This is a genomic window from Nocardia sp. NPDC003482, assembly GCF_053588115.1.
Genome location: NZ_JBSFPI010000011.1, coordinates 1 through 229,389, shown reverse-complemented (window position 1 = coordinate 229,389; position 229,389 = coordinate 1). Strand labels below are relative to the sequence as shown.

At 69.6% G+C, this 229,389-nt stretch carries 211 protein-coding genes, 4 tRNA genes and 5 pseudogenes (1 of these 220 only partly in view); 124 read left to right on the top strand and 96 right to left on the bottom strand.

All coding sequences use genetic code 11. The annotated features are described in order from the left end of the window. The 3 genes and pseudogenes from ACWDSJ_RS19615 to ACWDSJ_RS19605 form a co-directional block, all read left to right on the top strand. A pseudogene (locus ACWDSJ_RS19615) lies at positions 1-277 on the top strand (hypothetical protein); its annotated part reaches 44 nt to the left of the window's first position; the annotation flags it as partial. A 657-nt stretch (positions 278-934) separates the two neighbouring features. Further along, positions 935-1,438 (top strand): annotated as a pseudogene (recX, locus tag ACWDSJ_RS19610) (recombination regulator RecX); the annotation flags it as partial. A 24-nt stretch (positions 1,439-1,462) separates the two neighbouring features. After that, positions 1,463-1,903, top strand: a complete 441-nt coding sequence (locus ACWDSJ_RS19605) for a hypothetical protein (protein WP_450033507.1) — start codon at positions 1,463-1,465, stop codon at positions 1,901-1,903. Between the two features lie 32 nt (positions 1,904-1,935). On the opposite strand, the gene ACWDSJ_RS19600 is transcribed toward ACWDSJ_RS19605, so the two are convergent. After that, the gene (locus ACWDSJ_RS19600) at positions 1,936-2,796 is read right to left on the bottom strand and encodes a toll/interleukin-1 receptor domain-containing protein (protein WP_450033458.1); all 861 of its coding nucleotides are present in this window, start codon (positions 2,794-2,796) and stop codon (positions 1,936-1,938) included. 170 nt (positions 2,797-2,966) lie between these two features. On the opposite strand from ACWDSJ_RS19600, the gene ACWDSJ_RS19595 reads away from it, so the two are divergent. Further along, a complete protein-coding gene (locus ACWDSJ_RS19595; protein WP_450033457.1) occupies positions 2,967-3,518 on the top strand; it encodes a DUF6817 domain-containing protein in 552 nt (183 codons plus the stop codon). An 8-nt stretch (positions 3,519-3,526) separates the two neighbouring features. Here ACWDSJ_RS19595 and ACWDSJ_RS19590 read toward each other — a convergent pair whose 3' ends face one another. From ACWDSJ_RS19590 to ACWDSJ_RS19565, 6 genes are all read right to left on the bottom strand, one after another. Continuing rightward, positions 3,527-3,844 (bottom strand): DUF2795 domain-containing protein, encoded by a 318-nt coding sequence (locus tag ACWDSJ_RS19590; RefSeq protein WP_450033456.1) that lies wholly within the window; start codon positions 3,842-3,844, stop codon positions 3,527-3,529. 75 nt (positions 3,845-3,919) lie between these two features. Then, complete coding sequence (locus tag ACWDSJ_RS19585) at positions 3,920-4,123, bottom strand: hypothetical protein (protein WP_387356386.1); 204 nt, start codon at positions 4,121-4,123, stop codon at positions 3,920-3,922. Positions 4,124-4,411: 288 nt separating this feature from the next. Continuing rightward, a complete protein-coding gene (locus ACWDSJ_RS19580) occupies positions 4,412-5,308 on the bottom strand; it encodes an amino acid ABC transporter permease (RefSeq protein WP_450033455.1) in 897 nt (298 codons plus the stop codon). Beyond that, the gene (locus ACWDSJ_RS19575; protein ID WP_450033454.1) at positions 5,305-5,982 is read right to left on the bottom strand and encodes an amino acid ABC transporter permease; all 678 of its coding nucleotides are present in this window, start codon (positions 5,980-5,982) and stop codon (positions 5,305-5,307) included. The genes ACWDSJ_RS19580 and ACWDSJ_RS19575 overlap by 4 nt, the downstream gene beginning before the upstream one ends. A 41-nt stretch (positions 5,983-6,023) precedes the next feature. After that, the gene (locus ACWDSJ_RS19570; protein WP_387356392.1) at positions 6,024-6,851 is read right to left on the bottom strand and encodes a glutamate ABC transporter substrate-binding protein; all 828 of its coding nucleotides are present in this window, start codon (positions 6,849-6,851) and stop codon (positions 6,024-6,026) included. A 44-nt stretch (positions 6,852-6,895) separates the two neighbouring features. After that, the gene (locus tag ACWDSJ_RS19565) at positions 6,896-7,624 is read right to left on the bottom strand and encodes an amino acid ABC transporter ATP-binding protein (protein WP_450033506.1); all 729 of its coding nucleotides are present in this window, start codon (positions 7,622-7,624) and stop codon (positions 6,896-6,898) included. Between the two features lie 238 nt (positions 7,625-7,862). Between ACWDSJ_RS19565 and miaB the strand changes: the two genes are divergently transcribed. Both miaB and ACWDSJ_RS19555 read left to right on the top strand, forming a co-directional pair. Then, positions 7,863-9,407: a tRNA (N6-isopentenyl adenosine(37)-C2)-methylthiotransferase MiaB gene (miaB, locus tag ACWDSJ_RS19560; protein ID WP_450033453.1), complete on the top strand. Its 1,545-nt coding sequence runs from the start codon at positions 7,863-7,865 to the stop codon at positions 9,405-9,407. Between the two features lie 83 nt (positions 9,408-9,490). Beyond that, positions 9,491-10,075: an Rv2732c family membrane protein gene (locus tag ACWDSJ_RS19555; protein ID WP_450033505.1), complete on the top strand. Its 585-nt coding sequence runs from the start codon at positions 9,491-9,493 to the stop codon at positions 10,073-10,075. A gap of 1 nt (position 10,076) precedes the next feature. Here ACWDSJ_RS19555 and ACWDSJ_RS19550 read toward each other — a convergent pair whose 3' ends face one another. Continuing rightward, the gene (locus tag ACWDSJ_RS19550) at positions 10,077-10,484 is read right to left on the bottom strand and encodes a nitroreductase family deazaflavin-dependent oxidoreductase (RefSeq protein WP_450033452.1); all 408 of its coding nucleotides are present in this window, start codon (positions 10,482-10,484) and stop codon (positions 10,077-10,079) included. Positions 10,485-10,492: 8 nt separating this feature from the next. Continuing rightward, on the bottom strand, positions 10,493-11,932 hold the full coding sequence (locus tag ACWDSJ_RS19545; RefSeq protein WP_450033451.1) for a DUF349 domain-containing protein: 1,440 nt from the start codon (positions 11,930-11,932) through the stop codon (positions 10,493-10,495). 520 nt (positions 11,933-12,452) lie between these two features. Here ACWDSJ_RS19545 and ACWDSJ_RS19540 point away from each other — a divergent pair. The 7 genes from ACWDSJ_RS19540 (at position 12,453) to ACWDSJ_RS19510 (ending at position 19,366) form a co-directional block, all read left to right on the top strand. Continuing rightward, positions 12,453-13,208, top strand: a complete 756-nt coding sequence (locus ACWDSJ_RS19540) for a hypothetical protein (RefSeq protein ID WP_450033450.1) — start codon at positions 12,453-12,455, stop codon at positions 13,206-13,208. Beyond that, positions 13,205-14,143: a tRNA (adenosine(37)-N6)-dimethylallyltransferase MiaA gene (gene miaA, locus ACWDSJ_RS19535; protein WP_450033449.1), complete on the top strand. Its 939-nt coding sequence runs from the start codon at positions 13,205-13,207 to the stop codon at positions 14,141-14,143. The genes ACWDSJ_RS19540 and miaA overlap by 4 nt, the downstream gene beginning before the upstream one ends. Continuing rightward, the gene (locus ACWDSJ_RS19530; protein ID WP_450033448.1) at positions 14,140-14,475 is read left to right on the top strand and encodes a hypothetical protein; all 336 of its coding nucleotides are present in this window, start codon (positions 14,140-14,142) and stop codon (positions 14,473-14,475) included. The genes miaA and ACWDSJ_RS19530 overlap by 4 nt, the downstream gene beginning before the upstream one ends. A gap of 103 nt (positions 14,476-14,578) precedes the next feature. After that, positions 14,579-15,460 (top strand): diaminopimelate epimerase, encoded by an 882-nt coding sequence (dapF, locus tag ACWDSJ_RS19525; protein WP_450033504.1) that lies wholly within the window; start codon positions 14,579-14,581, stop codon positions 15,458-15,460. Positions 15,461-15,532: 72 nt separating this feature from the next. Continuing rightward, complete coding sequence (hflX, locus tag ACWDSJ_RS19520; RefSeq protein WP_450033447.1) at positions 15,533-17,023, top strand: GTPase HflX; 1,491 nt, start codon at positions 15,533-15,535, stop codon at positions 17,021-17,023. Positions 17,024-17,206: 183 nt separating this feature from the next. Then, the gene (locus ACWDSJ_RS19515) at positions 17,207-18,067 is read left to right on the top strand and encodes a lysophospholipid acyltransferase family protein (RefSeq protein WP_450033446.1); all 861 of its coding nucleotides are present in this window, start codon (positions 17,207-17,209) and stop codon (positions 18,065-18,067) included. Positions 18,068-18,220: 153 nt separating this feature from the next. Beyond that, entirely contained in the window at positions 18,221-19,366 is a 1,146-nt protein-coding gene (locus ACWDSJ_RS19510) for an acyl-CoA dehydrogenase family protein (RefSeq protein WP_450033445.1), read from the top strand. A gap of 105 nt (positions 19,367-19,471) precedes the next feature. On the opposite strand, the gene ACWDSJ_RS19505 is transcribed toward ACWDSJ_RS19510, so the two are convergent. Both ACWDSJ_RS19505 and ACWDSJ_RS19500 read right to left on the bottom strand, forming a co-directional pair. Beyond that, a complete protein-coding gene (locus tag ACWDSJ_RS19505) occupies positions 19,472-19,996 on the bottom strand; it encodes a hypothetical protein (RefSeq protein WP_450033444.1) in 525 nt (174 codons plus the stop codon). A gap of 3 nt (positions 19,997-19,999) precedes the next feature. Continuing rightward, entirely contained in the window at positions 20,000-20,920 is a 921-nt protein-coding gene (locus tag ACWDSJ_RS19500) for a hypothetical protein (RefSeq protein ID WP_450033443.1), read from the bottom strand. Positions 20,921-21,196: 276 nt separating this feature from the next. On the opposite strand from ACWDSJ_RS19500, the gene ACWDSJ_RS19495 reads away from it, so the two are divergent. The 4 genes from ACWDSJ_RS19495 to ACWDSJ_RS19480 all read left to right on the top strand — a co-directional run bounded on the left by ACWDSJ_RS19495 (position 21,197) and on the right by ACWDSJ_RS19480 (position 23,671). Next, entirely contained in the window at positions 21,197-22,207 is a 1,011-nt protein-coding gene (locus ACWDSJ_RS19495; RefSeq protein WP_450033442.1) for an iron-containing redox enzyme family protein, read from the top strand. A gap of 28 nt (positions 22,208-22,235) precedes the next feature. After that, positions 22,236-22,892 carry a HemK2/MTQ2 family protein methyltransferase gene (locus tag ACWDSJ_RS19490; protein WP_450033441.1) on the top strand — a complete coding sequence of 219 codons (657 nt, stop codon included), beginning with the start codon at positions 22,236-22,238 and terminating at the stop codon, positions 22,890-22,892. Continuing rightward, positions 22,870-23,076, top strand: coding sequence for a CDGSH iron-sulfur domain-containing protein (locus ACWDSJ_RS19485; RefSeq protein ID WP_450033440.1), 207 nt, complete (start codon positions 22,870-22,872; stop codon positions 23,074-23,076). The genes ACWDSJ_RS19490 and ACWDSJ_RS19485 overlap by 23 nt, the downstream gene beginning before the upstream one ends. A 97-nt stretch (positions 23,077-23,173) precedes the next feature. Beyond that, positions 23,174-23,671 carry an N-acetyltransferase family protein gene (locus tag ACWDSJ_RS19480; protein WP_450033439.1) on the top strand — a complete coding sequence of 166 codons (498 nt, stop codon included), beginning with the start codon at positions 23,174-23,176 and terminating at the stop codon, positions 23,669-23,671. 68 nt (positions 23,672-23,739) lie between these two features. Here ACWDSJ_RS19480 and ACWDSJ_RS19475 read toward each other — a convergent pair whose 3' ends face one another. The 8 genes from ACWDSJ_RS19475 to ACWDSJ_RS19440 all read right to left on the bottom strand — a co-directional run bounded on the left by ACWDSJ_RS19475 (position 23,740) and on the right by ACWDSJ_RS19440 (position 33,064). Further along, positions 23,740-24,711 (bottom strand): SCO2521 family protein, encoded by a 972-nt coding sequence (locus ACWDSJ_RS19475; protein WP_450033438.1) that lies wholly within the window; start codon positions 24,709-24,711, stop codon positions 23,740-23,742. Positions 24,712-24,716: 5 nt separating this feature from the next. Beyond that, a complete protein-coding gene (locus ACWDSJ_RS19470) occupies positions 24,717-25,727 on the bottom strand; it encodes an SCO2522 family protein (RefSeq protein ID WP_450033437.1) in 1,011 nt (336 codons plus the stop codon). After that, entirely contained in the window at positions 25,727-26,635 is a 909-nt protein-coding gene (locus ACWDSJ_RS19465) for an SCO2523 family variant P-loop protein (protein ID WP_450033436.1), read from the bottom strand. The genes ACWDSJ_RS19470 and ACWDSJ_RS19465 overlap by 1 nt, the downstream gene beginning before the upstream one ends. Then, positions 26,635-28,446: an SCO2524 family protein gene (locus ACWDSJ_RS19460; RefSeq protein ID WP_450033435.1), complete on the bottom strand. Its 1,812-nt coding sequence runs from the start codon at positions 28,444-28,446 to the stop codon at positions 26,635-26,637. Before ACWDSJ_RS19460 ends, ACWDSJ_RS19465 begins: the two co-directional genes overlap by 1 nt. A gap of 87 nt (positions 28,447-28,533) precedes the next feature. Continuing rightward, a complete protein-coding gene (locus ACWDSJ_RS19455; protein WP_450033503.1) occupies positions 28,534-30,594 on the bottom strand; it encodes an acyltransferase family protein in 2,061 nt (686 codons plus the stop codon). Positions 30,595-30,786: 192 nt separating this feature from the next. Continuing rightward, entirely contained in the window at positions 30,787-31,236 is a 450-nt protein-coding gene (locus ACWDSJ_RS19450; protein WP_387356431.1) for a hypothetical protein, read from the bottom strand. A gap of 69 nt (positions 31,237-31,305) precedes the next feature. Further along, positions 31,306-32,130 carry an SAM-dependent methyltransferase gene (locus ACWDSJ_RS19445; protein ID WP_450033434.1) on the bottom strand — a complete coding sequence of 275 codons (825 nt, stop codon included), beginning with the start codon at positions 32,128-32,130 and terminating at the stop codon, positions 31,306-31,308. A 37-nt stretch (positions 32,131-32,167) separates the two neighbouring features. Continuing rightward, positions 32,168-33,064 carry a Scr1 family TA system antitoxin-like transcriptional regulator gene (locus ACWDSJ_RS19440; RefSeq protein ID WP_450033433.1) on the bottom strand — a complete coding sequence of 299 codons (897 nt, stop codon included), beginning with the start codon at positions 33,062-33,064 and terminating at the stop codon, positions 32,168-32,170. Between the two features lie 171 nt (positions 33,065-33,235). On the opposite strand from ACWDSJ_RS19440, the gene ACWDSJ_RS19435 reads away from it, so the two are divergent. Both ACWDSJ_RS19435 and ACWDSJ_RS19430 read left to right on the top strand, forming a co-directional pair. Beyond that, positions 33,236-33,421, top strand: a complete 186-nt coding sequence (locus tag ACWDSJ_RS19435; protein WP_450033432.1) for a hypothetical protein — start codon at positions 33,236-33,238, stop codon at positions 33,419-33,421. Between the two features lie 20 nt (positions 33,422-33,441). Continuing rightward, positions 33,442-33,642 carry a hypothetical protein gene (locus ACWDSJ_RS19430; protein ID WP_387356437.1) on the top strand — a complete coding sequence of 67 codons (201 nt, stop codon included), beginning with the start codon at positions 33,442-33,444 and terminating at the stop codon, positions 33,640-33,642. A 1-nt stretch (position 33,643) separates the two neighbouring features. Here ACWDSJ_RS19430 and ACWDSJ_RS19425 read toward each other — a convergent pair whose 3' ends face one another. The 3 genes from ACWDSJ_RS19425 to ACWDSJ_RS19415 all read right to left on the bottom strand — a co-directional run bounded on the left by ACWDSJ_RS19425 (position 33,644) and on the right by ACWDSJ_RS19415 (position 36,626). After that, positions 33,644-34,915 (bottom strand): PucR family transcriptional regulator, encoded by a 1,272-nt coding sequence (locus tag ACWDSJ_RS19425; RefSeq protein ID WP_450033431.1) that lies wholly within the window; start codon positions 34,913-34,915, stop codon positions 33,644-33,646. A gap of 384 nt (positions 34,916-35,299) precedes the next feature. Next, positions 35,300-35,653, bottom strand: a complete 354-nt coding sequence (locus ACWDSJ_RS19420; RefSeq protein ID WP_450033430.1) for a hypothetical protein — start codon at positions 35,651-35,653, stop codon at positions 35,300-35,302. A gap of 70 nt (positions 35,654-35,723) precedes the next feature. After that, the gene (locus ACWDSJ_RS19415; protein WP_450033429.1) at positions 35,724-36,626 is read right to left on the bottom strand and encodes an alpha/beta hydrolase; all 903 of its coding nucleotides are present in this window, start codon (positions 36,624-36,626) and stop codon (positions 35,724-35,726) included. A 337-nt stretch (positions 36,627-36,963) separates the two neighbouring features. Between ACWDSJ_RS19415 and ACWDSJ_RS19410 the strand changes: the two genes are divergently transcribed. Then, a complete protein-coding gene (locus tag ACWDSJ_RS19410; protein ID WP_450033428.1) occupies positions 36,964-38,025 on the top strand; it encodes a hypothetical protein in 1,062 nt (353 codons plus the stop codon). A 1-nt stretch (position 38,026) separates the two neighbouring features. Here the strand turns inward: ACWDSJ_RS19410 and ACWDSJ_RS19405 are convergent, their stop codons facing one another. From ACWDSJ_RS19405 to ACWDSJ_RS19395, 3 genes are all read right to left on the bottom strand, one after another. After that, a complete protein-coding gene (locus ACWDSJ_RS19405; RefSeq protein ID WP_450033427.1) occupies positions 38,027-38,818 on the bottom strand; it encodes an SAM-dependent methyltransferase in 792 nt (263 codons plus the stop codon). Positions 38,819-38,908: 90 nt separating this feature from the next. Beyond that, complete coding sequence (locus ACWDSJ_RS19400) at positions 38,909-40,210, bottom strand: diguanylate cyclase domain-containing protein (protein ID WP_450033426.1); 1,302 nt, start codon at positions 40,208-40,210, stop codon at positions 38,909-38,911. A 259-nt stretch (positions 40,211-40,469) separates the two neighbouring features. Continuing rightward, positions 40,470-40,805 carry a histone-like nucleoid-structuring protein Lsr2 gene (locus ACWDSJ_RS19395; protein WP_387356452.1) on the bottom strand — a complete coding sequence of 112 codons (336 nt, stop codon included), beginning with the start codon at positions 40,803-40,805 and terminating at the stop codon, positions 40,470-40,472. 281 nt (positions 40,806-41,086) lie between these two features. Here ACWDSJ_RS19395 and ACWDSJ_RS19390 point away from each other — a divergent pair, with 281 nt between their 5' ends. Further along, a complete protein-coding gene (locus ACWDSJ_RS19390) occupies positions 41,087-42,049 on the top strand; it encodes a cation diffusion facilitator family transporter (protein WP_450033425.1) in 963 nt (320 codons plus the stop codon). A gap of 143 nt (positions 42,050-42,192) precedes the next feature. Here the strand turns inward: ACWDSJ_RS19390 and lexA are convergent, their stop codons facing one another. After that, entirely contained in the window at positions 42,193-42,921 is a 729-nt protein-coding gene (lexA, locus tag ACWDSJ_RS19385; protein ID WP_387357011.1) for a transcriptional repressor LexA, read from the bottom strand. A gap of 295 nt (positions 42,922-43,216) precedes the next feature. On the opposite strand from lexA, the gene ACWDSJ_RS19380 reads away from it, so the two are divergent. The 3 genes from ACWDSJ_RS19380 (at position 43,217) to ACWDSJ_RS19370 (ending at position 45,608) form a co-directional block, all read left to right on the top strand. Beyond that, on the top strand, positions 43,217-43,717 hold the full coding sequence (locus ACWDSJ_RS19380) for a LysM peptidoglycan-binding domain-containing protein (RefSeq protein ID WP_450033424.1): 501 nt from the start codon (positions 43,217-43,219) through the stop codon (positions 43,715-43,717). Between the two features lie 26 nt (positions 43,718-43,743). Then, positions 43,744-44,190: an HIT family protein gene (locus tag ACWDSJ_RS19375; RefSeq protein ID WP_450033423.1), complete on the top strand. Its 447-nt coding sequence runs from the start codon at positions 43,744-43,746 to the stop codon at positions 44,188-44,190. Between the two features lie 80 nt (positions 44,191-44,270). Next, the gene (locus ACWDSJ_RS19370) at positions 44,271-45,608 is read left to right on the top strand and encodes a DUF1003 domain-containing protein (protein ID WP_387356460.1); all 1,338 of its coding nucleotides are present in this window, start codon (positions 44,271-44,273) and stop codon (positions 45,606-45,608) included. Between the two features lie 4 nt (positions 45,609-45,612). Here ACWDSJ_RS19370 and ACWDSJ_RS19365 read toward each other — a convergent pair whose 3' ends face one another. Together ACWDSJ_RS19365 and ACWDSJ_RS19360 are read right to left on the bottom strand one after the other, a co-directional pair. Continuing rightward, positions 45,613-46,542 (bottom strand): SDR family NAD(P)-dependent oxidoreductase, encoded by a 930-nt coding sequence (locus ACWDSJ_RS19365; RefSeq protein ID WP_450033422.1) that lies wholly within the window; start codon positions 46,540-46,542, stop codon positions 45,613-45,615. Between the two features lie 90 nt (positions 46,543-46,632). Then, complete coding sequence (locus tag ACWDSJ_RS19360) at positions 46,633-47,784, bottom strand: serine hydrolase domain-containing protein (RefSeq protein WP_450033421.1); 1,152 nt, start codon at positions 47,782-47,784, stop codon at positions 46,633-46,635. 126 nt (positions 47,785-47,910) lie between these two features. Between ACWDSJ_RS19360 and nrdR the strand changes: the two genes are divergently transcribed. Beyond that, positions 47,911-48,387, top strand: coding sequence for a transcriptional regulator NrdR (gene nrdR, locus ACWDSJ_RS19355; RefSeq protein WP_450033420.1), 477 nt, complete (start codon positions 47,911-47,913; stop codon positions 48,385-48,387). Positions 48,388-48,441: 54 nt separating this feature from the next. Here the strand turns inward: nrdR and hrpA are convergent, their stop codons facing one another. Beyond that, positions 48,442-52,587: an ATP-dependent RNA helicase HrpA gene (gene hrpA, locus ACWDSJ_RS19350; protein WP_450033419.1), complete on the bottom strand. Its 4,146-nt coding sequence runs from the start codon at positions 52,585-52,587 to the stop codon at positions 48,442-48,444. A gap of 94 nt (positions 52,588-52,681) precedes the next feature. Here hrpA and ACWDSJ_RS19345 point away from each other — a divergent pair, with 94 nt between their 5' ends. The 3 genes from ACWDSJ_RS19345 (at position 52,682) to ACWDSJ_RS19335 (ending at position 54,948) form a co-directional block, all read left to right on the top strand. Next, on the top strand, positions 52,682-52,867 hold the full coding sequence (locus tag ACWDSJ_RS19345; RefSeq protein ID WP_450033418.1) for a hypothetical protein: 186 nt from the start codon (positions 52,682-52,684) through the stop codon (positions 52,865-52,867). 171 nt (positions 52,868-53,038) lie between these two features. Beyond that, entirely contained in the window at positions 53,039-53,683 is a 645-nt protein-coding gene (locus ACWDSJ_RS19340) for a Pr6Pr family membrane protein (RefSeq protein WP_450033417.1), read from the top strand. Positions 53,684-53,754: 71 nt separating this feature from the next. Continuing rightward, complete coding sequence (locus tag ACWDSJ_RS19335; RefSeq protein WP_450033502.1) at positions 53,755-54,948, top strand: aminotransferase family protein; 1,194 nt, start codon at positions 53,755-53,757, stop codon at positions 54,946-54,948. Between the two features lie 3 nt (positions 54,949-54,951). Here the strand turns inward: ACWDSJ_RS19335 and ACWDSJ_RS19330 are convergent, their stop codons facing one another. Next, positions 54,952-55,407, bottom strand: a complete 456-nt coding sequence (locus tag ACWDSJ_RS19330; protein ID WP_450033416.1) for a GNAT family N-acetyltransferase — start codon at positions 55,405-55,407, stop codon at positions 54,952-54,954. Positions 55,408-55,498: 91 nt separating this feature from the next. Here ACWDSJ_RS19330 and ACWDSJ_RS19325 point away from each other — a divergent pair, with 91 nt between their 5' ends. Continuing rightward, the gene (locus ACWDSJ_RS19325) at positions 55,499-56,035 is read left to right on the top strand and encodes a DUF5134 domain-containing protein (RefSeq protein ID WP_450033415.1); all 537 of its coding nucleotides are present in this window, start codon (positions 55,499-55,501) and stop codon (positions 56,033-56,035) included. A 4-nt stretch (positions 56,036-56,039) separates the two neighbouring features. On the opposite strand, the gene ACWDSJ_RS19320 is transcribed toward ACWDSJ_RS19325, so the two are convergent. The 3 genes from ACWDSJ_RS19320 to ACWDSJ_RS19310 form a co-directional block, all read right to left on the bottom strand. After that, positions 56,040-56,735: a PhzF family phenazine biosynthesis protein gene (locus ACWDSJ_RS19320; protein WP_450033414.1), complete on the bottom strand. Its 696-nt coding sequence runs from the start codon at positions 56,733-56,735 to the stop codon at positions 56,040-56,042. A 73-nt stretch (positions 56,736-56,808) separates the two neighbouring features. Then, the gene (locus tag ACWDSJ_RS19315) at positions 56,809-57,348 is read right to left on the bottom strand and encodes a carboxymuconolactone decarboxylase family protein (protein ID WP_387356478.1); all 540 of its coding nucleotides are present in this window, start codon (positions 57,346-57,348) and stop codon (positions 56,809-56,811) included. 22 nt (positions 57,349-57,370) lie between these two features. Next, a complete protein-coding gene (locus ACWDSJ_RS19310; protein WP_387356480.1) occupies positions 57,371-57,958 on the bottom strand; it encodes a peroxiredoxin in 588 nt (195 codons plus the stop codon). Positions 57,959-58,064: 106 nt separating this feature from the next. Between ACWDSJ_RS19310 and ACWDSJ_RS19305 the strand changes: the two genes are divergently transcribed. The 4 genes from ACWDSJ_RS19305 to ACWDSJ_RS19290 all read left to right on the top strand — a co-directional run bounded on the left by ACWDSJ_RS19305 (position 58,065) and on the right by ACWDSJ_RS19290 (position 64,083). Then, positions 58,065-58,982, top strand: a complete 918-nt coding sequence (locus ACWDSJ_RS19305; protein WP_450033413.1) for a hydrogen peroxide-inducible genes activator — start codon at positions 58,065-58,067, stop codon at positions 58,980-58,982. Between the two features lie 31 nt (positions 58,983-59,013). Then, on the top strand, positions 59,014-59,808 hold the full coding sequence (locus ACWDSJ_RS19300; protein WP_450033412.1) for an MBL fold metallo-hydrolase: 795 nt from the start codon (positions 59,014-59,016) through the stop codon (positions 59,806-59,808). Between the two features lie 180 nt (positions 59,809-59,988). Further along, a complete protein-coding gene (locus tag ACWDSJ_RS19295) occupies positions 59,989-60,426 on the top strand; it encodes a gamma-glutamylcyclotransferase family protein (protein ID WP_387356484.1) in 438 nt (145 codons plus the stop codon). A 183-nt stretch (positions 60,427-60,609) separates the two neighbouring features. After that, positions 60,610-64,083 (top strand): indolepyruvate ferredoxin oxidoreductase family protein, encoded by a 3,474-nt coding sequence (locus ACWDSJ_RS19290; RefSeq protein ID WP_450033411.1) that lies wholly within the window; start codon positions 60,610-60,612, stop codon positions 64,081-64,083. A gap of 54 nt (positions 64,084-64,137) precedes the next feature. On the opposite strand, the gene speD is transcribed toward ACWDSJ_RS19290, so the two are convergent. The 4 genes from speD to ACWDSJ_RS19270 all read right to left on the bottom strand — a co-directional run bounded on the left by speD (position 64,138) and on the right by ACWDSJ_RS19270 (position 70,131). Beyond that, positions 64,138-65,355 (bottom strand): adenosylmethionine decarboxylase, encoded by a 1,218-nt coding sequence (speD, locus tag ACWDSJ_RS19285; protein WP_450033410.1) that lies wholly within the window; start codon positions 65,353-65,355, stop codon positions 64,138-64,140. Positions 65,356-65,364: 9 nt separating this feature from the next. After that, entirely contained in the window at positions 65,365-66,477 is a 1,113-nt protein-coding gene (locus ACWDSJ_RS19280; RefSeq protein WP_450033409.1) for a type III PLP-dependent enzyme, read from the bottom strand. Positions 66,478-66,644: 167 nt separating this feature from the next. Beyond that, positions 66,645-69,152: a DEAD/DEAH box helicase gene (locus tag ACWDSJ_RS19275; protein ID WP_450033408.1), complete on the bottom strand. Its 2,508-nt coding sequence runs from the start codon at positions 69,150-69,152 to the stop codon at positions 66,645-66,647. A 37-nt stretch (positions 69,153-69,189) separates the two neighbouring features. Beyond that, positions 69,190-70,131 (bottom strand): proteasome assembly chaperone family protein, encoded by a 942-nt coding sequence (locus ACWDSJ_RS19270; protein ID WP_387356493.1) that lies wholly within the window; start codon positions 70,129-70,131, stop codon positions 69,190-69,192. Between the two features lie 188 nt (positions 70,132-70,319). Here ACWDSJ_RS19270 and ACWDSJ_RS19265 point away from each other — a divergent pair, with 188 nt between their 5' ends. From ACWDSJ_RS19265 to ACWDSJ_RS19255, 3 genes are all read left to right on the top strand, one after another. After that, positions 70,320-70,994, top strand: a complete 675-nt coding sequence (locus ACWDSJ_RS19265; RefSeq protein WP_450033407.1) for a sensor domain-containing protein — start codon at positions 70,320-70,322, stop codon at positions 70,992-70,994. A 21-nt stretch (positions 70,995-71,015) separates the two neighbouring features. Next, positions 71,016-71,948, top strand: coding sequence for an aldo/keto reductase (locus tag ACWDSJ_RS19260; RefSeq protein ID WP_450033406.1), 933 nt, complete (start codon positions 71,016-71,018; stop codon positions 71,946-71,948). Positions 71,949-72,103: 155 nt separating this feature from the next. Next, complete coding sequence (locus tag ACWDSJ_RS19255; RefSeq protein WP_450033405.1) at positions 72,104-73,354, top strand: DUF4192 domain-containing protein; 1,251 nt, start codon at positions 72,104-72,106, stop codon at positions 73,352-73,354. 6 nt (positions 73,355-73,360) lie between these two features. On the opposite strand, the gene galE is transcribed toward ACWDSJ_RS19255, so the two are convergent. Together galE and ACWDSJ_RS19245 are read right to left on the bottom strand one after the other, a co-directional pair. After that, a complete protein-coding gene (gene galE / locus ACWDSJ_RS19250) occupies positions 73,361-74,341 on the bottom strand; it encodes a UDP-glucose 4-epimerase GalE (RefSeq protein ID WP_450033404.1) in 981 nt (326 codons plus the stop codon). Positions 74,342-74,344: 3 nt separating this feature from the next. Further along, positions 74,345-75,031 carry a metal-dependent transcriptional regulator gene (locus tag ACWDSJ_RS19245; RefSeq protein ID WP_387356502.1) on the bottom strand — a complete coding sequence of 229 codons (687 nt, stop codon included), beginning with the start codon at positions 75,029-75,031 and terminating at the stop codon, positions 74,345-74,347. A gap of 216 nt (positions 75,032-75,247) precedes the next feature. Here ACWDSJ_RS19245 and ACWDSJ_RS19240 point away from each other — a divergent pair, with 216 nt between their 5' ends. Beyond that, positions 75,248-76,468 (top strand): acetoin utilization protein AcuC, encoded by a 1,221-nt coding sequence (locus ACWDSJ_RS19240; RefSeq protein WP_450033403.1) that lies wholly within the window; start codon positions 75,248-75,250, stop codon positions 76,466-76,468. Then, the gene (locus ACWDSJ_RS19235) at positions 76,461-79,142 is read left to right on the top strand and encodes a bifunctional acetate--CoA ligase family protein/GNAT family N-acetyltransferase (RefSeq protein WP_450033402.1); all 2,682 of its coding nucleotides are present in this window, start codon (positions 76,461-76,463) and stop codon (positions 79,140-79,142) included. Before ACWDSJ_RS19240 ends, ACWDSJ_RS19235 begins: the two co-directional genes overlap by 8 nt. Before the next feature lie 196 nt (positions 79,143-79,338). Here ACWDSJ_RS19235 and ACWDSJ_RS19230 read toward each other — a convergent pair whose 3' ends face one another. Continuing rightward, the gene (locus tag ACWDSJ_RS19230) at positions 79,339-79,896 is read right to left on the bottom strand and encodes an RBBP9/YdeN family alpha/beta hydrolase (protein ID WP_450033401.1); all 558 of its coding nucleotides are present in this window, start codon (positions 79,894-79,896) and stop codon (positions 79,339-79,341) included. A gap of 114 nt (positions 79,897-80,010) precedes the next feature. Here ACWDSJ_RS19230 and ppc point away from each other — a divergent pair, with 114 nt between their 5' ends. After that, positions 80,011-82,779: a phosphoenolpyruvate carboxylase gene (gene ppc, locus ACWDSJ_RS19225; RefSeq protein WP_450033400.1), complete on the top strand. Its 2,769-nt coding sequence runs from the start codon at positions 80,011-80,013 to the stop codon at positions 82,777-82,779. A gap of 150 nt (positions 82,780-82,929) precedes the next feature. Here the strand turns inward: ppc and ACWDSJ_RS19220 are convergent, their stop codons facing one another. The 3 genes from ACWDSJ_RS19220 to ACWDSJ_RS19210 form a co-directional block, all read right to left on the bottom strand. Beyond that, on the bottom strand, positions 82,930-83,685 hold the full coding sequence (locus ACWDSJ_RS19220; RefSeq protein WP_450033399.1) for a hypothetical protein: 756 nt from the start codon (positions 83,683-83,685) through the stop codon (positions 82,930-82,932). A 237-nt stretch (positions 83,686-83,922) separates the two neighbouring features. Beyond that, positions 83,923-84,891 (bottom strand): sigma-70 family RNA polymerase sigma factor, encoded by a 969-nt coding sequence (locus ACWDSJ_RS19215; protein ID WP_450033398.1) that lies wholly within the window; start codon positions 84,889-84,891, stop codon positions 83,923-83,925. Positions 84,892-85,121: 230 nt separating this feature from the next. Then, positions 85,122-86,648: a DUF7782 domain-containing protein gene (locus ACWDSJ_RS19210; RefSeq protein WP_450033397.1), complete on the bottom strand. Its 1,527-nt coding sequence runs from the start codon at positions 86,646-86,648 to the stop codon at positions 85,122-85,124. A 124-nt stretch (positions 86,649-86,772) separates the two neighbouring features. Here ACWDSJ_RS19210 and ACWDSJ_RS19205 point away from each other — a divergent pair, with 124 nt between their 5' ends. Together ACWDSJ_RS19205 and ACWDSJ_RS19200 are read left to right on the top strand one after the other, a co-directional pair. Continuing rightward, the gene (locus tag ACWDSJ_RS19205; protein WP_450033396.1) at positions 86,773-87,108 is read left to right on the top strand and encodes a DUF485 domain-containing protein; all 336 of its coding nucleotides are present in this window, start codon (positions 86,773-86,775) and stop codon (positions 87,106-87,108) included. Continuing rightward, positions 87,105-88,718: a solute symporter family protein gene (locus ACWDSJ_RS19200; RefSeq protein WP_450033395.1), complete on the top strand. Its 1,614-nt coding sequence runs from the start codon at positions 87,105-87,107 to the stop codon at positions 88,716-88,718. The genes ACWDSJ_RS19205 and ACWDSJ_RS19200 overlap by 4 nt, the downstream gene beginning before the upstream one ends. On the opposite strand, the gene ACWDSJ_RS19195 is transcribed toward ACWDSJ_RS19200, so the two are convergent. Beyond that, a complete protein-coding gene (locus ACWDSJ_RS19195) occupies positions 88,681-89,694 on the bottom strand; it encodes a GlxA family transcriptional regulator (RefSeq protein ID WP_450033394.1) in 1,014 nt (337 codons plus the stop codon). The genes ACWDSJ_RS19200 and ACWDSJ_RS19195 overlap by 38 nt on opposite strands. Continuing rightward, a complete protein-coding gene (locus ACWDSJ_RS19190) occupies positions 89,691-90,413 on the bottom strand; it encodes a VOC family protein (protein WP_450033393.1) in 723 nt (240 codons plus the stop codon). The genes ACWDSJ_RS19195 and ACWDSJ_RS19190 overlap by 4 nt, the downstream gene beginning before the upstream one ends. A gap of 88 nt (positions 90,414-90,501) precedes the next feature. Between ACWDSJ_RS19190 and ACWDSJ_RS19185 the strand changes: the two genes are divergently transcribed. After that, a complete protein-coding gene (locus ACWDSJ_RS19185) occupies positions 90,502-91,806 on the top strand; it encodes an MFS transporter (RefSeq protein ID WP_450033392.1) in 1,305 nt (434 codons plus the stop codon). 44 nt (positions 91,807-91,850) lie between these two features. Here the strand turns inward: ACWDSJ_RS19185 and ACWDSJ_RS19180 are convergent, their stop codons facing one another. Beyond that, positions 91,851-92,150 carry a DUF3099 domain-containing protein gene (locus ACWDSJ_RS19180; RefSeq protein WP_450033501.1) on the bottom strand — a complete coding sequence of 100 codons (300 nt, stop codon included), beginning with the start codon at positions 92,148-92,150 and terminating at the stop codon, positions 91,851-91,853. A gap of 222 nt (positions 92,151-92,372) precedes the next feature. On the opposite strand from ACWDSJ_RS19180, the gene ACWDSJ_RS19175 reads away from it, so the two are divergent. Beyond that, positions 92,373-92,612: a DUF3039 domain-containing protein gene (locus ACWDSJ_RS19175; RefSeq protein WP_387356528.1), complete on the top strand. Its 240-nt coding sequence runs from the start codon at positions 92,373-92,375 to the stop codon at positions 92,610-92,612. On the opposite strand, the gene ACWDSJ_RS19170 is transcribed toward ACWDSJ_RS19175, so the two are convergent. Continuing rightward, positions 92,588-92,941 (bottom strand): hypothetical protein, encoded by a 354-nt coding sequence (locus tag ACWDSJ_RS19170; protein ID WP_450033391.1) that lies wholly within the window; start codon positions 92,939-92,941, stop codon positions 92,588-92,590. The genes ACWDSJ_RS19175 and ACWDSJ_RS19170 overlap by 25 nt on opposite strands. Further along, complete coding sequence (locus tag ACWDSJ_RS19165; protein WP_450033390.1) at positions 92,938-93,789, bottom strand: MFS transporter; 852 nt, start codon at positions 93,787-93,789, stop codon at positions 92,938-92,940. Before ACWDSJ_RS19165 ends, ACWDSJ_RS19170 begins: the two co-directional genes overlap by 4 nt. Positions 93,790-94,071: 282 nt before the next feature. Between ACWDSJ_RS19165 and ACWDSJ_RS19160 the strand changes: the two genes are divergently transcribed. Next, complete coding sequence (locus tag ACWDSJ_RS19160) at positions 94,072-94,266, top strand: hypothetical protein (protein ID WP_450033389.1); 195 nt, start codon at positions 94,072-94,074, stop codon at positions 94,264-94,266. A gap of 37 nt (positions 94,267-94,303) precedes the next feature. Here ACWDSJ_RS19160 and ACWDSJ_RS19155 read toward each other — a convergent pair whose 3' ends face one another. Beyond that, positions 94,304-95,368, bottom strand: a complete 1,065-nt coding sequence (locus ACWDSJ_RS19155) for a YihY/virulence factor BrkB family protein (protein ID WP_450033388.1) — start codon at positions 95,366-95,368, stop codon at positions 94,304-94,306. 126 nt (positions 95,369-95,494) lie between these two features. Between ACWDSJ_RS19155 and ACWDSJ_RS19150 the strand changes: the two genes are divergently transcribed. Beyond that, positions 95,495-97,207, top strand: coding sequence for a DEAD/DEAH box helicase (locus tag ACWDSJ_RS19150; RefSeq protein WP_387356534.1), 1,713 nt, complete (start codon positions 95,495-95,497; stop codon positions 97,205-97,207). Here ACWDSJ_RS19150 and ACWDSJ_RS19145 read toward each other — a convergent pair. Next, complete coding sequence (locus tag ACWDSJ_RS19145; protein ID WP_450033387.1) at positions 97,193-97,804, bottom strand: TetR/AcrR family transcriptional regulator; 612 nt, start codon at positions 97,802-97,804, stop codon at positions 97,193-97,195. The genes ACWDSJ_RS19150 and ACWDSJ_RS19145 overlap by 15 nt on opposite strands. A 107-nt stretch (positions 97,805-97,911) precedes the next feature. On the opposite strand from ACWDSJ_RS19145, the gene ACWDSJ_RS19140 reads away from it, so the two are divergent. Continuing rightward, positions 97,912-98,652, top strand: coding sequence for an SDR family NAD(P)-dependent oxidoreductase (locus tag ACWDSJ_RS19140; RefSeq protein ID WP_450033386.1), 741 nt, complete (start codon positions 97,912-97,914; stop codon positions 98,650-98,652). Between the two features lie 253 nt (positions 98,653-98,905). Here the strand turns inward: ACWDSJ_RS19140 and ACWDSJ_RS19135 are convergent, their stop codons facing one another. Further along, positions 98,906-99,706, bottom strand: a complete 801-nt coding sequence (locus tag ACWDSJ_RS19135) for an AraC family transcriptional regulator (protein ID WP_450033385.1) — start codon at positions 99,704-99,706, stop codon at positions 98,906-98,908. Between the two features lie 55 nt (positions 99,707-99,761). On the opposite strand from ACWDSJ_RS19135, the gene ACWDSJ_RS19130 reads away from it, so the two are divergent. Then, a complete protein-coding gene (locus ACWDSJ_RS19130; RefSeq protein WP_450033384.1) occupies positions 99,762-100,328 on the top strand; it encodes a class I SAM-dependent methyltransferase in 567 nt (188 codons plus the stop codon). An 85-nt stretch (positions 100,329-100,413) separates the two neighbouring features. Here ACWDSJ_RS19130 and ACWDSJ_RS19125 read toward each other — a convergent pair whose 3' ends face one another. Both ACWDSJ_RS19125 and ACWDSJ_RS19120 read right to left on the bottom strand, forming a co-directional pair. After that, a complete protein-coding gene (locus ACWDSJ_RS19125) occupies positions 100,414-100,968 on the bottom strand; it encodes a hypothetical protein (protein WP_450033383.1) in 555 nt (184 codons plus the stop codon). 1 nt (position 100,969) lies between these two features. Then, positions 100,970-102,754 (bottom strand): DEAD/DEAH box helicase, encoded by a 1,785-nt coding sequence (locus ACWDSJ_RS19120; protein WP_450033500.1) that lies wholly within the window; start codon positions 102,752-102,754, stop codon positions 100,970-100,972. 118 nt (positions 102,755-102,872) lie between these two features. On the opposite strand from ACWDSJ_RS19120, the gene ACWDSJ_RS19115 reads away from it, so the two are divergent. Next, positions 102,873-103,628 (top strand): TetR/AcrR family transcriptional regulator, encoded by a 756-nt coding sequence (locus ACWDSJ_RS19115; RefSeq protein ID WP_450033382.1) that lies wholly within the window; start codon positions 102,873-102,875, stop codon positions 103,626-103,628. A 223-nt stretch (positions 103,629-103,851) separates the two neighbouring features. Here the strand turns inward: ACWDSJ_RS19115 and ACWDSJ_RS19110 are convergent, their stop codons facing one another. Further along, positions 103,852-104,046 carry a DUF7455 domain-containing protein gene (locus ACWDSJ_RS19110; RefSeq protein ID WP_387356544.1) on the bottom strand — a complete coding sequence of 65 codons (195 nt, stop codon included), beginning with the start codon at positions 104,044-104,046 and terminating at the stop codon, positions 103,852-103,854. 353 nt (positions 104,047-104,399) lie between these two features. Here ACWDSJ_RS19110 and ACWDSJ_RS19105 point away from each other — a divergent pair, with 353 nt between their 5' ends. From ACWDSJ_RS19105 to ACWDSJ_RS19095, 3 genes are read left to right on the top strand one after another with little or no spacing between them, the layout of a single operon-like run. After that, positions 104,400-104,780, top strand: coding sequence for a DUF952 domain-containing protein (locus ACWDSJ_RS19105; RefSeq protein ID WP_450033381.1), 381 nt, complete (start codon positions 104,400-104,402; stop codon positions 104,778-104,780). Positions 104,781-104,794: 14 nt separating this feature from the next. Then, complete coding sequence (locus ACWDSJ_RS19100; protein WP_387356546.1) at positions 104,795-105,277, top strand: cation:proton antiporter regulatory subunit; 483 nt, start codon at positions 104,795-104,797, stop codon at positions 105,275-105,277. Between the two features lie 4 nt (positions 105,278-105,281). Continuing rightward, on the top strand, positions 105,282-106,508 hold the full coding sequence (locus ACWDSJ_RS19095) for a cation:proton antiporter (protein ID WP_450033380.1): 1,227 nt from the start codon (positions 105,282-105,284) through the stop codon (positions 106,506-106,508). Between the two features lie 202 nt (positions 106,509-106,710). Here ACWDSJ_RS19095 and ACWDSJ_RS19090 read toward each other — a convergent pair whose 3' ends face one another. Next, on the bottom strand, positions 106,711-107,463 hold the full coding sequence (locus ACWDSJ_RS19090; RefSeq protein WP_450033379.1) for a rhomboid-like protein: 753 nt from the start codon (positions 107,461-107,463) through the stop codon (positions 106,711-106,713). A 163-nt stretch (positions 107,464-107,626) separates the two neighbouring features. On the opposite strand from ACWDSJ_RS19090, the gene ACWDSJ_RS19085 reads away from it, so the two are divergent. Both ACWDSJ_RS19085 and eutC read left to right on the top strand, forming a co-directional pair. Beyond that, positions 107,627-109,036, top strand: coding sequence for an ethanolamine ammonia-lyase subunit EutB (locus ACWDSJ_RS19085; RefSeq protein WP_450033378.1), 1,410 nt, complete (start codon positions 107,627-107,629; stop codon positions 109,034-109,036). Beyond that, positions 109,033-109,788: an ethanolamine ammonia-lyase subunit EutC gene (eutC, locus tag ACWDSJ_RS19080; protein WP_450033377.1), complete on the top strand. Its 756-nt coding sequence runs from the start codon at positions 109,033-109,035 to the stop codon at positions 109,786-109,788. Before ACWDSJ_RS19085 ends, eutC begins: the two co-directional genes overlap by 4 nt. Before the next feature lie 24 nt (positions 109,789-109,812). On the opposite strand, the gene ACWDSJ_RS19075 is transcribed toward eutC, so the two are convergent. From ACWDSJ_RS19075 to ppgK, 3 genes and pseudogenes are all read right to left on the bottom strand, one after another. Beyond that, positions 109,813-111,408 carry a Na+/H+ antiporter gene (locus ACWDSJ_RS19075; protein ID WP_387356554.1) on the bottom strand — a complete coding sequence of 532 codons (1,596 nt, stop codon included), beginning with the start codon at positions 111,406-111,408 and terminating at the stop codon, positions 109,813-109,815. A 139-nt stretch (positions 111,409-111,547) separates the two neighbouring features. Next, positions 111,548-113,029: pseudogene (locus ACWDSJ_RS19070) on the bottom strand (RNA polymerase sigma factor); the annotation flags it as partial. A gap of 126 nt (positions 113,030-113,155) precedes the next feature. Then, positions 113,156-113,914: a polyphosphate--glucose phosphotransferase gene (gene ppgK, locus ACWDSJ_RS19065; RefSeq protein WP_387356557.1), complete on the bottom strand. Its 759-nt coding sequence runs from the start codon at positions 113,912-113,914 to the stop codon at positions 113,156-113,158. Between the two features lie 114 nt (positions 113,915-114,028). Between ppgK and ACWDSJ_RS19060 the strand changes: the two genes are divergently transcribed. Continuing rightward, entirely contained in the window at positions 114,029-114,976 is a 948-nt protein-coding gene (locus ACWDSJ_RS19060) for an inositol monophosphatase family protein (protein WP_450033376.1), read from the top strand. Here the strand turns inward: ACWDSJ_RS19060 and cei are convergent. Then, positions 114,973-115,647, bottom strand: a complete 675-nt coding sequence (gene cei, locus ACWDSJ_RS19055) for an envelope integrity protein Cei (protein WP_450033375.1) — start codon at positions 115,645-115,647, stop codon at positions 114,973-114,975. The genes ACWDSJ_RS19060 and cei overlap by 4 nt on opposite strands. 443 nt (positions 115,648-116,090) lie before the next feature. Between cei and ACWDSJ_RS19050 the strand changes: the two genes are divergently transcribed. Further along, positions 116,091-116,393, top strand: a complete 303-nt coding sequence (locus ACWDSJ_RS19050) for a DUF4193 domain-containing protein (protein WP_120739486.1) — start codon at positions 116,091-116,093, stop codon at positions 116,391-116,393. A 45-nt stretch (positions 116,394-116,438) separates the two neighbouring features. On the opposite strand, the gene ACWDSJ_RS19045 is transcribed toward ACWDSJ_RS19050, so the two are convergent. Further along, positions 116,439-116,927 (bottom strand): DUF3093 domain-containing protein, encoded by a 489-nt coding sequence (locus ACWDSJ_RS19045; protein WP_387357018.1) that lies wholly within the window; start codon positions 116,925-116,927, stop codon positions 116,439-116,441. Between the two features lie 79 nt (positions 116,928-117,006). Between ACWDSJ_RS19045 and dut the strand changes: the two genes are divergently transcribed. Both dut and ACWDSJ_RS19035 read left to right on the top strand, forming a co-directional pair. Next, complete coding sequence (gene dut, locus ACWDSJ_RS19040; protein WP_387356564.1) at positions 117,007-117,501, top strand: dUTP diphosphatase; 495 nt, start codon at positions 117,007-117,009, stop codon at positions 117,499-117,501. Positions 117,502-117,503: 2 nt separating this feature from the next. After that, positions 117,504-118,421, top strand: coding sequence for a DUF3710 domain-containing protein (locus ACWDSJ_RS19035; protein WP_450033499.1), 918 nt, complete (start codon positions 117,504-117,506; stop codon positions 118,419-118,421). Here ACWDSJ_RS19035 and ACWDSJ_RS19030 read toward each other — a convergent pair. Beyond that, on the bottom strand, positions 118,407-118,850 hold the full coding sequence (locus tag ACWDSJ_RS19030; protein WP_450033374.1) for a nuclear transport factor 2 family protein: 444 nt from the start codon (positions 118,848-118,850) through the stop codon (positions 118,407-118,409). The two genes, ACWDSJ_RS19035 and ACWDSJ_RS19030, sit on opposite strands and share 15 nt — an antisense overlap. A 53-nt stretch (positions 118,851-118,903) precedes the next feature. Then, positions 118,904-119,620: an alpha/beta hydrolase gene (locus tag ACWDSJ_RS19025; protein ID WP_450033373.1), complete on the bottom strand. Its 717-nt coding sequence runs from the start codon at positions 119,618-119,620 to the stop codon at positions 118,904-118,906. A gap of 215 nt (positions 119,621-119,835) precedes the next feature. Between ACWDSJ_RS19025 and ACWDSJ_RS19020 the strand changes: the two genes are divergently transcribed. The 3 genes from ACWDSJ_RS19020 to ACWDSJ_RS19010 all read left to right on the top strand — a co-directional run bounded on the left by ACWDSJ_RS19020 (position 119,836) and on the right by ACWDSJ_RS19010 (position 121,833). Continuing rightward, a complete protein-coding gene (locus tag ACWDSJ_RS19020; protein ID WP_387356569.1) occupies positions 119,836-120,261 on the top strand; it encodes an OB-fold nucleic acid binding domain-containing protein in 426 nt (141 codons plus the stop codon). 5 nt (positions 120,262-120,266) lie between these two features. Next, entirely contained in the window at positions 120,267-120,977 is a 711-nt protein-coding gene (locus tag ACWDSJ_RS19015) for a DUF3159 domain-containing protein (protein ID WP_450033372.1), read from the top strand. Between the two features lie 202 nt (positions 120,978-121,179). Next, the gene (locus ACWDSJ_RS19010; protein WP_387356572.1) at positions 121,180-121,833 is read left to right on the top strand and encodes a sigma-70 family RNA polymerase sigma factor; all 654 of its coding nucleotides are present in this window, start codon (positions 121,180-121,182) and stop codon (positions 121,831-121,833) included. 156 nt (positions 121,834-121,989) lie between these two features. Here the strand turns inward: ACWDSJ_RS19010 and ACWDSJ_RS19005 are convergent, their stop codons facing one another. Then, a complete protein-coding gene (locus ACWDSJ_RS19005) occupies positions 121,990-122,664 on the bottom strand; it encodes a potassium channel family protein (RefSeq protein WP_450033371.1) in 675 nt (224 codons plus the stop codon). After that, positions 122,661-123,332 (bottom strand): potassium channel family protein, encoded by a 672-nt coding sequence (locus ACWDSJ_RS19000; RefSeq protein WP_450033370.1) that lies wholly within the window; start codon positions 123,330-123,332, stop codon positions 122,661-122,663. Before ACWDSJ_RS19000 ends, ACWDSJ_RS19005 begins: the two co-directional genes overlap by 4 nt. 160 nt (positions 123,333-123,492) lie before the next feature. Here ACWDSJ_RS19000 and ACWDSJ_RS18995 point away from each other — a divergent pair, with 160 nt between their 5' ends. Together ACWDSJ_RS18995 and ACWDSJ_RS18990 are read left to right on the top strand one after the other, a co-directional pair. Next, entirely contained in the window at positions 123,493-125,490 is a 1,998-nt protein-coding gene (locus ACWDSJ_RS18995; protein WP_450033369.1) for an APC family permease, read from the top strand. Between the two features lie 46 nt (positions 125,491-125,536). Next, complete coding sequence (locus tag ACWDSJ_RS18990) at positions 125,537-126,877, top strand: class I SAM-dependent RNA methyltransferase (protein WP_450033368.1); 1,341 nt, start codon at positions 125,537-125,539, stop codon at positions 126,875-126,877. A gap of 198 nt (positions 126,878-127,075) precedes the next feature. On the opposite strand, the gene ACWDSJ_RS18985 is transcribed toward ACWDSJ_RS18990, so the two are convergent. Then, positions 127,076-127,732 (bottom strand): SIMPL domain-containing protein, encoded by a 657-nt coding sequence (locus ACWDSJ_RS18985; protein ID WP_450033367.1) that lies wholly within the window; start codon positions 127,730-127,732, stop codon positions 127,076-127,078. A gap of 129 nt (positions 127,733-127,861) precedes the next feature. On the opposite strand from ACWDSJ_RS18985, the gene dxs reads away from it, so the two are divergent. From dxs to ACWDSJ_RS18960, 5 genes are all read left to right on the top strand, one after another. Then, positions 127,862-129,754 carry a 1-deoxy-D-xylulose-5-phosphate synthase gene (gene dxs / locus ACWDSJ_RS18980; RefSeq protein WP_450033366.1) on the top strand — a complete coding sequence of 631 codons (1,893 nt, stop codon included), beginning with the start codon at positions 127,862-127,864 and terminating at the stop codon, positions 129,752-129,754. Positions 129,755-129,870: 116 nt separating this feature from the next. Continuing rightward, a complete protein-coding gene (locus tag ACWDSJ_RS18975) occupies positions 129,871-130,275 on the top strand; it encodes a hypothetical protein (RefSeq protein WP_450033365.1) in 405 nt (134 codons plus the stop codon). Between the two features lie 23 nt (positions 130,276-130,298). Continuing rightward, the gene (locus ACWDSJ_RS18970) at positions 130,299-130,988 is read left to right on the top strand and encodes a response regulator transcription factor (RefSeq protein WP_450033364.1); all 690 of its coding nucleotides are present in this window, start codon (positions 130,299-130,301) and stop codon (positions 130,986-130,988) included. Beyond that, positions 130,985-132,475, top strand: a complete 1,491-nt coding sequence (locus ACWDSJ_RS18965) for an ATP-binding protein (protein ID WP_450033363.1) — start codon at positions 130,985-130,987, stop codon at positions 132,473-132,475. Before ACWDSJ_RS18970 ends, ACWDSJ_RS18965 begins: the two co-directional genes overlap by 4 nt. Before the next feature lie 20 nt (positions 132,476-132,495). Beyond that, positions 132,496-133,299: an enoyl-CoA hydratase gene (locus tag ACWDSJ_RS18960; protein ID WP_450033362.1), complete on the top strand. Its 804-nt coding sequence runs from the start codon at positions 132,496-132,498 to the stop codon at positions 133,297-133,299. Here ACWDSJ_RS18960 and ACWDSJ_RS18955 read toward each other — a convergent pair. Continuing rightward, positions 133,296-134,192: a helix-turn-helix domain-containing protein gene (locus tag ACWDSJ_RS18955; RefSeq protein ID WP_450033361.1), complete on the bottom strand. Its 897-nt coding sequence runs from the start codon at positions 134,190-134,192 to the stop codon at positions 133,296-133,298. The two genes, ACWDSJ_RS18960 and ACWDSJ_RS18955, sit on opposite strands and share 4 nt — an antisense overlap. A 257-nt stretch (positions 134,193-134,449) precedes the next feature. On the opposite strand from ACWDSJ_RS18955, the gene ACWDSJ_RS18950 reads away from it, so the two are divergent. Both ACWDSJ_RS18950 and ACWDSJ_RS18945 read left to right on the top strand, forming a co-directional pair. Further along, complete coding sequence (locus ACWDSJ_RS18950; protein WP_450033360.1) at positions 134,450-135,790, top strand: hypothetical protein; 1,341 nt, start codon at positions 134,450-134,452, stop codon at positions 135,788-135,790. A 40-nt stretch (positions 135,791-135,830) separates the two neighbouring features. Beyond that, positions 135,831-136,271, top strand: coding sequence for a VOC family protein (locus ACWDSJ_RS18945; protein ID WP_450033359.1), 441 nt, complete (start codon positions 135,831-135,833; stop codon positions 136,269-136,271). A 176-nt stretch (positions 136,272-136,447) separates the two neighbouring features. Here the strand turns inward: ACWDSJ_RS18945 and ACWDSJ_RS18940 are convergent, their stop codons facing one another. Next, positions 136,448-136,777: a TauD/TfdA family dioxygenase gene (locus ACWDSJ_RS18940; protein WP_450033358.1), complete on the bottom strand. Its 330-nt coding sequence runs from the start codon at positions 136,775-136,777 to the stop codon at positions 136,448-136,450. Between the two features lie 417 nt (positions 136,778-137,194). Here ACWDSJ_RS18940 and ACWDSJ_RS18935 point away from each other — a divergent pair, with 417 nt between their 5' ends. The 3 genes from ACWDSJ_RS18935 to ACWDSJ_RS18925 all read left to right on the top strand — a co-directional run bounded on the left by ACWDSJ_RS18935 (position 137,195) and on the right by ACWDSJ_RS18925 (position 140,003). After that, complete coding sequence (locus tag ACWDSJ_RS18935; protein WP_450033357.1) at positions 137,195-137,620, top strand: NUDIX hydrolase; 426 nt, start codon at positions 137,195-137,197, stop codon at positions 137,618-137,620. A gap of 74 nt (positions 137,621-137,694) precedes the next feature. Then, positions 137,695-138,768, top strand: coding sequence for a helix-turn-helix domain-containing protein (locus ACWDSJ_RS18930; protein WP_450033356.1), 1,074 nt, complete (start codon positions 137,695-137,697; stop codon positions 138,766-138,768). Positions 138,769-139,079: 311 nt separating this feature from the next. Beyond that, positions 139,080-140,003 (top strand): SDR family NAD(P)-dependent oxidoreductase, encoded by a 924-nt coding sequence (locus tag ACWDSJ_RS18925; protein ID WP_450033355.1) that lies wholly within the window; start codon positions 139,080-139,082, stop codon positions 140,001-140,003. On the opposite strand, the gene ACWDSJ_RS18920 is transcribed toward ACWDSJ_RS18925, so the two are convergent. After that, on the bottom strand, positions 140,000-140,419 hold the full coding sequence (locus ACWDSJ_RS18920; protein WP_450033354.1) for a GlcG/HbpS family heme-binding protein: 420 nt from the start codon (positions 140,417-140,419) through the stop codon (positions 140,000-140,002). The two genes, ACWDSJ_RS18925 and ACWDSJ_RS18920, sit on opposite strands and share 4 nt — an antisense overlap. Before the next feature lie 94 nt (positions 140,420-140,513). Here ACWDSJ_RS18920 and ACWDSJ_RS18915 point away from each other — a divergent pair, with 94 nt between their 5' ends. The 4 genes from ACWDSJ_RS18915 (at position 140,514) to ACWDSJ_RS18900 (ending at position 142,732) form a co-directional block, all read left to right on the top strand. Next, positions 140,514-140,945, top strand: coding sequence for a MarR family winged helix-turn-helix transcriptional regulator (locus ACWDSJ_RS18915; RefSeq protein WP_450033353.1), 432 nt, complete (start codon positions 140,514-140,516; stop codon positions 140,943-140,945). Positions 140,946-141,051: 106 nt separating this feature from the next. Next, a complete protein-coding gene (locus ACWDSJ_RS18910) occupies positions 141,052-141,390 on the top strand; it encodes a hypothetical protein (protein WP_450033352.1) in 339 nt (112 codons plus the stop codon). 129 nt (positions 141,391-141,519) lie between these two features. Continuing rightward, entirely contained in the window at positions 141,520-141,945 is a 426-nt protein-coding gene (locus ACWDSJ_RS18905; protein WP_450033351.1) for a VOC family protein, read from the top strand. A gap of 4 nt (positions 141,946-141,949) precedes the next feature. Beyond that, positions 141,950-142,732 (top strand): ATP-grasp domain-containing protein, encoded by a 783-nt coding sequence (locus tag ACWDSJ_RS18900; RefSeq protein ID WP_450033350.1) that lies wholly within the window; start codon positions 141,950-141,952, stop codon positions 142,730-142,732. 7 nt (positions 142,733-142,739) lie between these two features. Here ACWDSJ_RS18900 and ACWDSJ_RS18895 read toward each other — a convergent pair whose 3' ends face one another. Continuing rightward, positions 142,740-143,192, bottom strand: a complete 453-nt coding sequence (locus tag ACWDSJ_RS18895; protein ID WP_450033349.1) for a hypothetical protein — start codon at positions 143,190-143,192, stop codon at positions 142,740-142,742. 244 nt (positions 143,193-143,436) lie between these two features. On the opposite strand from ACWDSJ_RS18895, the gene ACWDSJ_RS18890 reads away from it, so the two are divergent. Beyond that, positions 143,437-143,847: a hypothetical protein gene (locus tag ACWDSJ_RS18890; RefSeq protein ID WP_450033348.1), complete on the top strand. Its 411-nt coding sequence runs from the start codon at positions 143,437-143,439 to the stop codon at positions 143,845-143,847. Between the two features lie 74 nt (positions 143,848-143,921). On the opposite strand, the gene ACWDSJ_RS18885 is transcribed toward ACWDSJ_RS18890, so the two are convergent. Continuing rightward, on the bottom strand, positions 143,922-144,470 hold the full coding sequence (locus ACWDSJ_RS18885) for a TetR/AcrR family transcriptional regulator (RefSeq protein WP_450033347.1): 549 nt from the start codon (positions 144,468-144,470) through the stop codon (positions 143,922-143,924). 110 nt (positions 144,471-144,580) lie between these two features. Here ACWDSJ_RS18885 and ACWDSJ_RS18880 point away from each other — a divergent pair, with 110 nt between their 5' ends. Beyond that, positions 144,581-145,087, top strand: a complete 507-nt coding sequence (locus tag ACWDSJ_RS18880; protein WP_450033346.1) for a hypothetical protein — start codon at positions 144,581-144,583, stop codon at positions 145,085-145,087. Positions 145,088-145,172: 85 nt separating this feature from the next. After that, on the top strand, positions 145,173-145,601 hold the full coding sequence (locus ACWDSJ_RS18875; protein ID WP_387356617.1) for a DUF6294 family protein: 429 nt from the start codon (positions 145,173-145,175) through the stop codon (positions 145,599-145,601). Positions 145,602-145,871: 270 nt separating this feature from the next. Here ACWDSJ_RS18875 and ACWDSJ_RS18870 read toward each other — a convergent pair whose 3' ends face one another. Together ACWDSJ_RS18870 and ACWDSJ_RS18865 are read right to left on the bottom strand one after the other, a co-directional pair. Then, a complete protein-coding gene (locus tag ACWDSJ_RS18870) occupies positions 145,872-147,140 on the bottom strand; it encodes an HRDC domain-containing protein (RefSeq protein ID WP_450033345.1) in 1,269 nt (422 codons plus the stop codon). A 22-nt stretch (positions 147,141-147,162) separates the two neighbouring features. Then, positions 147,163-147,885: a DUF3000 domain-containing protein gene (locus tag ACWDSJ_RS18865; RefSeq protein WP_450033344.1), complete on the bottom strand. Its 723-nt coding sequence runs from the start codon at positions 147,883-147,885 to the stop codon at positions 147,163-147,165. A 3-nt stretch (positions 147,886-147,888) separates the two neighbouring features. On the opposite strand from ACWDSJ_RS18865, the gene hemE reads away from it, so the two are divergent. The 6 genes and pseudogenes from hemE to ACWDSJ_RS18835 all read left to right on the top strand — a co-directional run bounded on the left by hemE (position 147,889) and on the right by ACWDSJ_RS18835 (position 153,130). Further along, positions 147,889-148,959 carry a uroporphyrinogen decarboxylase gene (gene hemE / locus ACWDSJ_RS18860; RefSeq protein WP_450033343.1) on the top strand — a complete coding sequence of 357 codons (1,071 nt, stop codon included), beginning with the start codon at positions 147,889-147,891 and terminating at the stop codon, positions 148,957-148,959. A gap of 2 nt (positions 148,960-148,961) precedes the next feature. Next, positions 148,962-149,711, top strand: a pseudogene (locus ACWDSJ_RS18855) (FAD-dependent oxidoreductase); the annotation flags it as partial. Positions 149,712-149,963: 252 nt separating this feature from the next. After that, the gene (locus ACWDSJ_RS18850) at positions 149,964-150,719 is read left to right on the top strand and encodes an FAD-dependent oxidoreductase (RefSeq protein ID WP_450033498.1); all 756 of its coding nucleotides are present in this window, start codon (positions 149,964-149,966) and stop codon (positions 150,717-150,719) included. A 4-nt stretch (positions 150,720-150,723) separates the two neighbouring features. Further along, positions 150,724-151,419, top strand: coding sequence for a hydrogen peroxide-dependent heme synthase (gene hemQ, locus ACWDSJ_RS18845; RefSeq protein ID WP_450033342.1), 696 nt, complete (start codon positions 150,724-150,726; stop codon positions 151,417-151,419). A 182-nt stretch (positions 151,420-151,601) separates the two neighbouring features. Then, positions 151,602-152,498, top strand: coding sequence for an NAD(P)H-binding protein (locus tag ACWDSJ_RS18840; RefSeq protein WP_450033341.1), 897 nt, complete (start codon positions 151,602-151,604; stop codon positions 152,496-152,498). Then, positions 152,495-153,130, top strand: coding sequence for a CPBP family intramembrane glutamic endopeptidase (locus ACWDSJ_RS18835; protein WP_450033340.1), 636 nt, complete (start codon positions 152,495-152,497; stop codon positions 153,128-153,130). Before ACWDSJ_RS18840 ends, ACWDSJ_RS18835 begins: the two co-directional genes overlap by 4 nt. Here ACWDSJ_RS18835 and msrB read toward each other — a convergent pair. From msrB to ACWDSJ_RS18815, 4 genes are all read right to left on the bottom strand, one after another. Then, positions 153,093-153,518 carry a peptide-methionine (R)-S-oxide reductase MsrB gene (gene msrB, locus ACWDSJ_RS18830; RefSeq protein ID WP_387356629.1) on the bottom strand — a complete coding sequence of 142 codons (426 nt, stop codon included), beginning with the start codon at positions 153,516-153,518 and terminating at the stop codon, positions 153,093-153,095. The two genes, ACWDSJ_RS18835 and msrB, sit on opposite strands and share 38 nt — an antisense overlap. Positions 153,519-153,596: 78 nt before the next feature. Continuing rightward, a complete protein-coding gene (locus ACWDSJ_RS18825; RefSeq protein WP_450033339.1) occupies positions 153,597-154,952 on the bottom strand; it encodes a glycosyltransferase family 87 protein in 1,356 nt (451 codons plus the stop codon). A 78-nt stretch (positions 154,953-155,030) separates the two neighbouring features. Beyond that, positions 155,031-156,590, bottom strand: coding sequence for an alpha/beta hydrolase (locus ACWDSJ_RS18820; RefSeq protein ID WP_450033338.1), 1,560 nt, complete (start codon positions 156,588-156,590; stop codon positions 155,031-155,033). A 32-nt stretch (positions 156,591-156,622) separates the two neighbouring features. Beyond that, on the bottom strand, positions 156,623-157,396 hold the full coding sequence (locus ACWDSJ_RS18815) for a pyrimidine reductase family protein (RefSeq protein ID WP_387356634.1): 774 nt from the start codon (positions 157,394-157,396) through the stop codon (positions 156,623-156,625). A gap of 35 nt (positions 157,397-157,431) precedes the next feature. Here ACWDSJ_RS18815 and zapE point away from each other — a divergent pair, with 35 nt between their 5' ends. The 3 genes from zapE (at position 157,432) to ACWDSJ_RS18800 (ending at position 160,302) form a co-directional block, all read left to right on the top strand. After that, complete coding sequence (gene zapE, locus ACWDSJ_RS18810; RefSeq protein ID WP_450033337.1) at positions 157,432-158,451, top strand: cell division protein ZapE; 1,020 nt, start codon at positions 157,432-157,434, stop codon at positions 158,449-158,451. A gap of 14 nt (positions 158,452-158,465) precedes the next feature. Continuing rightward, entirely contained in the window at positions 158,466-159,269 is an 804-nt protein-coding gene (locus ACWDSJ_RS18805) for a tyrosine-protein phosphatase (RefSeq protein ID WP_450033336.1), read from the top strand. 124 nt (positions 159,270-159,393) lie between these two features. After that, positions 159,394-160,302 carry a class I SAM-dependent methyltransferase gene (locus ACWDSJ_RS18800; RefSeq protein WP_450033335.1) on the top strand — a complete coding sequence of 303 codons (909 nt, stop codon included), beginning with the start codon at positions 159,394-159,396 and terminating at the stop codon, positions 160,300-160,302. On the opposite strand, the gene ACWDSJ_RS18795 is transcribed toward ACWDSJ_RS18800, so the two are convergent. Next, positions 160,283-160,822, bottom strand: a complete 540-nt coding sequence (locus ACWDSJ_RS18795; protein ID WP_387356641.1) for a GNAT family N-acetyltransferase — start codon at positions 160,820-160,822, stop codon at positions 160,283-160,285. The two genes, ACWDSJ_RS18800 and ACWDSJ_RS18795, sit on opposite strands and share 20 nt — an antisense overlap. Before the next feature lie 4 nt (positions 160,823-160,826). Then, entirely contained in the window at positions 160,827-161,996 is a 1,170-nt protein-coding gene (locus tag ACWDSJ_RS18790; protein ID WP_450033334.1) for an MFS transporter, read from the bottom strand. 291 nt (positions 161,997-162,287) lie between these two features. Here ACWDSJ_RS18790 and ACWDSJ_RS18785 point away from each other — a divergent pair, with 291 nt between their 5' ends. Further along, entirely contained in the window at positions 162,288-163,223 is a 936-nt protein-coding gene (locus ACWDSJ_RS18785; RefSeq protein ID WP_387356643.1) for a hypothetical protein, read from the top strand. A 60-nt stretch (positions 163,224-163,283) separates the two neighbouring features. On the opposite strand, the gene ACWDSJ_RS18780 is transcribed toward ACWDSJ_RS18785, so the two are convergent. The 4 genes from ACWDSJ_RS18780 to ACWDSJ_RS18765 all read right to left on the bottom strand — a co-directional run bounded on the left by ACWDSJ_RS18780 (position 163,284) and on the right by ACWDSJ_RS18765 (position 172,003). Beyond that, on the bottom strand, positions 163,284-168,743 hold the full coding sequence (locus ACWDSJ_RS18780) for an HAD-IC family P-type ATPase (protein ID WP_450033333.1): 5,460 nt from the start codon (positions 168,741-168,743) through the stop codon (positions 163,284-163,286). Beyond that, positions 168,740-169,153: a hypothetical protein gene (locus tag ACWDSJ_RS18775; RefSeq protein WP_450033332.1), complete on the bottom strand. Its 414-nt coding sequence runs from the start codon at positions 169,151-169,153 to the stop codon at positions 168,740-168,742. Before ACWDSJ_RS18775 ends, ACWDSJ_RS18780 begins: the two co-directional genes overlap by 4 nt. A 104-nt stretch (positions 169,154-169,257) precedes the next feature. Beyond that, on the bottom strand, positions 169,258-170,451 hold the full coding sequence (locus ACWDSJ_RS18770) for a hypothetical protein (RefSeq protein ID WP_450033331.1): 1,194 nt from the start codon (positions 170,449-170,451) through the stop codon (positions 169,258-169,260). A 145-nt stretch (positions 170,452-170,596) separates the two neighbouring features. After that, a complete protein-coding gene (locus ACWDSJ_RS18765; protein WP_450033330.1) occupies positions 170,597-172,003 on the bottom strand; it encodes an MFS transporter in 1,407 nt (468 codons plus the stop codon). 94 nt (positions 172,004-172,097) lie between these two features. Between ACWDSJ_RS18765 and ACWDSJ_RS18760 the strand changes: the two genes are divergently transcribed. Together ACWDSJ_RS18760 and ACWDSJ_RS18755 are read left to right on the top strand one after the other, a co-directional pair. After that, entirely contained in the window at positions 172,098-172,865 is a 768-nt protein-coding gene (locus tag ACWDSJ_RS18760; protein ID WP_450033329.1) for an ArsR/SmtB family transcription factor, read from the top strand. A 130-nt stretch (positions 172,866-172,995) separates the two neighbouring features. Beyond that, positions 172,996-173,925 (top strand): ATP-dependent DNA ligase, encoded by a 930-nt coding sequence (locus ACWDSJ_RS18755; protein ID WP_450033497.1) that lies wholly within the window; start codon positions 172,996-172,998, stop codon positions 173,923-173,925. A 51-nt stretch (positions 173,926-173,976) separates the two neighbouring features. On the opposite strand, the gene ACWDSJ_RS18750 is transcribed toward ACWDSJ_RS18755, so the two are convergent. From ACWDSJ_RS18750 to ACWDSJ_RS18740, 3 genes are all read right to left on the bottom strand, one after another. Next, positions 173,977-174,051: transfer RNA gene (locus tag ACWDSJ_RS18750), tRNA-Val, on the bottom strand. 14 nt (positions 174,052-174,065) lie between these two features. After that, a tRNA-Cys gene (locus ACWDSJ_RS18745) sits at positions 174,066-174,136 on the bottom strand. Between the two features lie 20 nt (positions 174,137-174,156). After that, a tRNA-Gly gene (locus ACWDSJ_RS18740) sits at positions 174,157-174,229 on the bottom strand. Between the two features lie 295 nt (positions 174,230-174,524). On the opposite strand from ACWDSJ_RS18740, the gene ACWDSJ_RS18735 reads away from it, so the two are divergent. From ACWDSJ_RS18735 to ACWDSJ_RS18710, 6 genes and pseudogenes are all read left to right on the top strand, one after another. Continuing rightward, positions 174,525-174,599 (top strand) — tRNA-Val (locus ACWDSJ_RS18735). Positions 174,600-175,003: 404 nt separating this feature from the next. Then, positions 175,004-175,150, top strand: a pseudogene (locus ACWDSJ_RS18730) (DUF4236 domain-containing protein); the annotation flags it as partial. A 180-nt stretch (positions 175,151-175,330) separates the two neighbouring features. Beyond that, on the top strand, positions 175,331-175,468 hold the full coding sequence (locus ACWDSJ_RS18725) for a hypothetical protein (RefSeq protein WP_450033510.1): 138 nt from the start codon (positions 175,331-175,333) through the stop codon (positions 175,466-175,468). 143 nt (positions 175,469-175,611) lie between these two features. After that, complete coding sequence (locus ACWDSJ_RS18720; protein ID WP_450033328.1) at positions 175,612-176,448, top strand: vWA domain-containing protein; 837 nt, start codon at positions 175,612-175,614, stop codon at positions 176,446-176,448. Next, positions 176,445-177,266, top strand: a complete 822-nt coding sequence (locus ACWDSJ_RS18715) for a hypothetical protein (protein WP_450033327.1) — start codon at positions 176,445-176,447, stop codon at positions 177,264-177,266. Before ACWDSJ_RS18720 ends, ACWDSJ_RS18715 begins: the two co-directional genes overlap by 4 nt. Before the next feature lie 5 nt (positions 177,267-177,271). Further along, positions 177,272-179,413, top strand: a complete 2,142-nt coding sequence (locus ACWDSJ_RS18710) for a hypothetical protein (protein WP_450033326.1) — start codon at positions 177,272-177,274, stop codon at positions 179,411-179,413. A 78-nt stretch (positions 179,414-179,491) separates the two neighbouring features. Here ACWDSJ_RS18710 and ACWDSJ_RS18705 read toward each other — a convergent pair whose 3' ends face one another. Next, complete coding sequence (locus tag ACWDSJ_RS18705) at positions 179,492-180,397, bottom strand: MHYT domain-containing protein (RefSeq protein WP_450033325.1); 906 nt, start codon at positions 180,395-180,397, stop codon at positions 179,492-179,494. A gap of 294 nt (positions 180,398-180,691) precedes the next feature. On the opposite strand from ACWDSJ_RS18705, the gene ACWDSJ_RS18700 reads away from it, so the two are divergent. The 6 genes from ACWDSJ_RS18700 (at position 180,692) to ACWDSJ_RS18675 (ending at position 190,457) form a co-directional block, all read left to right on the top strand. Beyond that, the gene (locus ACWDSJ_RS18700) at positions 180,692-180,919 is read left to right on the top strand and encodes a hypothetical protein (RefSeq protein ID WP_450033324.1); all 228 of its coding nucleotides are present in this window, start codon (positions 180,692-180,694) and stop codon (positions 180,917-180,919) included. A gap of 346 nt (positions 180,920-181,265) precedes the next feature. Next, positions 181,266-182,708, top strand: coding sequence for a hypothetical protein (locus tag ACWDSJ_RS18695; RefSeq protein WP_450033323.1), 1,443 nt, complete (start codon positions 181,266-181,268; stop codon positions 182,706-182,708). Positions 182,709-182,740: 32 nt separating this feature from the next. Next, positions 182,741-183,436: a hypothetical protein gene (locus tag ACWDSJ_RS18690; protein WP_450033322.1), complete on the top strand. Its 696-nt coding sequence runs from the start codon at positions 182,741-182,743 to the stop codon at positions 183,434-183,436. Further along, positions 183,436-187,770 (top strand): hypothetical protein, encoded by a 4,335-nt coding sequence (locus tag ACWDSJ_RS18685; protein WP_450033321.1) that lies wholly within the window; start codon positions 183,436-183,438, stop codon positions 187,768-187,770. Before ACWDSJ_RS18690 ends, ACWDSJ_RS18685 begins: the two co-directional genes overlap by 1 nt. Continuing rightward, entirely contained in the window at positions 187,760-188,614 is an 855-nt protein-coding gene (locus ACWDSJ_RS18680) for a Wadjet anti-phage system protein JetD domain-containing protein (protein ID WP_450033320.1), read from the top strand. The genes ACWDSJ_RS18685 and ACWDSJ_RS18680 overlap by 11 nt, the downstream gene beginning before the upstream one ends. Positions 188,615-188,954: 340 nt before the next feature. Next, on the top strand, positions 188,955-190,457 hold the full coding sequence (locus tag ACWDSJ_RS18675; RefSeq protein ID WP_450033319.1) for an MFS transporter: 1,503 nt from the start codon (positions 188,955-188,957) through the stop codon (positions 190,455-190,457). Here the strand turns inward: ACWDSJ_RS18675 and ACWDSJ_RS18670 are convergent. Then, positions 190,439-191,986: an AMP-binding protein gene (locus ACWDSJ_RS18670; RefSeq protein WP_450033318.1), complete on the bottom strand. Its 1,548-nt coding sequence runs from the start codon at positions 191,984-191,986 to the stop codon at positions 190,439-190,441. The genes ACWDSJ_RS18675 and ACWDSJ_RS18670 overlap by 19 nt on opposite strands. A gap of 190 nt (positions 191,987-192,176) precedes the next feature. Between ACWDSJ_RS18670 and ACWDSJ_RS18665 the strand changes: the two genes are divergently transcribed. Both ACWDSJ_RS18665 and ACWDSJ_RS18660 read left to right on the top strand, forming a co-directional pair. Continuing rightward, positions 192,177-193,496, top strand: a complete 1,320-nt coding sequence (locus ACWDSJ_RS18665) for a condensation domain-containing protein (RefSeq protein ID WP_450033317.1) — start codon at positions 192,177-192,179, stop codon at positions 193,494-193,496. A 14-nt stretch (positions 193,497-193,510) separates the two neighbouring features. After that, positions 193,511-194,755, top strand: a complete 1,245-nt coding sequence (locus tag ACWDSJ_RS18660; RefSeq protein ID WP_450033316.1) for an aspartate aminotransferase family protein — start codon at positions 193,511-193,513, stop codon at positions 194,753-194,755. On the opposite strand, the gene ACWDSJ_RS18655 is transcribed toward ACWDSJ_RS18660, so the two are convergent. Continuing rightward, positions 194,752-195,018 (bottom strand): phosphopantetheine-binding protein, encoded by a 267-nt coding sequence (locus ACWDSJ_RS18655; RefSeq protein WP_450033315.1) that lies wholly within the window; start codon positions 195,016-195,018, stop codon positions 194,752-194,754. The two genes, ACWDSJ_RS18660 and ACWDSJ_RS18655, sit on opposite strands and share 4 nt — an antisense overlap. Positions 195,019-195,041: 23 nt before the next feature. Here ACWDSJ_RS18655 and ACWDSJ_RS18650 point away from each other — a divergent pair, with 23 nt between their 5' ends. The 9 genes from ACWDSJ_RS18650 (at position 195,042) to ACWDSJ_RS18610 (ending at position 207,187) form a co-directional block, all read left to right on the top strand. Continuing rightward, positions 195,042-196,661: a GMC family oxidoreductase gene (locus ACWDSJ_RS18650; RefSeq protein WP_450033314.1), complete on the top strand. Its 1,620-nt coding sequence runs from the start codon at positions 195,042-195,044 to the stop codon at positions 196,659-196,661. Between the two features lie 266 nt (positions 196,662-196,927). After that, positions 196,928-197,986, top strand: a complete 1,059-nt coding sequence (locus ACWDSJ_RS18645; RefSeq protein ID WP_450033313.1) for an LLM class flavin-dependent oxidoreductase — start codon at positions 196,928-196,930, stop codon at positions 197,984-197,986. An 18-nt stretch (positions 197,987-198,004) separates the two neighbouring features. After that, positions 198,005-199,747 carry a thiamine pyrophosphate-binding protein gene (locus tag ACWDSJ_RS18640; RefSeq protein WP_450033312.1) on the top strand — a complete coding sequence of 581 codons (1,743 nt, stop codon included), beginning with the start codon at positions 198,005-198,007 and terminating at the stop codon, positions 199,745-199,747. Beyond that, positions 199,744-200,592 carry a phytanoyl-CoA dioxygenase family protein gene (locus ACWDSJ_RS18635; protein WP_450033311.1) on the top strand — a complete coding sequence of 283 codons (849 nt, stop codon included), beginning with the start codon at positions 199,744-199,746 and terminating at the stop codon, positions 200,590-200,592. Before ACWDSJ_RS18640 ends, ACWDSJ_RS18635 begins: the two co-directional genes overlap by 4 nt. A 13-nt stretch (positions 200,593-200,605) precedes the next feature. Then, the gene (locus ACWDSJ_RS18630; RefSeq protein ID WP_450033310.1) at positions 200,606-203,887 is read left to right on the top strand and encodes a non-ribosomal peptide synthetase; all 3,282 of its coding nucleotides are present in this window, start codon (positions 200,606-200,608) and stop codon (positions 203,885-203,887) included. Then, entirely contained in the window at positions 203,884-205,281 is a 1,398-nt protein-coding gene (locus tag ACWDSJ_RS18625) for a condensation domain-containing protein (RefSeq protein WP_450033309.1), read from the top strand. Before ACWDSJ_RS18630 ends, ACWDSJ_RS18625 begins: the two co-directional genes overlap by 4 nt. Beyond that, entirely contained in the window at positions 205,278-206,150 is an 873-nt protein-coding gene (locus ACWDSJ_RS18620) for a phytanoyl-CoA dioxygenase family protein (RefSeq protein ID WP_450033308.1), read from the top strand. The genes ACWDSJ_RS18625 and ACWDSJ_RS18620 overlap by 4 nt, the downstream gene beginning before the upstream one ends. Then, the gene (locus tag ACWDSJ_RS18615; RefSeq protein WP_450033307.1) at positions 206,147-206,386 is read left to right on the top strand and encodes a phosphopantetheine-binding protein; all 240 of its coding nucleotides are present in this window, start codon (positions 206,147-206,149) and stop codon (positions 206,384-206,386) included. Before ACWDSJ_RS18620 ends, ACWDSJ_RS18615 begins: the two co-directional genes overlap by 4 nt. Before the next feature lie 30 nt (positions 206,387-206,416). Further along, positions 206,417-207,187: a hypothetical protein gene (locus tag ACWDSJ_RS18610; RefSeq protein WP_450033306.1), complete on the top strand. Its 771-nt coding sequence runs from the start codon at positions 206,417-206,419 to the stop codon at positions 207,185-207,187. Here the strand turns inward: ACWDSJ_RS18610 and ACWDSJ_RS18605 are convergent. Further along, entirely contained in the window at positions 207,156-207,818 is a 663-nt protein-coding gene (locus ACWDSJ_RS18605) for an SGNH/GDSL hydrolase family protein (RefSeq protein ID WP_450033305.1), read from the bottom strand. The two genes, ACWDSJ_RS18610 and ACWDSJ_RS18605, sit on opposite strands and share 32 nt — an antisense overlap. A gap of 10 nt (positions 207,819-207,828) precedes the next feature. Continuing rightward, positions 207,829-209,271, bottom strand: coding sequence for a GMC oxidoreductase (locus tag ACWDSJ_RS18600; RefSeq protein WP_450033304.1), 1,443 nt, complete (start codon positions 209,269-209,271; stop codon positions 207,829-207,831). A gap of 75 nt (positions 209,272-209,346) precedes the next feature. On the opposite strand from ACWDSJ_RS18600, the gene ACWDSJ_RS18595 reads away from it, so the two are divergent. From ACWDSJ_RS18595 to ACWDSJ_RS18585, 3 genes are read left to right on the top strand one after another with little or no spacing between them, the layout of a single operon-like run. Further along, positions 209,347-211,068 (top strand): condensation domain-containing protein, encoded by a 1,722-nt coding sequence (locus ACWDSJ_RS18595; protein ID WP_450033303.1) that lies wholly within the window; start codon positions 209,347-209,349, stop codon positions 211,066-211,068. Next, positions 211,065-212,579, top strand: coding sequence for an amino acid adenylation domain-containing protein (locus tag ACWDSJ_RS18590; RefSeq protein ID WP_450033302.1), 1,515 nt, complete (start codon positions 211,065-211,067; stop codon positions 212,577-212,579). The genes ACWDSJ_RS18595 and ACWDSJ_RS18590 overlap by 4 nt, the downstream gene beginning before the upstream one ends. Next, a complete protein-coding gene (locus ACWDSJ_RS18585; protein ID WP_450033301.1) occupies positions 212,576-213,529 on the top strand; it encodes a hypothetical protein in 954 nt (317 codons plus the stop codon). The genes ACWDSJ_RS18590 and ACWDSJ_RS18585 overlap by 4 nt, the downstream gene beginning before the upstream one ends. A gap of 23 nt (positions 213,530-213,552) precedes the next feature. Here ACWDSJ_RS18585 and bfr read toward each other — a convergent pair whose 3' ends face one another. Together bfr and ACWDSJ_RS18575 are read right to left on the bottom strand one after the other, a co-directional pair. Further along, positions 213,553-214,035, bottom strand: coding sequence for a bacterioferritin (gene bfr / locus ACWDSJ_RS18580; protein ID WP_387356684.1), 483 nt, complete (start codon positions 214,033-214,035; stop codon positions 213,553-213,555). 78 nt (positions 214,036-214,113) lie between these two features. Further along, positions 214,114-214,302 carry a (2Fe-2S)-binding protein gene (locus ACWDSJ_RS18575; RefSeq protein WP_387356686.1) on the bottom strand — a complete coding sequence of 63 codons (189 nt, stop codon included), beginning with the start codon at positions 214,300-214,302 and terminating at the stop codon, positions 214,114-214,116. Positions 214,303-214,578: 276 nt separating this feature from the next. On the opposite strand from ACWDSJ_RS18575, the gene ACWDSJ_RS18570 reads away from it, so the two are divergent. After that, complete coding sequence (locus tag ACWDSJ_RS18570) at positions 214,579-216,195, top strand: ABC-F family ATP-binding cassette domain-containing protein (protein ID WP_450033300.1); 1,617 nt, start codon at positions 214,579-214,581, stop codon at positions 216,193-216,195. Between the two features lie 3 nt (positions 216,196-216,198). On the opposite strand, the gene ACWDSJ_RS18565 is transcribed toward ACWDSJ_RS18570, so the two are convergent. Further along, positions 216,199-218,892: an ATP-binding protein gene (locus ACWDSJ_RS18565; RefSeq protein ID WP_450033496.1), complete on the bottom strand. Its 2,694-nt coding sequence runs from the start codon at positions 218,890-218,892 to the stop codon at positions 216,199-216,201. A 220-nt stretch (positions 218,893-219,112) separates the two neighbouring features. Between ACWDSJ_RS18565 and ACWDSJ_RS18560 the strand changes: the two genes are divergently transcribed. The 4 genes from ACWDSJ_RS18560 to ACWDSJ_RS18545 all read left to right on the top strand — a co-directional run bounded on the left by ACWDSJ_RS18560 (position 219,113) and on the right by ACWDSJ_RS18545 (position 223,989). Continuing rightward, entirely contained in the window at positions 219,113-221,665 is a 2,553-nt protein-coding gene (locus ACWDSJ_RS18560) for an ABC transporter ATP-binding protein/permease (protein WP_450033299.1), read from the top strand. After that, positions 221,662-223,404: an ABC transporter ATP-binding protein gene (locus ACWDSJ_RS18555; protein WP_450033298.1), complete on the top strand. Its 1,743-nt coding sequence runs from the start codon at positions 221,662-221,664 to the stop codon at positions 223,402-223,404. The genes ACWDSJ_RS18560 and ACWDSJ_RS18555 overlap by 4 nt, the downstream gene beginning before the upstream one ends. Then, entirely contained in the window at positions 223,401-223,592 is a 192-nt protein-coding gene (locus tag ACWDSJ_RS18550; RefSeq protein WP_450033509.1) for a hypothetical protein, read from the top strand. The genes ACWDSJ_RS18555 and ACWDSJ_RS18550 overlap by 4 nt, the downstream gene beginning before the upstream one ends. Positions 223,593-223,728: 136 nt before the next feature. After that, entirely contained in the window at positions 223,729-223,989 is a 261-nt protein-coding gene (locus tag ACWDSJ_RS18545) for a helix-turn-helix transcriptional regulator (protein WP_450033297.1), read from the top strand. Positions 223,990-223,991: 2 nt separating this feature from the next. On the opposite strand, the gene ACWDSJ_RS18540 is transcribed toward ACWDSJ_RS18545, so the two are convergent. From ACWDSJ_RS18540 to ACWDSJ_RS18530, 3 genes are all read right to left on the bottom strand, one after another. Beyond that, positions 223,992-224,498, bottom strand: coding sequence for a hypothetical protein (locus tag ACWDSJ_RS18540; protein WP_450033296.1), 507 nt, complete (start codon positions 224,496-224,498; stop codon positions 223,992-223,994). Positions 224,499-225,071: 573 nt separating this feature from the next. Beyond that, entirely contained in the window at positions 225,072-225,608 is a 537-nt protein-coding gene (locus tag ACWDSJ_RS18535; RefSeq protein WP_387356697.1) for a TetR/AcrR family transcriptional regulator, read from the bottom strand. Between the two features lie 198 nt (positions 225,609-225,806). Beyond that, complete coding sequence (locus ACWDSJ_RS18530; protein WP_450033295.1) at positions 225,807-226,454, bottom strand: TetR/AcrR family transcriptional regulator; 648 nt, start codon at positions 226,452-226,454, stop codon at positions 225,807-225,809. A gap of 81 nt (positions 226,455-226,535) precedes the next feature. On the opposite strand from ACWDSJ_RS18530, the gene ACWDSJ_RS18525 reads away from it, so the two are divergent. Together ACWDSJ_RS18525 and ACWDSJ_RS18520 are read left to right on the top strand one after the other, a co-directional pair. Then, a complete protein-coding gene (locus ACWDSJ_RS18525; RefSeq protein WP_450033294.1) occupies positions 226,536-227,837 on the top strand; it encodes a glycosyltransferase in 1,302 nt (433 codons plus the stop codon). A gap of 86 nt (positions 227,838-227,923) precedes the next feature. Further along, positions 227,924-229,303: an FAD-binding protein gene (locus ACWDSJ_RS18520; protein WP_450033293.1), complete on the top strand. Its 1,380-nt coding sequence runs from the start codon at positions 227,924-227,926 to the stop codon at positions 229,301-229,303. The last annotated feature ends 86 nt before the right edge of the window (positions 229,304-229,389 follow it).

Genomic DNA, 229,389 nt, shown 5'->3' with positions numbered 1-229,389 from the left:
CGACGCGACTCGGCTCGAGGCCGTCGACCGCCTCCGCCACCAACCCTCCGACCCGGGTCCGCCCCGTCGCGCCCCGAAACGCGTTGCGGCCAAAGGCGATTCGACCGGCCTCTGGCGCTCCGACGGCGGCTCGGTCGTCCACCCCACCCCCGCCAAAACGGAAACCCAGGCCAAGAACCTGTCCCTGCGCCTGCTCGCCGACCATCCCCACACCCGTGCGGACCTGGTCACCATCCTGACGGCCAGGGGATTCCCCCCGCCCACGATCGATCAGGCCCTGGACGACCTGACCGCCCTCGGCCTGCTCGACCGGTCACTTGCCGAAACAGCCGAGGACGCCCCCGACACACCCACGCGTACCGCGGCTCCGCACCCGAATGCCGACGCGGGGCACCCGGGCCGAAACGCTCGCGTCGAACGCGGCGGCAGGGCCGACATCGCGAAAGCGACACCCGCGACGATCGAAGGCGATCGGGCGAGGAGCGTCCGCCCCGGCCAGCCGGACACCCCTGGCGGCACACCGAGCCAAGCGAAAGACGCCTGCCTGCGCCTCTTGGCCGACGGCATATCCGGCCGCTCGGCCCTCACGAACGCTCTGGCCGGAATGGGCTTCGCCCCCGAGGTCATCGCGAGCGCCCTGAACCACCTCACCACCCTCGGCCTGCTCAACCTTCGTGCCCCGGCGACCACACCCGAATCGACCTTTCCCCCCGAGGGCGACCAACGACCGAACGACACCCCCTCGCGCCCAGATCACCATCACGATGGCGAGCGCCCTCGGAGAACGGACTCGGCTCAGGCAGACGACTCGGAGACAAAGCGCCGCGCCGCATCTGGCCGCCGCGGTCGAGCCGAGGATGGGCTCGGCGCTGAGGGTCATGCATCGGAACACGAGTCCCGTAGTGCGGCACGCGATCCCGAGGCGCGGGGCCGTCGGCGGAGGGAGCGTGGGCATGGTACCGGCGCACCCGACGGGGAATCGGAGCCGCGCGGGGGCGGTACCGAGGCTCAGGCGAAAGATATCTGCCTGCGGTTGTTGACCGACCGCGCGCGTAGCCGTGCCGAATTGGCGAAGAAGTTGGCGGACAAGGGTTTCGCCGAGGCGGTGGCCGAGCGCGCGTTGAATCGGCTCGCCGAGGTCGGACTCATCGACGACGCCGCCTTCGCGGAGCAATGGGTGCACTCCAGGCACACCTATTCCGGCCGCGGCCGCAAGGCCCTCGCCGAGGAACTCCGCCGTAAAGGCGTGGCCCCCGAACACGCCGAACCGGCCCTCGCGACCATCACGACCGCCGCCGAACGCGACCGCGCCACCGAACTGGTCCACCGCAAACTTCAGACCCTGCCCGAGGACCTGGACCGCGACAAGGCGATTCGTCGCTTGGTCGGCATGCTGGCCCGGCGCGGCTTCGACCCCGCCACAGCCCATACGGTCGTCCTCGCTGTCATCTCGGAGGCGGCCTTGCCGAGCGAACCACGCGAACCCGCACCCACAGCACCGAATGCCGGACAGCCCGCTCCGGCCGACTCCGCCGCCGATCTGGTCGAACGGAAACTTCGGACCCTCCCGCGAGACCTGGACCGGGACAAGGCGATTCGTCGCTTGGTCGGCATGCTGGCCCGGCGCGGCTTCGACTCCGCGACCGCCCATCGGGTCGTCCGGTCGGCGGTCGACGACGCGGGCTTCCGCCAGCCGCCCACCCAGGCCGACGCGCCCGCCGCCGCCTCGGGCAATGATTTCGACGAGGCCGCGGCCCTCGACCTCATCCGCCGCAAACTCCGCAACGGACCGCCCGCGGGCGAGCGGGAGAAGACCGTTCGCCGCCTGGTCGGCATGCTCGCCCGGCGCGGCTACAACCAATCCGCCGCCTACGCCCTGGTGAAAGCCGAACTCGCCGAATAAGCCCGGAACAACGGAAACCCTCTGTTCAGAGGCTATTGCTCACCGGGCGGCAGCCCGAGTTCGGCGAAGGGCGAGGCGGCTATCAACTCCTCCACGCCATCGTCTCCCCAGTGACCCAGCAGGCAGCGGTGTTCCACCCACTCGTACTCCACGCGGTGGCCGTTGCCCTCGAATCGCAGCGTCTCATGACCGAGACGCACTGCCCCGCGCGGCATTTCGGTGTAATTCAGGATCCGCGCGCCGATCGTCGCCCGTAATGCGAGCATGCCGTCGCGTTCGTCGATCGTCGCCGTTCCGAAGTACTTCCGGCCATCCGGATTTCGTCCGCGCACGAGGTAGCGTCCGACGGCCGAATATCGGGGCTCCCAATACGCCGCGGTCTTCGCCCTGATCAGCTCCGGAGATCTCGGCAACCGCAGCGAGTATTCGCTCACCTCATCATGATTCAGCAGACCCAATTGGTGCCCGCGATAGACCAGCGCCGCCTGCAGTCGGCCGTATGTCGCCGCGATGGAGAAATCGCCGGCGGAGATCGCCAGCCGCAGGCCGTGAATGTGCCGCAGGCGGTCCGGCAACGCACAGTCGTCGAGTCGCACCGGCACGATGAACGCCGTCCCCTCCGGATTGCGGTCCGCGAGGTCGAGGGCCTGCGTGATCTCCTTGTTGACGTATCCCGCGCGCGACACGCTGGCGGTACTGAGAAAGACCGCGACGGTGTCGGACCGCGCGATCGCCCGCGATATCTCCAGCGCCCACTCCTGCCCGGGGACCAGGGATTCCTCGTCCAGCCAAGGCTCGAAGCCGTCCAATGCCAGCAGCCGGGCCACCTCCCGCACCGACGGCTTGTCCGCATTGGAATGCGCGAGAAACACCCGCAATCGACGTTCCGGCACCGTTCGCCCCCTGCACCCGCGTCTCGGAATGTGGTCAGCGCGATGCCCTTCCGAGGGTTCGTACCGCGCGGCGATCCGATCACAACCTACCTCGCGCGGCCGCGCCCCGTGACGGTTCCGACAGGACCCGGCCCTGGTCATCCGACCCGCCAACCCCGAGACTGAACATCGTGGAAAACGCAACCGAGGCAACGAGATCCGAAGTCGAGGCATTTCTCCGGGCGCGCGGAGCCGACGACATCGACCACCCCGGCGGCACCCTGCTCGCCCATCTCCGCAGGGTCGCCGACACCCTGGCCAGCTGGCGGGCCGCCCCCACGGTCCAGCTGGCGGGGCTGGCCCACGCCGTCTACGGCACGGACGGATTCGACGTCGCCCTGCATCCGGTCGACGACCGGGCCCCCATCGTCGAACTGCTGGGCGAGGAGACCGAAGCCCTGGTCTACCTGTACGCCAGCTGCGACCGAACGGCCGTCTACCCGAATCTCGACGCCCCGCGCCTGCGCTTCCGGGACCGCTTCACCGGGCGCGAACACGAACCCGGCGACCCGGACCGCCGAGCCTTCCTGGAGATCACCGTCGCCAACGAACTCGACGTCATGGCCCACAACGCCGCCCTCGCCGCCGAACACGGCCCGGCCCTCTACGGACTGTTCAGCCGAACCAGGTCGTACCTGTCCGCCGACGCGTGGAACGCCTGCTCGGCGCTACTCGGCCCCTGAGCGCCGAATCAACTACCCCGATTCTCACCCAACTCCTCCGCGATCGGATTGGGCGGAATATCCTCCTCCTGCTCCGCGAGACCCGGATGCGAATGCGTCCGCCGCTGCGCCGCGCGGTCGGCGGGATCGCGGTCGGGGGAGAGGTCGACCGATTGCAGGACCTCTCCGATATTGGCGTAGGACTCCGGCGGAATGGCCCGCAACGCCCGGACCGTGTCCTGGTCGGCGCCCGCCCGGCTCGCACAGCTCACCAGCGTGTCCTTGTCGGCGGGGAAATCGGCGTCGGTCAGAGCCGCGCGCACGCGCGTCGCGTCGGTTGTCACCATCGGAACCTCCTCGGGTCGAGCTACCGGGTGGCGATCATCGCCCCTCGGCTCGCGGTACCCGCTTCGGAGGGGGTCTCACATCTCGGGCAGCGGGATCAGTTCGAGATGTTCGGCGGGCGCCGACTTCTTCGCGCACGACCCCCGCGACGCCACCACACTCACCCCGCCCCGGTGCGCCACCAGCCATCTTCCGCACACACACCGTAAGTAGCGGACCGAACCGTGCGCCGAGACTTCCATCGGCGACGACCAGGAGCAGGCGGGGCAGGTGTCGGACATAGCAGCCAACACTGAAGACCAACCGGTGCGAATGCAATCACCGCCCCGGCGTGGCGAGTGAATCGTTGGACAACCGCTCCCGGGCGCGAGCAGTGGCGAAACCAACGCCCGGAAGCGGTGCCCGTCCAGGATGCGCGAACCCACCCCGGGCTCACGATGATTGGGCTCACCACGAATTCAACGAGACCGCCAGCCCCGTTTCGCCATGCGGACGCTCAGGGGACCCCGTGCCCCGAAACAACGAAAGCGGGCCGATCCCGAAGGACCGGCCCGCTCGCCGAAAACCGACTACCGCGTGGCCCCCGTCAGATCGAGCCCCGGCGCCGCACCGGTCATCACCGAATCCGCCGCCAGCGTCACCCGCCCCCGCTTCCGGGACCGCAACCGGCCCTCGAGCCAGATGGCGAACCGCGACAAGGCCCAGTTCAGCGCGATCATGATGGCCGCGACGATGAACAAGGCGGGAACGGGATTCCCTTGTGCCGCGCCGAGCTGCTGGCCCTGTCGCACGACCTCCTGATAACCGATCTGATAGCCGAGTGCCGAATCCTTCAGCGCCACAACCATTTGCGACACGATCGCGGGCAGCATCGCCGTGATCGCCTGCGGCAGCAGCACGATCCGCATCAACTGCCCCTTGCGCATACCCAGCGCGATCGCCGCCTCCGACTGTCCCCGCGGCAGCGATCGGATCCCCGAACGCACGATCTCGGCGATGACCGACCCGTTGTAGACCGTCAGCGCGATCACCACCGCCGCCAACGCCAGCTGATCCGACGGGAACACCGCGTTCTTCGCGAAGTAGAAATACAGGAAGATCATCAACACCAGCACCGGAATGGCCCGCGCGAATTCGACGATCACCCCCGCGACCACCCGCACCACCCGATGATCCGACAATCGCGCGATCCCGAAGACCATCCCGATCACCAGCGCGAAGACGATCGAAAGCGCCGCGGCGACAATGGTTCCCCGCAGACCCGGCAGCACATACGTCTGCCACACCTCCGAATCCAAGAAGGGCTTCCACTTCGCAGCGGTGAACTGCCCCTTGCTGTCGAACCCGCGATAAACGAAATACAGCGCCGCCACGATGACGATCGCGACCAGCACCGAATAGATGTTGTGCCGCACCCGGGCCCTGGGGCCCGGCGCGTCGTAGAGGACCGAAGCACCGGAACTCATCGAGCCACCTCGAATCGCTTGGCCAGCCAACCGAACAGCAGGCCGGTAGGCAGGGTGAGGATGACGAACCCGATGGCGAAGATCGCGCCGATGACGAGCACCTGCGCCTCGACATCGTTCATATCCGCCATCAGGTACGCGGCCTCGTGCACACCGATGGCCGAGGCGATCGTCGAGTTCTTGGTCAGCGCGATCAATACGCTGCCCAGCGGCGCGATGACCGACCGGAACGCCTGCGGCAACACGATCATCCGCAGGTTCTGCCCGAAGGTGAGGCCGAGCGACCGCCCCGCCTCGGACTGGCCGAGCGATACGGTGTTGATGCCCGACCGCAGCGATTCGCACACGAAAGCCGCGGTGTAGATGCTCAATCCGATCACGGCCCAGCGGAAGGCGTTCTCCTCGATCGAGTTCGCGCCGTGCGCGAGTTCGATGCGCATGGTGCTCAGCAGGCCGATCGAACAGAACACCAGGATCAGCGTGAGCGGGGTGTTGCGGAAGATCGTCACGTACGCCGTGCCGACCCAGCGCGCCACCGGCACCGGCGACACCCGCATGGCGGCGACGAGGGTGCCGAGGATCAGCGCGCCGATCGCCGACAACACGGTCAATTTGATGGTCATCCAGAACGCGTCGAGCAGTTCGGAGTCGTATCTGGAGATCAGGTCGAACACGGCGGACGTGCTCCTCGCGGTGTCAGGGAATCAGGATCGATTCAGTACCGGTCGACGCTGGGCGGCGCCGGAACCTGGAAACCCGTTCCGGCGAAATCCTTTTCGAGGGTCGACTTCCAGGTGCCGTCGTTGATCATCGCCTCGATCGCGTCGTTGATCTTGTCGCGCGAGTCCTTGTCGCCCTTCTTGACGCCGATGCCGTACTTCTCGGTGGTGAACGGCTTGTTGACCAGCTTCAGCTGACCCGGCGACTGCGCGGCGTATCCGGCGAGGATGACGTTGTCGGTGCTGACCGCGTCCATCGCGCCCGACTTCAGCGCCTCGATGCACAGCGAGTAGGTGTCGTAGGTCTGGAGCTGGGCGTCCTTGTAGTTCTTGTCCAGGTTCTGCGCGGGGGTCGAACCCTTCACCGAGCACACCTTCTTGCCCTTGAGCGAATCCGGGCCGGTGATGTCGGTATTGTCGGCGCGCACGAGCAGATCCTGGCCCGCGACGTAGTAGGGGCCCGCGAAGTCGACCTTCTCCTTGCGCTGATCGGTGATCGAATACGTGGCCACGATGAAGTCCACCTGCCCGTTCTGGATCAACGTCTCCCGCTGCGCCGACGGCGCCTCCTTGAACGTGATGTTCTCCGGCTTCACCCCCAGCTTGCCCGCGACATACGTGGCGACGTCGACGTCGAATCCGGAGAACGAGCCGTTCTTGTCGCGCAGGCCCAGGCCGGGCTGGTCGAATTTGATGCCGACGGTGAGTTTGCCGTCGGCGGCGTGCTGGGCCGCGGTCTTGTCGCTGCCGCCGCCGCAGCCGCTGGCCACCGCCGCGAGGGCGAGCGCGCCGATTCCGAGGCGCAGTGCGCGAGTGATCCTCATCGAATTCCTTCTCTCTGGTGCGTGTGGGAGATGATCGTCACCGATCAGTGGCTCAAGATCTTGCCCAAGAAATCCTTGGCGCGCTCCGAACTCGGTGCGGTGAAGAAGGTTTCGGGCTCGGCGTCCTCGACGATCTGGCCGTCGGCCATGAACAGCACGCGGTCCCCGGCGCGGCGGGCGAAGCCCATCTCGTGGGTGACCACGAGCATGGTCATGCCGTCCTTGGCCAGTTGGACCATCACCTCGAGCACCTCGTTGACCATCTCCGGGTCCAGCGCGGAGGTGGGCTCGTCGAACAGCATGACCTTCGGATTCATCGCCAGCGCCCGCGCGATCGCCACCCGCTGCTGCTGGCCGCCGGACAGCTGCGCCGGATACTTCTCGGCCTGGTTCGCGATGCCGACGCGTTCGAGCAGTTGCATCGCCGTCTCGCGCGCCTTCTTCTTATCGATGCGGCGCACCTTGATCGGCGCCAGCATGACGTTCTCCAGAATCGTCTTGTGCGCGAACAGGTTGAACTGCTGGAACACCATGCCGACATCGGCGCGGAGTTTGGCCAGCGCGCGGCCCTCCGCGGGGAGTTCCACCCCGTCGACGGCGATCGTGCCGGAGTCGATCGGCTCGAGCCGATTGATGGTGCGGCACAGCGTCGATTTGCCGGAACCGGAGGGCCCCAGCACGATCACCACCTGCCCCTTGGGCACCTCGAGATTGATGTCCCGCAGCACGTGCAGAGCGCCGAAGTGCTTGTCCACCTTGCGCATCGCGATCATCGGCGGTGCGGCGGCGGTCGCGGTCGGGCTCACAGCGGTGTCGGTGCCGGGTGTCGCGTCGGCAGCATCGGTCATGGGGACGACCTTAAGGCGAAAATGCGGACAATGCGCAACTTTGCGAAACGCGTCGAAGCAGCGCCGATAACGATTAACCGAACCTTGACATTGGTGATGGGTATCACCGCGGGTCCCGGACGGGGGTGGAAAAGCGCTTCCGGGCAACCGATACCCTGGACGGGTGAATTCTGCTGTGCGGCTCGAGGAAGGTTCGGCGATCGCGGGGCCGGCGCGCACCTACGAGGTCCGCACCTACGGCTGTCAGATGAACGTACACGACTCCGAGCGCCTGTCCGGCCTGCTCGAGGACGCGGGTTACGTCAAGGCCGATCCCGGCGCGACCGCCGATCTGGTCGTGTTCAACACCTGCGCGGTGCGCGAGAACGCCGACAACAAGCTCTACGGCACGCTGGGTCATCTGGCCCCGATCAAGGCCGAGCGGCCCGGCATGCAGATCGCGGTCGGCGGCTGCCTGGCCCAGAAGGACCGCGATACCGTCGTGCGCAAGGCGCCCTGGGTGGACGTGGTGTTCGGCACCCACAACCTGGGTTCGCTGCCGGTGTTGCTCGAACGCGCCCGGCACAACGAACAGGCCCAGGTCGAGATCCTCGAATCGCTCGAGGCGTTCCCCTCCACGCTGCCCGCCCGGCGCGAGTCGGCCTACGCGGGCTGGGTCTCGATCTCGGTGGGCTGCAACAACACCTGCACGTTCTGCATCGTGCCCGCCCTGCGCGGCAAGGAGATCGACCGCCGCCCCGGCGATGTGCTCGCCGAGGTGCGGGCCCTGGTCGAACAGGGTGTGCTGGAGGTGACGCTGCTCGGGCAGAACGTGAACGCCTACGGGGTCAACTTCGCCGATCCGGACGACCCGCGCGACCGCGGCGCCTTCGCCCGGCTGCTGCGCGCCTGCGGCGATATCGACGGGCTCGAGCGGGTGCGCTTCACCTCGCCGCATCCGGCCGAGTTCACCGACGACGTGATCGAGGCGATGGCCGAGACCCCGAACGTCTGCCCGCAGCTGCACATGCCGTTGCAGTCGGGGTCGGACCGCGTGCTCAAGGCCATGCGGCGGTCCTACCGCAAGTCCCGCTACCTCGGCATCATCGACAAGGTCCGGGCGGCCATGCCGCACGCGGCGATCACCACCGACATCATCGTCGGCTTCCCGGGCGAGACCGAGGAGGACTTCCAGGAGACCCTCGACGTGGTCCGGCAGGCGCGGTTCACCAGCGCGTTCACCTTCCAGTACTCGATCCGGCCGGGCACCCCCGCGGCGACCATGCCCGATCAGGTGCCCAAGGAGGTCGTGCGGGAACGCTACGACCGGCTCGTCGCCCTGCAGGAAGAGATCTCGCTCGACGCCAATCGCGCGCTGCTCGGCCGCGAGGTCGAACTGCTGGTCGCCGAGGGCGCGGGCAAGAAGAACGCCGCGACCGCGCGCATGAGCGGCCGGGCGCGCGACGGCCGCCTGGTGCATTTCCGCCCGCCCGCGGACAACACGATCCGGCCCGGTGACATCGTCACGGTCGAGATCACCGGCGCCGCACCGCATCACCTCATCGCCGACGCGCCGATCCGCACCCATCGCCGCACCCGCGCGGGCGACGCGCACGAGCGCGGCAGCACGCCCAAGACCGCGCCCATCGGTGTGGGACTGGGCATTCCGCGCATCGGCGCGCCCGAGCCCGTCGCGGTCGCGGCGTCGGCGTGCGGCTGCGACGCATGAGCACGCGACGACGGAGGCGGTGACCGGCGATGGTCGACGATGACAAAAGCCAAGGGGCACAAGGCGATCCGAACGAGGAGCAGATGAATCCGGCCGAGACCCGAACCTTCGAGCAGTACCACGACGAACTGGAGGCGGTCGAGCGCCGGATCGCCGGGGAGATCGATCCCGGCCACCGCGCGATGGTGGTGGCGGGCGCGGTGTTCGTGCTGTTGCTGTCGCTGGTGCTGCCGCACGCGGGCGGGGCGCGCGGACTCGATGTGGTGCTCTACGACCACGCCGCCCAGGTCGAGCACATCGGCCTGCCCTCGCGCGTATTCGGTTGGATCGTGGTCGTGTTCGGCATCGGCTTCTCCTCGCTCGCCCTGCTCACCCGGCGCTGGGCGCTGGCCTGGATCGCGGTCGCCGGATCGGCCATCGGCAGCGTGTTCGGCGTGCTGTCGATCTGGCATCGGCAGACCCCGGGCCTGGGTGACTACCGGGGTGCCGGACCGGGCATCGGCCTGATCCTGGCGACGCTGGCGATCGTCGTGCTGACCTTCCACTGGATCAAGGTGGTGTGGAGCCGCACCACGCTGCACCTGCAAGCCGAAGAACAGCGCCGGGTCGCCGCCGCCGAGGCGGAGGAGAAGCACCGCCGGTGGCTGCGCGGGGAGACCGAGGAGTAGCTCAGCCCGCGCGGCGCAGCGCGACCACGGGAATGGTGCGGGAGGTCTTCGCCTCGTGATCGGCGAAGAACGGGTACAGCTCCTTGATCTGTCGCCAGACCCGTTCCCGCTCCTCGCCGCGCAGGGATTCGGCTGTGGCGGAATAGGTTTCGTCGCCGACTTCGACCGTGACGTTCGGATCGGCCGCCAGGTTCAGATACCAGTCCGGGTGCCGGGGCGCGCCGATATTCGACGCGATCACCAGCACCCGATCGCCGTCGGGATGGAACATCATGGGCGTGGTGTAGGGCCGACCCGACCTGCGGCCGGTGGTGGTGAGCAGCAGCAGGCGATCGCGGTGCATGCCCTCGATCTCCCCGCCCGCGCGGAACTGCTCGATCACCCGGCGATTGGTCTCGCGCACGTCCATGGCTCTCCTCAGCGCTGGCTGACCGCGCCCTCGGCGGCCTCGGCCCATTCCCGCCACTGCTTGGCCTGCTCGAGGGCCTTTTCCGCGTCGCGGGTGCGGCCCGCCGCCTGGGCCTTCGCGGCCTGTTCCTCGAATTGCGCCACGCGCTCGCGGAATTGGGCCGCGCGGGCCATGGCCTCGGGATCGGTGCGCCGCCACTGGGCGTCGGCGGCCTCGCGCACCCGCTTCTCGATCGAGCGCAGGCGGCCCTCGAGTTCCTGCATCCGCTCGCGCGGCACCTTGCCCAGCGCGTCCCACTTCTCTTGCAGCTCACGCAGAGTCGCGCGGGCGGAGTCGAGATCGGCGTCCGGATCGATGCGGTCGGCGTAGGCGCGCAGCAGTTCCTCCTTGGCCGCGGCGTTGTGCTCGAATTCGGCGTCGCGTTCGGAGGCGGCGGCGTTGCGGGCGGCGAAGAACACGTCCTGCGCGCTCTTGAAGCGCCGCCACAGCTGCTCGTCGGCCTCGCGCGGGGCCCGGCCCGCGGCCTTCCACTCGGCCAGCATGTCGCGGAAGGTCGCGGCCGTGCCCGCCCAGTCGGTCGAGCCGGACAGCTCCTCCGCGCGCACGCAGAGTTCCTCCTTGCGCGTCTTGGCCGCGGCGCGCTCGCGATCGAGCTCGGCGAAGTGCGCGCCCCGGCGGCGGTTGAACGACTCCCGCGCCTTGGAGAAACGCCGCCACAGCGCGTCGTCGACCTTGCGGTCCACGCCGCGGATCGTCTTCCACTCGTCGAGGATCTCGCGCAGCCGATCGCCCGCGACCTTCCACTGCGTGGACTCGGCCGCGATCTGCTCGGCCTCCGCGCAGAGCGCCTCCTTGCGCTCGGTCTGCTCGTGGCGGGTGCGCTCCTTCTCCTCCTTGGCGTGCGCGGCCGCCTCGTCGGAGTGTTCGATGATCGCCCGCAGCCGCTGGTGCAGGCCGTCGATATCGCCGATGACCGCCGCGGTCGGCAGCGAGTCGGCGAGCGCCATGGCGGCGTTCTTCGTCTTGCGCGCGTCGGTTCCGGCGGCGAGCCGGGCCTCGAGCAACGCGACCTCGGTGGCCAGATCGTCGAAGCGACGGCCGAAGTGGGCCAGGCCCTCGGCGGCGTCCCCGGCCTGCCACGACCCGATGATCCGCTCACCCTCGGCGGTCTTGACCCACGCGGTACCGTCCTCGTCCACGCGACCCCAGCGGCTCGGATCGCTGACCGTCGGCACCACCACCGGATGCGGATGTTCTGCCGGGGCCGGGCCGGGAACAGGTTTGACCGCGTGCGGCTTGGGGGTATCAGGCTTACGGGACCCCGGTTTCGGGGCGCCCGGCTTGCGCGCGGGGCCGGGCGTCGGACGGGTCGCGGCGGAGTTGCTGGACCGCTGCGCCGTGCCGGTGTCCGCCTGGGTGGCCTTCTCGGTTCCGCTGTTCTCGGTCATCGCTCCTCGTCCCTGCCGCGCGTCACGGCTGCCTGGTTACGCCCTAGCTCATCCCATTCAACCAGCCAAGAGGCAGATTTGCCGTGTCTTGTCGCCGGTGGCGTGACGGAACCGGTTGCTGGGATCGGTGAAATATACCGGGAAGTGCGGCGATACGGGTTGCGGATTCGATGGCGAGCGGGCTTTCCGGAGCGGGTCGTGACCGGGCCGTAGCCTGGGAAAACTGATCGGTCGACCATCTTGTGGCGGGCTCGGAACACGACGTTTGCCCAATTGTTACGGGCGGTGGGGGAGGGGAACTTTCGGGCGTTCGGAGGGGTCGCGGCCGGTCCGGGGTGATATCGCGATTGCGGCGGTAGCGGATCGATTGCCCTAGCCCCTTTCCTTCCATACGGAGCCGTCGACCCGTCGGACGTGAATCGGCTTGCGGGGCAACGTCGTTCGAGCCGCCCTTCGAGAGCCGACCGGTCGGTGCGAACGCCCCGGCTCCGCGTTCGGCGCGCCCGCTACGGTTGACCCTGTGTTCCGTCTCGCCGTGCTGATCCCCTCGCCGCCCGTGCTGGTCCCCGAACTGTGCGGCGGGGACCCCACGGCGGATTCGGACCACGCGGCGGCGAGCGTGCCCGAGCTGCGCGCGGCCGTGCTCTCGGCCGCGGGCACGCTCGCGGGGGAGGCTGAGCACTGGACGATCGTGGGCACCGGGGAGCGTGCGCGCATCCTCGGCCCCGACGCCGCGGGCACCTTCCGGGGCTTCGGCGCCGACGTGTGGGTGGGGTTGTCCGAATCCGCCCTGGCCGGTTCCGAATTCGACCCCGAACTGCCCCTCGCCGCGCTGATCGGCGGCTGGATCCGCAGCCGGGTCGCTCCCGGTGCGACGGCCGACGCCCGGATCCTCGCGGCCGACACACCCATCGAGACATGCCTCGACCAAGGCGCGGCGCTGCGCGCGGAACTGGACGCCCGCCCCGAGAAGTGCGGCGTGCTCGTCGTCGCCGACGGCGCGGCCACCCTGTCCCTCGCCGCCCCCGGCTATCTGCACCCCCGCGCGGGGGAGGTGCAACAGGGCATCGACCGGGCGCTCTCGGCCGGAGACCGGGAGGCGTTGGCGGCGCTGGACGCGGACCTGTGCGCCGAACTCGACGTCTCCGGCCGCGCCGCCCACCAGCTCCTCGCGGGCCTGTTCGACTCGGCGCCCCGGGTTGAAACCCGGTACAGCGCAGCACCTTTCGGCGTCGGATATCACGTGAGCGTCTGGCGCCCGGACGGCGACGCGTGACCACGCCCGTCGCCGTGATCGGCCCGACCGCCACCGGGAAATCCGATCTGGCCCTGGATCTGGCGCAGCGCCTGAACGGCGAGATCGTCAATATCGACGCGATGCAGCTCTACCGCGGCATGGACATCGGCACCGCCAAACTGCCCCTCGCGCAACGCCGCGGCATCCCGCACCATCAGCTCGACGTCCTCGACGTCACCGAGACCGCCACCGTCGCCGCATACCAGACCGCCGCCCGCGCCGACGTCGAGGCGATCCTCGCCCGGGGCCGCACCCCGGTCATCGTCGGCGGCTCGATGATGTATGTCCAAGCGCTGCTGGACGATTGGGACTTCCCCGCCACCGACCCGGACGTGCGCGCGAAATGGGAGACCCTGCTGGCCGAGCGGGGCGTGGCCGCCGTGCACGCCGCGCTGCGGTCCGCCGATCCGGTCGCCGCCGAGACCATCCTGCCCACCGACGGTCGCCGCATGGTGCGCGCGCTCGAGGTGGTGGAGCTGACCGGCCGCCCGTTCGCCGCCTCCCAGCCCGGCCGCGGCCGCCCGCGCTGGGACGCGCTGATCCTCGGCGTCGACCGCGACACCGCCGAACTCGACGCCCGCATCGAGGCCCGCACCGCGAAGATGTTCGCCGACGGACTCGTCGACGAGGTGCGCGCGCTGATCGACCGCGGCCTGCGCGATGGGCAGACCGCGCGCCGCGCCATCGGATACGCACAAGTCCTCGCCTACCTCGACAACGAATACGACCTGACACATGCGCGGGAGCGCACCCTCATCGGCACCCGCCGCTACGTGCGCCGGCAACGGTCCTGGTTCCGCCGCGACCCGCGGGTGCGATGGGTCGACGGCGCCGATCCCAGGCTGACGGAGACGGCGCTGGCGCTGGTGCGCGCCCACGCGCCCGGCGACGATCAGGAACGAATCCGGCAGTGACGACCCGTAACGCGACGGTCGGGGAGTGGCGGGCGCTGCTCACCCACCGCGCCGCCCGCCACCACGACGGCCGCTTCCTCGTGCACGGCCGCGCCGCCATCACCGCGGCCGTCGCCAACGACTGGCCGATCGAGGCCCTGCTGTACCGTCTCGGTGCGCCCGAACCGCCCGCCTGGGCGCGGGAGCTGCTCGACCGCCGGCCCGGGAATTCCGCGAGCGGCAGGCCGCGCGCGGCACGCCCACCCGCCTCGTCGGTGTCGTCGCCGCGCACGAGGAGCCCGCGGCGCGGCCGGTGTTCGAGCACGACTTCTCGGATGCGACGATCATCGTGATCGGCGACGGGACGCCCTCGCCGCCCCGTGCGTCGCCTCGATCGCCCTGTACGAAATTCTGCGGCAGCGCCGGACGTTGTGAACGGGAGTCATGGACCGAGACATCGAATTCAGCAAGGGGCACGGCACCCAGAACGACTTCGTCGTGTTGCCCGATCCCGAGGCCGCCCTCGACCTGTCCGCGAATCGCGTTGCGGCCCTGTGTGATCGGCGGCGCGGCCTCGGCGCGGACGGGGTGCTGCGGGTGGCGCGCGCCGACGCGCTGCTCCGGGCCGGGGTGCTGGCCGAACTGCCCGCGGGCGTCTCCGGCGACGACTGGTTCATGGACTACCGCAACGCCGACGGTTCCATCGCCGAGATGTGCGGCAACGGCGTCCGGGTCTTCGCGCACTACCTCGCCGCGCACGGCTGGGAGAAGCGCCCCGAATTCGTCGTCGGCAGCCGCGCCGGGGCCCGGCCCGTCACCGTGCACGGCTACGACGGCGTGGCGGGCGATGTCACCGTCGCCATGGGCACGGTCCGCTCGCTGGGTGAGTCGACCGCCACCATCGGCGGCCGCGCGCTCTCCGGACTCGGCATCGATGTCGGCAATCCCCACCTGGCCTGCGTCGCCGCCGACCTCACCCCGGCCACGCTCGCGAATCTCGACCTGACGGTCCCGCCCGGCTACGACCCCGAACTCTTCGCCCAGGGCGTCAATATCGAGATCCTCACCCCCCTCGACGCCACCCGCTCGGTCGACATGCGCGTCTACGAACGCGGTGTCGGCGAAACCCGTTCCTGCGGAACGGGAACCGTCGCCGCCGCCAGCGCCGCCCTCGCCGCCGAGGGCTTCGACCTCGCCACCGACGAGGGCGAGGTGCGGGTCCGGGTGCCGGGCGGCGAGGTGACCGTCCGCCTCGCCGACGGCGCGGCCTGGCTGCGCGGCCCCTCGGCGCTCGTGGCCACCGGCCGGATCGCCGGCGAGTGGTGGGCAGGGCTCTGAGCGGCGTCCCCGCGCCACGCCGGAAATAACTCACGTGCGTCCCGTCGTTGGAACGTGGGACCATGGAGGTGTATGAGGAAATCAGAGACGTACGAGTTCACGCCCATCGATGAGCTCGATCACGAGGAGCGCGGCAACGGCTGGCAGCCGGAGCCGACGCTGGGGGAGTTGCAGCTGGACGAACGCAGCGCCTTGCGGCGCGTCGCGGGTCTGTCCACCGAACTCACCGATATCACCGAGGTCGAATACCGGCAGCTGCGCCTCGAGCGCGTCGTGCTCGTCGGTGTGTGGACCGAGGGCAGCGCGGCGCAGGCCGAGGCCAGCATGGCCGAACTCGCCGCCCTGGCCGAGACCGCGGGCTCGCAGGTGCTGGACGCGTTGATCCAGCGGCGCGACAAGCCCGATCCGGCCACCTACATCGGCTCGGGCAAGGCCGACGAACTGCGCGGCGTGGTGCTCGAGTCCGGCGCCGACACCGTCATCTGCGACGGTGAACTGACCCCCGCGCAGCTGACCGCGCTGGAGAAGGTCGTCAAGGTGAAGGTCGTCGACCGCACCGCGCTCATCCTGGACATCTTCGCCCAGCACGCCACCTCGCGCGAGGGCAAGGCCCAGGTCTCGCTCGCCCAGATGGAGTACATGATGCCGCGCCTGCGTGGCTGGGGTGAGTCGATGTCCCGGCAGGCCGGTGGTCGCGCGGGCGGCAGCGGCGGGGGTGTGGGTCTGCGCGGACCCGGTGAGACCAAGATCGAAACGGATCGTCGCCGGATTCGCGAGCGCATGGCCAAACTGCGCCGCGAGATCAAGGAGATGAAGACCGCCCGCGACACCAAGCGGGCCCGCCGCGACGCCAGCGGCATCCCCTCGGTCGCGATCGTCGGCTATACCAACGCGGGTAAGTCCAGTCTGATGAACGCGCTCACCGGCGCGGGTCTGCTGGTGCAGAACGCGCTGTTCGCCACCCTCGATCCGACCACCCGCCGGGCCGCCCTCGAGGACGGCCGAGAGGTCGTGTTCACCGACACGGTCGGCTTCGTCCGGCACCTGCCCACCCAGCTGGTCGAGGCGTTCCGGTCCACCCTGGAGGAGGTCACCGGCGCCGATCTGCTGCTGCACGTCGTCGACGGCTCCGACCCGCTGCCCGAACAGCAGATCAAGGCGGTGCGCGAGGTCGTCACCGACGTCCTGCGCGAATCCGACGCGCCCGCCCCGCCGGAACTGTTGGTGGTCAACAAGATCGACGCACTGCCGCCGACCGAACTGGCGCACCTGCGCGCCCAACTGCCCGGCGCGATCTTCGTCTCCGCCCGCACCGGACAGGGCCTCGACGAACTCCGCGACCGCCTCGCCGAATTCCTGAGCACCCTCGACATGGAGGTCAGCGTCCTCCTGCCCTACACCCGCGGCGACCTCCTCGCCCGAGTCCACTCCGACGGCCGCATCCTGGAGTCCACCCACGAGGAGGGCGGCACCCGAGTCCGAGCCCGGGTACCCCGTGCATTGGTCGGGCCGCTGTCGCAGTACGCGTTCGCGGGTAGCGACGGGGGACATCGGACCGACTGACCGTCGAGTCCGGCCCTCCCTCGCTGCGCTCGGGAACATAGGGTGGGGTCCGTTCGCGAACAGGGTGGTCCCGCGTACCAGGCGGCATGTGTTCGGGAACCAGGGCGTACCTGCTCATATAACGGGGCCCCGTGGACCCTCGTTAGGATGGCGGTTTCGGGAACGCTTGCAGGGAGGGTGCTCTTGTCCGGGAACGTGTCCATGCCCGCGCCGTTGAGTGACGGGGCGCCGATGCACATGTCGTGGGGGGATGTCGAACGGCTGGTGGCCGATGCGCTGGCGGCGCCCGTGCGGGCGTGGAACAGTCCGCGGTTTCACGGGCTGGACAACATTCCGGAGACGGGGCCGGTGCTGCTCGTCGGCAACCACACGCTGCTCGGCGGGATCGATGCGCCGCTGCTGGTGCACGAGATCTGGCTTCGCCGTGGACGTTTGGTGCGCGGATTGGCCGAGAACGTGCTCATGCGGCTCGGTCCGGTGCGCGCCTTCGTGCATCGGCTGGGCAGCGTGCGCGGCACCCGGGAGAACTGCCGCACCCTGCTGGCCAACGGCGAGGCGGTCATCGTCTTCCCCGGCGGCGGCCGGGAGGCCATGGGCCGCAAGGACGAGAAGTACGCGCTGCGCTGGGAGGGCCGAACGGGCTTCGCGCGCATGGCGATCGAGGCCGGGGTGCCCATCCTGCCGGTCGCGATGATCGGCGCCGACGACGTCTTCGATGTCGTCTTCGACGGCGACCATCCGCTCATGTGGCCGCTGCGCCGGACCGTCGAGGCGCTCGGCATCCGCCGCGAACTGACCCCGCCCCTCATGCGCGGCGTCGGCCCCACCTGGATCCCGCGGCCCGAGCGGTTCTACTACTCCATCGGCGAGGCCATCGAGACCACCCCCTGGCGCGACGCGCCCGATCTCGACGCGGCCGCCGCCGAATTGCAAACGGTGGTTCGCAAGGGGCTCGAGGAGGAGCTGCGCTTCCTGCTCGACGAACGCGACCGCGACTCCGGCCGCACCCTGTGGGGTCGCGTGCGGGCCGCGCTGCCCCGCTGAGGTTTACGGGGGTTCAGGTCCGCGTCCTTCGGCGAAGACCCCGAAGCGGCAGAGGTGAGGACCGTTTTACGGGGTCTGAAGTGAACCACGATTCCCTTCCCGGTACCGTATGTGGCACAGGCTGTGTGCCGATGTGGTCACTAGGAGGTCAGCGTGGAGCGCACCCTTTTCGAACCCGAACACGAGCTGTTCCGGGAGTCGTTCCGTAAGTTTCTCGAGCAGCACGTGGCGCCGCACCACGCGAAGTGGGAAGAGCAGGGCATCGTCGATCGGGACGTCTGGCTGGAGGCGGGCAAGCAGGGCTTCCTCGGCATGGCCGTGCCGGAGGAGTACGGCGGCGGGGGTGTGAAGGACTTCCGCTACAACGCGGTCGTCACCGAGGAGGTGACCCGCGCGCAGTACTCGGGCCTCGGCTTCGGCCTGCACAACGACGTCATCGCACCGTACCTGCTGGAGCTGGCGAACGAGGAGCAGAAGCGGCGCTGGCTGCCCGGCTTCTGCGCCGGGGAGATCATCACCGCCATCGCCATGACCGAACCCGGCACCGGCTCGGATCTCCAGGGCATCAAGACCCGCGCCGTGCGCGACGGCGACGACTGGGTTCTCAACGGCGCCAAAACCTTCATCACCAACGGCATCAACTCCGACATCGTGATCGTGGTCGCCCAGACCGATCCGGAGAAGGGCGCGCTGGGCTTCTCGCTGCTGGTCGTCGAGCGCGGCATGCCCGGATTCGAGCGCGGCCGCAACCTGGACAAGATCGGCCTCAAGGCCCAGGACACCGCCGAGCTGAGCTTCACCGACGTCCGCGTCCCCGGCAAGAACCTGCTCGGCACCGAGGGCCAGGGCTTCATCCACCTGATGCAGAACCTCCCGCAGGAGCGCCTGTCCATCGCCGTCATGGCCGCCGCCGCCATGGAGGGCTGCCTGGACATGACGATGCAGTACGTCCGCGACCGCAAGGCGTTCGGCAAACCCATTGGCGCCCAACAGAACACCCGCTTCGTCCTCGCGGAGCTCGCCACCAAGACCACCGCCGTCCGCGTCTTCGTCGACCGCTGCATCGAACTCCTCAACCAGGAGAAGCTCACCGCCGAAGAGGCCGCCATGGCCAAATGGTGGAGCACCGAGGAACAACTCGACCTCATCTCCCGCTGCCTCCAACTCCACGGCGGCTACGGCTACATGCGCGAATACCCCATCGCCAAGGCCTACATGGACGCCCGAGTCCAAACCATCTACGGCGGCACCACCGAAATCATGAAAGAAATCATCGGCCGCTCCCTCAAACTCGCCTGACACCCCCAGGTCTACGAACCCAGCCGCACCCTTTATTCGAATCCGCACCCCTTGTAGAGCCCTGCAAGGGGTGCGTTTGCGAATAAAGGGTGCGGCTGGGGTGCCTTACCAGCGGAGCATGGGGGCGGGGTGGAGGGGGTGGCGGAGGGCGTGGTGGAGGAGGCCCCTCGTGAGCCAGCGGTGGAAGCCTCGGTAGGGGAGGGCTTCGGTGACGGCTCGGACGGCGGGGCGGGGGAGTCCGGCTCGGAGGACGCCTCGGGAGACGTCGACGAGGTCGGCCCGGCGGAAGGTCTCCGCCTCGCGGTCGGGGACCGGGCGCAGCGAATGGTGCTGGAGCACCAGGGTTTTCGCGTGCGTCGGGTCGTCGATGCCGACCTCGGCGGCCAGCTCGTCGAGCAGGGCCGCCGACGGGCCCAGGTAGTCGAACGTGCCCGCCGTCCAGATGCCCAGATCGTGCACCGTCCACGCCAGCGCCGCCTGCTCGGACACCGGGTGCCCGAGCAGCAGCGTCTGGTAGTTCAGGCACCGCAGCACATGGTTGCGGTAGACCGGGGCGTCGTCGGCGAGCGCGTCGGCGTAGCGGGGCAGGATCCCATCGACCACCGGGTGCTCGGTGAGTACCGTGCCCATGGCTCAGACGCTGAACGCGAAGGTCGCGGGCGGGGCGTCGTCGCCGGTCTTCCCGTCGTAGCTCAGGACGTAATTGCCGGTGCCGGGCGCGGGGACCACGAACACCACGTAGTTGCCGGGCTTGTCGATGGTCTGATTCTTCTCCGGCAGTTCGTTGACGGGGCTGCGGTTGTCGGCGACCAGCGACTGCCCGTCGGGGGTCTGCACGCTGAAGAAGTTCTCGAAGACATTCATCCCGCCAGCCGGAACACCCGGTCCGCCAACGATTTTCACGTGCAGCGCGAGCTCGTACTTGCCACGCTCGCCGCGCACGTAGCTGGGCGAGAGCTTCCCGTCGGTGACCTCGATCGTGATCTGCCCCTGGGTCAGCTTGCCGGAGATCGGCAGCACCCGCGGCTGCACGCTGTCCACCTTGCCCGCGGCGGCGAGCGGGATCTTGGTCTGGTTGTCGGACGACTGCCCGTACACCACGGTGATCGAATCCAGTACCTGATCCACGTTCGCCCCGGACTTCAGCGAGGTGGTCACCGTCCCGGTGGCCGTGCCCTTCCCGGGCACGGTCGGCGAATCGAAGATGGCGCCGCTGTCGGTCCGATCCCCGACCTGGAGGAAACCGTTGTCCACGGTCTTGTTCTCGGTGCCGGTGTTCTTGTAGCTGACGTCGATGACCAGCCGCGCCCCGCCCAGCTGATCGGTGACGGTGGCCTTGGTCACGGTGATGTCGAAGCCCTCGAACCACCCCGTCTTGCCGATCGTCCGCACCGGCTGCCCCGCGGTCGGCGAGCCGCTGGCGGGCGCGCCCGCGACGCTGCTCGGCGCCGACACCGAGGACGACACCGCCTTACCCTTCACATCGTCGTCGTTGCATCCGGTGACGAGCAGCGCGGTCATCCCCAGCACCGCCGACGCGGCGACCGCCGTCACAACCCGCGAACCCCGTGTATTCGATCGCACAATTCCTCCTGAAGTCCCCGCCAAAGCGCGGGTCGCACAGGTGAATCCGTGTGCGCCGAACTCACGTTAACCGTTGCGCGCGGTTCGCGGGCCGCTTGTCTTCCCCCCTGAACCCGCCCGTTGCGCGTCCCTGCCCCCCGCATCGTGACGATCAGGCACCGCCCCCAGCGATTCGACCGCAACCGAACGGGTACCTCCCGATCGAAGTGGGTGACCGCTGCCCGCGTATCGGATGGAGGATTTCGGATGACGGTCGACGTCGCACCGGTGACACTGGCGCTGCCCACCCCGCGCGGCGAACTGTCCGAGGCGGTGACGGACCTGCTGCGCGGCGCCACCGACCACGTGGATGTGCCTGTGGCCCAGGCGGATCCGTACGGCGAGGACCTGCACCTGGCCCTGCACACCTGCTACGAACTGCACTACCAGGGATTCACCGCCGTCGATCCCGACCTGGAGTGGGATCCGCGGCTGCTGACCTGGCGCGCCCGGCTCGAGCGGCGCTTCCTCGACGCCCTGCGCGCGGACGTCGCGGGCGGCGCCGACCTCGAGGCCGAACTGGGGCAACTGCTCGTCGAACCGATCGAGGCCACCGGCGTCGGCGCGTTCCTGCGCGACGAGGGCGAGTGGTGGCACATGCGCGAGTACTTCGCGCACCGCTCGATCTACCACCTCAAGGAGGCCGACCCCTACGCGTGGGCGATCCCGCGCCTGCGCGGCCAGGCCAAGGCCGCCCTCGTCGCCGTCGAATTCGACGAGTACGGGGGCGGGCGCGGCGATCGCGTGCACGCGCGGCTGTTCGCGGATCTGCTCGACGGCGCCGGACTGAACTCGGACTACCTGCACTACCTCGACGTCGTCCCCGCGCCCATGCTGGCCCTGGTCAACATGATGTCGCTGTTCGGCCTGCACCGGCGCTGGCGCGGCGCGCTCGTCGGCCACTTCGCCACGGTCGAGATCACCTCCTCGCCCGCGTCGCGCCGCATGGTCGAGGCCCTGACCCGGCTCGACGCCGACCCGGCGTGCGTGTCGTTCTACACCGAGCACATCGAGGCCGACGCCGTCCACGAACAGATCATGCGCCGCGACGTCATCGCCGACCTGCTCACCCGCGAACCCGACCTCACCGCATCCGTCGTCCTCGGCATCCAGGTCACCAACCTGCTCGAGACCCGCATCGAACAGCATGTGCTGCACGACAGCTGGCGCTCCGGCAAGAGTTCCCTCCTGGCCCCCGGCCTGAATCACGACGGATAACTTCCGGCATTCGGGTTATCCGGGCGGTGTGATCATCTTTCGCCCACCGGGGGTTTACCGGCCACAGGACGACACGGAGCTGTTGATTCGGGCCATGACCACCGCACCCGTCCCCCGCGGCGGCACGGTTCTGGAGGTCTGCACCGGTTCGGGCGCGGTGGCCATCGCGGCCGCGAAGGCGGGGGCCGGACGGGTGGTGGCGGTGGATGTGGCGCGCCGGGCCGCGTTCGCCGCGCGGTTCAACAGCCGCGTGCGCCGGGCGTCGATCGAGGTGCGGCACGGCGACTTCACCGAGGTGATCACTGAACCGGGGTTCGATATGGTCCTGGCGAACCCGCCGTACGTCCCCTGCCCGGACGGTCTTCCCGACTCGGGCCCGGAACGCGCCTGGGACGCGGGCGCGGACGGCCGCGTCGTTCTCGATCGCCTGTGCCTGATGATGCCCCGCCTCCTCAACCACCGGGGCGTGGCGCTGATCGTCCACTCCGGCATCTGCGATACGGGCTTGACCCTGGGACTCCTCCGCGCGGGTGGGCTCAAGGCCGCCGAAGTGGCCCGCGCCACAGTCCCTTTCGGCCCCGTCATGCGGTCGCGCGCCGCCTGGCTGGAATCCGCTGGCCTCATCGAACCCGGCCAGCGTCACGAGGAGCTGGTGGTGATCCGTGCCGACCGAACCCAGCCGTGAGCGCCGCCGCGTCGTCCTCACGAAGGACGGCCCCGCGCTGATCGAGGGGCCCGTCGAATTGGTCCTGGACGACGGAACCGTGGTCATCTCCGATCGATTCGTGGTCGCGTTGTGTCAGTGCAAGCGGTCCAAAGACTTTCCGCTGTGCGACACAAGCCATCGCAAACGCCGTCGCCGCGAATGAGTTCCGCCCCACGCGCGGTTGCGTTTTCGTCAGCGTGGGCCGAGAACACGCCCTAGTCTGGATGGACGATGCTTTTGGCCTTGGCGCTGGGGAGCACATGGAGATCACACAGGTGCTGGGATCGGCACATCGGCGAGGTTGCTTCGAGGACCCGCCGACGTATCGGCGGGCCGTATTCGATGATCTACCCGCGATCGCGCGGATCGAACACGAGGTCTTCGACGAGCCGTACCGATATCTCATGTTGCGGCAACTCTTCGATCTACACGGCTCGGCCTGGGTCGTCTGCGAGTTGAACGGCGCCATCATCGGATACGCGTTGAGCCTCGAAAAGGACCGTCGCGCACTGCTGTTCACATTCGCGATGTCCCCCGAGTTCCGGCACAGAGGCTACGCGAAGGCTCTGCTCGAGGAGGCGCTGGATTGCAGCCGACGGCTCGGCGCCGAGGTCGAATACCTCACGGTATGGCCCGACAACCGCTCCGCGGTCACCTTGTTCGAGAACGCGGGATTCGTTCGGACGAAAGAGGACGCCCGGTATTTCGGCGAGGGCGAACCACGCTATCTGTACGAATTACCGCTCTGCCGTCCCTGACTGCGACGCCCCGCCTCTCACCGTTCGTCGGCCCGTTGCAATTCCGTGGCTGTACGCGACCGATGTGATTACCAGTCGGTCTCGAACGCCTTGTGCCGCAACGCGTCCAGCGTCGCCACCGACACATTGTCCCGTAATCGATCCGTCAGCGTTGTCCACTGCCGGGAGAAGCCGGGTTCGGTCTGGAGGTTCTTCCACAGGGCGCGCATCGTCGGTGGGGTGTGTGCGCCGGGCATCCACAGTCCGGTGAGGTGCTGGAGCAGCGGTCCGAGGATGTCGAGGCGTTCGCGGCTGGTTCCGGCGAATCGGTCGGCCTTCTCCAGGGTCGCGGCCAGGGTTGTCAGCAGCCAGTCGTGGGTCGCGAGATCCTCGCAGAAGCGTTGTGCGGCATCCAGATCCGGCTCCGAACGCAGGGCCAACCGCACGGTTCGGGTGGTGGCGTCGTCCAGTCGCAGCCGCACCGTGGGGGCGACATCACCGCGGACGTGCGCGATCCAGCGCAGCCTGGTCGTGCGCGCGTGGATCGGTGGCGACTGGTCCAGCCGCTCGTCGGCTCGGACGCGGCCGAGCAGCCGCTCGCTGATCGACGCCATGTCCAGGGTGTCCGGTCGGTCGTCGCCGCCGAGATAGCCTTCGGCTAAAGCGTTTTCGGCGGTGGTGCGCTCGGGCAGACGATCGATCACCTCCGTCACCCCCTTCCGGCCGAGGTAGTGCGACCATGTCCGGCGGCGGCGTTCGGCGGCACGCACCACGCGGGTCCGAGCCGAGGATTGCAGCAACCGACCGCCCACCAGCACCACGCGGGTGGCGACCGTGCCGACGATCCGGACGGCGTCCGCGCCCATCGGCAGAGCGCAGTCGACGCCGACGGCCATCGTCGGCGAAATCGCCAGTGTGCCCGGCCTTTCCCGCCACAGCACATCCCGTCCCGGCATCAGGGCCAGCAGTTCTCCGGCCTCGTCGCGGGTCAGCGCGGCCGCTGTCGGCAACAGGCAGGTCCGTATCTCACCGAGTACGACCAGGGGCGCGGGCGACGCCATCGCGGTCACGACCCGTCGAGGAGCAGATGGGCCAAGCGCTCGGAAACAGTGCGGGACACGGTGACCGGGACCTCGTCCTCCGCCCCTCGGCGGACGACCTCGTCCATCACATCGTCGTCCAGATCCAGATGGTCGAGGATCACCCGCACCGCGTGCTCGATGCTGAGGTAGCGCTTGGGCAGCATCGACAATGTCTGGTAGGCGGCGAAGGGCGCCGCCGTCGGAACGAGCTGCACGACCGGCGGCACCTCGTGCCACCGCTTCGGCCACGGCTCACCGGTCCGCCACAGGTACGGATTCACTACGGGCGCACCGTGATAGCGCAACATGCCCAGCCGCATCAATTGCCACACCGCGGCGAGGAACGGGGACGACCATCGGGTCGTAGCCCTTCCGTCGACCATGGTGGTGCTCCACATCTCCACGTCCATGAAGATCGAATGTTCCCGGCGGCCGAACTCCTCCGGCGGCCGATACGTCCGCTCGCGCATGGCCTGCGCCGATTCGCCCTCCGAGGACCGACGGCCGTTGCACAACCACCCCGATTCCGCCGTGGGCGGGCGGCTACCGGTGTCGGATGGCGCGGGTTCGGCCACGATACGGGCGGCCACCATCTCCGCTACGGGAATGGGCTCACTTACGGGCACGCCGTGCGCGAACGGTGAACTTCGAACACAACCTGATTCCCTTGCGAGGTAATCGATTCCGAGACCCGCTCGCCGCGCCGCGCCGAGCAGCTCGGTGATCACCGCCGCCGCATCGGTCTCGGATTGAAAGTAGTCGTCGAGCAGATAGCACGTGCTGACCCGAGCGCCGTTTCCGAATTGGATCCGGGCGGATTCCACGAACGCCGCCACCAGCGGAACGATACGACGGAATTCCCTTTCGACATACGAAGAATCGCCCGAAATGGTGTCGAGGACGAAATGCCCCACCTCGATGGACAGGTGCGACATCGGCACCCCCGCCATCCACGGCTGCTCGGTCGCCTCGACATAGGTCCGCGAGTCGCGCATCAGAGTCTCTCCCAAGTGGCGTGATCGACGAGCCGTCGCGCCGACTCGGCGTAGGCGCGTACGGTCTCGGCGTTGGCGATCCCGCTGTTCACGTCGGCATCGAGCACGATCTGCTCCCGCCACTGCAACACCGGTTCGAATGGGATCATCCCGAGGACCGCGGTCGTGCCGAGACCATTGGCAGAGGCCAATCGTTTCAGACTCGCGTCTTGGTCGCGAATCCACATGCCCTGCACCGGGCAGGGCGCGACCCCGGCATCGGCTACCGCCGTGCGAACACTGCGCAGCGAGCCGAGCAGCGCGTCCCTGTCGTGCCCGACCGCGACGCCGGTGGCGAGCAGCCCGTTCCCGCCGTGCACCAGTCCCGCCGCGGCCAGGATGTGCTGCCGCGTCCACCGATGGAAGACCAGCCACCGGACGATCCGGGTGCGCAGGTCGGGCAGCGCGGTCGTTCGCACGGCGATCTCGAGGGCCGCGGACCGGCCCGCGCTCACATCGATCACCACCACCTCGAACTCCTGATCCAGCGCCACGAGGAATTCACCGCACCGCCGGACCACCGCCTCGTCGCAGGTCAGGAATTCGGCCCCACCCTCGTCCCCGGGCAGCAGCGCCAATCTGCCCGCGCGCGAACCGATTCGGCGCAGCTGGCGGCGATCGGTCGCCGAGCCGACATCGACGCGCTGGACGGTTCCGCTCTCGCCGAGCAGATAGGAATGCACCCCCCGATTCCCCGAAACACCACGCTCGAGCGAGCCGATCTCGAAAAGCGAGCCGGCCGTGGGTGATCCGAGATCGAAGTCGACATAGGCGACATTCGAGCCCGTCAGGCACAGCCGGTAGGCGATATTGCCGCTCGTCACCGAACGCCCGGTGCCGCCCTTGTCGGAGACGGAGAACACCAGCATCACGGTTCGCTTCCGCGTCGCGCGTCCTGCCGGGCATACGCGAGCTCGTCCAGGTCGGTGAGAGCCCGGGTCGCGAGACTGAACGCGGTGCCGGGGCGCTCGTACAGCACCGCGCGGGCACGGTCGAGCGACTGCGCGATCCGGTTGAGCGCGGTCCACTTCGGCGAAAGGTAGTCCTCGCTGATCAGCAGCCGTTCCTGATTGTGCAGATGTTCTGCCTCACTGAGCAATTCGACCGCGCGCATCGTCATGGTCTGCGGCGCGAGCGGCGGTTCCCCGAAACTCGCATAGGCGAGCACCAGGCATTCCATCACCCGCTCGGTCAGGAACCACGACGGAAGATCGTCCCCGAACCCGGTCTCGTCCCACAACCCGGCCGCCGGGCCGTGCCGCAGCATCCGTTGATCGAGATGGTCCATCGCCGCCTCCGCCAGCGCCATGAGCTGATCGCGGGTGTCGACCGTGGTGCGCGACCGCGCGGCCCGGAGGGCGCTCGCGAGCAGCAGCGTGACGAAATCCGGTGCGTACCAGACCATTCGCGGCCCGCCCGTGATCGCCTCGCTGCCCGCCAACGCGATTCGCGCTCCCGGATGCCGCGCGAACGCGGCCGGGTCGTGGTCCGTCGGCCGGCCGGTCACCCGGGCCCGCCGCCCCAGCTGATCGAGCACCGCCACCGCTCGTGCCAGGTCGTCGGTGCTCTCCCGCGCGACCAGATCCCGCACGAGTACGGCCGCCACCGCCAGACTGGAGTACTCCGACTCCTCCCCGTCGGACGTGCGCCACGGAATGTCCTCCAACGGCCACCGGCTCGTACCGAACCGCGCGACGGTCGACCAGTAGCGCTCGGTCAGTTCCAGCCGCAGTCGCAACGCGTCGGCCAGTGTCCGCTGGGCCTCGTCGAGCAGGTCGAGTTCCCGAACGCGTTGCGCGGAGAGATCTCCGATCCCGTCGAGCGCCACCCTCGTGAAGTACAGCGAGGGGCGCGCGGCGGCGTACCCGGGCGTCTCGCCCGCCCGATCGGATACGCCCCAGCTCCAACCGCATTCGAACAGCAGCCGCTCGTCGGCCACATCGGTCTCGGCGCTGCGACCGAGCCGAACCTCGTCGGCGGCCCGCACGCGCAGCTGCTCCAGCCGTCTCGACAGGGCCTCGATGAACTCGTCGCCGGTCGGGTCGCCCTGGTCGAGCATGCTCGTGATGGCGCGCCCGGCATCGGATTTCGGATCCGGGGTGTGCATCACGAAGCCGCGCACCAGCCCCGTCATCGCGGCGGTGAGCCGGATGCGGATGCCGTTCTCGACGGCGTCGATGCGCGGCTCGAGCTCTCGGGCCTCCCGCCGGACCTCACCCGAGACGAATCGCCGGAAACCGTGCAGAAAGCGCAGCCCGGACATGCTCAGGCGCAACGAGATCGAGTACGCGGCGACGGTCTCGACGTCGTACCGTCCGTCGGTCGGCGCGTCATCGCCTTCGATCCGGAGATACCCGCGCGCACCGAAATCCGGCTCGCCGTCGCTCGTGGTGTGCCGAGCGAGGTACTCCTCGAGCAGCCCCACCAGCACGCCGCCGACGCGCACGGGTCCGCCGACGGCGCCCAACGCCCGCGCGACGTCGGGAGCGACGTCATTCGGCCGGTCCAGCGCGAACGCGTCGATCTCGGTCGCCGGATACAACAAGCACAGCAACTGCTCCGCGTCGCTGACCGAATCACTCCCGTACCGACCGCCCCATCGCCATCCGCCGTCGACCCAGCTGTACTCCAGCACCGCTCGCCACAGCTCCGACAACTGTTGCCGCGGCCGCATTCTCATGGCACCCCTCGCCCCGCCCTCCGGTGTCCGCCGGATCTCGACACCAGTGTGCTCCCACGACCCTCGACCCGCCCGGGAAAGCGGAAATCACCACCACCGCAGGATCGGCCCCAACCGCCGCTCCAACTCCGGCGCCACCGACCGCGCGTAACTCGCCGTCAGATGATGTTCGTCGTGATACACCAGCACATTCCCCACCACCACCGGACAAACATCGTTGTCGCAGAACGCGTCCGTGAGATCGAGGGGAAACACATTGGGAAACGCCGCGGCCGGGGCCGCCGCCGGGTCGACCGGGGCCAGCGCGTCGGAGCGCCGCATGCCGCAGCCGGTGGCGGTGCCGCCGTCGGCCAGGCAGTCGATGGCGCGGTAGCGAACCCCGTTGCGGCGCAACCACGGTGTGTCGCGGATGGCGAGGACGTCGAGGCCGCGTTCGGACAGGGCCGACCACACGTCGAGGTAGTCGTTGGGGGTTTCGTCGCCGCCCGCGTCGGCCGGTCGGGTCGCGGTGGTGAAGACCCAGTCGGGGCGTTCGGCGGCGAGCAGGTCGATCACCTCGCGGGACCAGTCGCGGCAGTCGGGGTTGGGTTCGCCCTTGTAGCTGACCTCCTCGGCGAGGGTGAGCGGGCAACCCATCTTCAGGTGGACCAGCAGGCGGAAGCCGTGGCGTTCGGCCAGGGTCTGTAGCGCGGGCATCCAGTGTTCGGCATGGGAGTTGCCGACGACGGCGAGGGTGCGGGCGGCGGTGGTGTCGCCGTAGACGCAGGTGATCACGGCGCGGGTGTTCCAGTCGGCGATGCAGCCGTCGCGGGTGGGCGCGGGGAGTTCGGCGGGAGCGTCGTAGACGGTGGGTCGCATGGGCGCCGGTGGCGTGGGCAGGCCCTCGGTCAGCGCGAGTGCGCCGGGATAGGACGACGGATTCAGATTCTGCGTGGGCCGTGGGGGATTGGCCTGCAACACCACATGCCAGGCCACCACCGCGGTCACCAGCGCCATTCCGGTGGCGGTCACCAGCACGCCGACCGCGCGGCGGTAGCACACGGCCGCGCGCCGGATGACGGTGTCGCGCAACGGTTGTTCGACGAGTCGATGGGTGAGGTACGCCAGCGCGAGCGAGGCCGCGCACACGCCGAGTCCGGTGGTGAGCCCGGCACGCGGCGCGCCCGTCTCGGCCAGCACGAGCACCAGCAGCGGCCAGTGCCACAGGTACAGCGCGTAGGCCACCTCGCCCAGCAGGACCGGCGCGGCGGCCGACAGCAGCCGATTGGGGACCGGCATCCGCTCCGGTTCCGTATTCGCCCCGGACACGATCAGTGCCAGGGCCGCGCCCACCGGCAGCAGCGCCGCCGGACCGGGGAATACGTGCACCCCGTCGAAGATCACCCCGCACAACAGCACTCCGGCGAGTCCGGCCGCGGCCAGCAGCGCCCGCGTCAGGCGCGGCGGCGACAGATACGGCGCGACGAGCGCCAGCCCGGCCCCGGCCAGCAATTCCCATGCGCGCGCGGCACTGTCGTAGTAGTTCCAGCCCTGATGCACCGAAACGCCGTGCGCCGCATAGCCGAACGACGTCGCCGCCCCGGCGACGATCACCGCGCCGAGCAGCGGCCGGATCGCGCTGGGCTGGCGCAGGATTCGGCACAGCAGCGCGATCGCCGCCAGCGTCAGCAGCGCCGCGACATAGAACTGCCCCTGCACCGCCATCGACCACAGATGCTGGAGCGGGCTCACCGACGGGTCGGCGGCCAGATAGTCCGTCCAGGTCAGCGCCAACTGCCAATTCTGGTAGTACAGCAGCGATGCCAGCGTCTGCCGCGCCAGCTCCGACCACTGCGTCACCGGCCGCAGCAGCACGGTCGCGCCGACGACGGCCGCCAGCACAACCACCAGCGCGGGCAGCAGCCGCCGCGCCAGCCGTCGCAGGGTGGCGGGGACCGAGACCGTCTCGGCGCGGCGCAGCAGGGATCCGGTGAAGAAGAAACCGGACAACACGAGGAAGACGTCGACGCCGCCCGACACCCGCCCGACCCAGACGTGGAAGACCACGACGAGGCCGATCGCGATGCCGCGCAAGCCGTCCAGATCGCGGCGGTAGCCGCCGGTCCGCGCGCCGGCGGCGGCCGCGATCGTCGCGGTATCGGTCACCATCGCGGCGCGATCACCCGCGATGGGTGGCACGAATCGTCGACCGTCGGATGAACAGCGAGTGGATGCGGCACGACATCTCTTTATCACGCAAACGTCGCATGCCGCTCATCGGCGTCCCGTCGGCGTGGCGTGCCGGGCACGGCGGCGGACTTGTGGTCGCGTACGAAGGATCGGCGCCGCGCTACGTGAGATTCACCGAATGCTCACCAGCGGGCCTGTCGAGGGCTTAAAGTTGTTGACCGACAACGGAGTTGGCAGTTCGTCGAATTCGCGGTTGCGCACCCCGTCGTGGAAGGCGTCGAGTTCGTCCTGGTCGAAGACCAGTTCCACACCGGGCGTGGGTTGCGTTGTGGCGGCACGGAACACGTACATCCCGTCGGCGCGGCGGGTGACCGTCAGCGGGCAGGCCGGGGCACGGCCCTCCCGCACCCCGGCCTGATAGGCGTCGAACTGCTCGTCGGTGAACAGCAGCAACTCGCCGAGCGGCAGCTCGGTGGCGGGAGTGATGCGATCGGTGGCGCGCTTGTCGTCCCAGACCGCGGTCCAGCCCTGCTTGCGCGCGACGCGGACGCAGTTCTGGTTGGGCGAGCTGGCGCGTGCCTTGTGGAATTCGCCCGCGGTGAAGGTCGGTAGCAGCGTCATTGGTGTTGCCTTTCTACGGAGTAAAGCTCCAGGCGCGCGGGGACGGACGCCCACGCGCCTGCGCGTCGCCTATGGCTTGTAGCCGACGGCGGCGAAATTACACGGCCGTGCCGGATCCTGGGAATCCACCGGTTCGGTGGGCCGCCAATCGGGCGCGTGCACCAGGCCGGGCTCGACGAGCTCGAAACCGTCGAAGAACGCTGCGAATTCGTCGCGAGAACGACTGATGGCCGGATCGGACGTCTGTTTGTACAGTTCCGTGAGGGCCAGTATCCGGTCCTTGACCTCCGCCGACGCCTCGCTCAGCGACGCGTGGCTCATCGCCACATAGCTTCCCGCGGGCAGCCGGTCGCGCAACTGCGCCATCAGTTCGTAGGGCCGATCGCTGTCGGGCACGAACGGCCACACGCTCACCAGCAGGAGCCCGATCGGGGCGTCGAAGTCGAGCAGGCGGCGGGTCTCGGCGTGCTCGAGGATCAGGTCCGGGCAGCGCAGATCGGCCTCGACCACCGCGGTGCTGTCCAGGGCGTGCTGCCCCTCGAGCAGGTCCTGGGCGCGGGTGACGGCCTCGAGATCGTTGTCCACGTAGACCACCCGGCTCTCCGGGGCCGTCTCCCGGGCCACCTCGTGCGTGTTGCCGACCGTGGGCAGCCCGGAGCCGATGTCGAGGAACTGCCGAATCCCCTGCGCCACCATGAATCTCGTGGCCCGCTGGAGGAAGCCGCGATTGTGCCGGGCCCAGACGTCGGCGTAGGGGAAGGTCCGGAAGATCTTCTCGCCGAACGCCTTGTCGACCTCGAAGACCGCCTCACCCGACAGGTAGTAGTGATACATCCGGGCCGCCGAGGGACGCCCGGCGTCGATCGCGCGTGACCGGAATTCCTGGTCGCTCATTGCCCTTGCCCTTTTCATCCCTGCGTCACCGGGTCGCTCACCCGGTGGTGAACGTCTTGCGGCGGAACGAGCGGGCCACGTGCTCGATGAAGGTGCGCGAATCGTCCGCGCTCAGGGCCGCCGCCGACAGCCGCGACCACACCGTCTCGCGGGCGGCGACGGCGGGCTTGTCGTCGATGTAGCGAATGTCGCCCTGGCTCTCCACGATCGCCATGTCCAGATCGCCCGCCGCGCCCGGCGAGGGGACCCGGACCAGGGTGAACCGGTCCTCCATACCCGCGCCCTCGGTGGTCACGGTGAACGGCAGCACCTGGATCAGGATGTTGCTGCGCCGCGACACCGTGATCAGATGCTGGAGCTGGTCGAGCATGACCGTGCGGCCGCCGTACTCGCGGCGCAGGCACGATTCGGACAGGATCGCGCGGAACTGCGGCGGCGCGGGCTTGGTCAGGATCTCCTGGCGGGCCAGCCGGGCGCGCACCGAATCCGCCACGGCCTCATCGCAATCCGCGTCCGCGTGCCCGGTCTCGTGCAGGGCGCGGATGTAGGACTCGCACTGCAACAGGCCCGGCATGATCTCGGCCTCGGTGACCCGCAGCAGGCTGGCGTACGCCTCGAGGTCGACCAGCAGCCGCAGATCCTCGAGATACGCGCGGCGGTGACCGGTGTTCCAGAAGCCGCGCTTGTGATTGTCGCGGCGCAACTCCTCGAGGGTCTCGAGATAGCCCGGATCGGTGAAGCCGAGCTGGGTGGCCAGTCGCTCCAGATCGCCGACCGTGATCGAGCTGGCGCCGTTGACCAGCATCGCGATCCGGCTCTGACTGGTCTCGATGATCTTCGCGGCCTCGCTCTGACTGACGCCCGCGGTGCTGATCATATGTTCGATCTCGCGGCCCAGCAGCAGTTTTCGGGCGGTGCGCAGTCGCGTAGCCATGATGAGCGGCGGGCGGCCGGGTGGCCGATGCGCCTCAACCCCCTTCTGCCCCAACCTCTTTCGCTTGCGTGATAATCACGCTAACATGTATCACGTCCAGAGTATCACAAGTTCAGATGTGCAGCGGGTTGGGCGGGGACCTTCGCGGCGTCTGGTGGGAGGGGAGTCGATATGCCGACTACCACGCGAATGTGTACCGCGCCTTGCCATTTCGGCGATGCGGAGAGCTGTGGCGGGGCCGACGTGCCGCTCACGGATTCGCTCGCGCGCCGGATCCTGTACTCCGAGCACGCCTTCTCCTGCACCCGCTGGTTAGCGGCCGTCGCCTACCTATCGGCCGGACTGGATGACGACTGACGCGCGTCGGGGAGGGTGTCGTGACGGGATTTCACGCCTCGGTCTGGCCGCTCGGCTGGCCGCACGAGGCACCGGAGGAACCGTTGTCGGTGAACGAGGCACATTTGACGATGCAGCGGCATCGCGGGTGCCTGCGGGAGGAGTGCCCGCGCAAGCGGGCGGCGTACCAGACCCTGGTCGAGGCCGGACGGATCCGGCCCGACTCCGGGCGCACGCGCTGAATCAGCCGCGATAGGTCCGCGCGACGAGCGCGGACCGCAGGTACCACAGGCCGCTGGCCTGGGTCGGGTCGAATCCGGTGAGCTGGCCGATGCGCTTGAGCCGGTAGTCGACGGTGTTGGTGTGCACGTGCAGCAGCCGGGCGGTGCGCTGCCGGTTGAGATTGTGCGCGATATGGGTTTGCAGCGTCTCGAGCAGCTCCGGGTGGGCGTCGAGCGGATCGAGCAGCGACCCGAGATACTCCCGCCCGGGGCCGGGACGGGTGAGCTGATACTCCAGCGCGAGATCGTCGAAGCGGTACAGGCCGGGCACCGATTGCAGGCGGCCCACCATGTCGAGCAGTTCGTGGGCCTGGTCCGCGGCGGTCGGGATCGCCTCGGTGTCGGCGGTGACCACGGTCGCGGTGATCGGCACCCGCGCGGCCCGCGAGATCCGGCCGATCAGCTCGTCGAGTTCCTCGTCGCCGATGTGGTCGGCGGGAATGAGCAGCGTACCGCCGTCGACGCTGAGCAGCGACAGCGCGGAATCGCCACAGGCCGTGGCCAATTCGGCCTGCACCCGGCGCAGTTTGCGGCGCGCCACCACCTTCGCGTCCAGCATCGGATTGCCCTCCTCCGGATGCGGCGGCACCGCCAGCGCGAGCACCCGATAGCGCTCGGCGATCTCGATCCCGCACTCGCGGGCCATCGTGGAGGTCGGATGCCCGCCCAGCAGCGCCGAGGTCAGGGTGTGCACGGCGGTGTGGTGCTCGCTGACCACCGCGCGCAGTTCGCGGACGTAGGCCATCGAGACCGCGGAGGTCATGGTGTCGAGCATCTCCACCACGAGTTTGGCTCCGCCGAGCAGACTTTCGTAGTCGGCCAGGCTGAGGGTGAGCATGGTGTCGTGATCGCTCGAGCCCGCCGCGCGATGCCGGTTGGCGGCATTGCTGACCACGAGATCGAAACCGATCTTGAAGCCCTCGTGGATGGCGTGGTGGATGGTGTCGATCGGCACGCCCTCGCGCGCCCACTGCGCCGCGGCCTCGGACAGCCGCTCGGTCTTCTCCGGGATGTCCTTGCCGTCGAGCATGCTCACGGCCAGCTCGAGGCAGATCCGGGTGATCGTCGTGACGTCGCCGTAGATGGCCTCGCCGGGCAGGGTGCCGCAGGGCGCGACGTTCTCGACGAAGTGGCCGACCATCTGCCGCGACAGCGCCCACACATCCTTCAGCGCGGACGACATCGGGCGTCCCGATACCGTCAGGCCCGGCCGGTCCGGGGTGGCAACAGACATCTCGACGCCTTCCTTCGACCCCCGTGTATCCGCCGCCCCCCGTTTACTGCGCTGCCGTATCAACGTAACCGTCCCGAGACCGTCCGGCGGTGGAATTGCCCAACGATGGTGACAGTTCGGTAGTTCCTTCGCGGCCCGATTCGTGCACTTTCACAAACCGATCCGCGCAAACCGGGCACCCGCCCATCCGGACTCGGGCGCGGCGCCGAATCACAGTCCGGAACGGCCGGACCGCTGTTCGTAGCACAGGTTGCCGGAAGGAAGGGATGCACCGATGATTCCGCATTTCATTCAGGATCTGATGGGCGCCGTATCCGATTTCCTCGGTAGGTTGCTCATCGCGTGAGCGCCGCGGCGGCCGGATCCGTGCCGCGGGTCCGGCCGTCAGACCGAACGCAGCGGCGGTCGTCCGCTGCTCGGCCGGTCGTCGTCCTCGGCGGCGAGTTCGTCCGGATCGAGGACCGCGGCCTCGAGGTCGACCTCGGCGTCGTCGATCCGGAATTCCTCTGCGGCGCCGCGGATCTCGGCCATCTCGCTCTCGGTGTAGCGGCCGAGGACCCGCACGGTGCGCTCATCGATGCCGCGGTTGAGGGCCTCGGCGGCGGCGATCATCTTCTGCGCGACGATGTCCTTGTAGGTCGGATCGTCGGCACTCAGCTGCTGCAACATGGTCTGCCACCGGGAGAGCCGACCCAGGTAGGCCAGCCCCGAGTCCTCCTCGAGCGATTCGCGAGCCACGGGCGACTCCTTCTCCTCGGGACCTTTCCCGGTCACCTTAACTCGTCCGGACCGGCATCGGGGCCTGCTGTCAGGACCCGATGGTCGAGCGGACCCAATCGATCACCGCGTTCTGATAGTCCTGGGTGTTGCGGGCGAGGTTCACCGCGTGGCCGCTGCCGGGCAGCACGAACGCCTGCAACCTCGCGGCGGGGGAGAAGTAGGGCGCCTCCTGCGCGCGCAGCGTCGCCGAATCCGCGCAGACCGAGTAGTTCGGTCCGCAGGACAGGCGGTCCCGGCTGCCGTTGACGATGAGGACCGGCGCGGTGATGAAACTCGACATACCGGGCAGGGTGGAGGTCAGCCCGTCCGGATACTCGCTGAGCGAGAACTGCTCCTTGGTCCGCTCGTCCTGCGCGAGCACCGCCGGATCCACATCGGCCGGGTCGTAGAAGTCGTGCATCCGCGTGCCCGGCCGCGACACCAGGTAGCCGGGATCGGTTGTGCGCCCGGCGAACTGGGGATCGTCGACCGCCCGCTGATAGGTCGAGATCACGCCGATGGTCTCGGGGATGTTCAGCGCGTGCGAGTAGCCGGTGAGGATCACCCCGTCCACGTCGTGGTTGGCCGACGCCTCCATGACCGAGGTGCCCGAACTCAGCGAATGCCCGACGGTGATCACCTTCGCGAACGGCGGCGCGCCCGCCAGCCCGGCGCGCAACGACCCCACGATCGCGTGCAGCGCCTGCGCGGTCGCGGTCGCGGTGAGCGACAGGGCCGGGGGCTGGGTGCTGTTGCCGTTGCCGAGCCGGTCGACCACGATCGTGGCCAGGCCCGCCCGGTTCATCGCGCGGCGGAAATTGTATGTCTCCGGGGCGTATTGGAAGTCCCAGTAGGTGCCGTTGTAGTTCGAGCCGGACATCAGCACCAGCACCGTGTCCGCTGCGCCGCCGGACGGCAGGCAGAGGGTGGCCGCGAGCTGTCCCTCGGGCACGGGGAAGGGGAAGGATCGGCAATCCCCTTGCGATGACATGTCATCCGCACCGGCGACCCCCGGTGCCAGACAGAGCAGGGCCGCGACCAGAACCGCCGCGAATGTCCGAACCGAGGTTCGCACGCGATGCGCTCCCTTGGGTGAGATCCGAAAACCGCCTGTCCGACATCCATATTCGGCCATCAGTCACGCAGGCTATAACCCGTGGCGGGCGCCACGCAAGACAGCGACGCGCCTTTCGTCGCGCAATGTTGCGTTTTCGTGAGGTTTGCGGTGGTACAAATCGGACTAGAGTTGTCCTCCGGACACCAAGGGCGAGAACGGGAGTGCTGGACGGTTGCCTTCCAACGCGGATGATTCGGGCACGCGTGCGGTGCATTTCGTCGGGAGCTTCCCCGCGGAGAGCACCGACGACGCGATGCGGGTGATGCTGGACGGGGCGGGTGCGCGCCTGCGCACCCTGCCCACGGGTGAGGTGCGGCGCTTCGAGTTCTACATCCAGCCCATCATCGAAGATCTTCGGGCGCAAGGGGTTCTGGAGGTGAGCTCGCCCGGCGACTGGGAGTCCAGCCGCAGCCGGACCCTGTACCGGGTGCCGCGCGGGACCCGATTGACCGGGGACGCAATGGATCTGGGCTATCTGCGGGAGGCGCGCGAGGCCCTGCCGATCTTCCACAAACTGCGCGAGGTGAGCGGGCACCCGGACCTGCGACTCCAGATCGGCATGCCCACCGACTTCACCCTGGCGTTCATCGCCATGGGCCCGGACGGGGTGCGCCGCCACCGGCGGGCCTTCGCCGACGCCACCGCCCGCGAGATCCGTGCCGTGCGCGAGCTCGCGGGTGACGACGTGGTGTTCCAATTGGAGGCAACCGCCGAATTGCTGCTGCTCGCCAAGACCCATCCGCTGCACCGGCTCACCGACCTCGCGCTGGGCCTCGGCCGGAAGATCGCTGCGCTTGCCGCGGCGGCGCCGGAGGGCACCCGGATCGGCGTGCATTTATGCCTCGGGAGCATGCACAACAAGGCCCGCGCCGCCCCGCGCAACGCCCGGCCGTTGGTGACGCTGGCGAATTCGGTTGCCCGCCATTGGCCTTCGGGCCGCACCCTGGAATTCGTGCACGGCCCCTTGGCGGCGGGCGATATTCCGCCCTCGACCGACCCCGGTTTCTATCGGCCGCTGCGGGATCTGGCGCTGGGTCCCGGAACCGCCTTCTACGCGGGCCTGATCCACGACGAGGTCACCGACGAACAGCAGGTCGACACCCTGCGCGTCGTGGAGCGGGCGCTGGGCCGCCGAGTCGACGGGGTGGCGAGCGCGTGCGGGCTGGGACGTCGGCCGCGCGCGATCGCCGAGGCCATGGTCACCCGGGCCGCGCGGGTGGCCGACGCGCCCTGAACTACGGCTTGCGGCAGATGCCGCCGAGCAGGACCAGCCGGGTCGCGGGCAGGTCGCCGCCCAGGAACTCCTGCAACGGCACGATTCCGGGGTCGAGAATCTCGAAGCCGCGCATCATGTCTCGCACCTCGGCGGTGGAACGGTACTGCACCTGGGAGGGACTGTCCTTGACGTCCTTCGTCGATTGCGCCTGGAAGCGCCCATCGGTCTCGTCGGATCCGTGCGTGAACGCGAAATAGCTGCCGGGGGCGATCACCTCGCGGAAACGGGCGATGATGTCGGCGGGGCGTTCGTCGTCCATGATGAAGTGCAGAACTCCGACCATCAGAATGCCGACGGGTTCGGCGAAATCGATGAGCCCGTCGCGGCGCACCCGTTCGATGATGTCGTCCGGGTCGCGCGCGTCGGCCAGCATGGCGGTCACCCCGTCGGCGCTGCCCAGGAGCGCGTTGGCGTGCGCGAAGACGACCGGATCGAAGTCGATGGATACCACCCGCGCCTCGGGATCGATCTTCTGCGCCACATCGTGCACCGTGGGCTCGGTCGGAATTCCCGCGCCGATGTCGAGGAACTGCCGAATTCCCGCCTCGGCGGCGATTTGCGTGGCGCGCAACAGGAATTGGCGGCTGAACCAGGCCAGCGTCCGGGTATCCGGGGCGATCGCGAGCATGCGTTGCGCGACCGCGCGGTCGGCTTCGTAGTTGTCCTTACCGCCCAACAGATAATCGTAGATTCGCGCCGAGTTCGGCTGCGTGGGGTCGACGCCGTGTGGGGTACGCCTGGACTCCGACACTCGCACCTCCCTCCCTTCCCGACAATCGTACAAGTCGAAATCGGCGTCTCCCGCCGATACCGTAAACCCTTGCGGGACTTGGTTTCCGCGTCAAGTCGAACCGGGAAACGCGCCGGCGGTGACATCGACGCCGTGCAGCACCCAGCGATTGGGCCCGGCCGCCTTGGCGCGGTAGAGCCCGGCGTCGGCGGCGTCCAGCAATCGCTCGGCGTCGGCGTTGGCGACGGGGGTGACGACCGCGCCGATACACGCGGTGACGCGCAGCAGATGGTCGTCGACACCGATCGGATCGGACAGCGCGTTGAGCATCGTCTCCACGATGTGCGCCATCCGCACCGAATCGCACGGCGGCGCGAACAGCACGACGAATTCGTCCCCGCCGATCCGGGCCAGCATGGCCCCGCGGGCGTGCGCGGCCAGCCGCTCGGCCACCGCGGTCAGCAGGCGGTCGCCCACGCCGTGGCCGTAGGTGTCGTTGATCGTCTTGAATCCGTCGAGGTCGATGAAGCCGAGGCCGACGCGGTCGCCGGTGCGGGCCTCGGCGATGATCCGCGACAACGCGTCGACGAGCTGGCGGCGATTGGGCAGTCCGGTCAGCGGATCGTGGCGGGCCTGCCGGTGCAGTTCGGCCTGGAGGGCCCGGCGCTGGGTGGTGTCCTCGCCGACCACGAGCAGATAGGCCGCGCGCCCGCCGGAGGCCGGGACGAGGGTGATCGCCCACGCGGCCCAGCCGCTGCCGCCGTCGGGCAGCAGGTAGCGCAACTCCAGCCGGATGGTGCCCGAGCCGCTGGCCAGCAACTCGCCGTAGACCCGCTCCCGCATGTGGTCGCGGTCGTCGGGATGGACCAATTCGGCCACCGGCCGTCCGCGCAGTCGCTGCCCCGGCAGCCCGAGCATCGCCGAGAGCGCGGGATTGACGTCGACCACCCGGCCGGCGGTGTCGCCGATGCCGATGGCCACCGCGGCGTTGTCGAACATGACCCGGAAGCGGACCTCGGCGGCGTGCCGCGCCTCGGCCATCGCGGTGTGCAACATCTCCTGGTCGTGGGCGCGCGCGGACAGCAGGGTCTCGGTGTAACCACGGGACAGCTCGCCGAAGACGGCGACCATCCGATCGCCGTGCGGCGCAACGATTTCGGTGAGCGGGGTGAGCGCGACGGCGGAACGGGTGAGCACCCGGGGGTCGGTGAGATTGGCGCGGACCAGTGCGGCGCCGACCTCGGCCGCGTCGGCCGGATCGAAGGGTTCGGTGGTGGCGGCGGCGATGATCCGCTCGACCAGTCGAGCCAGCAACCGGTCGAGTTCGCGCATGGACATCGGCACGAAGCCGATGTCGGCGACGGCGATCCGCCAGCGCCGCGCGAGCGCCGTCACCTCGCTTTCACCTGTCACGCAAACCCACCCCCGCCCGGATCCGACCTGCATCAGCGACTCGCGGGAACGGCACGGCGCCGAACCAGAGCACCAGGTTACCGCGCCGGCGGCCGTGTTTCCCGACGGCATGCTTCCGAACGGATCGATTGTCGTCCGTGCGCCAGCGGCCTCGGGGGGCGGGCCCGGCCCGCACATCCGCGGTCGAATTCGCCTGTGTTTCCGGCGATTCCGCCGACGCTACCGGTTGTGCCGGGCGAGCCCGATCGGAACTCCGCTATTACTTGTTGGCTTTGTGATACGCCGCGACCACCTCGGAGGAAATACGACCCCGGGCGGACACATTGTAGCCGTGTTTCTTGGCCCATTCACGGATCGCGGTGGTCTGCTCGCGATCGGCCGCGGTCTTGGGCCGGGCGGTGTTGCTCGACTTCAAGCGGCCGACCTTGCGGGCCTTATCGGTCCAGGGCTCGAGCGCGCCCCGCAGCTTACCCGCATTCAACGTGGACAGATCGATTTCGTACGCGACACCGTCGATGGAGAACTGTACGGTCTCATCCGCTTTGGACTTCCCGTCGTAATCATCGACAAGTGTGACAGTGACCTTCTTGGCCATCGGCGAGTCCCCTTCGCAAAGACACGGACCAACTGGGATTGTGTATACCGTACCGCAACGCTGCCGTCCGGAGGCAATCCATCGCTATTTCGGCGTTTCCGACGACATTGGGGAAAGGCAAAACAATCCGCGTCGAGCACGAATTCCGGGGGCTTGCGCGAGTCCGGGGCGGACATTCCGATAACGGAATCGGCGCGTTCGAACCGGACCGTCACCTTGCACACATAGCGATGTATGCATATGATCTCCAGCAGTTCGGACGAATCGAGGAGGACCACCGAATGGGTGCGGGACACGACCATGCGCACCAGCACGCGCACGCCACGCCGGACAGCGATCGGCGCTGGCTCGCCGGTGCGCTCGCGCTCATCGTGGCGTTCCTGCTCGGGGAGGTGACCGTCGGCATCGTGGCGGGTTCGCTGGCGCTGCTCTCCGACGCCGCGCACATGCTGACCGACGCCGCCTCGATCGCGCTCGCGCTGTGGGCCATCCGGCTGGCGGCCCGCCCGGCCAGCGGCCGGATGACCTTCGGCTGGAAGCGCGTGGAGATCCTCTCGGCCCAGGCCAACGGGCTCACCCTGCTGCTGCTCGCGGTGTGGCTCGGGTACGAGGCGATCCGCCGTCTCATTCATCCGCCGGAGGTCACGGGCGGTCTGGTGCTGACCACCGCGCTCGTCGGGGTCGTGGTGAATGTCGGTGCGACGTGGATGATCTCGCGCGCCAACCGGACCAGTCTCAATGTCGAGGGCGCGTATCAGCACATCCTCAACGACCTGTTCGCGTTCCTCGCGACCGCGGTCGCCGGGGTGGTCATCCTGCTCACCGGCTTCCAGCGGGCCGACGCCCTCGCGACCCTGGTCGTGGTCGTGCTCATGGTGCGGGCGGGCGTGGGCCTGGTCCGCGCGTCGAGCCGCATCTTCCTCGAGGCCGCCCCCGCCGATCTGGATCCCACCGACATCGGCCGCGGCATGGTCGCGCTCGACGACGTGGTCGAGGTGCACGACCTGCACGTCTGGGAGATCACCTCCGGTTCGCCCGCGCTGTCGGCGCACGTGTTGGTCGCGCCGGGCCGGGACTGTCACGCGGTGCGCGAGAACCTCGCCCACTGGCTCGCCGACGAACACCACATCGAACACGCCACCCTCCAGGTGGACCACGCCCAGCCGGAGCTGATCGAGCTCGGCGGTAACGCGGACACCCATTGTGAGGAGGCGCACGGTCCCGTGCATCGCGCCGACCGGTGATTCCGGCGGCCCGCTGTTCGCGCCCGCGACCGCCTGCACGCTGGAACTCGCGGAGGGCCGCGCCTTCGCCAATGATGTTGTGCACCAACGCTATCGGCGGCGCGGTGCCGCGGCCCGCCGTGCGGCGGGCCGCGACCGGCCGGTCAGATCTTGCGGATGACCGTGACGACCTTGCCGAGGATCTGCGCGTCGTTGCCCGGGATCGGTTCGAACAACGGGTTGTGCGGCAGCAGCCACACCTCCTGATCGGTGCGCTTGAACGTCTTCACCGTCGCCTCGCCGTCGATCATGGCCGCCACGATGTCGCCGTTGTCGGCCACGTTCTGCTGCCGCACGACCACCCAGTCGCCGTCGCAGATGGCCGCGTCGACCATCGACTGACCCACGACCTTGAGCAGGAACAGCGAACCCTCGCCGACCAATTCGCGCGGCAGCGGGAACACGTCCTCCACGGCCTGCTCGGCCAGGATCGGACCACCGGCGGCGATCCGGCCCAGCACCGGCACATAGGTCGGCAGGGGCTGCTCGCTCGTCTCGGTGTCGACCGCCGCCAGGCTCGGCACCGGCGCGACCGCGCGCACCGCGGTCTCGTCCAGCCCGCGCACGTCGACCGCGCGCGGGCGGTTGGGGTCGCGGCGCAGATAGCCCTTGCGCTCGAGCGCGCGCAGCTGATGTGCCACCGAGGAGGTGGAGGTGAGCCCCACCGCGTCGCCGATCTCGCGGATGCTGGGCGGGTAGCCCCGCTCGCTCACCGAGGTGCGGATGACCTCCAGCACCTTGCGCTGGCGGACCGTGAGATCCCCTCCGGCGCCGGATGTTTCGGTGCCGTCGGCGTCGGCGACCGGGTCGGCCGTGTCGTCGTGTCCGTCCACCGTTCGTTCGCTCACGGTCGCCGTCCTCCGTTCATCGGGGTACTCGGTCCTCCTCGCGCCGCGCGGGGCGGGCCCGCGGGGTGCTGTTCTTCGGTCTCACCGGATTTCGTGTCTCGACAGTAGTCCGCTCGCGACCAGGTTTCAAACATCTGTTCGACGCATGTCGCGCAAAGCCGTGACTTTGTCGGGGGGCCGTGGTAGAAATCGAACACCAGTTCTTCGAACATACGATCGAACACGCGGTCCTCGGCTCACCACACACAGTCCCGCCCACTCCCTCCTGGAGGTCTGTCCGATGCGCACCCCGATCAGCGAATTCGCCCCCGCCGACGGCGATCTCGGCCTCGACTCCGCGCCGCGCGCCCACCGCCTGCCCGCCCGCGGCGGCCTCGACACCCGCCGCCCGCGACGGCCCCGCCCGGTGAGCGCCCCCGTGCGCTACGAGCGACTCCGCGTGCGTGCCGGCGCGGGCGCGTACGACCGGGGCCACCACCCCATGCGGCGCGTCGAACGCGCCCGCGTGGGCTTCGCGACCCTCGCGGTGACCGCGCTCCTCACCGCCGTCGTGGTGGCCGCCCTCGTCGGCGTGGCCCAACTCCGTTCCCCCGCCGACACTCCCGGCCCCACCACGGTCGTCCAGGTCCAGGAGGGCGAGTCCCTCTCCGAGATAGCCGAGCGCGTGGCCCCCGACGCCCCCGTCCGCGACACGGTCCGAAAGATCGTGGACCTCAACGGCCTCCGCGGCGCCGAGGTGACCACCGGCCGCACCCTCATCGTCCCCGCCCCGCCGCACTGACCCACCGGGCGCTACCGTGGACGCCCATGGGGGACGCATGTCCGATCTGTGACAAGCATCGTGGTCTGGGACGTTTGGTGGGCCCGGTGCTCTTCGCCGACGACCTGGTGGTGGTCACCCACCGCCCGCTCACCGAGGGCAGTCCGGTGCCGGGATACCTGTTCGTCGAAACGAGGCGACACGCACCGACTTTGGCGGACCTGTCCGACGAGGAGGCGGCCGCGGCGGGCTGGGCTGTGCGGCGCGCGGCCGCGGCGCTGCGCGGCGAACTCGCGCCCGAGTACGTGTTCTCGGCGATCACCGGCCGCACGGTCGCGCATTTCCATCAGCACGTCTTCGCCCGCCCGAAAGGCACACCGCCGCAGACGCACTGGTTCGACGTGGACACCTGGGCGGCGGGCCCGCGCGTCGACGAGCGCGGGCTGTCCGAGTTGTGCGCCCGTCTGGCAACGTATTTCGATCCTCGCCCCTGAGGCGATCGACGAGCCCGCTGGCCCCGAGAGCGCCCGAGCTACAGTGGGGCGTCACGGAACTGCGGGTGAGGGATCGACAATTGAGCAGTGCGAGTGGCGCGAGTGAGGATCAGCATTCTCCGGTGCTGATGGCCGATGAGCGGATCGGGTTGAACGACACCGTGGCGGCGACGGTGACCCGGTGGGTGGGATCGATGGTCGCGGTCTACGTGGTGCTGCTCGTCTTCAGTGCCTATGTGGCGCTCGCGGTGTTGTGGGGTCCGCTGCATCGGGTCGACCCCTATCCGTTTCCGTTCCTGCTGTTCTTGAACAATGTCGCCCAGTTGATGCTGTGCCTGATCATCCTGGTCGGTCAGCGGGTGCTGAGTGCGGCGGCGGACCGGCGCTCGGTGCAGACCTACGAGAACACCGAGATGATCTTCCAGCAGGTGGCCGATCTCCAGGCGCATCTGGACCGCCACGATCGGGTGCTCAGCCGGGGCCTGAGTCTGCTGGAGTCGACCCCGCATCCGTGGATCGAACAGCATCACGTGCGGCATCCGCCGCGCGCGGGCGATCAGGCGGTCACCTTCAACGACCGGCTCGCGGCCTGGCTCACCACGCGCCTCGGCAGCGTCTGGGCCTTCTACGTCGCCGCCGGGACGCAGGTCGCCTGGACCGTGCTGGCCACGATCGGGGTGCAGCGCTTCGACGAATATCCGTTCCTGTTCATGACTTTCGTGTCGACGCTGGCCCAGCTGCTGTTCATGATCGTGATCATGGTCGGGCAGGACGTGCTGGGCCGGACCGGCGACCGCCGCTCCGAGCAGACCTTCCTCGACGCGCAGGCCATCCTGCACGAGTGCCGCCGGATGAAACAGCGGCTCGTCGCCCAGGACCGCGTCATCGGCAGCCTCGCCGAATACATCACCGAGCAGGTGACCGAGCGACTCGCGCAGGCGGTGCACGACAACAGCGAGCGGGTGGCGCATCAGGCCCGCGTGCACGAGGCCATGGTCACCGGCGTCGCCCCGCCCGACGCGCACGTGCTGCGGCCCTGGGCGGAACTGCCCGAACGGGAACAGGAGAGCTGCCGCCTCCAGGCCCGCCGCATCGGCGAGAACCTGGCGAGCATCGGCTGTTTCATGGTGCCCGCGTTCGAACCCGAGTCCGGCGTCGACCTCGACGACGACGAGGTGCGGCAGCTGGCCCGCCTCGAATACGACCATTGGATGGCGGACAAGATCGCCGCCCGCTTCGCGAACCTGTCCGAACGCCACGACCTCGACGACGCGGTCCCCCTACCGTGGGACGACCTGCCCGAATCCGCGCGGGTGCCGCATCTGCAAGCGGCGCGGCGCATTCCGGTGGTGGTGGCGCAGGCCAACTTCCAGGTCCTGCGCGGCACCCCCGAGCTGCGGCGGGAGCAGCGCGCGTGACCGGTCAGCGGTCCAGGCTCTCCACCGCGGTCAATCGTTCGGCCACATCCCACAATTCGGCCTCGCGCGCCGGATCGTAGGACTCCTGCGAGGAGGGCGCCACATGATCGCGATCGACATACGATCCGCTCGGCGCCGCGATCGCTCCCGTCACCACGTCGCCGAGATTGCGCCCGGCGGAGGCGAGATCGGTGGCCAGCGGCGTGACGGTCATGGCGGGCAGGAGTCGGCGCATCGCGAAGCGGGACACGGCATCCGCGTTGCGGGCCAGATCGGTGCCGGGCACGAAACCCGGGTTGTAGGCGATCACCTCGATCCCCTCCGGCAGTCGCCGCGCGTATTCGTGCACCAGGTAGATCGCCGCCAGCTTGCTCGTCGAATACGCGGTGCGCCCCGCGGCCGTGCTGTTCGGTTTCGGAAAGGCCCCGGTGCGCGCCAGCACCTCGGGCGCCTGCCACACCGGCGCCGGAACCATGCCGAGATTGTGTCGGAAGTCCCCGAAATGCGTATCGCTCACGGTGATCACCACCCGCGCGGGCGCGGTGAGCCGCCCCTCGAGCAGCCGCAGAAACAGATGATTCGCAAGCACATTCACCGCGAACGTCGCCTCGAACCCGTCCGCGCTCTCGGTCAGCGCGTCCGTGTGCTGAATGCCCGCGTTCCCCACGAACCCACGCAACGGCGGCAGCTCCCCGCCGTCGAGCCGCCGGCCGATCTCGGCGGCCGCCTCCCGGACGCTGGCCATCGATCCGAGATCCACCGCGACGTGCGACACCGCCCGCCCGCCGGCGCTCAGTTCGGCCGCCACCTTCGCGGTGGTGGACTCCCGTCCCGCCACCACCAGATGCGCGTCCGCCGCCCGTTCCAGGATCCGCTCGGCCGCGACCCGCCCGATCCCCCGGCTCGCCCCGGTCATCACAATGCTGAACGCCACCACCGACTCCTTAACGAAGGACGACCACCCGCGACGAGCCTATCCGCCCCAGCCGTTTTCCGATTGTCGAGCAACCACTTCGGTGCCCGCTCACAGCGCGGCGTAGGTGGCGGCGACGAGGTCGTGGGCGCGGCGGTCGCCCGCGAGCCAGTCGCGGCGCAGGTTCGGGGTGAAGGCGAGGGCCACGCGATTCTCCCTGTCGCCCAAGCCGATCGAGCCGCCCGCGCCCGGATGGCCGAAGGCGGTGGAGCGGGCGGGAGCCGGGAGGATGAGGTTCTCGCAGGGGAGCATGTAGCCGAGGGCGAAGGCGCTCTCGAGGAGCAGGACCGCGTCGCGGCCGCGGACGCGTTCCCGAGTGGCCTCGGCGAGGACGGTAGGGGGTAGCAGGGTGCCGTCGACGAGGTCGCGGTAGAAGCGGGCCAGGGCGCGCGCGGTGGTGACGAGGCCGGTGGCGGGCCAGCCCCCGGTCAGCACCTCCGATTTGTTGTAGGAGGCAACGGGATTGGTGGTGGCGCGCAGGACGAGGGAGCCGGGATCCCGGAAGGCGCGGGCCATGGCCGCGACGGTCTCCGGGGCGATCGGACCGGGATCGGTCCACGCCTGTTGATCCGGGGGAGGGGAGGCCAGGCGGGCGGTCCGCTCGGCGATGTCCGGGGACGGCCCGATCCACAGGTCCGCGCCGAGGTGGCGGCGGGTGTAGTCGCCGACCGTGGAACCCGTTCGGCGCCGGACGAATTCGCCGACCAGCCAGCCGAAGGTGAGCCCGTGATAGCCGTGTTCGCTGCCGGGCTCCCACACCGGACGCTGGGCGGCCAGCCGGGCCGCCATGGCCGCCGGATCCGCGGCCTCCGCCGCGCTCACGGGACGGTCGAACGCGGGCAGACCCGCCCGGTGCGTCAGCAGGTCGGCGAGGGTGATCGAATCCTTGTCCGCCGCACCGAACTCCGGCCACCACGTGGTCACCGGTTCGTCCCAGTCCGAACCGGATTCGGCCGCCACCCGCAGCGCCGCCGTCGCGGTCACCGCCTTGGTGCAGGAGAACGTGACCGCGGGCGTATCCCGTTCCCACGCCCGGCCGGTGCGTTCGTCCGCGACCCCGCCCCACAGATCCACGACCGCGCGACCGTTCACGAACACCGCGACGCTCGCCCCGAGATCGCGCCCGTCGGCGAAATCGGCCGCGAACACCTCACGCACCGCACGGAACGCGGGATCGACCCACCCGTTCACCGTCTCGCTCATGGACAAAATTAGAACACGTTTCAGTGCGTGTCGGCGGGCTGCCCGCGATAATTCGTCGCCGCCGAGTATCCTCGACAGTGTTAAGGCCGTATAAGCCCTGTACACCCGCTCGCCGAAGGGTTTCGGATGCATTGCCCGTACTGTCGTCACCCGGATTCGCGGGTGGTCGACTCACGTGAGGCCGAGGAAGGTACTGCCATCAGGCGCCGCCGCGCCTGCCCGCAGTGCGGACGTCGGTTCACGACCGTGGAGACCGCCATTCTGTCGGTGGTCAAACGCAGCGGTGTCACCGAACCGTTCAGTCGCGAGAAGGTCATTCGCGGCGTCCGTCGCGCCTGCCAGGGCCGCGAGGTCGACGACGACGCCCTGAACCTGCTGGCCCAGCAGGTCGAGGACGCGGTCCGCGCCAAGGGTTCTCCCGAGGTTCCCAGCCACGAGGTGGGCCTGGCCATCCTCGGCCCGCTGCGCGACCTGGACGAGGTCGCCTACCTCCGCTTCGCCTCGGTCTACCGCTCCTTCACCTCCGCCGAGGACTTCGAACGCGAGATCGCCGACCTGCGCCGCAAGCGCGCGGACCGCACCGTCAGCGCGTCCGCGGACTGAGTTCCCCCGATCGGATCGCCTTGTCCCACAAGGGTTCTCGGCGGATGGGGTGACTCAGCGCGCGGCGCGTTTCACCGGCGCGGCCCGTACCGCCGCGATGGCCTTCTCGATTCGCTTGGCGGACACCGGATACGGCGTGCCGAGCTGCTGGGCGAACAGGCCGACGCGCAATTCCTCGATCATCCACCAGATCTCGGTGACATCGCGGGCCGCGCGGCGGGACGGCGGTAGCGAGTCGAGCAGGCGTTGGTAGGCGGCGTGGACGCGATCCAGTTCGAGCATGGCCTGGTGATCGCGGGTCGCCGACGAGGGGAGGGCCTGGAGGCGGACCGTCGCGGCATGCAGGTAGCGGGGGAGTTCGCGCAGGCGGGCGCTGCCGAATTCGGCGATGAAGCCGGGGAACACCAGCTCGTCGAGCTGCTGGGTGACGTCCTCGGCGGCCTCGCGATCGGTGGTGTCCGACAACGCCGTTCGTACGCGGTGGGCCTCGGCCAGCACCGGCACCACCAGCCGCACGATCCGGGCGACGGTCTCGCCGAAACGCGGGCGGATGCGGTCGATGAGGGCGCGGAACTCCTCGGGGCTGCGCACCGGGCCGCCCTGGGTCGCGATCAATTCGTCCGCGGCGCAGGCCCGGCAGTCCTCGACCAGCGCCTCGAGGGAGCCGTACGGATTCTGGGTGAGCGCGAGCCGGTCGGCCGGGGACAGGCCCGCCGTCGCGGCGCGCGGGGAGGCGGGCAGCTCGTTGAGCACCAGGGCACGGGTCCCGGCGCGCATGGCGGCGGCCTGTTCGGCGGCCGAGGACAGCACCCGCACCGCGACGCCGCCGGACTCGGGGACCAGCGCCGGATAGCCGGTGATGGTCTGCCCGCCGACCTGGCGGCGCACGGTCGGTTCGAGCGTGCCCAGCGATTCGGAGGTCCACACCGTGGCCGGGGCGCGCTCGGCGGCGCGGGTCGCCCGCGCCACCGACTTCGAAACCTGGTCGGAGAGGCGGTTTTTCAGCGCGGCGAGGCTCTTGTCGCGGTCGACGATCGTGCCGTCGGGCGCGGTGGCCGCGAACGTCATGCGCAGGTGGTCGGGTAGCGCGGCCGGGTCGAGATCCTCGGTGCGGATGGTGACCGAACCCAGCCGGGACAGTTCGCGGGCGAGTCCGACCCGCAGCGGTTCGGCGCGCGGCGTGAGTCGTCCCAGCGCGGCGCGGGCGAAGTCGGGCGCGGGAACCACGGTGCGGCGCAATTGTTTCGGCAGCGTCTTGATCAGCGCGGCGGCGAGCTCCTCGCGCATCCCGGGGACCAGCCAGTCGAAGCCGACGGCGCGGACGTGGGCGAGCTGGGCGATCGGAATGTGCACGGTCACGCCGTCGTCGGCCTGGCCCGGCTCGAACTGGTAGGTGAGCGGGAAGTCGAGTTCGCCCTGACGCCAGCGGTCGGGGAAGGCGGTCGGATCCAGCACGGCCGCATCGGAATTCACCACCGTGGCCGTGGAGAAGTCCAGCAGCCCCGGATCCTTGCGTTGGGCCTTGCGCCACCAGCTGTCGAAGTGCCGCACCGACACCACGTCGGCGGGGACGCGCTGGTCGTAGAACTCGAACAGCACCTGATCGTCGACGAGGATGTCGCGGCGGCGCGCCCGGTTCTCCAGATCGGCGACGTCGTCGATCAGTTCCCGATTGCGATGGAAGAACTCGTGCCGCGTCTGCCATTCGCCCTGCACCAGCGCGTGCCGGAGGAACAGCTCCCGCGACAGCTGCGGATCGATCCGGCCGAAGTCGACGCGCCGCTGGGTGACCAGCGGAATGCCGTACAGCGTGACGCGCTCGTAGGCCATGGCCGCGCCGCGTCGCGAGGACCAGTGCGGTTCGGAGTACGTGCGTTTGACCAGATCCCCGGCCAGCTGCTCGGCCCACTCCGGCTCGATCCGCGCGGCCATGCGGCCCCACAGCCGCGAGGTCTCCACCAGTTCGGCGGCCATCACCCAGCGCGGCGGCTTCTTCGCCAGCGACGAGCCCGGGAAGATCATGAACTTGGCGTTGCGCGCGCCGAGGAATTCGCGGGTCTCGGCCTCGCGCAGGCCGATATGCGACAACATGCCCGCCAGCAGCGACCGGTGGATGGCCGTGCCGTCCCACGGCAGGGCGTCGGAATCCTCGGGCATCGCCGCGACCTGCCCGTCGGCCGACCAGCCGAGCCCCTTGGTGATCGTGCGCAACTGCCCGTGCAGATCCTGCCACTCCCGGATGCGCAGATAGTGCAGGAACTCGTCCCGGCACATGCGCCGGAACTGGTTGGACGACAATGCCTTCCGCTGCGCGCGCAGATAGTCCCACAGCCGCAGGTAGGCGAGGAAGTCCGAACCCTCGACCGTGAAACGCGCGTGCTTGGCGTCCGCCGCCTGCTGGAATTCGGCCGGTCGCTCGCGCACGTCCTGGATCGAGAGGGCCGCGACGACCACCAGGACCTCCGGGAGACACCCGTTCCGATTGGCCTCCACCAACATTCGCGCCATGCGCGGATCGACGGGGATCTGCGCCATCTCCCGGCCGACGGGTGTCAGGACGAGATCGCCGACCGTCGCGTCCTCGCCGCGGCGTGAGTTGCGTTGGGGCCGTGACGGTTCCGTGTCGGTATCGGTTGCCGCGGTGGGGTGATCGGATCGGCGCTCCTCACGGTCCTCGGGCGCAGGCCCTTCTCGGCCGTCGCGGCTGCCTCTCGAATCCGGCCGGGCCGCATCGGTTTCCGCCGTCTTGCGGGCCAGCGCGCCCAGTTCCTCCAGCAGCGCGATGCCGTCGCGGATGGCGCGGCGGTCCGGGGGCTCGACGAAGGGGAAGTTCTCGATATCGCCGAGGCCGAGGGCCGTCATCTGAAGGATGACCGCGGCCAGGTTGGTGCGCAGGATCTCCGGCTCGGTGAAGGCGGGCCGGGCCTCGAAGTCGTCCTCGGAGTAGAGCCGGATGCAGATGCCATCGGCGACGCGGCCGCACCGCCCGGCGCGCTGGCGGGCCGACGCCTGCGAGATCGGTTCGATCGGCAGGCGCTGGACCTTGGTGCGCATCGAATAGCGGGAGATGCGAGCCGTGCCCGGGTCGACCACGTAGCGGATGCCGGGCACGGTCAGCGAGGTCTCGGCGACATTGGTGGCCAGCACGACGCGGCGGCCGGTGTGCGACTGGAAGACCCGATGCTGTTCGGCCGTGGACAGCCGCGCGTACAGCGGGAGGATCTCGGTGCGCGGCAGTTTCAGATCGCGCAGGGCGTCGGCGGCGTCGCGGATCTCGCGCTCACCGGACAGGAAGACCAGCACATCGCCGTCCCCCTCGGCGAGCAGTTCGGTGACCGCGTCGCCGATCGCGTCGACCGGGTCGCGGTCCACCACTCGCGGGTCGTCGTCCTCGCCCTCCCCGGCCGGGGCGGGCAACTCCAGGGACAGGGGCCGGTAGCGGATCTCCACCGGATACGACCGGCCCGACACCTCGACGATCGGTGCGGGCGTACCGGATTCGTCGGCGAAGTGACGGGCGAACAGCTCCGGATCGATGGTCGCGGAGGTGATGACCACCTTGAGGTCGGGTCGCTTGGGCAGCAGCTGCTTCAGATAGCCGAGCAGGAAGTCGATATTGAGGCTGCGTTCGTGGGCCTCGTCGATGATGATCGTGTCGTAGCGGCGTAACAGGCGGTCGCGCTGGATTTCGGCCAGCAGGATGCCGTCGGTCATCAGCTTGATCAGCGTGCGTTCGGACGCCTGATCGGTGAAGCGGACCGTGTAGCCGACCACATCGCCGAGTTCGGTGTCCAATTCCTCGGCGATGCGTTCGGCGACCGTGCGCGCGGCGAGCCGGCGCGGCTGGGTGTGACCGATGGTGCCGCGAATGCCGCGGCCCAGTTCGAGGCAGATCTTCGGGATCTGGGTGGTCTTGCCCGAACCGGTCTCACCGGCGATCACGACGACCTGATGGGCGGCGATCGCGGCGGCGATATCGTCGCGGCGCGCCGAGACGGGAAGCTGCTCCGGATACCGGATCGACGGGACGGCCGCGCGCCGCGCCCGGACCCGGTCCTCGGCGGTCGCGATCTCGTGCTCGAGGTCGGTGAGGTCACCGCGGGCCCGATCCAGACGGCGGCGCAAGCGAAATTCGTCGCGAATCGTGAGATCGGCCAGGCGGTTGCGCAGCGCGCGAGAGGTGGCGGCGGTCCTGGTCATTGCATCGACCAGCCTAGCGAAACCCCGACGACGCGGCCCAACGCCCTTGCTGATCTTGCTCCGCATCCGCCGCCCGATATGTCACCATCGAATCATGGCCGCTGGTTCGGGAACGCCGATGTGGGTCCGTGCCCTGCGAGTCGTCTCACTGCTGCTCGGCATAGTCGCGCTGGCCCGAGAGGAGCTCCGCTCCCTCACCGCGACCCTCCGCACCGCAGTGCGCCGACCCCTCCACCGCCTCCGCCACCCCCGCGGCGGCCCCCTCCCCGGCCACCCCTGACCCCACCCTCCCCAGGCCCGGCAGCACAGCCGCACCCTTTATTCGAATCCGCACCCCTTGTGGGGCCATGTAGCGGGTGCGGATTCGAATAAAGGGTGCGGCTGGGTTTCGTGCTCTCGAGGGTGGGCGTGTTCGGGGTGGTGGGGAGGGTGGGCGTGGGAGGATCGGGGGATGGAGACGGGTGTGGGGACGCCGTGGTGGGTTCGGGTTCTTCGGGTGGGGTTCGGGGTGTTGGGGGTTGTTGTGGTGCTGTGGCTTCCGGTTCGGGATGGGGGGAATGCGGGGTTTTCGGTGGGGAATTACTTCAGTTACTTCACCATCGAGTCGAATGTGCTGGGGGCGGTCGTATTGCTCGTGGGTGGGGTGATCGATCCGCGGGGGCGGCGGTGGCAGGTGGTGCGGGGAGCGGCGGCGTTGTATCTGCTCATCACAGGGGTGGTGTACGCGGTATTGCTCGCGAATGTGGATGTGTCGCTGACGGATCAGTGGATCAATCACACGCTGCATCGGGTGCAGCCGATCGTGATGGTGGTCGATTGGCTGGTGGTTCCGGCGGGGCTCGGGGTGTCGGCGCGATTGGTGGGGGCGTGGTTGATCTATCCGGCGGTGTACGGGGCGTACAGCTTGATTCGGGGGCCGATCGTCGACTGGTATCCCTATCCGTTCCTGGACCCACGCACGCAGGGGTATCCGTCCATGCTCATCGGGCTGGTGATCCTCGCCGCGGTCTTCGCATTGCTGGCGGCCGCGGTGGCCTGGGTCGGTGACCTGCGAGAACCTCGGCGCGCCGAGAGCGGTGTCGCGCGGCGCGGGTAGGGTGGGCCGCGATCGAGGTCGCGTGGGAGAGGAGTGCGGACGTGGGTGCGTTGTGGCACGGTTTCGCCGATATGGGCGCGGTCGAGCGGGACGGCGCGTTCGTCGTGGCGCGGGGTGAGGGCGCCTATGTGTGGGATCGGGACGGCAACCGCTATCTCGACGCGACCGCCGGGCTGTGGTTCACCAATGTCGGGCACGGGCGGCGGGAGATCGCCGACGCGGTGGCCGCCCAGTTGTCGACGCTGGCGCACTACAGCAACTTCGGTGATATCGCCGCGCCCGTGACTCAGGAACTGGCGCAACGGCTTTCGGAGCTGGCCCCCGTCCCGGGCAGCAAGATCATGTTCACCTCGGGCGGCTCCGATTCCGTCGACACCGCCGCCAAACTCGCCCGCCGCTACTGGCACGAACTGGGCAAGCCGGACAAGACGCTGCTCGTCGGCCGTCGCCTCGCCTACCACGGCATGCACGTCGCCGGAACCGCCCTCGCGGGCATCACCGTGAATCGCGAGGGCTACGGCGAACTCGTGCCCGACGCCCGCACGATCGAATGGAACGACGCCGCCGCCCTGGCGACGCTCCTCGACGAGGTCGGCGCGGACCGCATCGCCGCCTTCTTCTGCGAGCCGATCATCGGCGCGGGCGGAATCTACCTACCGCCCGAGGGGTACCTCGCCGAGGTCCGGCGACTGTGCCGCGACAACGACATCCTGTTCGTCGCCGACGAGGTCGTCACCGGTTTCGGCCGCATCGGCGGATCCTGGTTCGCCTCCACCAGATTCGGCCTCGAACCGGACCTCATGACCACCGCCAAGGGCCTCACCTCCGGCTACCTGCCCATGGGCGCGGTCTTCGCCGCCCCGCGCGTGGCCGAACCGTTCCACTCCGGCGGCGTCTGGTTCCGCCACGGCTACACCTACGGCGGTCACGCCGGCGCCGCCGCCGCGGCCATGGCCAATCTCGACATCATCGAACGCGAGCACCTGCTCGACGCCAGCAAGAACCTCGAATCCCTGCTGCACGAGCACCTCGCCCCGCTCGCCGACCACCCGCGCGTGGCCGAGATCCGCAGCGGCCTCGGCGCGGTCGCCGCCGTCCAGCTCGCCGACCCCGCCGAAGGTCCGGCCATGGTGAAAGCCCTGCGCGCCCAAGGCATCTCGGGCCGCGCCGCCGGACAGGGCGCATTGCAGATCTCCCCGTCGTTCGTCATCACCGAACACCAGGTGGCCGATCTCGCCACCGGAATCGCCCGCGCCCTCGGCTGACCGCTACAACGCCAGCGTCAGGAACACGCTGTGCGGATCCGGCACGTACTCGGCGAAGGGCGCGCAGGGCCGGAATCCGTGCCGCTCGTACAACCGCCGAGCGGGCGAGAAGAATTCGCCCGCACCGGTTTCCAGGCTCAGCCGCCGGTATCCGCGCTCGCGCGCCGTGGCGACGAGGTGACCGAGCATTCTCGCCCCCACCCCTCGGCCGCGGAACGTCGCGGCCGTGCGCATCGCCTTGATCTCGCCGTGCTCCGGATCGATCTCCCGCAGCGCGCCGCATCCGGCGAGCGTGTCGCCGTCGCGCAGCGACCACACCGTCACCCCCGGTTCGCGCAGCCCGGCCGGATCCAGGGCGTGCGCGCTCTCCTCCGGTGAGTGGGCGCGCATCTCGGCCAGATGCCGTGTGAGCAGCTCGATCAGGTCGGCCGCGGTCACGTCCTCCACCACTATTCGCACACCGACACCGTAAACAACGTGCCCGCACGCGCGCGGGATGCGAGCATGGAGACAGGGCGCGAAGGGGCAGTGCGGCGAAAGGTGTTCGGCTGTGGGCGGGTTCGTGCTGGAGTTCGGGGCGCTGCGGTGGGGGGTCCTGCTCGCGTTCGCGGTGACGGGGGCGATCGTGGCGGGGCGGGTCGCGGCGGGGTCGCTGGATCGGGAGGCCGATGCCGCCCATCTGCTCATGTGCCTGGTGATGGGGGTGATGCTGGTCTTCCCGGTGTCGGCGAGCCATCACGCGATCAGCGGTGTGCTGACCGCCATGGTCGTGGTGTACGCGCTGCTGCTGGGCGACCGGATCATCCAGCGCCGCAATGGAACCGGACCGGCCATCGCCTATCATCTCGTGGCCGCGGCCGCCATGCTCTACGCCATGTCGGCGCACCTGTCCGGCGGCCACCGGCCGGTGCTGATCGCGCTCGCGGTCCTGTTCGCGGCCGACGCCGCGCTGACGCTGTTGCCCACGCGAATCTCGCTGTGGCACACCCTGATCCATCCCTCGGGCGCGGCGGGTCCGAGCGCCCTCGTTCCGCACCTGGTGATGGATCTGGGCACCGCCTACATGATGATCGCGGCGTCGGCGTGAGGATTCAGACCGTCACCGGATGATCGGGCGCCACCCGGCCGCCCAGCCGCACCCAGCCGTCGGAATCCCATTCGGTGAACAGCTGCGACCCCGCGCCCTGGGTGATGATCAGCCCGCGCCGCAGCAGCGCCGTGAGCGCGATCGCCGCCGCGCCGGTCGCCTCGTCCTCGCGAATCCCCATGGCGGGGGCGAACATTCGCGACCGGATCGCGCCGCGCTGCTCGTCCACCCAGGTCCACACGTAGTGCTGCCCCTCGGTGAAATCCTCCGGGCGCAGCGTGAGCAGGTCGTCCAGATTCTCGAACTGGTCGAAGGCGAAGGTCGGGGTCCACTCCGCGCGGGCGCGCACCCAGGTCAGCCCGGTGTCGAGCGCCTCGGTCTCGACCGGTCCGGCGGGCACGTCGAGCACCTTCACCGGCTCGCCGACGCTCGCCAGCCACCAGGCCGCGCCCACCGACGGATGCCCGGCGAACGGCAGCTCGATCGCGGGGGTGTAGATCCGCATCCGGGCGCGCCCGCCGCTCGGCCGGTCCACCACGACGGTCTCGCTGTACCCCGCCCGCGCCGCCAGCGCCTGATGGTCCACGCCCACGACATCCTCCGCGCGGGCGATGCCCAGCGCGTTGCCGAACCGGCCCGCCGCGTCGGTGAAGACGCGCACCACCTCGATCTGCGTACTGTCGCTCTCGACTCCGCCCATGTGCTCGAGCCTACTCGAGGCCGAAGAGCCCTGCCGACCGGAAGTTTCCGGGGCAGGGCTCAACGGGGTCGAATCAGACGTTCGCCGAGGCGAGGGCCTCGGTGTTCTGCACCGCCTGGCCGACACCGGCGACGATGGCGGCCACCCGCAGCGCCTCGAAGATCACCTCACGCGAGGCGCCCGCCTCGCGCAGGGTGTGCTCGTGCGCCTCCAGGCAGTGCTGGCAGCCGTTGATCGACGACACCGCGAACGACCACAGCTCGAAATCGGCCTTGTCCACGCCCGGGGAGCCGATGATCTGCATGCGCAGCCCGGCCCGCAGGTCGTCGTAGCGGCCGCCGAGGAACGCCCGGCCCCGGTAGAACACATTGTTCATGCCCATGATCGAGGCCGCGCCGAGAGCGGCGTTGTACGCCTCGGCCGACAGCGTGTCGGCCGCCTCCTCGGCGATCTCGCGCAGCGTGGTGGCCGAGCGGGTGGCCGCCGCGGTGGCGAGCAGGGTGCCCCACAGCTGCTGTTCGTTCAACACGGTCGACCGCGCGATGGACGACAGATTCAGCTTGAGGTCCTTGGCGTACTCGGGAAGCGAGTTCTTCAGGTTCTCTACAGACAAGCGATCCTCCGGGAGATGGAAATCAGACGCTGGCGCTCAGGAGCTCACCCGCGTCGATGGTCGGGTCGCCCTTCTTCCAGTTGCACGCGCACAGCTCGTCGGACTGCAACGCGTCCAGCACGCGCAGCACCTCGTCGACATTGCGGCCGACCGAACCGGCGGTGACGGACACGAACTGGATCTCGTTGTTCGGGTCCACGATGAAGGTCGCGCGGTCGGCGACACCGTCGGCGTTCAGCACGCCGGTCGCGGTGGTCAGCTCGCGCTTGAGGTCCGACAGCATCGGGAACGGCAGGGTCTTGAGGTCCTCGTGCTGCGCCCGCCACTGGAAGTGCACGAACTCGTTGTCCACCGACACCCCGAGCACCTGCGCGTCGCGGTCGGCGAACTCCTCGTTCAGCTTGCCGAACGCGGCGATCTCGGTCGGGCAGACGAAGGTGAAGTCCTTGGGCCAGAAGAACACGATCCGCCACTTGCCCGCGTGGTCGTCGCTCGTGACCCGGGTGAAGTAGTCGTCGGGCTGCTGAGCATTCACCTTGGACAGGTCGCCGCCGATGACCGCGGTCAGGTTGTAGGCGGGGAACTGGTCGCCGATGGTCAGCAGTGCCATGCTTGCTCCTCTTCGTTGTCGGGATTGCCGTGCGAAGTGTTCGTGGTGATCTTGCCCCAACCTGGGGTTAAAGGTAAAGGTGATCAGTCGCACTATACTGATAGGCGTGACTGATCAGACTTATCAGCCCACCCTGTCACAGCTGCGTGCGTTCGTGGCGATCGCGGAGTACCGCCACTTCGGCACCGCGGCCGCGCGGCTGAATGTGAGCCAGCCAACGCTATCGCAGGCCCTGGCATCACTGGAAAACGGACTGGGACTGCAACTGATCGAGCGCAGCACCCGCCGCGTGCTGGTGACCGCGGCGGGCAAAAGGCTGCTGCCGCAAGCGATGGCGACCCTCGAGGCCGCGGACCGTTTCGTCGCCTCGGCGGCCGGGGACGGCCTCGGCGGCAGTCTGCGCCTGGGCATCATCCCGACCGTCGCCCCGTACGTGCTCCCCGGCCTGCTGCCCGAATTGCGTTCGCGGCTACCGGCATTGGTGCCGCACGTGATCGAGGACCAGACCGCGCGGCTGCTCGACGGCCTGCGCACCGGCGTGCTCGACGTGGCGCTGCTGGCCCTGCCCGCCGAGGTCTCCGGCCTGGTCGAGATCCCGCTCTACACCGAGGAATTCGTGCTGGTCACCCCGCGCGGGCACGAACTGGCGGGCCGCACCGACGTCGCGCCCGAGGCATTGGATCTGCTGCCCCTGCTGCTGCTCGACGAGGGCCACTGCCTGCGCGATCAGACCCTCGAACTGTGCCGCGCCCGGGATGTGCGCCCGGGTCCCGTCGGGGACACCCGCGCCGCGTCGCTGGCGACCGTGGTGCAGTGCGTCTCGGGTGGCCTGGGCGTCTCGCTGATTCCGGAGATGGCCGTGGCCGCCGAAACCGCCCGGGGCACATTGGATATCGCGCGGTTCGCCGCGCCCGCGCCCGGCCGCACCCTGGGGCTGGTGTTCCGCGGCTCGACCGCCCGCGTCGAGGACTACGAACGGCTCGCCGAGATCATTCGCGAACAGCGCCCGCACCAGCGCGATTGACCCTGCGGGGAGGGTCTGACACGCTCGGGCCGTGCGGATTCATCATCTCAATTGCGGCAGCATGTCCATGGGCGCGATCGCGCACTGCCTGCTGGTCGAGACCCGGGCCGGGCTGGTGCTGGTGGACACCGGTTTCGGGCTCGATTGCGTGCGCAATCCCGGGAAGTTGCTGGGTCCGAGCCGATTCGTGGTGGGCGCCAAACCCGCCGAGCACGAGACCGCGATCCGTCAGATCCAGGCGCTGGGCTACGACCCCGCCGACGTGCGGCACATCATCCTCACCCACCTGGATTTCGACCACGCCGGGGGACTGTCGGACTTCCCGCAGGCCGTGGTGCATGTGCACGGACCCGAATTCCGCGCGGCGACCGCGAGCCGCGCGACGTCCGAACGCATCCGCTACCGCGCGGCGGAGTGGTCGCACGGCCCGCGCTGGATGGTCAACGAATTCGAGGGCGGCGAACCGTGGTTCGGCTTCCGGGCCGTGCGCGACCTGCCCGGGCTGCCCCCGGAGATCCTCGTGATCCCGCTGCCCGGCCACACCCGCGGCCACGTCGGGGTGGCGGTGGACCACGGCAACGGCTGGCTGCTGCACGCCGGGGACGCCTTCTACCTCGACAGCGAGATCGATCCGGTGAATCCGCGCACCCCGTGGCTGTGGCGGCTGCTGGAACTGAGCGCGATCTCGGCGGGGACGTACCGGGAGAACCAGCGTCGGCTCGTGGAGTTGAACCGCGAACACGGCGGCGAGATCACCATCTTCTGCTCGCACGACCCGCACGCCTTCGCGCGGCTGACCGGGACCGCTGTGCGCCCCACGCCCTGACGGTTCAGCAATCGATCAGCACCGACTTCGAAACGGTCATTGCGTTTCGCTATGACCGTGAGTGAGGTCACGCGTCAGCGTTTTCCGCCTGGCCGCACGAATTCGGCACAGTGGTCTCATGCGACCGACCAGACCCCGCACACCCGAATCGGCAACTCCTCGGTTATCGGGATGGTTCGCATGAGCAGGCTCCGGGACGTCGGCGATCGGCTGTTCGTCTACGGCACGCTCCAATTCGCCCCCGTCCTGGACGAACTCATCGGCCGGATGCCCGAACACGACATCGCGGTGGCGCCCGGCTGGTGGGTGGTCGCGCTGCCGGGCCGGTTCTATCCGGGGCTGGTCGCCCGGCCCGAGCGCATGGCGGGCGGCCTCGTGCTGAGCGGGCTCACCGACCGCGAGTGGCGGGAGATCGACGCGTTCGAGGACGACGAGTACGACCTGCGGCCGATCGAGGTGATCGGCCACCCCGAACCCGTGCCGACCTACGTGTGGACCGCGGAGATCACCCGCAACGACTGGCTGCCCGAGGTCTTCGCCGCCGACCACCTCGACCGCTACGTCGAGCGCTGCGCGCGCTGGCGACGCGAGGCGGTGCTCGGCGAACGGGAGTCGTAGCCCGAACGCGTGGCGAGGGTCACACACTGCCCAGCCGCTGCCCAGTTCGCAGTCGGCGAATTAAGCACATTGCTCAACTTCTGATCCATCTGTTGTTCATTCCGCCCCGCAGGGACAGTATGGCGGCAACGAATGCACAACCACGGAGACGCCCCCGCGGCGTCGAACGGACGGGTGGAACAGATGACCGAGCTCGCCGATCGCGACCTGATCCCGGCACCGTACGACCTCGCCGACCGCTATCGCGTCGGCGGCGGCACCGTCGTCCTGACCGGTGTCCAGGCCATCGCCCGCCAGCTGGTGGAACAGCACGTGCGCGATCTGCGCGCGGGCCGCCGCGTGGGCACCTTCGTCTCCGGCTATCAGGGCTCACCCCTCGGCGGCGTGGACCGGATGCTCGGCGGAATGCCGGATGTGCTGGCGCAGCACGACATTCGCTTCGTGCCGGGCCTGAACGAGGAACTGGCCGCGACCGCGGTGTGGGGCAGTCAGGGCTCGCTGCCCGACGGCAACCGCCTCACCCACGACGGCGTGGTGGGCGTCTGGTACGGCAAGGGTCCCGGCCTGGACCGCGCCACCGACGCGCTGCGCCACGCCAACATGTACGGCGCGAATCCCGGTGGCGGCGTGCTGCTGCTGGTCGGCGACGATCCGGCCTCGAAGTCCTCGACGGTCCCGGCGGTGTCGGAACGCTCGCTGGCGGCGATGAACATCCCGGTCCTGTTCCCGCGCAACGCCCGCGAGATCATCACCATGGGCCTGCACGGCGTGGCGCTGTCCCGCGCGTCCGGCTGTCTGGTGGCGCTGAAGATCGTCGCCGATGTGGCCGACGGGGCGTGGTCGGTCGACGGCTCGGTGGGCGACCTCGAGATCGTAGTACCCGAAATCGAGTGGGACGGTAAGCCTTTCGTGTACCGGCAGCGGCCCATGGCGGCTCCCGCCGACAGCCTGCTCGCCGAGGCGGACCTGTACGGGCCGCGCTGGAAGTTGGTCGAGGAGTACAGCACCCGCAACCACCTCGATGTCGTCGAGATCGATCCGCCGCACGCGCGCACCGGCCTGGCCGCGACCGGAACGACCTTCGACGCCCTGCGCCAGGCCCTGCTCGATCTCGGCGCGGACGACGCGGCGCTGTACCGGGCGGGTGTGCGGCTGCTGCGCATCGGCATGCCGTTCCCGTTGGCGCCGCAGCGTATTCGTGAGTTCGCCGCCGGACTGGATCGGCTCATCGTGGTGGAGGACAAGACCGCCTTCGTCGAGACGCGGATCCGGGAGATCCTCTACGGCAGCGCGAACGCCCCACTGATCCTCGGCAAGCGCGACGCCGAGGGGCGGCCGCTGTTCGACCACGGCGGCGAACTGACCGCCGCGCGGATCGCCGCCCCGCTGCGCCGCGCCCTCGACGGCCGCATCGACCTGAAACGTCCACTGCCGCAACCCTTGTCGCTGTCGGTGCTGCCGACCACGCGCGCCGCCTACTTCTGCAGCGGCTGCCCGCACAACCGTTCGACGGCCGTACCGGAGGGTTCGCTGGCGGGCGGCGGCATCGGCTGCCACACCATGGTGACGATGTCGCCCCGCACCGACAGCAAGGTGCTCGGCCTGACCCAGATGGGCGGCGAGGGCGCCCAGTGGATCGGTCTCGCCCCGTTCACCGAGGTGCCGCACCTGTTCCAGAACATCGGCGACGGAACCTATTTCCACTCCGGGCAACTCGCGATCCAGGCGTGCGTCGCCGCCGGGGTGAACATCACCTACAAACTGCTCTACAACGACGTGGTCGCCATGACCGGCGCGCAGGACGCCGAGGGCGCGCTCGCGGTGCCGCGGCTGACCCACAAACTGCGCGTGGAGGGCGTCCGCAAGATCATCGTCTGCGCCGACGACCCGACGAAGTACCGCAAGCGCGACCTCGCCCCGGAAACCCTGCTGTGGCACCGGGATCGGCTCGACGAGGCGCAACGCCTGCTGCGCGAGATCCCCGGCGTGACCGTGCTCATCTACGACCAGCACTGCGCCGCCGACGCCCGCCGTCGCCGCAAGCGCGGCACCCTGCCCGCCCGCACCACCCGCGTGCTGATCAACGAGGCGGTGTGCGAGGGCTGCGGCGACTGCGGGGTCAAGAGCAACTGCCTGTCGGTGCAGCCGGTCGACACCGACTTCGGCCGCAAGACCCGCATCGACCAGACCTCCTGCAACACCGACTACAGCTGCCTGGACGGCGACTGCCCGTCCTTCGTCACGGTCGACCTGCCGGACCCCGCGAAGGCCAAGGCGCGCAAGCGTTCCCGGCCGCGGCCGCCCGAGCTGCCCGAACTCGACGCCGCGCCGCCGACCGGCACCCAGAACGTCTTCCTCGCGGGCATCGGCGGCACCGGCATCGTCACCGTCAACCAGGTGCTCGCCACCGCCGCCATGCGCGCCGGATACGAGGTGGCGAGCCTCGACCAGATCGGCCTGAGCCAGAAGGCCGGACCCGTCGTCTCGCATCTGCGCTTCGCCCCCGGCGCGCTCGAACCGTCGAACCGGCTCACCCCCGCCGCGGCCGACTGCATCGTGGCCTTCGATCTGCTCGCCGCCACCGACGCCAAGAACCTCGCGTATGGATCGAAGACGGCCACGCTGTCGGTCGCCTCCACCAGCCGCACCCCGACCGGCGCGATGGTCTACGACAAGACCGTGACCTACCCGGAGACGACCGCCCTGCTCGCGCGGCTGGAACGGGTCTCGCGCACGGTACGCGCCTTCGACGCGCTGGCCGCCGCGGAAACGCTGTTCGGCGACACCACCACCGCGAACTTCCTGCTGGTCGGCGCGGCCTGCCAACTCGGCGGCCTGCGCCTGCCCGCGGCGGCGATCGAGGAGGCCATCGAGATCAACGGGGTGGCCGTCGCCGCCAATATCGCGGCCTTCCGCTGGGGCCGCGCCGCGGTGGCCCGGCCCGCCGAATTCGCCGCGGCCACCGCCCGCCCCGCACCCGAACAACCCGAGATCGCCGTTCCCGCCGACCTTTTCGAGGGCCTGACCGCCACCGGGGAGACGCGCCGCCTCGTAGAATCACGCGCCGTCGAACTCGTCGGCTTCCAGAACGCCCGCCTCGCCCGCGACTACGTGGCCACCGTGCAGCGCGTCTGGTCGGCCGAGCGCGCGGTCACCGAGCGCACCGAGTTCAGCGAGCAGGTGGCGCGCGGGCTGTACAAGTTCACCGCCTACAAGGACGAATACGAGGTCGCCAGGAGACTCGTCGATCCGGCCTTCCTGCGGGAGGTCGAGGAGCGGATCCCCGGCGGCACGAACCTCACCTACCGCCTGCATCCGCCGGTGCTGCGCGCACTGGGCCGGACGAAGAAGATGGGCTTCGGACCCCGCTCGCATCTCGCGCTGCGACTGCTCGCCAAGGGAAAGCGCCTGCGCGGCACCGCGTTCGACCCGTTCGGCGCGACGCGCGTGCGCCGGATCGAACGCGCCCTGCTGGCCCACTACACCGAGATGATCACCGCCCTGACCGCCACCCTGGCCACCGACTACGACCGCGCGGTGCGCGCGGCGGCGCTGGCCGACGTGGTGCGCGGCTACGAGGACGTCAAACTGGCCTCGATCGAGGACTATCGGAACCGCTTGCGCGCCTTGGACATCCAGCCGCCCGAGCTGCCGTGAGACGCGAGCGGGGCGGCCCCGTCATGGGACCGCCCCGCCGCCGAATCCGCGCAGTCAGCCGACGCCGACGCCCGCGCGCAGGGCGTGCGGCTCGATCGCGCCGCGGACCAGGGCCCGCGCGTCGATCGTCTCGGCCCGGTACGGCAGCGTCGCCAGCGTCTCGGTCATCTTCGCGACCGGATCCGCGAGCGCGGCCGAGGTGCCGAACAGGAACGTCCACTCGTGCTCGTCGCTGACATACGGCACGACCGTGTCGAACAGGCTGTGGAACCGGTCCCAGGACCGTTCCAGGGTCTCGTTGCGCCACATGGTCTGACAGCCCGCCTGCGCGGCGAGCACCCCGCCCTCGGCGAGCAGCGCCTTACATCGCTGCAGGAACTCGTCCTCGTAGAGGCGGTTGTGCTGGGCGTCCTCGACCCGCTCGTCCGGCAGATCGATCACGATCATGTCGTAGCGGGTGCCCGCCGCCTCGGCGCGCGCCAGGAAGTCCCAGCCGTCGGCGTAGTGCATCTTGATCGGCCCGGTCCGCGCGACCGCCTCGGCCAGATCGGCCTCGGTGTAGCCGTAGGGCAGATGCTTCGCGCACAGCTCCACCTCGAGCTGATCGATGTCGACGTGGTCGACCAGCGACGCCCCGGCGGCCACCGACATCTGCGACGCCACGCCCTCACCGGACCCGATGATCAGCACCTTGTCCAGCTTGGCGGCCAGCGCGTACCCGGGCACCAGCATGGCCTCGTGATAGGTCAGCTGGGAGTACTCGGTGGACTGCCGGTCGTCGTCGGAGAACAGCGACACCCCCTGCGCGGTCCTCGCGATCACCATGTGCTGGAACGGGGTTCGCGTGTCCACGATGACGTCCTGCAGCTCCCAGACCCGCGTCAGGCCCTCGCCGACGGGTTCGTGGATCCGCCGCGCCGCGTGCCCGCGCTGGATGACCTCCATGTGCACACTGCCCGGCGACAACTCGGCCTGGAGCAGTTCCACCGCCTTGGTGGCGCCCGCGCCGATACTGCCGCAGGTGAACACGTCGACGAAGATGTCGCCCGATTCCGGATAGGTGTGAATCGAGGCGTGCGACTCCGACAACAGCGCCAACACGGTGACACCCTGCGGATCGAACTTCTTGTGCGTCACGTCGCAGATGGTGACACCGGCTCCCAGCAACGATTTTCGAAGCGCTGTTTCGAGTCGTTCGAGATCGTCGCAGAGGGCTGCGTCGACGCCACCGAACTCGGCCAGCACATGCCAACCGGTGAATTCTGCCGTCATGGGCCAAACTCACTCTCGCTCAGCGCCAATGACACGGACGGTCAGAGGCGGGAAACCATTGAAGGACACCGACGAATAGCTCGCCGTATAAGCGCCGGTATCGAGGATCCGAACGGGATCACCGGCTCGCAGCGTGGTGGGGAGGAGAACCCGCGTGCGTTGGTAGAGTACATCGTCTCCGTCGCAGGTAGGACCGGCAATCACCGCCTCGTCGACAGGGTCACCGTCTCGTAAGGTTTCGATCCGGTAGGCGATGTACTCGTTCTCGGTCTCGGCCATGCCGTTGTAGCGGCCGATGTCGAGGTATATCCAGCGCCGCCCGTCCGGCGCGGTGCGCACGTTCACGACCTCGGCGTGGATCACACCGGCGTTGCCCACCAGGGCACGGCCGGGTTCCACCACCAGATCGGTGTGCTCCGGGAGATGGCGCGCCGCCGCCGCGGCGATCACCGTAGTCAGCTCCGGCAGCGCGGGCGCGGGATCGGCGTACGAAATCGGAAGTCCGCCACCGATGTTCACGGCGGTGACCGGAATGTCCTTGACCGCCAGCGCTTCCGCGATCGCGCCCGCCTGTTCCAGACCGATCCGCCACGCGTCCGGATCCAATTGCTGTGAGCCCACATGGAAATACGGTCCGGCCACCGTCAGCCCGAGATCGCGTGCCCGCACCAGCAGCCGCACCGCCTCACCGGGCGCGCAGCCGAACTTCGTGCCGAACGGGGTCTGCGACTGCGGCGCGGACGCCAGGAACCGGCATTCCACCTCCGACCCGGGTGCGTACTCGGCGATGCGCTCGAGGTCGTCCTCGGTGTCGAAGGCGTAGCGGCGCACGCCCGCGGCGTGGGCGGCCGCGATGTGGCTCGCCTTCTTGATCGGATTGCCGTAGCAGAGTGCGGCCGGGTCGACGCCCAGGCTCAGGCACTGCTCGATCTCGCCGATACTGGCGACGTCGAATTCCGCGCCCTCGGAGCGGAGCAGCCGGATGATCTCCGGCATCGGAGAGGCCTTGACCGCGAACCTGATTCGCGCCGTGGGTAGGGCGGAGCGCAGTGCGCGGTAGTTGTCGCGCACCCGGGCGAGGTCGATGACGAGACAGGGCGACTCGGGCGCGTTTGGACTCAACAATCTAAGGGAACTCTCTTTCTTCTGGGCAGCCTCCCGCTGCGGGCAGCGAGCGAGACAGTATCAGCAGGGTGCCGGGAAAAACGAACCGGATTGACGTCGGCTTGCTCACGCCGCGGGTTTTCGGCGCAAGATCATCGCGCTGACGGGCAGGTGACGGGACGTGTTCATCCCGCCGTCACCGTGACCTCGTCGAACACCACGTCACCGGCCGCGTCGGACTCGGCGAGATCGACCACCGCGTCGATGGACCAGCCGTGGTCGCCGGCCGGATCGTCGAGCACCTGGCGCACCCGCCAGAACCCCGGCCGGGTCTCGATCTGGAACAGCCGCGGTCCGCGCGCGTTCGGTCCCGTGCCCAGCGTCCCGTACTCGGCGAAGTAGGGTTCGAGCTCGGCCTCCCAGTCGGGGCCGTCGTCGAGTTCGGCGAGCCGGTCCCAGCGGCCCAGCGCGGCCAGTTCGACCCGCCGGAACATGGCGTTGCGCACCAGCACCCGGAAGGCGCGTTCATTGGCGGTGATCGGGCGGACCGTCTCCGCGCCGAAGACGAGCTGATCGTCGTCGGTCTCCGCGCCCGGATTGGTGAGCTGCTCCCATTCGTCGAGCAGGCTCGAATCCACTTGGCGCACAAGCTCGCCCAGCCACTCGGTGATGTCGTCGAGTTCCTCGGTGCGCGCCGACTCGGGCACGGTGCGCCGCAGCGCCCGGTAGGCGTCGGCCAGGTAGCGCAGCACCAGACCCTCCGAGCGCGCCAGCTCGTATTCGCCGATCAGTTCGGCGAAAGTCATGGAGCGCTCGATCATCTCGCGCACCACCGATTTGGGGGCGGGGCTGAACTCCGACACCCACGGGTGGCCCGCGCGGTAGGTCTCGAAGGCGGGTTCGATCAGCTCGGCCAGCGGTTTGGGCCAGGTGACGTCCTCGAGCAGCTCCATGCGCTCGTCGTATTCGATGCCGTCGGCCTTCATCTCGGCGATCGCGGCGCCGCGCGCCTTGTGCTGCTGGGCGAGCAGCAGCTGACGCGGATCCTCCAGCGTGGACTCGATGACCGACACCACATCCAGTGTGTAGGTCGGGGCGTCGCTGTCAAGCAACTCCAGCGCGGCCAGCGCGAACGGCGACAGCGGTTGGTCGAGGGCGAAGTCGCGTTGCAGGTCGACGGTGAGCCGGGCGCGGCGGCCGAATTCGTCCGGCTCGTCGAGCTGTTGGACCACCCCGGCGTCGCGCAGCGCGCGGTAGAGCCGGATCGCCTTGAGGATGTGCTTGCGCTGCGCGGGCCGCGGTTCGTGGTTGTCCTCGAGCAGATGCCGCATGGCGTCGAAACAGTTGCCGGGCCGCGCGATCACGTTGAGCAGCAACGAATTCGTCACCCGGAACCGGGACACCATCGCCTCGGGCTGGGCGGCCACCAGCCGGTCGAAGGTGTCCTCGGACCAGGACACGAAACCCTCGGGCGGCTTGCGGCGCTGCACCTTTCGCTGCTTCTTCGGATCGTCGCCCGCCTTGGCCAGCAGCCGCGCGTTCTCGATCTCGTGTTCGGGCGCCTCGACCACGACCGTGCCCATCGTGTCGTACCCCGCCCGCCCGGCGCGCCCGGCGATCTGATGGAACTCGCGGGCCTTGAGGCGGCGGGTGCGCACGCCGTCGAATTTGGTGAGCCCGGTCAGCAGCACCGTGCGGATCGGCACGTTGATGCCGACGCCGAGCGTGTCGGTGCCGCAGACGACCTTGAGCAGACCCTCCTGGGCCAGCCGCTCCACCAGGCGGCGGTACTTGGGCAGCATGCCCGCGTGATGCACGCCGATGCCGTGCCGGATCAGCCGCGACAGCGTCTTGCCGAATCCGCTGGAGAACCGGAACGAGCCGATGGCCTCGGCGATGGCGTCCTTCTCGGCCCTGGACGCGAAGTTCACGCTCGTCAGCGCCTGCGCGCGCTCGAGCGCGGCGGCCTGCGTGAAATGCACGACGTAGACCGGGGATTGGTTGGTGGTGACCAGTTCCTCGAGCGTCTCGGTGATCGGCGTGCGCACATACGAGAACAGCAGCGGCACCGGACGTTCGGTGCCGGTGACGACCGCGGTGGAGCGACCGGTGCGGCGCTCGAGGTCCTTCGCGAAGAAGTCCACCTCGCCCAAAGTGGCCGACATGAGCAGGAATTGGGCCCTCGGCAGTTCCAGCAGCGGCACCTGCCACGCCCAGCCGCGATCGGGGTCCGAGTAGAAATGGAACTCGTCCATCACGACCTGGCCCACGTCGGCCGCCGCGCCCTCGCGCAGCGCCAGATTCGCCAGGATCTCGGCGGTCGCGCAGATGATCGGGGCGGTGGGATTGACCGCGGCGTCGCCGGTGACCATGCCCACCCGGTCCGCGCCGAACACCTCGCACAGGGCGAAGAACTTCTCGCTCACCAGGGCCTTGATGGGCGCGGTGTAGTAGGTGCGCTGCCCGCGATTGAGCGCCGCGAAGTGCGCGCCGACCGCGACCATCGACTTCCCGGAACCGGTGGGGGTCGCCAGAATGACATTGGACCCGGTCATGAGTTCGAGCAGGGCCTCTTCCTGCGCCGGATACAGCGTCAGGCCCTGACTCAGGGTCCACTCGGCGAAACTCTCGTACAGCCAATCCGGATCGACGTCGGACACCGCGCGATCGGGGATCAGTTCGGACAGCTGCACGTCGCTCAACGTTACCGGCAGCCGTCGAGCGAATTGTCTAGGGGCGCTCGTCCTCGTCGTCGCCGAACCCGGTCTGTTCGGCCAGGAAGCGTTCGAACTCCGCGCCGAGTTCCTCGCCGGTGGGCAGTTCGCCGTCGCCCGCGAGCAGGCTGGACTGGCGTTCCTGGGCGCTGACGAAGCTGTCGTACTGACGTTCCAGCGCGTGCACGACGGTCTCGACCTCGGCGTTGCCCGCGATGTGCTCGTTGACCTGCTCACGGACCCGGGCGGCGGCCTCGCCGAGCGCGGCCAGCGGCAGGTGCAGGCCCGCGTTGTCGGCGACGTTCTCCAGCAGCGTCTGGGCCGCCTCGGGGTAGGCGGTCTGGGCGAGGTAGTGCGGCACGTGCACCGAGAACCCGATGGACTCGTGCCCGTGCTGGGCCAGCCGGTACTCCAGCAGCGACGAGGCGCTGCCGGGGACCTGCAACTCGCCGGGCCAGCGCTGGTGGTCGCCGATCAGGTCGCGGTCGCTGGCGTGCGCGGTGACGCCGAGCGGGCGGGTGTGCGGGATCGCCATCGGGATCGCGCTCAGACCGATGGTGCGGCGCACGCCCAGCTGTTCGGCCAGCAACCGCACCGCGGTCACGAACTTCTCCCAGCGCAGATCCGGTTCCAGCCCCGCAAGCAGCAGGAACGGGGTGCCCGTGGTGTCCTTGAGCGCCCACAGGTTCAGCTCGGGGTCGGCGTAGTCGGCGAAGTGATCGGTCTTGAACGTCATCAGCGGCCGCCGCGAGCGGTAGTCGAGCAGCTCGTCCACGTCGAACGAGGCGACCAGCTCCGATTCGAGGCTCTCGCGCAGATGGGTCGTCGCCAGTCGGACCGCGTGGCCGGCGTCGGTGAACCCCTCCAGCCCGTGCACCAGCACCGGACCCGCCCCGTCGGCGGACGACAGCTGGGGAGCGGGGAACTCCAGCTCGTACATTCGCGACTCGTAGTCCATCGCGTACTCCTTCCTGCGGTGGCCCGTCCCGACGCGCCGACCACCTCCATTGTCTCTCATTCGTATCGGAGGCCGAGCCGGGGCGGTGGACCGCACCCGGACAACAACACCTGTCCCATCGGCATTCCGCCGGTTCGTCGCGGCGTGCCTGCCCGGGGTGTCCTGCGGTTTCGGCCATAGTGGGGTCCGTGATCGCGCTCGGCCGTGCCCTCGGATGCGCGGCGCTGGCCGGGGTGCTGGCGGCGTGCGGCGCGACCGTGTCCGGGCATCCGCGGGCCGCGCGCGGCGGGCACGTCGAGGGGTCGCTCACCCGGTTGCTGCCGGGGCGGGAGCAGTTTCCGGCGCGGTACGTTCCCGTGGTGCTGTCCGCCGAGCGGGCCGCCCGCGCGGCCGCGGATCTCAGCGGCGTCGCCGACGGCGCGCGGGTCGAACCCGCCGACTGCGCCGAACCCGTGCCGTCCTTCGCGCCGGATCGGGGCGCGATCGAGGTGGGCACCGACGACACGACCCGTTCCACGCTCACCGTCCAGCTCACCCGCTCCGACGGCGCGCTGGCCGAGCTGCGCGCCCGGCTCGAACGCTGCGGCGCGGTCCGCGCCACCCGCGGTTCGCTCACGAATATGGTTGTGACACAGATCGTTTCGGCACCCTCCGCCGACGCCGACGACACCTTGGCGCTGGACCGCACGGTGGCCGGACAGGTGAGCGGACCCGGCCTGACCCGGACCATGCGGACGCTGCTGGGCCAGGTGGGCGATGTGCGCGTGGCGGTCACCTATCTCAGCTACGACGACGGCCCGCCCGACGCGGCGGGCTTGGATCAGCTGTTCACCGCCGCCGTCGCCGACGTTCGGAACGGCTGAACCGGGGGTAGGTTCGGGAACATGGCGAAACTCGGGACAACGGATCTGGACGTCTTCCCCCTCTGCCTGGGCGGCAACGTCTTCGGCTGGACCGCCGACCGCGCGGAGTCGTTCGAGGTGCTCGACGCCTACGTCGCGGGCGGTGGCAACTTCGTCGACACCGCCGACGTGTACTCCGCGTGGGTGCCGGGCAACAGCGGCGGCGAATCGGAGACGATCCTCGGCGAATGGCTGGCCGCGCGCGGCAACCGGGACCGCGTGGTGATCGCCACCAAGGGCAGCCGCCTCCCACCCAACGAGGGCCTGTCCGCCAAGGCGATCCATGGCGCGGTCGAGGCGTCGCTGCGGCGGTTGGGCGTCGACCACATCGATCTCTACTACGCGCACTACGACGATCCGGCCACGCCGGTGGAGGAGACGGTCGCCGCCTACGACGAGCTGGTGCGGGCGGGCAAGGTGCGCTACGTCGCCGCCTCCAACCTGTCCCCGGACCGCATCCGCGCGTCGCTGGCCGTCGCCGACCGCGAGGGCCTGGCCCGCTACGTGGCCGTGCAACCGCACTACAACCTCGTCGAACGCGCGGACTTCGAACGCGACGTGCTCCCGCTGGCCGAGGCCGAGAATCTGGCCACCGTGCCGTATTACGCACTGGCCAAAGGCTTTCTGACCGGCAAGTACCGTCCGGGCGCGGAGGTCGACAGCCCCCGCGCGCGGGGTGCGGCGGTCTACCTGGACGAGCGCGGGCTGCGCGTGCTGGACGCGCTGGACGCGGTCGCCGCCGCCCACGGCGTCGCGGTGGCGACCGTCGCGCTGGCCTGGCTCGCTGCGCAACCCACCGTCGCCGCGCCGATCGCGAGCGCGCGCACGGTCGAGCAGTTGACCGACCTGCTGGCGGTGGGCGAATTGCGGTTGAGCGACGCCGAATCGGCCTCGCTGACCGCCGCGTCGCAGTAGCGGCGGCGACACCCTAGCAGCCGGGTCCGACACATCTCGCGGTACGCGCCCGCGCGGACCCGCCTTGTCCACAACCGGAAAAGGCATCCCCAGGCGACCCGAAAGCCCAGGTCGGCGGGCTCGGGCGAGAGTGCCGGGCGCGCAAGCTGGTTGGCATGACGACACCGACCGAACCGATGCCCGACGACAACCGCTCCGTCGAGGCGCCCCGCGCCCGCGTCTGCCGCTCGCCCCGCTGCCGGGAGCGATCCGCCTTACCCCGCGGCGCGGGCCCCGACCACTCCGCCGACGAGCCGATGTGGCCGAATCCCGTCCTGCGCGTGGACGATCCGGCGGAGTTCGTCGCCGCCGTCCCGGCGCTGCTCGGTTTCGTGCCGCAGCGCTCGCTGGTGGTGTGCATGCTGGGGGAGGCCCCCGGCGAGTCGGGGTCGGTGCGGCTGGGAACGGTGGCCCGCCACGACCTGGACGTCTCCGGCTGCGGCGCGTGGGCCCGGCTGGCCGGGCAGCTGGCCGCGATCTGCGTGCAGGAACAGACCCTCGCGGTACTCGTGCTGATCGTGGACGACCGGGCGGGTCCGCCCCGATCCGGACGGGCCGGGCGGCGGTCCGCCCGTCACCGGGAACTGCTGCGGGTGCTGGCGGGCGCGCTGGCGGCGGAGGATGTGCTGATCGCCGAGGCGTGCGCGGTCGCCGAGATCGCCGCCGACGCGCCGTGGTGGAGCCTGCTCGACCCGGAATCGGTTGGCACGCAGACGGATCCGGCCGCGTCACCGGTGGCGCTCGCGCACGTGCTCGACGGGCGGCCCATCCGCACCTCGCGCGCCGAACTGGCCGCGGTGGTCGCGCCCGATCCGGCGGCCGCGGCCGCGGTGGCCGCGCATCTCGACGCCGCCGCCGAGGACGCGCGCGTCCGCTACGAGCGGGCGGTGTGCCGGGCCGAGCCCGGCAGCTACAGCCGCGCCGCCCTCGAGATGGTGCTGTGGCTGGTCGCCACGGTCGACTCCGGCGACCGGCTCGAGCCGCGTGAACTCGCGGATCTCGCGGTGGCCCTGCGGGATCCGACGGTGCGCGACGCCCAGTTCGCGCTCGCGGTCGGCCCGCACGCCGCGGCCGCCGAGGCCGCGTGGACCCAATTGTGCCGTGCCGTCACCGGATTCGACCGCGCGGAGGCCGCCACCCTGCTCGGCTTCACCGCCTACCTGCGCGGCGACGGCCCGCTCGCCGGGGTCGCCCTGGCCGCCGCGCTGGAGGCCGACGCCGAGCACGGCATCGCGACCCTGCTCGAGACGGCCCTGCGCACCGGCATGCCACCCCAGGAGGTGCGCAAATTGGCCCGCAGCGGCCGCGACAAGGCCGCGGCGCTCGGCGTGGATCTGGGCTTCGACCCGAACGAGCCGGGCCGATGAGCGCGCTCAGCGGGCGCTGTGCGCCCGATCGCCGAGCGACCGCAGGAAATCCCAAGCGTCCGAGACGATCTCGTCGAGATCGTTGTGACGTGGCCGCCAGCCCAGCTCGGCGACGGCCCGTTCGCTCGAGGCGACCAGCACCGCCGGATCGCCCGCGCGGCGCGGTGCGTCGACCGCCGCGATGGTGCGGCCGGTCACCCGCTCGCACGCCGAGATCACCTCGCGCACCGAGAAACCCGTGCCGCTGCCCAGATTGAAGATCCGGTGCTCACCCGGCCGGGACTGCGCCAACGCCAGCAGATGCGCGTCGGCCAGATCCCGGATGTGGATGTAGTCGCGGACCGCGCTGCCGTCCGGCGTCGGGTAGTCGGTGCCGAACACCGAGATCGAATCCCGGTGTCCCAGCGCGGTTTGCAACACCAGCGGAATGAGATGCGTCTCCACGACCCGGTTCTCGCCGAGGCCGCCGTAGGCGCCCGCGACATTGAAGTAGCGCAGGCTGGTCGCCGCCAGCCCGTGCGCGATCGAATAGGAGGTGATGGCGTGATCTATGGCGAGTTTCGACGCACCGTAGGGATTGGTCGGGCGCGTCGGCGCGTCCTCGGTGATCGGCACCCGCTCGGGCTCGCCGTACACCGCCGCGGTCGAGGAGAACACCAGCCGCGGAGTTCCGGTGCGGCGGATGGCCTCCAGCAGCGCCAGGGTCTTGACCACATTGCCGTACCAGTACTTCTCCGGTTGCTGCACCGATTCCCCGACCAACGACTGCGCCGCGAAGTGCAAGACGCCGTCGAAGGATTCGGACTCGACGAGTTCCACCCCGACGGTCGCGATATCGCCCTCGACGAACTTCGCGCCGCTGGGCGTGCCGTCGGCGTTGCCGGTCGACAGATCGTCGACCACGACCACCTCGTGGCCCTCCTCGAGCAGCACCTGCGCGCAGACGCCGCCGACGTATCCGGAACCACCCGTCACCAGAAGTTTCACGGCTCAGACCAACTTCACGTGCACGGCGTGTGCCATCTCGTCGGACAGTTCGAAGCCCTCGTGGCCGGGCACGGAGATGACGACCACCCCCGGCCGGGTCTCCACGGTCACGCGGGCGTCGGGGACCACGCCCGCCTCGCGCAGCTGGCCGATGATCTCCGGATCGCTCTGGATGTGCTCCGACAGCCGCCGCACCACGACCGCCGAGACCTGTCCGGCGGGCAGATCCGACAGCCGGGCCAGGCGCTCGTCGGCGCTGCCGGGCGCGATCACGCCGAGTTCGTCCAGTCCGGGAATGGGATTGCCGTAGGGGGAGGTGGTGGGGTTGTTGAGCACCTCGACGAGGCGACGCTCGACGTCCTCGCTCATCACGTGTTCCCAGCGGCACGCCTCGGCGTGCACGTTCTGCCAGTCCAGGCCGATCACGTCGACGAGCAACCGCTCGGCGAGCCGATGCTTGCGCATCACGGCGACGGCCATGGCACGGCCCTTCTCGGTCAACTCGAGATGCCGGTCACCCGCGACGGTCAGCAGACCGTCGCGCTCCATCCGGGCGACCGTCTGGCTCACGGTCGGGCCGCTCTGCTCGAGGCGTTCGGCGATCCGCGCGCGCAGCGGAACGACGCCCTCCTCCTCGAGGTCGTAGATGGTCCGGAGATACATCTCCGTGGTGTCGACCAGATCCTTCACCTGTTACCCCTTCGTCGGCACGAATTCTACCCATGCGCGGCCGTAACTCCGGCGTCGGCATATGTGGCTCGTCCTGCGGAAACCTCGAGGACTCGACGCGCGTGCCCTGGAGGCGCGCCCCGGGTCGGCGCGCCGCATCAGCTGCATTTCTACTGCATTCCAACGACAAAAACCGCTCCGTGCTTCCCCGTGTTCGCGTGCACTAGCGTGAGATCCATGGCTAGCGACGCCGCGGTGGTGTGGACGGACCGGTTCCTCGAGTACGCCTGGACGCCACAGCATCCGATGAAACCGGCGCGGCTGCGGTTCACCATCGAACTCGCCCGCGCCCTCGGATTGCTCGACGGGATCGAGACGGTGCGCCCCGATCCCGCGGGTGAGGCGGATCTGCTGCGCGTGCACACCCCGGCCTACCTGGACGCGGTCCGGCACGCGACCTCGCTGCCGCCCGGCGCGGCGGCCGCGCACGGGCTGGGCACCGACGACAATCCGGTGTTCCCGCACATGCACGAGGCGGCGTCGGTGATCGTCGGCGGCACGCTGGCCGCGGCGCGGGAGCTCGCGGCGGGCCGGGCCCGCCGGGCGGTCAGCATCGGCGGTGGCATGCATCACGCCATGGCCGACGCGGCCTCGGGCTTCTGCGTCTACAACGATGTGGCCGTGGCCATCTCGTGGCTGCTCGACCACGGCTTCGACCGCATCGCCTACGTCGACGTCGACGTGCACCACGGCGACGGCGTGCAGCGGGCGTTCTACGGCGACCCCCGGGTGCTCACGGTGTCGGTGCATCAGCATCCGGCGACGCTGTGGCCCAACACCGGCTGGCCCGAGGAGACCGGCGCGGGTCCGGGCGAGGGCACCGCGATCAATCTGCCGGTCCTGCCCGGAACGCGAGATCCGCAGTGGCTCAGGGGTTTTCACGCCGTGGTGCCCGGCGCGCTGGCGGCCTTCCGGCCGCAGCTGCTGATCAGTCAGTGCGGGGCCGACACGCATCGCGAGGACCCGCTGGCGGATCTGGAACTGAGCGTGGACGGGCAACGGGCGTCCTACATCGCGATGCGCGAACTCGCCGACCGCTACGCGGAGGGCCGCTGGCTCGCGGTGGGCGGCGGCGGGTACGGACTGATCCGGGTGGTGCCCCGGGCGTGGACGCATCTGCTGGCGACGGCCCTGGACCGCGACATCGACCCGGCGACACCGATTCCCGGGGAGTGGGTCGACCTGGTCCGCGCGTATCAGCCCCTGGTCGAACCGCCGGCCACCATGAGCGACGGCGCCGACACCGCCTTCGCGCGCTGGGACGGTCCCGGCGGCACCGCCGAGACCGGCGACGCGCGCCTCGATCGCGCGCAGCGCGCCGTCGACATGTCCGTATTGGCCACGCGCCGAGCGTCTTTCGGGCTGCTCGGCCTGGATCCGGAGGACCCTCGTGACTGAACTGTCCGATGCCGCCACCCCGGCGGATCCGCCTCCGCCGCCGCAACATTGGTTCGCCGACGTGCTCGCCTCCGACGGCGGCGTGGTGCGGCTGCGACCGATCACCCCCGCCGACGCCGAGGATCTGCAACGCTTCCACGCGGGCCTGTCCGACCGCACCCGCTATCTGCGCTATTTCGGGCCGTATCCGAAGATGACGCCCAAGGATCTGTTCCGCACCACCCACGTCGACTATCACGATCGGGTGGGCCTGGTGGTGGAACTGGGCGGGGCGATCATCGCGGTCGGCCGCTACGAGTTGCTCCCCGACCGCGCGGGCGCCCGCGCCGCGGAGGTCGCGTTCGTGGTGGCCGACGGGCATCAGGGCCGGGGCCTCGGCTCGATCCTGCTGGAACATCTGGCGGGCGCCGCCGCCGAGAACGGCATCGACACCTTCGTCGCGGAGGTCCTCGCGGAGAACAAAACGATGGTGACCGTGTTCCGCGACGCCGGATATCAGGTGCGGCGCAGCCGCGACGGTTCGGTGCTGCATCTCGAGTTCGCCATCGATCCCACCGAAGCCCTGCTGACCGTTCGGGATTCGCGGGAGCGGGCGTCGGAGGCGCGCAGCGTCGGCAATCTGCTCGGTCCGCGTTCGGTGGCGGTGATCGGCGCGACCCCGTCCGCCGGCCGGGTCGGCGGCGCGGTGCTGGCGAATCTGCTGGGCGCGGTGTTCCAGGGTCCGATCTATCCGGTCAACCCGAACCGCTCGGCGGTGCGCGGCGTGCCCTCCTACCCGACCGTCCGCGACATCCCCGGCGAGGTGGACCTGGCGGTGGTGGCGGTGCCGTCCACCGAGATCAAATCGGTGCTCGACGACTGTATGGCCAAGGGCGTCAAGGGTTTGCTGGTGTTGACCGCCGGATTCTCCGAGACCGGCCCGGCCGGGTACGCGGCCGAACGCGATCTGGTCGACGCCGCGCGCGGGCACGGGATGCGAGTGGTCGGGCCGAGCGCCCTCGGTATCGCCAACACCGATCCCGCCGTATCGCTCAACGCGACCCTCGCGTCCGTGCTGCCCGGCCGCGGCCGGGTCGGATTCTTCTGTCAGTCCGGGCCTTTGGGGGCGGCGATCCTCGGTGAGGCGGCCGCGCGCCGGTTGGGTCTGTCGACCTTCGTCTCGGCCGGTAACCGCGCCGACGTGTCCGGCAACGATCTGCTCCAGTACTGGGACACCGACCCGGACACCGACGTGGTGCTGCTGTATCTGGAGACGTTCGGCAACCCGCGCAAGTTCTCCCGGATCGCGCGGCGGGTGGCACGCACCAAACCGGTCGTCGTGGTGAGCAACGGCCGCAACGCGACGCCGCTCAGCCCGCTCGAACGCTCCCTCGGGCGAGACCTGTTCGCGCAGGCGGGCATCGTGCAGGTGGACACGATCGCGGAGATGTTCGACTGCGCGATGCTGCTGGCGTATCAACCACTTCCGGCCGGGCCGCGGCTCGCGGTGATCGGCAACAGCGCGGCCCTGGAATGGCTGGCCGTGGACGCGGCCCGCGGCGAGGGGCTCACGGTCGGCGAACCGACCGATCTGGGTCCGCAGGCCGACCCGGCCGACTATCTGACCGCCGTGGCCGCGGCCGCGCGCGACCCGGAGATCGACGCGTTGATCGTGATCTTCGCGCCGCCGGTTCCGGTATCGATCGCGGCCTTCGCCGAGGCGATCCGCTCCGGCGCCGAGGGCGGGTCGAAACCGGTGCTGACCACCTTCGTCGCCGAGCACGGCATTCCGAATCTGCTCGCGGTGCGCGGCGGCGGCGGAATCGTCGAGCGCGGTTCGATCCCGTCGTATCCCGAACCCGAGCGCGCGGCGCGCGCCCTGGGCCGGGTGCGCCGCTACGCGGATTGGCGGACCCGGCCGATCTCCACCGTCGTCCGCCCCGCCGATCTCGACACCGAGCGGGCGCGAGACCTGGTGGGGCAGTGGATGTCTCGCGCACCCGACGGGGACTGGCTCGACGACCTCGACGCCGTGCGGCTGCTCGCCTGTTACGGCGTGCATGTGGTCGAGTTCCGCGAGGTGCGCGACGCCGACGCGGCGGAGGCCGCCGCCGAGGAACTCGGCTACCCGGTGGCGGCCAAGGCGACCGGCGAACTGTGGCGGATCCGCCCCGACCTGTCCGGCGTCCGTCTCGACCTGTGGCGTCCCTCGGCCGTGCGCCGCGCCTACGACGATCTGGCCGAACTGTCCGGCAACGAGGTCGTGCACATCCAGCGGATGGCCACCAAGGGCCTGGGCTGTGTCCTGCGGGTCCAGGACGACCCGTCCTTCGGCTCGGTCATCGCCTTCGGGCTGTCCGGCACGATCATCGATCTGCTCGGCGACCGCGTCTACCGAGCCCTGCCGTTGACCGAGGCCGAGGCGGCGGCACTGATCGCGGCCCCGCGCGCGGCCCCGCTCCTCGGCGGCCGAACCGGTGTACCCGGTCGGACGGTGGGCGAACCGGTCGACAAACACGCGCTGGCCCAACTGGCGCAACGGATTTCGGCCCTCTGCGACGACCTCCCCGAGGTCCGGGAACTGGCCCTCGAACCGATCCTCGCCTCCCCACAGGGCGCCGCCATCCTCTACGCCCGCGTCCGAATAGGCCCCGAGCCCAGCCGCTTCGACGTCGGCCCCCGCCGCCTGGCCTGACCGCGCCTCCTGACGCGCCCTCGCCGTCGTCGCCGGGTAAACGGCGCGTGCTCACACCGGACTCGTGGTCGTCGTCCCCGCTGGCCTCGGTCGCTGCCGCAAGGGTGCTCGATGAATTGACGTGTGCTCGCGGTCGTTGCCTTTGCTGGCCGCGATCGGACGTTGCGAGGTGGGCGGGCGGGCGGACCGATTAGGGTCAGCGTGACCCGATCCGCTCGACGGCGGCCAGCGCCTCCGGTAGGGCGGTGAAACCCTCGTCCGCGAGGAAGTGTCCCCCGCTGGGGATCACGATGGTGTCGGCGTCGAGGGCGGCGGCGACGGCTCGGGACGCGGCGGGTGGGACGATCGCGTCGTTGTCGGAGTGGATCATGACGCGGGTGGTGATCCTCGGGGCGAGCGGGGCGATCTCGGGGCGGTCGGCGAGGTAGTCGTCCAACTCGGGCAGGGCGGGCAGGGGGTCCAGGAAACCGGAGACGGCGATGAGGCCGCCCAGTTCCCAGGGGTCGGGGCGGTCGGCGAGGACGCGCAGCGCGGTGATGGTGCCGAGGCTGTGGGTCACCAGGACGGTGTCGGCGTCGACGGCACCGACGGCGGTGGCGACGCTGTGTTCCCATTCCGACCGGATCGGCGCGGTGGGCGTGGGGAGTTCCACGATGGATGTGCTGTGGCCCGCCGCCGTGAGCCGGTCGGCGAGCCAGGGGAACCAGTGCGACGACGGGGAGGCCGAATAGCCGTGAACGATGAAGATACGCACGTCCCGACCGAACCGGCCGACCCGCGGTGGCTATTCCGGGGCGATCGTGGCGCTTGCCACACGCAGGTGGCTTCACACCCGCTCGATCCGGCGCCGATGGTCGATACTGGCCCTATGCGCGAAGATCAGATCGAGGCCGCCACCGCGCCGCTGCGCGACGACATCCGTTTCCTCGGCGCGATCCTGGGCGAGACGATCCGCGATCACGAGGGACCGGAGGTGTTCGACCTCATCGAGCGGGTCCGGGTCGAGGCGTTCCGCGTGCGCCGATCGGAGGTGGAACGCAGCGCGGTCGCGGAGATGTTGCGCGACACCGAGATCGAGGTGGCCATCCCGCTGATCCGGGCGTTCAGCCACTTCCTGCTGCTGGCCAACCTCGCCGAGGACCTACAGCGCGACCGTCGCCGCGTCGTGCACCAGGCGGCGGGCGAACCGCCGCAGGACTCCAGCCTCGCCGCGACCTACCGCAAACTCGATGCCGCCCCGCCCGACGGCGCCGTGGTCGCGGATCTGCTCGCCGACGCGCTGGTGTCCCCGGTCATCACCGCCCACCCCACCGAGACCCGCCGCCGCACCGTCTTCGACGTCCAGGCCCGCATCACCGAACTCATGCGGGCGCGGCAGCGCTACGGGGAGCACGAACCGGAATACGCCGCGCTCGACACCCGCATCCGCCGCCAGGTGCTCACCCTGTGGCGCACGGCCCTGATCCGCTTGGCGCGCTTGCGGATTCAGGACGAGATCGAGGTCGGGTTGCGCTACTACGACCTGACCCTGCTGGAGGTGATCCCGCGGATCAACGCCGACGTGCGCGACGCGCTGCGCGCCCGTTGGCCCGACCGCGAACTGCTGCCCCGGCCGATCCTGCGCACCGGCTCGTGGATCGGCGGCGACCGCGACGGCAACCCCAACGTCACCGGCGAGGTGGTGCATCGCGCCACCCACCGCGCGGCCGCGGTCGCGTTCGGTCACTACCTGAAAGAGCTTGTGGCCCTGGAGAAGTCGCTGTCCCAGTCGGCACGCCTGGTCCCGATCACCCCGGAACTGGCCCGCCTCGCCGACGCCGGGCACGACGAATCGCCGCAACGCGCCGACGAACCGTACCGCCGCGCCATCCGCGGCATCCGCGCGCGACTCACCGCCACGGTGAAACAGGCCCTCGGCGAGATACCGGGCGACGGCGAGGGCGTCGACGTGGGCGCCGAGCCGTACGCGGGCCCGGGGGAGTTGCTCGACGACCTCGGCGTCGTGGACGCCTCGATGCGCTCCTCCGGCGACGGCCTGCTCGCCGACGACCGCTTGGCCGCCCTGCGCGGCGCGGTCGAGACCTTCGGTTTCCACCTGCAGGGCCTCGATATGCGGCAGAACTCCGAAACCCACGAACAGGTCGTCGCGGAGCTGTTCGCTTGGGCCGGAGTGCATTCCGACTACGCGAGCCTGCCCGAGGCCGAGCGGGTGCGGCTGCTGGCCGCCGAATTGACCACGCGCCGACCGCTGCTCGGGCCGACGGCCGAGCTGAGCGAGCTGGCGGTCAAGGAACTCGGCGTGGTGCGCGCCGCCAAGGCCGCGCTCGACGACCTGGGCCCCGGCACCGTGCCCAACTACATCATCAGCATGTGCACCTCGGTCAGCGATCTGCTCGAGGCCGCGCTGCTGTTGAAGGAGGCGGGCATCCTCGATCCGGGCGACGAGCGGACCCCGCCCCGCAGCCCGGTCGGCGTGGTGCCGCTGTTCGAGACCATCGACGACCTCCGCCGGGGCGCCGAAACCCTGGTCGCCGCAATGGAAGTCCCGGCCTACCACCGCCTGGTCGCCGCGCGCGGCATGCGGCAGGAGGTCATGCTCGGCTACTCCGACTCCAACAAGGACGGCGGCTACCTCGCGGCCAACTGGGCGCTGTACCGCGCCGAACTCGATCTGGTCGAGGCGGCCCGCAAGACCGGAATTCGCCTGCGGCTGTTCCACGGTCGCGGCGGCACCGTCGGTCGCGGCGGCGGCCGCAGCTACGACGCCATCCTGGCCCAGCCCGCGGGCGCGGTGCGCGGCTCCTTGCGCCTGACCGAACAGGGTGAGGTGATCTCCACCAAATACGCCGACTCCGGCACCGCCTACCGCAACCTGGAATCGCTGGTCGCCGGAACCCTCGAATCGACGCTGCTCGACGTGGAGGGCCTGGGCGCCGACGCCGAACCCGCCTACGTCCTGTTCGACGAACTCGCCGAATCGGCCCGGCGGGCCTACGCCCGCCTGGTGCACGAAACCCCCGGCTTCGTGGACTATTTCCGCGCCTCCACTCCCATCGCCGAGGTCGCCGATCTGAACCTGGGCAGCCGCCCCGCCTCCCGCAAACCCACCAACTCGGTCCGCGACCTCCGCGCGATCCCGTGGGTGATGGCGTGGAGCCAGTCCCGCGTCATGCTCCCCGGCTGGTACGGCATGGGCACCGCCCTCGAAGAGTGGATCGGCGACGACCCCGGGCGCCGGGAGACCCTGTCCGGCCTGTATCGCCGCTGGCCGTTTTTCCGGACCGTCATGTCCAACCTGGCCCAGGTGATGGCCAAGGCCGATATGGACATCGCCGCCCGGTACGCCGAACTCGTCGAGGACGAATCCTTGCGCCACAGCATCTTCGGCATGATCCGCGACGAGTTCGACCGCACGGTCCGCGTGCACGCCGCGATCACCGGCAGCGAACAGCTGCTCGCCGACAACCCCGCCCTCGCCGAATCCATCCGCAACCGCTTCCCCTACCTGGAACCGCTCAACCAGATGCAGGTGGAACTGCTGCGCCGCCGCCGCGCGGGCGACACGAGCGAACTCGTGGAACGCGGCATCCTGCTCACCATGAACGGCCTCGCCACCGCCCTCCGCAACTCGGGCTGACCAATCGCCTTGCGGCACAAGGGGTCCCGATCCTCCGCCGCCGCGGACCTCCGTCTCGCGGGAGGATGGGCCGCAACGACCGGTGGCCCCGAAGAGTCACCTCTTCGAGGCCACCGGCGACCCGGGAGGGTCGGCTCGGGGGTGCGGCGCTCAGCGTGCGCCCGCGCTCCTGTTGTGCTCGTCGCTGTTCGTGGACCGCTGATTCGACTGATCCGTGCTCCGGGCGTCCGGCTTGCTGTCCTGCTGGGTGCTGTCGGTGCTCCGGCCGTTCTGCTCGTCGGTGGCGGGAGCGTTGGGCCGCTGACCCATCAGGCGCCCCAGGTCGAGGCCGTCGACCCCGAAGCCGAAGTTCTGCAACGGGTTCGAATTCGCGCCGAGACCCGCGTCGGGGGAGCCCTGGCGGTCGTGGGCGGTGCCGTCCGGGGTGGCGCGGCGATCGTTGCCCCGGGCCGTGCCCTGGGCATCGCCCTGCGACGAGTTCGCCGCACCGCCCTGGGCGGAGCTGGCGGAATTGTCCTCGGCCGAGGCCGAAGCACCGCCGCCCTGAGTCGAATTCGGCGCGGCGCCGTCCTTCGAGCCCCGGCCGCTGTCGACCGAGGCGCCGCCGCCCTGGGTCGAATTCGATGCCGAGCCGTCCTGCGAGCCACGCCCGCTGTCGACCGAGGCGCCGCCCTGGGTCGACGCGTCGGGGCCGGACCGCTGTGCGTCGGTGTTGCCACCCTGGCTGTCGGTGTTGGCGCCCTGACTGTTGCCGCCCCCGCCCTGACTGTTCAGGCCGGGCGGGGTTGCCGTGCCATTGCTGGGATCCGCGGTCGCGGCGGGGGCCGCGGCCGCCAGGGTTACGAGACCGGCCGATACTGCTGCGACCGTCCACTGCAGGATGCGCGAAGTTCGGTAGGTGGTCATGAGGTCATTAAATAACGACCTACTGGTCCGTAGCCGCTGCCCGAGATCGTTCAGCGTGTCGCGAGGTCGGGCGTGTCGAAGATTGCGAAACGGTAGCCACACGCTGCAAACGCGGCAACGCCGACCGGTTCGCGCGGGCCTGGGAGGGCGGATGCGCGGGGCCGGTCGGCGTCGGGGGTGACCACCCGACTTGGTCACCGCGGGCTGGGCCGGATTCCGGACGGCCCAGCGTCTTGATCAGCTGGCGTAGGCGCGGAGCCGGTCGGCCCGCTCGCCCTTGCGCAGCTTGGCCATGACCTCGCGCTCGATCTGCCGCACGCGCTCGCGGGACAGGCCGAACAGCTTGCCGATCTGGTCGAGGGTGCGCGGCTGGCCGTCGTCGAGGCCGAAGCGCAGCCGGATGACCTGCTGCTCGCGCTCGTCGAGCGTGGCCAGCACGCTGCGGACGTCGCGGTGCATGAGGCCCGCGATGACCGCGCTCTCGGCGGAGGTGGCCTCGGAGTCCTCGATGAAGTCGCCGAGCGGGGCCTCCTCGTCGTTGCCGACGGGCATGTCGAGGCTCACCGGGTCGCGGCTGTGGTCGAGCAGGTCGGCGATCTTGTCGACCGGGATGCCGGACTCGCGGGCCAGCTCGTCGTCGGTGGCCTCGCGACCGAGCTGCTGATGCAGTTCGCGCTTGATGCGGGCCAGCTTGTTGACCTGTTCGACCAGATGGACGGGCAGGCGGATCGTGCGGCTCTGGTCGGCCATGCCGCGGGTGATGGCCTGGCGAATCCACCAGGTGGCGTAGGTGGAGAACTTGAAGCCCTTGGTGTAGTCGAACTTCTCCATCGCCCGGATCAGGCCGAGGTTGCCCTCCTGGATGAGATCGAGCAGCGGCATCCCGCGACCGGTGTAGCGCTTGGCCAGCGAGACGACCAGCCGCAGATTGGCCTCGAGCAGGTGCTGCCGCGCGGCCTGGCCGTCGCGGACGATGATCGCCAGATCGCGTTTGCGCGTGGCGGACAGCCGCTTGCTCGTCTCCAACAGGTGCTGGGCATAGAGACCCGCCTCGATGCGCTTGGCCAGCTCGACCTCGTCGGCCGCCGTCAGCAGCGCCGTTTTGCCGATACCATTGAGGTAAACGCGTACCAGGTCGGCGGCGGGGCTCTGGGCGTCGAGGTCCGAATCGCTGGCGCGCACTCCAGTGGTGGCGGGGCTTGTCATGACTTGCCTCCTGTCGGTGGTGTCTCACTCCGAACAACGGACCCGACACTGGGAAAGTTCCCCGCGGCGATCGCCGTAAACCGCGCTGAGCTGCGGTTTCCATCACTCCCATCTGAGAAGTTCCTAAGAAGGGAGCGGCGACCCGGCCGGGAGCGTTCCGTGACCGCGTACATCGTTGCTTCCGCTGAGACCTACCCGAGGATTCGAGCAGTAAGCCGGTGGGCTTCGGATCACACGATGTCGACGGGATGGATGAGTCCGTGCCGGACCAAACCGGTGGTCACCGTCAGTGCGGCCGCTCGGAGTTCGGGCGTGGCGCTCGTGCCGGTGTGGCCGAAAGCGAGCAATTCGACCAGCTCGTGCAACGGCAGACCGTCGTGTCGCATTCCCGCCAGCAGCGCCGCGGCCGTGTCATCGATCTCGTGCTGCCAGCGCGGTCCGTCCCCGCGGTGCGCGCGCACGACCCGCTGCTCCCATCCGTCGGGTCCGGGCAGATACACCCGTTCCAGCGCGGTGGCCGGATCGACCGCGAAACGTGCTGTCCAGGCGCGGTTCTCGTCGGCCGCGACCGCGCGCAACCACGCCGATCGCTCGAAGTACCGCACGGCCTCCTCGCCGAGCGGATCGTCGAAGCCGTGGGTGAGGTCCTCGGCGAGCAGTTCGGTCGGCCCGTCGATCGCCCGCAGATACACGAACCCGAAACCGATGCCCTCGACGTCGGCCGCGGCGAACGCGTCCAGCCACCGCTCGGCCCGGTCCTGGGACTGCGGATCGCGCGGATCGAGACCGGCGTCACGCAACCAGGTGCCGACGTACAGGGCCGGATCGGCGATATCGCGCTGCACGATCCACGCGTCCACCCCGTGGTCGGGCAGCCAGGAGGCGACCCGGCCGCGCCAATCCTCCCCGTCGACGTGCACCCACGACGCGAGCATGGCCGCGGTCCCGCCCGGATTCAGCATTCCGGGCGCCTGCCCGATCACCAGTTCGCTCGCCCCGTCGAGGGCCAGCCCCGAGTCCCGATAGGTGTGCTCGACCCGGGCCGGCCCGACCACGAACGGCGGATTGGCCACCACCTGATCGAACCGCCGCCCGGCCACCGGCTCGAACCAGGACCCCTCCCGCAGTTCGAGGTCGAGTCCGTTGAGCGCGGCCGTCGCCTCGGCCAGCCACAGCGCGCGCCCGCTGATATCGGTTCCGGTCACGGTGTCGGCGTAGGCGGCGGCGTGCACGGCCTGCACCCCGCACCCGGTCCCCAGATCGAGCACCGAGCCGACCTTCCGGGTAGGGGTCGCTCGGAGCAGCGACAGCGACGCCTGCCCGACGCCCAGCACATGATCGGCACTCAACGAGCGCCGCCGCATGGCGTCGTCGAGATCCGACAGCACCCACCGCGTGCCCGCCCCCAGATCCAGCGGCCGCAGATCGAGCGCGGCCCGGATCTCCGCCCCGTCGCGCGCGAGCAACCCGGCCGCGATCGCCCGATCCAGTGCGACGGGGGCCAGGGCCGCGGCCGCCTCGCTCTCGGACACCGGATCGCCGAGCAGCAGCAACCGGACCAGCGTGCCCAGTTCCCCCGCGTCGCGCACCGCCCGGCGCACCGGGACCGGCTCCGAACGGCCCATGGCCGCATGGGCATCCGGCCCGAGCACCGCGAGCAGGGTGTCCGCGTCGTAGCGCACCCGGGTCAGCGCGGTCCGCAGGTCGGGTGCGAGCGCGGCCAGCTCGGAGACGGTCGTCGTGCGATCGGTCGGCATAGCAGCGAACTCTGCCACCGCTACCTCCGGGCATTCGCCGTGGGTCCCGTTAAGTCCCAAGGTGATTCCGGGTCGAAATGTCTGATTCCCTGTTATTGTGACCTCGCTCACTAGGAGGTTGCAGGTGCAGGGACGAGATGTCGATCGGCCGGTGGGGGAGTGGGACGAGGTGTACGCCAGCCCCGAATTCCAAAGCCTGCGAAGACGTTTCCGGGTCTTCGTCTTCCCGATGACCGTGCTGTTCCTCGCCTGGTACGCGCTCTACGTGCTGCTCGCCGACTACGCGCACGGGTTCATGTCGGCGAAGGTGGCGGGCAACATCACCGTCGGGCTGATCTTCGGTCTGCTGCAATTCGTTTCGACGTTCGTGATCACCGCGCTCTACGTGCGCTACGCCGATCGTCGCCTGGACCCGCTGGCCGACCAGCTGCGCGAACGAGTGGAAGGGGCGCGCGAATGAGCGGCGTGCTGGCGGCGGCGATCGAGGGCAGCCGCCCCGGTCTGAACATCACCATCTTCCTGATCTTCGTGGCGATCACGCTGATCATCGTGTTCCGGGCCAGCCGCGACACCCGCACGGCCGCGGACTATTACGCGGCCGGGCGCGCGTTCTCGGGTCCGCAGAACGGGATCGCGATCTCCGGCGACTACCTGTCCGCGGCGAGCTTCCTCGGCATCGCGGGCGCGATCGCGCTCTACGGGTACGACGGCTTCCTCTACTCGATCGGCTTCCTGGTGGCGTGGCTGGTCGCGCTGCTGCTGGTGGCCGAATTGCTGCGCAACACCGGCAAATTCACGCTCGGCGACGTGCTGGCCTTCCGGATGCGGCAGCGTCCGGTGCGCGCCGCGGCGGCCACCTCGACGCTCGCGGTGAGCCTGTTCTATCTGCTCGCCCAGATGGCCGGGGCCGGTGTGCTGGTGTCGCTGCTGCTGGGCGTGTCCGGCGAACTGGGCCAGAACCTGGTCATCGCGGTGGTGGGCGCGGTGATGATCGTCTACGTGCTCGTCGGCGGCATGAAGGGCACCACCTGGGTGCAGATCGTCAAGGCGGTCCTGCTGATCGGCGCGGCCGCGGCCATGACGGTGTGGGTCCTGGCCCACTACGGGCTGAACCTGTCCTCGCTGTTGCAGGACGCGGTCGATCACGGCGGCAAGACCGGCGCGAAACTGCTCGAACCGGGCTTCAAGTACGGCAAGTCCGACACCTCCAAACTCGACTTCCTCTCCCTCGCACTGGCTCTCGTGCTCGGCACCGCCGGACTGCCGCACGTGCTCATGCGCTTCTACACCGTGCCGACCGCCAAGGACGCGCGCCGATCGGTGGTGTGGGCGATCGGGCTGATCGGGCTGTTCTATCTGTTCACCCTCGTCCTCGGCTACGGGGCGGCGGCGCTGGTCGGCCCGGAGAAGATCGCCAAGGCGCCCGGCAAGGAGAACGCCGCCGCGCCCCTGCTGGCCCTCGAACTGGGCGGACCGCTGCTGCTGGGATTCGTTGCGGCCGTTGCCTTCGCGACCATCCTCGCGGTGGTGGCCGGGCTGACGATCACCGCCTCGGCGTCGTTCGCCCACGACGTGTACGCCAACGTCATCAAACGCGGGCGCGTCGAGAGCGGCGACGGCGAGGTGCGGGTCGCGCGGATCACCGCGGTGGTTATCGGCGCGCTGGCCATCCTCGGCGGGATCGTGGCGAAGAATCAGAACGTGGCGTTCCTGGTGTCGCTGGCCTTTGCGGTCGCGGCCTCCGCGAATCTGCCGACAATCCTGTATTCGCTGTTCTGGCGGCGGTTCAACACCGGCGGCGCGCTGTGGAGCATCTACGGCGGGCTGCTGGTGACGGTCGTGCTGATCGTGTTCTCCCCGGCCGTATCGGGCGCGCCCACGGCCATGCTCGAGAACGCCGACTTCGACTGGTTCCCGCTCGCGAATCCGGGCCTGGTCTCGATCCCGGTGTCGTTCCTGCTCGGTTGGCTCGGCACCGTCCTGTCCCGCGACCGCGACGACGCGAAATACGTTGAGATGCAGGTTCGTTCGCTCACGGGGGCGGGAGCGGAGAAGGCGGTGCGGCACTGAGCGCGGCGCCCGGCGCGGCGCGGAAGGTCTTGCGGTAGGTCAGCGGCGGCACGCCGAGTTCGGCGCGCATGTGATGCCGCAGCGACGACGCCGTCCCCATTCCGGCCGCGCGGGCGACCTCGTCGATGGACAGATCGGTGGACTCGAGCAGGTGCCGCGCGTGCCGCAACCGTTGCTGGAGGAGCCAGGTGCCGGGCGCGAGCCCGGTCTCGGCCTTGAAGCGACGGGTGAAGGTGCGCACGCTCATTCGGGCGTGCCCGGCGAGCGTGGCGAGATCGAGTTCGCGGTCCAGATGCCGCAGCGCCCACGCCCGGGTGGGCGCGGTGCCGTCCGAACCGTTCACCGGCACCTGCCGATCGATGAACTGGGACTGCCCGCCCTCGCGCCACGGCGGCACGACGCAGTAGCGCGCGGTCCGGTTGGCGACCTCGCTGCCGTGATCGGTGCGCAGCAGATGCAGGCACAGGTCGAGGCCCGCCGCCAAACCCGCTGAGGTGCAGACGTTTCCGTCCTCGACGAACAGCAGATTCTCCTCCAACCGCACCTTCGGGAACAGGCGGCGGAACTCGTCGGCGAACGACCAGTGCGTGGTCGCGCGGCGCCCGTCGAGCAGCCCCGCGGCCGCCAGCACGAACGCGCCCGTGCAGATCGACACGATCCGCGCGCCGGTCCGGATGCCGCCCAGCGCCCGCGTCAATTCGCTCGGCAGAACGCCGAATCGGCGCGCGTCGGGCTGCTGGGTGCCCGGCACGATGACCGTATCCGCGCTCGCCAACGCCTCGGGCCCGTCCTGCGGCACCATCGCGTACCCCCGCGTCGTGCGCACCGGCTCGGTATTCAACCCGCACAACCGCACGTCGTAGAGCGGGCTGCCGTCCGCGGCCTCCGCGCTGCCGAGCACGGTCGGCGGAATCGTGGCGTCGAAGCCGATCACCGGCTCGAGGAGCAGCACCGCGACCCGATGGAGCGGACTCATCGCCGGGGGCTGCGGGAGGTCAGGCAGTAGACGCCCGCGGTGGGATCGGTCATGACCAGCCAGCTCGTCCCCGACCGCACGCGGCGCGCGCCGAGGGATTCGTGCCATGCCGCCACCGCCTCCGGATCCGAACAGGCGATATCGAGATGCGCGGCCGCGGGACGGTCATCGGCCAAGCGCTGCAACAGGATTCGAATGGGCAGCTCGTCCGGCACCGCCAGTCGCACGAATTCCGGAAGGTCGGCCGCGCGCGCGTCCCACCCGGTCAGCTCCGACCAGAACCGCGCCTCGGCGTCGAAGGCGCTGCCCGGAATGTCCAGGCACACCTGATCGATCGAGCTCAGCGTGTCCCCGGGACCGCGCACCGGCTCGGGCACCCGCGTGCCGTCCTCGGTCGTCAGGCAGAACGCGATGCCCGCGGGCGACCGTGCCAGCGACCAACCGTCGTGATCGGCCACCAGCTCCGCCCCGAGCTCGGTGGCCCGCCGCCGCGCGCCCGCCAGATCGTCCACGTCCAGGTCCAGATGCGCCCCGCCCGGACCGCCCACCGCCTGCGCGCGCAGGCACGGATCGCCGGTCGCCGGTTCGAGGGTCGCGAATTCCTTGTTGCGCCCGGACCTTTCGGACAGGGTGGTCGCCGACACGGCCGTCCAAAAGGCGAACGCCTCGTCGAACCTCTCGGCGGGTCGATCGATGAAGGCCCAGTTCCAGCGGATCACGCGGTCTCCTCTCAATGGCCGGATGTTGACGGATTGTGTCATTCAGGCCACTCGTCCACAACACCCGCCCCGGGGGACGATCTCTGCCGTGACCGAACTGCGAGAACCCACGGGGACAACGGAATCGAGGAATCGGCTGGGCGTGCACCCGGCCTGGTTCGTCGCGCTCATCGGCTTCTTCGCGCTGATCGGCGCGGCCGGATTCCGCTCGGTGCCGAGCGTGCTCATGGATCCGCTGCACGCGGAGTTCGGTTGGTCGCACGGCACCATCGGGGCGGCGGTGTCGGTGAATGTGCTGCTGTACGGGCTGATCTCACCGTTCGCGGCGGCGTTGATGGACCGGGTGGGCGTGCGCGTGGTGGTGGCCGGGTCGCTGCTGCTGGTGGCGCTGGGCGCGGGGCTGACGGTGTTCATGACCCAGGCGTGGCAGCTGTGGGCGTTGTGGGGCGTGCTGGTCGGGGTCGGCGTGGGCTCGATGTCGATGCCGTTCGTGGCGACCGTGACCGGACGCTGGTTCGTGCGGCATCGCGGGCTGGTGACCGGTCTGCTCACCGCGGCCGGGGCCACCGGGCAGCTGGTGTTCCTGCCGTTGGTGTCGACGCTGGCGACGCACTACGGGTGGCGCACGCCCTCGGTCGTGGTCGCGATCATCGCGCTCGCCGCGGTGCCGTTGGTGCTGTTGTTCCTGCACGACTTCCCCAGCGATGTCGGGGTGCTCGCGTACGGGGCCGAGCCGGGCAGCACGATCGGGCTGCGCAAGGTCGTGCGCGGGGGTGCCACGCGCGCCGTGCGGGTGTTGGTGACGAGCCTGAACAAGCCCGTATTCTGGCTGCTGGCAGGCGGTTTCATGGTGTGCGGCGCGTCCACCAACGGGCTCGTGCAGACCCACTTCGTGTCCGCGGCGCATGATCACGGGATGCCGGTCACCACCGCGGCGAGCCTGCTCGCGGTCGTCGGCGTCTTCGATGTGGTGGGGACCGTGCTGTCGGGCTGGCTGACCGACCGGATGGACTCGCGTTGGCTGCTGGGCGTCTACTACACGCTGCGCGGCCTGTCGCTGCTGACATTGCCGTCGCTGCTCGGCCCGCAGGCCCAGCCGAGCATGTGGGTGTTCATCATCTTCTACGGCCTGGACTGGATCGCGACCGTGCCGCCGGTGGTGCAGCTGTGCCGGGAGCACTTCGGCGACGACGGCCCGGTGGTGTTCTGCTGGGTGTTCACCTCGCATCAGCTCGGCGCGGCGATCGCCGCGACCGGCGCGGGCGTCATCCGCGACCTCCAGGGCAACTACGACCTGGCCTGGTACCTCGCGGGCGGGCTCTGCGGCCTCGCGGCGATCATGTCGCTGGCGATCCGGCGCAACCGCCCGGCGCCCGACCTACGGCCCGCCTGATCAGCCCTCGATCGAGGGTTCTGGCCTGATGCGGGTCTTCCCGATCAGCCCTCGATCGAACGGTGCTGCCCCGATTCGAGGGCCTTGGCGGCGCGGCGCTCGTCCCAGCGGCTCGGCTCGTCCTTGCGGCGCGGCGGCCGGTCGTTGGCGATGAGCACCGCCATCCACGGCAGCGGCACCGAGACGCCGATGATGATCAGCGAGATCAACCAGTTGTGCCAGGCCCCGTAGGCGAACGCGGCCAGCAACAGGCACGGAATCCGGAACCCCATGAGCAGCATGTACCGCCGCACCCGCGCCCGATGCTGATCCTCGAGCGAGGGCGCCGCCTCGGTGATCAGCACCGGATCCTTGTCGCTACCCGGGAAATAGCCCGTACTACCCGCACCGGATCGGGCGGGTCGGGGAACGGAACCGGGCGGACGAATCTCGAATTCGGGTCGAACACCCCCGTCGCGGCCTTCGGCATCGGGCGCATCGCCGTCACGCTGCATGTCTCGAGTCTTCCACTCCGCAAGATCGAATGCACACGCGGCAACCTCCCCCGACTTTGACATCATGGACTCATGAGCTCCGATACCCTCGTTCGCCCGGACACCGACACGACCACCGACGAGTCCACCGGCAGCGACATCCCCAAGTACTTCCACTACGTCAAGAAGGACAAGATCGCCGAGAGCGCGGTCATGGGCACCCACGTCGTCGCCCTCTGCGGCGAGGTGTTCCCGGTCACCAAATCCCCCAAGCCCGGCTCGCCGGTCTGCCCGGAGTGCAAGCGCATCTACGAATCGCTGCGCAAGGACTGACGCCTCCCGGCGAGGGTGACCCCGCCCGCTAGCGCGATGGCCGCCGCGGCGGCGAATGTCGTCGCGCCCCAACCGAACCAGCCCACCGCCGCCGCGCCGAACGCCGTGCCCAGGCTGCCGCCGACGAAGTAGACGACCATGTAGGCGCTGTTGAAGCGCGCCGGTGCGCTCGGATCGATGGTCAGGATCGTGCTCTGGTTGGCGACCTGCGCGGCGAACAGCCCGGCGTCGAACAGCCCCAACGCCAGCAGGGCCGTGCCCGTGTGGGAGACCGCGACGGTCAGTGCCACCGCGCTGACCAGCGCCAGGGCGAGACCGATCAGGATCACCCGCCGCGCCCCGATCCGATCGGTCCACACCCCCGCGACGCGCGTGGCGGCGACCCCGAGCAACCCCGCGACGGCGCGCCGATCCGCTCGGGCGAGTACGAGTACGGCGGCTGCGACAACGCCACCGGCAGCCCCGCCCACACCGTGCAGAAGGCGAAGAACCACACCGTGCCCCGGCCCGCCGCGCACCGCAACGCCGGATACCGCCGATACAGCGCGGGCAGACCACGCAGCGTCGCCAGATAGCTCGCCGTGGCCGTACCCGCCGCACCCGGCAGCGCGAAGCGCCCCACCGCCGCGACGACCAGACACGCCCCCGCGAACACCAGCAGCGTCCCCCGCCACCCGACCGCCTCGGTCAGCCAGCCGCCCACGAACCGCCCCGCGAGAATCCCGCCCGAGATCCCCGCGGTGACCGTCCCCAGCACGGTCGCCCGCCGCCCCGGCGGCGCGAACCGCCCCGCCACCGAACTCAATTGCGCCCCAACCGAAGACCCCGCCCCGATCACCCCCACCGCCAACCCGAGCACCCCCGGCGACCCGACCCCCGCCGCGACCACCAACGCCACCGCGAGCCCCGCGAACTGCGCCGACACCACCACCCGCGCCGCGAACCGATCCACCAGCGGCACCAGCACCGCCAACCCCACGAGATACCCCACCGGCCCGCACGCCAACGCCGCCCCCACCGCCGCCAGCGAAGTATCAAGTGCCCCAGCCACTTCCGCGATAGCGGGCTGCAAGACGTAGATGCTAGCCGTCCCCAACGCCGCCGCCACCGCCGCGAACCCCACGACGGGCCCCCGCAACACCGGCCCGGACGTCTTCGCGATGAGATCGATTTCCATGCCTCGACGGTAGGAAGATCACCACCCCCGATCCGGCGGAAAACGGCCGCGATAGTTCCGCCCTACCCGAATCCGCCCGCGACATGAATCTCCGGACCCGATCGAGCCGAGTCTCGGCGAGGAATTCGTGGACCGACCGACGACCGTTCCGCGCATTGGTCCAGATATTGTGCAGATCGAGCACTGCTCGCCGAGACCGTGCGGACGCTGGACCCCGTCCTCGTTCCCCACCCCGAAAACTGGTGGCTTCGCACGAGCAACCCGTGCCGATACCGTCGGATCATGCGCAAAACCTTCGTCACCGCGGCCGTCGGCGTCGCGCTGCTGGCCCCGCTCTCATTCGTCGGCGCGGGCACCGCGAGCGCGCAACTCCCCACCGGTTCGGCCGAGATCCCCCCGTCCTGCGTCGGCAAGATCGACCCGCTCACCTTCTACATCCAGTCCCTGTTCGGCACCCAGCCGCGCGCCTGCCTGTGACCCGCTGACCGGAAGCCGTTGTGGCGCAAGCGGATCGCTACGAGGCCCGGCCCCACGACGGCGCCTCGTCCTCCGGCGGGCGCGCGGCCCCGGACTTCGGTTCCTGCACCACGGCCTTCGGCACCGACCGCAGCCGCCGCGTCAGCCAGTGCGCGATCTTGGTCCATCGGCTCACCCGCGCGGGCCAGAGCTCCTGCACGGTCGCGTTGAACTCCGCGCCGAGGATCACCGCGAAACCGAGGAAGAAGGTGAACAGCAGGAAGGCGATCGGCGTGGCGAGCGCGCCGTAACTGACGCCCGTCCGCGTGACCCAGCTCAGATATCGCCGCAAACCCTCACTGGCTGTCATGAAGAACACACCCGCCACGAGCGCGCCCCCGAACAGTCGATGCCACGGCAGCGACCGATGCAGCGCGAACTTGTACAGCGTGGTCAGCCCGACGATCAGCAGCAGACCCGTGGCCGGGTAGTAGAACGCGTCGATCAGCCGCAGCCCCGGCTCCCGCCAGATCCCGGGCAGCAACCGCCCGATCAGGGTCGGCCCGATCGCCACCAGCGGCAGCACGAAAACGGCGACCACCAGGAACAACACGTACAACCACAGCGCGAACAGCCGCTGCCACACCGGATGTCGCGCCTCGGCCTGTCCGTGCGCGGCCACGATGGAATCGACGAAGGTCGACATCGCCGACGACCCCGCCCACAGCGACAGCACGAACCCCACCGACACCACCTCGCCGCGCCCGCGTTGCAGCACGTCCCGCACGGTCGGCGCGATCAGATCGTCGACCACGCTGGGGTTGAACAGGTTCCGGCTGAAGCTGATGATCTTGGTCTCGACGATCTGCACGGTGTCGGGCCCGAACCACCCGCCCACGTAGCCCAGACTGGCCAGCAGCCCGAGCAGCAGCGGCGCGAGCGACAGCGTCTGCCAGAACGCCGCGGCCGCCGACTTGGTGAAGATCGAATCGTCCCAGGCCTTCACGGCCACCCGCAGCGAGAGCCGCCCACCCGTACGCGCGGCCCGTCCCGCGCGCTCGCCGACGGCCGCGGCGTAGGCGCTCGCGACGACGCGCAGGGGATGTCTGCCGGGTTTCTGCATGATGGTCTCAGCATTGCCCACCCCGGCCCGAAATACCGGATCACCGACGAAACGTGTTCAGGGTGTTCTCCGACACACGACCGGCGGACTGGAACCGTGTCGGGGGCACTCGCTAATCTCTCTGGAGTGACTTCGGGTGGTGGCGGTTCGTTACGTGCATGGCAGCGCAGGGCTCTCACCAAATACCTGACGACGAAGCCACGCGACTTCCTCGCCGTCGCCACGCCCGGCGCCGGTAAGACGACGTTCGCGCTGCGGTTGGCCTCGGAGTTGCTGGCGGACCGCACGGTCGATCAGATCACCGTCGTCGCGCCCACCGAACACCTCAAGCATCAGTGGTCGGCCTCGGCCGCGCGGCTCGGCATCGCGCTGGACTCCAACTTCTCCAACTCCACCGGCGGCACCTCCGGCGACTATCACGGCGTCGTGGTGACCTACGCGCAGGTGGCCTCGCATCCGTTCAAGCATCGGGTGCGCACCGAGAACCGCCGCACGCTGGTGATTCTCGACGAGATCCACCACGCGGGCGACGCCAAGAGCTGGGGTGAGGCGGTCGGCGAGGCGTTCGGCGACGCGACCCGGCGACTCGCGCTCACCGGTACGCCCTTCCGCAGCGACGATTCGCAGATCCCGTTCGTCGCCTACGAACCCGACGAGTCCGGCTTCCCGCGCTCGCGCGCCGACTACACCTACGGCTACTCCGAGGCGCTGGCCGACGGCGTCGTGCGGCCCGTGGTGTTCCTGGCCTACTCCGGCGAGGCGCACTGGCGCGACAGCGCGGGCGACGAGTACTCCGCCCGCCTGGGCGAACCGCTCAGCGCCGAACAGACCGCCCGCGCCTGGCGCACCGCGCTCGACCCCGCCGGGGACTGGATGTCGAAGGTGTTGTCGGCGGCCAACACCCGCCTCGCGCAGAAGCGCGCCTCCGGCATGCCCGACGCGGGCGGCCTGGTGATCGCCACCGACCAGGAGAAGGCGCGCGACTACGCCGAACTGCTGGAACACATCTCGGGCAGCAAACCCACGGTCGTGCTGTCCGACGATCCGACCTCCTCCAAACGCATCGGCGAGTTCGCCGCCAGCACCGAACCGTGGATGGTCGCGGTCCGCATGGTGTCCGAGGGTGTGGACGTGCCGCGCCTGGCCGTCGGCGTCTACGCCACCAGCGCCTCGACCCCGCTGTACTTCGCCCAGGCCATCGGGCGTTTCGTGCGTGCCCGCCGGCCCGGCGAGACCGCGAGCGTATTCCTGCCGTCGGTGCCGGTGCTGCTGGATCTGGCCGCGCAGCTCGAGGTGCAGCGCGATCACGTCATCGGCAAACCGCACCGGCAGAAGGAGATGCTCGACGACGAGCTGCTGCTCGACGCCAACAAGCAGAAGGACGAGCCCGGCGAGGAGGAGCGCGCGTTCGTCGCCCTCGCCGCCGACGCCGAACTCGATCAGGTCATCTACGACGGCGACTCGTTCGGCACCGCCACCTTCTCCGGCAGCGACGAGGAGGCCGACTATCTCGGCATCCCCGGCCTGCTCGACGCCGAGCAGATGCGAGCCCTGTTGCGGGACCGGCAGACTCGCCAGATCAAGGAGCGCACCGCCGCCGCCACGGCCCCCGAACCGGGCCCGAGCGCCGCGGCCGCCGCCGAACGCGTCGCCACCGCCGACCGCCTGGGCGAGTTGCGCCGCGAGCTCAACAGCCTCGTCGCCATGCATCATCATCGAACGGGCAAGCCGCACGGCGTGATTCACGGCGAGCTGCGCCGCGAATGCGGGGGACCGCCCACCGCGCTCGCCACCGCCGAACAGCTCACCGAGCGGATCGCGGCCCTACGCCGGATGTGAGACCGCGCCGGGCCACGCCGCCATCGCCCGATCGATCGACCGGTGCAGCTGGGTCGGCCCGGCCCCGTCGCGAGCCTGCACCGACAGGCCGAACAGCACCGTGCCGTAGAAGTCGGCCAGCTCGGCGGTATCGGTCTCCGCGGGCAGCTCGCCTTCGGCGACGCCGCGATCGAGCCGGGCACGAATGTCATCGATTGTGCGCCTGCGCTTTTCGATGAGGAAGTCGCGAACGGCGGTGTTGCGGGTGGTGTAGGTCGAGCCCGCGAGCACGACCATGCAGCCGCGCGGGGTGCTGTCGTCGGCGTAGGCGGCAGCGTTGTCGCGCAGCATGGCCTCGACGCTGGCCCGCGCGGTCGGCTCCGCGCGCAATGCCCGCCCGGTGTGCCCGCCGTCGGTGCGGCCGTAGAGCTCGACCGCCTCCCGGAACAGTTGCTCCTTGCCGCCGAAGGCCGCGTACAGGCTGGGGGAGTTGATGCCCATGGCCGCGGTGAGGTCGCTCATCGACGTGCCCTCGAAACCGTGCTCCCAGAACACCTCCATGGCCCGGCGCAACGCGAGGTCGCGATCGAAGGCGCGGGGTCGTCCGCGTTCGGCCATGGGCGGCATCCTTTCTGTGTCGATCGTTAAATATACCCCTTGACACCGTCGCGGGGCCTCTGCTTCGCTAATTATGTATTGATCGACACAGAATTGAAGGAGTGCAGATGAACGACCTGACCGGCGCCGCGGCCCTCGTCACCGGCGGTAGCAGGGGCATCGGCGCGGCCATCGCGCGCGGACTCGCCGCGGCCGGGGCGGACGTGGCGCTGACCTATCGCACCGGCGCGGACCGGGCCCGAAAAGTGGTGTCGGACATCGAATCCCACGGCCGCCGCGGGCTGGCGATCCAGGCCGACAGCGCCGACGCCGAACAGGTGACCGCCGCCGTGCACCGCGCCGCCGACGAACTGGGCCGCCTCGACATCCTGGTCAACAACGCGGGCATCTTCCCCGCCAAGCCGTTCGAGGAGTTCACCGTCGACGAGATCGACCACGCCCTGCACATCCACGCCCGCGCCGCCTTCGTGGCCGCCCAGGCCGCCGTCACCCACATGCCCGAGGGCGGCCGCATCGTCAGCATCGGCTCCAACCTCTCCGAACGCGCGATCTTCGGCGGCGTCGCCCTCTACAACCTGAGCAAATCCGCCCTCAACGGCTTCACCCGAGCCCTGGCCCGCGAACTGGGCCCGCGCAATATCACCGTCAACCTCGTCCAGCCGGGCTCCACCGACACCGACATGAACCCCGCCGACGGCGACCACGCCCCCCGACAACTCCACTTCAACGCCCTCGGCCGCTACGGCCGCCCCGACGACATCGCGGCCGCGGTAACCTTCCTCGCCTCACCCGCCGGCCGCAGCATCACCGGCGCGACCCTCACCGTCGACAACGGCACCAACGCCTGATCAGGCACGTAAAGCGCCGTCCCGCCGGATATTTCGGTTGTCGTCACGAACGCGCCGACGTCAGCGCGCGAATGTGCCTATGCCGCACGCGTGCCCGACGTCGGCGCGCGGGCTTCCGTATGCCGCAGGCACGCCTGACGTCAGCGCGCGAAATCCGTAGGCGGCACACATGCCCGATGTCGGCGCTCGAATTTCCGTATGCACGTCCGATGTCAGCGCGCGAAATTTCGTAGGCGGCACCCCATGCCCGACGTCAGCGCGCGAAGTAGCGGCCCGGTGAGACGCCCACCGCGCGCCGGAAGGCGGCGACGTAGGCGCTCGGGGTCGCGTAGCCGACCCGCTCGGCGATCCGGGCGACCGGTAGCCCGGCGGCCAGCAGGGGCAGCGACGCGGCCAGGCGGGCCTGGGTTCGCCACTGGCCGAACGTGATTCCGGTCTCCGCGAGGAACACGCGTGCCAGGGTGCGGGGGCTGGCGGCGGCCTCGGGCGCGAAGCGGGCGAGGGTGCGGTCGTCGGCCGGATCCCGCAGCAGGGCCTCGGCGACGCGCCGCGCGCGGGGGTCGGTCGGCATCGGCGCCCCGACGGGGATCACCTCGACGGGCTCGAGCAGATCGAAGACGACCGCCTCCGCGCGGGCGCGCCGCGCGGCGTCCAGATCCGAGGCCACCGGCTCGCGGACCCGGTACATATCGCCCGCGGTGAGGTAGTCGAACAATTCGTGCAGCAACCCGCTCACCCGCAGCAGGGCCGGACCGCCGAACGCCACCCGACAGCGGTCGGGCTCGACGAAGATGCCGCGCATGGCCGCCCCGCCGGACGTCCCGGTGCGGTGCGGCGTCCCGCCGGGGATCCACAGCGCCCGCGTCGGCGGCAGCACCCACAACCCGCCCTCGACCTCCACCGACAGGACTCCCTGTGCGGCCCAGGCGATCTGGTGCTGCGGGTGCCGGTGCCGCTCGAACCAGTGGCCCGCGGGAACGACGCCCTCGGCCAGCACCATGGCCGTGGGCCCGGTCGTCGCGGCCACCAGCGGACTTTGACCGTTCGGCGACATGATCTGTCAGCGTAGCGTCTCCCGGTCAGCGTCGGCGAACCCTACCGTCGAAACCATGCCCATGAATCTCGTCCATCGCCTGCTCTGCCGCTCCGCCCTCTGGGAACGCGCCAGTACCGAACGCGTCGTGCCCTGGGCGCTCGACGGGATCGACCTCGGCGACGCGACCGTGGAGATCGGCCCCGGCTACGGCGCTAACATTCGCGCGCTGCGCGATCGCACCGCCGACCTCAGCGGCATCGAGATCGATCCGGCCCTCGCCGCCCGCCTGCGCGCCCGGCACGCCGACTCGATGCGCGTCGTCGAGGGCGACGGCGCGGCGATGCCGTTGCCGGACAACCGATTCAGCGCCGTGGTCAGCTTCACCATGCTGCACCACGTCCCCACCCCCGGCCAGCAGGACGCCCTGTTCGCCGAGGCGTTCCGCGTCCTGCGCCCCGGCGGCGTCTTCGCGGGCAGCGACGGCCTGGACTCCCTCGGCTTCCGCCTGCTCCACCTCGGCGACACCTGCGTCCCGGTACCGCCGACGACCCTGCCCGACCGGCTGGCGCGGGCCGGATTCACCGACATCCGCGTCGAATCCGGGCGCGGAAGTTTCCGCTTCCACGCCCGGCGCGGGTAGACGGCCGGACCGGCTCATCACCCGAGCCGGTCGGTGGTTGCCCGACTGTATTCGGGGCGGTCCTACCGGCGGTGACGGCTCTCGCTCACCCCGTCGCGCTCATCGGCGGCGCGAAATAGGTTGCGGGATCGAGGCTGTCGAGCGGCGTCCACCGGGCGGGCGGGGTGTCCGGAGCCGGTTCGTCCGCGAGCACCCGCCCGTACCCTTGCAGATCCAATGCGAGCCAGGGATTTTCGTCCACCCGGCGGGCCAAGGCATAGCAGGTCGCCAGGAAATGCAGGCATCGCGGATTGCGGGCGGGACAGGAACAGTCGCTCGCGAGCAGCCGGGGTGCGACGACATGCCCTGCGGCGGTGAACGATTCGTGCAGCGCGTCGGTGAGCTCGACCGCGGTGGCGGGGAGGTGGTCGGCGAACGCGCGGGACAGCGGCGCGAACTCCAGGTGGGTCACCGACGCCTGCCCGCCGCGGTGGATGTGGGCGCGCACGATGGTGGCCTCGATCTCGAGCGTGACGCCGCCGTTGCGGGCGATGCTGCGGGCGCGGGGGAGCAGCGGTTCGGGGCGGGTGAGGGAGAGGGGCTCGGCGAGGCGAACCCAGTCCATGCCCCAGCGGGTGTATCCGAATTCGTTGTCGGCCAACTCAATTGCCTCGCTTCCGGCGCAGCAGATCCAGCAGTTGCTCGTCGTCCAGGCGCGCCAGGGCGGCGACGAGGGTGTGTTCGGCGCCGTCGAGGTCGGCGAGCGCGGATTTGCGCGCGTGCATGGCGGCGATGTGTTCCTCCACGGTGGTGCTCGTGGTGAGGGTGGTGACGGTGACGGTCCGCGTCTGGCCGATGCGATGCGCGCGATCGGACGCCTGGGCCTCCACCGCCGGATTCCACCAGCGATCGAAGTGGATCACGTCGGCCGCGCGGGTCAGCGTCAGCCCGGTGCCCGCCGCGCGCAGGCTCAGCACCAGGATGGGCGGCCCGTCGGGGGACTGGAACCGGGTGACGATCTCCCCGCGCTCGGTCGCGTCGAGCCCGCCGTGGAAGAACGGCGCGCGCACGCCGAACCGTTCGGCGCAGTGCCGGACCAGTAGTTCCCCGGTCCGCCGGTACTGCGTGAAAACCAATGTGGGGGAGTCGGATTCGAGATTGTTCGCGAGGATGTCGAAGCACACATCGAATTTCCCGGACCGGCCGGGCAATTCGCTCAGGTCGCCGTCGATCAGTCCCGGATGGTTGCACACCTGCTTCAACCCGGTCAGCGCCGCCAGCACCCGGCTGTGCCGCTGGGCGCCGGAGCCGAAACCCTCGGCCTCCGCCTTCGCCAGCAGCCGATCGTAGGCCCGCTGCTGCTCCTCGGTCGGATCGCAGACCAGATCGGTGTGAATCTTCGGCGGCAGCGCGGCGGCGACCTGAGACTTCCTGCGCCCCAGCACGATCGGCTCGAGCGCGTCGCGCAACCGCACCACGGCCTCGTAGGACCCTTCGTGAATGGGCCGCACGAAGCGCCTGCGGAACTGCGCCTTGTGTGTGAACGCCGCGGGGGCGACGAGATTCAGCAATGCCCACAGCTCGTCGAGATGGTTCTCCACCGGCGTCCCCGTCAGTGCCACCCGCGTCCGCGCCCGGATCGCCCGCGCCGCCTTGGACACCTGCGTGCGCGGGTTCTTGAGCACCTGCGCCTCATCGAATACGGCTGTGGCCCAGTCGATCTCGGCGAGCTCGTGACCGTGCCCGCGCAATGTCGGATAGCCGGTGACCACGACCGTCCCCGCCTCGGTCGCGACCTCCCCGCCCCGCCAGGCGACCGGCCGCAGTTCGGGGGCGAACCGCTCGATCTCGTGCACCCAGTTGCCGACCAGCGAGGTCGGACACACGACGACCTGCGCCCCCGACTCGGCCCGCCCGACCAGGAACCCGATGGCCTGCAAGGTCTTCCCGAGCCCCATCTCATCGGCCAGCACCGCCCCGCCGTGCACCGCGGTCGTCTCCCGCAACCAGGCGACGCCCCGCGCCTGATACGGCCGCAACTCCGCCTTCAACCGCGTTCCCAATTCGCTCGCGACCGCCCGGGTGTCCGCGAACGCCCGCACCGCCCGGTCGGCCGAGACGACCGCCGAGCCCGCCGCATTGGGCACGGCGTGCCCGGCCACCGGCACCCGATCCGCCCACCCGGCGACATCCTCCCGCTCGACCGCCTCGCGCCACGCGACGAGCGACGCGCCCGCCCGCTCGAAACCCAACGCCGCCAACCGATCCGGTTCGGCCACCAGGCAGGGCACGGGCGCGATCGAAAAGCCGCCTCCGGCATCGGGAATTGCCAGGTCGACGAGTTCGGTGGGAAGGGGCGAGTCGTCCCGGGACCGCGCGGCCCCGCCGTCCGCGATCACGGGCAGCGGACCGGGCGTGTCCTCGTCCCAGGTCCACAGGGCGAACAGGTGTCGGTCGGGCAGATAGGTGGCGTGTGTGGTGGGCAGAGCGAACCCCTTATCCTCGTACTGCGTACGGAGTAGTGTAACTCCGTACGGCGTACCGACATTCCGCGAGGGGCATTTCGTGACCGACGACACACCCGGGGACCAGGCCGAACGCCTGCTGACGCTGCTGTGGCGCGAGGTCGCGCCCCCGCGCACGAAGGCCCGCGGCCCCAAACAGGCCGTCAGCGTGGACGACGTCGTGCGCGCGGGCGTCGCCCTGGCCGACCGCGACGGCTACGACAAGGTCTCCATCCGCGCGGTCGCCGCCGAACTCGGCCTCGGACCCATGAGCCTCTACACCTACGTGCCGAGCAAGGACGCGCTCCTCGTCCTCATGGTCGACGCGGTCGCCGACGAGGACCCGCCCATCGATCCGGCCCTCCCGCCCCGCGAGCGCATGGCCGCCATCGCGCGCGCCATCCGCGCCGAACTCCTCGCACACCCGTGGCTACTGGAGGTCCCCCCGTGGCGACAAGTGTTGGGCCCCGGCCGCTTACGCCGCTACGAGCGCCAACTGACCGCCCTCGACGGCCTCGGCTTCGACGACCTGGAACTCGACCGCATCATCTCGGTCCTCTCCGAGTTCGCGTCCGGAAACGCCCGCACCGCCGTCGCCGCCCGCCGCGGCGCCGCCGAGATGACCGACGCCCAATGGTGGGACCTCCACGGCCCCTTACTGACCCGCCTCATGCCCCCCGACCGCTTCCCGCTGTCCGGCCGAGTGGGCCAAGCGGTAGGGGAGACCTACCAGGCCCCCGGCGACCCCGACGGAGACTTCGAATACGGGCTCGCCCGCCTGCTCGACGGCATCGTGGGCCGGACCCGGGACGTGTAGGGGGCCGAAAGTCGGCCGCCCCGGGGGAACGCGGGTCGCGGCGAAAGTCGGTCACCCTCCGGCGAAACCCGGGCTTCCGCCAGCGTCGGCCGCCTCCCTGAGAAGGCGGGTTCCCGCGAAAGTCGGCCCCCCAGTACACGAAAGCGGGCGACCTCGAAAGGTCGCCCGCTGTGGGTTGTTCGGTTGACGGATTCAGTTGTCGAGCGGACGTGAAGGAGCTGGATTACAGCGCCGGGGCCGCTTCCGTGTCGATCACGGCCTCGAGTTCGCGCAGGCGCGCCATGTGCTCGTTGGCGTGATGCTGGCAGAAGAGCAACTCGCCACCGCCGGGAAGGGTCGCGCGCACCCGCGCGGCCGCCCCGCAGCGGTCGCAGCGATCGACCGCAGTCAGTGGGGTGCTGGTCAGTGTTCCTGGCATGACTCCTCCGTCCTGGCTCCCGGCGCAGAAAGCCGTTCGCCTGGGTGTGGGGCCCACGGTCCCCCCGTGGGCTCTCTACCGCTACTTCCCAGCAGTGGCAATGACTACTCTGTCAGACGTTCGGGACGGGGGCTTTGTTCCCGGAGATGTTTCTCTGTGTTTTCCCTAACATGACCAGGCATTTCGCTGAAGGCGAACACGATGGTCAGTACGGGTGCTCGAAGGGTGTCCACCTCCGCGAACAGGCCGATCCAGTTGTCTTGTCGGCAGATTACCCCGGCCTACCGACACTCACACTCGGGTTTCGGCAAACTTCGAGGCCACCCAGGTGTGACCTGCGTTATGGTGCAGCCATGATCGCCCCGGATGCCCGAATTGCCAAGGCGCGCACGCTCGTTCACATGTGCACCCGCGACGACTACGAAACCGCACGTCGGGAGGGGCAGCGCCGGGCGCCGTCATTGGTGAGCGAGGGGTTCACCCACCTGTCCGCGCCCGCCCAGGTGCACCTGCCCGCGAATCGGTTGTTCGCTGGTAGCGAAGATCTTGTTCTGCTGTGGCTCGACCCCGACGCGCTCGATGCGCCGGTGCGTTGGGAACCCGGCGTACCCGGCGATCCGGAGGCCATGCGCTTCCCGCATCTGTACGGTCCGATCCCGATGGCCGCGGTGGTCCGGGTGACCGACTATCGACCGGGGCCGAACGGCGTTTTTCCGGAAATATCGGACATTTGACCTAGGGTGGAACCGTGAACGTCGACGTGACAGCGCTGCCCGGTATCGGGGTCCGCAAGGATTTCGAGGCCCGATCCGGTCGCCGGATCGGCGTGGTCGCCCATCGTGACGGGGGTCTCGATCTCATCGTCTCCAAGGCCGACGACCCCGACGCCTGCGCGGCCCAGGTGCCGCTCAGCACCGACGAGGCGGCCGTGCTGGCGAATCTGCTGGGCGCTCCGCAGCTGGTCGAGCGGCTCAACGAGGAGCACCGCGAGATGGCGGGCATCGTGACCCGGCAGCTGCCGATCGGTGAGTCGTCCCCCTATCAGGGCCGCGAGCTGGGGGAGACGCGGATGCGCACGCGGACCAAGGCGTCGATCGTCGCGGTCATGCGGGCCGGACAGGTCTCCCCGTCGCCGGGGCCGGACTTCGTGCTGGCCTCGGGCGATCTGTTGGTGGTGGTGGGCACTCCGGCCGGATTGGACGCCGCGCTCGAGATCCTGACCGACGGGTGACGGTGTGCATTCGACGGCTCTAGCACTCGTTCAACTCGGTTCCATCCTGTTCGTGCTGGGAGTGCTGGGGCGCGTCGCCGGACGATTCGGCATGTCACCGATTCCGCTGTATCTGTTGGGGGGACTGGCCTTCGGGCAGGGCGGCGTCATCGAGCTGAAGTCGGCGGTCGAATTCGGTCACGTGGCCGGTGAGATCGGCGTGGTGTTGCTGCTGCTGTTACTCGGACTGGAGTACACCGCGCCCGAACTCGTGACGGGACTGCGGCGTTCGTGGCTGGCGGGTGTCTTCGATCTGGTGGCCAACGCGACTCCCGGCGTGGCGGTGGCGCTCATCCTCGGGTGGGGTGCGACCGGGGCGGTCACCATGGGTGGGGTCACCTACATCTCCTCGTCGGGGATCGTGGCCAAGGTGCTCAACGACCTCGGGCGCCTGGGCAACCGGGAGACGCCGGTGGTGTTGTCGATCCTGGTGTTCGAGGATCTGGCCATGGCGGTGTATCTGCCGATCCTCACGACCATGCTGGCCGGGGTCGGCTATCTCGCCGGGCTGCGGTCGCTGGCGATCGCGCTGCTGGCCATCACCTGCGTGCTGGTGATCGCGTTGCGCTACGGCCGGTACGTGTCGGCCATCGTCGACAGCTCCGATCGAGAAGTGTTCCTGCTCAAGCTGCTCGGCGCGGCCCTGCTCGTCGCCGGGCTCGCCTCGGCGCTCAACGTCTCCGCGGCGGTCGGCGCGTTCCTGCTCGGCATCGCGATCTCCGGCTCCACCGCCCAGAACGCCGCCAAACTCCTCGAACCCCTCCGAGACCTGTTCGCCGCCATCTTCTTCGTGGCCTTCGGCCTCAACACCGACCCCCGTTCCATCCCACCCGTCCTCGCCTGGGCGATCCTGCTCGCACTGATCACCCTCCTCACCAAAACCGCCACCGGCTGGTGGGCCGCCCACCGCCAGGGCATCCGCCGCCTCGGCTCCGCCCGAGCAGGCGCCGCCCTCGTAGCCCACGGCGAATTCTCCATAGTCATTGCGGGCCTTGCCGTCTCCCTAGGCACCGTCGACAAACAACTGGCCGCCCTGGCCTCCGCCTACGTCCTCATCATGGCCGTCCTGGGCCCCATAACCGCCCGCCTCGTAGAACCCACCATCCGCCTCCTCCAACGCCACCCCACCCCAGCGTCCACACCCCCCGCCCTGGAATCCACCGAGCCTCACCCGGGCGTCCGCACCGAATAACGCCCCCAGGCAAGCCAACCCAGCCGCACCCCTTATTCGAATCCGCACCCCCTACAAGCCCCCACAAAGAGTGCGAATCCCAACAAAGGGTGCGGCTCGAGCTGGTCGGCAACCCAGGCCGCACCCTTTATTCGAATCCGCACCCCCTGCAGGCCTATACAACGTGTGCGGATCCGAATAAGGGGTGCGGCTGGGGTGGTGGTCACGTGGGGGATCGCCGGGTGTCTCGGGCTCGTTCCAGGTAGCGGGAGGAGGCGACCGCTATCGCACCGGAGGCGAGGCCGACGAGGACGGCGGTGAGGTGGCCGTAGTCGGTGAAGGTGCGGCCGCGCCAGGCGGCGAGGGCGTACCAGATCAGGAGGGCGGCGATCCAGAGGACGCGGGTGCGGCCGCGGAGGTGATAGGCGAGGGCGGCCAGCACGGCCGAGAAGCCGTAGGAGGCACCGACATCGGCGGCCACGGTCACCTTGAGGGGAATGAGGTGGTGGTCGACGGCGTAGGCGATGCCGGTCACCACGATCACCGTCGCGACCACATGGCCGACGGCGAAGATCGCCATCCACCGCAGCGAGCCGAGCCAGCGTTCGGCGAACGCCATGACCGTCAGCAACCCGAGGATGATCGTCCACGGAAACCCGCCCTCGGTCCAGAACGCCGACGCCACCAGCACCTGCACCGGATCCCGTTGCATATTGTGCAGATTCGTCGACGCCGACAGGATCAGCCGATGCCCGGCGAAGTCGCTGATCCCGCGCAATGTCCACCACGTCACGAACAACGTGAACGCGTACGCGCAAGTGGCCGGAGCCGCCGCGAGATGATCGTGCGCGGCCCGCAACGCCCGATACCACCGCGGCTTACGCCCCCACCACACCCGCACCGCCCGCACCCCGTCCGCCGGTTCGACCGTGCGCGTCCAGGGCGAGCGGTAGTAATCCAGTACGGAAGCACCCACACCAGCAAGTCTCGCGCGATCCGGCCCGCCCCGCTCCCCGACGCGCCCGCACCCCCAGCCAACTCGTCCCTAACCCCCACCCCCATACGGCAGCATGAACCAACGACACACCCCCGCAACATCCCTCCCGCAGAATCAACCCCCACCCCCGGAAGGAGACGCCATGCCCCCATTCCGCCAAACCCTCCACGGCGTCACCCACACCTTCCCCTCCCTCGTAGACCTCCTGGCCAAAGCCACCCCCCACCGCAGCGGCGACGAATTGTCGGCCTGCGCCGCCCATTCCGACGCCGAACGCGCCGCCGCCCAATGGGCCCTCGCCGAGGTCCCCCTCGCCCACTTCCTCACCGACCCCGTCGTCCCCTACGAAACCGACGAGATCACCCGCCTCATCCTCGACACCCACGACCCCACCGCCTTCGCCCCCATCGCTCATCTCACCGTCGGCGACCTCCGCGACTGGCTCCTCACCGCCGCCGCGCACGACGACGCCGCCGCCCTCGCGGCCGTCGCCCCCGGCCTCACCCCCGAAATGGCCGCCGCCGTCAGCAAACTCATGCGCAATCAGGATCTCATCGCCGTCGCGCGAGCCATCCACGTGCGCACCGGCTTTCGCACCACCATCGGCCTGCCCGGCACCCTGGCCACCCGACTGCAACCCAATCACCCCACCGACGACCCGCGCGGTATCGCCGCCGCCGTCCTCGACGGCCTGCTGCTCGGCTGCGGCGACGCGGTCATCGGGGTCAACCCGGCCACCGATTCCCCCGCCGTCACCGCCGACCTGCTGCGCCTGCTCGACGAGATCCGGCAGCGCTTCGACATCCCCACCCAGTCCTGCGTCCTCGCCCATGTCACGACCACCCTCGACCTGATCGAGGCCGGGGCCCCGGTCGATCTGGTGTTCCAGTCCATCGCGGGCACCGAGGGCGCCAATTCCGGCTTCGGCGTTGACCTTTCGCTGCTCCGCGAGGCGTGCGACGCGGGCCGCTCGCTGCGCCGCGGCACCGTCGGCGACAACGTCATGTACTTCGAAACCGGCCAGGGCTCGGCCCTGAGCGCGGGCGCGCATCTCGGCACCGACGGCCGCCCGGTCGATCAGCAGACCCTCGAGGCCCGCGCCTACGCCGTCGCCCGCGCCTTCGATCCACTGCTGGTCAACACGGTGGTCGGCTTCATCGGCCCGGAATACCTCTACGACGGCAAACAGATCGTCCGCGCCGGACTCGAGGACCACTTCTGCGGCAAACTGCTCGGCCTCCCCATGGGCGTCGACGTCTGCTACACCAACCACGCCGAGGCCGACTCCGACGATATGGACACCCTGCTGACCCTGCTCGGCGCGGCGGGCGCGGCCTTCGTCATCGCCGTCCCCGGCGCCGACGACGTCATGCTCGGCTACCAGAGCCTGAGCTTCCACGATGCCTTGTATGCTCGAAAGGTGTTGGGGCTCAGACCTGCTCCCGAATTCGCCGCCTGGCTCGACGGCCTCGGCATGCTCGACGCCACGGGCCGCGTCCGCGACATCGAGCCCCTGTCCTCTCCACTACGCGCGCTGACGGGACCGCGATGACCAGGTCGTTCTGGGACGAACTGCGCCGCACCACCCAGGCCCGCATCGGCCTCGGCCGCGCGGGCGACGCCCTGCCCACCGCCCGCGTCCTCGAATTCCGCGCCGCCCACGCCGCCGCCCGCGATGCCGTGCACACGCCTCTGAACATCGACGAATTCATTACGCGCACAACAGAAGTCGGCCTCGGCGCACCGATATGCGTTCGCAGCCGGGCCACCGACAGATCCGAATACCTCCGCCGCCCCGACCTCGGCCGCATACCGGAAAACACTGCCGGACAAGGCTTCTCGCTCCTGACCCGAACCGGAGCCGACATCGGCATCGTCCTCGCCGACGGCCTGTCTCCCCGAGCCCTCCACGACCACGGCATCCCCATGCTCACCGCGCTGAAAGCCGCTCTGCCCCAACACCTCCGGATCGCACCACCGGTGATAGCCACCCAGGCCCGAGTAGCCCTCGGCGACCACATCGGCGCGGCCCTCGGCGTGACTACCGTCCTGGTCCTCATCGGCGAACGCCCCGGCCTCTCGGTCGCAGACAGCCTCGGCATCTACCTCACCCACCACCCGCGCCCCGGCCGCACCGACGCCGAACGCAACTGCGTCTCCAACATCCACCCACCCGAGGGCCTGGCCTACGCGGTCGCCGCCGAAGTGACCGCGGGCCTGGTCGCGGGAGCTCGCCGCCTCGGCCGATCCGGCGTCGAACTGAAGGACACCTACCAGCGCGGCCACTCGAACCTGTTGCCGTAGAACGTATCCCGTCCCCGAAGAAGCTCAGATCAACGGCGGCGGCCTCAGGTCCAACCTCCGCATCACCCGATCGACCAGATCGGGCGGCATCCCGGGTTCGCGGCGCGCCGCCAACGCCTCGCCGCGTCCGGCCTCGAGCACCTCGTTGCTGATGGCCCGCAGGCTCGCGCCGAGGCGCAGCGTCTTCTCGAACGCCTTGCTGTCGGTCTCCTCCGCCTGCTGCGCGGCCTCGGGGTCGGCGCGGGTGAGGCGGCCCTCGAAGCGCTCGCGCAGCCGCTGGTAGACCTCCTCGGGCATATCCTCGCGGCCCGCGATCTCGTCCAGCCGGGCCAGTTCCGCGCGTAGGATGCGGGTCCACAGGCCGCGTTCCATGGTGCGTTCGAGTTCGGTGTCGGCTTGAACGTGGGTGGCCCGCACGACCAGCGGCAGCGTCGGGCCCTGCACCAGCAGCGTGAACAGCACGACCGCGAACGCGATGAACAGCAGGTGGTCGCGGCCCGGGAACTCGGCTCCCGTGTCGGTGGTGAACGGCACGGCCAGCGCCAGCGCGACGGTCACCACCCCGCGCATCCCCGCCCACCAGGTGACCACGGTCTCGCGCCAGGTGTGCGGTTCGTCGGTGTCCCGCCGCCGCCGCAACCGCTGCCCGAGGGGAACCGTGACCAGCAGCCACACCAACCGCAGCAGCACGACCACCGCGATCACCGCCGCGGTGCCGCCCAGCAGATGCGGCCACTCCGGCCCGGTGGCCGCGAGCACGGTGGTGAGCTCCAACCCGATGAGCCCGAAGGCGATCCCGGTGACCAGCAGATCGATCACCTCCCACACCGAATCCCCGACGACGCGGTAGGCGCTGTCGCTGAAATCCGTTGCGGCGTCGACCAGATACAGCGCGCACACCAGCACCGCGAGCACCGCCGACCCGTGCCAGTAGTCGGCCAGCCCGTAGGCGGCGAACGGCAGCAGCAGCCCCAACGCCACCTGCCAACTCGCCTGCTCGAGCCGCTGCATCAACCGGCTCCCCGCCCACCCCAGCACCCCGCCGACCGCGACCGCCACCACCGCCGACACCACGAACTCACCCGCGGTGTGCCACGCCGAGAACCGCCCGGTGACCACGGCCTGCACCGCCACGTTGTAGAGCACGACCGCGGTCACATCGTTGAACAACCCCTCACCCTCGAGCATCGCCACCAACCGCCGCGGCAACCCCAACCGCCCCGCCATCGCGCTCACCGCGACCGGATCCGGCGGCGCGACCACCGCCCCCAACGCGAACGCCACCCCCAACGGCACCCCCGGATACCAGGCATGGAACACCGCCGCCACCGCCGCGGCCGTCGCCACCACCAGCCCCACCGCCCGCCACAGAATCGGCCCCGCGTTCGCCGCGAACTGCTGCCACGACGTCCGCCGCGCCGACGCGTACAGCAACGGCGGCAACACCAACGGCAGAATCAACTCCGGCTCGATGTCCACACTCGGCACCCACGGAATCACCGCCAGCACCAACCCGAACACCGTCATCAACACCGCCGGCGCCAACCCCACCCGCCGCCCGATCGGCTGCGCCAGAATCGTCGCGAACGCCAACACGAACACCAACACCAGCTGCTCCACAACGGCCCAGTCTGGTGCCGTCCCACCCGGATGTCACAACCCCACGCCGCACACCCCGAAACCCGTTGCGCCCCAAACCCTTCCGAAACGCGACGAGCGCCGCCGGACATCCCGGCGGCGCTCGACGTACCCGAAAACCCTAGTCCAGATAATCCCGCAAAACCTGCGACCGACTCGGATGCCGCAACTTGCTCATCGTCTTCGACTCGATCTGCCGGATCCGCTCCCGCGTCACCCCGTACACCTGCCCGATCTCGTCCAGCGTCCGGGGCTGGCCGTCGGTGAGGCCGAAGCGGAGGCGGACCACGCCCGCCTCGCGCTCGGACAGGGTCTCGAGCACCGACTGGAGCTGGTCCTGCAACAGCGTGAAGCTCACCGCGTCGACCGCGACAACCGCCTCGGAGTCCTCGATGAAATCGCCGAGCTGCGAGTCGCCCTCGTCGCCGATGGTCTGGTCGAGGGAGATGGGCTCACGCGCGTACTGCTGGATCTCCAGCACCTTCTCCGGCGTGATGTCCATTTCCTTGGCGAGCTCCTCGGGGGTGGGCTCGCGGCCCAGGTCCTGGAGCAGCTCGCGCTGGATGCGGCCGAGCTTGTTGATGACCTCGACCATGTGCACCGGGATGCGGATGGTGCGGGCCTGGTCGGCCATCGCGCGGGTGATGGCCTGGCGGATCCACCACGTGGCGTAGGTCGAGAACTTGTAGCCCTTGGTGTAGTCGAACTTCTCCACCGCGCGGATCAGACCGAGGTTGCCTTCCTGGATGAGGTCCAGGAACGCCATGCCGCGGCCGGTGTAGCGCTTGGCCAGCGACACGACCAGTCGCAGGTTCGCCTCGAGCAGATGGTTCTTGGCGCGGTTGCCGTCGCGCATGATCCACTGGAGGTCGCGGCGGCTGGCGACGGGCAGCTTCTCGCCCTTTTCGGCGAACTCGCGCAGCTTCTCGGTGGCGTAGAGACCGGCCTCGATGCGCTTGGCGAGTTCGACCTCCTCCTCCGCGTTGAGCAGCGCGACCTTGCCGATCTGCTTGAGGTAGGCGCGCACCGAGTCGGCGGAGGCGGTGAGTTCGGCGTCCTTGCGCGCCTGGCGCAGCGCCTCGGACTCCTCCTCGTCCCAGACGAAGTCGCCGGAGGCCTTGTCCTTCTCGGTGGGCTCGTCGGCCTCTTCCTCGGCCTCGGCCTCGGCTTCCTCCTCGTCCTCGACGGCGACCTCCTCCTCGAGGTCGGCCTCGTCCTCGGGAAGCTCGTCCGCGGCGACATCGATGTCGAGATCGTCGAGATCCAACGACTCGTCTTCGATGGTCTCCTCGGCCTCGCCGCCCTCACCGGCGGGGGAGGTCGCCTTCTTGGCCGCGGTCTTCTTGGCCGGAGCCTTCTTGGCCGCGGCCTTCTTCGCCGGAGCCTTCTTCGCGGCGGCCTTCTTGGCGGGGGCCTTCTTGGCGGCAGCCTTCCGGACCGGTCGAGCTTCGGTGGGGCTTTCTGCGGCTTCGGCGGGGTCGGCCGATTCGGCGGTCTGTCGGGTATTCGTGGCTACCACGTACGCCCTTTCGTGACGGTCTCGTGCGGCGTCACGCCAGAGTGAAACATCCGGCGGAGCGGTTCTGTCGGGGGTAAATCCGGCTCTCGTGCCGGTGTCGGTCCGGCCCTACCGCCGGTCATGTGTTCCATTGTAACGACCGGACCGGAGTGCTCGCGTCTACCTCGCTGGTTAGCCGCGCATTCACCGGATCCGGCGGGGCCGCCGGGCTCAGTGCGCGATCCCGTCCTGCACCGCCATGGCGGCCCCGACGATGCCCGCGGTATTGCGCAGATGCGCCGCGACCACCGGAGTTCGGTTGCCCAGCAACGGAATCCAGTGCTCGGCGTCGCGGCTGATCCCGCCGCCCGCGACGATCACGTCGGGCCACAGCAGATTCTCCAAGGTCACCAGCACCTTGGTGACCTCGGCCGCCCACTGCTTGTAGGACAGCTTTTTTCGCTCCTTCACCGACGAGGCGGCCCGGTGCTCGGCCTCCTTGCCGTTGACCTCGATGTGCCCGAACTCGGTGTTGGGCACCAGCGTGCCGTGATACAGCAGCGCCGAGCCGATGCCGGTCCCGAAGGTCAGCAACATGACCAGACCCCGCGTGTCGCGCGCCGCCCCGAACCGGTCCTCGGCCATCCCCGCGGCGTCGGCGTCGTTGAGCACCACCACCTCGCGCCCGCCGAGCGCGAGCGAGAACAGCTGCCGCGCGTCGGTGTCGATCCAACTCTTATCGATGTTGGCGGCCGTGCGCACGATGCCGTTGACGATCACGCTGGGCATGGTGATGCCGACGGGCCCGTCCCAGCCCGCCTGGGTCACGAGCTTGGCGACGGTCTCGGCGACGGCATTCGGCGTGGAGGGCTGGGGTGTGGCGATCTTGATGCGGTCGTGTGCGAGCTCGCCGGTGGACAGATCCACCTCGGCGCCCTTGACGCCGCTTCCCCCGATGTCGATACCGAAGGCGTGCCCCCGAACGGACATTCCTGACTCCTCGTTCCCTGTGGTGCCGAGCGAAACAAGTGCGCGCGGCACGTTACACGGCATTGTGTGCTGGGCTTGCGCGACGAACGATCTGTGTCGTGCGCGACAAGCCTAATGCGCGCCCGGCGCAATCTGTGCTGCGATGGGGTCGTGCCCGAATCCAACCCGTCGTCCCCGTCCGCCGCCCCCGCCACCGTCCCGGACCTCGACACCCGCGACGAGATCGCCGAATTGCGCAGGGTCGCAATCGATCTCGCGTTGACCGCCGCCGCCCGCGTGCGCGCCCGGCGCCCCGAGGTGTTCGGCGCGGCCCCCTCCGCCGACGCCGTGCAGGCCAAGAGCACTCCCACCGATCCGGTCACCGTCGTCGACACCGAGACCGAGGAACTGATCCGCGGCCTGCTGACCGAACTGCGCCCCGGCGAACGCGTCCTGGGCGAGGAGGGCGGCGGCACCCTCGACGGCGGCGACCGCGAGATCGTCTGGGTGGTCGACCCGATCGACGGCACCGTGAACTTCATGTACGGCATCCCCGCCTACTCGGTCTCGGTCGCGGCCATGCGCGGCGGCCGGTCCCTGGCGGGGGCCGTGGTGGACGTGTCGCGCGCGGTCGTCTACAGCGCGGGCCGCGGCGCCGGCGCCACCCGCACCGACCCGGACGGCCACTCGATCCCGTTGCGCTGCAACGACATCGACAATCCCGGCATGGCCCTGCTGGCGACCGGATTCGGCTACGGCGCCGCGCGGCGCGCCCGGCAGGGCGAACTCGTGGCGCGGGTCTTGCCGAGGGTGCGCGACATCCGCCGGATCGGTTCGGCCGCACTGGATCTGTGCATGGTCGCCGCGGGCCTGGTCGACGCCCACTACGAACACGGCCTCAACACCTGGGACTGGGCCGCGGGCGCCCTGATCGCCGCCGAGGCGGGCGCGCGGCTCGTGCTGCCGCCGCCGGGCTCGGTGAGCAAGTCCGGGGAACTGACCGTGGCCGTCGCCCCCGGCATCGCCGACGAACTTCTCGAACTCTTCGACCGCCTCGGCGTGTCGGAGGCGATCCCGGACTAGCAGTGCCCCTTGCGCGCGGCGTCGAGCAGGCTGGAGTCGATGCCGCCCGAGGGCGCGGGATTCTTCAACGACTTGAGCACCTCCTCGGCGTCGGTGCTCGGATGCACGTCGTTGCCGAACAGCGAGCCCAGCGCGAGATCGACCGTATCGTCGCCGCGCTGGTCCTCGATCAGCTCCGCGCAGGGCGCGAGCAACTGGACCGAGGCCGCCGCGGGCCGCCCGTTGACCCCGAACCGGATCTGCCCGGTGCACTCCAGATCGCCGTTGACGTACACGGGATCGTTGGCGAACACGGGCGCGGGCGGGCTGGCGAACCCGTAGTCGCTGAGCCGCGAGGCGATGTGCTCGGCCAGGCCGCGCTGCCCCGAGGCGTTGTAGATGCGCACCTTGGACTGGGACAGCGGCGCGGGCTGCACATCGTGCAGGCGCGAGGCCGACACCCGCTGGCCGGGCGCGACCTGCTGCTGCGCGGCCTGATCCTGCGCGGGGGAGGGGGAGTTGCACGTCATCGCCGCGTGACTGCGGCCCTCGGTGGTCAGCGCCTTGATCCACACGATCGCGCAGATCAGTGCGAGGATCGCGACCATGGCGACCCAGGGCTGGTAGCGGCGGCGCAGGAACGGCCGACCCTTGTCGTCGACGGTGCTGCCTCGGGTGATCAGTGAAACCACATGCACACCTTACGAGTTCATCGGCCCGGATCGCGCACGCGCACACCGCCGCGCCGGATGTGAAGTCGGTATCGCCCGGATAACGATTCGCTCGCCGAAGGGGCACGGAATGGTCCGGGACGGGTGTTCGGGATGACGATTGCCCCTCGGTTTCGGCTCGGTCGAGTTTTGATTGCGACTTTTGCCCCGCCGTCCGCTATTGTCTGGCGGCCCGATACGAAACACTGGTGTGAGTCAGGGGAGCGATTTCGGGAACAACCAGGGCATGTCCTGCGTTGACCGAGCGCGATCCGGTACGGATTCACAAGATCCGGCCGGTCGGCGAGCGGTGTACACGTGACGTACACCACGGCGGGGCGGTGCTCGCCGAGCCGATTCCAGCCGGGATCGGGGCGGAGGGAGCCGGTCCGGGATATACGGAGTAAGGACGAGGGGAAGACGACATGGCAACCGACTATGACGCACCGCGGCGCAGTGAATCCGACGACGTGTCGGAGGACTCGCTGGAGGAGCTGAAGGCTCGTCGCAACGAGGCCGCGTCCGCCGTCGTGGATATCGACGAATCCGATACCGCGGAGTCGTTCGAGCTCCCCGGCGCGGATCTGTCCGAGGAGGTGCTCTCGGTCCGGGTCATCCCGAAGCAGGCCGACGAGTTCACCTGCTCGAGCTGTTTCCTGGTTCATCACCGCAGCAGGCTCGCCAGCGAAGCAGGCGGCCAGCTCATCTGCATGGACTGCGCGGCCTGACGGCGACAGCGGATCCCCTGGACCCGCGGCTTTTCGAATAACGGGTTAACGTCCCGCGCTCGGCACGCCGAGCGCGGCCAAGACCCGCTCGGGCCTGCGCGTGCTGATCAACCAGTACGGCGTGGGGTCGTCCGGGTCGTCCAGAACCAGCAACACCATCGGCCCGATCCACGGCCGATGCTGCACGTACGCGGCCGGGTCGAGCTGGCGGCCCAGGGCCGCGCTCTTCGCGCTGGCCGGTACGGACGTGCCGCGGGCCACATACGTTACCGCCAAATGCGCTCGGTCGGCACGCAATTCGAGGGTTCCCGCCGCGTCGCGGCGCACCTCGACCCGATGGCGGCTCAGCCACACCAACGCCCACACCGGGACCGGCAGCAGCAACACGTACGGCAACCACGCCCGCACCCCGGGCGCGCCCATGTGGATCTCGGCCGCGAGCAGTCCGGTGATGGCCAGGCCCACGGGCCACCACCACAGCGGCACCCAGAGGCGCTCGGCGTAGACGGGGGCGGTGGTTTCGTCGGGCTGCATGCTCACCTGGTGGGACGGGTCGGACACGACATCAGACTAGGTCAGTGCTCATGACGGCGACCGCGTAGGCTCGCTTTACGTGACCGGTATTCCACCCATACCCCTGCTGCGGCTCGATCCCGGTATCCCCGTGCCCACGCGCGCCCATCCCGGCGACGCCGGCGTCGATCTGTGCACCACCGAGGACGTCATCCTGGAACCGGGGGAGCGGGTCCTCGTGGGCACCGGTGTCGCCGTGGCACTTCCGATCGGCACGGTCGGGCTGATCCATCCGCGCTCGGGCCTGGCGGCCAAGACCGGCCTGTCGATCGTGAACACGCCGGGCACGGTCGACGCCGGATACCGCGGTGAGATCAAGGTGTGCCTGATCAATCACGATCCGCGCAGCCCGATCACGTTGCGGCGTGGGGATCGGATCGCGCAGTTGCTGGTGCAGCGGGTGGAACTGGTCGAGTTCACGGAGGTCGACCGGCTCGACGAAACCGCGCGCGGCGCGGGCGGTTACGGGTCCAGCGGTGGACACGCCAGCCTGGCCGCGGCGTCGGGAGCGGGTCCGGTCGGCAAGGAGGCATGACGATGTTCGGACGGAAGAAGCGTTCGAGAGACGACGATCGCGGGCATTTCGACGAGTACGCCTACGACGACGACTACGAATACGACGAGGCGGCCTACGACGAGGTCACCTACGACGAGTCCGCGCCCGAGGAGACGGCGGCCTACGCCGAGCCCGAGTACGAAACCCCCAGGGCCCGAGCGGTTTTCGAGCGCGACCCGGTCGAGGACGAGGGCCCGCGCTCGGGCCCCTACGACTACGAGGACGTCGCCGACCTGCTCGACGACGTCGCCGAGCAGCGCCTGGACCTGGGTTCGGTGATCCTGCCGGTCCCCGAGGGCGGTCAGCTCCAGGTCGAGATGACCCCCGACGGCACCCCCCAGGCGGTCCACCTCGCGACCCCGCACGGCCGCCTCACCGTCGCCGCCTACGCCGCCCCCAAGTCCCCGGGCCAATGGCGTTCCGTCGCAGCCGATCTCGCCGAATCCCTGCGCGCCGACGGCGCCCAGGTCTCGATCCAGACCGGCCCCTGGGGCCGCGAGCTGCACGCGGTCACCGAGGGCGCCGACCTCCGCTTCATCGGGGTCGACGGCTATCGCTGGATGGTCCGTCTCGTGGCGGCGGGTCCGACCGGCGCCGCCGACGAGGGCGGCCCCCTGGTCACCGCCGCCCGCGCGATCCTCGCCGAGACCATCGTCCGCCGCGGCGACGAACCCCTCCCCGTCCGCGAGCCGCTGCCCGTGGTCCTGCCCCAGGAGCTGGCCGAACAGCTCATCGCCGCCCACCAGCAGCAGCTGGCGGCCCAACAGGAGGCCCTGGCCGCCCAGGCCGCCGCGGCCCAGGCCCACGCCACCGGCCAGTTCCCCGCCGTTCCCCCCGAACAGCAGGGTCCCCGGCGCGGCGTCGAGGGTTCGGCGATGCAGCAGCTACGCCGGAACTGAGCGATCGGCCTCGTCGAAGGCTCGGGCCACGGCGAGGCTGTCCTCGTACACGTGATAGCGGGTGACCAGCCCGTCGGTCACGGTCAGGTGCAGGGCGAACCGCGCCCGATAGGCCCGCCCGGTGGGGCGGGCCGTCTGCCGGATCTCGCCCAGCACCACCGCGTCCTGCCCGTCCACGAGCACCCGCTCCACCACGGTTCCCGCCCGCTCGGGCACGTGATGCGCGCCGATCTGGAGGAAATGCTCGGCCGCGTCCGCCGGGGTGACCCGCCGCCGGATCCACGGCGTCGCCGCCCGCCCCAACTCGCTGTCCGGCCAGTTCAGCCGCCAATCACACACCGGCGCAAACAGTTTCGCGATCCCGTCGGCGTCCCCGGCGCCCATGCGCCGCAACAGCTCCTCGACGACGGCCCTCGTGCTCTCGCTCATACCGGCGAGCCTGCCCGTCCGCCGGCCGCGTGTCGATTACCCGACGGGTAATCTCACCGCTGCGCCGCGTGCCGGGGCAGCAGATGGTGCAACCCGTGCGCCCCGAGAATCGCCGGATCCGCCCCCAACGCGTCCAACGTGATCCGCGTCAACTCGGCGTGCGGAATCAGGGTCGTCCACTCCTCGCCGACGTGCCACGGATGCACCGGATCGTCCACGGCCGACACCACCGACGTCGGAACCGCAAGGGACGCAAGCGTTTCCGGCGTCGGCCACGGATAGGAGGCCGCCTCGTCCAGCGCGTCGGGCAGATGCGGCCACTGCGCGGTCCACGATCGGGTCAGCGCCTCGGCCAGCCACCGCGGGCTGTCGGCCCGCATCCGCTCGAGCACGGCGTCGAGCCCGTCGGCCCGCAACGCCGCCGCCGTGGCCGCCGCGCTCAGCGCCGCCGGGCAGTCCCGGGCGTCCGATCCGGTCCACGCGGGCAACGCCGCTATGACTCCGAACACGCTGTCCGGATGCGCCGCCGCCCACTCGACCGCGATCGCCGCGCCCAGCGAGATCCCGGCCGCCAGCACCGCCCCCGAACGCGCCGCGGTGTCCAGCGCCGCGCGACAGCTCTCCACCACCGCCCGCGGATCCGGTTCGACCGCGAGGAACGGCAAATCGACTGCCGCACAAGCGGGTCCGAAGGCGCGACGCGCGAAATCGGCGTCCGAGCCGGTGCCGGGCAGGGCGACGACGAGCGCGGGGCGGGGTGACTCTGGCACGCGCCGAAGCCTACGCGGCGAGCCCTCGGGTTCGGGGGAGGCGGGCGTGGGTAATCACCTGGGGTGCCGTCCGCCGGACGCACGGTTCCGGGCCGCGTGGCGTGCCCCCGGAGCCCCATCTACAGTTGGCGGTATGCCAGGCCAATCGGCTGGTCGAGTGGGAAACCCGACGACGTGCGACCCACGCCGTCAGCAGTGCAGGAAGTGTTGCGAAAATGCCTTTCACGGGCAGGAACAAGGCGGGATCCGGTACCGCTGAGAGCAAGTCCGGCCCCGACAGCGGATATTTCCGCCGCTTGGGCCGCCGATTGACCGCGGATTTGGACCGGCTCGACGCCGAGGAACTGGCCGAGACGTCCGAGGCGTCGGGCGCGTGTCAGGCCTCGGAGTGCCGACGCGGCGAGGAGGTCACCATGTTGGGCCGCCTCCGCAGCGTGGACACCAGCCCGACCGGTTCCACCGGCGGCCTGGAGGCCGAGTTCTTCGACGGCACCGACGCCATCGCCCTGGTGTGGATCGGTCGGCGGCGCATCCCGGGGATCGAGCCGGGACGCCGTATCCTGGTCCGCGGCCGCATCGGCGAACGCGACGGGGCCAAGGTCATGTTCAACCCCTACTACGAACTCCGCGAGAACGCTTGACACCTATGCCGATACCCAGCCAGGACTCCGGCGACCACCGCTCCCCGGACGATCAGCCCACCGCCGTGCTGCCGGTCGTGCAGCCCGACGACCTCGAGGCCGAACGCGCGGAGGCGGCGGAACAGACCCTGCTGGAACAGCTGGGCGGCATCAGCGGCCTGATCTATTCGACCCTGCCGGTCGTGGTGTTCGTCCCCGCCAACGCGCTGTGGGGCCTCACCGCGGCCATCTGGTCGGCGCTGGGCGTGGCGGCCGCGATCCTGGTGTGGCGCTTGGTCCGTCGCGACCCCATCCAGCCCGCGATCTCCGGCTTCCTCGGCGTCGGGGTGTGCGCGTTCATCGCGTATCGGATGGGCGCGGCCAAGGGCTTCTTCCTGTTCGGCATCTGGGCGAGCCTGCTCTACGGCGGCGTGTTCCTGGCCTCGCTGATCGTGCGCTGGCCCCTGGCCGGGGTCATCTGGGGCGTGCTCAACGGCCACGGCCACGACTGGCGTTCGGACCGTCGCGCGATGCGCCTCTACGACATCGCCACCGCCGTGTGGGTGGTCGTCTTCGGTGCCCGCTACCTGGTCCAGCACCACCTCTACGACGCCGACTCCACGGGCCTGCTGGCCGTCGCCCGCATCGCCATGGGCTGGCCGCTGACGGCCGTCGCGTTGCTCATCACGGTCTGGGCCGTGCGCAAGGCGGGCCATCTGCCCGTCGCGCGCGCGTGAACGCGCCCGCCCGTCCTCTCGTAGAGCTTCTTGTAGCCGGACTCTTCTAGCCGCCGCGGCGGTATCCACCCCGCGACAATCGCCCACAGGGTGGTGATCGGCCGCCGGGAGGTGGGGGTGAACCCACCCCTGGGGTGCCTATTGAGCGGGCCCGGAAAATCGCACGATTTCTATACACCGAGATCGTGCGAAAGGAATCCCAGTGGCTACCGAGAACACCACCGCGACGCAGGACCGACCGAAGGGTCGCGGCACCCGGCCCGAGCGCCCGGGCGCGGCGAACTCGGAGAGCCGCAAGGCCGCCGCCGAGCTCGACCGCCTGATCGGCCCGGCCGCCGCCGGTGACCGTCAGTCCGTCACCGAGATCATCAAGATCATCCACCCGCTGGTCCGCCGCTACTGCGCGGCCCGCATCGGCAGCGGCTCGCACCTGCACGTCACCGCCGACGACATCGCGCAGGAGATCTGCATCGCGACCGTCCAGGCCATCCCGCGCTACCGCGATCAGGGCAAGTCGTTCCTGGCCTTCGTCTACGGCATCTCCGCCAACAAGGTCGCCGACGCCTTCCGCCGCGCCCAGTCCCACCCCGCCTACCCGGTCGCCGAGTTCCCCGACGAGGCGTGCACCGCCGCGGGCCCCGAGGAGATGGCCCTCATCTCCGAGCGCCGCCGCGCCACCCGCGACCTCATGCAGATCCTGGCCCCCGCCCACCGCGAGGTCCTGGTCATGCGAATCGTGTTGGGCTGGACCGCCGCTCAGACCGCCGAGGCCATCGGCACCAGCCCCGGCGTCGTCCGCGTCATGCAGCACCGCGCCCTGAACAAGCTCCGCGCCCAGCTCACCGCCGCCGCCTGACCCGAGCGAGTTCCATTGACCATCAACGTGATCGGGGTGAACAGCCCACCCGCACCCGGAGTCGACCGGGCTCGATGGGGCGCTACCGCTCGGAGCCGATCCGTTGACTGTCGACGCAATCGGGGTGGGCAGGACGCTCCCGTCCGACCCGGCCTCCTACTCGGAGCCGGATCCGTTGACCCCCAACGCTTTTCGCAACTCGTCCTCGGCCTCCACCGAGGTCACGAACAACAGCTCGTCGTCGCCCTCGAGCGGGTCGTCGGGCTGGGGGACGATCACCCGCCCGCCGCGCAGGATCGTCACCAGCGCCACATCGCGCGGCAGCGCCAATGTGCGCACGGCGCGCCCGGCCAGCGGCGTATCCACCGGCAGCGTGATCTCGACCAGATTCGCCTGACCCTGCCGCAGCGTCATCAGCCGCACCAGATCCCCGACGGACACGGCCTCCTCGGCCAGTGAGGCCAGCAGCCGCGGCGTGGACACCGCCACGTCCACGCCCCACGATTCGTCGAACAGCCACTCGTTGCGCGGATCGTTGACCCGCGACACCACCCGCCGGACCCCGAACTCGGTCTTGGCCAACAGGCTGAACACGAGATTCGCCTTGTCGTCGCCGGTCGCGGCGATGACCACCTCGTAGTCCTGCAACCCCGCCTCCTCGAGCAACTCGAGCTCGCAGGCGTCCCCGTGCACCCAGGTCGCGGCGGGCGCCACGGCCGGATCGATGTGATCGAGGCGGCGTTCGAGCAGGGTCACATGATGACCCCCGCGCACCAGTTCCTGTGCGATGGAACGCCCGACCGCGCCCGCTCCGGCGATCGCTACTTTCACGACTGGTCCTCGCTCGAAGGTGCGGTGGCGGCGAGCGCGACGGCCTCGCCGAGGGAACCGGGAATGGCGGCCACGTACACGATGTCGTCGGCCTGCAAGACCGTCTTGGCCCCGGGCAGCACGCCCTGCCCGAACCGGATGAGGAACGCCACCCGCACCCGGGTGGCCTCCTCGAGATCGCGCACGGTCCGGCCGAACCAGTCCTCGTGCAACGCGAGTTCGGTGACCGCGACCGACCCCGTGGGGTCACGCCAGCTCGTGGTGACCTGATCGCCGGTGATCGCCCGCAGGAACCGGTCGGTCGTCCACGGCACGGTCGCGATGGTCGGAATGCCCAGCCGCTCGTAGACCGCCGCCCGCTTGGCGTCGTAGATCCGCGCGACCACCCGCTCCACTCCGAACGTCTCGCGCGCGACCCGCGCGGCGATGATGTTGGAGTTGTCGCCCGAGGACACCGCCGCGAACGCGCCCGCCCGCTCGACCCCCGCCCGCGCCAACACGTTCCGATCGAAGCCCACCCCGGTCACCCGCTCACCGGGAAAATCCTTGCCCAGCCGCAGAAACGCGCTCGGATCGCGGTCGATCACGGCGACGTCGTGCCCGACCCGGATCAGGGCACGGGCGAGCGAGGACCCCACGCGGCCACACCCCATGATCACTACGTACAACGTGCCATCCCCAATTCGAAACCGTGGTGTGCGGTCTGCTTCATTGTCGGCGCAACCGTACCCGCTGATGATCCTTGCAGCCACGTTCCCCCTCGGCGACCGCTCGAAACACCCTGGCCCACCGCTGTGTCGCGGGGGGAGTGACCTTATGCTGGGCCGGGTGTCCAAGTTGACGACGGCCGTCAAGCGCATGGTGGTCGGCCGCCCCTTCCGCAGTGATTCATTGGGACATACCCTGCTGCCCAAGCGGATCGCGCTGCCCGTGTTCGCCTCCGACGCCCTGTCGTCGGTGGCCTACGCGCCCGAGGAGATCTTTCTGGTCCTCTCGGCCGCGGGTCTGTCGGCGTATGTCTACGCCCCTTGGGTCGGATTGGCGGTCGCGGCCGTCATGGCCGTGGTCGTCGCCTCCTACCGGCAGAATGTCCACGCCTATCCCTCCGGCGGCGGTGACTTCGAGGTCGCCACGGTCAATCTCGGGCCCACGGCCGGGCTGACCGTCGGCAGCGCGCTGCTGGTGGACTACGTGCTCACCGTCGCGGTGTCGATCTCGTCGGCCGCCTCGAACATCGGTTCGGCGGTGCCGTTCGTGTCGACGCACAAGGTGTTGTTCGCCGTGGTGGCCATCGCGGTGCTGGCCGCGATCAACCTCCGGGGCGTGCGCGAGTCGGGTACGGCCTTCGCGATCCCGACCTACGCGTTCATGATCGGCGTGATCGTGATGCTGGGCTGGGGCCTGTTCCGGGTCGAGGTGCTCGGTGACACCGTGCACGCCGAGTCCTACGGATTGCAGCTGCACGGGGAGGAGTCGCATCTGTACGGGATGGCGTTCGTCTTCCTCATCGCCCGCTCGTTCTCCTCGGGCTGTGCGGCGCTGACCGGTGTGGAGGCGATCAGCAACGGCGTGCCCGCCTTCCGCAAACCCAAATCGCGCAATGCCGCGACGACGCTGCTGCTGCTCGGCATCATCGCGGTGACGCTGCTGCTGGGCATCATCACCCTCGCCCGCCGGATCGGCGTGGTCTACGCGCACGACACGAGCGATCTGGTCGGCGCGCCCGCGGGCTACGAGCAGAAGACGCTCATCGCGCAGTTGGCCAAGGCGGTCTTCGACGGCTTCCCGGCCGGGTTCTACTTCATCACCGTCGTCACCGCGCTGATCCTGGTGCTGGCGGCCAATACCGCGTTCAACGGCTTCCCGGTGCTGGGGTCGATCCTCGCGCAGAACCGATACCTGCCGCGCCAGTTGCACACTCGCGGCGATCGGCTCGCCTTCTCCAACGGCATCCTGTTCCTGTCGGGCGCGGCGATCGCGTTCGTGGTGCTGTTCGGCGCGGAGGTGACCCGGCTGATCCAGCTCTACATCGTCGGCGTGTTCGTCTCGTTCGTGCTGAGCCAGACCGGCATGCTGCGGCACTGGACCCGCCTGTTGCGCACCGAGACCGATCCGGCGACGCGGCGGCACATGATGCGTTCGCGCGTGATCAACGCCATCGGCCTGACCATGACGGGCGCGGTGTTGATCATCGTGCTGATCACCAAGTTCCTGGCGGGCGCGTGGATCGCGATCGTGACGATGGCCGCGATCTTCGTGCTGATGAAGATGATTCACCGCCACTACGACACGGTCGCCCGCGAACTCGAGGCCCAGTCCGAGGCCGATGTGGTGCTGCCCAGCCGCACCCATTCCATCGTGCTGGTCTCCAAACTGCATCTGCCCACCCGCCGCGCGATCGCCTTCGCCCGCGCCACCCGCCCCGACACCCTCGAGGCGGTCACGGTCAACGTGGACGAGTCCGATACCCGCCAGCTCGTGCGCGAATGGGAGAAGAGCGGAATCCCCGTGCCGCTCAAGGTCGTCGAGTCGCCGTACCGCGAAATCACCAAGCCCGTCGTGGATTACGTCAAACGCGTCCGCCGCAATTCCCCCCGCGACGTGGTGACGGTCTTCATCCCCGAATACGTGGTGGGCCATTGGTGGGAACAGCTGCTGCACAACCAGAGTGCTCTCCGCCTGAAGGGCCGCCTACTGTTCGAACCCGGCGTCATGGTCACGAGCGTCCCGTGGCAACTCAACTCCTCCGACCGCGCGCGCCGCGAGGACGGGAACGCGCCGGGCGCGGTGCGCCGCGGGTATGAGGGCCGGGTGGGACAGCCGTGATCCCCTTCCGCGTCGCGCGCGCCACCCCTGACGGCGGGCGCCCGTGATGGCCGAAAACGGTTGGGCGGGAACGCTTCTCGAGCTTCGCCTCGGCCCTCCCGGCCACGGCGGCTTCTGCGTCGCCCGCCACGAGGGCCGCGTGGTCTTCGTCCGCCACGGCCTCCCCGGCGAACTGGTCCGGGCCCGGGTGACCGAGGATCGCGGCGGCTCGTTCTGCCGCGCCGAGGCCGTCGAGATCCTCGAGGCGTCCCCCGACCGCGTCGAGCCGACCTGCCCGGTCTCGGGCCCCGGGGGAGCGGGCTGCTGTGACTTCTCCTTCGCCACGCCCGAGGCGCAGCGCGCGCTGAAGGCCACCGTCGTCGCCGAGCAATTGCGCCGGGTCGCGGGTTGGGAGACCGAGGTTGTCGTCGAACCGATAAGCGCCGCAACCAGATCCGAATGGAAGGCGGGCGTGGCCGTCGGCGCCGCCGCCTCCCGCAGCGCCCGACTCCCCGTGGCCGAACACACCACGGGCTGGCGCACCAGAATCCGCCTCACCGTCGACGCCGACGGCCGCGCCGGAGTCCACCGCTACCGCGGCACCGAGGTCATCCCCGATCTCCGCTGCCCCCAACCCGTTCCGGGCGCCCTCACCGGCATCGCCGAAAGCCGCTGGACCCCGCACGCCGAACTCGTCATCGCCGTCGACAGCGAAAACCACCGCCACATAGTCGAATTGGCCCCGCCGCACACCCCCCGCCGCCCCGGCGGCGACCGCCGCACCACCACCGCCCGCCGCGCCGCCACCCACGCCCCCCGCCGCGAACGCCTCATCGAAGGCACCGGCCGCGCGATCCAATATGTGGCAGGCCGCCGCTGGGAAGTCTCCGCCACCGCCTTCTGGCAACCCCATCGCGAAGCCCCCCAATGCTATTCGGACGTAGTAGCCACCTGGTCCGAAGCCACCCCCGGCGCCCACACCTGGGACCTCTACAGCGGCGCGGGCATCTTCGCCGCCCGCCTCGCCACCCAGGTAGGCCCCACCGGCACAGTCGAGGCCATCGAATCCTCCCGCCCCGCAGTCCAAGACGGCACCCTCTCCCTCCAAGACCTCCCCCAAATCCACCTCCAAGCCACCCGAGTAGAACACTGGCTCACCCACCAATCCACCACCCCCGAGGTAGTAGTCCTAGACCCACCCCGAGCAGGCGCCACCAAACACGTAATCACCCCCCTGACATCAGCCCACCCCACCCGCATAATCCACATAGGCTGCGACCCAGCCTCTTTCGCCCGAGACCTCTCCCTCTACCGCGCCGCCGGCTACACCCCCACCCACCTCCGAGCCTTCGACGCCTTCCCCGCCACCCACCACATAGAATGCCTAGCCCTCCTCGAACCCACCTGACCCAGGTACACAATCCCCAGGTGCACGAACCCAGCCGCACCCTTTATTCGGATCCGCACCCCTTATATAGCCCCACAAGGGGTGCGGATCCGAATAAAGGGTGCGGCTGTACTGCCGAACCTGGGGACCCGAGCGTTGGGGGAGGTCCCTATCGTATGAAGCCCGAGGCTCTCGAAAGCCTGTGCGACTGAACCCAACTCACCTGAGCCGCCAAGTCACCTGAACGCTCGCCGTCACCTCACTCTCCCCATACTCGATCGGAACCGCCGACTCAACCTTGGCCGCCACGAACGCCACCGGCGACGGCGGGGGAGAGGCACCCCCACCCGACTCCGCGATCGACACCACACCCCCTACCCCCAGCCCCGCCCGCCCCGCGAACTGCTCGGCCTTGGCCAGCGCGTCATCCCACGCCGCATCCCGCGCCCGAGCCAGCAACCCCTCCCGATCCGACACCGCGAGATCGAGCCCACCCAACCGAACATCGTCCCCACCCGCCTCCACGGCATGTCCGATCACCACCGCCGGATCCACCCCGGCATCCGTCCGCAACCCGATCGTCAGAGCCGTACTCGCCACGTACCCCGTGATCCGCGACCCCCCACCCTCCACCCACGTCGTCTCCGTATGCACCGACAACCCCGTCGTCGCGATATCCGCCCCCGAAACCCCCTGCGCCCGCAACGCCTCCGTCACCGCCCCGGCCCGCTCCCCGGCATGCCGATACGCCAGAGCCACTGTGCTGGCCCGCGTTTCGACCGACACCGTCACCCGCATCCGGTCGGGAACCGCCGAAGCCCTCCCGTACCCCACGACGGTGACCGTCCCCGCACCCTCGGATCGCTCGTTCGCCACCACCCCTCCTTCCGTGTCGAGACTCACATAACGGACCGAAATCGCTGGTGCTTTCCGTTCCCGTCATCGTCACCCCGCACGGCTCCGTAGACTGTTCCAAACGACGAGCCATCCAGAGGAGCGATAGCGGTGGGAGTTCTATCCCGGGTCGATACGCCCGAGGACCTGCGCCGGCTGACGGTACCGGATCTGCGTGAGCTGGCGGAGGAGATCCGCGAGTTCCTGGTCCGCAAGGTCGCCGTGACGGGCGGACATCTGGGACCGAACCTCGGCGTGGTCGAACTGACCATCGCCCTGCATCGCGTCTTCGACTCGCCGACCGACCCGATCGTCTTCGACACCGGCCATCAGGCCTATGTCCACAAGATCCTCACCGGCCGCAAGGACGACTTCGAGCGCCTCCGCAAACAGGGCGGCCTGTCCGGCTACCCGAGCCGCTCGGAGAGCCCGCACGACTGGGTCGAATCCTCGCACGCCTCGGCCGCCCTCTCCTACGCCGACGGCCTCGCCAAGGCGTTCGCCCTCACCAAGCAGCGCCGCCACGTCGTCGCGGTCGTCGGCGACGGCGCCCTCACCGGCGGCATGTGCTGGGAGGCGTTGAACAACATCGCCGCCGGACCCGACCGCTCACTCATCGTGGTGGTCAACGACAACGGCCGCTCCTACTCGCCGACCATCGGCGGCCTCGCCGACCGCCTCACCGCGCTGCGCATGCAACCCGCCTACGAACAGGCCCTCGACGCCACCAGACGTTTCGTGCAGAGCATCCCGCACGTCGGCGGTTCCGCGTATTCGATGCTGCACGCCGTCAAGACCGGCATCAAGGACGCCGTCGCCCCGCAGGAGCTGTTCAGCGATCTCGGCGTGAAGTACGTCGGCCCGGTCGACGGACACGACATCGTCGCCCTCGAGGCGGCCCTGCGCCGCGCCAAGGACTTCGGCGGCCCGGTCATCGTGCACACGGTCACCCAGAAGGGCCGCGGCTACCGTCCCGCCGAGAATCACGAAGCCGACCAGATGCATTCGATCGGCGTCATCGACCCCGAGACCGGGGAACCCATGGGCGGCAAGACGATCGGCTGGACGTCGGTGTTCTCCGACGAACTCATCCGCCAGGCCGAACAGCGCGACGACATCGTCGCCATCACCGCCGCCATGTCCGGCCCCACCGGCCTCGCCCCGTTCGGAAAACGCTTCCCGGACCGCATGTTCGACGTCGGCATCGCCGAACAGCACGCCATGACCTCCGCCGCCGGACTCGCCCTGGGCGGCCTGCACCCGGTCGTCGCGATCTACTCGACATTCCTCAATCGCGCCTTCGACCAACTCCTCATGGACGTCTCGCTGCTGCACCTCCCGGTGACCCTGATCCTGGACCGCGCGGGCATCACCGGCGACGACGGCGCCAGCCACAACGGCATGTGGGACCTGTCGGTGCTCGGCATCGTCCCCGGCATCCGCGTCGCCGCCCCCCGCGACGCCGCCACCCTGCGCGAGGAACTGGCCGAGGCGCTCGCCGTCCAGGACGGCCCCACCGCCCTGCGTTTCCCGAAAGGCGCTGTCGCCGAGGACATCACGCCCGTCGAACGCCTCGACGGCATCGATGTGCTGTGCATGCCCGAGGGCGCGTCCGCGCGCGCCGTACGCGGTGACGTCCTGCTGGTCGCCGTCGGCCCGTTCGCCCACACCGCCGTCCAGGTCGCGGGAACCCTTCAGCGCGAAGGGGTTTCGGTCACCGTGGTCGACCCGCGCTGGGTGCTGCCGGTGTCGGACACCATCGTCAAACTCGCCGAGAACTACCGCCTCGTCGTCACCGTCGAGGACGGCGGCCTGCACGGCGGCGTCGGCTGCACGGTGTCGGCGAAGCTGCGCGCCGCCGGGCTGGACGTCCCGACGCGCGATCTCGGTGTGCCGCAACAGTTCCTGGAGCACGCCTCGCGCGCCCAGATCCATCAGGACCTCGGCCTCACCGCCGAGGACATCGCCCGTCGCATCACGGGCTGGCTCGCCGGAAGCGCCTGAGCGTTTCTATCGATTCCCTAACCGTTCCCGAACGGTCTCCCAGCACTGCGCTCATACCGTCGTCGGTGTTCGACAGATCGGACGAGACATCGTCCCCGAGCGCAGGAGTCCGTGCCATGTCGTTGTTCACCGTTCGCCGCCTCACCGCCGGTCTCGTGGGCAGTGCCGCCATCGTCGCGCTGGCGCTGCCCGCCGCGGCGAGCGCCCAGCCCACCGTGCCCGGCCCCCCGCCGGGCGGCGAGGTCGGCCCCGTCCCCGGCCCCCCGCCGATCGAGGTCGGCCCCGACGGCCAGCGCTACGCGATCGGCCCCGACGGCCAGCGCATCGTCATCGGCCCCGACGGCCGGGGCGAGTTCGACGGCCCCGACGGTCGCCGCGTGATCATCATCGCCCCGGGGGAGGGCGCGCCCGGCGAGCCCGGACCGTGCGCGGCCGTACCCGGCGACGACCCCGCCACCATCCACATCGACCGCGACGACACCGACGCCGAGGGCCACCACATCATCATCTGCCACCGATAGAACCCCGCGGATATCGTCGAATCGTGACGAGCAGTCGAGTTCTCGTGGTCGACGACGACGCCCGCGTGCTCACCTCGGTGGCACGCGGGCTGCGGCTGTCGGGTTTCGAGGTGCACACCGCCGTGGACGGCACGACCGCCCTGGCCGCCATCGCCGCCGACGCCCCCGCCGCCATGGTCCTGGATCTGAATATGCCCGGCCTGGACGGGGTTCAGGTCGTCACCGCCCTGCGCGCCCTCGGCAACGACATCCCCATTTGCGTGCTCAGCGCGCGGTCGGAGGTCCTCGACCGGATCGGCGCGCTCGAGGCGGGCGCCGACGACTACCTGACCAAACCCTTCGACCTGGGCGAACTCGCCGCCCGCCTGCGCGCCCTGCTGCGCCGCGTCCCCGCCCCGGCCACCGACCCCGGCCGCATCGTCGTCGGCCCGCTGACCATCCAGCCCGCCGCCCGCCGCGCCTACATCGACGATCGCCCCCTGGATCTCACCAAACGCGAATTCGACCTGCTGGCCGCCCTCGCCGCCGCCCCCGGCCAGGTCCTCAGCCGCACCCAACTCCTGAATCGCGTGTGGGGCTACGACTTTCGCACCCAGACCAAGGTCGTGGACGTCTTCGTCGCCTACCTCCGCCGCAAGATCGAGGCCACCGGCAACCCCCGCCTCATCCACACCGTCCGCGGCATCGGCTTCGTCCTGCGAGTGGAACCATGAAAACCCTTGTCTCCCTGCGCACCCGGGTCGCCTTCGCCAGCGCCGCCGCCGCCACCCTCGTCGCCGCCGCCATGTGCGCGACCTTCTTCGCCCTCGCCCCCTCGGGCACCGAACACCAGGTCGACAAGGCCGTCCGCTCCCTGCGCATCACCGCCTTCACCCCCGGCGATCCCGATTCCCCCGCCCCACCACCGAATTCGAACTCCACTTCGCCCGCCAAGCCTCCGGGTCTGGATTCCACGCCCCCCGATCTCCCAAGTGCCCCGAATTCCCCTGGCCCCCAATCGGCTTCGGCAACCGCGTCGCCCACCGGGCCTGACGAGACGGTCCTCGACTCCCCGAGCGGCCCGAAACTCGCTTCCCCGCAACCGGTTCCGCCGACCGCGCCGAACGCCCCCGCCCCGACTCCACCCCACCCACCCTTGGGCCGCTTCTTCTTCCTCACCCAACGCCCCGGCGACCCCGCCCCCGACACCCCCCTCACCTGGGACGTCCCCACCCAACTGGCCCCCGGCAACACCGTCCTCGTCGCCGCCAGCGTCCCGCAGCAGACCCTCGCTCAAACCGTAGCCGATCAGCGCACCCGCATCCTCGCCGTCGGCGCGGCCGCCATCGCCGTCGCGGCGGCCCTCGGCTGGTTCTTCGCCCACCGCGCCGTCCTCCCGCTGCGCCGCCTCACCGCCGCGACCGCGAACGTGGGAACCCGTCTGTCCCTGGACATTCCACCCACCCGAGGAACCACCGAGACCGCCGAACTCACCGCCGCCATGAACCGGATGCTCGACCGCATCGCCGCCGAACGCCGCCACACCGCCGACGCCCTCGCCGCCGCCCGCGACTTCGCCGCCACCTCGGCCCACGAACTGCGCACCCCGCTCACCTCCATGCGCACCGACCTACAGGTCCTGCGCACCATGGACCTCCCCGAACCCGACCGCCGCGAGATCCTCGACGACATCCTGACCACGCAACGCTCGGTCGAGGACACCCTGGTCGCCCTGGAACGCCTGGCCCTGGGCGAACTCACCACCGCCGACGATTTCGCCGAGGTCGACCTCGACGACCTCATCGATCAGATCGTCGAGGACGCCCACCGCACCCACCCCGGCGTCACGGTCGAGGCCACCGTCCCCGAACCCCTGCGCCTGCGCGGCCTCGGCGCGGGCCTGCGCAGCATCCTCGAGAACGCCCTCACCAACTCCGTCCGCCACGGCCACGCCACCCGCGTCGACATCACCGCGCGCCGCGCCGGCAACCACATCGAACTCACCGTCGACGACAACGGCACCGGCGTCCCCGAGCCCGACCGCGACCGCCTCTTCGACCGCTTCACCCGCGGCGACACCACCGCCGCGGGCAGCGGCCTCGGCCTCGCCCTGGTCGCCCAACAGGCCCGATTGCACGGCGGCAGGGCACAACTCACCGACTCCCCGCACGGCGGCGCCCGCCTGCGCGTCACCTTGCGGGACACCCCGGTGGATTTCTGAAACAGGTTACAGTTCGGGGCATGTCCTTCGTGCTCGTCGACAAACCGCGCCCCCAGATCGTCCTCGTCACCCTGAACCGCCCGGACCGGATGAACGCCATGGCGTTCGACGTCATGATCCCACTGCGCGAGACCCTCGAATCCGTCGCCGCCGACAACGACGTCCGCGTGGTCGTCCTCACCGGCGCGGGCCACGGTTTCTGCTCCGGCGCGGATCTGCAAGGGGCGGGCAAGGTTCCGAACATCGACGGCCTCACCCGCACCACGATCGCCCGCCGCTCCATGGACCTGCTCAACGACGTCATGCTCACCCTGCGCCGCATGCATCAACCGGTCATCGCGGCGGTCAACGGCGCGGCCATCGGCGGCGGCCTGTGCCTGGCCATGGCCACCGACCTGCGAATCGCGGGCGCCGACGCCTACTTTCGCGCCGCGGGCATCAACAACGGCCTGACCTCCGCCGAACTCGGCCTCAGCTTCCTGCTGCCGCGCGCGATCGGCTCCACCCGCGCGTTCGAGATCATGCTGTCCGGCCGCGACGTCGACGCCGCCGAGGCCGAACGCATCGGCCTCGTTTCCCGCACGGTCCCCACCGCCGAACTTCTCGACACCGCATACGAATTGGCCGACCGCATCATCGGTTACAGCCGCGTCGGCATCGAATTGACCAAACGTATGCTTTGGAGCGGCCTCGAGGCGGGCTCCTACGAATCGCAGATGCAACACGAGGGCATGTCGCAGCTGTACGTGCGACTCACCACCGAGAATTTCGACGAGGCCATTCGCGCCCGCCGCGACCGCCGCCCACCCGTGTTCGAGGATTAACGCGGCCGATACTCGTCGGATATCGCGAGCAGCAATGCGGCGGAATCGCTTTCGCTCAACGCCACCCGCCGCAATTCCGCGAGCACGGCCCGGTACTTCTCGACCTCCGCCGCCCGCTCGAGATACAGTTCGCCCGTGTATTCCTCGATCGACACGATCGGCGGTTCCATCATCCGGGTCTGGCTCAGCATCGGAAACTCCAAGAGCGAGAACGACCCGACCAGCGACCCGATATGGCTGCGCGCGTTGAACGGAATCACGCGGATCGACACATTCGATCGCTGCCCGATCTTCACGAGATGATGACGCTGTTCGTCCATCACCGCGAATCCGCCCCATTCCTCGCGAATCGCCGCCTCGGACACCATGATCTCGACCGCGAATGTCGGATCGTCGACGCGCCGTTGCCGTCGCACCTCCGCCTCGATGCGCGCCTCGATCCGCTCGGTGGGCAGGTGCGGGCACTCGGTCCACGCGATCGCGCGCCGGTAGTCGACGGTCCGGACGACCGACGGCAGCAGCACGACCTCCCACACCGTCAGCCGCGCCGCCGCGTTCTCCAGCATCGTGCGCGGATCGAAATCGTAAGGGCCGCGGTCGAGATGGGCCCGCCACCATCCGCCGCCGTATTTGGCCGTCGCGCGGACCTCCCGGGCCAATGCCAATATGGCACGGCGATTCTCGTCGGACACGCCGTAGTGATCGCACAACGTATTCATATAGAGATCATTGGCCGAACGCGCCGACAGCCCGTCCTCGATTCGTCCCATGGTTTGCGGGGAGATTCCCAGTATCCGCGCCGCCTGGCCCTGACTCACCTCCGCCTTCTTGCGCAACGCGTGCAATTGCCGACCCAACGCCCGGCGCGCGAGCGTAGAACCCTCTGCGACCATTCGTTTCCTCGCTCTCTCTCGGCTGCCATTGTTCGAAAGGGCCTCGGCACCCGGGGAACCGGGCGTAGTTCCGCCGCCGTTCTGCGGGGGCCGTAGTCGGTCCGGCGGCCCATCCTCGAAGGGACCGTGGAATGGCCGGGGTGCCGAGGCAACTCAAGGATGCCGGTAAGGGTCGGCGCGAGAAAACTGCCGAATCCGCACCAAAGTCGGCACAAGCCAGGTAATTTGGCGGTTCCACAGTTGGTCGCAGGGGAGAGATGGGCCACGACATGAATCTTGAATGGACACCTGAAGAGGTACGCGCGCTGCGCGTCGCGATGCGCCAGAGCCCGCGAGAATTCGGCAAAACGGTGGCAGTGACCACGCGAACGGTCACATACTGGGAGAGCGGCCGGACAAGCAACATCCAGGCCGCGAACAAGAGAAGCTTGGACGCGGCGTTGGAGAACGCTCCGTCACAAGTACAGCAACGTTTCCGGCGGGCCGTCTTCGGGACGGAGGCCAGCGATGACGTGGTCCGCGTGTCGGACGTACCCGCCGGTGAGGAGGTGGGCGACGTGCTGCGGCGCGAGTTCCTCATGAATGTGTCGGTTGCCGGTGTCGGGGCCGTGGTGGGCCTCGAAATGACAAGGCACAGTTTGAATCAGGCATTGGAAGCGGGGCCGGAGATCGATCTTGCGGATTGGTATCAGATCGTTCGGGACTACGGGTATCTGTCGCAGACGGAGGCTCCGGTTCGGCTGTACGAACTGCTGCGCACCGATCTGCTGAGTCTGCAAGCGGCTTTGACGGCCGCGTCGGACGTGGATCGGCGTCGGGAGCTGTACCGGGTCGGAGCGTTCCTGAGCCAGACGATGGCGGAAGGCGTTCGAAATGTCGGTAAGGGACCCGAAGCCGGAAGATGGTGGCGCACAGCGCGTTACGCGGCGGACGCGTCAGGCGATCCCCACGCGATGCTCTGGGTGCGCGGTCGCGAGGCCATTTACGGCATGTACGACGGCCGTGCGCCCGAACAGATCGTCGCCAGCGTCGACGCGACGGAGGAACTGATGGCGAAGGGGCCGGTCATCGGCTTGCCGAGCCTGCTCTCGGCCCGAGCCCAAGCGTACGGAATGCTCGGTCGAGCCCAGGAGGCGGAGGCGGATCTCGTCAAGTTGCGAGATGTCTTCGCGCAGTTGCCCAGTGAGGTGATCAACGACCAGGGTAATCACTGCTGGGCACACGGGGAGGAAAGAGTCCGGTTCACCGAGAGCTACGTCTGGTCTCATCTCGGCAATGTCGAGGCCGCCGAGCAGGCCCAGAACGCCGCCTTGGCGTTGTACGAGGCCAGGCGGGTGCGTGCGATCGCTCAAATCGAGATACAACGCGCCCTGTGCATGGTGCAGAGCGGTGATTTCGATGGGGGAGCACGGTATGCGGCGACCGTGGTGAACGACCTTCCCGCCGAGCATCACACCTGGGGCTCGACCGGATTGAGCGAAAGCGTCCTGTCCGCCATCCCGGTCGAGGACCGAAACCGCCCAGCCGCAAAGGAATTGCGCGACGTCATCATCCGAACGGAGAACCTCAACCGCCAGAACCGGTCCGTCCTGTCCTGACCACCGGAACCTGTCGCCCCCGCCCGCTACCATCCCGCGTATGCCAATCAAACTCGAGAACGTAGCCATCGCGGTCCGCGACCTCGACGCCGCGATCGCCTTCTTCACCGACCTCGGCCTCACGGTCCTCGGCCGCGACACCGTCAGCGGGGAGTGGGCCGACACCACCGTCGGTCTCGACGGCAACCACACCAAGATCGCCATGCTCCAAACCCCGGACGGCCAGGGCCGCGTCGAACTCTTCGAGTACATCCACCCCCCAGCCATCGAAACCACCCCCACCCTCCCCAACGAAATCGGCATGCACCGCATCGCCTTCTCGGTAGACGACCTCGACAAATCCCTCGAAATAGCCGCCCGCCACAACTGCCACCCCCTCCGAGGCGTAGCCAACTACGAAAACATCTACAAACTCACCTACCTCCGAGGCCCCAGCGACATCCTGGTAATGCTCGCCCAAGACCTGACCCAAAACCCCTGACCCCCAACCCCTTTCGCCCCGACATCCCACCGCCGCCCGGGTCGCGCAACTTCACCCCCTACCCCCTGGCCTGGGATTCCGCAGCGCCCCGGCGAGCTGCCCGAGGGTGGGCACAATCATCAGTGCGATCAGGTGCGATGTGACGTGATCCAGCAAAGGTCGACGCACATCGACATTCACGAAACCACCCCCAACACGCCGGGTGCCGTGAACCCCGACGGAATGGCGAACTCCGGGTGAGGGTTGAGGCTGAGTCGGTACATGACTCGTTCGCCGGTGAACGCTGCCCGTCCGTGCAACCACCGATGGTTGTGCAGTACATAGCCCTCTCCAGGCTCGAGGCCGAACCTGACGGTGTGGCGGTCGATCGCGGCGTCGAATGTCGGCAGCCATCGCCGGACCTCCGGCGAGTACTTGACCAGGTTGTCGCGGCGATAGCGGATCCGGATCCGCCCACCCTGCGCGTGCTCGAAAACAGAGCCCAGATGGCCCGAAGCGCGATGCACTCGCCGCCCCTTGTGCTCTTGCGACCACAGAGAACGAGCAACAGCGCTGGGGGTTCCAGCACTCCGGACCGGTCGGTGTGGGGCGGTAGGGATCCGGTGCCGAATCCCTCGAATCCGAGCCGCTGCGCGAGTCCCGCTCGGTGTCGCAGCGCGGTGACGCCGTCATGGTCGCTGTCCCGGTGGGGGACGATTTGCCCGAGGGACGCTCCCAACGCAACCATTTGCTCGCGCGTGCGAATTTTGTCGAATCTGTCCATCCCGTCAGTGGCGAGGGCTGTCGCCACCCGTGCCGCCCAATCCTGGTGTAGCTCAACCATCATGCCGAAGCCGTGCGCTCGGCGCGTTTGCCGTGTCCACTGACGAACTGTCACCGCCAACCGCCCGGCCAGCGGCAGGCGCGGTGCTAGCGTCGCGGGCATGACCTCCGGATACGTGCCGCACATGTACTCGATCTCGATCAAGGGCGTTGTCGCGCGTGACGGGCGGGTGCTGCTGCTGAAGAACGAGCGCGAAGAATGGGAGTTGCCAGGCGGCAGAATCGAACCCGACGAAACACCGGAAGAGTGCGTGGCCCGCGAGATCACCGAAGAGACACAGTGGCCGGTCACGACGGGGCCGATTCTCGACTCGTGGATCTACTACATCAACGAGGCCGAACGACACGTATTCATCGTGACCTACGGCTGCTTTCCGGACACCGACGCTGAGCCGGTGCTTTCCCACGAGCACAAAGAGGTCGGTTTGTTCGCCGAGGACGAGATAGCCGCGCTCAACATGCCCGAGGGCTACAAGCGGTCGATCATGGCGTGGTTCGCGCAACTGAGGGCAGCGGAAAGCGTCTAGGGGGCGGACCAGTGGCCGACACCCGATCGTGGCCATCGGTCGTCCCGGCTTCCACCGCGATAGCGACCAGGGACTTGCCCACGATCCTCCGGGCGTACCGGCGCATCAACGGCATGAGCCAGGTGGCGCTGGCGGAATTGCTGGGCTACGACAAGTCGTACGTGTCCATGCTCGAGACGGGACGCCGAGCGATCAACGATGTCGGCACCCGTAGGCACATAGCCGCTCGCCTCTCACTGCCTGCTCATGTGCTCGGCGTGACCGACGTCGACGATGCCGAGTACCGGGCAATGCTCCAGTTCGGCAACAGCACCGTGCGTCTCGCCGAAATCGCCAGACAGGCCGGTCGGGCGGTCGAAGCGGTCAACGAACTATGGCCCCTGGTGGCGCGTCTCGAAGCGCGAGCGGCCGAAGGTCAGATGGAACGCGATAGCCTGGCACTACTCGCCCGAGCGCGCGTCGCGCTCGGAGTCTCACTCGGCACCGTGTTGCCCGAGGAGCGTCTGTCGTCCGCGGCACGATGGACCGGACTGGCAGTGGAAATAGCTGCCCGCCTTGATGATTCGAACTTCTACGCACATGCCCTTCGAATGCATGGGAATGAGTTGCGAAAGGCCGGCCGTCCCGGCGCCGCGGTAGCCCGACTCGACCACTCCCTACAGTTGTCGAACGATCCAGCCGACCGAGGCAGTTCGCTCGCCTTCATCTGCCGAGCCGTAGGCGAACTCGGCGACGCTGAGCGATTCGACACCGCGCTGAGCGACTACCGCAACTTGCTCGACAAGAACACCGGTAGCGGCTTGCTGTTCCAGCCATTCACGCTGCGAGAGATCCTACTTCGTGGGCTCATGGGCACCGGACGGATCATGCGAGCGTGCAGCCTGGTCCACCGCAAGGCCGGGAGACCGGCCGCGCCACAGTGGTACACCATCGAACGGGTGACCACGGGCGAAGTCCTCGTGGAAAGCCGAAACATCGAGGGCGCCGTCGACGCGTTCACCGACGCAATCGACTCCGCGGAACGTCATCGGCTGCCCCATCAGATCCAACGCGCAGTTCGCGCGAGCGTGAAAGCCGGACTGGTAGACGTAGCTGATGCCGGGCGGGCGGCTCTCGCGCGCAACCAGTCAAGGCTCAGCGCGCGGTAGCCCAATCTGCGGACGGGGCCGCTGTTTCGAGCATCGGTGCGGCCTTGGAGACGAACCCGCCGCCCCGGCTCCAACGCGCAACTACACCCCCTGCCCGCGCCCCTGCTATGCGCCGCCGCCCGCCCCTGGCCCATGGCTTCGCCTGCCGCTGCCTCGATCCCCGATGTGCGACTTCACCCGCCGCGCTCTCCGTCCCTGACTCGGAATTCCCCAGCGCCCCGGCGAGCTGCCCGAAGGCCACGGCGTAGCCGACCCAGCACTGCCAGCGCCGCGTAAGGCCCGCGCAAGAACCCCCCTGCCACCGTGGGTTCATGACCTGGCACAACGGCCGACGAGCGAACGGGCGGACCTTTCTGGTGACCGGAGCCAGCGCGGGCATCGGCTACTTCGTCGCCGAGCAGCTCGCCGCCACCGGCGCGACCATCGTCCTGGCCTGCCGCAACCCCGCCAAGGCCGACCTCGCGATGGCCACCATCCGCACCCGCGTCCCGGCCGCGCGCCTGCGATCGGTCCCCCTGGATCTGGCGGACCTGTCCACCCTCCCCGCCACGGCCGACGCCCTGCCGGTCGACCGCCTCGACGCGATCGTCCTCAACGCCGGGATCCTCCTCGACGATCCCGAACGCCACACGACCTCCCAGGGCCACGAATCCATGTTCGCCACAAACCATCTCGCGCACTTCGCCCTGACCGCCCACCTGGCCCCGCGCCTCGCCCCGAACGGCCGCGTGGTCACCGTCGGCAGCTACGCCGCCCGCTCCGAACGCCTCGACCTCGCCGACCTGAACTCCGCACACGACTACCGCCCCAAACGAACCTACGCCCGCTCGAAACTGGCGCAGATGATCTTCGCCTTCGAACTGGACCGCCGCCTCCGCGCCCGAGGCTCCGACATCGCCAGCATCGTCGCCCACCCCGGCGGCGCCCTCGACTCCCTCACCCCCTCCCGGCCCCCGCTGTTCACCCACCCCCGACGCCTCCGCGCCCTCCCCGCGGCCCTCGCCCTGCACGGCAAACACCAGGGCGCCGAAACCATCGTCCGAACCGTACTGGACCCGTACATCACCGGCGGACAACTCTGGGGCCCAGGGGTTCTCGGCCTCCGTGGCCACCCCCACCGAGAAACCCCGCACCCCCACATGACCGACCCCACCACCGCCGCCGCCCTCTGGACCGCCAGCGTCACTCGCACCGGCACGAACCCCTTCACGGCGGCATCGAGTCCCGAGCGCTAGCCGGACACACCCGATCGCAACGAAGCGAGACCGGCCTCGGCACACGCGTCGTCCTGTTCGGGCGAACCCCCACTGACCGCGATCGCGCCGACCACCGCCTCCCCGCGCCGAATCACCCGAGACCCGGCCCCCACCACGATCGGCGCCCCCGCAACCTCGTTCACCTGCGCGAACAGTCCGGGCCACGCCTGCTGCATCCGCAGCAACTCACCCCCGTCGCGCTGGAACAACGCGACCCCCGACGCCTTCGCCGGGGCGATCCGAGCCGACAGCGGCGGCGCACCATCCATCCGATCGACCACCACCACATGCCCGCCGCTGTCGACGACCGCGACCGTGACACGCGCGCCGAGCCGAGCGGCATGGTCCTGGACGCTGGCGCTCATGGCCCGCGCCTGCTCCGAATTGATCGACATCCCTGCACCTTTCGAAACCCATGTAAAAAAGCTTGGTCCGACCAAGAGTAGCCGCATTCGTGGGTCCAGCCAAGAGATTGATTAGACTCCGGGCATGGAGCTGGACGACACACCCGCTCGCCTGCGGGACAAACCGACCTGGTTGATCAGCAAGACGGCCGCACGCGCACACCGCCTCATCGGCGAGGCCATGGCCGAGATCGACGGCCGCGCTTACCATTTCGCGATCCTCGCCGCCCTCGACGAATTCGGCCCCGCCAGCCAGACCCGGATCGGCCAACGCTGCGGGATCGACCAGAGCGATATGCACGCCATGCTCGCGGAACTCACCGACCAGGGCCACGTCTCCCGCGCCCCCGACCCAGCCGACCGCCGCCGCAACCTGATCACCCTCACCCGCTCCGGCCGCAAACGCCTCGAGAAACTGGACGCGTCCCTCACCGCCGTCCAAGCCGACCTCCTCGCCCCCCTGTCGGCCGCGGACCGAAAACGACTCGCGGAGTTGCTCATTCGCGTTCTCCGGTAGCCCGGCCACCCGAGTCCCGGGAAGTTCATCGGGCGACGGTCCAGCTCGCCCTCACCGAGCGACGAAACATCGTATGGTTACCCGACCGCACCCGGTAAGGAGACAGATGAGCCCCACGGTAACCGACGACCAAATCAAGGCCCTGGCCGCGACAGCGAAGCCCTACACCCTGGTACTTCTGCACTGGACGCCAGAGCGAACCATGGACGGCGCCGACGCGATCGAACTCGAGCATCAGCGCCGCATGGTCTCCCTACGCGCCGACGGCGTGATCGCCGTCCTCTGCCCGGTCGCCTCCGACTCCGTAGCAGGCGTCGCGATCCTGACCGTGCCCGCCGACGAAGCCACCGAGCTCATGGCCGTGGACCCCTGCGTGCGCGCGGGAATGATGCGCTGCGAGGTACACCCGTGCCACGGCTTCCCGGGCGACACCCTCCCCACCTGACTCACCACGATGCTGCATGTTTCGCTCCTGTCTGGTTCGCGTGCTCCTTGAACGAGACACCCCCCGAATTCCTGACAACCCCGACCGTGACATGGCTCACTCGTACCGGCCCCCGAGATCGTGATATGTATGCCCTACGAAAGCCCCGGCACGTCGCCGCGGCCCGAACAGCACGGGGGAGCCATGGCCGCGATAGCGAAATTCGGTGCGATCGCCCTCGACAGCCGAGACCCACGCCGCCTAGCCGAGTTCTACCGAGCCCTCCTGGACTTCGAAATCCGTTACGAGTCAGACGAACTCGTCGCCCTCCAAGGCGCGGGCATCTTCCTCACCATAGAACACGTCGCCGACCACGAACCCCCCGACTGGCCCGACAACAAAATCCCCAAACAAATGCACCTCGACCTCTTCGTCCCCGACCTGGACGAAGCCGAACAAGCCGCAATAGCCTGCGGCGCAACCAAACCCGCCTTCCAACCTTCCCCCTCCCGCTGGCGCGTCCTCCTCGACCCGTCGGGCCACCCCTTCTGCCTCACGGTCCCACCGACCGCCTGAACCCGTGCCCACCCTGATCCTCTCCCCGCGCTACTCCGACGACTCCCGCCGCATGCGCACCGCCGCCATCACCGCGGGCTGGGATGTCCTACGCCTAACGTCTTGGCGCATCCCCGAAGACGAGCCGACCGCCCCGACCGCCCTCTACGGCGAGCCCCTCTTCGCCGAGATGATCGCCGCCCAACTGAACCTCGCCCTCCTCGACGCCCCCGAGGACTGGCTGCCCAACCTCCCATTCCCCCTGCGGCAGCGCGAGATTCGAATCTCCACCCTCGGCGAAGCGAGAACCCACCCCGACCCCGTCTTCGTCAAACCGGCCGACGGCCGAAAAGGCTTCCCCGGCAAGGTCTACCACCACGGCACGGGCCTACCCACCCCCGAAGCCTGCCCCGACGACACCCCCGTCATGCTCGCCGAACCCGTCCACTGGCAGTCGGAGTTCCGCTGCTTCGTCAAGGACAACACCATCCAGACGATCTCCCCCTACCGCCGCCACGGCGAACCCCTCACCACCTGGACCGCAACCACCCAAGAACTCGACTCCGTCCACACCTGCGCCCAAAGGCTTTTCGACGAGGTCCCCCTCCCACCCTCCCTGGTAGTCGACATCGGCCTCATCGAAAACCGCGGCTGGGCAGTAGTGGAAGCCAACACCCCCTACGGCTCCGGCCTCTACGGCTGCGACCCCCACCGAGTCCTCGAAGTCCTCGCCCGCGGCTGTATTCCCCGAAAGTCGCTGTCGGACAACGACGCCCACTGGGCCGCGCCCGCGCTTCGATTCGACTGACTCTGCGTCACCCCCTGTACGGCGGGTAGCCCCACTCCTCGGCGGTCAGGTACGGGTCGTCGTGCCAGGGGTCGCCATACTTCTCATACGGATTTCCCAGCGAGTCCAGCCTCTTTCGCCCGAACTCGGTTATCTCCGCCCTGAAAACCTCACTCGAGCCGATTTCCTCTTCCGGAATTCCCAGGTAACCCGGTATACCGTTGTACCCCAAGGCAATCCGACGCATACCCTCATCGATCGACACATCCCACGGTTCCCACGACCTGCCGCCGCCCGGGAACGCGCCGAGCCGGATGTACCCCTCCTCGGCGAAACGCCGGATGATACGCAGGACGAACTCCCGGCTGTAGCGCTCCGGATAGAACCGCCGCACCGCCTTTTCGAACTCAGCGAGCGGCGCCCAGTCGTCGGAGACGCCGAAGAGGAGGAAGTGCTCCATTACAGGGTCGGTGGCTGTCATCAGAACCGAGCTCCAAACCTCACGTGCCTCCCTGTAAGCCGCCGATCACATACTGTCCGGACCAGAATCTCCCGCTCGTAGGGAGGGAACCGGACGGCGGCCACGACCATGGTCGTACACCCGCTACCTCTCGAGGACCACCGCGCCACCACGGAATCATCCACCCCAGCGACCTCGGACCGATACCCATCCCCTCGCGCCCGGGCGACGATTGCCCTGTCGAACCAAGCGTCCAGGAGGAACAATGACCGCCATCAAATCGGGAACCTACATCGGTGCCACCGCCGCGGAGCTCCGCGACAAGAACACCCCCGACAAGGCGGCGGCCCTCGTCAGCCAGAAGGCCCTGTTCCACCGCCGCGGCAAGATCGTCCTCGACCCCCACACCCTCCTGTTGTCGGCCTGGAACGATTCCGGCGACCTGCTCCTGCGCCCCACCGACATCACCGCGATCGAGCGAAAGTTCACCGACCACTACGGCCGCTTCGTCGGCGGCCTCCTCAACTCCGGCAAACCCCTGATCCTGCACACCGTCCCGGTCGGCGAGATCTACCTCCTCATCGACCGCAACGAATTCCTCGAAACCACCCGAAACAAGACCTGGGCCGAAGCCCTCCTCGACTGGCAGTCCACCGGCACGACACACACGAATTGAACTGTGCCGCAACGACTGCCGACTAGCGCGATTCGATAAGTGGGCGCGCGACAGCCTGGCGATCGCGCTCGACCTCAGCCCAGAATCAACCGCGTCGCAGTCTCGACGATATCGGCGCGAGTACCCGTGTTGTGATCGGCGGCGATCAGATAATTAGCGATGACCAAGGAGAAGGCGAGCATGCTGCGGGCCTCGACATCGCGCGGGTCGTCGCTGATCGTGCCGATGAGATCGCGCAGATAGTCCATGCGGCGGTTGTCGACCCTGCGGAGCCGCTCGGCGACCGCCGGATCGCGCCGCGCCCATTCCCGCACGGCGAGATCGAGGGGGAGTAGCTCTCTGGAGAAGGTCAGCCTGCCCGCACTGCGCACCTTGCTCTCGGCGTCGCCGCCCTCCCGCTCGACGCGCTGCCTGACCTCGTCGATGCTGCGATGCTCCCACGTGTCGAGGACGGCATCGAGCAAGTCCTGACGGCTGTCGAACTGCCGATAGAACCCGCCCCTGGTCACGCCAAGTTGCGCCGCGAGGGTCTCCACGCGCACGGCATCCGGCCCCGACTCGGACAGGATCGCCATGGCGGCGTCGATCCAGGCGTGACGGGGGTTCCGCACCGGTGGGGCCATCGGTAGTCGACCAATCTCGTGGGGTTCGAAGTACTGCCCATCATAGATGCAGTACAGTACTGTATCTATCGCGGGGTCGATCTCGTCCCGCCGATCGGAAAGGAATCCCCATGCCGCGCAACGGAATCGCAGAGCCGGACGTCGACCTCGAGCCGTCGCCGAGGGTCGAGGCCCTCGCCATCACTCCCGAGATCCTCGCCCGCAGCACGCTGCCCGACATCCAGCACACCGACGCCCACCTGCTCCACATCGCCCGTGCCGCCGACCGCTCGGCCGAGCAGTGGGCGCGCGCGATCATGGAGGAGGTGCCCGCCGAGGTCCGTACGACACTCGAGCGCGCCTGGCAGTCCATCGCCCTGCGCCTGACCCCCGGCGCCCCGCACACCGTCGCGGGCTGGTCGATTGCACACTCCGGTACGGACTACGTCCTGCTCCAGGCGGAATCCGCCCTCGATTTCGAAGGCCAACTCCTGTTCGAGTGCCGCGAAAATGCCGTTCTCCTGGCGACTTTCGTCCGCTATCGCGACCCGGCCGCGTCAACGGTCTGGGAACGCGCCCTGCCGTCCCACCTGGGGTTCGTGCGAGCGTTGCTGGAGCGGGTCGCCCAGTATGAGTAGCGGTATTGAGTAGATCGGCGGATTCGGGCACCCCCGTGCGGCCGATACCGTGATCGGAATCCGAACGGCTACAGGAGGTTTCGCGATGATCACGGAAATGATGCGCAGGCTGGCGGCGGTGGCCGCGCTCGGCATGCTCGGGGTGACCGCGTCGATGGGCGTCGCTCGAGCCGATGAAACCAGCTTCACTTGGGACACGATCCACCGCGGCGACTGCCGGATGTACGGTGCGACCTGGACGATCCACTCCGACGGCACGGCGACGTTCGACGGCAACCTGCTGTCCTCCACCGGCGGCGACGCCTGGCTCATGCACGCCGAACTGTTCGACCACGACGACGCCTACCTGGCCAACCTGACCGTCGACGGCCCACCCGCCGACCCGGGCGACATCGGCAAATTCGTCATGAACCTACAGTTCGCCCACCGTGACACCCACTGGATCACCTACGGCAAGTACGACCGCAACCTCTACCCGCTGATCGGCTCGATGAAGCTGCGATCGGACTGCTGACGGCGCTCCCGCGCACACCGGCGATCCATCCCGGATCCCCAGAATCCTCACGCCCACAACCCGATCGCCGAGCACGAAGACCAGCGCCGGGCAATGACGCCACCGGCGTCCGGGACTCGCACCCGACCGGGAAACCGGGCCGATACGAGCCGTCAGCGGTCCACGCGGGCGCCCTCGAACCGACCGCGAGCAAACGCCGACTCGCCGGGGCACGCCGTCGGTGCACGCGGGGGTGGTCTCATCGACCGGGCAGGCACCCAATCGCCCCAACTACCCAGGAAACAACGCCCCCGCCAACACCGGCACCACCAACCCCCGCTGCCACCCCCGAGCCCCACCCGCCTTCAAGAACTCATCGATCTCCCGCCCCGGATCCTCCGGCCGCACCCCACTCCGATACGCCCCCAACCCATCCCAACACAACCGCCGCAACAAATCCGGCGTCAACAGATTCTCCACCGGCACCGAATACCGAGCAGACAACTCGCCCATAGCCGCCCGAGCCGCCGCCAGCCGCGCGGCCGCCGCCGGATCCCGCCGCTCCCACCGATTCACCGGCGGCGGACCATCATACGGCTGGCTCAAGGTCGGCAACTCCGAATCAGTAAGCGCCCGAGCCCGTTCCACCGCACCGAGCCAGTCCCGCGAATACCGCCGCTGCCGCGGCCCCCCGAACACCGGCAAGGCCCGCAACTGACCGATAGACTTGGGATCGGTCTCCGCCGCCGCGATGATCGCCGAATCCGGCAGGATCCGCGCCGGAGCCACATCCCGGCTACGCGCCAATTGATCTCGCGTGGTCCACAATTCGCGCACGATCGCCAATTGCCGCGCCCGGCGCAACGTATGGATCCCCGACGTGCGCCGCCACCGCTCCGCCCGCGGCGGCCCCGGCTCCAGCGTGCGCACATGTTCGAATTCCTCTGCCGCCCAAGCGGATTTGCCCTGCTCCTCCAGCGATTCGGCGACCGCCTCGCGCAGTTCCAGCAGCAGCTCCACATCGAGCGCGGCGTAATTGAGCCACTCGGCGGGCAACGGACGCGTCGACCAGTCGGCCGCGCCGTGCCCCTTGCGTAACTCGCGACCCAATAGTCGCTCGACCATCGCCGCGAGCCCGACCCGTTCGAAACCGGCCAGCCGCCCGCCCAACTCGGTGTCGAACAGCCGCGCGGGCCGCAGGCCCAGCTCGGCCAGTCCGGGCAGATCCTGATCGGCCGAGTGCAGCACCCACTCCAGGTCGTTGATCACCTCCGCGAGGGGAGCGAGATCCTCGTCCACGGGGATGGGGTCGATGAGCACCGTGCCCGAACCCTTGCGCCGCAATTGGATCAGATAGGCGCGATTGGAATAGCGGAATCCCGAGGCGCGCTCGGCGTCCACCGCGAGCGGACCGTCACCGGCGGCCAGCCGGGCGGCGGCGTCGGCGATATCGGCCGCGGTATCCAATACCGGTGGCACGCCCTCGGCGGGTGTCAGCAGGGGAACCGCGGTCGCATTCCCCCCGACCCCACCCGGGAAATTCTCGGACTCGTCGGGCATAGCCCAGAACTTTACGTTGCGGTCAGAACCGGTCGTCGGCAATCTGCGGACCCGGCCGCAAATGCGTTATGCCCGCCGGGGGCAATCCCGCCGCATAGGCCAGCACTTCGCAGAAAGCCTCGACGTGCGGTCCGAGCTCGGTCGAGCCCACTGTCCAGGAGGCACGCAGTTCGAGCTGATACGCGCGCGGCGGTCCGGCGATGTCGCCGTAGCGGACCGAACTGGTGGACGTCACCGTCCCACCCAACGCCGTGAACTGCTCGTTCCGCGATTCCAGGGCATCGACCAGCCAACTCCACGCGACCTCGGGGAGCAGCGGATCACCGGCGAGAGCGGCATCGATATCGGCCTGAATGTAGGCCACCAGCCGGAAAACCCCGTGCCACGCCTCCTGCCCGTTCGGATCGTGCAGCAGGATCAGCCGCCCGAAGGCGTCGCCCTCCGAATCGACCGGAATAACATTCGTGTCGGGATGTTTGACCTCCGCTCCGATGGCGTATGAATAGGGAGCCAGGCGTTGCGGCGGCCGGATCGGTGCGAGCTCGATCCGGGGATGCACGGAGGCGGTGCCCATCGCATCGACCGCCGCGCGAAACTGGGCGGGTTCGCTGTCCGGTCCCGGAGTCGGTGCGGCGCCGTCGCGGAAGTCGAGCGGTGTCACGTCTGCGAACTTAAACCCGAACGGCGTCCCTCGGTCGGAGGCGCGCGGTTGAAGGTTGATGAATCTGGGTTCGCGGCACCACATACGATGGCGATGATGAGCACACCTACCCGCCGCCGGTTGTCCGATGCGCCCTTCCTCGCCGCCGCCACGGGCGCTCGGCCGACGCGGCGTCCCGTCTGGTTCATGCGGCAGGCCGGGCGGTCGCTGCCGGAGTATCGGGAGGTGCGGGCCGGGATCGGGATGCTCGAGTCCTGCTTCGATCCCGAACTGGTCTGCGAGATCACGCTGCAACCGATCCGTCGGCACGGCGTGGACGCGGCGATCCTGTACTCCGACATCGTGGTTCCGCTCAAGGCCGCGGGCGTCGATCTCGACATCGTGCCCGGCGTGGGTCCGGTCATCGCCCAGCCCGTGCGCACCACCGACGCCGTGCGCGCCCTGCCGCGGCTGCGGCACGAGGAGGTCGGCGCGGTCGCCGAGGCCGTGCGGCTGCTGGTGGACGAACTGGGTGACACGCCGCTCATCGGATTCGCCGGAGCGCCCTTCACTCTCGCGTCCTACCTGGTCGAGGGCGGCCCGAGCAAACATCACGAGCGCACCAAGGCGATGATGCTCGGCGACCCCACCACCTGGCACGCGCTGCTCGGCGTGCTCACCGACATCACCATCGAGTTCCTGCGCGCCCAACTCGCCGCCGGGGTGGACGCGATCCAGCTGTTCGACTCCTGGGCCGGTGCCCTGTCGCTGGCGCAGTACCGCGAGTACGTGTTGCCGCATTCGGAGCGGGTGTTCGCCGAACTGGCCGAGGCCGGCGTGCCGCGCATCCACTTCGGCGTCGGCACGGGGGAGTTGCTCGGCGCGATGGGGGAGGCGGGCGCCGATGTGGTCGGCGTCGACTGGCGGATTCCGCTGCCCGAGGCCGCGCGCCGCGTCGGACCCGGAAAGGCGTTGCAGGGCAACCTCGATCCGGCCGCCCTGTTCGCGGGCACCGCGGTGGTCGAACGCGAGGTGCGGCGGATCGCCGACGAGGCCGACGAGGCGCTGGCCCTCGGCGCGGCCGGGCACATCTTCAACCTCGGGCACGGGGTGATGCCCGACACCGACCCCGGCGTGCTCACGGCCACGGTCGAATTCATCCACGGTCTGTCGGTGTAGCCGTGCGGGTCGCGGTCATCGGGGGCGGCATCAGCGGTCTGGTCGCGGCGTATCGGCTGCGCGCCGAACTGGGGGAGACCCTCGAGCTGACCCTGTTCGAACGCCGCGACCGCGTCGGCGGCATCCTGCGCACCCGCGACATCGAAGGCGACCCGGTCGATCTCGGAGCCGAGGCGTTCGTCGGCCGCCGCCCCGAAATCCCCGCGCTCATGCGCGAATTGGGCATCGAAGACCAACTCGTCCACCCGGCGGGCCTACGCCCCCTGATCTGGTCCGACGGCGCGACACACCCCCTCCCCGAACGCACCCTCATGGGCATCCCCTCCGGCCCCGCCGCCGTCGCCGGACTGGTCGACGACGCCACCTTGCAGCGGATCACCGACGAACCGAACCGCCCCCTCCACTGGGACCGCGGCACCGACACCTCCGTCGGCGCCCTGGTCTCCGACCGCTTCGGCGACCAAACCGTCCGCCGCAGCGTGGACCCCCTCCTCGGCGGCGTCTACGCCGGACTGGCCGACACCATCGGCATCCGCGCCGCCCTCCCCACCCTCGCCGCCGCCCTCGACGCAGGAGCCCCCAACCTCACCCAAGCCGTAACCACCGCCCTGCCACCCCCGTCGACCGCCCCGGTCTTCGGCGGCATCCGCGACGGCTACCGAGTCCTGCTCGACGCCCTCTTGGAAGCCGCCGCCCCCGACCTCGAAATAACAACGGCCGCAATAAGAATCGAGCGAATTGACCGCAAGTGGTGCGTCTACACCGCCACGCCCGCAACGGGCACCGAACCGATCCCGAACCGCTCGAACGTCCATAACAACCTGGCGGCCAGGGATCACGATGGCGCCGCTCTCGGCGCGCAGGTCGATACCGAAACGGCCGCAACAGATTTCGAGCGCACCCCCGACGGTTCACGCGCCGTCGGCCCGGCCGCCCAGGGTCTCGGAGAGTCCGCGCCTGGCACTCGCGCGGTTGGTTCGGCCGCCCAGGGTCCCGAACAGGCCGTGTCCGGCGCGCGCGGCGCTGGCTCGGCCGCCCGAGGTCCCGGGGAGGCCGTGCCCGGCGCGCGTGGCGTCGGTTCGGCTGCCCAAGGCCCCGCACAGGCAGCGCTGGACTCGCGACGCGACACACCTCCCGCCCCAACGGATCTCGAAGCTGGCTGGCGCATCGGCCCACTGGGCGAATTCGATGCCGTGATCCTGGCGACACCCGCCCCCGTGACCGCCCGGCTGCTGGCCTCCGTCGCCCCGGACGCCGCCCGAGCCGCCGAAGGCATTGGCACCGCGTCCTCGGTCGTCGTGGCCTTGGCGCTGCCCGCCGACACCCCGCTACCCCAGAACTCCGGCATCCTCGTCGCCACCGGAGAACCCTTGCGTGCCAAGGCTTTCACGTTGTCGAGCCGCAAATGGACCCATCTCGCCGAGCGCGAGGTCGCCCTGGTGCGCGCCTCCTTCGGCCGGTTCGGCGACGACCGCCCGCTCTCCTGGAGCGATGAGGAGCTGATCGCCGCCGCCGTCGAGGACCTGGCGACCGTGACCGGCATTCAGCCGCAACCGAAGTCGGCCGTCGTGCAACGCTGGCCCAACGGCCTGCCCCAATACGCTCCCGGCCACACCGAACGCGTGACCACCATCGAGGCCGCCGTGGCCGAACTCCCGGGCCTCGCCGTCGCCGGATCGTATCTGCGCGGCGTCGGCGTCCCGGCCTGCGCGGCGGCCGGAACCGCCGCGGCTCGGCGGATTCTCGGCGTGGCACGATAGAACCATGGCGCGACTCGATTACCAGGCCCTCAACTCGACCATCCGGTACCTGATGTTCTCGGTGTTCCAGGTGGAGCCGGGTGTGCTCGGGGACGATCGCGAGGCCGCGATCAAGGAGGCGCGCGCGTTCTTCGACTCGCTCGACGAGCGCGGGGTGGTGGTGCGCGGCATCTACGACGTCGCCGGGATGCGCGCCGACGCCGACTTCATGATCTGGAGCCACGCCGAACGCATCGAGGACCTCCAGTCCGCCTACGCCGACTTCCGCCGCACCACCGAACTCGGCCGCGCCAGCACCCCGGTGTGGAGCAACGCCGCGCTGCATCGCCCCGCCGAATTCAACAAGAGCCACATCCCCGCCTTCCTCGCGGGCGAGGACCCGGGCAACTACATCTGCGTCTACCCCTTCGTCCGCTCCTACGAGTGGTACCTCCTCCCCGACGAGCAGCGCCGCAAGATGCTCGCCGACCACGGCAAGGAGGCCCGCGGCTACCCCGACGTCCGCGCCAACACCGTCGCCGCCTTCGCCCTCGGCGACTACGAGTGGATCCTCGCCTTCGAGGCCCCCGAACTCCACCGCATCGTCGACCTCATGCGCGACCTGCGCGCCACCGAGGCCCGCATGCACGTCCGCGAAGAAGTCCCCTTCTTCACCGGCCCCCGAGTCGAACTCGACCACCTCATCACCGCCCTACCCTGAAGCGCTCCCCCCACCCGCCACGGCAACCCAGCCGCACCCTTTATTCGAATCCGCACCCCCTGCATGGCCCGATAACGGGTGCGGATCCGAATAAGGGGTGCGGCTGGGCGTACGTTGCCGCCGGACGGGCATAACGTCAGAGCAAACCTCTGGCTGCACCCCTCCGGAAAGGGATTCGCGCGATGGATGTACTGGTGGCGGGATCGTCCGGCTTCGTCGGCAGCCGACTGTGCCCGGAACTCGAGCGGGCCGGGCACACGGTCCGCGCGATGACCCGCCGCCCGCACTCGTATCACGGTGCGGGACAACCGATTCGGGGCGACGTGCACGACCGCGACTCACTGCGCGCGGCCATGGACGGCTGCCAGGCCGCCTACTACCTCGTCCACTCCCTCGACGACCCCAAATTCGAGCAGCGCGACGCCGACGCCGCCCGCACCTTCGGCGAGGTCGCGGCCGAGGCGGGCCTCGAGCGCATCGTCTATCTGGGCGGGCTCGGCGCGGAGGGCGACGACCTCTCCCCGCACCTGCGCAGCCGCCGCGCGGTCGAACGACTCCTCGGCGTCGGCGGCGTGCCCGTCACGACCCTGCGCGCGGGCGTCATCATCGGCCACGGCGGCATCTCCTGGGAGGTCACCCGCCAACTCGTGGAGCATCTGCCCGCCATGGTCACCCCCAAATGGGTGCACGTCCGCACCCAGCCCATCGCCCTGGACGACGTGGTCCGCTATCTGGTCGGCGTGCTCGACGAGCCCGAAACGACCGGTCGCACCTTCGAGATCGGCGGCCCGTACGCGCTCACCTTCGCCGATATGCTGCGCCGCGTCGCCGACCTCGAGGGCAGACCGCTCATCCTGGTTCCCGTCCCCCTGCTGTCGCCCTGGCTGTCATCGCTGTGGCTGTCCCTGGTCACCGACGTCGACTCTCGCACCGGCCGTTCCCTCGTCGGCTCGATGGTCAACGAGACCGTCGTCCACGACGACAGCATCCGCGAACTGCTGCCCTTCGAACCCCTCGACTACGACGAGGCCGTCCTGCGCGCCCTGCGCGACCGAGTGAAAGCCCGACACGCCGCATGAGCACGAGAACAGTCGGCGCGGTCTGGCTGCTCGGCACCGCCCTGCTGCGCCGCTCCCTGTCCGCCCCACCCGATTCGACCGAGTTCTACACCCAGAGCCTCGCCACCGCAGCCACCTTCGCCGTCGGCGGAACCGCTTGCGGCCCACCACGTTTCGCCGCCGACCGCCCCGCCCGCACGGCCCTGACCGCCACGGCCACCGGCGTCGGCGCCTTCGGCGTCTTCTACGGCTGCGCCCTCATCGCCCGCCGCATCCCGATCCTGAACCGAGCCATCACCGACGTCCTCGGCTACGCCCGCTTCGGCACCACCCCCCGCGCCCTGGCGGTCGCCCTGATCAATGGCGCCGCCGAGGAGATGTTCTTCCGCGGCCCGGTCTACGACGCCTCCGGCAAGCACCCCGTCGCCACATCCACAGTCGTCTACTGCTTGACCACGGGAGCCACCGGCAACCCGGCCCTCACCCTCGCCGCCGCCCTCATGGGCACCCTGTTCGCCCTCGAACGCCGCACCACCGGCGGCATCGGCGCCCCCCTACTCACCCACCTGACGTGGTCGACCCTGATGGTCCGCTACCTCCCCCCGCTGTTCCCCATCACTCCTTCGGCAGCAGCCGCAACGAAATCGAGTTGATGCAGTACCGCTTGTCCGTCGGCGTGTCGTACCCCTCGCCCTCGAACACGTGCCCGAGGTGGCTGTGGCAGTTGGCGCACAGCACCTCGACTCGTCGCATACCGAGGGAGTTGTCCTCGCGCAGGATCACCGCGTCGGAGTCGGCGGGGTCGAAGAACGACGGCCAGCCGCAGTGCGAGTGGAATTTCTCGGTGCTGCGGAACAATTCGGCACCGCAGGCGCGGCAGGCGTAGACGCCCTCGGTCTCGGTGTCGGTGTACTCGCCGGTGTAGGCGCGTTCGGTGCCCGCCTCGCGCAGCACCGCGTACTCCTGCGGGCTCAGCCGCGCCCTCCACTCCTGCGGCGTGAGCTGAATCTTCGGCGCGGGCAGGGACGTGTCGGAACTCATGCATACGAGTCTAGTGTGGCCCACGGCCCTGTCCCTTTGGCCGCCGCGCAGTCGAACCCGGCGGAACGAGCCCGCCGCCTAACTCAACGCGGTGGCCCGCGCGTCCGGCTCCCCGACCTCGCGGACGTCCGGCTCGATCAGAGCCCGTTCGGTCTCGGCGGCCACGGGCCGCGGCGTCGAATCCTCCAGCAGGAATGCCGGTTCGATACCCCCATCCAGCCGCCCCTCGCGCCGCGCGGCCAGATACCGGTCACCCAGCACGCAGAACGTCACGATCAGCAGCAGCCCCCACCCGAACGTGACCCGCAGGTATTCCAGTGCCCGACCCGTACTCTGCCAGTGGTCGAGCAACCACTTGTCGTAGGTCATGAACCCGAAGATCGCCAGCCACGCGGGCCAGTTGCGCAGCACCGAGTTTCGCAGCACGACGGTCATCAGGAACGGGAACAACATCATCGAGTAGTACTGCTGACCCAGCCCCGACAGCAGGAACAGGGCGGTCAGGAGAATGCCTGTGCTCGTGCACACGAAGAACAGTTCGTCCTCGCGGCAGTACCGATACAGCAGCCACAGCGAAACCAGCACCAGCACACCGACGCTCAACCGGATGGTCCACGTCAACCAGACGGGCAGCCCGTAGTAGCTCGCATTACCGACAATGGCGCTGTTGAAGTAGTCCCGCGACTTCAACAGATACGGCAGCGTCCGATTCACGAAATCCATCGGATCCGTGATCAACGGCCACGCCACCGCGTTCAACACGACCGGCACCCCCACCGACGTGATCAACACCTTCCACTGCCCCCGCATGATCGGAATCAGCAACAGCGGAGCCAACGTCGGCTTGACCGCGATCGTCAACCCCATCACCACGCCCGCGAGCAGATCCCGCCGCTTCAACAGCAGATGGATGAACACCACCTCGGCCAGCAGCACGCACCCGTTCACATTGCCGAAAGCCAGTGTGTTGATAACGGTTTCGGAGGCGAACATCAGCAGCAACAACAACGGCGCGGCGGGGGAGGAGAGCCGAAAGCCGAACAGCCGCAACAGCAGATACCAGGCCAGCACGATCGCGATCGCGTTGAGCCCCATGAAGCACCACTTCGACGCCTGCGGATCGATGATCGCCAACGGCGCGATCAGCAGCGTCCCGCTCGGCGGATACAGGTAGTGCGGATCGACGTAGTCGAAGTTCTCGTTGTACACGGCCCGGCCGTTGAGGAACGCCAGCGAGGCCCGATAGACCGGCGCGAAGTCATCGGTGATGGTGAAGTTGGTGGCCTTCACGAACACCTGATGCAGCACGGTCATGACCGCGAACGGCCACAGGACGAAGTTCAAGACCTCGGCGGTCGTGCGAGCGGTGCGGGGCTCGAGCTGACGAAACAACACTGGGGCACGGTACACCGGAACCCCTACCCGACGTACCACGGACCCGCCGTTCAACCGTGCTTCAGACCACTTCGCGCCCCCTTTCGACATCACCCGCGCGGTACGCCCGCTCACGCCTCAAGCCGGGCAGGCCGTCCCGTCCGCGGGCAACTTCGCGTCCTTCAGATACGCCACCAACGCCTGCTGCCCGCACCCCGAATGATTGAGCACCGGATGCCCGTACCCCTGCCACCGGATCGTCGCCGTCCCGGCCCCCGCCCGCCCCAGCGCGCCCGTGACGGTCGGCAGGGCGTCGCTTCCGGTGACCGGATCGGCCGTCGCCCCCAGCAGCAGCACCGGCAGCGTGAGCTTCTCCGGGAGCTGGGTGGGGTTGGGTACGGGCCAGGCCGCGCACGCCATCATGCGCACGGCCGCGTCCTTACCGAACACGGGATACGTTCCGCCCCAAGTGTTTTCGAGTTCCCGCGCGCGTTCGGGCGTGGCGGGCTGCTGATTGTCCGAACACCGCGAGACGAACTGCCCGTCCGATCCGACCGACCCCGACTGCCGCTGCAACAGCGCATTGATCGGCCCTCGATCCCCGCGCCCGGCCGCCGACAAGGCGTCCGCGAGTTCGCCCACCCGATTGCTCTGATCGGCCCGCGGATCCCCGAGGAACCCGGCGATCCCGGTCAGCAACGCCCCCGCCGACAGATCACCCAGACCCCCGGCCCGCGCCCGATTCACCAGATCGAGCACGGCCGCCCGCGGATCCGCCCCCAACGAGCAGTTCAACCCCGCACACCGCTGCGCGAACGCGGTCAACGCCGCCTCTTCCCCCTTCACGCGTTGTTCGGTCCGCGTCACCGCGTCGGCGTCCACGGCCTGCGGCGCGTCCAGGACCAACCGCGCCAGATGATCCCCGTACTTGGCCGCGTAACTCGTCGCCACCCGGCCCCCGCTGCCCGTCCCCACGAGCGCGATCCGGTCGACCTGCCACGCCTTGCGCAACTGCTCGATGTCGTCGGCGGCGTGCGGCGCGTCGAACGTCCGCTGATAGGGCTGCAAGAAGTCCTGACAGGCGACCGTCGCGTCCTGGCTCAGCTTCACCATCGCGTCGACCTGGTCCCCGCCCGCGAACTGCGCCGAATCGGCCAGCCCCCGCCGCGTGTCGGTGGCCATACAGTCGATCGCCTGCGAATTGCCCACTCCGCGCCGATCCACCGCCACCACCGGATGTGCCGCCAGCAGCGCCGAATTCGGCCCCGTCGCCAGCCCGGCCAGGGTCTCGGTCGAGGACCGGTCGCCCCCGGAGGTCAGCACCACCGGCGCGGCGTCGGCGGGCGTATTCGCCAGCTTGGCCCGCACGGCCGCGGTCCGGAACGTGCCCAGCACCGACCCGCTCGTATCGATCGGCGTGGAGAACTCGGCGCATTCGAACACCAGACCCGCCGGGGGAGCGCCGAGCCCGAGCTTGCCGAATGTGGGTGCGGCGCAATCGCGCCAGGCCAGATCCGTCTTCGGCACCTCGGGTCCGGGCGGCGGCGCGGGCGCGGCGGATGTCGTGGGGGGCGATCCCGCCTCGTGCGGCCGCTCCACCGCGACGCCGGGGCGGCTCGACGGACCCGCGCCACACGCGCCGACGAGGACAACCGTCAGCGACGACGACATCAGCAGGGCGGCCCGACTCCAGCGCATGCGCTACAGCCTGCCAGGTCCATCGAGCCGTTTCAGCTCTGGGTGTGCGTGCGTTCCCAGCGTGTCAGCACCGAACCGTCGTCGTCGAGCAGCGCGTGGCACAACGTCATCGGCGTCGGCATCTCCTTGGGCGCCACCGCGATTCGGCCCGCGGTGCCGCCCACGAGCAGTGGCGACACCGTCAGGCACAACTCGTCCACCGCCCCGGCCGCGATGAGCTCGCCGAACAGCGCGGGCCCGCCCTCGCACAACACCCGCAGCAACCCGCGTTCGGCGAGGGCCGCGCGAATGCCCGCCGCCGTGACCGAGGTGTCGCCCGCCTCGATCACCTCCGCGCCCGCGTCGGCGAGTTCGGCCTTGCGGTCCGCGGGCGCGTCGGTGGTGGTGAGCACCAGCGGCGGTCGGGTGGTATCGGTGAACAACCGGCTCGCCGGATCGAGCGCCGCACTGGCCGTGACCACCGCGATCGGCGGCGCGGAGCCGTCCTGCGCGCCGCCCAGCCCGTGATGGAACAGCCGGATGCGCCGGAAGCTGTCGGTGCGCGCGCCGCCGTAGTTCTCCGACCGCGCCGTGCCCGCCCCGACCAGCACCACATCGGCCAGATCCCGCAGAATCCGGAACACCGCCTTGTCGGCCGGACCGCCCAGCGCGCCCGACCGGCCGTCCAGCGTGACCGCCCCGTCGATGCTCGACACGAAGTTGATTCGCACCCAGGGTGATTCGAGCCTCGCCGGATACGTGTAGAGGCGCACCAGTTCGTCGGTGCTCAGCTTTGTGAACTGGATCGCATTGGGCACACGCTGCATAACGACCGATCACACCACGTCAGTACGCTACATGCGTGCAACAACACCTCGTCGATCGCAACCCGGAGGTCCCGGCCGATCAGCTCATCGCGCAGATGGTGCCGCCGCCCACATTCGACGAGGTGAGTTTCGCCTCCTACATTCCCGCCCCCGACGAACCCAGCCAGGCCGAGGCCGTGGCCAAGGCCGAGCGGTTCGCCGGACAGGTCGCCAAGATCCACGCCGCGCAGGGCCGCAAGACCCTGTTCGGCAAGAAGAAGCAGGTCGACGGCGCGGGCCTGTATCTCGACGGCGGTTTCGGCGTCGGCAAGACCCACCTGCTGGCCTCGATCTTCCACGCCTCGCCCGCACCCAAATCGTTCGGCACCTTCGGTGAGGTCACCAATCTGGTGGGCGCGCTGGGTTTCGCGAACGCCGTCGAACGACTGTCCGGCAACAGCGTGTTGTGCATCGACGAATTCGAACTCGACGACCCTGGCGACACCATGCTCGTGTCCAGACTCCTTACCGAACTCACCGCGCGCGGGGTCTCGGTGGCCGCGACCTCCAACACGCTGCCCGACCAGTTGGGCGAGGGCCGCTTCGCCGCGCAGGACTTCCTGCGCGAGATCCGCAAGCTCGGCGCGCTGTTCGAGACCGTGCGCGTCGACGGCCCCGACTACCGCCACCGCGACCTGCCGCCCGCGCCCGAGCCCACCGATCCGGCGCACCTGGCCGAAAAGGCCGCCGCCACACCGGATTCCACACTCGACGAGTTCGACGCGCTGCTGCGACATCTGAGCACCCTGCACCCCTCCCGGTACGGGGCGCTGATCTCGGGCGTGTCGGCGGTGTTCGTGTCGGGGGTGCACACGCTCACCGACCAGGCGGTCGCGTTGCGCGTGGTGGTTCTGGCCGACCGGCTCTACGATGCGGGTATTCCGGTCACGGTGTCCGGGGTGAAGCTGGACAAGATCTTCTCCGAGGAGATGCTCGGCGGCGGCTACCGCAAGAAGTACCTGCGCGCCATCTCCCGGCTGCTCGCGCTGTCGCGGTACGAGGTACCGACCGCCTGAGGAAAGGAATCTTCGTGGCCCACCGCTCCGTTCGTCTCGCCGCGCCGCTGATCACCGCGGTCCTCGCCTGCGGTCCCGTCGCCGGGGTCGCGCTCGCCGTCGAACCGCCCGCGGCCACGAGTTCGGTCGTGACCGATCTCGACCAGCGCTCGCTCGGCTTGCAGGGTGTGCTCAACGCCCGCGACCTCGGCGGCTACCGCACCACCGACGGGCACGTGGTCCGCTCGGGTCTGGTGTTCCGCACCGGCGAGCTGAGCAAGGCCACCGACGCCGACCTGGCCGCGCTCACCGATCGCGGGGTGCGCGCGGTCGACGATCTGCGCATGGCGATCGAACGGGCCGTGGCTCCCGACCGGACACCCGTTGGCGCGCAAGCCCATTGGGACGACATCATCGGCCAGGCCCCGCCGCAGGTGATGGCCTCCGCGATCACCGCGGGCCCGGATCTGTACCGCGCCTTCATCACCGCGCCCGGCGCGAGCGAGGGCTTCGCGAACGTCGTGCGCGACATCCTGGCGGGCGACGGCGCGGTGCTCTACCACTGCACCGCGGGCAAGGATCGCACCGGCTGGATGTCGGCGGTGCTGCTGACCCTCCTCGGCGTCGACCGCCAGACCGTCACCTACGACTACCTGTTGTCGAACTACTACCGCGACGCCGCGCCGAACGACACCCTCAACGGCGTCGCCCCCGCGGCCCTCGACGCCGCGTTCGACCAGGTGGACCAGAGCTACGGGTCGTTCGACAACTACGTACGGGACGGGTTGAAGCTCAGCGCCGACGATGTCGCGGCGCTGAAAGCCGCACTGCTGTCCTGATTTCCGATCGCTTCCAACTGGGCGCAATGTCGTTAGCGGACGTAAGATTGCGCGTGTCCGTGGTCACGGACGCTCGATCGTTTTCCGTTGCGTCACAGCTGGTTCTACCGATCGGAGGAATGCCGTGCGTACTGAGGGAGATACCTGGGACATCGTGAGCAGCGTCGGGGCGACGGCCCTCGGCGTCGCCGCCGCCCGGGCACTCGAGTCCGAACAACCCGACGCGTTGATCCGCGACGATTTCGCCGCCCGCTTCGTCACCGCCTCCGGCCACGAGGGCATGACCCGCTGGCTGCACGAGGATTCGGACCGCGTCGAATCCAAGCTGGCCTCGACCATGATCGGCCTGCGCAGCCGGTTCTTCGACGAACACTTCCGCGCGGCCGCCGCGGACGGGGTGCGGCAGGCGGTGATCCTCGCGGCCGGTCTCGACGCGCGCGCCTATCGCCTGGACTGGCCCGCGGGGACCACGGTGTTCGAACTCGATCAGCCCAAGGTGCTCGAATTCAAGGCCCGGGTCCTCGACGAACACGACGCGGTGCCCGCGGCCCGGCGGCACGCCATCGCCATCGATCTGCGCGAGGACTGGCCCGCGGCACTGCTCGACTCCGGTTTCGATCCGGGCGCGCCCACCGCGTGGACCGCCGAGGGTCTGCTGCCGTATCTGCCGGGCGCGGCGCAGGAGGCGCTGTTCGAACGCGTCGAGCGACTGTCGGCGCCGGGCAGCCGCCTGGCCCTTGACTCGATGAGCGATCTGCGGGACCTGGATCGGATGGCCGAATTCCAGGCCGAGCAGCTGCGGGGCACGCCGATGGCCGAGCTCGATCTGCGCGAGCTGTTCTACACCGACGACCGCAGCGCGCCCGAAACCTGGTTCGGCGCGCGCGGCTGGACCGCGGATTCGCTGACGGTGCGGGAACTTTCGGCTCGTTACGGCCGCGCGCTGCCGGAGATTCCGGAGGTGTACGAGACCATGTTCCTCGGGGCGCGGTTCGTCGCGGTCGCCAAACCGGTCACAGCGCCATCTGCATGACGTAGTCCTCGCACACCCGCGAGCCGACGGTGAAGGTCTTGGTGCCGACGCGTTCGAATCCGTGTTTGGCGTAGAAGCGTTGGGCGCGTTCGTTGTACTGGTTCACCCCCAGCCACACCACGGCGAATCCACCGCGGCGGGCGGTGTCGACGGCGGCGGCCATCAACGCCGTCGACACGCCGCTGCCGTGATGGCCGGGGAGCACGTACATCTTGCTGATCTCGATCACCGGGCGCGCCGTAACCGCTTGTGCCACATCGGGATCGGCGGGTTCGCCCGCGACCAGCATGGTGTAGCCGACGATCTCCGCGCCCGCTACGGCCTTGAGCACGGTCCGGTGCGGATCGCTGAGGTAGTCGCCGAAGTGGTCCTCCGACAGCACGTTCGCGACGAACGCGTCGATGTCGGCGGGCGCCAATTCCGGCGGGCACGCGAGCGGGAAGGTGGCCGCCGCGACATCGCTCAGGGCCTCGGCGTCCCACAGCCCGGCCCGGTCGACGGTGACTGGGGTATCGATCATGGTCCTATCGCACCACAACCGACCGACGCGGATGGAACCACCGGGCGGACCCGATCAGCAGCACCGCGAAGATCAGCGGGATGACGAATCCGACGCGCCGCGAGGTGGCGTCGGCGACGGCCCCGACCACGCCGCCGCCGATGAGGGTGCCCGCGTAGTTGAACAGGTTGAGCCGGGCGATCACCGCGTCGAGCCCCCGTCCGCCGGTCAGCTCACCCGCCTCGCTGAAGCACAGCGGCGCGATCACCGGCAGCCCGAGCCCCGCGACGAGGAATCCGAGCAGCGCCGGGACGGGGGAGGGGGCGGCCACGACGAGCAGCAATCCGACCGACCCGATCGCGGCGGCCGTGCGGACCACCGCCCGCGCCCCGAACCGCCGCGTGAACGCGTCGCCCGTCGCCCGCGTCAGCAGCGACGCCCCCTGATAGGCCGCCAAGGCCAGCGCTGCCGTCGCCGACGACGACAGCAGATCGTCCTTGAGATACAGCGCCGACCAGTTGCCCACCGCGAGATCCACCGCGAACACCAGCGCCATCGCCACCCCGAACGCCAAATACGCTCGCAGCCCGACCCTTTCGGCCGCCGCGGCCTCCTCGGGTTCGGCCTCCGCCTGCCGCGTCCCCAGCAACCGCGGCCCCAGGACCAGCCCCGCGACGAACACCACCCCCGCCGCGATCCCGAGCGTCCAACTCGCGTGCACCCCCACCTTCTCCGACCCCGCCACGAACAACGCCCCCAGAATCGATCCCGCACTCCACGCCGCGTAGAACGACGCCAACACGAACGTCCCCAACCCGTGCTGAATGAACACCGCCTGCATATTCGTACTGGCGTCCACCATCCCCACCGCCACCCCGTAACCCCCCAACGCGACGAACAACACCCCCACACTCGGCGCCACCGCCACCCCCACCCCCGTCACCCCGATCAACCCCAACCCCACCCGCACCGCGACCCGACTCGACCACCGCACCGCCACCGCTTCGGCCACCAGACTCCCCACCGCCGCCAACACCGAAACCATCACCACCGCCCCCAAAACCTCCCCATCCCCCAACCCGAACCGATCCCGCTGCTGCGGCAACTCCGTCAACACCACAGCCAAGAAGAACCCCTGCAACCCGAACGCCACCCCATTGGCAACCCGAGCCCCCCGAACCACCGCCAAACCCATTGCGGCAGCCTAACCCCCACCACCCCCAGGCCCACGAACCCAGCCGCACCCTTTATTCGAATCCGCACCCCTTCCAGGGCCCCGAAACGGGTGCGGATCCCAACAAGGGGTGCGGCTGGGTTCGTGGACGGGGTCTCGGCGCGGCCTCGTTCCACGCTCGTTGGTCACGCCGACGAACCGGTTGCATAACGAATCCGGTCGGGTTCACGTGAACTGTCCTGATCTTTGCGGCACTCTGGAGGGAGCAGGCCGGAACGGTCGGCGGGTGCACGGTGTAGGGGAAGTGGTCGCGTGAGCACGAAGGAACGGACCGAGGTCGGGCCAGCGGGCGCGGCGGTGCTGGCGCCCACGGATATGCCCGTGGTGGAGCCGAATCCGCGCGGACATCAGCCGGGGGAGCGGTGCCGGGAGCCGGGGTGCGGTAACTGTCACTGGGATGTGCAGCGGTTCAAGTACTGGCTCCGCGGTCGGCTGCTGGCGTGCGGCGCGGACGACGCCGAGGTCGACCGGCCGCTCGGCGCGCAGACTCCGAGTGTGTTGTGGCGCAAGGGTTCTCGCCGCTGCGCGATCGAGGTGCGCAGCGCCCCGGTATCCTTGGCGCACGCGCAGGAACGCACGGCCCGCCTGCGCGCGGTCGGCTGCGACGAGGTCCTGTGGTTGTGCGCCCCCGGCTTCTGGGTACCGCGCCTGCCCGCCCTCGGCGTCGACGACTTCGCCCCGGCGGTCTGCGAGTACCGCGCCGTCTCCGGACGCGTCGAGGCGGGCCCCGCGGGCGTGGTCGAACCGACCGAAAAGTCCTGGGCGGTACGGGATTTCCTGGACGGCTGGGTATCCGGCGACCTGGCCTGGGGCTGGCGCGACGAGACGACGGGAGGATGGGCGACGGTGACCGACTGGGAGCAGCACACCCGCGCGCAGGCACTGCTCATCGCGCAGCAGCGCCAGGAACTCGTCCACCAGCGCACCGCATTGGCCTTGGCCCGCAAGGCCACCCGCGACAAGGCCAAACAGATCCACAAACTCCTGGGCCGCCTCGAACGCGCCGAACAGACCGCCGAGGACCTCGACGCCACCCGCCGCCGCCTCGCCGACCACGACCGCGTGGACGCCACCCTCCGCGTCACCATCGCCAAACAACAAGAGGCCCTGAAACATTGGCAACTGATCACCTGTTTCGCCGTCCTGGTGATCATCACCTTCATCGCGGCAGGGCTCATGCTGCACTGACCCGCCCCGCCGAAATCCGGCGGAGGTCGTGCCCAGAGGGGTCCCGCAGGCGCGGGACCCTCAACGCGCCGCCCGTCCCGCCAACACCGACGCCGCCGTCCCACCGACAGCACACCCCACCACCGTCATCCACGCCACCGGCCCCAGCGGCACACACCCGAAGAACCGGCTCACTCCCGGCGTCATGATGATCCCCGCCAGCAGCGCCCCGCTGCCCGCGACGGTCGCCCACACCAGTCGGCTGTCCCGCCCGATCATCAGCGTCTGACCCAGCTGCGTTCCGATCAACGCCGCCAGCGCCATCGTCTCCGCGCGTCGCCGTCGCCCGGTGTACCGGCCGATCAGCCATGCCGCCCCCGCCCCGGCGGTCGTGCAGGCGCCGCGCACCGCGACCGCGCGCAGGAAGTCCCCGCCGATCTCCGGCGGCGGGCCCAGCGTTCCGTCCTCGGTCTCGGTGTGCCCGGACAACGCGACCGCCATCGCCGGACCCAGGTCGGTCAGCAGATTCACCACCAGGAACTGCCGCGTCCCGATCGGCGCGCGGCCGGACAGCAGCGTGCCCAGCACCGTGAACGTCACCTCCCCGGCATTACCGCCCACCAGCACCCCGATCGCGTCGCGCACCCGCTGCCACATGCCCCGCCCCTCGGCCAGCGCGTCGCGCAACACGGTCAGATCCGACCCCGAATCCGGTTGTGTCAGAATCAGATCCGCCGCCTCCCGCGCGGCGACCGAACCTCGCGCGGCCAGCCCGATGCCGACATCGGCGGTCCGGATGGCCGCCGCGTCGTTGGACCCGTCCCCGGCCATCGCGACCGCGTGCCCGTGCCGTTGCAGGGCCGATACGATCCGCACCTTGTGCTCGGGCGACACCCGCGCGAAAACCGTTGCGTGCTCGATCAATTCACCCTGCGCGTCCTCGTCGAGCGCGTCGATGTCCGCGCCGGTGACCACCGTCTCGGCGGGAATGCCGAGCTGTTCGGCGATCGCGCGCGCGGTGATCGGATGGTCCCCGGTGATCATCCGCACCCCGATCCCGTTGTGCGCCAACTCTTCCACGAGCTGCCGGGCCTGCGGTCGCGGGCTGTCGGCGATCCCGATGAATCCGAGCAGGGTGAGTTGCTCGATCTCCTCGGTGACATCGTCGGGGGCCGTGGCGAAGTCGCGCCGCGCCACCACCAGCACCCGCAACCCGCGCGCCGCCATCCGTCGCACCGCCTCCTCGGCGACGGTCCGATCCTCGGCGGTGAACTCCTGCACGCGACGTCCGGATCCCTTGGCGCGCAACACTTTCTCGCATCGCGGCAACAGCACCTCCGGCGCGCCCTTCACCGCGAGCCGCAGATGTTTGGCGGTGTGCCCGATGGCCGCCGCGTACCCGCGATAACTCTCGAACGGCACCTCCTCGATGGGATCCCAAGTGTGCGCGGCCTGTTCGCCGAGCGCGGTGTCGGCCGCCTCGACCACCGCGCGGTCGGTGGCGTGCACCAGCGGCCCGTCCGCCGGATTCGGGCAGGCTCGCGCCGCCGCCCGCAGCAGCCGCCGCGCCTCCGCGGACTCCTCGGCCCGGTCGGCGTCCCAGTCGTCGTCGAGATCACCGAGCGCGACCAGCCGCAACCGCCCCTCGGTGAGGGTGCCGGTCTTGTCGAAGCAGACGGTGTCGACCCGGCCCAACGCCTCGATCGTGCGACTGGACCGCACCAGCACCCCGCGCCGCGACAGCCGCCGCGTCGCCGCCAACTGCGCCACGGTCGCCACCAGCGGCAGGCCCTCCGGCACCGCCGCCACCGCGACCGCGAGCCCGTCGGCCAGCGCGGGCCGCAACGGCAGCCCGCGCAGGAAACTGGCCGCGGTGACGGCGGTTCCGCCGCTGAGCGTGAACGGCAACACCCGCTCGGTGAGGCTGTGCAACTGCGCCTGCACGCCCCCGGTGGGCGGCGGCCCGGCCACGGCCAGCGCCCGCCCGGCCTCGGTGCCGGACCCGACCGCGACCACCACGGCCCGCGCCGTACCGTTCACGATGACGCTGCCCTCGAACACCATGCAGGACCGATCTGCCAGTGCCGCACCGGGCGTCGCCGATATCCGCTTCTCCACGGTCACCGATTCACCGGTCAGACCGGATTCGTCGACCTCGAGCCCGTCGGTCTCCAGCAGCCGCGCGTCGGCCGGAACCACCTCGCCGGAGGACAACGCGATGACATCGCCCGGCCGCAGATCCGTTGCGGGCAAACGCTTCTCGGTGTCGTCGGCGATGACCCGCGCTTCGAGTCGTTCCCCGACCAGCAAGCGGTGCAACGACATTCGCGCCCGGCGACGCTGCGCGGCCGATACGACCGCGTTCAATCCGAGCACCGAACCGACCAGCAGCGCGTCGGTGGGCGACCCCAGCAGCGCCGAGGCCACCGCCCCCACCGCCAGCAGCGGCGTCATCGGATCGGCCAGTTCGCGGCGCACGTGCCGGGCGAGATCGATCAGCGTCGCCGCGGGCGCCGCGCACCGGCCCGCGAGCCGCTCGCCCACCGACGCCAACCGCGACGGCGGCGGCGGTGCGAGCCGTTTCGGCGCGGGCAGCCGCGACAGCACCTCGTCGGCCTCGAGCGCGTGCCACGGGACCAGCGGCACCCGGGTCGGCGGCGCCGAACTCGCGGCCCGCCGCCCGCCGATGAATCCGGTGGTCAGCCCGAGGAACGTCGCCGCCCAGATCGGACTCGTCGCCCGCGCGGGCCTGCTCCCCGCGGGCCCGGCCGCGAGCAGCAGACCCGCCAGCGTCGCCGCCGACAGGGTCAGCACCCGCCCCCGCTCGCTGACCTCCCTCGCCCGTCCGGCTGCCGCGATGATCACCCGCGCGCACCCGAGATCCGGGCATACCACATCCGCCTGCCACGGCACGTGCAGCGTCCCGCCGTCCCCGTGCGCGACCATCCCGATCCCGAGATCCGCCGCTCCCAATCCGCGATGCGCTTGGGTGCTGAGCACCGCGACCACATGTCCCTGCCGCTGCATCCGCCGCACGAGCTCCGTCACCGAAACGCCCGCTCGCACGAACTCGTCCGCGCTGCGGCGCAGTTCTCCCGTCCCCTCGTCACCGATGAGCACCACCCGCAACCCGGCCTTCCGCGCCGCCGCCAGCAGGCCCACCGCGTCCGGATGCGGCTCGCGGCCGATGAGCACGCGCCCGACGGTCCGGCCTCGTTCTCGCAGCAGATACCAGCGGGGATCGCCTGGCTCGGGAACGTCACCCGCACAAGGCCTTCCGCATCGTTCGTCGCGGATGTCTATATTCGCGTCATCCTCGTCTCCCGCGACAGCCTCGGTCGGCTGCTGGCCATGCCCCGCCGTCCGCTTCGATTCCGAATATGTTGTGCCCGAGCCACTCCCGGTCGGGCTTGAATGTGTCGTACCCGAGCTGTCCGCCGTCGGCTCCAAAAGGTTTGTGCCCGAGACATCCCCGCTCTCCACCGAAAGAATGGTGCCCGAGTCATCTCCGGTCGGCGCCGAGTGGGCGGACTCGTGTTCTTCGGTCTCCTCCAAACTCACTGGGGGAGTGCCGTTCCCGGTTGACCCCAACCGCATCGCGGTCGTGTCACCGGCAGCGCGGCTCGCCGCGATCGCATCGCCGTCCCGCTCCGTCTCCGAATGGATCTCCTCGGACGAGGTCGCACGCGTCGGTTCATCGGAGTCGAAACCCTTTGCTACCGAACGGTTCTCATCGATCCCTCCGTGCTCGTCCTCGTGCGGCACATCCTCGGGAACCAATTCCAGATCGGCCCGCCGACGCCCCCGCGGCGGCGGAATCGGCAACTCGTGGCCATTGCGCCACAACAGCCGCTGGGTCGCGCTCCAGACCTGCTCGGTCGGCCAGTCGTCGGTCGCGCTGTCGGCGGCGAGGACGACCGACCGTTCCCCGCGAACGGCGTGCCGGTCGACGACAATGGCCGAAACCCGATCCAGCCGCCGCCACAGCAACGGATCGATGGTCAGCACGCCGCGCGCGGACATGGCGGTCGCCAAGGTTCCGGCGAACACCTCCCGCCCCGCGCGGGCCGCCTTCGGCACACCGGCGGCCACCGCGTCGGCGGCGTCGCGCACGCCGCGACCACCGGTGAGCGTCGCCGCGGAGACCAGGGTGGAGGCCGAGCTGACCTCGTCGGCGCTGCGTTCGACGGGTCCGCGCGGCAGCGGCACGGGACGCGGTCCGGGCGTGCGGCATTCGGGCACGCCGGGCTGCTCGGGATCGGCGAGCCGGTCGTCCCAGCGTCGCCACTGCGCGTACCGCGCCCCCGCCTCGACCAAGCGCACCGACCGCTGCACGGCATCGGCGAGCAGGCTCGTCACCTGCGAATCCATCGCCTGGCTCAATGCGTTCCCGACCGTGATCACGGTATCGGTGCGATGCCGCCCCAACTGCGCCTCCAGCAGACCCCGCACCCGGGGCTGCCCGTCGACGAATCCGACCGTCGCGCGCAGCACATTCGCGGGCGGCGGCAACGGCAGCGTTCGCCCCGCCAGCGCCGCCCCGAGCCCGATCACATCCCCCGCGAGCTGCAACGCCGAGTTCAGCACCGGTTCGACATCCGCCGGATGCTCCACCGTCCGACTCCACGGCAGCTCCGCGGTCCCGGCCACCTCCTCGATCTTCTCCAGCAGCGTCTCCAGCCGCCCGGGCGAGAGCGCCTCGCCGGCCACCGTCACATGCCCGGTCGCCGCATTGACCCGAACCCACTCCACCCCTGGTTCCGCCCCGAGCCGCCCCCGCAACGCACCCCCGACCTCCCCGCCGTCCGCCCCCCGCAATCCCCGCACCTCGGCATGAATCCTATTGCCCCGCACACTGATCCGCCGCTGCCGCCGCAACCGCCGCGGATCGAACAACGCCCCGATCTCCCGCCCGACCCCCTCACCCAACTCCCCGACAACCTCCCCAACCCCAGCATCCAGCACCCACCCCACAGGTCTGCGCACAAACCCGGCCGCCGGGTCCAACACCCGCGCCGCCCTCGCCGCCGACTCCCGCGCGAAGCCAGCAGCGGGATCGAGAACCCGCGCCACCGCCGCCCCGGGATCGCGCACCAGCTCAGCGGCAGGGTCCAGCACTCGCCCTGCCACGATCGCCGGGGTACGCATGAGTTCGGCGGCGGGGTCCAATACTCGCGCTGCCGTCATCGCGGGTCCGCGCATGAGTTCGACGGCAGGGTCCAGCACCCGCGCTGCCGTCATCGCGGGGTTGCGTACGAGATCGGCGGCAGGGTCCAGAACCCGCGCTGCCATCGAAGCGGGGTTGCGCATGAGTTCGGCTGCAGGGTCCAGCACCCGCGACGCCATCGCCGCCGGGTTGCGCATCAATTCGGCGGCAGGGTCCAGCACCCGCGACGCCGCTGCCGCCGGATCACGTATGAATTCGGCGGCGGGATCCCACACCCTCGACACCAACTCCGCGGGTCTGCGGGCCAATTCGAAGCCGACGGCCATCGGGATACGGACAGGGGCGGTGACGATCGATCGGAGCGCTGCGATCATGGCGTGCTGCGGGCGGGTCGACGCGAACGGTTGGCCGGGCCGGACTGCTTGCGGGAACTCGACTTCCGCTTGCCCTCGACGGCCACCGGCTTCTCCGTCTCGGACGCCGAAACCTCTTGCGGCGGTTCATGTTTGCCGCGTCGCGCGAGATAGGCGATACCCGCCACCCCACCGGCCGCGGCCGCGATCGGCCATTCGACGAGTCCGGCCACGCCCGCGGCGGCGACCCCGAGCGCGGTGGCCGTCGGCGCGTCGATCCCGTTCCGGGCGCCCGAGACGGCCCCGGCGATCATGCCGCGCGCGGCCCCGGTGGTCGCGCCCACCGCGGCGCCGCCGACCGCGCCGGCCGCCTGCGCGGTGGCGGAGGCCGTGGAACCCAACGCTTTCGCAGTGCTCGATGCAATGCTCATGATTTCCCCGTCCTCTGGATTTTTGCGATGTGCACGGCGTGCCCGCCCGTGCGCCCGGCAAACATGCGCGACACCGGGGCGAATCGCTTCCGGACGGAACGGGCTCAGCCGCTGACGTCGCGGGCCAGCCGGAACGGCCCGCGTTCCCAGCGCCAGCCGTGCCGCACGACCATCGCGCTCAGGTCCACCACGTCGATACCGGTCTCCTCGACGAACCGCGCGAACTCACCCCACCCCATCGGCCCCCGCGCCAGCCGGTTGCGCAGCGCGTTCTCGTGCCGGGCGTCGACCTCGTGCCGCGCCAGATCGTCCGCCCCCATCCGGCTCCCGGTGAACACCAGCCAGCCCCAGCCGCGTTCGTGCGCCCACGCCCGCGACGCGGCCAGCTTCATCCGATTCCCGTAGACGGCCAACCGCCCCAACGGCACCACGTCCATCGACACGATCCGCCCGTCGGTCAGCCGCGCCGCGACGGTCGGATGATGCGTGCGCCGCGCCCCGTCCAGCCGGTACTCCACCGCCCCGGGCCGCTCCACGAACGTCTCGACCTGCTCCCCCTGATCGAGCACCCGCAGCAGGCGCGCCTCGAGCGCGGTGTCGAAGCTCGCCTCCCGCCCGAGCTTCTCGGTGAACATGGAACCCCGCGCGTCATCGGCCGCGTCGAGCGTGTCCAGCGGCGTCGACGGCAGGGCCACCGGAGTCCCCGACCCCCACACGGCCCGCCGCAACAGCGGCGTCGCCAGCCCGGCCGCCGGATCGGCCTGCCGCGGTTCGGTCGGATGCCAGCGCCCCCGCTGCTGCCACCCGGCGATCCGCTGGAACACGAACCCCGCGATCCGCTTCGAGTCCAACAGCCCGTGCCCCGCGAGCCGCAACTTCAGATACGCCAGATCCTGCGCCGCGATATCGGCGTCGGTCGCATACGTCTCGGCGAGCAGGGTCCGCACCAACCGTTCGTCACCCCAGCCGACCGGATATCGTTCCGCGAACACCGCGGTGCTCGGCACCCCCGTCGCCTGCACCCGCCGGATCAGCTGCCCGATCGCCCGCGTGTAGATCTGCCGCACCCGATCCCGCGACAACTCGTACCGAATGCCCAGCAGCGTGAGCGTCTCGGGCCGCTCCCCGTCGAGCCCGAGCCGCAACGGAATCAACTCCCCGTCCCGCGCCCGCTCCGCCGCCTGATCGGCCACCATGGCGGTGATCGTCTCGTCGATCTCCTCCAGCTGGAACGACAGCCCCTCGCGCACGTCGTCGAGCAGCCCGTCGCCGCCCGCGTCCACCCGGCTCGTCGCCACACCTACCCCTTACACCAGCTTTCGCACGTTCATTCGAAAGGGTATGCGCTCGGGGCGGTTTCGGTGGTCAAGCGGGGGCGTGTCCGGTTCTTCGGCCCGCCGATCCCACGCGGCCACGACCCGCACCCCCGGTGATCACCAGCGCTCACCGGCCCGCGTTCGGTGATCCGCCCGCCTCGGCGACGACCCCGACCCGCGTGATCACCAGCGCCACGAGCCACGCCGCGGCCGCCGCGAGCGCGAGGGTGTGCAGTGCGGGAACGAAACCACTCGCGTGCGGGGAACCGGCGAACGCGCCGAAGATCGCGACTCCGGTCGCGGTACCGATCTGGCGCGAGGTATTCGACACTCCCGTAGCCAACCCGGACCGGGCCGGGGGAGTTGCCCGTACCACGGCCGCCACCACGGCCGTGGTCATCAAACCCGCCCCGCACCCGAGCAACGCGAAACCGCCGAGCAGCCAACCGGACCCACCGTGCCGACCCACCCCGATCAACAGCAGCGACCCCACCGCGGCCAGCGCGCACCCGAGACTCACCGCGGTCCGCGGCCCACGCGCGGCGGTCAACCGCCCCGACACCGGAGCCAGCACCACCAGCGGAATCGCCATGGGCAACACCATGACTCCCGCCGCCAGCGGCGAAAAGCCCAGCACGTCTTGCAGATACAGCATCCCGACGAACAACGTCCCGTTGAACAGCCCGTTCATCAGCACGGCAACCACATTCGGACTCAGAAATGCCTTGCGCCGCAACAGATCCAACGGCAGGATCGGATGCTCGGCCACCCGCGCCGACCACAGCGCCGCGCCGAATCCCAGCACGGCCACCGCCGCCGCGACCACCACGGTCGCGCCGCCCGCCCGATGTCCCGCCGCGATCACGGTGAACACCGCCCCGCTCAACCCGGCCACGAATCCGGCGGCCCCCACCACGTCGAGCCGCCCGGCCTTGTTCCCCGGTCGATTCGGCACCACGAGCAACGTCCCCGCGATCGCGAGAATCGTCAGCGGCACATTGATCCAGAACACCGGCCGCCACCCGAACCGATCGACGAGCAGCCCGCCGAGCAACGGTCCCGCCGGGAGCGCCAGCGAGGACACCGCCGCCCACGTGCCCAGCGCCTTCGCCTGCTCTCCGCGTTCGGGATACACGTCGACGATCACGGCCATCGTGCTCGGCAGCAGCAGCGCCCCGCCGATGCCCTGCACCACGCGCGCGGCGATCAGCACCCCGATGCTCGGCGCGAGCGCGCATCCCAGCGAGGTCAGTCCGAACACCGCGAATCCCGCCAGCAGCACCCGCCGATGCCCGATTCGATCGCCGACGGTCCCGCCCGCGATCAGCAGTCCCGCGATGGCGACGACATAGCCGTCGACCACCCACTGCTGCATCGCCACCTCGGTGTGCAGCCCGCTCCCGATCGCGGGTAAGGCCACGTTCACGATGGTCACGTCCAGCAGGACGAGGAACATCCCGGCGCAGAGTACGGCCAGGGTACGGCCCCGGTGCGGGTTCTCGATCGTCGTCTTGTCGAGGGTCGAAGCACTCATATCCGTAGTGTTGCCCGCGAATCCTTCGGCTCTCGCCGAACCATGCGCGGACACTTCGGTACGGACCGAAGTGTGTCCGCGCCACACTGGAGACATGACCGACAACCGCCCCCTGCACGGCTACACCGATATCGCGGCGGTCGGCGCCCTGCTGGCCGACGCCACCCGCGCCCGCGTCCTGGCCGCGCTGGCCGACGGGCGTTCCCTCCCCGCGTCGGTGCTGGCCGCGGAATCGGGTGTCGCCGCCTCGACCGCCAGCGAACATCTCGCACGCCTGGTCGAGGGCGGCCTGCTCATCGTCGAACGCTCCGGCCGCCACCGCTACTACCGCCTGGCCAACCCCCAGGTGGCCGCCGCCATCGAGGCATTGGCCGTATTGGCCCCCGACCGCCCCGTCCGCTCGTTGCGCGAATCCACCCGCGCCGCCGCCATGCGCCGCGCCCGTAGCTGCTACGACCACCTCGCGGGCCAGCTCGGCGTCGCGGTCACCGAGGCCCTCCTGAGCCGCGAGGCCCTGATCCGCACCGACGGCGGCTCGGGAACCGAACGCGCACAAGGCGATCCGCTCTCGTCCCAACTCCAGGAGCACCCCTACGAACTCGGCCCGCACGCCGAACCCGTCTTCACCGATCTCGGCGTCGACCTGAATTCCGTTCGCCGCCAACGCCGCCCACTGCTGAAGTTCTGCCTGGACTGGAGCGAACAACGCCATCATCTCAGCGGCGCGCTCGGCGCCGCGGTGCTGACCCGCATGGAATCGGCGGGATGGGTTCGGCGACACGGGAAACGGCGGACGCTCGGCGTCACGGACGAGGGCGCCCGAGCGCTGGAGAGACTGCTCGGCGTGGACGTCGCGGCCTGACAGAGCCGCTTCGGATCAACCTCGGCCACCCGCTTCACCACTTCCGGCCCTGAGCGGACCGCCCGGTACTATGCTGCCTATTTGCCGGTCGTGTCCGTTTCGCCGAAGGAGCGACGAGAAGTAGGTGACCATGCTCCCGCGATACCCCCCGATGCTGGCCGCCCCCGGCCCGATACCCAGCGACGAACAGCACTGGGCCTTCGAGATGAGATTCGACGGCATCCGTGCCGTCGCCCACGTCGCCGACACGTTGCTGCTGCTGTCCCGCACCGGCAACAACATCACCTCGGCATGGCCCGAACTCGCCACCCTCGCACCCGCGGACCCACCGTATGTGGTCGACGGTGAGATAGTCGCCTTCGTCGACGGCGTCCCCGCCGCGGCCCCCATCCAGTCCCGCATGCACCAGCGCGACCCCGACGAGATCGCCGCCCTCGCCGCCACCGCCCCCGCCGTCTTCGTGGCCTTCGACCTCCTCCACCTCGGCGACCGCACCCTCATCGACCTCCCCTACGACCACCGCCGCGAACTCCTGGAACAACTCGCCCCCGACACCCCGCACTGGCAGATCTCGCCCCGCCTCACCGGCCCCGCCGCCGAGCTCCTGGCCCACTCCCGAGAGCTGAACCTGAAGGGCCTCATAGCCAAACGCCTCGACGCCCCCTACCTCCCCGGCCGCCGCACCCCCCTATGGACCAAGATCGAAAACCTGCACACCGAACCCGTCGTCATAGTCGGCTGGCGCCCCGGCCCCCGAGCGGGCCGAATCGGCGCCCTCCTCGTCGCCACCCCCACCCCCGACGGCCGCCTGATCCGTATCGGAACCGTAGAAACCGGCTTCACCCGCACGGCCCTCACCGACCTACACATGAGACTGGTTGCGCTGCAACAGGAAACACCGGCGGTGGTCAATCCCGGCGACGCCGACGACGTGGTCTGGGTCGCCCCCCACCTGACAGCCGAAGTGGCCTTCACCGACTGGACCCCCGACGGCATGATGCGCGACCCGTCCTGGCGCGGCCTCCGCCCCGACGCACACCTCGACCGGCCACGCCGCTGACCCCCGAACACAAGAAAGCCCCGGTCGAAACCGGGGCTACCCTGCCGAACATGGTGCGCGATACTGGGATTGAACCAGTGACCTCTTCCGTGTCAGGGAAGCGCTCTCCCGCTGAGCTAATCGCGCCTGTCGCCTACTAGAGGCGGCGACGGGAATCGAACCCGTGTGCACGGCTTTGCAGGCCGTTGCCTCACCACTCGGCCACACCGCCAACCAGGCCGGTTGGCCTCGAGCGGATGACGGGATTCGAACCCGCGACCCTCACCTTGGCAAGGTGATGCGCTACCAACTGCGCTACATCCGCATTTCGCCCCCGGCCGCGCTCTCGCGCCCTTCCGGCTGCGAGAGAGAACATTAGCCCACGATCCACACACCCAACAAATCGCCTGGTAGAAGGCCCAAAATCCGAATAACACCCCTGTAGTTCCCCTGCTCACCCCCACCCCTCCCCACCAACCGCCGGCTCCCCAAGCCGCCGCACCCGCCCCCGACCGGAAACCCCCAGCTCAACCCCCGATTTGGTGTGACAAGGGTGAACCGTGTTAAGGTTCCATCTCGTTCGGAACGGACCCCATCCGGCCCCGGACCCCACGGTTTCAGGTCTCATAGCTCAGTGGGAGAGCGCTCGCCTCACACGCGAGAGGTCGCTGGTTCGAACCCAGCTGGGACCACCATGATCGCCTTGTTGGAACCGGCGACCGCTCGCGCGGTCGGCGGTTTTTTCCTTTTCTGACCTGCGTTCTTCGTGCTGTGACGGTTTCGCACCGTTGCGTGTAGGTCGGGCGAAGATCGCAGTTTCAGAAGCGCCGGTAGAACATCTCGTTCAGATGGCGGCGGACTTCGGCGCTGGAGTCCTTGTAGAGGGTCTATGGATCGGCGACAAGGTCGAGCGCGTGCCGGAACACCGTTGCGCCGATGGTGAGTTCCTCGAATCCTATGGTGCGACACGCGACCCTCAGATCGTCTGCTTCGGTTGTAGCCCTCACGGCATCGCCATGATCGTGATTCGTACCCGCGCTGTCGGTGCCCGGTGCTCTACTGAACTGAGCATCGAGATTCCTACCCATCAGGACACGCAATGGTTCGAATACATAAGAGATTCGGCCCGGTTCGGATTACGGTCTCCAAGTCGGGCGTCGGCTACAGCGCGGGCGGCGGACCGTTCCGTGTCACAAAGCGCGCCGACGGGCGCGTGCAACGAACTGTGCGGATACCCGGCACAGGCATCTACGACACCACGGTGATCGGCGGTCGACGGTCGCGGTTACCGGTCCGTCCTATGTCGACTCAGTTGCCTCCTCCCTACCCGCCGCTACAGACTTTCGGTCCCGCGACGACGCCCAGACCCGCACGCGCACAACCGCCCCCACCAAAAACCGGGTCTGCCGGCGGTGAGGTGCTGCTGGTGCTGTTGGCAGTCCTGTGTTCGATCGCCGCGGTCGCGGCAGTGGCCCACGGCGTCATCGTCGCGGTGCCGCCGTTGGCGATCGCTGGGGCGATCGCGCTGTGGTTCGCGAAAGTCGTCCACGCACAACGTCATTGATCAACTCAGCGGTTGGCAACTAATTCGCTACGGGGACCGAGAGCTGTCTGATTGACACCATCCCGGCGATTCGATTTCATTACGGTCAGCGAGGTTTGGGGATACGCCGGGCGTGTCCGAGGATCACACACTGGGGAGCACACATGCCGTACACGGCGGAGATCAGCCGTACCAATCCGACCTGCTTCATCTTTCTTGTCGATCAGTCGACCTCCATGGGTGATCTGATCGGTGGTGAACTCCCGCAGAAGAAGGCTGATGTCGTAGCCGACGCGATCAACCGACTTTTGACGGAACTGGCTGTCAAATGCGCCAAGGAGGAAGGGGTACGGGACTACTTCCACGTCGCCGTGATCGGTTACGGTGCGACGGTCGGGTCGGCTTTCTCGGGTGCGCTCACCGGCCGCGACCTGGTGCCTCTGAGCGAGGTTGCCGACAACCCGGCACGTGTGGAGGAGCGGTCGAAGAAGATCCCGGACGGCGCGGGCGGACTGGTCGAGTCCACGGTGCAATTCCCTGTGTGGATGGACCCGATCATTGGCGGCGCCACACCCATGAATCGAGCGCTCCGATACGCGGAAACTCTGGTACGAGGCTGGATTGCGCAACACCCAGGTGGTTTCCCGCCCATCGTCATCAATCTCACCGATGGTGAATCGACCGACGGCATCCCCACCGAAGCCGCCACCGCTATCACCTCGCAAGCGACGGCTGACGGTGCCGTCCTCCTGTTCAACCTGCATGTCTCTGCCGCAGGCGGCTCACCAGTGACCTTTCCCAACTCCGAGGTCGGCCTGCCCGACGCCTACGCACAAACCCTGTTCGCGATGTCCAGTGTGCTGCCCAGCCACATGCGATCCTACGCTGCGGCACAGGGGCACCAGATCAGCGATACCACAAGGGGATTCGTCTATAACGCGGATATCACCTCGGTCGTCCAATTCCTGGACATCGGGACCCGCGCGACCGAACTGCGGTGAGGACGTCAGGCCTGTACGTCACCCATCTGGTCGTACCCAAGCGCGGCTTCACCGCGACCGAGTGCGAAGACGCGGTGTGCGTACTACCGCAGATACCCTTCGACGTCCTCACCTCCAGTCCGGTTGCCGTGAGTGTGTGCGATGGAGCGACCGAGAGTGTGCTGTCGAAGGATTGGGCCGCGCTGCTCGCCGCCGCGTCGGCAACGAGGGCACTGTCCGATCCGAAGTTTTTCGGAACCGGCGCGGCGTTCGAGGACTTTGCCGCCGAGGTGGTGGCCCGCTGGGATCCGTGGCTGGCCGAGTACTCGGCCGACCGGGCCGCAGCAGGCCGTCCACTGGCGTGGTATGAACAGTCGAAACTAGCTGGCAGCACGTTCGCGACCATGCTCTGTGTGCTGGTCACGCCGGACCGTGGCACCGGATGGCGCTGGCAGGCCGCCGCTTTGGGCGACAGCTGCGTGTTCCACATCCGTGATGAACTGCCGCTCAGCGCGTTTCCGGTACAGAGCGCCGAGGAGTTCGGGACGAATCCGAACCTCTTCGGTAGCCGCAACCATGACACCGCGCTGCTGTTGGAGCGCACCGAATTCACCGATGGCATATGTATTCCCGGTGACCGGCTGCTACTGATGTCCGACGCATTGGCGGCATGGTTTCTGGCGGCATCCGATCCCACCGCGGCGCTACGCGAGCTGTTGGAGTTCGGTGGTCCGCATGACTCGAGCCGCTTCTCCGATTGGCTGGACGACCGCCGGGACCGGCAAGAACTGCGAAACGACGATGTCGCCCTGATTCGAATCGACTTCGAGGGGGTGTAGCACCGATGGTCACGACCATACCTCGGGAATTCCCGACCGCCGGTGCCTATCAGGAAGCCCTTCAGCATCCGGGTATCTGCTTCACCGATGCTGAATTGAGAAACTCGGTCCCCGAACTCACCAAACTACGTCAGCCCCGCGCGATCTCCGGCGCCTTCGCCAGCGTCTTCCCCGTGACCCACCAGGCCACCGGAACGCGGTACGCCATCAAGTGTTTCACCCGCTTCATACCCGACCAGCAAGCTCGATACAGCGCGATCAGCGATCAGTTGGCCACACTCTCGGCCACGGACCTGTCCCAGCCGTGGAAGATCGGTTTCCAGTACCTATCCGACGCCATTTTGGTCGGCGGGACGAGATATCCAGTCCTGAAAATGGAGTGGGCGCAGGGCCTGACCCTGTCGGCATGGCTGGACATCCATCACAGCGACCGGTCGAGCGTCGATCGGCTCGCCGAACGATTCGCTGGCCTCATGTGCGACCTCGAAGCGCACAGTATCGCGCACGGTGATCTGCAGCACGGCAACCTCCTGGTCGCTGGGGACTGCACGCTCCGACTACTGGACTACGACGGTATGTACGTACCCGCATTGGCCGGATTAGGCGGAACCGAGCGCGGGCACCGCAACTATCAGTCACCGCATCGGGGAAACGATGACTTCAGCACGGCCCTGGATCGCTTCTCCGCCTGGGTCATTTATGCAGCACTCAAAGCTATCGCCATCGATCCGAGCCTGTGGCGACAGTTACACGAACCACAAGGCGAGTACCTCTTGCTCGCCGAAGACGATTTCACGAATCCCGATTTCTCGCAACGATTTCCGGCACTGCTCACGCACGCCGACCGGGAGATCCGGCAGCTGGCGGATCAGTTGCGCTCGCTTGTTACACAGCCACTGGCCGCCCTGCCCACATTTGCCGATGCCATCGCCGACGCGGTTGCTGCGCCGATCGCGACATCCGCGACCACGACCGCCCAGGGACTGCCGGACTGGATGACCGGGCGGGTGTCGGAGGCGGAATCATCACCGCCGCTAGCCATATCCGCGCCCGCGACCCCACAGCGATTCGCCGGACGCGGGTCGCTGGACGTCGCGACGGCGATCGTGATGGTTCTAGTGATCCTCATTGCCCTGCCCGTCCTCGTTGTCTTCGCTCCTCCGATGGCATTGCTTCCACTGCTGGTAACCGTGGCCATGGTGTGGGCGGCGCGTCGCGCGAGGCCTGAGGTCGTCGAGTCGCGCCGATATCTCAGCGATCTCCGGCATCGGCGTGACGAAGCTGCCGACATCGTCCGGACCGAGGCCGCGGTGCGGGCTGAGCAAGCACAGCTGGACCAGTCCGAGTCTCAGCGACTACAGCAACTCCCTATCCTGCGAAAGAGCTTGCAGGACAGATACACAGCGGAACTCGCGGCAATTGAGCAACACAAACTCCGTGCCCTTGCCGCCATTGACAGAGAACGAAACGATCTCGGACGAAGGCTGCGACAGCGGCTCGACGAGGCCCTGGACTCGGAGCGGACTGCCTTCGTCCAACAGCAGCTGGCGCGGTTCGGGATATCGGATGCGGGTATATCCGGTATCGGTCATCAACTTACGAATAACCTTGCTGCGCAAGGAATTCGAACGGCAGCCGATTTCAACGGCTTCAGTCTGAGTGCGCCCGGTGGTACCTACAATTCGGTAACCGCCTACATTCACACCCTCCGGGGGCCGGTCTACGTCAAGGGCATCGGTGAGATCAAAGCCACCGCGTTGGAGAACTGGCGCAGTGCACATGCAACCAGGATCCGATCGCGATTCTCGCGGACCGAACCGTCCAACGCTGCGGCTATCAGGGCAGACCACCAGCGTGAGATGGGCAGACTGGCCCAGCAGCAGCATATGGTGGAACGAGAAGTCGGGCCGAAACAGGATCAGGCCAAAAAACAATATGAGGCTGAATCGGCGCAGCTCTCGTCCCAGGCCGCCATCGCGACGGCGTCCGCCGCGAACAAGCGGCAGGAATTCGCCCGACGTTTACTGGCATTGCAGAACGCCCCGGCCGAACTCGCCGCACTCGATCAACGGATCGCGGAGGCGAAAGGCCATCGCAAGCACCTGTCCCACCTCAGCTACGTGCGCTTCGCCCTGAGCGGCCACTAGCAATCAGAAAGGCTGCGGCACAACGGTTTCTCACGCCGATCTCGATTGGCGGCAATCGAGAGCCAGGACCACTTCCCCTCACTGCCCGTTCAGGGACCATCGGGTTCTCTCCTCCTCGGCCGCCGTCTTGTCCACCCGTTCCAAAGGATGCGCCTCCCGCGACCGCACCGTCGCCGTAGTCGGCCAGTACCGCGTCCCCATCGTCTCGGAACTCACCACGGCCGAACGCTCCCCACCCCCCTTCTCGAGCTCCACAACCCCCCGCTCGATAGGCGTCAACCCAACGGCCACCAACAGCAAAATCGTCACCCCACCGATGATCGTCACCAACGGCCCGAACAACTGCAACGCATCGGCCCCCATCGGAACCTTGTGCTCCCCATTGTCATGCGCGTGCATCGAAGCCATCCCCGTGTAATGCATCCCCGAAACCGCAACCGCCATAACCGAAGCCGCGAGCAACGTCGCGAGAATCCCATCGATCCGCAATGTGAACCACAGCGCGGCGGTAGCCGCCACAACGGCGATGAGCACCGAAACCGCAACCAGCACTGGGTCATACGAGACCGAGGCCGTGGATTTCATTGCGGCCATGCCCATGTAGTGCATGGCCGCCACCCCCAGCCCGGTGATCACACCTCCCGCGAGCATCGCCGCCAGCGACGGCCGCGGCCGAGCCACCACCCGTAGCCCGATCCACACGACCACGATCGCCACCACGGCACTGAGAGTGGTGAGCACCACGTCGTACCGAATGGGCGCGTTCTGGATCGAGAACCCGAGCATGGCGACGAAGTGCATCACCCAGATCCCGGTCCCGCCGATGGCCACGGCCGCCGAGGCGAGCCAGGCCGACCGCCCCGTCGGACTCACCCGCCCCCGCGCCGCGCACTGCAAGCCAAGCAAACATCCGGTAAACGACATCACATAGGAAATGCCGGGAGTCAACCACCCGTAACTGAAGTGGTGAACGTCGAGAATCATGACAGACCCCCACCGCAGATCGCGGCCTCGAAACCAAAGAAAGCAATTATCACCGGGGAGATTACGCCAAACGGCACGAATAAGAAGACGGCGCTTCCTGGCTAAACTATGATCTGCATCACAAAAATGTCGTTATAGCAAAGGTCTATCCGACTGTCTGCGGACAATCCTCAGCAAATACCTGCTGCACGACATCGGCCTGCACGGCGTTCCGACCCCAATCACTGACAAGTCGGGACTCTCACGGTCCCTGAACATGAACGCCTCCACCTGAACTCGTATTACGCTGAACGCGTGCTGGCCCGCCCGGCGCCCGCTCAGGTCGCCGCTCTGGCCTACAGCGCCTGGACGGCTTCCGCACCCACCGCGGACTACCGCATCCGCCATATCGGTCCCGTCCGCAGTCTGGCCGCGGCCGACGCCTCCGGCGCGATGTCCGACCCCGCCCCTGCCGGCCTGCGCCGTCTCGCCATCGCCAAGACCATGCGGCGATCTCTCGAACCCGAGGTCTGCGCGGGATAACGTCTCCGGGCGGTATGAGGATGACGGCCGAACACCCTCGTCCCGATTCTCGACTGCGGCGTGAACTCGAACATGACCATGCCCCCGATAACCCGCGCAGCTATTGCTTGCTCAACTTGAACGGACCGATCAGTCGTATTTGTTGCGTTGCCCAAAGCGGTTGCTCGGCCCTCCAACGACCCGCCCCGTCCGGACACGAAACATGTTGTCGGTACCCGCCGATAGCATGCTCGAAAGTCGTCATGTCGATACCAGGCATCGGCCCGGTGTGGCGACCGTAGGGGGTGATGTGGTGACAAGATCAAATGTCCGGCGGACGACCGACTTCCGGGCACGATGGCAGACTTTGCAATTGCTGGGCCCGGTATTCGAGTTGGTCAACCGAGGGGGACCACGCGCCGAATTCGATCATCGTGGCTACGATTTGGCTCAGTTGGCGCTCCGGCTCATCGACTACGTCGTACTGAACCAGGCCAGCCTGGAAGGCGCGGTGACCCCGAATGCGGCGGTCGACCACCTCACCCAATGGGCGAGACGTATGTTTCCCGACGACCCGGATCGTCCCTGGGCGAAGGTCGCACGTCTGGTCCTCACCACGGTGTTGAATGATGGCCGCCCGCACGAGGCCACCTGGGTGGAAGCGGAAACCGAACACGAGGTGATGCACACCGAACAGTTTCGTTTCCGACTTCTGCGGCTCGTGGACAACGAGGTGGGTCCCTGTATCACTGCGACCGATGAGGCTATTGTCCTGTATCTGCGTGCGCTCGAAACCGATCTCGCAGATCAAGCACTTGCCCTCAAACTCATGGTCGAGATCCAGATGAACGCCGGTGAATTCGAGAAGGCGCTCGAATCCGCGCGGCAGGCGACGCGAACCGCTCAGGGCCTGTCCGCCAGTTTGCGGGAAAAGCTGGCCGACACGAAACGCGATGTCTCCGCAGTGGATTGGCATGGTGAAATGCCGAGCTGGCTCACCGACGTCGTCGGCCGAGTCGCGCAACAACTCGACCGCGACCATCAACTGCGTGAACTCGCCGCGCGCTCGGCCGCGGACGCGGCAGCCGCCGACGCGTGTCGACGGATCGATGCGGAAGTCCAGCGTGGGCAGGATGTCTGGATCCGACTGGAAAGGTACCTGCAACAAGCTATCCCGATCTTTCTGGAAGCCCAGGAGGTGCAGCGGTTTCATCCGCGAGGATTGGCCGCGGCGATCGATCTGTCACGCGACGTGCTCGACCCGGTCATCCGCTCGGAGGATGTCCTTACGGGCGTGGTGGATCGGATGATCGTCGGCATAGCCCCGCCGGTCCGGCCCGCGCTCTGGGGGCTGGCCGATATGTGCGATCTGTTGTTGCGAGCGCCGACGGTATACGACCGGCGTCCTCCCGAAGTCGACGAGCCTGGCGAACTCGGTGTGGTGGCGGGCGATTCCATTCCGATCGACGTCGCATCGGTCGCGGCCGAGATACTGGCTCACGCCGTCGATCGGCCGGTGCGGCTGTCGGAGCTCTTGGCCCTCGCCCGGGCGCGAGCGGCCGAGGTCGAGGATCCGGCACGACTTCTCGATGTGGTCTGGGGTGCCGCGTTGTGGATCTTCGTTGTCGATGCGGATGCCACCCCGGACGAGCGACCCACCAGTACGAATTTGGCCGCGGCTGTCGCGTCGCTCGTCGCGACGACGGATGGACGCGAACTGCGCGATGAACGGTTCGCCGGAGCGGACGTACTCCTGGCCAGTTCAATCGCTCTCGATCAGATCGACCTGAATACGAATGGACCGCAATGACTTCCACCGATATCTCCGATGCCGCTCGCCTGTTGCGCTTCGCCTTCGGGCCGAAGGACCGGCCGACCCCTGGAAGTCCGTATCGAGCCCTGCTCGACCGTTACCGCACCGACATCGGGTTCGCCGAAATCGTCAGGAGGATCGCCGACGGGCTCGGCATCGATATCCACGCCGCGACGCAGCTCGGCTTGTTGATCTCGGGACGCCCCGAAGGTCCGTTCGCCGTCACCCTGGACAACTGCGGCCTGCCCATTCGGTCCGGCGAGGGCCGCTTGCAGGATCGACGCTGTTTCGGCCTGATCCTGGTCGCGCTGGCGGCTTTCGCCTATCCCAACGGCGAAGCATTGGCCGACACCGACAATCGAACCGTTCGACGGGCCGAGTTCGAACGGTTTCTGGAACGGCGTCTCACCCTGCTCGCCGATCGCGACGAATCCACAGACGAAGCGGAACAACAGCTGGGCGAGGCGGCCACGGTGTGGCTGGACCTACCGGAGGTGCTGCCCGCGCAACGCGGCGGGCTTCGAAGGGATTGCCGCCGTTGGTATGTGAACCAGACCCTGACATTTCTGGTGGAGAACGGCCGGGCGCGTCGGGAGCCGGAACTCGATGACGAATCTGGGCAGGCCTACGTACTCAACGACCGTTTCCGCATGGGGCTCGCCGAGATGTCGGGTGCGCTCATGCCCGAAGCATGGGCCGGCACCGGCGAATCGGAGCGTGCCTGATGTTTCGGCTGCGCAGATTGTATTTCGATTCCATCGGCGTCGCCGAGAATCGGTTCGCGGACCTGATGGTGGACCTCACCGATCGTTCCGGAGAGCCCACCGACGCGATCGTCTGGCTGCGCAACGGCGCGGGAAAGACCACCATGCTGTCGCTGCTGCTCGCGCTCGTGCTGCCGGACCGACGCGATTTCCTGGCGACCCGGACCAAGAAGCGCACGCTGGAAGACCTTGTACTACCGGGAGATACAGCGCATGTCGCCGCCGAATGGATGAGCCCGGACGGTCAGCTCCTGCTGACCGGGGCGGTGTACGAATGGGATGGCCGTGCTCGTCCGGCGGATTACAACGGACGCGGTAAGGACCGGTTGCACCGCAACTGGTGGTGCGTGCATCCGGATCCCGATGTGGAAGGTTCCACTCTCGACGACCTGCCCTTCACCTTGCGCAGCGGCGGTCGTTACGATCGCGAGCGCTTCGCCGGGCATGTTCGGAGCCTCGCCGGTGTCGGCGTCAACGCTGCAGTCGCGGATCGGAGCATTGCCGAATGGCATGCGGCCCTTCGCGAACGGCGTTTCGATCCCGACCTCTTCCGGTACTTCACCGAGGTCAATGCCGCAGAGGGCGGTATGGACGGCCTCTTCGCCGACATCGACTCGCCAGGACGGTTCGTTCGCTATCTGCTGCGATTCGTAGGTGACAAGCAACGTGTGGAACCGGTGCGTGATCTTCTCTCGGATACCGCGGTGGAGATCGCGAAGCGTCCGATCTACTCCGCGCAACGCCGGTTCTGCGCCGAAGCGGGTCCTCTCGTCGTCCTGCTCGGCGACGCACACATTCAGATGCGGGCAGCGATCGAGGAGCGCGATCACGTGTTCACCCGTGCTGCCGGATTGAAACGCGCACTGCACGACGCCGAACATCGGGTGCAGGAAGAAGGTCGACTGGCTGCCGAGCGGGTGACTGATCTGGAAGGCCAGATCGGCGTCGTGCGGACGAAAATCGACCAGATGAGACGTCGTCGTGACGAATACGCCTACCTCGCTGCGGAATTCGAGGTAGCCGAGTTGCGAACGGCGGCCGACGAATCGAAGCGACGCGCGAAGACGGCGGAATTCGAGGCGCGGGCATGGCGAGCCGCAGAGCACTATGTCGTCCTGCGCGAACGTCGAGCGCAACTGGATGCGCGCAGGGCGGCCTTCGAGCAGGCAGCCGAGCAGGTTCGCCCGCTGGTCGAACAGTGTGACGATGCGAAGGCCAGGCTGGCGTCCGCGATCGGCGCCGAAATCGAGAAGATCACCGCGGCCATGGAGGAGGGGGCGGCGGTGAAAGCGAGGTGGGATGCCGCCGAGGAAGAGGCGGCGGACGCGTGGCGCGCGGCGACCCAGCGCATCACCGACTTGACCAGTGAAATCGACGGTATTCGGACTCAACTGGCCGCATTCGACAAGGACAGACAGCGCCTGGTGGTCGAGGGGGTGATCGAGAGCGAGGAGAGACTGATCGATGCCGAGGACCGGCTGCGGGAGACACTCCGAGCGAACGAATCGGCCCTGGAGCGTTTGCGAGCCGACGAGGATCGCGTCGAACGCGACACAGCGACCGCGAAGCAGAAACTGGAGCGGGCGCGGAAACGAGTCGCGGATGCGCTGGCGGAGCACCGGCGGCTGACCGACGAGTTGAGCAAGTTGACGCGGCGGGCGACCGAACTCGGTGACAACGCGCGCCTGCGCGCTCTCCTGCAGACCGACGAGGTCGCGTTGGAGCTTGTCGCCACCGACGCGATCACGGCCTTGTCGCAGGCGATCGCAGCAGGGGAGCGCGTACTTACCGGACTGCGCGAAGAATCGGCACGGGGAGAGCGGTCGATCGGTTCGCTGAACGACATCAAACTCCTACCGCCGCGGCTGGCGGTCGAGAAGGCACTCGAACGCTTGCAGGAAGCGGGGATCACCGCTGTTTCCGGGTGGCGTTACCTGGCCGAGCATGTTTCCGTCGCCGAGCATGACCGCTGCATGGCGGAACTGCCCGAGGTGGTCGACGGCGTGATCGTCTACGGGAGCGAAGACGACGTCACCCGTGCCGCCCGAACTGTGGGCGCGGTCGACGAGTTGGTCGTGGTCTCCGCGGCGACCGTCTTCAACGATCGCCGCGCTGCGCGGGTTGTGCTGTTACCGCCTGCGGCGCAACACGATCCCGCCGCGGGCACCACCGAACTGAGCAAACGAATTGCCCTGCGGGACAACCTTCTCGCCCACATCGCGGAGGTCACCGCTCAACGCGACCGCGATCTGGCATGGCGATCGGCCATCACCGCATGGCTCGAGGATCTGCCTGCCGATGGTCTCGCCGGACTACGCGAAAGGCTTGGTGCGGTCGACGATCTCGTGGCCGAGTCGGAATCCGAGGAGGCTCACGAATCCGCCGTGCTGACCGAGCTCGACGCGAAGGCCGACGAGGTGCGGTCCGCGATCGCCAACACGCGCGTGGCGGGGGCACGACTCGACGGTCTTCTGCACAGGGTCGAGCGGATGGCCGAGATCGAGCGTGACCAGGTGGAGCCGAGTCGGGTACGGCTTTCGATCATTCCGCGCCAGCTGGATCGCGCGCTCAACGACCAGTCGAATGCGCGGCAGAAACAGCGTGACGCCGCGAACGAGGCGAAGCGGCTCGAGGCCGATCTGCGACGATACTCCGAGAGGTGTTCGGAGTACTCCGGTGAACTGGAAAGCCTTCCGAAGCCCCGTCCACACGGAGACTTGACCGTCGCCACCGCGCGAGCCGCGCTGAGCGTCCTGCAACGGCAGCTCGATCAGAACTTTCCCGAAGCCACGCTTCGGGAGCTGATGCAGCAAGCGGAGATCGAGGCGAAGGCGGCGGGCAGCGTCTGGAGCGCCAACTCGGATCGGATCAGACCGCGAGCGATCGAACTCGCCCAGAGCTCGGAGGGAACGGATCGCAACTCGCGTGCGGCGGCCACCCGACGCGCCGAGAACGACAGCACGAATGCCAACACCGAACTCGGCGAGGCGAATGCGCGGCTGAAGACGGCGGAAAGCAAGCGCGACAAGGCGCAGACGGCCCGGCGCGGCACCGTCGACGTCGAGTCGCCGGTCGACCGGGACCACGCGGAAGAGCTTGCGGAGGAGGCCACTTCGGAGATGGCCGTTCTGGAAGGTCAGCGCCACCGACTCGACGGCGACAAGCAAATGGAGAGTACGCGGGCCAGGGAAGCGGAAACTCGGGTCGCGATGCTTCGTGATCAGATCGCACTGCTTCCCGACGTGACGATGGCGGGCACGTCGGATCGAGTCCTGCCCGAGGACAGCGCCGAGATACGGACGGCCGTGCGGGCTGCGGCCGACGAGATCCGAGAAGCCGAGCGGGCCGTCGCCGACAAGGAACGCATTCGCAACGATCGAGGCGACAATCTGAGCCGGTGGGCAGGCCGAGCCGAGTTCGCGACCCTGGCCGAGGACGAGCACGGGAGCGCCGTACGCCAACTACGCGACATGTTCCAGGACAAGGCGAGCGCGGATCGTGTCGCGGAGAACGCCACGGAGTTGGCTCGAGATCTCCGTACCCGCGAAGCAGCGATCAGTCAGCAACTGGTGCAGGTGGAGCTGCACAAGAACAACGTCGTCACGCGGATGGTCGACCTGGTCGACGACGCTCTCGGTGTGATCGCCAGGGCATCGACGCTGTCCGAACTTCCGGACGGGATCGGAGCGTGGTCGCACAAGCGATTCCTGACGGTGGAGGCTCGCTCTCGGCCGAGTCGAGATCAGATCGGGTTGCGTGTGGGTGAGCTGGTCGATGCCATGGTGGGCGCTCGCCGCATCGAGACCGACCCTGCGGAACTGCTGTGGCGAGCGACGGAAGTCGCTGTCCCGGAAGGGTTTCGAGCCACGGTTCTGAAGCCGGCGCCCGATCAACCCACCAGTCGCATCCCCGTCGAGGAGATGCGGAAATGGTCGGGGGGAGAGAACTTGACCGCTTCGCTCGTCCTGTTCTGTGTGCTCGCGAGACTGCGCGCGGAGCGACGCTCGGGAAGCCGATCGAGTGCCACCGGCGGATTGGTGCCCTTGGACAATCCGGTCGGGAAGGCGAACTATCTGCCCTTCCTCGACCTCCAGCGAAAGGTGGCGCGAGCATGCGGGGTGCAGCTCGTCTTCTGGACCGGAATCGGCGATCTCGGTGCGGTGACGACTTTCCCCCGGATCGTCGCGATGCACAAACGCCCGTCGGCCACTCGGGCCGGTCGCGCGTACGTGCGGGTCGATGGGGAGAACAGCCAGGTGTTGGACATGGCTTCGGGAGTACGCGTTGACGACTGAGCCCGCTCTCGCCGCCGCTCTGCTCGCGGAGGTCGAACGTCATGTCACACGGCGCGTGCCCTTGGCGAAACTGCTGGTGGCCGCGGCCTCGGTCGACACGACCGCGGCCGCTTCGGTGGGTTGGCGCGGTCGGGTGAGGGCGGCGATCGAAGATCTGGTCACCGCGGGCCGTGTCGCCCTGCCGAAGACGTCCTACGACCGCACCGCGCATCCACCGCTACCGGCGTATGTCACCAAGATTTCCGAGCCGGTCGCGCCGCCACGAACCATACAGAGCCCGGTATGGCATCAGGAGTTGTCGTGGGCGGCCAAGCTGTGGGACGACAATGCGTTGACGGCAGTGGATCGAGGGCATCTCGTCGCCGTGAACAAGTGGTTGAGGCGCAGGCGAGGACCGGCGGTGCCGATGCGCGAGCGTTCACTGGACATCTTCGACGATGAGAAGACGCTGGACGCCGTCGTATTGGGCCCGCTGTTCGCACCCGAGCGCCTGACCTGGGAGCTTCTTGCTTCCTACCCGTGCTGGCCCCCCGTCGAACAAGTCGTCCTCGGCGACGGCGACTGGTTGATCGTCGAGAACTACACCACCTACCATTCGATCGCGGTGCGGGCTCGCGAGGTAAATTTCCAGGGGCGCATAATCTGGGGTTCGGGTAACCAGGTGGCTACCCGTTTGTCGAAGTTGGCAGATTCTCCTGCACCGCAACGGATTTGGTATTTCGGAGATATCGACGCGGGGGGTTTCCGCGTCGCGTTGTCAGCCGTTCGTCGAGCGGAGCTGCTGGGTCTGCCGCCCCCGTGTTCCTGCCCGCGGCCTGTACCGCATGGCCTTCGAGGGCGGTAAGCCCCGCAGCGACAAGGCGAATTCCCCCAATCAGGACGCACTCGCCTGGATCCAGGGCTGGCTCGGCGGTCGGCTCGGAGACGACATCGCCGAGTTGATCCGGCAGCGGAGCAGAATAGTGCAGGAACATGTAGGGAGAGAGGTGCTTTCGCGAACCGAGCTCGTGGAATGGTTCGATTATTGATCCCTCATTCGAGGATCTCGACCACTCCGGCACGCCAAGCGTTGACAAAGAACCCCCGCCACAGAGTAGGGGTACCCCCAACAGCATCCACCCCACCCCCACGTCCAGCGCTATAGTTCTTGCCCAACAACAACTTTCGCCGAGGGGGAGCACGCCATGCCATCGCCCGCACCCGGCCGCTGGATCGCCCTGGCAGCGATAGCCCTGGCAACCCTCACCATCGGCCTGGACGTCACAGTCCTGACAGTCGCCCTCCCCACCCTCTCCCTCGACCTCCACGCCGGAAACTCAGCCCTGCAATGGTTCAGCGCCGCCTACACCCTCATGCTGGCAGGCGTAATGCTCCCCGCGGGCGTCCTGGGCGACAAGTACGGCCGCAAGCGCCTGCTTCTCGGTGCGCTAGTGCTGTTCGGAATCGCCTCGGCCGCCTGCGCATACGCCGACACCGTCGGCCAGCTCATCGCCGCGCGGGCGGTGCTCGGCCTCGCGGCGGCGATCATGATTCCGCTCTCGATCGCGGTGCTGCCCGCCTTGTTCGCCGATCCCGAGGAGCGCGATAGGGCGATCGCCGTGTGGGTGGCGGCTGCCGCGCTCGGGTTGCCGTTGGGGCCGGTGCTGGGCGGGTTTCTGCTGAACCACTTCTGGTGGGGCTCGGTCTTTTTGATCAATGTCCCGCTGGTCGTCGTCGGCGCGGCGGCGGTGGCGGCCTTCGTGCCCGAGCAGCGCGGTGCGGGGGCGGTGCCGGTCGATTACGTGGGCGCGGTGCTCTCCTCGCTCGGGTTGCTTTCGCTCACTTACGGTTTCATCAAGGCGGGGCAGGACGGGTGGGGTGCGCCGCTCGCGCTGGGGCCGATCGCGGCGGGTGTGGTCGTGCTCGCGGTGTTCGTGCTGTGGGCGCGGCGCGCGGCGCATCCGCTCATCGATCTGGCGCTGTTCCGCAGCCGCGGGTTCTGTGCGGGAAGCCTGTTCATCGCGCTCGGCATGTTCATCCTCTACGGCCTGTTGTTCGTACTCCCGCAGTACTTCCAGGCGGTGTCCGGCGCGGACGCGTTCGGTTCCGGTCTGCGGCTCATCCCGATGATGGCGGGGCTGGTGATCGGCACCCGGGTCGCGGACGGGATCCGGCGGCGGCGCGGGGCGCGGCCGGTGATCGCGCTCGGCTTCGCGATGCTCGCGTGCGCGGCGGGACTCGGCGCGGGAACCTCGGTGGGCACCGCGTACTGGATCATCGGGGTGTGGACGGCGCTCGTGGGCGCGGGCATGGGCTTCGTCATGCCGACCGCGCTGGGAACCGCGGTCGATTCGGTGTCGGCCGAGCGCGCCGGATCGGGATCGGCGGTGATCCAGGCGTACCGGCAGGTGGGCGGGACGATCGGCGCGGCGGTACTGCCCTCGCTGGTCGCCTCGCGGTACCGGATTCGACTGGGGAACTTCGACATTCCGCCGATCCGGGACAATGTGAGCGCGGGCGTGGCCGCCGCGCGGATCCCCGAACTCCTCGCCCTCGTGCGCACCGCCTTCGTCTCCGGCATGGATCTCATGCTGTGGGTCTGCACGGGCGTATGCGTGGCCGCCCTGATCCTGGCGGTGTGGCTGACCCCGCGCCGCCGAAAGCCCTCGGCGACAACGGAATCGGTGGCTCAGGACACCTCGAACTGATCGAAGTCGCCCGCGCGCAGCCGGGCCCACATGATCCGCCGCCGCGATTTCCCGCTGGTGGTCCGTTCGATGGTACCGCGCGCCACCGCGAACACCCGGACCGGCACGTCGGCGCCCGCGCACCGCCGCACGATCGCGCGGACGCGTTCGGCGTCGACCACCGGCCGCTCGACCAACAGCCCGACTTCCGTTGCGCCCCCGTCGTTTCCGGCGACGGCGGCGACCCGATTCGCCCCGAGCGCGCACCCCGCGGCCACCGCCAGTTCGATGTCCTCCGCGAAGATCGTGACCGCCCGCACCTTGATCGCGTCGCCGAGCCGACCGATCGGGTACAGCTCGCCGTCCACGATCACTCCGGCGTCCCCGGTCGTCAACGCCCCGGACTCGTTGCACCGCAACGACATCGGGCCGTGCACCGTCTGATACCCGACGGCCACGCTCGGCGCCCGCACGACGATCTCCGGATTGCCGGTCACCGCAACCCCGTCGAGCGCCCGCCCGCAACTCACCAGCCAGCTCCGCCCGTCGTCGAGCGCCGCGTCCAGCAGATCGACCGGCGCACCGCCCTCGGGCAGGCAACGCACCCGCTCCCCGGGGCGCACCCCGGTCACCGCCAGCGTCGCCTCGGCCAGCCCGTACGCCGGGCACAGGGCCCGCTCGTCGAAACCGAAGGGCCCCAGCCGTTCCACGAGCCCGCGCAGCACCGCGGGATCGATGCGTTCGGCGCCCACGATGAGACACCGCCACCGGCCGAAGTCGCAGCCCGTGAGCGCCGCCGCGGGCACCTTGGCCAGCAGATAGGACAGGGCGAAGTTCGGCGCGGCCGCGATCGTCGCGTCCCCCCGCCCGAAACAGGACAGCCAGCGCAGCGGGTCCTGGATGAAATCCAGCGGGGTCATCGCGTCGACCGGCAACCCCAACACCGTGGGGGCGAGCAGACAACCGATCAACCCCATGTCGTGATACGGCGGCAGCCACGTCGCGACGCGATCCGACGCCCGCGCGTCGAGCCAGCCGCGGATGGCCTCGATATTCGCCGCCAGATTGGCCACGCTCACCCGCACCGCCTTGGGCGTGCCGCTGCTGCCGGAGGTGAATTGCAGCAACCCGATCGAATCCGCCGCGCAGCCGGGCGGGTTCGCCGTCGGACCGTCGGGGTCCACGAACACCGTGTCCGCGACCACCGGCCGCAGCAGGTCCGCCAGGTCCGGTGTGGTCGACACGAGGCCGGGCCGGGCGACCCCGAACAGCGCGGCGGTCCGCTCGACGTAGGCGTCGGCGCGTTGCAGCGGCAGCGGCGGTGGCAGCGGATTCGGCGTCGCACCGGCCAGCAGCGCCCCGAAGAAATCCACCAGGAACTCGTCGACCACCGGCCGCACGATCGACACCACGGTGCCCGGCCCGGCGCCGGCCCCCGCGAACCGCCGCCCGGCCGCCACGACGCGGTCGCGCAGGACCCCGTAGGGGATCTCCCGCCACCCCCGCCCCTCGGCGACGCGCACCCGCGCGGTCGCGGACGGCTCGTCCAACCATGAAAGCAGCTGTCGCACTTCGCATTCCCCCGAACGACCACCAGCGGACGCTTCGATCCTACTCGCGTTCGCAAGATTGTGACAGCACGAAAATATCTGCCCGGCAACGCAACTCGCGCCGAGATCGGCCCGCGCGGGACTAGCATGGGACTCGCCGGTCGCCGCGGCCGGTGGGGAGGTCGGCCGGATGCCTGTCGAACGAACGAGCGCCGCCTCGACCGGCCAGCGCCTGATGTGGCTGCTCGAGCGCTACCGCGGCGCCGACGGCGCGCTCACCGTCTTCAGCGCGTACCGGCTGCGCGGCCCCCTGCGCGTCCCCGACCTCACCGCCGCCGTGCGCGCGCTGACCGAACGCCACGAGGGCCTGCGGACCACGTTCACCGGTGTGGGAGCGGACTTGACACAGCACGTCCACACCCCGGAACCGGTGCCGGACAGCCTGATCCGCGTCGTCGACTGCGCGCCCGGTGAGGTGGCGGGACTGGTCGAGTGGGAGTACCACCGCCGCTTCGAGCTGGCCCGCGAATGGCCGCTGCGCTGCCGGGTCTTCCGCGTCGCGCCCGACGAGCACGTGCTCACCCTCGCCGTGCACCACATCGTCACCGACGGCTGGTCGACCGCCGTGATCGCCGACGACCTGCAAAACTGCTACGCCGTCCGGATCGGCGCCGCCGCAACGCCTTCCGAGCCGCCCACCTGGCAGCTCGCCGACTTCACCGACTGGCAGAACCGGCGGCGCGACGAAGGCGCGCTGACGGCGAAGGTCGCCTGGTGGCAGCGGATGCTGGGCGACGGCCAGCCGGTCCCGCTGCCCCCCGTGCTGGACCACCCGGCCGCGTCGGCGGAACAGGGGATGCTGCGCTACGACATGCCCGCCGCCTTCGCCGCCCTGCTGCGCGACCTCGCCACGCGCGAGCGATCCACTCTCTTCGCGGTGCTCGCCGGCGCGTTCGCGGGTTATCTCGGCGCGCTCACCGGCGCGGAGCGGGTGATCCTGCCCGCGGTGTTCGCCGACCGCTCCAATCTGCGCGTGCGCCGCACCGTCGGCTTCCTGGTGAACATGCTGCTGCTGCCGATCGATGTGGGCGGCAACGACTTTCCGGCCCTGCTGCGCGGCGCCCGCACCGTCGTGTTCGGCGCGATCGCCCGTCAGGAGGTGCCCTACCACCTGGTGCCGATGCCGCGCGGCGCCGCCGCCCGGCGACGGCATCCGGAGCTGCTGTTCGAGTACGGCTCGATCGATGTCGAGTACCTCGACGTCCCCGGTAAGACGCTGACCCTGCCCGGTCTGGCGGTCGAACCGTACGAGGACGTCCCCTTCTCCACCACCCCGTTCGCCGCGGAGTTCCATTTCGGCGATGTGGCCGACGGGCTGGGCGTCAAATGCCTGTATTCGGTGGACCGCACGAACCGGGCCGCGCTGATCGAATTCCTCGACGGCTTCGTCGCCCATGTCGAGGCCGCCGCGCGCGCCGCGTACGGCCCGGCGACCGCCCCGCCCCACTGACGAGAGGATCCGGAATGAACTCGCGGACAACGTCCCTCGACGCCGTGCTCGACGGCCACCGGCGTCATGTGAGCGACGGGATGGGCCGGATGCTGCGCATGCTCGGCGCGCCGATCGAGGCGTCGAGCCTGGGGTGTCACGTGTTCGACGAGCACGGCGAGCGCTACCTGTCCTGCGGCGGCAACGGCGTCTTCCTGCTCGGGCACGGTCATCCGCGCATCCTCAACGCCGTGCTCGACCAGCTCCGCAAACGCTCGCTGGCCACACATCTGCTCGCGGACCCGACGATCGTCGAGGCCGCGGTGACGCTGGCCGAGTACGCACCTGCGGGTCTGGACCACGTCACCTTCACCAATTCCGGCGCCGAGGCCGTGGAGGTCGCGCTGAAACTCGCCCGGGTCTCGGGGCGGCGGCGAATCATCGCCATGGACAACGGTTTTCACGGCAAGACGCTCGGCGCGTTGTCGGTCACCGGCCGCGACCGCTACCGGTCGACGCTCGGCCCCCTGCTGCCCGGGGTGGTGCACGTGCCGTTCGGCGACCTGCCCGCGGTGCGATGGCTGCTCGCCGACGGCGAACCCACCGCCGTGATCGTGGAACCGGTCCAGGCCGAGGGCGGGGTGCGGATCCCGCCGCCGGATTACCTGGCCGGGCTGCGGCGCGCCTGCGACGAGGCCGACGCGTTGCTCATCGTCGACGAGATCCAGACCGGACTCGGCCGCCTCGGTACGCCGTGGGGTTGCTCGGAAGCCGGTGTGACACCGGACATCCTGCTGGCGGGCAAGATCCTCGGCGGCGGCGTGGTGCCCGTGGGGGCGACGATCGCGAGCGCGGAGGCGCACAGCCCCCTGGACCGGGATCCGTTCCTGCACACCTCCACCTTCGGCGGCAATCCGGTCGCCGCCACGGCCGCCATGGCGGCGCTGTCGGTGCTGCGCGACGAGGATCTGGCGAACCGCAGCGGCGAGTTGGGTGCGCGGTTGTTGCCCGCGATCCGGGCCGCGATGTTCGCGGGCTGTCCGGGCGCGGTACGGGAGGTGCGCGGGCGGGGTCTGCTGATCGGCATCGAATTCGACAGCGCCCGAACGGCGCTGGCGATGACGCGGGCGCTGCTGCGCCGCCGGGTGATCGTCTCGCACACCCTCGGCGCGAACGAGGTGGTGCGGCTGACGCCGCCCGCCATCCTGGGCGAGGCGGACATCGAGTGGCTGCTGACCGCGCTCGGCGGCGCGGCCGAGGAGATCGGCGGGCGGGGCTAGACCGCGGAGTCGCGGATCGCCGCGCGGACGAACGTCTCCACGTCGTCGACGGTGCGAATGTCCTGCACGCCTTCCTCGTTCATCGGCGGCAGGCCCAGTTCGTCCTCGAGCGCCACCGCCAGTTCGAGCAGCGCCAGCGAGTGGAAGCCCAACTCGTCCACGAGGTCGAGCGGCCCGATCGGATCGGGCACCGGCTCGGGAGCCAGCCTGCGGACGATCCGGTGGACGGTGTCGCGGATCTCGTCCGCGCTTGGTTCGGTCATCGTCCCTGGATACCATCGTGTCGGTGGAATGCGCTACAGCACAGTGGGATTCATTCGACTTCGTCATCGTCGGCGGCGGCACCGCCGGATGTGTGCTGGCGAACCGGCTCAGCGCCGATCCCGCCGCGTCGGTGCTGTTGCTGGAGGCGGGCGGGACCGCCGACGCGCCCGCGGTGCGGATGCCCGCCGCGTTCATCGCCCTGTTCGGTACGGCGCTGGACTGGCGGTACCGGACCGCGCCGCAGCCCGAACTGGCCGGGCGCTCGGTGGCGTGGCCGCGGATGCGGGCCTTGGGCGGCTGCTCGGCCATGAACGCCATGATCTATATTCGCGGCGCGGCGGCCGATTATGACCGGTGGCGATCCGAATTCGGCGCCGACGGCTGGGACTACGCGGCGGTCCTCCCGTATTTCGTTCGCGCCGAGCGCAATTCGACGCATTCCGGCCCGCTGCACGGCACCGACGGCCCGCAGTTCGTGGAGGACCGGCGCTACACCCACGAGCTGAGTCACGCCTGGGTGCGCGCCGCCGTCGACGCCGGGCTCCCCGCCAACGCCGACTTCAACGGCGCGCACCAGACCGGGGCCGGGCTGTACCAGGTGACCTGCCGCGACGGCAGGCGCTGGTCCGCCGTCGACGGCTACCTGACACCCGCCCTGACCAGGTCCAATCTGTGCGTGCGCACGGGCGCGCTGGTCACCCGGATCGTCCTGACACGCGGCCGGGCGCGGGGCGTCACCTACCGATCCGACGCGGGGGAGGAGCGCACGGCTTATGCCGACGCGGAGGTGATCCTCGCGGCGGGCGCGATCGGGTCGGCGCAGGTGCTGCTGCTGTCCGGCGTCGGGCCGCCCGCGCAGCTGCGGTCGCTCGGCATCGAGGTGGCCGCCGCGCTGCCGGGCGTGGGCGACAACCTCCAGGATCATCCGGTCACCCCGCTGGTGTGGCACACCCGCGACACCACCGATCTGCGACTGGATCTCGCCACCGCCCGCAACGCCCTGACCTGGCATTCCTCCGGAACCGGCCCATTGTCGTCGAATGTGGCCGAGGCGGGCGGCTTCCTGCGCGCCGACGGTTCCGGCGGCCCGCCCGACATCCAGGTGCACCTGACCCCGACCGCCTTCTACGACATCGAGGGACCGCGCCACGACCGCCCCACGGTGACCGCGGGCGTGACCCTCGTGGACGTGCGCAGCACGGGTCGGCTCCGGTTGCGCAGCGCCGACCCGCGGGCACACCCGATCCTGCGCCCGGGATATCTCACCGACGGCGACGATCTCGCCGCCGTGCTCGCGGGTTGCCGCCGCGTCCTCGACATCTGCGCGCGCCCCGCCTTCGCCCGGTATCTGCACCGGCCGCACCTGCTGGACACGGCGACCCCGACGAACACCCAACTGCGCGAACACATCCGGACCCGAACCCGGACGCTGTTCCACCCGGTGGGCACCTGCGCCATGGGCCGTCACCCGCTGGCGGTGGTGGACCCCTCGCTGCGAGTCCACGGAATCGAGGGCCTCAGAATCGCCGACGCGTCGGTGATGCCCCGGATCGTTCGCGGCAATACCAATGCCCCGGTTCAGATGATCGCGGAGCGCGCCGCCGATCTTGTTCTGGCGGAAGCGATTCGATCATCCCAGTGAACCCAGACCGTCCAGGGGGCTACACCCGGGTATAACTGATCATGTTCTGTCCCTGCCGATTTCGATACCACGCGATCGACGGATCGCAGCTTCCGCTCCGAAACACCCCCACCCGACGTGGGTTGCTGGCTCCCGGCGCACCCGCGAACACCGTTGTGTGCCAGTTGTTTCCGCTCTTGAATCCTTCAATGCCAGCGGATTTCGTGGTAGGTTCGCCAACAGCGTCGGAAGACGCCATCGCCGATCGGGGATGACGGGGGAGTGTCGTGCACGTAGGCTACGAGTCGGCCTTTCAGAATCGGTTCGACTGTCCGGATCACGAATTCGTCCGGCGTGAACTGGAATTCTGCCTGCGGGCCGAGGAACTCGGCTTCGATTCGGTCTGGCTCACCGAACACCACTTCAGCGACTACGGCCTGATCCCCGACCCGCTCCAGGCGCTCACCTACATCGGAAGTCGTACCAGCACAATACAACTCGGCACCGCGGTACTCGTCCTGCCCTGGCACGACCCGGTCCGCCTCGCCGAACAGGTGCTCCTCGCCGATCTGCTGTCCGGCGGCCGGTTGGTCGTCGGACTCGGCCGGGGGCTGGGCCGCGACGAATACGAGGGCCTGCGCGTGCCGATGGACCGGTCCCGCGCGCTGTTCGACGAATACGCCCGCATCCTGCTCGACGGCCTGACCACCGGAATCGTGGAAGGCGGTGCGACGCTGGCACAACCGCGCCGCGAACTGCGCCCGCGCCCCGCGCGCTCGTTCGACGGCCGCCTGTTCAGCGCCACGGTCTCGCCGCAGTCGGGGCCGCTCATGGCCCGGCTCGGCGTGGGCGCGATGTACCTCATCGTCAAACCGCCCGAACTCCTCCAGCTCGACCACGAGCGCTACCGCGACGCCTGGCACGAAATCCACGGCGCGGCAACCGAACCCCCGCAATCGCTGCTGTCGGCGACCGTCGTCGTCGACCCCGACCCGGACCGGGCGCTGGAACTCGCCACCCGGTACGACCGCGCCGCGCACCGGGTCGCCGTGGACCACTACGGCATGGACAAACCCGAGTTCGGCACGGTGCGCGGGTACGAGTACTACCGGATCATGCGCGCGGGCGCGGCGCCGCAGGTGGACCGGCCGCCCGCCACCGTGGTGTACGGCACGCCCGATCAGGTGCTCGAGAAGCTGGCCGACTACCGGAAACGCCTGGACCTCCAAGGCGTCCTCGCCATCTTCCACGGCATCCCCGACGAGGACGGCGCACGCAGCCTGCGGTGCTTCGCCGAACACTGTCTGCCCGAGCTGAAGCGCTGGCCCGCGCGGCGGACGTTCTGAGCCGGGGAGGGGCACAGCGTGATCGACACCGGCAATCTCGGACATCGGACCACGGCCAGCGACCATGTGGCGCAATGGTTGTGCGACCGCGAGATCGCGCAGATCTACACCCTGCCCGGCGGCATGATCGCCACCCTCCTCGACGCCGTGCACCGCAAGGGCCGCACCCGCATCGTCACCCTGCACCACGAACAGGCCGTCGCCTTCGCCGCCGACGGCGTCGGCCGCTACCTCGGCGCGCCCGGCGTGGCGCTGGTGACCGCCGGTCCCGGCGCGACCAACACCCTCACCGCCGTCGGCAGCGCCTACCTCGACTCGGTCCCGGCGCTGTTCCTGACCGGGCAGGTGCAGAGCTATCTGCTGCGCGGGCGACGCGCGGTGCGGCAATACGGCTTCCAGGAATGCGACATCGTCGCCATGGCCGCCCCGGTCACCAAGGCCGCGTGGCGTCCCCGCACCGCCGACGAGATTCCCGAAATGCTCGACGCCGCCTACGAACTCGCCACCACCGGGCGGCCCGGCCCGGTTCTGCTCGAACTGCCCGCGGACCTCCAGGCCCAGCCCGTCTCGCGCCGGGCCCGGTTCGACCGCCCGCCCGCCGCCGCGCCGACCCCGTTCCGCGACGCCGAGACCGTCACCGAACTGTTCGACGCCTTCACCGCCGCCCGCCGCCCCCTGGTCCTGCTCGGCGGCGGTGTGCACGCCGCCCGCGCCGCCGCCGAGTGCCGAACGCTGCTGCGCGCGCTGGGCGCGCCCGTCGCCGCGTCGGTGACCGCGCTGGACGTACTGCCCGGCGATGATCCCTTGCGGCTGGGCATGATCGGGATGTACGGCAACCGCTGGGTCAACCTCGCGGTGGACGCGGCCGACCTCGTCCTGGTGCTCGGCAGCAAACTCGACTTCGGCACCCTCGGCGCGGACGTGAGCGGATTCACCAAGCGCCGCACCGTCTTCCAGGTCGACTGCGACCCCGGCGAGATGAACCGGCTGCGCGAGCCGCACCGGATCGTCGCCGATCTGCGCGAATTCCTCGAGGTCGCGGGCAAATTGGCGGCCGAACGCGAATTCCCGGACCGCCGCGACTGGCTCGACCACCTCGCCGAATCGCGGCGGCGCTGGCCCGCCGACGCCGAACTGGCAGGATGCCGGGGCATCAACCCGAATGTCGCGATCCGGGAGCTGTCGGCGGTCTCGGCGCCCGCGGCGGCGCTGGTCGTGGACGCGGGCCAACACCTGTGGTGGGCCTGCCAATCCGTACGGCCCGCCGACGGACAGCGCTTCCTCCCGGCCCTCGGCATGGGACCGTGCGGCTGGGCCTTCCCCGCCGCCATCGGCATCGCGGTCGCCGCCGCGCGGCCGGTGGTGCTCATCGCCGGGGACGGCGCGTTCCAGTTCAATATCCAGGAATTGCAGACCGTCGTGCGCTACCGGCTGCCGATCAAGATCGTGATCCTGGACAACGGCTGCCACGGCTCGGTGCGGCAACTACAGGAGCAGGCGTTCGACGGCCGCTACCCGTCGACCGTGATCGGTTACGACGCACCGGATTTCGCGCGCGTCGCCACGGCCTACGGCATCGCGGCCCGCACCGCCGACGCGCCGGACGAACTGGCCGACGCGCTGCGCTGGCTGTGGCGCGACCCCGACGCGGCCGCGCTGCTGCGGATCCGGATCGCGCCGGAACTCAACGTCTACCCCAACGTACCCTTCGGCGCACCCCTGACCGTCATGGAAAGTCAACGGGCGGAGGAGGATTCATGACCTCGGTCGTCGACGTCGTCACCGCCGCGGACATTGCCTTCTACCGCGCGCACGGCTGGTGGGTGTCGCCGCCCGTCGTGCCCGACGACCTGCTGGATCAGGCCGCGATCGGCGCGGAACGCCACTACGCCGGGGAACGCGACCACCCGCTGCTCATCGCGGGCGGATACCTCGATTGGCGGCCCGAACACGGCGAGGTCATCCGGCTCAACGACTACGTCTCGTTGCAGAACGACGACCTCGCCCCCCTGGTCGAATTCCCGCTCCTGGCCGCGATCGCCGCCCGCCTCGCGGACACCGAATCCGTGCGGCTGTTCCACGATCAGCTGATCTGCAAACCGGCGGGCCTGGACACCGACGACGCCACGGTCGGCTGGCACACCGACATCGCCTACTGGCAGACCTGCTCGTCGCGGAACATGCTCACCGCCTGGATCCCCTTCCAGGACTGCGATCCCACCATCGGCGCGCTGTCGTTCATCGACCGCAGTCACCTGCGCACCGACACCGAATGGATGAAGACGTTCAACGAACGCGACGCCGACGCGCTCGAACGCGCCTTCGCCGGGAACGCGCCGATCGAGCGCGTCCGCCCCCGGCTGCGGCGCGGACAGGTGAGTTTCCATCACTGCCGCACCATCCACGGTTCGGCGCCCAATCGCAGCGGCCGAGACCGGCTCGCGCTGGCCCTGCACCTCCAGGACCACGACAACAGATACGTCCCGCACACCGACGACTCCGGCAAACCCACCGTGCACATCAACGATCTGCTGTGCCGCCGGGACGCCCACGGCGATCCCGACTACGCCGACCCGGACGTCTGCCCCGTGCTGTGGCCGAAGTGAGAGAGCGAATGCCGTGACCGAACAAGCCTGGTGGACCTTCCGTTTCGCGGTGCGCTACCCGGAGTCCGGGCCGCCGCTGTTCAAGCGCCGATCCGGGGTGTACCGGCGCAAGAGCAAGCGGGTGCGGGTTCCGGCCGAGCCGCTCGCGGACCGCCCGGACCGGGACGAACTGCTGCTCGCGGCCGTCGCGGCGGTGCTGTTCCGCTATCACGGCGGCGATGCGCCGCAGGGCGTCGTGCTGGGCGTGCGGTCCGCCGGGCCGGATGTGCCGCTGTTGATCGCGGCGGAGCCCGGCGACTCGTTCGACACCCTGCGCGGCACCGTGCGAAAGGCGTTGGCCGACAGCGCAACCCACCCGCTCGATTCCCCGGCCGAGCTGCTGGAGAGCCTGGGCATGGCCGAGGTGACCAACCGCCATCCGCTCTACCCCGTGCTCATCCGCGCCGCCGACGCCGTCTCCACCGCCGACGTGCGCAACGACGTGACGATCACCCTCGACGCGGGCGACACGCTCGACCTCGAATACAACGCCAATGTGCTCGACGAGGACACCGTGCTCCGCTTCGGCGGCCACGTCGCAGAGTTCCTGAAACACGCGCTGGCGCAACCGGATCGGACTATCGGCGAGCTCGAGTATCTACCGCCCGCCGAACGCGACCTGATCCTCACCGAATGGTCCGGCGGCGAGGTCGGCGCCCCCGACCCGCGCTGCGCCCACGAACTGGTGGAACAGGCCGTCGACTCGCATCCCGACGCGCCCGCGCTCGTCTTCGGCGAGTTGACCCTGACCTACCGCGAGGTCGAGGAGCGCGCCAACCGGCTCGCCAACCATCTGCGCACCCTCGGCGTGGAAGTCGGTGCGCGCGTGGGCCTGTGCGTGCCCGCGAACCACGAGATGGTCCTCGCCACCCTCGCCATCCTGAAGGCGGGCGCGGCCGCGGTGCCCATCGTCCCCACCTTCCCCGCCGCCAGAAACCGTGTGGTCGTGGCGGATTCGCGGATGACGGCGGCCGTGACGGTGGCCGAGCTGTCCGGCCTGTTCGGCGACCGCGACATCGCCACCGTGTGCCTGGACGCCGACGCCGCCGCCATCGCCCGCGCCGCCGCGACCCGACCGGCCGCCGGGGCCCGGCCATCCGACCTGATCTACCTGAACTTCACCTCCGGCTCCACCGGCCGCCCCAAGGGCGTCGCGATCGAACACCGCACCCTGGTGAATCTGGTGCGCTGGCAGCGCGAGCGCGGCATCGACCCGGCGGGCCGAACGACCTTGCAGCGCACCTCGATCGGCTTCGACGTGAGCTTCCAGGAGATCTTCGCGACCTGGGCGTACGGCGGCTGCCTGCTGGTGGCCTCCGACGAGATGCGCGACGATGTCTCGCTGCTGCCCGAGGTGATCGACCGGTACCGGATCACCCGGCTGTTCCTGCCCGCGGTGGCGCTGGACCAGATGGCCATCGCCGCCAATCTCGCGCAGCGCTCGCTGGATTCGCTCGACGAGGTGATCGTCGCGGGGGAACAGTTGCAGATCTCCATGCCCATCCGCCGCCTGTTCCATCGGCTCGACTGCCGCCTGGACAACCAGTACGGCCCCACCGAAACCCACGTCGTGACCGCGCACGCGCTGACCGGACCCAGCACCAAATGGCCCGAACTGCCGCCGATCGGGCGGCCGATCACCAATGTCCGCGTGTACGTGCTGGATTCGGCGCGGCAACCGGTGGCCGCGGGCGTCCCCGGGGAGATCCACGTCGGCGGGCTCGCCCCCGCGCGCGGCTACCTCGACCCGGAGCGCACGGCGGAGTCGTTCGTGCCCGACCCGTTCCGCGACGGCGACCACGTCATGTACCGCACCGGCGATCTCGCCCGCTACCTGCCCGACGGCACCATCGAATTCCTCGGACGGCGCGACGACCAGGTCAAGATCCGCGGCTACCGCATCGAACTCGCCGATATCGAGGCGCACCTGCTGCGCGTCCCCGGCGTCCGGCACGCCGCGGTCGCGGTGCACGACTACGAGGGGCTCGGCAGGCAGCTGTCGGCGTACCTCGTCGGCGACGACGACCACCCCGACCCCGCCCGCGTGCGGGAACAACTGCTGGAAGTGCTTCCCGGACACATGGTTCCGGCCACCTCGGGCATCGTGTTCACCACGGTCCTGCCCACCACCCCCACCGGGAAGGTGGACCGCGGCGCGCTGCCCCGCCCGCCCCGCGAATCCACCAGCGGCGGCCCGCTGCTCGGCGACACCCAGCAGAACGTGGCCAAGGTGTGGGCGCAGGCGCTCGGCATGGACAGCGTCGGACCCGACGACAACTTCATCGACCTGGGCGGCCACTCGCGCATCGGCATCCAGGTGGTGGCCCAGCTCAACGAGATGTTCTCGGTCGCGGTGCCGCTGCGGGTCCTGTTGCGCGGCACCACCGTCGCCGCGCTCGCCGCCGAGATCGACCGCCTGCGCGGCGCGGCCACCGGACCCGGGGCGGGCGCGGAGACCGCGGCGCCCGCGACGGCGTCGGACGTGCTGCTGCCCGACGGCCGCACCGTCGTCGCGCTGCAACCCGCCGAGACGCGCTACCTGTATCTCGACGTGACCGAGCGGCGCACCTACGACCGCGGCGGCATCCGCTATCCGAGCACCGGGCGGGTCTTCGACGTCGGCGCGCACATCGGGCTGTTCACCCTGCACGCCCTGGCCCAGTCGCCGCGGCTCGAGGTGTTCGCGTTCGAGCCCTGCCCGCCGCTGTTCGACGCGCTGCGCGCCAACACCCGCGGCGTGCCGAACGTCCGCCTGTTCCCGTTCGGGCTCGGGCGCGTCGCGGGCACGGCCGACCTGACCTTCTACCCGAACCTCACCGGCATGTCGTCGTTCCACCCCGACGCCGGGCAGGAACGCGAACTGCTCGCGGGCATCATCCGCAATCTCGGTACGCTGCACGCCGATCCGGCCAACGCGCTGCTCGCCGCGTCCCGCGAATATCTCGACGAACGCACCCGCGGCGCGACCTACGCGTGCGAGGTCCGCACCCTGAGCCAGGTGATCGCCGAGACCGGCACCGACCGGATCGCCCTGCTGAAGATCGACGTGCAGAAGGCCGAACTCGACGTGCTGCTCGGGCTGCGCCCCGCGGACTGGGACCGGATCGAGCAGGTCGTGGTGGAGGTGCACGACCTGAACGGCATGCTGGCCGAGATCGCGAAACTCCTGGTGCACCAGGGTTTCCGGGTCACCGTCGACCAGGACGCCCTGCACGCCGGAACGGCGGTGCACTTCGTCTACGCGGTCCGGCCATGACCACGACGCGCGCCCGCACCGGACCGCTCACCGACACCCAGCGGCAGCTGTGGGCGCTGAGCCACCGGGTGAGCCCGGCCGCGCTGAACCTGAGTTACGCGCTGCTCGTGGCGGGTCCGCTGGCCGTCGACGCGCTGCGGGCCGCCGCGACCGACGTGGTCGGCGAGTTCGAGACCCTGCGCACCCGGTACCCGCGACGCAACGACGTGCCCGTCGCGGAGGTGCACGATCCCGAACCCGTCGACCTGTCCCGGGCGCCGGTCCACGATCTGCCCGCGGCCGCCGACGCGGCGTGGCGGCACCGGGCCGCGTGTTTCGACCTCGCCGCCGACCCGGCCCTGCGCGTGCGGCTGCTCGAGCTGGGCGGCGACCGCCGCGTCCTGCTGCTGACGCTGCCGCACATCGCCGCCGACGGCTGGTCGCTGCACCTGCTCGCCGAACGGCTCTCGCTCGCCTACGCCGCCCGGCTGCGCGATCACCCCCCACCGCCCACGGTCCGCACCGCCGAATGCCTCGAGGTCGCCGCCGCACAGCACGACTGGCTCGCGAGCGCCGCCGCGACCGCCGAACTCGACTGGTGGACAGATCATCTCGCGTCCGCCACAGCCCCGGCCGGGCCGCCCGCACCCCTGGAGTCGACCACGCACCGGCGCGCGATCGTCCTGCCCGCGCCGCTCACCGGGGAGCTGCGGGCGCTGGCGCGCGGCGCGAACGTCTCGCTGTACGCGCTGCTGCTCACCGCGTTCGGCGCGGTGCTGCGGCTGCGCGCGCCGGACCGGCCCCGGCCCGTGATCGGCACCCTCGCGGCGAACCGGCCGACCCTGGCCGCCGCCGGGGTGCTCGGCGCCCACTACAACGGCCTGCTGCTGAACCCGGATCTCACCGGCGAGCCGTCGCTGGCCGAATGCCTGTTCCGCACCGCGAACACCACCGTGCGGGCGCTCGACCATCAACGCCTGCCCTACCGGTTCGTCGTCGCCGAGTTGCGCCGCCGATTCGGTTGGCGCACCGGCGTTCCCGACGCGATGTTCGTCCTGGACCGCTATCCGATGGAGGCGCTGCGGCTGGCGGGCTGCGCGGTCACCGGGCTGTGTCAGGACCCGTTCCGGCCGGTGCCGGTGGTCGCCGCCGCGGATCCGACCGTCTTCGTCCGGGAGGCGGGGGAGCGGATCACCGTGACCGCGTTCGGCGATCCCGCCGCGCTGCCCGGACTGCTCGCGACCTACCTCGACACCCTCGTCGTCCTGTGCGAGTCGATCGAGACCGAGATCGGAGAATTGTGCTGGCGCGCCGAGGATCCGGCGTACGTCCCCGCGACCGCGCTGGGTCCGGTCACCGAGGCGAGCCCGGCGGACGCGCTCAGCCCGCTGGGGTATCCGGAAGGGGTCCGATGACGGAGACGTTGACCGAGGCCGAACGGGCGCTGCTGCCCGGCGAGCGCGATATCGCCCACTACCGGGAGCACGGCTGGTGGGTGTCGCCGAAACTGTTGTCCGACAGCGATATCGAGGACGCCTGGTTCGGCGCGGAACGCTACTACGGCGGCGAACGCGACGCGGTGCTCCCGTTCGAGGCGGGCACCGACTGGACCGCGCGCCGCGGAGACGTGCTGCGGCAGAACGACTATGTGTCGCTCCAGATCGACCAGTTCCGGACGCTGGTGCGTCATCCGCTCATCGCCGCCACGGCCGCCCGGCTCGCGGGCACCGCGCGGGTGCGGCTGTTCCACGACCAGCTGATCTACAAACCGCCGCGGGTGAGCCCGTGGGTCTCCACGGTCGGCTGGCACACCGACATCGCCTATTGGAAGACGTGCTCGTCGCGCAATCTGATCTCGGCCTGGATCCCGTTGCAGACCGTCACCGCCGATATGGGACCGATGACCGTCGTGGACGGCAGCCACCGCTGGACCGGGAACGACACGCTCGAGTTCTTCCACGAATCCGATCTGGACGCTATCGCCGCGCGGATCGACACCGCGGGCGAGCAGGTGGTGCCGGTGCCGCTGCTGCTCGAGGTGGGGCAGGTCAGCTTCCACCACTGCCGCACCATCCACGGCAGCCTGCCCAACCGGTCCGACCGGGCCCGCGCGGCCCTGGCGGTGCACATGCAGGACGCCGACAACCGATACGTGCCGACCGTCGACGAGCACGGCAACCGGCAGTCCCATCTCAACGACTTCCTCTGCGCGCGAGACGAATTCGGCGATCCGGACTACGCCGACCCCGAGGTGTGTCCGGTCCTGTGGCAGGAGCCGGTATGACCGCGGTGGGCGACGAGATCCGCGCGACCCTGGCCGAGTTCTGGACCGAGTTGCTGGAGGTGGACGCCGTCGCGGGCGCCGACCGCTTCCTGGAATCGGGCGGCAACTCGCTGCGGGCGACGATGCTGGCCAACCGGGTCGAATTCGCCTGGGGTTTCCGGCCTTCCATGGAACAGTTGCTCGGGTGCACCTTCGACGAACTGGTCGATCTGTGCGTCGACCCCCCGCCCGGCTGAGCCGATCCTCCGCTGTGGCATCCTGGCCGGATGTTCACGCCGGAACACCGAGGCGCGCTCCGCGACAGTCTGATCCGGGCCGCCCACGCCGATCCCCGGGTCGTGGGCGCGGCGGTGACCGGATCCGGTGCGGTGGGCCGCGAGGACGACTGGTCCGATATCGATCTCGCGCTGAGTGTGGCCGCCGACGCCGACCACGACGCGGTGCTCGCCGACTGGACCGCGCGGATGTACGCCGACCATGGCGCGGTCGCCCATCTCGATGTGTTCCGGGGCGCTACAAGGTTCCGGGTGTTCCTGCTGGACAGCACGTTGCAGGTCGACCTCGCGTTCTGGCGGGCCGAGGAGTTCGGCGCGACCGCCCCGACGTTCCGGCTGCTGTTCGGCGTCGCCAACGAGCCGAAGGCCAAACGGATTCCGCCCGCCGCGGAACTGGTCGGCATGGGCTGGCTGTACGCGCTGCACGCCCGGTCCAGTCTGGCGCGCGGGCGGCTGTGGCAGGCCGAGTACATGATCAGCGGCATCCGGGATCAGGTGCTCGCGCTGGCCTGCCTGCGGCACGGGCTGGCCACCGATCAGGCCCGCGGCATCGATGAACTCCCCGAGACCGTCACCGCCCCGGTGACCGGCGCGCTGGTGCGCGAACTCGCGCCCGGGGAACTGCACCGCGCGTTCGGCGTCGCCGTGGCGGCCCTGCTCGCCGAGGCGCGGCACGCGGATCCGGCGCTGGCCGATCGGCTCACCGGACCGCTGCGCGAACTGCTCGCCACTAGCGCGGGATCGCGGCCGACAGCGTCCTGATCACCTCGGCCGCCACCAGGGCGTGCCCCGCCATCGAGTAGTGGATGCCGTCGGCGCTGATCAGGTCGGTGCGTTCGCGGATCGGATGGCCCTTCAGATCGAGCACGATCGCGCCGTGCCGCCGGGCGACCCGGCGGATGATGTCGTTGAGGGCCTCGAGTCGCGGGCGGAACGCCGCCATGGCCGGGTCGCGGACGTCGTCGTCGAGGGTGGAGGTGAGCACCCGTGCCCCGGAACCGGTTGCGGCGCGCAGGATTTCGTCGAGATTGCGTTCGGTGGCCGGGTAGTCGGGCCGCCGCACGAGCAGATCGTTGCCGCCGCATCCGGCCAGCACCAGATCCGGGCGGAAGGCGAGCACCGCGGCCAGTTGCTCGTCGATCACCTCGCGGGTGGTGGCGCCCGTGCGGCCGGTGTTGAGGTAGTCCACCGGGCCGACCGCGGTCCGCAGCGCGGTGAGCAATCGTTCGGTCCACGGGAGCGTGCGGTAGCCCGGCGTCGGCTCGCCGACGCCTTCCGCGGTGCTGTCGCCGATGATCGCCACGCGCCGCCACGGCGCACCGCGCAGCAGCTCCGCCGCGGTGTCGTCGTCGAGACACAACGGATCGGTCTGCTCGCTGTACGACGCCCCCACGGAATCGACGCTACGTCGTGCGGGCCGGGCGCGCAATGGATTCCGCGGTCCGGACCGCGAGCGCGCACGCGGTCAGGGTGGGGTTCGCCGCGGTCGCCCCGCGGATCAGGCCGGTGCCCGCCAGATACAGATTCCGGGTGCCCCACACCCGCCCGCGGTCGTCGACGACGCTGTCGCGGTCGTCGGCGCCCATCCGCGTCGTGCCCATGATGTGCTGGGAGGTCCCCGGGCTCGTCAGCCGGGGCGGGCCGACCGGCAGCGTCGGCCCCAGCGGCGCGGCCACGGCCCGCAGATCGGCCAGCGCGGCGGCGGTGATCGCCCGGTCGGATGCGTCGAGGGCGTACTCCAGGGTCGGTTGCGGCGAACCGAGCGAATCGCTTGCCCCGCCGTGGAATACGACACGATTGTCGTAGCGCGGCGCGAGCGCGCAGTACCAGTACAGCGACACCAGCAGGCGGTCGTCGACGCCGCCCTCCAGGACGGCGCTGTCGTGGCCGTCGGACAGCAGCACCCCGTGGAACGGGCGGTCCGCGGTGCGCGGCGTTTCCACGAACACCCCCGCCCCGTTCTCGCGTAGATCCGGATCGAGCAGGACCTGGGTGTGGGCGAGCGGGTGATCGCACAGGTAGCGGCCGAGATTCGCGTTGTCGCGCACCACATTCGAGGCGTGCAGCAGCGCTGGGGTCCGCAGCGGTCCCGCCGCGACGACGAACGCGTCCGCCGATATCGTGCCCGCTTCGCCGCTCGGCAAATCGATGGCCTCCACCCCGGTGATCCGCTCACCCGACCGGAGAAGACGGCGAATCACGCACCGGCGCAGCGTTATCGGCGCGTCTCCCACGACCTCGGCGGGCCCCGTCCACCGGATCCCGGCGTCCGTCACCCGCGCCGCGACCGGGATGTGCCGCGTGATGAGCCCCTGTTCGCCAAGGGTTTTCAGCACATACGCGTGCCGTCGCGAAGCGCCGGCGAGGTCGGTGCCCACCCCGAGCAGATCCTCGGCCCGCTCGAACAGCCGGGTCCACTCGGCCACCGCCAGGCCGGGCCACCATTCCAGATCCGGATTCGGGCGCGGCGCAAGGCAATTCCACAGCGTACTCATCCCGCCGAGCGTGGCCGTCGCGCGCGCCGCGGGCAGAGCGCGGTCGGGGCGTTGCGCCCGGTTGACGCCGCGGCCGTCCGGCATCCCCGGCACGGCCGCGCCGCCGACCACCCGTTGCGCCGGGGGTACGGACACCGGGCGCAGCAACGCCGCGACCAGCTCGGCGTAGAGCGCGCGGTCGGTCCGGCACACGGCGAGATTGCGCAGGTGCGTGGCGGGTCGCGCCGAAAACTGTGTTCCCCCATCGACAATCAGCACCTCGACGCCCGCGTCGCGCAATGTCCTGGCGACCACAGCGCCGGTCAATCCGTGCCCGATCACCACGACATCGGCTGTCGAACGAACTGCCATTCGCCTATAGTGACTCATGAGCGCGCGTCGCCGCGGCGATGCCGATCCGGTTCGCTTCAGGGGGGCGAGATCGCTGTGTACGCACCGTTGTCCTTTGGCCAGCAACGACTTTGGTTCCTGCACCAACTGCACGGCGACAGCTGCGAATACCACATCCCGGAGGCGCGGCGACTGCGCGGCGCCCTGGACGAGTCGGCCCTCGCGCACGCGGTGCGGCTGCTGTTCGAACGCCACGAAAGTCTGCGCACCCGAATCGAACTCGTCGACGGCGCTCCCGTGCAGCGCGCCGGACCGGTCCCCGAGGTCGCGCTCCCCGTCGAGGACCTGACCGGCCTGCCCGACCCCGATACCGACAAACGGGTGCGCGCCGCGCTGGCCGAGGAATGGGAACGCCCCTTCGACCTCGCGGCCGGACCACTGCTGCGGGCCCGGCTGCTGCGCCTCGCCCCGCACGATCACGTGCTGATCCTCACCACCCACCACATCGCCTCCGACGGCTGGTCCCAGGCGATCCTGTGGCGCGAGCTGGCCACCGCCTACGGCGCGTTCACGACCGGATCGGACCCCGCCCTGCCGCCGATCCCGACGACCTACGGCGAGTACGCCCGCGCCCAGCGCGCGGAACCCCCTGCGGGCGTGGACTATTGGACCGACCGGCTCGCCGGACTCGGCGACCCCACCGGCCTGCCCGGCGATCGCCCTCGACGGCCCGTGCAAGCGCCCACGGCCGCCGTGCTGCGCACCGACATCGGCCCGACGACGCTGACCGGGCTGCGCCGATTCGGCGCGGAGGTCGGCGCGACCGGCTACATGATCCTGCTCGCGGCCCTGTCCGTGCTGCTGTCCCGCTACAGCGGCGACCGCGACATCACGATCGGTTCCCCGATCGCCGGCCGCACCCGCGCCGAATGGGAACCGGTGGTCGGATTCTTCGTCAACACCCTCGTCCTGCGCGTGAACGTCGATCCCGGCCTCGCGCCCGCGCAGTTCGTGCGCGAGGTCCGCCGCACCACCCTGGCGGCGTACCGGCACCAGCACACCCCGTTCGACCACGTCGTGGAGGCCGTCGCGCCGCACCGCCGCTCCGACCGCACCCCGCTGTTCCAGGTTCTGCTCGCCCATCAGACCGCCGACGATCGCCCCCTCACCCTGGGCGAGGTGCGGGCGGAACCGATGGAGATCGCCGACAACCGCGCCCGCTTCGATCTGGAACTGCACGCCCGCGAATACCCGGACCACCTGCGGCTGTACTGGATCCACGACGCGAACCTGTTCGACCACAGGCGGATTCGGCAGCTGTCGCGCCATCTGGGCCGGGTGCTCGACCGATTCACTGAAACCCTCCCGGAGACGATCGGCGGCCTCACCCTCCTGGACGACGCCGAACGGGCGGACCTGCTCGAGCGCGACACGCTCATCGTCGACGCCGCGGGACAACCGGCCCCCGTCGGCGTCTACGGCACCGTGCGCTCCTCCGCCGAATCGGTCTCCGCCGGTCGGCGCGCCCGCTGGACCTTCGACGGCGACCTCGAGTACGAACCCGCCGCGCCCAGCGCGACGACCGTCCCGGTGCCGGTGGACGATCCGGTCGCCGCCCAGGTGCGCACCCTGTTCGCCGAGGTGCTCGGGCTGCCCGAGGTCGGCCTCGAGGACAACTTCTTCGCGCTCGGCGGACACTCCCTCATGGCCATCCGGCTCATCGCCCGCATCCACGAAACCCTCGGCGTGGAGATCGAATTGGGCGATATCTTCGACGCGCCGACCGTCGCCGAGCTGACGCCCCGGATCCGCTCGTGACCGCGTCGCCGTGGTCGGTCTTCCTGCGCACCGCCGAACGCCACGCCCACCGTCCAGCCCTGTGCGACCGCACTCGCTCCTACACCTACGCCCAGCTGGCGGCCCACTGCGTCCGCCTCGCCGCGACCGTGCGGGCGCGCGGCGTCGGCACCGGGGACAGCGTGCTGGTGTGCGCCGACCGGACCGTCGACGCCGTCGTCGCCATCCTGGCGGTGGTGGCCGCCGGGGGCACACCGGTCCCGGTGGAACCCGGCGCTCCCGCCCGCCGCGTCGAGCACATCGTGCGGATCTCGAACGCCGCACACGCGGTGGTCGACGACACCGGCGCGCCCACCGCGAGTGGCCTTGTCCGTGTGCATGTTTCGGAGACCGCGGCCGCGGTGGAGAGCGGGACCGAGGTCACGCCGTCGCCGCTCGCCTACGTGCTGTTCACCTCCGGGTCGACCGGCGTGCCCAAGGGCGTCGACGTCACCGCCGCCGGTCTGCTCGCGCTGCTCGCCGGTGCGGCGCAGTGGGATTCGGCCAGCCCCGGCGAGGTCTGGGCGGGGGTGCACGCGTTCACCTTCGACATCTCCATGTGGGAGATGTGGCGGCCGTTGACCGTCGGCGCGCGACTGGTCGTTCTCCCCGCCCGCGCCCAGGCCGACGCCCGCCACGCCCACGCCCTGCTCACCGACCACGGTGTCGAGGTGCTGTGCCAGACCCCGACCGCGGTGCGGATGCTGGCGGATCACTGTGCGGCGCAGGGGCTTCCGCCGCGCCTGCGCCGCCTGCTCATCGCCGGGGAGCGCCTCGACTTCGCCACGCTGACCCCCTTCGCACACGCCGCCGACGCCGGGCGGCTCGAGCTGTGGAACCTGTACGGCCCCACCGAGGCGACCGTCTACGCCAGCGGCCACCGCATCCGCGCGAACGACATTCGCGCCGAACGCCGCTCGCTCATCGGCCACGCCCTCCCGCACGTCCGGCTGCATCTGCCCGCCCCCGCCGCCGACGGGATCGGCGAACTGTGCATCGGCGGCCCCGGCCTCGCCGCCGGATATCGCGGCGACCCCGACCGCACCCGCGCGTGTTTCGTCGACGATCCCGCCCTCGGACGGATGTACCGCACGGGCGACCTCGTGCGCGAAACCGCGCCCGGCGCTTACGAATTCATCAGCCGCGCCGGCGGCTACGTGAAGATCCGCGGCTACCGCGTCGAACCCGGCGACATCGTGCACGCCTTGTGCGCGCACCCCGCCGTCGCGCGGGCGGCCGTCGTCGTCACCGACGCGCAGGGCTGGGGCGACACCATCGTCGGCGTCGTGGTCGCGGCGGCCGAGGTCACCGATCTGGAGCTGCGCCGCCACCTGGCCGAACTGCTGCCGCCGTATCTGCGGCCCGCGCGCCTGCTGTTCGCCGACACCCTGCCGACGCTGCCGAGCGGGAAACTCGACGCGGCGACGTTGCGCTCGTTCGTGGACCGGCGTCTGGGCGCGGATCCCCCCGAACGGACGAGGAGCCGGACATGACCGACGACGCGGTGCTCACCGCCCTGGAGAACGGCGACGACGATCCGGTGTCCCCGGTGGACCTGTATCACCGCTGGGAGGCCCAGCACTGGCGGATCCGGGACCTCGACCTCGCGGCCGATCTGGCGGGCTGGCCGGGGATCAATCGGTACGTCCGCGCCGGGGTGATCGCCGCGCTCGCCCGCTTCTCCGAGGGTGAGCTGGCCGTGACGCGCACCCTCGCGCCGATCGTCTACGCCGCCCCCACGAGCGACTATCAGCTGTACCTGGCGACGCAGGTCGCCGACGAGGCGCGGCACGCGCTGTTCTTCCGGACCTACCTGACCGCGCTCGTGGACGCCGGGCTCACCACCCGCGCCGCCGTCGAAAGCCACCGCGCCGGTTCGCTGTTCGACGACGTCCTCGCCCGGACCACCGACGCGGTCCGGCTCCGGCCCGACGACGTGCACCGCTGGTACGAGGCGGTCGCGGTCTACCACCTGCTCGTCGAGGGCACCGTCGCGATGACCGGACTGCACGGGCTGCTGCGCATGGCGCGGGACTCGGCCGCGACCGCGGCGCTGCACCGCGGCCTGCTGGGGGTGGCCCGCGACGAATCGCGGCACGTGAACTTCGGTGTGCTGGCGCTGCGCGCCGGGGTGCGAAACGGGTTCGGCGACACCGTCGTCGGCGCGCTGCTGCGGCATCTGCCCACCGCCGCGGAGACGATGGTCGATCCGCGCACCGCCGACGCCGCGCCCCGGCTGTCGATGCTCGCCGTCAAACGGGCCGAAACCCTGCGCGCGCGTTGGGAATTCGCGGAGAACTCGCTGGCGCGCCGCCTGACCTCGATCGGCCTGCCCGCCGCCACGGTCCGCACCCTGCTGGACACCTGGCGGTCCGGGTGCGCGGCCGCGCTCGACCGCTATCGAGACCTGCACGGCACCCCGCATCCGGTGGCGCGGTACTGACGAACCGCGCCACCGGCGCGAACTCAGTCGCCTTCCGGCGTATCCGTGTAGCGCTGCAGATACAGCGGCTCGCCGAGCTTCTCCAGCAGGTCGAGTTCGGTCTCCAGATAGTCGACGTGGCTCTCCTCGTCCTCGAGGATCGACTCGAAGATCCGGGCGGAGGTCACATCGCCGCGCGAACGCATCAGGTCGATGCCGCGGCGGAGCCGCTCGACGGCCTCCATCTCGATCTGCAGATCGGCCTTCAGCTGTTCGGGAACCGTCTGCCCGATGCGCAGCGGGTTCAGCTTCTGGTAGTTCGGCAGACCCTCGAGGAAGAGGATGCGGTCGGTCAGCACCTCCGCATGCTTCATCTCGTCGATGGACTCGTAGCGGGTGTGCTTGGCGAGTTTGGTGAAGCCCCAGTTCTCCTGCATCTTGGCGTGCAGGAAGTACTGGTTGATCGCGGTGAGTTCGGCCGTGAGCTGCTCGTTGAGCAGGCCGATGATGTCCTTGTCGCCTTCCATGGGCCAGATCGTTTCACATCGTGGAAAACGGCCGCCCGCGAAGGTCGACCTATCTACGCCAAGGATTACCTATCCAGGTCAGGCGGCCGTCTCGGTCCGCAGGGACAGGCGGGCCTGTCCGATCACCTCGGCCAACCGGCGGGTGCAGTTGCCGCAGCCGCTCTGCCAACCGCAGCGCGCCTTGACCTGTTTCATCGAGCAGGCACCGGCGGCCACGCAGCTGTGCACGTCGGTCTCGGAGACGGCGTTGCAGATACACACGTACACGGTCGGCCTCGCTAGGACGGGGTCACTCTGGCAAGCTAGCCTCACCTAAACCAGGTAAGGCTCTCCTTATTGAAGCATCTCGGCGGCCCGAGGTCCAGCCCCTGCTAAGGTGACGGGGTGCTCATCGAGGTCGACAGACGCTAGCCGCCTGATCGAAGGCGGCGTCCCGGGTCGGGCGTTCATCCCTGTGTGATGAATCGCCGCGTCGCCGCGCGTCCTTCGCATCGGGATTCCGCATCATCGTTTTCCCTCCCGGGCACAAGGAGTTTCATCATCATGGCGTCCACGCATGCGCCGATCACCCTGCGCGACCTCACCTTCGAATGGCCCGACGGCACCGTCGCGCTGTCCGGCCTGAACGGCGTGTTCACCACCGGCACAACGGGTTTGGTGGGCCGCAACGGGGCCGGGAAATCCACCCTGCTGAAGCTGATCGCGGGTTTGCTCACCCCCACCTCGGGTCGCGTCGAGGTGGCGGGCGAGGTCGGCTACCTGCCGCAGACCCTGACCCTCGGCCGGGACGCGACTCTCGCCGACCTGCTCGGCATCGCCGGGACACTGTCCGCCCTGCGCGCGATCGAGGCGGGCGACACCGACGAGCGGCACTTCGAGACGGTCGGCGACGACTGGGACATCGAGGCCCGCGCCGACGAGGCGCTGCACGAGATCGGTTTCGCCGCAACCGATCTCGACCGCGGCGTCGGCGAGATCTCCGGCGGGCAGGCGGTGCTGGCGGCGATCACCGGGCTGCGGGTGCGGCGCACCCCGATCACCCTGCTCGACGAGCCGACCAACAATCTGGACCGGGCCACCCGCGCCCAGCTGACCGCGTTCGTCGACGACTGGCCGGGCACCCTGATCGTGGTCAGCCACGATCTGGAACTGCTCGAACACACCGACGCCACCGCCGAACTGCACGCGGCGGAACTGGAGGTGTTCGGCGGCCCCTACAGCGCCTGGAAGCGGCACTTCGACGAGCGGCAGGCCGCCGCGGTGCAGGCCGCCCGAACCGCCGAACAGACGCTGAGGACCGAGAAACGCCAGCGTATCGAGGCCGAGACCAAACTCGCCCGCCGCGAACGCACCGCGCGCGCCACCCAACAGCACGGCGGTATCCCGCGCATCCTCGCGGGCAACCGGGCGAGCCGGGCGCAGAACTCCGCGGGCGCCCTGCGCACCGGACTCGACGCCAAGGTACGTTCCGCCCAGCAGATCCTCGACGACGCCGAATCCCGGGTACGCCGCGAGGAGCACATCCATCTCGACCTGCCCGATCCGGACGTGCCACGCGGGCGCAGGATCGCCGAATTGCGGGACGGTGACAGCGTTTTCGTCATCCAGGGCCCCGAACGCGTCGCGCTCGCCGGACCCAACGGCTCGGGGAAGTCGAGCCTGATCGAAACCCTGCTCGGCACACGGACTTCCGTGCCCGGCCGGGTGACCGGCACGCTGCTCACCGACCGCGTGGGCTATCTCCCGCAGCGTCTGGACGGTCTCGACGAGCACGCCGGGGCGGTGGACAATGTGCGCGCCGTGGCGCCCGCGATCCCGCCCGCCACCATTCGCAATCAGCTCGCCCCCCTGCTGCTGCGCGGCGACAGCGCGGATCGGCCGGTGTCCACGCTGTCCGGCGGGGAGCGGTTCCGGGTGTGCCTGGCCCGCCTGCTGCTGGCCGATCCACCCGCCCAGTTGCTGATCCTCGACGAGCCCACCAACAATCTCGACATCGCCAGTGTGGACCGGCTCGTGGAGGCGCTCGCGGACTATCGCGGCGCGATCCTGGTGGTCAGCCACGACCACCCGTTCCTGACCCGGCTGGGCATCGACACCGTGCTGGAACTCGGCGGCGACGGTCACCTGCGCCGACGCGGCTCGCTCGACGAGCTCTCCTGACCGTCAGCCGTGCGTCTCGTCGGGCGGCAACAGGGTGGCGAGGTCGGTGCGGGAGCTGACCCCGAGTTTGGGGAAGATGCGGTGCAGGTGGGTGCTGACGGTTCGGTGCGACAGATACAGCCGTTGCCCGATCTCCCGGTTGGTCAGCCCCTGGGCGGCCAGCCGGGCGATGCCCAGTTCGTGCGGGGTGAGGCGGTCGCGGGCGTCGGGGTCGCGGTTCGGGCTGGACTCGCCCGCGCCGCGCAGCTCCACCCGGGCCCGTTCGCTGCCCGCGGCGATGCCGAGCGCGTCGAAAACCTCACGGGCCGTGCGCAATTGGGTGCGGGATTCCACGATCCGGCGCTGCCGCCGCAGCCATTCGCCGTAGGCCAGGTGCAGCCGCCCGCGTTCGGCGGGCCAGTCCGTCAGATCCGCCGCGAGCGCCTCGGTGAAGTGCGGTTCGGCGTCGGCGGCGAGCAGTGCCCGCGCGTAGCGCCAGCCGATGTGCAGGGCAGGGGAGGAGGTGGTCGCCACCACCGGTTCGAGGCCGTCGAGCAGGTCGCGCAGCGCGTCGGCCCGTCCCGCGCGGATCGCGGCGTCGGTGAGGTCGCCCAGGAAGTAGGCGCGCAGGGCGGGGGAGTGGGCGGGGTCGCGCGGATCGTGGAGGCGGCGCAGGTCGGCGAAGGCGTCGTCGTAGCGGCCCTCGCCGAGGGCGGCCAGCCCGCGCGCGAGCCGCACGGTGGCCAGCACCGGGCGCGCGCCCGCGGCCAGTCCGATCCGTTCGGCGTCGTCGGCGAGGGTCGCGGCCCGCGTGTAATCGCCTCGCAGCGCGGCGATTTCGGCCTGCACCGCGACGGCGAGCCCGCGCATGAAGGGCTGTCCGGTCTCCCGGGCGAGGTCGGCGGCCTCGGCGGCGGCCGGGGCCGCGGCGGCGAGATCGCCGAGCCGGGCCAGGCTCCACGCCCGCACCGACAGCGCGCGCGGCAGCAGTCCGAGCCGACCGTCGTCGCGGAACAGCGGGGCGGCCGCACCGGAGAAGCGCGCGGCCAGATCGAACGCGCCGACCTGTAGGGCCGCGCTGCCGGAGAATCGATCGACCTCGGGATCGCGCCCGGTCAGCGCCGTGCGCGCCCGCAGGTGCTCGATCACCGAGGTGCCGCGTTCGAACGGCGCGACATAGGCGCGCACGGCGACCAGGCGCGGATCGTCCTCGGGGAAGGGCAGGCCGTCGGCCACGTCGAGCAGCGCGCGGCGGGTGTCGGGTCCGGGTTCGATCCAGAAACAGCGCATGGCCGCGCCCCACAGGATCCGCAGGGCCGCGTCGGGGTGTTTGTCGGCGGCGATTCTCGCGGCGAGGTTCGCCAATTCGGTGATGCGCGAAGGGCTTTCGCGGACGCCGTCGTCGAAGCCGCTGAGCAGCCACGCGGCGGTGGCGTCCTGTTCCGGTGTGGTGGGCAGGTCGCGGGTGGCGCGCACGAGCCGTTCGGCGGTGTCGCGGCGGCCGGCGTCCACGGCGAGTTCGGCCGCTCGCAGCAGCCGGTCGGCCCGGCGGGCCGGGGTCTCGCTGAGGTCGGCGGCCCGTTCGAGCGCGGCGACTCCCGCGCCGCGGTGCCGGGATCGTTCGGCGACGTCCTCGAGGTCGCGGGCCGCCGGCTCGTCGGGTCCGGTCGCCGCGGCGGCGCGATGCCACGCGCGTCGCTCGGGGTGATCCGCGAGGGTGTCGGCGAGGGCGCGATGGGCGCGGGCGCGCTCCTCGGCGGTCGCGGCGGTGGCCGACGCCGACCGCATGAGGGGATGGCGGAAGGCGACCGTCCCGGATGCGACCGTGAGGAGTCCGGCGTCGACCGCGGGCGTGAGAATACCCGCGTCGACTTTCTCGCCGACGAGTCCGCTTGTGGCGGAGAGGATTTCGGTCAGCGAGTCGCCGTCGGCCAGCGCGGCCACCAGCAGTGCCGTCCGGGTGGCGGCGGGCAGCGCGGCCCCGCGCGCGCCGAAGGCCCGTTCGAGCCGTTCGGTCAGCGGCAGCGTCGCCGGAAGTTCCGCGAGATCGCCCAGGGCTCTGGGCAATTCGACCAATGCGAGCGGATTGCCGTGCGCCTCGGCCACGATCCGCCGCCGGACCGCCTCCGGCGCCTCCGCCGCCGTCTTCGCCACCACCACGGCCGCCTCGTCCTCGGTCAACGGCCCGAGCCGCATCGACCCCAATCCCGCGTCCGCCAAGGGTGTTTCGGCCCCGTCCCGCACGGTGGCGACGACCACGATCGGCTCCTCCGCCACCCGCCGCGCCACGAACGCGAGCACCTCCGCACTCGCCTCGTCCAGCCACTGCACATCCTCGGCCACCACCAGCACCGGCCGCTCCTCGGCGACCTCGGACAACAACGACAACGTCGCCAACCCCACCAGATACCCCGACGGCTCCCCCTCCACCACCCCGAAAGCCCTTGCGAGCGCGTCACTTTGCCGCCCCACCACCCGCCCGAACTCCCGCCGCACCGGATACAACAACCGCTGCAACCCCGCATACCCGTACTGCCGTTCCCCCTCCACCCCCACAGTCCGCAACACCCGCACCCCCGCAAGCCCCGCCACCACCTCACCCACCAACGCCGACTTCCCGATCCCCGCCACCCCCCGAACGAGCACCCCCGCCCGCTCCCCGGGCCGGTCCACCAACGCCCGCAACTCCTCGAGCTCGCTCTCCCGCCCGACGACCATCACCCACGCCTCCTCCGGCCCCGAAAGTCAACGGACCTTTCGCGACCCTACCGAACCTATCCGCGCGAAGTTCGCTGGTCCCGGCCGCCCCGACGCCGTTGCCCGCGGATCGAAATAAGGTTAGTCTGCCCTTAGTTGGTGGGCGCGACCTCGGGGCGAGGGGCGGCGACTCCCGGACCGAGATCGTCGCGGAGCCGTCCGCGGCAGGAGAGGAATTCTGATGGCACGGCGGGGTTTTCAGGGCGCGGTGCTGCGGGGCTTCGGCGCGCGCGATCATGTCGCGACCGTCGTCGCGACGCGGTTGCTGGCGCCGCGGTACCTGCGGGTGCGGATGACATCGCCGACACTGTTCGAGGACGTGGTACCCGGACCGGCCGCGTGGCTGCGGTTCTGGTTCCCCGACCCGGACGGTGGGGACGCCGAACATCAACGGGCGTACACCCTTTCGGAGTCCGACCCCGCCACGGGCGAATTCGCGATCGACATCGTCATCCACGAACCGGCCGGGCCCGCGACCCTGTGGGCGCAGGACGCGCGGCCGGGCAACACGATCGCGGTGACATCGATGGGCTCCGCCCCGTTCACCGTTCCGGACGAACCCCCGGCCGGATACCTGCTCATCGGCGACGCCGCGGCCATGCCCGCCCTCGCGTCCATTCTCGCGGTGATCCCCGCGGACGTGCCCGTCGAGCTGTACCTCGAGGAACACGACGAGACCGACCGGCTCATCCCGCTGCCGGATCACCCTCTGCTGCACACCCATTGGGTGCCCCGCCGCGGTCCCGGTTCGCTCGCGGCCGCGCTCGAGGCCCGCGACTGGTCGGACTGGTACGCCTGGGTCGCCCCGGAATCGGGCTCGCTCAAACACCTCCGCACCCGGCTGCGCGACGAATTCGGCTTCCCCAAATCCGAGGTGCACGCGCAGGCGTACTGGTACTACGGCCGCGCCATGGGCACCCTGCGCGCGACCACCACCGAAGAGGTTCCGGCGGAACCGGCCGCCGAACCCCTTGCCGCACAACCTGTCCCGGCGAAGGGCCGCTGGCGCGCCCAGGCCGCGGGCCGGCTGCTGGCCCCGCTGAAACCGACCCTCGTGGCCGTGGGCGTCTTGCAGGCGATCATCACCCTCGTCCAGCTCGCGCCCTACGTGCTGCTGGTGGAGCTGGCGCGCCGCATTCTCGACGGCGCTCCCGCCGCCGAGCTGTGGGCCGTCGGCGGCTGGGCGATCGGCGTGCTCGGCGCGGGCGCGTTGCTGGGCTCGGCGCTCATGCTGTGGACGCACGCCGTCGACGCCCGCTTCGCCCGCGCCCTGCGCCGGCGACTGCTCGAGAAGCTGTCGCGAGTCCCGTTGGGCTGGTTCACCGCTCGCGGCTCCGGGCAGGTCAAGCAGATCGTCCAGGACGACACCCTCGCCCTGCACTATCTGGTCACCCACGCCGTGCCCGACGCGGTGGCCGCGGTCGTCGCCCCGCTCGCGGTGCTGGTCTACCTGTTCGCGGTGGACTGGCGGCTGGCGCTGCTGCTCTTCGTGCCGGTGCTGGTGTACATCGTGACCACCGCGATCATGGTCGTGCAGTCCGGGCCGCGCACCGCGCAGGCCGCGCGCTGGGCCGAGCGGATGAACACCGAGGCCGCCGCCTATCTGGACGGCCAGCCGGTGATCCGCGTGTTCGGCGGGGCGGCGGCCTCGCCGTTCCGGGCGCGGCTGGGGGAGTACATCCGCTTCCTCGACGACTGGCAGCGCCCGTTCACGGGCAAGAAGACCCTCATCGACCTCGCCACCCGTCCGGCGACGTTCCTGCTGCTCATCACCGGATTCGGCACCCTGTTCGTCACCTCCGGCGGGATGCGGCCGGTGACCCTGCTGCCGTTCCTGTTGCTGGGCACCACCTTCGGTGCGCGGCTGCTCGGCGTCGGCTACGGCCTCGGTGGCCTGCGTACCGGCCTGCTCGCCGCCCGCCGTCTCCAGGTCACCCTCGACGAACCCGAACTCACCGTGCGTGAGAACCCGGAAACCGCTGCCGCGCAGGCACATCCGGGCACGGTCGAGTTCGACCGCGTCACCTTCTCCTACCGCGCGGGCGTCCCGGTGATCCGCGACGTCTCCCTCACCCTCGAACCCGGCACGGTCACCGCGCTCGTCGGCCCGTCCGGCTCCGGCAAATCCACACTGGCCGCCCTGCTCGCCCGCTTCCACGACATCGACGACGGCGCCCTCCGCGTCGGCGGGCGCGACGTGCGCGAGCTGACCGCCGACGAGCTGTACCGCCGCGTCGGATTCGTCATCCAGGACACCCAACTCGTGCGCGGCACCGTGCGGGAGAACATCGCGCTCGCGGTCCCCGACGCCACCGACGAGCGGATCGTGGCCGCGGCCCGCGCCGCGCACATCCACGACCGCGTCCTGCGGTTGCCGAACGGCTACGACACGGTTCTCGGCGCGGACGCGGCGCTGTCGGGCGGCGAACGCCAACGCCTCACCATCGCCCGCGCGCTTCTCGCCGACACCCCGGTGCTCGTGCTCGACGAGGCGACCGCCTTCGCCGACCCCGAATCGGAATACCAGGTGCAGCAAGCCCTCAACCGGCTCACCGCCGGACGCACCGTGCTGGTCATCGCCCACCGGCTGCACACCATCACCGCCGCGGACCGCATCGTCGTGCTCGAGCGCGGCGCGATCGCCGAGACCGGCACCCACGACGAACTGCTCGCCCGCGACGGCCGCTACCGCCGCCTCTGGGACGCCCGCACCGCCGAGGAGGCGCTCCGATGATCCGCACCCTGCTGGCCCTGCTGCCCCCGAACAGCCGCCGCGCCTTCGGGATTCACCTCGCGCTGACCGTCGTCGGCGTCGCGCTGCGCGCGGCCGGCGCCGTGCTGCTGGTCCCGCTGATCGGCGCGCTGTTCGGCGACCGGCCCGCCGACGCGTGGCCGTGGCTGGGCGCGCTGGCCGCGGTCACCGTGGCGGGCTGGGCAATCGACGCGGTGGTGTCCCGCCTCGGTTTCGGGCTCGGTTTCGGACTGCTCGACCACGCCCAGCACCGCGTCGCCGATCAGCTCGCCGGTACCCGGCTGACCTGGTTCACCGCCGACAATGTGGCCACCGCGCGGCAGGCCATCGCCGCCACCGGACCCGATCTGGTCGGCGTGGTCATCTATCTGGTCACCCCGCTGCTGGGTGCGGTGCTGCTGCCGATCGCCATCGCGATCGCGCTGTTCGCGTTCGCGTGGCCGCTGGGGCTGGCGGCGCTGGCCGGGGTTCCGGTGCTGTTGGGGGCCTTCTGGGCCGCCGGGCGGTCCGGGCGCGGGGCCGATCGGGTCGCCGCGGAGAGCAACAGCGCGCTCACCGAACGCCTCATCGAATTCGCCCGCACCCAACCGGCTCTGCGCGCCGCGCGCCGGGTCGAACCCGCCCGCAGCCACGCCGGGGCCGCGCTCGCCGCCCAGCACGCCGCGACCGTGCGGGTGCTGTTCATGCAGATCCCCGGACAGCTGCTGTTCACCCTCGCCAGTCAGATCGCGCTGGTGGTGCTGGCCGGGACCACGGCCGCGCTCACCGTGCGCGGCGACCTCGAGGTGGCGCAGGCGGTCGCGCTCATCGTCGTCATCGCCCGGTATCTGGAGGCGTTCACCACGCTCAGTGAGCTCGCCCCCGGAATCGAAACGGCCGCAATGGTTCTGGGCCGTCTGGGCGCGGTGATCGCCGCACCCGGTCAGGTCGGCGGCGACGCGTCCGTCCGGCCGGACACCGCGCCACGGATCGAATTGCGCGGTGTGGGCTTCCGTTACGGCGACGACGCGCCCGTGCTCGACGGCATCGATCTGACCCTCGCGGCGGGCACCACCACCGCGATCGTCGGCCCCTCCGGCTCCGGGAAATCGACCCTGCTCGCGCTGCTGGCCGGACTGCACACCCCGACCAGCGGCAGCGTCCTGGTCGACGGAACCGATTGCGCCACACTGGATGTCGACACGCGACGCGCGCTGGTGAGCGTGGTGTTCCAGCATCCGTACCTGTTCGACGGGACCATCCGCGACAATGTCCGCGCCGGACATCCCGGGGCGAGCGCGGAATCCCTCGACACCGTCGCCGCGCTGGCCCGCGTCGACGATCTCACCGAGCGGCTGCCCGACGGCTGGGACACCCGCGCGGGCGAGGCGGGCACGGCCCTGTCCGGCGGTGAGCGGCAACGGGTCTCGATCGCCCGCGCCCTGCTCAAACCGGCGCCGATCCTGCTCATCGACGAGGCCACCAGCGCGCTGGACACCGAGAACGAGGCGGCCGTGGTGCGCGCCCTCACCGCCGACCCGGTCCCGCGCACCCGCGTCATCGTCGCCCATCGCCTGGCCAGCATCCGCACCGCGGACCGGGTGCTGTTCCTCGACGAGGGCCGCGTCGTCGAGGACGGCACGATCGACGAATTGCTCTCCGCCGAGGGGCGTTTCGCCGAATTCTGGCGGCATCAGCACGCCACGAGCGACTGGCGCATCGGCGCGGCGACCGCGGGGTGAACCGATGGCGACGCTCACCCGACCATCGCCTGATCTTCGAACCCGTCGACGCCGGGCACTGCCGCTACACCGACGAGATCGAAATCGACGACGGCTGGCGGGGAGCGCCGACGCGATTGTTCGTCCGGCTCATGTTCCGGCACCGGCATCGCCGCTGGCATCGGCTGGCCGAAATTCTGGGGGACTAAAGTCCCTTCTTTCCGGGAGCGCCGGGCGTGTCGGACGGTAATCGTCCGGCCCGCCCGGCGAATGAGTAGCATTCTCGGCATGCGTGGTCGAGCCGGGGTCGGCGACGCGGTTGGTTTTCTCGGAACAGGAAGTGCCGTGCCCGAATTCACCTACGGTTGTGCCACCCCCGCCACACCGACGCTCAGCAGTCGCGAAGTCGAGGTTCTGCTCGCCTGGATTCTCAGCGACACCAAGAGCGATGTGTGTCGACGCCTCTACATTTCACCGGGCACGGTGAACACCCATATCACTCGAATTCGCGAGAAATACAGTCGCGCGGGCCGACCGGCGTCGACCAAGGCGGCGCTGCTGGCCCGCGCGTTGCAGGACGGGTACATCGGCCTCGACGAGATCTGATGTCACGCCGGGCAATGGACGACGTAACTCCAGACGGTGTCGGCCGGGCCCGTGACCCGGACGGTCACCGAGGTCGCGGTCCCCGCCGGCAGCGTCACCCGCGCCGACCCGGTGCCCTCGTTGATGTCGTCGCCCACGTAGCCGGTGTTGAGGACCTGAGCCCCTTCGTAGAACACCTGGATCATGTCCGGGATGTTCTCGGTCTCGTAACTCAGCACGAATGACGTCGGCCCGCTGCGGCCCAGCTGATGAATCGTCTCGGTGACCCCGGCCCCGCCGGATTTCGTGGACTGATTGCAGTGTTGTGTCGGCGGCGCCGACTGTCCGGGACCACCCCCGAAACTGCCCGTCCCGAAACTGCCGGTACCGCCGCTACCGGTATCGCTGCTACCCCCGCTCCCGCTGTTCGGCGCGGCGTTCGCGCCCGCCGCGCCGAAACCGATCACCGCGAGCGCGACCACCACCGCGAAATACCGACCGGTCTTGGATCTATTACCGTCGTACATCATTTCTTCCTCCGGGTGCATTCGACGTTCCCGGGAAACAGAATCGCAAAAGAAATGGCGACGAACCATCCGTCGTGCGGATGACAGGAATTCCACCGCGTGGTAGGACACCTCCCGGCGAACCTGTTCTCGCGGCGAATTGTCGTCCACGTATGCATTGGCGGTCAAGCCAACCCGAGCGCCTCCGCCGCCACCGCGAGGTCCTTCTCCCCGCGCCCGGACAGGCACACCAGCACCAGCGCGCCCGGCGCGAGGTCGTTCCGCTCGGCGAGTTCCACGAGATGGCGACGGCATGGGCGGATTCGAGGGCGGGGAGGATGCCCTCGGTGCGGGCGAGGGCACGCATCCCGCGCAGGGCGGTGGCGTCGGTGGCGGTGCGGTACTGCACGCGCCCGGAGTCCTCGAGATAACTCAGTTCGGGACCGACGCCCGGATCGTCCTTCAGCCGCCGCCGCCCCGTCTCCACCGCGCGCACCTCCGCGCCGAGCATCCGCATCCGCAGCACATTGGTCTCCTGCCGGAGCATGTCGTGCCGAGAAGTCAACGGACGCGTTGACACTCCGTTAGGCGAGACCGCTACGCCTGCGGGGTGAGCAGCAGATTGATCACCGCCTGCGCCTCCTCGGTGGTGGGCGTCGGCATGCTGTCGCGGCCGTGGATGAGCCCGATGCCGAGGTAGACCATCGCTCCCGCGCGGACGCGGGCCTGGGTCTGGTCGAAGCCGAGGTCGAGCATGATCTGCTGCATGATGTCGAAGACCTTGCGCTCCAACGCCTTGACGGCCTCGGCCACCTTGGCGTCGGTGCGGGCCCATTCCCGCACCGTCGCCTCGACGATCCAGGTGCTCTGATCGACCAGCAGTGAGGTCATCTGCTCGATGCGCTGCTCGACGGGAATCGAGTCCAGCGCCCCGAGCGCCCGCACGGCATCGCTCTGCACCGCGCTCCACCGATCGGCCATCGCCGCCATGAGCTGCTGGATGTCATCGAAATGCCAATAGAAGCTGCCCTTGGTGACCCCGAGTTCCGCACACAATCGCGGAATACGAATCGCCCCCACCCCTTCCCGAGCCAGCAACGCCAACGCCCCGTCCACCCAATCGTCGTACGACAATCGCGTCGTCCGCCCCCGCCGCGCCCCGTTCCCCTTCGTCCCCCGGCGCGGGCCACCCCCCGCCCCCGATTCGGCAGTCGGTCCCGAAGGCTGTTCAGCAGGCGCCACACCGTCGATGCTAGGTCAGGACGACCGTCCGGGACGTCGTGGTGGGCCCGGGTAGAGCTTGCGGAACCGCGACGGCGAGCGGTGGAGTCCCTACCGCCGACTCCCGAACTGCCGCCCCACCACTCCCGCCAGCCACTCCTCGTACCTCCCCATACTCCACCCACCCTGCAACACCAACTGCTGATGGCTCTCCGGTGACCAGAGGAACGACAACTCATCGGCCCCGGTCTCGATATCCGTGTCCGGATGGGCGATTCCGCGCTCGACGAGCATCGCGACGACACCGCGATAGTCCTGTTTCCGCCGGGCCAGCAGCCCGTCCAACGCCTCCGCCACCGCCGGATCGGTCGTGGCCGCGCTCAGGAACTCCGTCCACAGCACACTCGTGCGGGCGTTCGCCGCGGCGACGAAAGCCGCTGTGGCGCGGAGGAATTCGTCGTTGTCGGTGATCTCGGTGATACCGGCCGCGGCCTCGCTGTCGGCCACCGGCGTCTCGCCCTCGGCACCGGCGAACGCCTGCTCGAACGCGCCCAGGAGCAGATTGCGTTTGGGGCCGTTGGCCTTCACGGTCTCGGTCGACACGCCCGCACGAGTTCCGATGTCGGGCAATGACGTTCCGCTGTAGCCCTTCTCCACGAAGCAGGCGGCGGCGGCCTCGAGGACGCGGCGGCGGGTCGCGGCGGCCTGTTCGCTGCGCAGGGCGGATCGGTAGGTGCGGGGAGTGGTCTTGTCGGGCATCGACTTCCTAATTGACTAACCCGTCAGGGTAGTGAATACTTCAGCGGTGTCATCAATCTTACTTCTCCGGAAGCTCCGCACATGATTTCCGTACTTCTCGCCGCCACTCCGGTGCGCAGCCATGTCACTCCTCTCCTGGCCGTCGCGCAGGCCCTGATCGCGGCGGGGGACCGCGTGCGCGTGCTGACCGGGCGGCGGTTCCGCGACGAGGTGCTGGCCACCGGCGCGGACTTCCTGCCGCTCCCGGCCGAGGCCGACTACGACGATCGCGATATCGACGCGGCCTTTCCGGGTCGGCGCGGGCTGTCGGGGCCCGCGGGCATTCGCTACGACATGATCGAGATCTTCCTTCGCCCGGTGCCCGCGCAACTGCGCGCGGTGCGGCAAGCGCTCGCGCAGGAACCGGCCGACGCCGTGCTCGCCGAGTCCATGTTCGCCGCCGCCGCGGTGCTCAGCGGACTTCCGCGCGCGGAACGCCCGCTGCTGGTGAATCTCGGCATTCTCCCGCTCGCCCTGAAACATCCGGATGTGGCCCCCTTCGGTCTCGGCATCAAGCCGCTGCCGGGTCGGCTGGGCCGTCTGCGCAACGCCGTGCTCACCCTCGGCGCGGAGCGAGGGGTCTTCGCGCCGGTGCAACGTTTCGCGGACGAGATCGCGCGGGCCGAGACCGGGCGCGGCCTGAAGCGGTTCTTCCTGGACTGGCCCGCCGGAGCCGACCGGCTCGTGCAGTTCACCGTCCCCGAGTTCGAGTACCCGCGTGCGGGCCTGCCCGAGACCGTGCGTTTCGTCGGTCCCGTGGCTCGCTCGAGGCCTTCGGATGTGCCCGTGCCGGAGTGGTGGGGCGATCTGGACGACGGCCGTCGCGTCGTGCACGTCACCCAGGGCACGGTCGCCACCGGCGCGTGGAATCTGATCGAACCCACCGTGCGCGCGCTCGCGGACGAGAACGTCACCGTGGTGGTGAGCACCGGCGGCCGCGCGCTCGACACCCTGCCGCGCGACCTGCCCGCCAATGTGCGCGTCGCCGAATTCCTGCCCTACGACAAGCTTTTGCCGCGCACCGACGTCTTCGTCACCAATGGCGGTTACGGCGGGGTGCACTACGCGCTCGAGCACGGCGTGCCGATCGTCGTCGCGGGTCGCACCGAGGACAAGACCGAGGTGAGCGCGCGGGTGTCCTGGTCCGGTGTCGGCATCGACCTGCGCACCGACACTCCGCCGCCCCGCAGGATCGCCACCGCCGTGCGCACCCTACTGACCGACGAACGATATCGTTTGCGCGCCAAGGAGATCGGTGCGGCGATCCGCACGTCTCCCGGCCCGGATGCCGTCCACGACATCGTCGCCGACGCGCTGCGCGACACCGCGTCGCAGCCGTCCTGATCACCCGCGCCCCGTCGATTTACCACTGCCGCAACCGGTTCCGCGAATCGGTCGACCTCCCCTGCCCGAATACGCCACGGAGAATCATGACCACCGCCACCCTCGACGCCCTGACCACCGCCCTGCCCGGCCGCGTGACCACCCCCGCCGACCCGGCATGGGACGAGGCACGCACCGCCTGGCAACTGCTGGCCGACCAACACCCCTTCGCCGTCGTCACCGCGACGAACGGCCACGACGTGGAACTCGCCGTGCGCACGGCCGCCGCCCTCGGCGTCCGGGTGACGCCCCAGTCCACGGGCCACAACGCCGGTCCCCTCGGCGACCTCTCCCGCTCGATCCTGTTGCGCACCACCGCGATAGACCACATCGACATCGATCCAGCCGAACGCCGCGCCCGCGTCGGCGCCGGAGTCCGATGGGGCGACCTCACGGCCGCGGCGGCGAGCGCCGGACTCGCCCCGATCGGCGGCTGCGCCCCCGGCGTCGGCGTGGTCGGTCTCGTGCTCGGCGGCGGACTCGGCTGGTTCGCCCGCTCCCATGGCCCGGCCGCCGCCTCGGTCCTCGAGCTGGAACTGGTTACGGCAGACGGTGTTTCGCGCACCGTCCGGCCGGGCGAGGACTTGTTCGACCTGGTGCTCTCCGGCGCGGACATCGCCGTCGTCACCGCGGTCACGCTGCGACTGCACGCCTTCGGAGACCTGTTCGCCGGTGCGCTGTTCTGGCCCGCGACATCCGCCCGCGAGGTCTTCCAGGCCTGGAACACCTGGACGGCGACGACCCCTGAGACGGTGACCTCCGTAGCGCGCGTCCTCCGCTTCCCCGAAACCCCCGACGTCCCAACGCAATTCGCCGGACACGCTTTCACCGTCATCGAGGCCGTGATCCAGGCCAGCGCCGCCGAGGCCAACACCTTGCTGACGCCCCTACGCGAATTGTCCCCCCACACAGACACTTTCGCCCCCGCGACACCACCGGCCCTGGCCGCCCTGCACATGGACCCACCGACCCCCGTCCCCGCCCTCGGCCACAGCGCCCTACTACGCGACCTCCCCGCCGACGTCCTGGACGCCCTCGCATCCGCCGTGACCACCGGCCCCGCCGCCACCCTCACCTCGGTCGAACTACGCCAATTGGGCGGCGCCCTGGACCGTTTCGCGGGACCAGCGGCCGGATCGACAGCCCTCCTGTTCGCCGTGGCCGTCACCGCCCACGCGGCGGCCCGCACCGCCGCCACAACCGCCTTCGAAGCCCTGACCACCGCCATCACCCCCGCCCGCTCCAACCGCGCGTCCGCAAGCTTCACCGAAACCCCCACCGACCCCGCCCACCTGTTCGGCCTCAACCTGAACCGCCTCCGCTCCGCGAAGCGCCAGTGGGACCCCACCAACCTGATCCACGCCAATCACTCGGTACTGGAGGCGAATCGAACCGAGTCCTCCAACGGCCGGACCACTCCCGCCTAGGGCGTGTCCTGTAAGTGGTTGTGTGGGTTTGGGTGAGTCGATGTGCTGGTTGTGTTAACGGTGTGGGGTGGTTGGTCGAGGTGAAG

Excerpts from the sequence above, each read along its gene's own strand:
- ACWDSJ_RS18835 (WP_450033340.1), top strand. The coding sequence starts at position 152,495 with ATGAGCACGAGAACAGTCGGCGCGGTCTGGCTGCTCGGCACCGCCCTG.
- ACWDSJ_RS19195 (WP_450033394.1), bottom strand. The coding sequence starts at position 89,694 with ATGAGTCCGCTCCATCGGGTCGCGGTGCTGCTCCTCGAGCCGGTGATC.
- ACWDSJ_RS19200 (WP_450033395.1), top strand. The coding sequence starts at position 87,105 with ATGAGCGGCGTGCTGGCGGCGGCGATCGAGGGCAGCCGCCCCGGTCTG.
- ACWDSJ_RS19110 (WP_387356544.1), bottom strand. The coding sequence starts at position 104,046 with ATGCCAGGAACACTGACCAGCACCCCACTGACTGCGGTCGATCGCTGC.
- ACWDSJ_RS18775 (WP_450033332.1), bottom strand. The coding sequence starts at position 169,153 with ATGAGCATTGCATCGAGCACTGCGAAAGCGTTGGGTTCCACGGCCTCC.
- hrpA (WP_450033419.1), bottom strand. The coding sequence starts at position 52,587 with ATGACCAGGACCGCCGCCACCTCTCGCGCGCTGCGCAACCGCCTGGCC.
- ACWDSJ_RS18880 (WP_450033346.1), top strand. The coding sequence starts at position 144,581 with ATGCCGCGCAACGGAATCGCAGAGCCGGACGTCGACCTCGAGCCGTCG.
- ACWDSJ_RS18910 (WP_450033352.1), top strand. The coding sequence starts at position 141,052 with ATGAGCCCCACGGTAACCGACGACCAAATCAAGGCCCTGGCCGCGACA.
- ACWDSJ_RS19050 (WP_120739486.1), top strand. The coding sequence starts at position 116,091 with ATGGCAACCGACTATGACGCACCGCGGCGCAGTGAATCCGACGACGTG.
- ACWDSJ_RS18675 (WP_450033319.1), top strand. The coding sequence starts at position 188,955 with ATGCCATCGCCCGCACCCGGCCGCTGGATCGCCCTGGCAGCGATAGCC.
- ACWDSJ_RS19105 (WP_450033381.1), top strand. The coding sequence starts at position 104,400 with ATGATCGCCCCGGATGCCCGAATTGCCAAGGCGCGCACGCTCGTTCAC.
- ACWDSJ_RS19545 (WP_450033451.1), bottom strand. The coding sequence starts at position 11,932 with ATGACCGAGAACAGCGGAACCGAGAAGGCCACCCAGGCGGACACCGGC.
- ACWDSJ_RS19395 (WP_387356452.1), bottom strand. The coding sequence starts at position 40,805 with ATGGCCAAGAAGGTCACTGTCACACTTGTCGATGATTACGACGGGAAG.
- ACWDSJ_RS19030 (WP_450033374.1), bottom strand. The coding sequence starts at position 118,850 with ATGAGCGAGAGCACGAGGGCCGTCGTCGAGGAGCTGTTGCGGCGCATG.
- ACWDSJ_RS18540 (WP_450033296.1), bottom strand. The coding sequence starts at position 224,498 with ATGATGTACGACGGTAATAGATCCAAGACCGGTCGGTATTTCGCGGTG.
- ACWDSJ_RS19555 (WP_450033505.1), top strand. The coding sequence starts at position 9,491 with ATGAATCCGGCCGAGACCCGAACCTTCGAGCAGTACCACGACGAACTG.
- ACWDSJ_RS19440 (WP_450033433.1), bottom strand. The coding sequence starts at position 33,064 with ATGGCTACGCGACTGCGCACCGCCCGAAAACTGCTGCTGGGCCGCGAG.
- ACWDSJ_RS18885 (WP_450033347.1), bottom strand. The coding sequence starts at position 144,470 with ATGGCCCCACCGGTGCGGAACCCCCGTCACGCCTGGATCGACGCCGCC.
- ACWDSJ_RS18610 (WP_450033306.1), top strand. The coding sequence starts at position 206,417 with ATGTTCACGCCGGAACACCGAGGCGCGCTCCGCGACAGTCTGATCCGG.
- ACWDSJ_RS19460 (WP_450033435.1), bottom strand. The coding sequence starts at position 28,446 with ATGAGAATGCGGCCGCGGCAACAGTTGTCGGAGCTGTGGCGAGCGGTG.
- ACWDSJ_RS19590 (WP_450033456.1), bottom strand. The coding sequence starts at position 3,844 with ATGGTGACAACCGACGCGACGCGCGTGCGCGCGGCTCTGACCGACGCC.
- ACWDSJ_RS19035 (WP_450033499.1), top strand. The coding sequence starts at position 117,504 with ATGTTCGGACGGAAGAAGCGTTCGAGAGACGACGATCGCGGGCATTTC.
- ACWDSJ_RS18950 (WP_450033360.1), top strand. The coding sequence starts at position 134,450 with ATGGGCCACGACATGAATCTTGAATGGACACCTGAAGAGGTACGCGCG.
- hemQ (WP_450033342.1), top strand. The coding sequence starts at position 150,724 with ATGGCGCGACTCGATTACCAGGCCCTCAACTCGACCATCCGGTACCTG.
- ACWDSJ_RS19310 (WP_387356480.1), bottom strand. The coding sequence starts at position 57,958 with ATGGCACTGCTGACCATCGGCGACCAGTTCCCCGCCTACAACCTGACC.
- msrB (WP_387356629.1), bottom strand. The coding sequence starts at position 153,518 with ATGAGTTCCGACACGTCCCTGCCCGCGCCGAAGATTCAGCTCACGCCG.
- ACWDSJ_RS19445 (WP_450033434.1), bottom strand. The coding sequence starts at position 32,130 with ATGAGCGACCAGGAATTCCGGTCACGCGCGATCGACGCCGGGCGTCCC.
- ACWDSJ_RS19465 (WP_450033436.1), bottom strand. The coding sequence starts at position 26,635 with ATGCTGGTGTTCTCCGTCTCCGACAAGGGCGGCACCGGGCGTTCGGTG.
- ACWDSJ_RS19220 (WP_450033399.1), bottom strand. The coding sequence starts at position 83,685 with ATGACCACCTACCGAACTTCGCGCATCCTGCAGTGGACGGTCGCAGCA.
- ACWDSJ_RS18865 (WP_450033344.1), bottom strand. The coding sequence starts at position 147,885 with ATGTGGTGCCGCGAACCCAGATTCATCAACCTTCAACCGCGCGCCTCC.
- ACWDSJ_RS18780 (WP_450033333.1), bottom strand. The coding sequence starts at position 168,743 with ATGATCGCAGCGCTCCGATCGATCGTCACCGCCCCTGTCCGTATCCCG.
- ACWDSJ_RS18925 (WP_450033355.1), top strand. The coding sequence starts at position 139,080 with ATGACCTGGCACAACGGCCGACGAGCGAACGGGCGGACCTTTCTGGTG.
- ACWDSJ_RS19160 (WP_450033389.1), top strand. The coding sequence starts at position 94,072 with ATGCGCAAAACCTTCGTCACCGCGGCCGTCGGCGTCGCGCTGCTGGCC.
- ACWDSJ_RS18625 (WP_450033309.1), top strand. The coding sequence starts at position 203,884 with ATGACCACGACGCGCGCCCGCACCGGACCGCTCACCGACACCCAGCGG.
- ACWDSJ_RS18710 (WP_450033326.1), top strand. The coding sequence starts at position 177,272 with ATGGTCACGACCATACCTCGGGAATTCCCGACCGCCGGTGCCTATCAG.
- ACWDSJ_RS18760 (WP_450033329.1), top strand. The coding sequence starts at position 172,098 with ATGACCGACAACCGCCCCCTGCACGGCTACACCGATATCGCGGCGGTC.
- ACWDSJ_RS19470 (WP_450033437.1), bottom strand. The coding sequence starts at position 25,727 with ATGCGCGACTCGCGGACCTATGTCGAGGCGACCGAGCAGCCGTGGATG.
- ACWDSJ_RS19320 (WP_450033414.1), bottom strand. The coding sequence starts at position 56,735 with ATGGGCGGAGTCGAGAGCGACAGTACGCAGATCGAGGTGGTGCGCGTC.
- ACWDSJ_RS19045 (WP_387357018.1), bottom strand. The coding sequence starts at position 116,927 with ATGCAGCCCGACGAAACCACCGCCCCCGTCTACGCCGAGCGCCTCTGG.
- ACWDSJ_RS18530 (WP_450033295.1), bottom strand. The coding sequence starts at position 226,454 with ATGCCCGACAAGACCACTCCCCGCACCTACCGATCCGCCCTGCGCAGC.
- hemE (WP_450033343.1), top strand. The coding sequence starts at position 147,889 with ATGGCGATGATGAGCACACCTACCCGCCGCCGGTTGTCCGATGCGCCC.
- ACWDSJ_RS19215 (WP_450033398.1), bottom strand. The coding sequence starts at position 84,891 with ATGACAAGCCCCGCCACCACTGGAGTGCGCGCCAGCGATTCGGACCTC.
- ACWDSJ_RS18655 (WP_450033315.1), bottom strand. The coding sequence starts at position 195,018 with ATGACCGAACCAAGCGCGGACGAGATCCGCGACACCGTCCACCGGATC.
- ACWDSJ_RS18820 (WP_450033338.1), bottom strand. The coding sequence starts at position 156,590 with ATGCGCTGGAGTCGGGCCGCCCTGCTGATGTCGTCGTCGCTGACGGTT.
- ACWDSJ_RS19390 (WP_450033425.1), top strand. The coding sequence starts at position 41,087 with ATGGGTGCGGGACACGACCATGCGCACCAGCACGCGCACGCCACGCCG.
- ACWDSJ_RS19435 (WP_450033432.1), top strand. The coding sequence starts at position 33,236 with ATGCCGACTACCACGCGAATGTGTACCGCGCCTTGCCATTTCGGCGAT.
- ACWDSJ_RS19480 (WP_450033439.1), top strand. The coding sequence starts at position 23,174 with ATGGAGATCACACAGGTGCTGGGATCGGCACATCGGCGAGGTTGCTTC.
- ACWDSJ_RS18635 (WP_450033311.1), top strand. The coding sequence starts at position 199,744 with ATGACCTCGGTCGTCGACGTCGTCACCGCCGCGGACATTGCCTTCTAC.
- ACWDSJ_RS18935 (WP_450033357.1), top strand. The coding sequence starts at position 137,195 with ATGACCTCCGGATACGTGCCGCACATGTACTCGATCTCGATCAAGGGC.
- ACWDSJ_RS19425 (WP_450033431.1), bottom strand. The coding sequence starts at position 34,915 with ATGTCTGTTGCCACCCCGGACCGGCCGGGCCTGACGGTATCGGGACGC.
- ACWDSJ_RS19175 (WP_387356528.1), top strand. The coding sequence starts at position 92,373 with ATGAGCTCCGATACCCTCGTTCGCCCGGACACCGACACGACCACCGAC.
- ACWDSJ_RS19360 (WP_450033421.1), bottom strand. The coding sequence starts at position 47,784 with ATGAGCGAGACGGTGAACGGGTGGGTCGATCCCGCGTTCCGTGCGGTG.
- ACWDSJ_RS19270 (WP_387356493.1), bottom strand. The coding sequence starts at position 70,131 with ATGGACTACGAGTCGCGAATGTACGAGCTGGAGTTCCCCGCTCCCCAG.
- ACWDSJ_RS18870 (WP_450033345.1), bottom strand. The coding sequence starts at position 147,140 with ATGCCCGACGAGTCCGAGAATTTCCCGGGTGGGGTCGGGGGGAATGCG.
- ACWDSJ_RS19345 (WP_450033418.1), top strand. The coding sequence starts at position 52,682 with ATGGCCGCTGGTTCGGGAACGCCGATGTGGGTCCGTGCCCTGCGAGTC.
- ACWDSJ_RS19375 (WP_450033423.1), top strand. The coding sequence starts at position 43,744 with ATGGGGGACGCATGTCCGATCTGTGACAAGCATCGTGGTCTGGGACGT.
- ACWDSJ_RS19455 (WP_450033503.1), bottom strand. The coding sequence starts at position 30,594 with ATGGTGACCGATACCGCGACGATCGCGGCCGCCGCCGGCGCGCGGACC.
- ACWDSJ_RS18875 (WP_387356617.1), top strand. The coding sequence starts at position 145,173 with ATGATCACGGAAATGATGCGCAGGCTGGCGGCGGTGGCCGCGCTCGGC.
- ACWDSJ_RS19505 (WP_450033444.1), bottom strand. The coding sequence starts at position 19,996 with ATGGGCACGGTACTCACCGAGCACCCGGTGGTCGATGGGATCCTGCCC.
- ACWDSJ_RS18570 (WP_450033300.1), top strand. The coding sequence starts at position 214,579 with ATGGCGTCCACGCATGCGCCGATCACCCTGCGCGACCTCACCTTCGAA.
- ACWDSJ_RS19255 (WP_450033405.1), top strand. The coding sequence starts at position 72,104 with ATGACGACACCGACCGAACCGATGCCCGACGACAACCGCTCCGTCGAG.
- ACWDSJ_RS19450 (WP_387356431.1), bottom strand. The coding sequence starts at position 31,236 with ATGACGCTGCTACCGACCTTCACCGCGGGCGAATTCCACAAGGCACGC.
- ACWDSJ_RS18790 (WP_450033334.1), bottom strand. The coding sequence starts at position 161,996 with ATGGGTTTGGCGGTGGTTCGGGGGGCTCGGGTTGCCAATGGGGTGGCG.
- ACWDSJ_RS19145 (WP_450033387.1), bottom strand. The coding sequence starts at position 97,804 with ATGGCCGAACGCGGACGACCCCGCGCCTTCGATCGCGACCTCGCGTTG.
- ACWDSJ_RS18965 (WP_450033363.1), top strand. The coding sequence starts at position 130,985 with ATGAAAACCCTTGTCTCCCTGCGCACCCGGGTCGCCTTCGCCAGCGCC.
- ACWDSJ_RS18600 (WP_450033304.1), bottom strand. The coding sequence starts at position 209,271 with ATGGCAGTTCGTTCGACAGCCGATGTCGTGGTGATCGGGCACGGATTG.
- ACWDSJ_RS18915 (WP_450033353.1), top strand. The coding sequence starts at position 140,514 with ATGGAGCTGGACGACACACCCGCTCGCCTGCGGGACAAACCGACCTGG.
- ACWDSJ_RS18990 (WP_450033368.1), top strand. The coding sequence starts at position 125,537 with ATGGCCGAAAACGGTTGGGCGGGAACGCTTCTCGAGCTTCGCCTCGGC.
- ACWDSJ_RS18975 (WP_450033365.1), top strand. The coding sequence starts at position 129,871 with ATGTCGTTGTTCACCGTTCGCCGCCTCACCGCCGGTCTCGTGGGCAGT.
- ACWDSJ_RS19060 (WP_450033376.1), top strand. The coding sequence starts at position 114,029 with ATGCGCGCCCGGCGCAATCTGTGCTGCGATGGGGTCGTGCCCGAATCC.
- ACWDSJ_RS18795 (WP_387356641.1), bottom strand. The coding sequence starts at position 160,822 with ATGATCGATACCCCAGTCACCGTCGACCGGGCCGGGCTGTGGGACGCC.
- ACWDSJ_RS19380 (WP_450033424.1), top strand. The coding sequence starts at position 43,217 with ATGCGCACCCCGATCAGCGAATTCGCCCCCGCCGACGGCGATCTCGGC.
- ACWDSJ_RS18520 (WP_450033293.1), top strand. The coding sequence starts at position 227,924 with ATGACCACCGCCACCCTCGACGCCCTGACCACCGCCCTGCCCGGCCGC.
- ACWDSJ_RS19570 (WP_387356392.1), bottom strand. The coding sequence starts at position 6,851 with ATGAGGATCACTCGCGCACTGCGCCTCGGAATCGGCGCGCTCGCCCTC.
- ACWDSJ_RS18945 (WP_450033359.1), top strand. The coding sequence starts at position 135,831 with ATGCCAATCAAACTCGAGAACGTAGCCATCGCGGTCCGCGACCTCGAC.
- ACWDSJ_RS18920 (WP_450033354.1), bottom strand. The coding sequence starts at position 140,419 with ATGTCGATCAATTCGGAGCAGGCGCGGGCCATGAGCGCCAGCGTCCAG.
- ACWDSJ_RS19165 (WP_450033390.1), bottom strand. The coding sequence starts at position 93,789 with ATGGAAATCGATCTCATCGCGAAGACGTCCGGGCCGGTGTTGCGGGGG.
- ACWDSJ_RS18560 (WP_450033299.1), top strand. The coding sequence starts at position 219,113 with ATGGCACGGCGGGGTTTTCAGGGCGCGGTGCTGCGGGGCTTCGGCGCG.
- ACWDSJ_RS19155 (WP_450033388.1), bottom strand. The coding sequence starts at position 95,368 with ATGCAGAAACCCGGCAGACATCCCCTGCGCGTCGTCGCGAGCGCCTAC.
- ppc (WP_450033400.1), top strand. The coding sequence starts at position 80,011 with ATGCGCGAAGATCAGATCGAGGCCGCCACCGCGCCGCTGCGCGACGAC.
- ACWDSJ_RS18665 (WP_450033317.1), top strand. The coding sequence starts at position 192,177 with ATGCCTGTCGAACGAACGAGCGCCGCCTCGACCGGCCAGCGCCTGATG.
- nrdR (WP_450033420.1), top strand. The coding sequence starts at position 47,911 with ATGCATTGCCCGTACTGTCGTCACCCGGATTCGCGGGTGGTCGACTCA.
- ACWDSJ_RS18895 (WP_450033349.1), bottom strand. The coding sequence starts at position 143,192 with ATGACAGCCACCGACCCTGTAATGGAGCACTTCCTCCTCTTCGGCGTC.
- ACWDSJ_RS18615 (WP_450033307.1), top strand. The coding sequence starts at position 206,147 with ATGACCGCGGTGGGCGACGAGATCCGCGCGACCCTGGCCGAGTTCTGG.
- ACWDSJ_RS18840 (WP_450033341.1), top strand. The coding sequence starts at position 151,602 with ATGGATGTACTGGTGGCGGGATCGTCCGGCTTCGTCGGCAGCCGACTG.
- ACWDSJ_RS18555 (WP_450033298.1), top strand. The coding sequence starts at position 221,662 with ATGATCCGCACCCTGCTGGCCCTGCTGCCCCCGAACAGCCGCCGCGCC.
- ACWDSJ_RS18955 (WP_450033361.1), bottom strand. The coding sequence starts at position 134,192 with ATGGTCGCAGAGGGTTCTACGCTCGCGCGCCGGGCGTTGGGTCGGCAA.
- ACWDSJ_RS18660 (WP_450033316.1), top strand. The coding sequence starts at position 193,511 with ATGAACTCGCGGACAACGTCCCTCGACGCCGTGCTCGACGGCCACCGG.
- ACWDSJ_RS18685 (WP_450033321.1), top strand. The coding sequence starts at position 183,436 with ATGTTTCGGCTGCGCAGATTGTATTTCGATTCCATCGGCGTCGCCGAG.
- ACWDSJ_RS19290 (WP_450033411.1), top strand. The coding sequence starts at position 60,610 with ATGACCGAGCTCGCCGATCGCGACCTGATCCCGGCACCGTACGACCTC.
- ACWDSJ_RS19585 (WP_387356386.1), bottom strand. The coding sequence starts at position 4,123 with ATGTCCGACACCTGCCCCGCCTGCTCCTGGTCGTCGCCGATGGAAGTC.
- ACWDSJ_RS19565 (WP_450033506.1), bottom strand. The coding sequence starts at position 7,624 with ATGATCGCGATGCGCAAGGTGGACAAGCACTTCGGCGCTCTGCACGTG.
- ACWDSJ_RS18705 (WP_450033325.1), bottom strand. The coding sequence starts at position 180,397 with ATGATTCTCGACGTTCACCACTTCAGTTACGGGTGGTTGACTCCCGGC.
- ACWDSJ_RS19495 (WP_450033442.1), top strand. The coding sequence starts at position 21,197 with ATGACGGTCGACGTCGCACCGGTGACACTGGCGCTGCCCACCCCGCGC.
- ACWDSJ_RS19210 (WP_450033397.1), bottom strand. The coding sequence starts at position 86,648 with ATGCCGACCGATCGCACGACGACCGTCTCCGAGCTGGCCGCGCTCGCA.
- ACWDSJ_RS18620 (WP_450033308.1), top strand. The coding sequence starts at position 205,278 with ATGACGGAGACGTTGACCGAGGCCGAACGGGCGCTGCTGCCCGGCGAG.
- ACWDSJ_RS19020 (WP_387356569.1), top strand. The coding sequence starts at position 119,836 with ATGCCTTTCACGGGCAGGAACAAGGCGGGATCCGGTACCGCTGAGAGC.
- ACWDSJ_RS19340 (WP_450033417.1), top strand. The coding sequence starts at position 53,039 with ATGGAGACGGGTGTGGGGACGCCGTGGTGGGTTCGGGTTCTTCGGGTG.
- ppgK (WP_387356557.1), bottom strand. The coding sequence starts at position 113,914 with ATGTCCGTTCGGGGGCACGCCTTCGGTATCGACATCGGGGGAAGCGGC.
- ACWDSJ_RS18755 (WP_450033497.1), top strand. The coding sequence starts at position 172,996 with ATGCTCCCGCGATACCCCCCGATGCTGGCCGCCCCCGGCCCGATACCC.
- ACWDSJ_RS18565 (WP_450033496.1), bottom strand. The coding sequence starts at position 218,892 with ATGGTCGTCGGGCGGGAGAGCGAGCTCGAGGAGTTGCGGGCGTTGGTG.
- ACWDSJ_RS19130 (WP_450033384.1), top strand. The coding sequence starts at position 99,762 with ATGCCCATGAATCTCGTCCATCGCCTGCTCTGCCGCTCCGCCCTCTGG.
- ACWDSJ_RS18585 (WP_450033301.1), top strand. The coding sequence starts at position 212,576 with ATGACCGACGACGCGGTGCTCACCGCCCTGGAGAACGGCGACGACGAT.
- ACWDSJ_RS19240 (WP_450033403.1), top strand. The coding sequence starts at position 75,248 with ATGGCTAGCGACGCCGCGGTGGTGTGGACGGACCGGTTCCTCGAGTAC.
- ACWDSJ_RS18720 (WP_450033328.1), top strand. The coding sequence starts at position 175,612 with ATGCCGTACACGGCGGAGATCAGCCGTACCAATCCGACCTGCTTCATC.
- ACWDSJ_RS19335 (WP_450033502.1), top strand. The coding sequence starts at position 53,755 with ATGGGCGCGGTCGAGCGGGACGGCGCGTTCGTCGTGGCGCGGGGTGAG.
- hflX (WP_450033447.1), top strand. The coding sequence starts at position 15,533 with ATGAGGAAATCAGAGACGTACGAGTTCACGCCCATCGATGAGCTCGAT.
- speD (WP_450033410.1), bottom strand. The coding sequence starts at position 65,355 with ATGACGGCAGAATTCACCGGTTGGCATGTGCTGGCCGAGTTCGGTGGC.
- ACWDSJ_RS19260 (WP_450033406.1), top strand. The coding sequence starts at position 71,016 with ATGGCGAAACTCGGGACAACGGATCTGGACGTCTTCCCCCTCTGCCTG.
- ACWDSJ_RS18890 (WP_450033348.1), top strand. The coding sequence starts at position 143,437 with ATGACCGCCATCAAATCGGGAACCTACATCGGTGCCACCGCCGCGGAG.
- ACWDSJ_RS19015 (WP_450033372.1), top strand. The coding sequence starts at position 120,267 with ATGCCGATACCCAGCCAGGACTCCGGCGACCACCGCTCCCCGGACGAT.
- ACWDSJ_RS18815 (WP_387356634.1), bottom strand. The coding sequence starts at position 157,396 with ATGCAGCGTGTGCCCAATGCGATCCAGTTCACAAAGCTGAGCACCGAC.
- ACWDSJ_RS19135 (WP_450033385.1), bottom strand. The coding sequence starts at position 99,706 with ATGTCGCCGAACGGTCAAAGTCCGCTGGTGGCCGCGACGACCGGGCCC.
- ACWDSJ_RS19085 (WP_450033378.1), top strand. The coding sequence starts at position 107,627 with ATGCCCCCATTCCGCCAAACCCTCCACGGCGTCACCCACACCTTCCCC.
- ACWDSJ_RS18960 (WP_450033362.1), top strand. The coding sequence starts at position 132,496 with ATGTCCTTCGTGCTCGTCGACAAACCGCGCCCCCAGATCGTCCTCGTC.
- ACWDSJ_RS18525 (WP_450033294.1), top strand. The coding sequence starts at position 226,536 with ATGATTTCCGTACTTCTCGCCGCCACTCCGGTGCGCAGCCATGTCACT.
- ACWDSJ_RS19140 (WP_450033386.1), top strand. The coding sequence starts at position 97,912 with ATGAACGACCTGACCGGCGCCGCGGCCCTCGTCACCGGCGGTAGCAGG.
- ACWDSJ_RS18905 (WP_450033351.1), top strand. The coding sequence starts at position 141,520 with ATGCCCTACGAAAGCCCCGGCACGTCGCCGCGGCCCGAACAGCACGGG.
- ACWDSJ_RS19295 (WP_387356484.1), top strand. The coding sequence starts at position 59,989 with ATGAGCAGGCTCCGGGACGTCGGCGATCGGCTGTTCGTCTACGGCACG.
- ACWDSJ_RS19550 (WP_450033452.1), bottom strand. The coding sequence starts at position 10,484 with ATGGACGTGCGCGAGACCAATCGCCGGGTGATCGAGCAGTTCCGCGCG.
- eutC (WP_450033377.1), top strand. The coding sequence starts at position 109,033 with ATGACCAGGTCGTTCTGGGACGAACTGCGCCGCACCACCCAGGCCCGC.
- ACWDSJ_RS18765 (WP_450033330.1), bottom strand. The coding sequence starts at position 172,003 with ATGAGTGCTTCGACCCTCGACAAGACGACGATCGAGAACCCGCACCGG.
- bfr (WP_387356684.1), bottom strand. The coding sequence starts at position 214,035 with ATGGAAGGCGACAAGGACATCATCGGCCTGCTCAACGAGCAGCTCACG.
- ACWDSJ_RS19475 (WP_450033438.1), bottom strand. The coding sequence starts at position 24,711 with ATGGCGTCGCCCGCGCCCCTGGTCGTACTCGGTGAGATACGGACCTGC.
- ACWDSJ_RS19580 (WP_450033455.1), bottom strand. The coding sequence starts at position 5,308 with ATGAGTTCCGGTGCTTCGGTCCTCTACGACGCGCCGGGCCCCAGGGCC.